This window comes from Bradyrhizobium sp. JYMT SZCCT0428 (assembly GCF_018131075.1).
Taxonomy (GTDB): Bacteria; Pseudomonadota; Alphaproteobacteria; order Rhizobiales; family Xanthobacteraceae; genus Bradyrhizobium.
Genome location: NZ_JAFCLS010000001.1, coordinates 1 through 227,124 on the forward strand (window position 1 = coordinate 1; position 227,124 = coordinate 227,124).

Here is a 227,124-nt window from a genome sequence, read left to right on the forward strand (position 1 = left end):
ACGGTGGCAATAGAGGCCGTCTCACCGGGGAGATCACGGCATAAGCCGTAAAGCCACTGCGCAGGGAATGTCGGATGTTCTCCGCTGCCCTGTATGCTCATGTGCAGCATTCTTATGCACAATCGCACATGAGACCGCGGGTGCAGCGCGCATCCGGCATTCCCTGCGCCCTCTCGTTTCTTTGGAGGGCAGTTCGGTTGCACAACTCGGGCGCATCGCGCGGCGAGGGTGCGGAACCATGTCCCTGCATTGTGAAGCGGCAAACCGCCTCTTTGGCGAACACCGTGGCTGGACAGGATGTCGCATTTTGCAATGCAGCAAACCTTGAAGACCGGCCCCTGCGAACGGGCAATGGCGTTTTGCCCGGCTTCTCTGTATTGGTTCGGTGGCATACAAGCTTCGGAGCCGGGTGTTCGCGCTCCGCAAAAAATTACGTGGGAGGAAACATGAAGAAATTGATTTTGGCTGCGGCATCGATTGCGGCTTTGGCCCTGGTAGGCCCGGCGTCGGCGCAGTCGCCTATCATCATCAAGTTCAGCCACGTGGTTGCGCCGAACACGCCGAAGGGGCTGGCGACCGAGAAGTTCAAGGAACTCGCCGAGAAGTACACCGCCGGCAAGGTCAAGGTCGAGGTCTACCCGAATTCGCAGCTCTACAAGGACAAGGAAGAGCTGGAAGCGCTGCAGCTCGGCGCCGTGCAGATGCTGGCGCCATCGAACGCCAAGTTCGGCCCGATCGGCGTCAAGGAATTCGAGGTGTTCGATCTGCCGTACATCCTCCCCGACCTGAAGACGCTGCGCAAAGTCACCGACGGGCCGCTCGGCGCAAAGCTTCTCAAGCTGCTCGATTCCAAGGGAATGACCGGGCTCGCCTATTGGGATAACGGCTTCAAGGTGATGACCGCCAACAAGAAGCTGGTCACGCCCGCCGACTACAAGGGCCTCAAGTTCCGCATCCAGTCCTCGAAAGTGCTGGAGGCGCAGATGCGGGCACTGGGCGTGATCCCGCAGGTGATGGCGTTCTCCGAGGTCTATCAGGCGCTGCAGACCGGCGTCGTCGACGGTCAGGAAAATTCCTGGTCGAACATCTACACCCAGAAAATGCACGAAGTGCAGAAGCACATCACCGTCACCAACCACGGCTACATCGGCTATGTCGTGGTCGTGAACAAGAAGTTCTGGGACGGATTGCCGGAAGATATTCGTGGCCAGCTCGACAAGGCCATGAAGGAAGCCACCGCCTACGGCAACGGCCAGTCGCAGAAGGAAAACGACGACGCGTTTGCGGAAGTCAAGAAGTCCGGCAAGAGCGAAATCCTCACCCTGACGCCCGATCAGGACGCCGCCATGCGCAAGGCCATGGAGCCGGTCTACAAGGACGTCGCAAGCCGCGTCGGCCAGCCGCTGATCGACGAATTCCTCAAGGAAACGAGGGGCGCGACCAACTAAGGGTGATTTGAGATGCCGGGAGCTTCTTCAAGCTCCCGGCAGGGGCGAATAGATCGTTCTCCGTCATGGCCGGGCAAAAGGCGCGAAGCGCCGTCTTCGCACCCGATGTCCCGGCCATCCACGCCTTCTCTTGCTGATGCGCTGGCAAGACGTGGATGCCCGGGGCGAGCGGAAGCGACGCCGTCCTTCAGACGGCTAAGGCCGGGCATGACGAGCTTCGATAATTGGGGGAATAGATGTTTCTACGCATCCTCGATCGGCTTGAGGAATGGCTGATCACGTTTCTGATCGCTGCGGCGACAATCATCATTTTTATCGCGGTGGCCCACCGCTACCTCGTGGGCATTCCCCTGTTCTATCCGATCCTGTTTCCGATCAACCTGGCCTGGGCGCAGGAACTCTGCATCATCATGTTCGTGTGGATGGCGAAGTTCGGCGCCGCCTATGGCGTGCGTACCGGCATCCATGTCGGCGTCGACGTGCTGGTCAACAAGCTCGGTCCGGAGAAGCGCAAGATCACCGTCATGTTCAGTCTGCTGTGCGGCGCGCTGTTTACGTTCGTCGTCGGCTCCATGGGTGCGAAATTCGTCTGGGGGCTGTACCACACCGACCAGGTGACCCCCGACATGGAAATGCCGAGCTGGATCATCTATCTCTGCGTTCCGCTCGGCTCCTATCTGATGTGCTTCCGCTTCCTGCAGGTGGCGCGTAATTTCTGGCGCACCGGACATTTGCCGCATCACGATGAAACGCAGGTCGAGGGCATCGAGGTCGATGCTCCCGGCGCCGGCGCTGCGGGGATCACCCGATGAGCGCCCTCATTATCTTCGGCCTGCTGGTCGCGCTGATGCTGACGGGCATGCCGATCTCGATTTCGCTCGGCCTGACCGTGCTGACCTATCTGTTCCTCCTGACCACGGTGCCGATCGAATCGGTGGCGCTCAAACTGTTCACCGGCATCGAGAAGTTCGAGATCATGGCGATCCCGTTCTTCATCCTCGCCGGCAATTTCCTCACCCATGGCGGCGTCGCGCGGCGAATGATCGAATTCGCACGGACCATGATCGGCCATTGGGCCGGCGGCCTCGGCATCGCCGCCACGATGGCCGCAGCGCTGTTTTCCGCGGTGTCGGGATCCTCGCCGGCGACGGTCGTCGCGATCGGATCGATCATGTTGCCGGCGATGTTGTCGGTCGGTTATCCCAAGCGCTTTGCCGCTGGCGTGATCGTCACCGGCGGCGCGCTCGGCAACCTCATTCCGCCCTCGATCATCATGGTGATCTATGCGGTATCGACCAGCGGCGCGGTTTACTTCGGCCCCGCCGGGGAGCGGGTCTCCTCCGCCTCGGTCGGGCAGTTGTTCATGGCCGGCATGGTGCCGGGCGTGATCCTGGCGATCATGCTCTCGGGAACCACCTGGTACCGCGCCTGGAAGAACAACTATCCGAAAGTGCCGAAGGCGACATGGGGCGAGGCCTGGCGTGCCTTTCTGGATTCGATCTGGGGCATTTCGCTGATCGTCGTGGTGCTCGGCGGCATCTATCTGGGCTGGTTCACGCCGACCGAGGCCGCCGCCATGAGTGCGGTGTACGCCTTCCTGATCGAGATGTTCATCTACAAGGACTTGCGGTTCAAGGACGTGCCAAAAGTCCTGCTGGCATCCGCGAACATGAGCGCGATGATCCTCTACATCGTCACCAACGCGGTGCTGTTCTCGTTCCTGATGACGAGCGAGCAGATCCCACAGGCGATGTCGAACTGGATCACCGACAGCGGCATCAACTGGATCACCTTCCTGCTGGTGGTGAACCTGCTGCTGCTACTCGCCGGCAACGTGATGGAGCCGTCGTCGATCGTTCTGATCATGGCGCCGATCCTCTATCCGATCGCGGTCAAGCTGGGCATTCATCCGGTGCATTTCGGTATCATCGTCGTGGTCAACATGGAAATCGGCATGTGCCATCCGCCGGTCGGACTCAATCTCTACGTGGCCTCCGGGATAGCCAAGATGGGCATTACCGAATTGTCGATCGCGGTGCTGCCATGGCTGATCACGCTGCTGGTCTTCCTAGGCCTCATCACCTACATCCCGGAATTGTCGCTGTGGCTGCCGCGTACACTCGGGATGCTCTAGTTCAGGAAGGTTTAGCGGCGCGACATTACATCTTGGTAAGGGAAGGCACTCTTGCCTATCGTTAAGTTGATTGCCGGCAGCGGCCGGCCCATCTTCAGGCAACCTTTCAACGGAGGTCAGCATGAGGAAGTTCACCATCGCCGCGGTCGCGGTGCTCGCCATCGCCGGTTCGACGGCGGTCTATGCCCAGCACCGTCATTGGGGCTACGGGCATATGCGGATGAACCCGGAAGACCGGGCGGCGTTTGCCGACGCGCGGATCGCCTCCGTGCATGCCGGGCTCAAGCTGACCGCCGACCAGGAAAAGCTGTGGCCGGCGGTGGAAACCGCGGTGCGGGAATTCGCCAAACTGCGGATCGATCGCGCCAATGCGCGGATGGATGCGCGGCGGGACGATTCGAGCCCGCAGAAGCCGGATGATCCGGTGGCGCGGCTGCGCGAGCGCGCCGACAACATGGCGACTTCGGCGGCCGCCATGAAGAAAATCGCTGATGCGGCCGATCCGCTCTACAAGACGCTGGATGACGGCCAGAAGCGCCGCCTGGCCGTGCTGACCGGAATGGACCGGTTTCATGGCCGTGGCGAGGGCTGGCGGGAGCGCCGGATGGAGCGTTTTGAGCGGGATCGCGACGATGGCGGCCGGGACCGCGGCTACAACCGCAACCGCTATGACCGGGATGACGGGCCGGACCGAGGGGGCCCGGAGCGGCTCTGAGCACAGGTTTGCCGAGATCAGCCCGGCCAGAGCGTTTTCCAGCGAAGTGGACCCCGGTTCGCGTGAAGAAAACGCGTCAAAACAAGAATCTAGAGCCCCGTTCCGATTCCATCGGAACGGAAAAGGCTCTAGGGGCGGAAGCCGCTGAAATCCAGCGGCTTTTTGCCTTTCCGGGGCCGCGCCAAAGGCCGGGAAAACTCGCTCCAGCTTGCTGGACATCGGGGAATCGCTTTGCTAAACGACGCCCTCTTGCGAAGGCTTTTCCGGACCAAGTCCGGGCGCATAGCTCAGTTGGTAGAGCAGATGACTCTTAATCATCGGGTCCCAGGTTCGAGCCCTGGTGCGCCCACCATCGCATCAATGACTTAGCAGGGGTGCGAGCTGTCATTCTGACAAGCCGTCACCTGCTCATTCTGACAAATTCCCCTTCTTTGTTCTGGCTTCCAGTCGTTTACGTGCACCAATTTGCCGCTGTGCATCGGTCTCTTTCGCGTACCTGAGCAGCGCGGCCGTCGTCTTGTGTCCGCCCAGCGCCCGCATCTGAGCATCGGTCAGTCCAGAGTCACCGCCGTCCGTGTGGCCGCCATGACGGAAGCTCGTGAACGTGATTGCGTCGGGCAGGCCGGCCGTGCGGCAGATCCGGCGCACCTCACCCTGGACGTAGCGCATGGGATTTCGGCCGCCCGTGGTCCACGGCAAGTGAATTTTCTTCCGTGGGTCCGGAGAATCCCGCATCACAATAAGGGTGCCCGTTTTGGCAACAGCGTCTAAGCGCGCCACCATCTCGGGCCACAGCGGCGTTCCGTCGGCATCAAACAACGGCACCGGGACTCTTTCGGTTTTCCGGTTTTTATGATGCCAAACTAAAACATGGTCGGGGGAGTCGGCCGGGCGGTAGTCGGTCCATGCGAAGCGCTGGAAAATATCCTCTTCGCGAGGGAGCCAATAATAGGCGATCATCGCCGCCGTTCCGAGCGAATGCGATCCGTCAGCATCCGCCGCCGCGACAAACGTCTGAAGTTCTTGTTGCGTCGCCGCCCGGTTTTTCTTGGGGTCATATTCGATTTCGAGCCCAATGAATGGATTTGCGCTTGGGACAGTTGTCGGATGGGCTCGGTTAGCAGCCGACCATGCGAGTTTGCAGATAGACATCGAGAGCAGGGCGCTGCGATGGCGAGCTTTGCCCGACGAACCCACCTTTAGCTTTTCGTAAAGGCGCTCAACTGCGCTCGGAGTCACACTCTTAACCGACAGAGATCCGAACCGGCGCCCGTCCGTTAGCCGGTAGTCGGCGACGGAGGCGAGGGCGCGGTCATAGCTGGCGCGCGTTCGCGCGGGTCTCTTAATGTACCGATTTGTATTTTTGTAGCTCGAGATCGCCCAATCGAATGAACCCACGGCGGCTCGCTGTAGAACCTTTTCGTCGCTCGCACCACCCGTGCGCCAGCTATCGAACAGAGGGTTCAGGAACGTATCACAGCGCGCCTTCGCCGCTCCGTAGTCCGGCCCCAGGGCCTCGCTTTTAATTGGACAGCCACGCTTGCGAGCCCAGCTCGGTGCATTCCAATAGTACCTGACGCCGCCCTTCGAGGGCTTCGGTTCCATATAATCGGGCCAGCCCAGCGGTTTACGTTTCATCCGATCAACGCCGTTACATCTTCAGCAATTAGCGAAACGCCGACCTGAAGACCGTGTCTTTGCGCAATCGCGGCATCAAGTTTAAATCGGTGCCACTTCGGCAGCATCCCCTTGCACTTGATCGGCTGCGGGTAATGACCTTTTGCAACTTTCGCTAAAAAGGCATCCGTGCTTGGCTCGCCGCAGTATCCCGCGGCGATATCAGCCGTCATTTCGAGTGGCCAAGAGCCGAGCGGGATTGTTACGGCGCGGGACATCAGCCGACAGCCCTCTTCAATTTGACTGGCTTCGCCTGCTCGAATTTCTCCAAGACTTGACACCACACAGACGCAGTTGCCCTGGCGGCTTCGAGAACCTTATCGTTCACCGGCCCGTCATATTCGGCCAGAAACCACTTGGCCAAGCCTAACGCAGTATCGGAATGTAACAAAACCCCATTCATTTTTTCCGTAGGAGTGGACTCCGCTTGTTCGTCGTCGCCCTCGCCATCTTCTTCAAAGTCTACGAACGGATTCTGTACCCCCAGCTTCTTCTGCTTGATTGTTTCGGCCCGGCGCTTAGCGGCGCGCAGCCTTTTGGCAGCCTGCTGTCTTTCGAACTTCGCCTTATCCAGGGCAACGGCTACGCAATCGTCCGAAATAACATCGCCCTTAGCCGCGCGCTGAAGCGCAGCCTCAACGATTGAGGGCGGGGTACTCTTCTTGGCGAGGCGGTAAACAGTGGTCGGGCTCAAATTCGCAACGGTTGCGATTTTGTCGCCGAACCGTTCCGCCACGCGCATGTAGTTCTCGGCCGAACTCAGGCTGAAGCCACACTCGGCACCGAATTTGCCATGATCGAGTTGCGCCTTGACCTCGATCAACGAGCGGCCCACCTCAATGATGGTGGGGACCGTGGCCTTCAGAAGCTTGCGGATGCGCCCTGCCTCTGCCCGCAGTGCCGCGGCCTTGACCGCCGGCACGCCGTCGTAATCGAAGCTGAAGACGTTGATCTGCGGCGGGGCGGGTGACATCAGCCAGCCTACGCTTTCTCGCCCAGGCGAAAATGCTCGATGACCGGCATCAAGCCCGCAACATGCCATCTGCCCTTGATGCGTTCGGCGGGGATCGAGCCGTTCAGCACGGCGGCATACACCTGCCGATAGCTAGGGGTGGCCGACTTGTCTTTGACGATGCCACGGATCGCGATCGGCACGTCGCTAATCGGAACAGGATTACAATCAATCATGGATGCGTCCTCTTGTTAGCGTCGAAATGGATCAAGCCACCGGCGAAGCGTTGAGTGAGACAGTGTGAAGGCAACAATGGCGAAGCAAGGGCAAACCAGTTACTCGCCAGCGCCGAAGCACTTACGAGAGAGAGTGCGCCAGACTGACTCCATCACGCAATGTCAGTTCCACTATGCTCCTTGACCTACCCCTTGATATTCACAGCCCCCGCGGGGGACCGCAAGGTGGCGCGGATGGAGCCTAAGTGCGGAGGAGTCGGCACGCTTCCTACGTTTAGGCACACCCCAAAACACTCGCGCCGTACGAAGATAATACCAGATGGTTGGGGGTATGGATGTCATCACGATATAGCGAGAAGATTGCTCCCGCCGGGCGTGAACCGGCGGGCGTCACGACTTCAATTCGGGCTATTCGTCTCTGCAGATGTCCTCTTGCAGTGCCTTAACTCTGCGAGCCACATCCAGCGTTGCGAAGACTAATAGGTTGGCGTCTTCGGCCGGGATTTGGAATGGTTTGCCTTCCCCGGCGCCGAGTAGGTTTTGCGTCGATCGGATCTGGAATTCCACCATTATCCCGATGTCATGCAGCGCGCTGTCAATATCGTTGGCATCCATCAGACCGCGCTCCCCTGACTGCCGATCATGCCCGGCAGAACCTGTGCGATATTCTCGATCAGGAGATGGTGCCACGCACCGCTCCGATCGCCCGCCACAAGGTCTCGCGGCCACGTCTCCCCGTCCGTGTCGGCTTCGACAGCGTATTGCAGAAGCGCAATCAGGCCGGCGACAGTCGTGGGCAGCACGGTCACGAGTTCGGCAGCCGCCACGCCCTCGGCATCCCACAGGTCGTGCATTGCGCGCTCAGAGGCTATCCAGCGCGGATCGTCGTCGAAAATGATCAGCTCTTCCCACACATTAACATTCGAGTAGCGCTTCTCGGGCGGCAGTTCTTTTTCCAACTCGGTATGTGTATCGTTTTCGGCAATCACGGCGCGGAATGCAGCCTTGTGGGCTTCAATGGCCGCTAGGATCGGGTCAGGGCCGCTCTGACTCGCAATAGCCGGGACGGCCACAGCGGGCCCCGATCAGAACGGCGCTACCAGCGGCGACGCCTGCGGCCTGGGATAGGAAGCGACGGCGAGACGGTGCTTCCTCAAGTTGGTTCTGGGATATGGTCGTGTTTGTGGGTGGCGTGCTAAGCACGCGGTCAGCCTGGGTCATGCGGAATGGGCCCTTCATGGTTCGGGTTAGGGCCGGCACGGAAGTTACCGCTTCCGTCCGGCCTGTTTTTCGTGTACACGAATAATCATGACTAAGCAAACAAAAACTGTACACAAAAAATCCAGAGGACGGCCCGCTGGTAAGACCTACAGCGAGACAATCCCCGCTCGGCTTGAGCCCGTCACGGTTGCCAGCCTTGATGCCTGGGCAGTCGCCAATGATGTGTCTCGTTCCGAAGCCATCCGCCGGCTGGTCGAGATCGGGCTGAGGTCGAAGAAGTGACCATCAGCGCGCCTTGGTCGAAAGAAGAGGATCAACGCCTCCGCGATTTAGCGCATTCAGGCTTAGGAAGCGAAGACATTGCCACTCGCATGAAGCGATCAAGATCGGCGATACGCGCAAATGCTGAAAGGCTGGATATCACCATTGCCTGTGGTCGAAATGAGAAGGTCACGGTCCGCCGGCTTGTAGAACTGGGGCTGAAGGCGAAGGGGAAATGAGCCGCCGGAGTCGGCCTTGGACACCGGAAGACGAAAAGCTGCTTCGCGAACTTGTGGAAGGCGGCGCGTCCGTAACGCTGGTTGCCGCCAAGTTAAACAGAACCATTACCGCAATTCAGGTGCGGGCTAAGTTGATGAGATTGCCCTTCAGGAAGATAAGGCTGACGGCGAAGCCCAGGTCCTGATTTTTGTTTAAGAATCCCATCCCGTTTTTAGAGGGAGTCGCGCATGAAGGCGATCGGCGTCGCGGCAATCTTGGTTTCCTTCCTCGCGATGGTTTACTTCGTTTTCGATTATTACCAGCGCGGCCAGAACCAGATCGGCCAGACGCGGGGAACAACAGCGGACACGCGGTGATGCAGCATCTCAGTTTGACCGAATGGAAGGTGGTGGCTCACCTACCTGTGCCGGCTGGCCCTGGTATGCTCGATCGGGTACGGGGCCATGGTTGGATAGAACTTCGCGGAATGAAACCGCGAACCGAGATCTGTTTGACCGAGTTGGGACGGGCAGCCATGCGCGCCCCTGTTGTACTGAAGGCGAAGGCGAAATGACAGACCCCACCCGATTTCGCGGAACGGGCCGCTGTTCGTCAAGGGGGCCGAAGAATCCCCCGTCGAGTATGAAATTACCCTCTTTGAGGTTGACACCATTCTACGCGCGGAAGGTTGGGTCGAAGCCGGTCCTGCCGTTTTGACATATGCGCAAAGTGCGAGCGGAGCTCAGCTCAGATTGAGCGATGGGCGAGTTGTCGATGTCAGCATCGGAGGCTTTATCGTGAAAGGCAGCCCTAGCCGGGCTGAGTTGATTGTCCACGGCGGCTTGTAGAGATGGCTGAAGGCGAAGAAGTGATGAAGCGAAAGATAACAACAGCGGCAGAGCGGGAGGCCGAAAAGGCCTTCAAGAAGGTCGAGATAAAAACGGCAACGAGCGAGCATAAGAAGGCAATGAAGTCCTTCGATGAAAATCGGGAGCGGCTAAAGGCCGAGCGGATAGCGCGCGAAGCGGGGATGAAGGCGAAGGGGAGATAAATAGATTTGCTTTCGTCGATCGCCTTGCCGCATTGGCTAATGATCGCGGGAGCTGTTTTAGTGGCGATCGGCTTCCTTGGTCTCGTCTTTGTCCGGAACAGACAAGCCGCGAATAATCCTGATTCAGAATCTACGGCATCGATAGACCCGGCCCCACCTAAAAAACGGAGGTTAGCAATACCGGAGGCGAAACCGTCATTCACAATCGAAAAAGACAAAATCGGCCTTGGAGAATGCATAATTGCGCTGTGGACGGATGGCCGGCGAGAGGTAGTGACCGGCTTTGGCACGGAAATCGACGCACAAAACTGGATTGAACAAGATTCCGCCCGGTGCTGGAGGGTCTGCATCGCAAGGATCCGAAATGATAACACGGCGGGCGCCATACAAGACGCGCCGTTGGACGGAAACCGAACTGGCTGCACTACGGTCAATGGCTCAGGCCGGAAAGGACGCCCGCAGCATCGGCAAAGAACTTCGGAGGTCTTTTATGGGCGTTCAAGCTAAGGCGAAGAGACTGAACCTTGTCTTGCCGCGCATGAGGGCATGATCGTGGGCCCCTTTCGGGAAAATGACATCATGATCGCGACGATAGCCGGCTTGTTAGCCTGGATGATCACGCTTGCTATACGTACCGCTTTTGGCGGTTGACCCCCACCCACGACAATCTTGTACTTCAGTGGTCCCCAAGAGCTGATAATTTGCGCCTAGGTGCCCGCACTGGCGGTTCAAATAGGCCACTAACGGAAACAGCGCCCCCAAGCGGAATAATGCTTGGTGGCGCTGCTCCTGAGCTGGAAATTGCAATACCCAGCCGAGAAGATACCTGCGGCGAGGGATAAGGTTGCTAAAAAACATGCTTTGAATTTCGGGAACAAGTGGCAATGACCGGCGTTGATGGTTTGTCTGAAAGGACATTTGGACGCGGATAACTAACCGGCTTCAGCGCTCGCCCCCTACCCCCAAAGGCGCTGAGGCCGTTTTTTTTGCGATCACTCATTCCAGCAATAAACTTCGTCATGTACGCCGTTAGGGATCTTGGCGCTTTTTAGCAGCCTCTAGACCGACGCGGTGGCCTTCGTGGGACGGGCGTTGCCTTGCCTTGAGAATGTATAGCCTTCCTTCCACTGCCCCAGCGGAGCGCTTCAGGGCTGCGGAGATTGACACTGCGGATCGGCCGGCGCCTCTTAACTCGATCAACCGCCGATCGTCTTCCTCCAAGGCGTGTTTTTTTTCCGCGTCATAAGTCCAAAATGCTAACCGGCCAGAATTTGTTCCCCATCTGCTGCCGGCAGGAACGAATCTGCGCGCGCCCGCTTGAATCCCGGTTCTGTTGCGTGGAGTTGTTTTGATGCGTAGGTCCAATTGGACGCCGTCGATCGTACCCGACGATCAAGATCAGACTATCTATCTGGTCGCCAATGACTTCGGCAAAATTGGCCGCGCCTGGGTCGAAGCCGACTATGAGGCGACCGATCTTGAAACGGTCATCCAGGACCTGCTCACCGGCCAATACAGCAACCCGATACGTATCGTCGCATTCAACACCGCCGAGCGTTGGTCTGAAGACGTTTCCGAAGATGTCGCTCGCGAGCTGCGCCGACGCTGCGATTTGCAGATGCGAGACATTCCCTTGCCCTTGCAGGATTTTACGGACCGCTACGAGGGCCGGTACCGCGACGTGCAGTTGCCGCTGCCGATGCGTTTGGTGTGATACTAAGTTTGGAGGCTTGATGCTAACCGACCGGCAAATCGCGGTTTTGCGCAATATCGGGCCAGCTTCGTCATTTAATCAGGCGAAGAAGGCAGAGGTCATGGACCTACTCGCACGCGGATGTATCGAAAGAGATGGGGATCTTTTCAAGCTCACAGCAATGGGTTTGAAGGAGCTGCTCGATCGACGGCGGGATTGAAATGGCCCCGCGCAAAAAGCCGGAGGCGACCGGCACCAAGGCGCCGTTTCCCTTGAAGCCTGCATTAGCAACCACGATCGCACGGGTGCCATCGGGCGAGCGATGGCTTCACGAGATAAAATTTGACGGCTACCGCGTTCAGGTCCATCTCGCCAATGAGGCGGTGAAGGTTTTCACCCGCCGCGGCAATGACTGGACCAAACGATTCCAGAAAATCGCAAATGACGCCTGGTACATCAGCGCTGGCTCCGCAATCATCGACGGCGAAGTCGCCGTTCCGGCCGCCGACGGCACAACGGATTTTTCGGTCCTGCAAAACGAACTGAGAGGCAAGTCGACCCGCACCGTGCTGGTCGCCTTCGACCTGCTCTATCTCAACGGCTACGACCTGCGCAAGCTGCCGTTGGTCGAGCGCAAGACGCACCTTAAAAAGCTGATTGCCGCGACGGACATCCAGTTCAGCGAAAGCTTTGAGACCGACGGCCGCGAGATCTACAAGCACGCCTGCAAGGTCGGGCTGGAAGGCGTAGTCTCCAAGGTGCGCGACAGCGTCTATGCGTCGGGCCGCGGCAACAACTGGGTCAAGAAAACCTGCGCCCAGCGCGAGACGCTGACGATTGCCGGCTTTGCACTCGACGGCAAAGATTGGGACGGCATCTATCTAGGTCGCCGCAAAGGCAGCGACCTTGTCTACGCCGGCAAGGTCGACCATGGCTTTGACAAGACGTCTGTCGCCGAGCTGCGCAAACGATTGACGCCGCTGATCCGCAAAACCCAGCCATACGCGAAGCGCATTACGCACAAGGGCATCTGGGTTGAGCCCGAGCTGCTCGCCGAGGTCGAGTACCGGGCCAAGTCTGCCGAGGGACAGGCAGGAACGTTTTGCTGCTGTCTCGTTTATCGAGTGGAAAGATCGCGTCGCAACAGGGCTTCACGCTCCGAGCGAGCGTCAAGGTCCCATCCTGATTGGGAGGATGCAATGCTCGAACCCCCGCCATCCCGCTTCCTAGTCAGACGGGATCGTGCCGAAACAAGCTGGATGGTCTGGGACCGTAAGTTGAAGCGGCCTGCCCGATTTGAGGATGAAGAATTGGTGGGGTTATCGCTCTCCGCCGCCGAGCATCTCAGGGACACCCTAAACGCCGCTAAACGGTCCCCAGCGCCTAAGGGGCCGAGCGCCGAGACCGTTTAAGTATTTGTACCGGGAACAAGCGGCAACTCTTCCGAGTTAAGGCGAAACACCTGCTGTTAGGTTTTCGGTTGGCGCTCACCGGTCCGCCACCGGGAGCGCTTTGGTTGGAGAATTATCTCTGACCGGCCCCCGTCCCGCGCTAGCCGCCGGGCGGGGGTTCTTTGTACTCTATTCCCTCTGCGGTTGGTCACGCGCACAAAGGCATCTGGGTTGAGCCCGAATTACTCGCCGAGATCGAGTACCCGGGCCAAGTCCGCCGAGGGTAAAGTGCGGCACCCGTTTTCTTCAAGGGCTTGCGGGAGGATTCATAGCCGCGTCGGCGAGTTCAATCCCGAGCGCTCGTTCCGGAGGAACGTTTCCCTGGTGCTGCTTGTTGAACGTCAGGGGCGTTTGGAGCAACAATGCAGGAAGAGTGTAATTCTAGTCCGGATCTGGGACTGGGTACGACTGTGCTAGCGGTAATGGGTGCAACTGCGTTGGTGGCTGTTCTCTTTCTATTATCACCATGGAACGTCTCCCACATCGCGTCGCAGACAAGTCCGCCTACCATGTACGTGGCTGCACCAATCCAATAGATGAACAAGAGAGCGGCGCACAAAAGGCCCACACTAGCGCCGATCGGCACCACGGCCGCCGCTTCGGACAGGAAGTCCCGCTGCACATCTTGGCAGCGCTCGTTAACGGTGGCCTGATTTGATTTCAGCCGCCCTCTCGGCCTGTTCCCTAGGGAACAGCGCCACGAGAACTTATCCGTCAATGTCGCAATCAGCCGAGGCAATGGTGCATCGGAGAAGGGAACTAGGAGAGCGACATGAAACCGGATTATCAGATTGAGGCAACCGAAATGGCGGGCGAGCAGCTTGACGCTGTAAGCGGCGGCGCCGGTGTCATTACAGGCCTCGGGGTGCGGACAGAACAGCGGATCGCATTGCAGCAACAGCTTACCGCAGCGTATGCCCGCAACAATCCATACGACTACTACGGCTATTTTGGCTGACAGTTTGCGTTTTAAGATGCTTGGAGGCCGCCCCGCTGGCGGCCTCTTTCGATGTTCTACGCTCAGCGAGGCCGTGAGGCGAGAGACAGAAGAGGATTGGATCTAGAGTGCCGCTTGGGGGCGGCTTTCGCGCGCCGCTAATTTTTCGCCCTTGTAGGCGGCGAATGGATTGAATTCTTCAAGCTCCATAAAGGGCTGGCGAGCCGGCGTCGGGACCATTGCCTGCGGATCATGATCTGGTTTCGGTCTGGCGCACATGCTTAGGACCTCGGGAACGCGGCGGCCGGCGGAGTAAAGCCGCCATCGCTGGCGTACCGCGCAACACCCTTCGATCTGGTTTGCCAGAGCAATATAAATTCCTCACGTTGCATTCCGCTGACATGATGTCGCGGGCCGAAACTCGGAGCGGCGTTTGGCATTCTTGATCGTCGCGCCCGAGCTGGAAGGAACCCCCTGCTTGGGCTGCGACGGGGCCGCCGGTGCCTGACCCGGCGGCCCCACCGTCTCTGCGCCTGTACGTCCGACGCGCAAAGCACTCATCACTTCGATTTACTCCGCTTCATTGCGAGGATTTCACGCCGGATCGCCCACGCCTTTCGCCAGTATTCTGATTGCAACGCATTGTGCCGCAGATAGTCGGGTGGCTCTGCACGGTCGGCATTGAGAGGCGATGTTTCCCAGGGCTTCGTGCCAACCAGGCGACCAAGCTCGCGGCTGAGGTCGAGATATTTCTCGCACTCGGCGCAGTGTTGGTTGACCGCCGTCGAACGGCAGGTGCCGTTATCCCTGTTGCAGCCATGATACGTGGCCTGCCGCTGGATGGCTTCAGCGAAGATGATGCGCGCCTCGTCTGTGACCTGCGCTGCGCGAGCCTTGGGCTTTCTCAACTTAACGGGCATCGATGTATCCCTCCGGGTATCCGAACTGCTCGATAGCCCAGGGCACATCAGCCTTGCCCGGTCCCTTGTGCGCCCCGGCTTCCAACCAACTCCGGCCCAATCGTAGCCACGCTTCCGGCGCCGCTGCTCGCGCGGCTCTATCTGCGTCACCGCCCGGAAAGCCGAAGGGCTCTAGCTCACCAAAAAAATCATATCCGCAGGAGAACACTTCGCCCCACGCCGCAACTTCGGCCGCGTCGCCCAAGCGGCGCTTTCCTTGCCTGCGCTTAACCGGCATACCCGCCCCGTCGGTTCGAACGCAATGAGGCCGGGCCGGTGCGCGTGCTGGTCGGCGGCTCTACATCAAGATCCAGCTCACGGATCAAACGCGCGAATGCGATCCGGCTGTCCCTCTCAATGGCTGCGGCGGGGTGTGGACGCATTCCACCCTCCCGCCCCTCGATCACTAGGCCATCCCGAGCAAGCAATTCCCTGGCCTGCTGAAGCCGATCCCAGCACTCTCCAGCGGCCTGCAGAAGCCGCAAATGATGGGCCTCAAGTTCGTAGTCGCGCACGACCAAGCGCCACCAAACGCGCGTGGAATCACTGAGATGGGCCGGTGCTTTTGGGGATTTTGCTTTCAAAATCAGTCCTTCAATGGCGAGTTTTTCAACGGGGGCAACACGTTTGCTAACGAATGTACCCACGCGGTTTTTTTCCCTTACCTAGGCAACAAATCACCCGCCCCTGGGGGGCCATGCCCTTACCCCTCAGCCAGCGTCATCGCGTTGGCCTTGGCTGCCGTCGTGGGTGAGCCGCCCGACATGGCAAGGTTGGCAATGGCTGTGATTACCTGCGTGGTCTGGGGACTGTAGACGACCTGCAGGTATCGCTTTCTAGCCCTGCAATCTACGTTGAACTTATAACTGTTCTGCAGCACTGCGGTCGCAGCAGTGTTAGCATTGGGGATGGTGAAGTCAGTGCCGCCGACGAAACCGGAAATGTTGGCCATGCTGGTCGCGTCGGTGGTTTCACCCTCCTGAAGCTTGAGTACGGTGGGTTTGTTCGAAACAACATCCGCAGTGCTGGCCATCACATCGAGAGTTAGCCAACGCGCCTGACCACAGCCGGGAACGAACGTGTCAATGATACCCGATGCTGTTGCGCCTGCGGTCTTTGAGACCGCGTTGATTACAACGCGCGATACAAGGTTTTGGTAGCTCATTTTAGGCAAACACTTTCTGCTGTTTGAAATATTCGGAAAGCGGTCCGGACCACACTGCGTAGCTGACCGCCTGGTATTCTGACTCTGCGACCGGCAACCCCGCAGCGTTCCGCCGTTCTATGTCATCCATCAGCGCCCTGATTTCAGGGGATACGACAGCGTAGCCAGCTCGGGCGAGACGATCCTCGGCCCAGTCCGCCAACGTGTTGAATGCCTGGTCCGGGATCATCATGGCCGCGCTCCTTAAGCCGTCCCCACCAGCCCGACAATCGGGCCCGCCGTGGTGTTGTCGCCGAGGTCATGGCAAACGATGTCAACGCGCTCGGTGCCGCGCCAAGCGATCTGATCTTGATCGAGATATCGTCCCGTCGATCGATGCACGACGACGCCTCGTCGTTCGCCCAACATCGCAGCCATCGAGAGGTCGCCGAAGAGAAGCATGACCTGGTTCGTGAGGCTGGTCGTCACCTGCGGCAGAACCTGCGTAATTTGTACTGGGAATCCCAGGAAGGTAGGCACCAAGCGCCCGCCGACGTTCTGCATAATGATGCCGCCGGCAGTACCGGCTAGCCGGCAAAGGACCGTGGCAAAGCCCATCTGGGAGCAGAACCACCTCGCGCCAGGGAGGGCGAAGGCGGGCAACTTTCCGATCAGATTTGCCAGGTCAGCGTTGTCGATCTCTGCAAAAGTGTCATGACCGGAAGCTGCGGAAACTTTGCCGGCGTTGTGATTGCCGTCGATAAGGATCTGCGTGATTCCACGAATGCCGCCGTAAGTACCGGACCCGTCACCGTTGAAGCCGCAGTCGTCTTCCTTGGAGGCGAACGCGTACGACATTTCCACCGCGAACCATTCACCCCAATCGATCAGCGCGTCTTCATCCAGCTCCGACGAACTCCGAGCAAGGAGCGCCAGTTTCTTTGCCGTAAGGGCTACATTGTCCCAAGAGTTCTGGCTCTCCGACAGCGTGGCTGCCTCGGCAGCAAAAACAGCAGTCAGGCCGCCGGTGCGGCGGGGCATCGTGCCGGTATCGCTCGTCATCGGTGCGATACCGGCACATGCCCGGAAAGCGCCCCGCAATTCACGTTGCGCGATAATAACGCGCATCAAAGGGTTCGGAACCAGAAACCCACCAGCGACGTTCAGGCTCTCGGTCTCTGCCTTCACGATTGGCATGCCGCGCTCTTCGGCAAATCTTGCACAGCGTTCGTTACCGCTGATGCCCAACAGCCACGCGCCTGCTAGAGCGGCGCCCTTTTCGTCGCCCCTGAATGCCGTAAGCCGGCCGTAGGGCATCCAGCGGTTAAAAACGGAATTCTCAGTGTGGGCGTTCATGCTTCAATGTCCTTTTCGGTGATGATGTTCTGCTTCAGGCACTCGGCCAAATATTTCTTCGGCCATGCGTTCAGCTGCGTATTGGGATTGGCCAGCCCGAACAGCCGCTGGCTCCAGCCGTCCATGGGGTGCGGCGTCCCGCTTCCTTCGCGGATAAGCTTGAGCCTCATCTGCTCCAGTTCTCCGTTGATCTGGAAAAGCTTCAGGAGCACCAGCGCGCGGTCACGGTGGAGAGCGCGAATTTCGTCGTCGTGCTTCGCAAGCAATTCGCGGCCGAGGTCCTGGCGCGCCGTAAACGACTGCTGCTCGGCCAGCTCGATTGCGCGCCTGAGCTCTTTGACTTTGCGCCGCGCAAGAAACAGCTCAATGCCAGGCTTTTTTTCTGTCGAAGCCAAAACGTAGGCTGCACCATTGAGGCGCGCGTGCGCAGCTGCATCAACATCATAGGAAAAATCATCCGGATTGATTTCGACCACGCCGGACCGCTCACGCGGCACGATCTGGTTATCGATGGTCTCTCGCAGCTCGGCGTTCCAGCCGCTGATCTTCGCGCCGATCGCCCGGATTTTCTCCGCTGCGTTTGATTCTGAGGTCTGCTGTTTTCTCATCATGCTTCTCAAGGTAGGGCCTCCATTTGGCCAGTTACACCGTCCAACTTGGCCAACTCGAATTGGAATTAGGCGGCGTCCTTTAACCGTCTGCGGAGCGTGCGTACCGCCGGGACCCGCCAGCGGGATTCGGACAAGATCAAGAAGAGGCAGGCATGATCCCCGCTGGGCGGAGTGCCATCTTCCCTCGCTCGTTCGAATTCGTTTGAGGCGGCATATCGCAGCAAAGCGCCCCGAAGCGCCCGCGCGTCCTCGCTGCAGTTGCCGCTGAGCTTGGCGTTTTCTGTAGTACGTCGCCGCCGCAGAACCTGCCGCGCCTCAACGCGCCAGCGACCGACGACGCCAGCTCCGTTCGTTTCGAGCGAGCCGCCCGCCACCACGGTGTCAACCATCGCCGCCGCGAATTCCGAGAGCACGCCGCCCGCTGCAATGCAGGCGTCGTAGATTTCGAAATAGCGATCGACGGCCTTGGTCATGCGGGCGCGAAGCCCCCGAATAGGAACTTTAAGGTCCAGCCGTCTTTAAGCCTCATTGACGCTAGAGGACCAACCGATGCCGAGAGCACCTTTAGAGCGCGCCCAAAAGGCGATCGCCGTAATAAGGGATCATAGCGACCTACCGCCGGAGGCCGCACAGGCGCTGGAAGAACTCGTGGCCGCCGTGCAAGCCGTTGAGGACCGCCTTGCCGATCTCGAACGCCAGGTTCGCTCCGGGCACCTGGAGCATTCCGCCGCTCGCTGATGTTGCCGGGGCCGAACCGCATTGGCCAGGCCAGAACATTAATGTGGTTTTGCGGATGATTTTGGAACGCTCCGGTCCCGCCCTTTGAAAGCGCCAGCGATATTGCCCGCCATGCCACCCTCCTTTGCTCGCGACCCGGAGCGGCTAGCCGGCCCTTTGAATACAGATGCCATCGGCAGGAAATAATCTCCCCGTGACTACCCGAGGAGTTTTGGCCCCTTTTACCGGCTAGAGAAGGTCGATACCCTCCCGGCGGGCACGTATCCGCATGGCGACGACCACAGCGGACACAGCGGACCACAGCGCTGTTTTCTATAAGAACCCTACTGGTGACCAACCCTCTAATAGGAAAGACCGCTGTGGTGCGCTGTGCGCTGTGGTGCCTCATGCCCGAACCCACCATCGCTTGCCCTGCCAGTCGGTCTTGCCGTCGGCGCGTTCACGACGCCAGCCGAGGCGCTCCAGTGCGGCGGCTATGCGGTTCTGATCGGCCTTGCTGACCTTGGCCGCTTCGATGAACAGCGCATCCTTCGCCACCTCGCCGACCAGGACCTTGGTCTTGCTCTTCAGGTATTCGCCGATTGTCTCTTCCCAGGTATCGGCCTCGTAACGCGCCTCTTGTTCCGGCCTAATGTGCTGCCGCTCGAAGTCGCGATCGGGCCACCAGACCGCGCCCTCGTGGAGGAGGTGGACGGCCTCGGCGAACAACTGCTCCCGATCTTCAATGAGGCTTTCGATATTGATGTTGCCAACCTTGACAGGCCAGAAGCGCCGGCCGCCCGTTTCGTCGCGCAGATAGGTGTCCTTGTTTGTTGTTCCGATGAATACGCATTGGCGGGGCTCCACAGCCTCAAAGCGGCCAAAGCTGGGGCGGTATCGCTCTATCTGGCGAGTGATGAACGCCTTGAGCTGAGCCGACTCGGCGCGGTTCATCGCGTGCATTTCGCTGATTTCGATCAGCCATTTTCCGCGAAGGTGCTGCGAAACGTCCTTGCCCTCGCCGACTTCGGGAAGGTTGTCGGAAAAGTAGTCGCCGCCGAGCGCGGCGCATGCCGACGATTTCAGCCCACCCTGCGGCCCTTCCAGCACCAGCATGTAATCAACCTTGCATCCCGGATCGAATATCCGCGCGACAAGGGAAATCAGGAACATTTGGCCGATTGCCTGGCTGTAGGGCGTCATCTCGGCGCCCAGCTTCGTGGTCAGCCAGACATTGACGCGCCGGTTTCCGTCCCATGTCAGGCTTTGCAGCCACTCTCGGACAGGGTGGAATGCTCTTTCCTTTGCGCGAGCGCTTAGTGCGTCTCTGACAGTGTCGCGCCCTATCCGATTGAGACCCGCCTTTTGAAGGAACTCGGTCAGCACAACCACGTCCTCGTCTGCGATGGGGCGACATTCAAATGGCGCCATCGGAGAACCGACCTCATGCATCAGCAGCGCGGTCCTCATCATCTCGTCATAGGCGAACGCGTCGCGAATATCCGGATCTCGGCGCAGGGCAACCAGTGCGTTGGCGACGATCGGCAGCGGCTTGCCGTTCTCGTTGATGCACTGGGCGAGCCAGGATTCTTTGTGAGGGAATGTGGCTACGTTCATACCATCCCTCCTACCAAGCGCTTGATGATGTCGCGCTCGCTCGCCTTGGCCGCCTTCAGGATCTCAAACTGGCGCTGTGGCAGGTGACGCTCAATTGCGGACTGGACAAGCGTGCGCAAGCGATCGGGAGGTATTGCATCCAGCTCGACGGATATGTCGCCGAAGTTCTTGGATCTGGTGTCGCTCTGCTTCGTTGGACGAGTCGGCAGGTTCCAGTTCATGATCTGAGCCGGCGTCACTGCGACGCGTTCGAAATGGATTTCCGCGTCCGGCGCCATCTCCCGCAACGTCTGCTCGATCTTCTCGCCCGCGTTGACGCCGGAGGGATCGAAGTCGCCGAAGTGGTAGATGTAAGTCGGCACGTCCAACGAGCCGATGTATTCGGCGGCACCATGAAGGAACGACAGGCTGGCGTAGCCGCGCGCGACCATCAACGGTACGTCGTACAGGTACGTCACCGGGGATATCACGCCGGCCAAGGCGTCCTTCTCCAGCCAGACCTCGACGTAACAGTCGGCGTCGGCCCAGAGTGACTTCCGATAGAATCTCGCGGTATCCTGCAGGGCCTGCTCGACGCTGTCGAAGGTGTTCGGCCTGCGCTGCCAGCGGGTATTGTCGGCGAGCCAGGAATACGGCAGGTCGCCGGACCTGCGCATCTGAACCAGGTCGGTCTGCACCTTGGTGTAGCCGGCCTCCGTCTTGTCCACGATGTCCTGCACCGTGGCCTGGTAAAAGACCTGCCGCACCGTCATTGGTTGCTGTGCCGCGACGATCTTCAGCAGGGCGGCACGGCGTTCATCGACCTGAGCCCTGGTTGATCGATTACGTTTTATGGGGCTAGCCTGATAAGCGTCGACGCTCATGGTGCACCGACCGCATAGCAAAGGCGCGCGATGGTAACGGCGCTGGCGAAGCTGACGGCATAAAGGCGACAGATCCGGCTTGCTTGAAGTGCATCGCGCTCTGTGGCATTATCGGCAGCGTTGAAATCGGTTTGCGAAGTTGCCCCGCCCTGGCCGGCGGGGTTTCGCATTTCAGGGGGTGACATGCGGCACCTCCCGAACGATCCGGAAGCGCCTAAACTTGCCACCGACTATCTCGATCGGCGCGGGCTTCTCGCCCCTGGCGACCAGCATTGCGAAGGCGATGGTGGGGAACGGGCCGGCAACGGTGTCGCCGATGACCACGTCGAACATGTTATCATCGCGGGGGATGACGTCCAGGTGGCCGCGCATTAGGCCACCTCGGCGGTTTCGCAGGATTTACGCCACTCGGCTGCCGCCTCATACGAGATCAGCGTCCTGGTACCAACCGACATCGTGCGCGGCGCTTTACCGTCAGCGCGAAGCTTGTAGAACATCGCGCGCGAGATGACATGCGCTGAGCAGAATTCGTCTACCGAGTAGCAAGCCTTGCCTTGAATTGTGTCCACTTCAAAACCTCCGCATTCATGTTGATGCGGATGGACATAAGGCTGACGATGTTGCTTAGGAATTCAGAATAATAATTGAGCAGAAAATCGCTGCTTAAGAATAGACGGGAGATTGTTGCGCAAGTTAGTCACGCCCACCCCGCCCAAGCCTGTCGAGCATGGGGCCAACCAATTCGCCGCCCGCCGTGATCCCCGTTGAGATAAAGGGAATCTTAACTTCGCGACCATCGCTTGATCGACCGAGTGTGATAAAGGCGGGCGCCCAGACGGTCTCGCCTTTGAGCAACTCCTTGCCCCTCCGATGCATTGCCTGAAGGCTTTTGCTGGCATAGCGAACATCAACGGTCACGGCGTTTAGGACTTCGGCCAGTTCATCGCACGCTTTCGACACGCTCAACACTAGCCTTCGTGCTCTCCCGTCCTTCATGGCCCTTCGTTCTTCTATATCCAGATGGACCGCGATATAGCTCATGGGATGAATTCTTTCTGGCGCGCCCGCCCCTCTAACCGGCTCGCCAGTTGCTATTCGGGCCACCTCCGCTCCCACCCGCTCCGCGCCGTATTTTGCATACAGCCGCTTAAGAGATTTCAGATCTCGTTCCGAAAAGGCAGGCGGGCTCTTTGAGTCGAATTGCCTCCGCCTTGGGCGCTACATCAAAACGCGGCGCACCGGCCCTGATGGCATCGGCCACATATGACGGTGCTAGGTGACCATAATGCTTTTCAACCATCTTCGTTGTCGAATGCCCGAGGTTCTTCGCCACAACCATCAACGGCACGCGGTTCATTACAGCATGAGACGCCCAAGTGTGTCGAAGGACGTGGAAATTCGCGGGCTTTATCTTTGCCAATTCGCAGGCTTCAGCGATGGGATCTTTCTGATGGTCGCGGGCCCATGCCTGATGATTGTCTTTCAGAAACATCAGCTCATGCCCCGGCCGATCCTGGGCGACCGACGCAAAGAAAGCCGCTCCCTCTGCTGTCAGAACAATATGGCGCGGCTCGTCGCTTTTCGACTGTCGAACGGCAATGGTCCCGCTGTCCGCGTTAAAATCAGCCACCGTGAGCGCGCACAATTCGCCATATCGCGCCCCGGTTTCCAAAGCACCCCGCGCCAGCCGCCGAAATGCCGGCAAGCACGCGGCCAATAGTCGCTTCGCTTCATCAAGTGTGAGATACCGAACGCGCGCCGAATCCACGCCCTCGAACGGCTTGACGCGGCGCCACGCCGCATCAGACGGGATCGCCTTGGGCCGATCGTGCGCGGCGAGATTCAGGGCGGCCTTCAATATCGTAAGAACCCGGTTCGCGGACGATTTCCGGCGGCGCTCGTTTTCCGGATCGTTGGTAGACTTGAATTGCTGTTCCTCGCCCTTTTTTGTTCGGACACGGGCTGGCGCCTTGGCCAGGTTCGCAAGCCACGCGCGCCCCTGCTCCGGGGTCAAGGCGTTGATCTCGATCGGCCCGAGCACCGGCAGAATGAAGGCGTCGGCCGCATAGCGCGCCTCCTTCGCCGATCGGCTGCGCTTGGAGCCCAGATATGTGATGTAGGCCTCGATCGCGTCCCTGACGGTGAGCGGTTCGGTTTTCCCGGCTGCGGTGTGAGCCCGCGCCACCATGCGAGCCCGAGCGAGCGTTTGTGCTTGCGGAAAACTCAGAATTGCCACGCCATCCGCGTCGGAGAAGTCGTCGGCTGTGGCGATTGTCTCGACCTTGTACGTTTGATCGCCGACATAATGCCGCGCCAGCCACTTACCGGCCCCGCTGAGTGGCTTCCGGTAGCCTAGGTGCAGTCCTGGCTCCAGACCGCGCCAATACGGCTTGCCGCGCGCCTTGAGCCTGCTGCGGGCCGTGCGGCTGTCCAACAAGGCATCTTTTACTGTGCGGGCCACAACACCTCACTTGGACACCCTGTCCAACAGATGTCTAATATATGCGGAGGTACGCCCATAGGCAACCATGCACGTATATGACGCAAAGCATTGATGTATTTGACACGCGCTATACACGCGTAGACGAGCATAGACCCCTTATCAACCCTTTCACGGTGGAGAGAGCGGTTCGATTCCGCTAGGGAGCGCCATCCCGTTTTTCGGCCATTGAAATCACAGGAAGCCGTGGGCGCCTACCGCGCGCAAACTCATTCATTTCTGGGCACGGCAATCATTCCTCACTGCCGCGGAAAAATGGCGGGAGAACCAGGCCTCGAACCTGGAACCTCTGGTTTTGGAGACCAGCGCTCGTCCAATTGAGCTTCACTCCCCAGCTTGGTCCCGACCCACAGTGCTGCCCCGTGTTTTCCTGCTCCACAGGCAAGCGTCCTAGCTGATAGACGAGGTCGGAAGTAGATGGTCGCTCGTAACGGTTTCGAACCGTCCTGTACGCCGTTATGAGCAGAAAACCCTCCCGAGAGGCCGAGCGATGGATTTGGTGAGCGCGGCCGGATTCGAACCAGCGGTCACCGGAATCAAAATCCGGCGCCTTGGACCAACTTGGCGACGCGCCCGCAATGGCGCTCCCTACCGGATTCGAACCGGTGATTTTCACCGTGAATGGGTGTTATCCTGGACCGCCAGACGAAGGGAGCGGCTACGGTGATAAAGAAAGCGAAGAAGACCAAAAGGGTGATCGCGAAAAAGTGGAAATCGAAATCGGTAAAGAAACGACCGCTAACGCAACGGGAAAAGTCGGTCGCGGCACGGCTTGATGAGCTTGGTGTCACCCATGAAGCCGCCGCACAAATGCTTGAGATAACCTCGGAGATCGACCGGCTATTCGGAGCCGGACCCAAGCTGCAACTGAACCGAAGGCTGACCGCAGCGCGAATCGCATTCGAAGATGGGATCCTCAACTCGAACAGTATCAAGGACAGCCTCGCGGCAGCCAGGAAGGTGGCTGACTTGTGATTGGCGCGGGCTGCCGGACTCGAACCGACTTTGCCTGACTGGAAACCAGGTGATCAGCCTATGACCCAAGCCCGCGTTGAAAGGACCAGCGTGCGCGTGTCGCTATTCTGACGCGCTACGCGAGCGCCCCGGCTAGTCGATGATGTGGTCAGTCTGGCTGGATTCGAACCAGCGATCCCCTGCTTCCAAGGCAGGTAGGGACGACTAGGCTCCCCTACAGACTGTCAACTTTGGCCGACCTGGAGGGACTCGAACCCCCGCCCTCCGCGTTCGTAGCGCGGCGCTCTGAATCCAACTGAGCTACAGGTCAATGATGGTAATCGGCCGACAAACGGCATTGGCTCCCGCCCACGGTTTCGAACCGCGCTACCCCGGTTAACAGCCGGGCGCCCTCACCGAGATGGCTCGGCGGGAATGAGGTGGTGGAGAGTGCCGGTACCGCCCCGGCCGCTTCGATCTTGCAAGGATCAAATGCGCCCTTGTGCACTCCCCGTGATGGTGTCCAGAGTCAGTGCCGCCCTGACCTCCTCGGCGTTTCAAGCCGATGCTTTCACTGGATTAGCTTTCTGGACCGCGAATTGCGCGACGCGCGCAGTCTCGCAAGATGGCGCGGACCAGCGGAATCGAACCGCTATCAATGCGCGGGCAGCGCATGGCACTCCCAATATACCAGGTCCGCGAGTTTAGACGGCTGTTCGCAATCAGCCGAAGGATGGTGGGTAACCGCGGAATTGAACCGCGCATGCGCAAAGGCGCAGGCTTTACAGGCCCGCTCAGTCACCAGACTTGGCGTTACCCAGTGTCTCGAAGGCCTGCCGTAGAAGCGATGCTGTGCGCCGGCAGGCGCCGCACGTTCTGGACATCAATCATGGCCACCACGATAGGACGCGAACCTGCATCCTCGACCCTCGGATGGTCGCGCTCATCCAGTTGAGCTACGTGGTGATGACCGCCGGCCGTGGCCGGCGGCTATTTCTCGAGTTCGACATCCCAGTAAAGGAAGTCACGCCAGGTCTCGTGCAGGAAGTTCGGCGGGAAAAGGCGCTGCGCAGCCATCAGCTGATGCACCGTGGGCTCGAACGGTTTCCGGCGGGGCTTCTCCAGCCGCCTGTCTTTCCGCATATTGCAGGGGCTGCATGCCGTTGCGATGTTCTCCCATGACGTCACGCCGCCGGCGGCGCGCGGGAGGACATGGTCGAAGGTAAGATCGCTCGGGCGGTGCGAAACGCTGCAATACTGGCAAACGAAGTGATCCCGGAGGAACACGTTGAACCGGGTGAAGGCAACCCTGCTCGGCGGCCGCACATAACAGCGCAGCGCGATCACCGACGGCAATTTCATCTGGATCGACGGGCTCCGGGCGACCTCGTCATACTCAGCGACGACGACGTGAGATCCCTTGACGACCGCCTTGATGGCGTCTTCCCAGCCGAACAGGCTGAGCGGGAAATAACTGAGCGGCTGAAAATCCGCGTTGAGCACGAGCGCGGAGCAATTCTGGAACATGAAGACCTCCTCGCGTTGATGCTGATGGCGGAATTCTTTCAAGGTAAATTCGCAGTGGCGCCCCTGACGAGAATCGAACTCGTCAAAACTCGATCGACAGTCGAGCCCCGTCGCCAGCTGGGTCCAGGAGCAAATTGAGCGCAGTTTGAGTTCTGCAAATGGTGCGGCCGCCGAGACTCGAACTCGGATGCACAAGGCGCGCGCCCCTCAAGCGCGGGTGTCTACCGTTCCACCACGGCCGCAGGATTGATCTTGTGTGATCTTGACCCGGTCAGGAGTCTTTTTCCAAGTGGAGGGCCTTCTTGGGACCACGCTTCGCCTTCAAGCCCCGCGTGGCTGCGCCACGCGTAGCAGGAAGGGGCGTGTGCTTGCCAAGCCGTAGCTCGCGGGGCCGCGCCCGCCTTCGCCTAAGTGAGGCTTCGGCGCGGCAGCCTTCACTCACTTCGCGAGCGAAGGCTGGAGGACCAGGTCGGACTCGAACCGACGGTGACTCGCGTCGACGGATTAAGAATCCGCTCCCTTGGCCGCTGGGGGCACTGGTCCTTGATTGGAGGATCCGGGTGGTTTCGAACCACTTGCGAACGGCTTAAAAGGCCGCTCCATCTCCAGTCAGGTTTAACGCTCCGGATCCATCCTTGTGATGGTTTGCGGCGGTTTCGCAGAACGTGCCTCGATGGCATCGCTGCGTTCCGTCAAAGGCGCAAAGACAATGGTCATGTCGGCTTCCGTTCGATTGGTGCTCCAGTCAGGAATCGAACCTGCATCAACCGCTTATCGAGCGGTCGCACTGCCATTGTGCTACAAGAGCGTGAATTGGTGCGCCTTCACGGAATCGAACCGCGGACAACCGCCATGTCGCGGCGGTACTCTGCCACTGAGCTAAAAGCGCATGATTGGTGCCCCCGGCTCGGATCGAACGAGCGTATGTCGGTGCGTAAAACCGATGCCTTACCGCTTGGCTACGGGAGCGTAATGGTGCGAGCGGAGGGAATTGAACCCCCACGGGCAAGCCCGTCGCAGTCTGAGTGCGGTGCGTCTACCAGTTTCGCCACGCTCGCGTTACGTATTGAAGATCACACTCGATGATTGGCGCTGACGGGAGGGCTCGAGTCTCCGCGCTTCGGTTTACAAAACCGCTGCTCTCCATCTGAGCTACGCCAGCCCTGGAAATCTACAAACGGCCGGGACTACCCCGGCCAATAGAAATTGCTTCGCTGCCCTGAAACCACCGTTTGCCGCCCCACCAAAGGGGACCAGTACCGGATCAGCGGGCCATCTTATGTCCTTGCAGGGACGGCCACCCTGAATTTGAAATCGCTTCAAGCGTGCTCACGATGCCGGCAATTGTCCGCCGGCTGCGCTCGGTTGATGTAATCGAGATAGACTTGCTCGGCCTCGGCCTCGGAAATGCCCCGGCGCTGCGTCACGATGCGCACGAAGGCATGCGCCACCGGCGAGGACAAAATCCTCTGGCGGTCACGGTCCTCGAGTCCTGTGCTGCTGTCGCGGGTCATCTTCGCTCTCTGCCTTGAGGCAGAGGGTAGATTCCCGCTGCCGATTTACGTTCTTGCTGCCCTGGTGGTCCCGAGATTTTCGGGCGCCAGATAGCTCGGACCTTGCTTCGCCACGCACATGCGCGACCAATCGCACGGCCGAATAAACGGCAGCGCGGCGGCGGCTTTCGCGACGATATGTGAGCGCAGGCTCAACATGGCTTCGGTCCTTAAGAGCGCCGGCGGATTCCGGCGAAGGGGCGTTGGTATGCGCAGAAGATTTAAAATTCGTCAAGAGATCCGAGCAAACAATTTTCTGAACGACAGTTCGTGTGTCGGATCATTCCGCCGCGTCGGGTGCGGGACAACCGCCTCAAGATAATGGAGATTTGACTCGTTCGCGCCGGTTCGCTCTGCTGCAGCAGGTGACTGAAAAAAATCATCAGCCGGTACGTCTTCCCACTCGGGATTGTTGGAGCGTGAACAAAATGGCGCCCTCCTCCACCGAACGCGATGAGCTGTTCAAAGGCTTCGCACGCGCCCTGTTCAAGGGCGACATGGTTGCGCTCTACTCCGTAGTGACGCCTGACTTTCTCTGGACGTTTCACGACGGTCTGGCGGCGACCAAAACACTCGCCGGCGCCGCCGCCATTGCCGAACATCTCGCCGAGCAAAAGGCCCTGTTCTCAGCGCAACGCTTCCATGACGTGGCCTATCATCACGCCGGTGATATGACCTTCATGACGTTCCGCGTCAGCGAAACCGTGCGCGCCACCGGCGAGCAGCGCGAACAACGCGGCGTCGAGTGTTATACGTTTCGCGATGGAAGGCTCGCGACCAAGGATGTTTATCGCAAGCCGGCCGGCCCCTGACTGCCCATCAAGGAGAGGCACCTGATGCCCGAAAAGACCCTGCCCTTCGACGGCGCCCGCGTCCTCGCCGACCTCAATACGCTGCGTGGCATCGGCGCCCACAAGACCGGCGTCCACAAGCCGACCTTCTCGGAGCCGCATATGCGCTCGCTGGAATGGCTGGTGCAGCGGCTCCCCGAGGCGGGACTGGCGGCCGAGATCGACGGCATCGGCAATGTGCTGGGCACCAGCACGAAACCGGGCCCGAAGCTGTTGGCGGGCTCACATCTCGAAAGCCAGAATTACGCGGGCTGGCTCGATGGTCCGCTGGGTGTCATCTATGCGCTGGAAGCCGCCCGCGTCATCAATCCGGATCCGAACATCAAGGGCGCCGTCGAGGTCGCATCCTGGTGCGATGAGGAAGGCCATTTCGGCAGTTTCCTCGGCAGCCGTTCCTATGTCGGCGCTCTTACCGAGGCTGACGTCGACGCCGCGCGCGACCGCAACAGCGATCGCACCATGCGCGAGGCGCTACGCGAAGTCGGCCTCGCCGGCCGCCCGCGCGCCATCGCCGACCGCGGGCGCCACATCGGATATCTCGAGGCACATATCGAACAGGGTCAGACCCTCGAGGGCGGCGCGCTCAATATCGGCGTCGTCACCTCCATCGTCGGTATCTGGCAATACCGAATCACATTCACCGGCGAGCAAAACCACGCCGGCACGACGCGGATGGCCGTGCGCAAGGACGCCGGCCTCGCGCTAGCAAAATTCTGCGTCGATATCGACGAACGGTTTCCGAAAGCCTCCGGGCAGCGCACGGTTTGGACCACCGGCTCGATCAGGCTTGATCCGGGTGCGCCGAGCATCATCCCGGGATCCGCGGAAATGCTGTTCCAGATACGCGACGACGACCCCGATGTGATCGATCGCCTGGAGGATTTACTCCGAAGCATGGCCGCCGATGTCAGCGCGCGCGGCCCCTGCACGGTTGCGGTGGAGCGCATTCGCACCGGCGCGCCCGCGATGATGGACGCCTCGTTCCAGCAAGCGATCGAAGCTGCGAGCAAGGCGCTTGCCGGCGGCAGGTCGATCCGCATGCCCAGCGCCGCCGGTCACGACGCCCAGATTCTCTCGACCATCATGCCATCAGGCATGCTGTTCGTGCCCTCGATCGGCGGCATCAGCCATCACTGGACCGAGAACACTGATGACGCCGACATCGTCACCGGCGCCGCGGTGTTTGTCGACGCCTGCCGGCGCCTCTTGGCGGGCTAAGCACGCCTACGCTCGTCGCGCCTGCAGGTCGAAATCGGCCTCGCTACGCGCCAAGCCGATTGCACGACGGTCATCTCGGTGCGTCTGCTCTCGCACAAAAAAAAGCCCCGGACGATGCCGGGGCTTTTAATTAGTCTCGGGAAGAACTCAGTACCTGGTACCAGGCTCAGTCCTCGAAAGCTCAGTACCTTGCGACGACCGGGCCACCCCAGTTGAACTTGTAGTTCACGCCAACCAGTGCCGTGGAAACTTCCAGCTTCGTGCTGACACGGTCCGGGAATGCCCCGATGACGGGCGTCGTGAAATCGACGCTCTTGCGACCGAAATCCATGTAGTTGTATTCGCCGAACACCGACCAGCCCGGAGCGAACATCCATTCGAGGCCACCACCGATGGTCCAGCCACTGCGGTTGACGCCAAGCGCGTTTTCGGAAACCAGCACGCCACCCGGCTGGAAGATTGTATAGTCAGACCGGGTCCAAGCGCCACCGCCCTTGATGTAGCCGAGCAACTGGGGCGTGAACAGATAACCCAGCCGGCCCGTTACCGTGAAGATATCCTTGGTTACAACATCCGACCGGAAGGTCGGGAAGGCCGTCAGGAAATGCGAGCTGTCGATGCGCGCGTAGTCGTACATGCCTTGGATGCCGAGCACCCAATTGCCCGCAAACTGGTAGTCGCAACCGATCTGAGCGCCGCCGACAAAGTCACTGCCATCGCTTGAACCGTAATTGCTCGCAACTAGGGTTATTGGATTGGTGAGGACGGCGGTGCGATCCTGCGAGGTTCGTGCCCAGCCGCCGCCGATGTTGCCGCCGATGTAGCAGCCGGTCCAGTTGTACACCACGACCGGAGCCGGAGGCGGCGCCTTGGCGTAACGGGGAGCCATATCGGCCGCGACAGCCGATCCAGTCATTGCAACCGCAGCAAGCATTCCCAGTGCAAATTTCTTCATGTTGATTCCCCTTGGGCCAATATTGCTGCCAATGGTTGTAGAGGAATTAGGCAGTTAATGCTGTGGCGCGGCGGTCACAGTCAGGAGGAAAGAGTCAGGCTCGAAACCCCCTGCTCAACGCCCTTGCCCGCTCCCGCATTGCTGGGAAATCCACCTCCAAACGCTCGGCTTAGCCGGCCCGTACCCCTCGCCTTTTGGCGACAACAAGTCGCGTTTGCCTTCCTTGCAAAGCGCTGAATTTACGGTCATTTTCGATCCATTCGAACAAAGTCCCCAAATGCTCTTGCTGCAATCCCTCCCGACTGTCATCGGCGTCGCCGCGATCGCGCCCGCGTTGCTTTTGCTGTGGCTGGTGATCGCCGCTGACGAGCGCCCCGGCCCGGCCGCCCGGGTGTGGATGGCCTTCGTGCTGGGGGCGGCCAGTATTTCGCTATTGGGAATCGCACGGGCACCGTTTGCCGCGATTCTAGCCGTGCCCGGAAATCCCTGGATGACCCAGGGGCTCCGCTCGGTGTTCGGCGTCGCCGCGCCTGAGGAGATCGTCAAGGTTCTCGTGATTATCGGGGTGTCGTGGAAGCGCCGCACCTATGCCGATCCGATGGACACCGTCGTTTACGGCGCCGCCGCGGGCCTTGGATTCGCAGCCTACGAAAATCTCGCTTACCTGGTGCAGCACGCCGACATGTGGCGATCGCTGGCGGCATTGCGCAGCGTCCTCACCGTGCCATTCCACGGTGCGCTCGGCATTATCGCCGGCGCGTATATCGCGATCGCACGTGCCGGCACGGCACTGGGTGCCAACCGGCACAATCGCGAACTCGCCCGCATCTCGAGCTGGATGCTGGCCTTGTTTGCGCCGGTCGCGCTGCATGCGGCGTTCGATTTTCCGCTGCTGATTCTGCAAAAGCATCCTGATCTCGGCTCCACCACGCGGATGATGCTGGGAACGGCAAGCCTGATCATCGGCTTCAGCTCGATCGGCTTTGCGGCGCGGCTGGTGCGGCGCGTCGGCCGCCATCATGCGCCGCGCACCGAGATTGCGCGCGAGCGGCTGAGCCAGCTGCGGCGGATGTGGGCGCTGCTGGTCGTGGGCGGCGGCGCCGGCTTTGCGGGCGTGTCGTTCCTGCTGACCTCGCTGCATCACTGGTTCATCAATCCGGAACGTAACGCCTCGCTGGTTCTGATCCCGATCGGTTTCACATCGATCCTGATCGGCCTCGCACTGCTGGTCGCGACCACGGCGGTCTACGTCCTTGGCCGTAACCGGATGCGCACGACGTCGGAGGGCTTTTCGTCGGCGAGCGAGGCCGGTTAGCGCGACAGCTACGATGGGACGCGTTTTCCTTGCGCCAATTCCTTGGCCAACCATTCCTGTTCGTTCGAAAACGCTCTAGTATCAGCGCGTGCGTACAGGGAGAGCTGTGATGACCCTTCCCCAAGATAGGCTTCCCAAGGACATCGCCAAATTGCAGTCCGACATGGCTGCCGCCGTGAAGGTGCATTGGAAAGCCTTCCTGTTCGAAGGCATCCTGCTGGCGGTGCTCGGCCTGGCCGCGATGATCGTGCCGCCGCTGGCAAGCCTGGCGGTTGCAATCTTCTTGGGCTGGATGTTCCTGATCAGCGGGATCGCCGGGCTGGTCGTCACCTACTGGGCGCGGCAGATGCCGGGCTTCTGGTGGTCGCTGTTTTCCGCAGCGCTGGCCGTGCTTGCCGGCCTCGTGCTGCTGGCGCGGCCGATGCAGGGCGTGCTGACGCTGACCATCATCGTCGGCGCCTACTTTCTGATCGAAGGCGTCACCACCATCATGTACGCGCTGGAGCATCGCCGCGAATTGTCCGGGCGCTGGTCCTGGCTGCTGGTCTCCGGACTGATGGACATCCTGATCTCGTTCCTGATCATATCAGGCCTTCCCGGCTCGGCGGAATGGGCGATTGGTCTCCTGGTCGGGATCAACCTGGTGCTTGGCGGTGCGTCGCTGGTCGGCATGGCGCTCGCCGCGCGCAAGGCCTGAAACAGGCAGGCGCGGCGCGGCCGCCAATACCCCCGCCGATTGGGGGATGACAAGTCGCGATCCGTGAGCTATAGAGCCGGCCATGATCATGATCGCCGCCAGCAACTATTGGTATTTTAGCTTCGACGGCTCGCTGGCGGTGGGAGGATCACGCGCAATCTGAATAATTGCAGCAAGAAATCCGAACAGCCGCCAAATCCTGGCGGCTTTTTTTATTGGCCGGCAGGTTCTTCAAAACAGGAGCCAGAGCCGTGTTGAGCACCACCGACGATCTTCGAATAAGCGAACTGAAAGAGCTGACGACGCCGCAGGAGGTCATGCGCGAGATACCGCGCACCTTGACCGCCACGCGCATCGTGATGGCGGCGCGCAACGCTATCCACGCGATCCTGAACGGGACCGATGACCGGCTTCTGGTCGTTGTCGGCCCCTGCTCGGTGCACGATCCCGCTGCTGCCGTGGAATACGCCGAACGCCTTGTCGCCCTGCGCGAGCGGCTGGCCGACCGCCTCGAGATCGTGATGCGCGTCTATTTCGAGAAGCCGCGCACGACGGTCGGCTGGAAGGGATTGATCAACGATCCCGGCCTCGACGGCAGCTTCGACATCAACCGGGGCCTGCGTCTCGCCCGCAACGTGCTTTCGGCGGTGAACAATCTTGGTCTGCCGGCCGGCACCGAATTCCTCGACATGACGACGCCGCAATACATCGCCGACCTGGTGGCGTGGGCGGCGATCGGCGCGCGAACCACGGAAAGCCAGATCCATCGCGAGCTCGCGTCCGGACTTTCCTGCGCGGTCGGCTTCAAGAACGGAACCGACGGCAATGTGCGCATCGCGGCCGAGGCCGTGAAATCGGCGTCGCATCCCCACCATTTCATGGCGGTCACCAAGGGCGGACGCTCGGCGATCGCCGCTACGACCGGCAATGATGACTGCCACATCATCCTGCGTGGCGGCAGCAAGCCGAACTATGACGCTGACAGCGTCGATGCCGCTTCGGCCGAACTCACCCGTTCAGGCGTGACACCGCGGATCATGATCGACACCAGCCACGCCAACAGCAGCAAGAAGCCCGAAAACCAGCCTTTGGTTGCGGCCGACATCGCGCAGCAGATATCCGCTGGTGAAACACGCATCACGGGCGTGATGATGGAGAGCAATCTTGTCGCGGGCCGCCAGGATGTCGTGCCGGGCAAGCCGCTCACCTATGGTCAGAGCATCACGGATGGCTGCATCGACTGGGAAACCACGGTGCAGGCGCTCAACGTGCTGGCCGACGCCGTCGAGGCGAGACGGAGCTTGGCGCGCCGGCCGTTCAATGAACGGTCGGCTTAAGAAATCGCACTCGAACAAAACGTTACGGCCAGAGTCTGCTCAAGTCGATTAAGCGGACTCTGGCCGGTCAAGCCGAGGACCATGGTTTTGGGGCGCGGTCTTTGCACCGCCGCCTAGCAGCCGCGGCAGATGCTCTTGATCTTGCGATCCAGCAAAGCATTTTCCTTGCTCAGGGGATCGTTTGGATCGTTCATGTTCTTCGGTTCGGGAACGTCGCCGGCGCGTGGCTGGCGATGACCGATCGGTGCCTGGATCACCGGCTTGTCCGAATTTTTCGGCACCGATGAGCCTTGCGCGAAGACGTCCGGACTACCGGTCAGAACCAGAAGCGCCACCGACAGGAATAATTTTCGCATTAGGTTCTCCCGTTCTCGTTTCTGGTTACCGCGCCGGAACATCGATCGTTCCACAATTGCGACGACCCTGGGCCGCGCAATCCTGCGCTTTTCGTACATCGGCCATGGTGCTGAGCAACCAGATACCGGCTGCAACCAGCACCGCGAAGAAAGCCAGCATTACCGCATTTTCGATCGCACGGTTGCTATCGTCTTCCGGCGGCTTCTGCCCTCCCTTATCCCCGTCCGTCATCGCCGGTTCAAGGCTTCGGCGGATAGAGGTGAACGTCACCGCAATAATCGACGACACGATAACGCGTTTCGGAGGATAGTTCACGTTCCCGGGAATTTGGATGCGACAAATAATGCGGGCCGATCGGTGCCTTGCCGTGGCCGCCGGGAATATCGAGCACGTAATCGGGCTGACATAGCCCGGAAACGCGTCCGCGCAGGCCGCGCATCAGTTCCTGACCACGCTCGATCGTGGTGCGCAGATGCGAGGTACCCGGCGCGAGGTCGCCATGGTGCAGGTAATACGGCTTGATCCGGCATTCGACGAAGGACCGCATCAGGGCTTCCAGCGTCGCCGCATCGTCATTGACACCGCGGAGCAGCACCGACTGGCTCACCAGAGGGATGCCGGCATCGACCAACCGGGCGCAAGCGGCACGGGCTTCCACCGTCAGCTCACGCGGATGATTGGCGTGAACCGCGACCCAGGTCGTGGCGCCACCAACCCTCAACGCTGCGACCATCTCGTCGCTGATGCGCGCGGGAGCCGCGACCGGCACGCGGGTGTGAAGACGGATGATTTTGACGTGATCGATGGCGGCGATGTCGGCCATGATCTCGGCCATCCGTCGCGGCGACAGCATCAGGGGATCGCCGCCGGTCAGGATGACTTCCCAGATCTCGGGATGCTGGCGGATATAGTCGAGCGCGTCACGATAGGCGATGTCCGACAGCGCGGTCGCCTTGCCGGGTCCGACCATCTCGCGGCGAAAACAGAAGCGGCAATATACCGCGCAAACGTGAACCAGTTTGAACAGTACGCGATCCGGATAGCGATGAACGATGCCGGCGACCGGCGAATGGGCGTCATCGCCGATCGGATCGGCGCGCTCGCCGGCCTCCTGCACCAGTTCCAGCGTGCTTGGAACGAACTGCCGCGCGATCGGGTCGTTTGGATCCTCGGTATCGATCAGCGCGGCGATATCGGGCGTCACCGCAATCGCGTAGCGCGCAGCCACCCGTTCGAGATCGGCCAGTTCAGCCGCAGGCGCCAGCCCGCAATCGACGAGTTCCGCCGGTTGCCGCAACGTCGCCGCCAATTTCGGATCGATCCTGTTCATGCTTCTCCCGCCGGTGGTGTCCATACCACCTGATCCACCCTGAGCGCACCGCTTGCCAGCATCACCAGCCGGTCAAAACCGAGCGCGACACCGCTGGCTTGGGGCATCACGGCGACCGCCTGCAGAAAATCCTCGTCGAGCGGATAGCGCTCACCGTAACGCCGCGCTTTCTCGTCCATCGCCTGCGCAAACCGGCGGCGCTGTTCGGCGGCATCGGTCAATTCGCCAAACCCGTTCGCAAGCTCGACGCCGCAGGCGTAGATCTCAAACCGCTCGGCCACGCGCGGATCGGACGCTTTCGCACGCGCCAGCGCCGCCTCCGGCACCGGATACTCAAACAAGACAGTCAAACGACCCTGCCCGAGATTTGGTTCGATATGCTCGACCAGGACCTTGCTGAAGACATCGGACCAGGTGTCGTCGTCCGCAATCCGCACCCGCGATTTTGACGCCTCGGCGAGGGCCCTGCGATCCCCTTCGCCATCCGCGACCGTCGCCAGCAAGTCGATCCCGGCGAACCGCTCGAACGCGGTCGCGACCGTCAGCAGTTCAGGCTCGGCGAAGGGATCGGCGATGCGGCCGCGAAACGAGAATTGCCCGATGCCCGTCGCCTGCGCCGCATGGGCGATGACCACAATCGTGTCGGCCATAATGGCGTCATATGCCGCGTTGGCGCGGTACCATTCCAGCATGGTGAATTCAGGCAAATGAAGATCGCCGCGCTCGCGGTCGCGGAACACGCGTGCAAACTCGAATATCTTGTCTTCGCCCGCCGCGAGCAGTTTCTTGGCCGCGAACTCCGGTGAAGTCCGCAAATAGCGCGGCGCGCGGGTTCCGTCTGCACCGGTCAGTTCGGTCCGGGGCGCGTGCAGATGCGTTTCATTGCCCGGCGAGACCTGCAGGATGCCCGTCTCCGCCTCGGCGAATCCCTGCTCGTCGAACCAAGCCCGCAAGCCCTTCGTGATCGCGGCCCGCGCCATCAGGAACGGCTTCCGGTCGGCGTGCCGCGCCGGCGACCACCATGTCGATGGCTGGTCGATCCCGGCCATCAGCAGCCAGACGGCGCGGCGCGCTCGCCTGCAGCGGCGCGCGAACCGATGAAAACGTTCAAGATACCGCCGGATACCTTTGACACTACACAATTTTCTCCGCTGGAAGGGCAGCCGTGCCGGGAACACCGCGGATACCCCGCTTCCGGTCCGTCTGTCATGTCGAAAGACGCACGTCTTGTCCATTCGCGCGATCGGCGCCGCGAACTTGAAGTTGCGCCCTGAACATCGCGGCCATTGGGGCGTCCAATGGGCAGCAAATTGGAACGGAATGCACGCATGTCTGGCAATTGGTTACGACGAACGGGGCTTTTGCTGGCAGGCATGCTGTTGCTCGTCGTCACCGCGCCAGCGCCCGCCAGCGCTGATGGACCCGGGCCTGAGTTCAAACTGAAGACGGATGCGGATGACATTTTCACCTCACCCGACAGGCAAATTCGGGTTGAGCAATATGGGGCGGATAAGGGCGATGAAGGTTTTCTGTTCCAGTTCTGGACCTTCGACGAGGGGCGTCGACACCCCTCGCTGCTGAATGCCGGCGAAGGCATCGATCTCGCCGGCTACCCCGCAGGCTTCCGGTTCAGTCCGAACAGCCAGTGGCTGGTGCGCATGCAGAAAACCGGTGCCGGTTTCCAGACGCTGTTTCTGTACCGGCGGAACGGATTTCAATTTTCCTCGGCCACGCCGAAGCCTCTGAGCGAGATGGCCTGGGATTATTTCTGGGGCTCGCCGGCAGCCAAAAAGCTGCGTCGCGACCCCAGGGACCGCGATTCGCTCAGTCACGTCTTTGCCGCTCTCGTCAAAGGAATGGACGACAATTACGCTGGGCTGGGCCTGCATTGGCCCGATAGCCGCTACGTCGTGATCAGCCTCTCCTTCGACGCCCAGGGCGAAGACAAGCCGCGGCCCTATATCGAGAACTGGTGGTGCGCCTACGACCTGAAAACAGGGACATTTACGGTGCCCGCCGCCTTTGCCGAGCACAACGCCCAGGCCTTCACGTCCCCACGCCCCAAGCGGAAATAGCCACGGCACCCCTCGATCCGGCCAGCCCGTAACCTGCCGGAACGGGCCGCAAAAGGCTGGTATCTGGAGGGCAAATCAGTATGTTGCAGCCCGAAACCGCCTCAGGCGGCCGCGGGACACAATTGTCCTGACCGGTCGGAGGCCAGAAATTCAGGAAAACCGCCTTGAAAGTCATCGCCAGTTCTATTCGCAAGGGCAACGTCATCGAGCAAGACGGCAAGCTCTATGTGGTTCTGACCGCCGAGAACATCCATCCCGGCAAGGGAACCCCGGTCAGCCAGATCGAAATGCGCCGGATCGGCGACGGCGTGAAGATTTCGGAACGCTACAAGACCACCGACCAGGTCGAGAAGGCCACGATCGAGGATCACAACTTCAACTACCTCTATGAGGACGCCGACGGCTTCCATTTCATGAACGGCGAGACCTACGACCAGGTCCAGGTGTCCAAGGAAATCATCGGTTCTGCGGCGCCCTATCTGCAGGAAAACATGTCGGTGAAGCTTTCGCTGCACGACATGGTTCCGGTGGCGATCCAGATGCCGCAGCGCGCGACGCTGGAAGTTGTCGAAACCGAGCCGGTCACCAAGGGCCAGACCGCGTCTTCGTCCTACAAACCTGCTATCCTTTCCAACGGCGTACGCACCAACGTGCCGCCGCACGTCGGAACGGGAACGCGGATCGTGGTCATGACCGAGGACGGCTCCTACGTCGAGCGCGCCAAGGACTAGGCGCCAGAGTTAGACATCGGGGCATGCGCCGGGGGGCGATGCATTGGGTACGAAGGCTGTCCGCTTGCTGCCCCGTTGGCTGGCAGCCTTCTGTCTGCTTCCCGCCTGCGCCGTCGGCGCTTCGGCGGACGAGTTCCGGACACCTTCGATCTCGGCCATCCGCGTCGAATGGCGCGCGGTGCTGGATCAGCTCCGCTCCGAGATCAATACCCAGCCCGCGCTTGCGTCCGCCTTCACCTTTGCCAGCCAGCGGCGGGTGCCCCGCTGGGACCCGCGCTCGATGCCGGCGCTGGTGCAACTGAACACGATCACTTCCCCCGTCTTCCCCGGGATCGGACGCAGTCCGGTTCCAGTGCTGTTGCCGTTCGACACCGCAAGCTATCTCGATGCCCGCCAGAACGGCGTCCCTGACACCCTGTCGGTATCGCGCTATCAGGCCGACTTCCGCCCGGCCGATCTGTTCCACGCCGGCGCAGCCGGCTACGACGCGATGTTTTCGTTCGAGCCGGGTGCGGGCGACGGCATGCCGCAGCGGACCTACGCCAAGCCGGTCGAGGTGCAGATCACCGGCTCGATCCTGACCTACGACCTCGCCGATCCCCTCGGCGGCAAGGGCGAACCGGTCAAGGCGCTGGCGGCGCAATACCCGGACCTGCGGCGCTTCATCCGCGAAGGCTATGTGCGCTACGCCTTCACGCGCTTCGGCGTTCCCTATGTGGTGTCGATCCAGTGCCTCGACTCGACGCCGCGCCCGCGGCGGCTGGCCTGCCGCGAGGCCTATCCGGTCGCCGAGCGTTTCCTCAAGGCGCTGCGCATCGCCGGCGGTCAGCCGTCGCGGCTGCGCCGGGATATTTCGTCCGAGATTGCCGAGCGGCCGATGGTGCCCTCGCCCGACTTCACCTATCGCCCGAGCGGCGACATCGTCGCCAACAGCGGCGCGCGCAAGCGCGGCGGCCGTGCCGATCTCACCGTCTATTCGCAGATCCGGTTTCCGCTGGAAAAGGCGCCCGCCTTCGCGCGCTCGCAATCCTTCGGCAAACGCAAACCCGACGAACGCGGATATCCCTGGCAGGACAATTTCTGCGAGGCGCGCAGTTTCGAGGTTGGCCAATGCGCTGCCGGTTTCGGCCATCAGGGGCAGGACATCCGTCCCGGCGCGTGCATGGCGCAGAACGGCGAAAGCCCGGGCAGTTGCGATCCGAAGCAGCAGGCGGTTGTCGCGGTTCGCGACGGCGTCCTGATCCGTTCGCTGAAACAGCAGGCGGCGACCCTGCAGGTCAACACCCGCAACGAACATATCCGCTTTCGCTACATGCACATGAATCCGTCCAGCCTTGACTCGGACGGCATCCTCAACGGCCGCCAGGTCGCCGAGGGCGAAAAAATTGGCGTCGCCTCGAACTATCTCGACTTTCCCAACGGCACCTCGCTGCACCTGCATTTCGACGTGCAGGTGTTCACGCGGGACGGCTGGATCTGGGTCAATCCCTACACCACGTTGATCTCGGCCTATGAACGCCTGCTGCGCGGCCGCGGACGCGAGCTCGGCACCGACCCTGTCGCGCCGGCCGCGGTCGCCCACGCCCAGCCGCGAGACGTGATCCGGCCCGACCCGCAGGAAGGTGGCGAGGGCGACAACTAGGACGCGGCCGCTGCCGCGCCGGCGGGGTCCACCGGAAGGCGGCGCCGAACCTGTTCCAGACGTTGATCGAGGCAATCGCCGAGGTGAGATAGGCCAGTTCCTTTTCCGAGAATTCGGCGCTCGCCTGCGCATAGACCTCGTCGCTGACGCCGCCGCTGAGTAGCGTCAACGCTTCCGTCCACGCCAAGGCCGCGCGTTCGCGGGCTGAGAATTGTGGCGCCTCGCGCCACACCACGACGAGGTTGAGCTTGTCGGCTGACATGCCGAGGCTCTCGCTTTGCAGGATGTGATACTGCACGCAAAACGCGCAGCCGTTGATCTGCGAGGCGCGCAGCTTGATCAGTTCGAGCAACTGCTTGTCGATGCCCGCCGCGGCCGCGACCTTGCCGAGCGCCAGCACGACTTCGTAGGCCTCGGGCGCCAGCGCCATGAAATCCTTATATTCCTTGCGGGCATGTGACATGTTCATTGCCTTCTGTTATCAGTGTACTGATTTATTATAAGAGCCCTTATATGGCGCGCAAGATCAGAGCTTCGGTAAAATCCAAACCGCGCGGGCCGCAAAAAACGGCGTCGAAAAAATCCAAAAAATCCGTCGCGGCAGAAAAGCCTGTGCGCCGGAAACCCTCTCGCAAAAACTCTCACCAGCGCCGGAAAAAATCCGGCGCCGATCCTGTGCTCGCGATGATCCGCCCGCCGCCGCCGGGCGAAGGCAAGCGCGGTGAGCAAGGCCACCTCGCCTATTTGCTGCGGCAGGCCCAGGCCGCGACCCGGCTGACGCTGGAGCGGGCGCTCGGCGAACTCGGCGTCACCACGCCGCAATTCGTGGTGCTGACGATGCTGCGGGCCTATCCGGGCTTGTCGGGCGCCGATCTCGCGCGGGTCGCATTGCTGACCCCGCAAACCGTCGGCGTTATCATCCGCAATCTGGAACGCGACGGCGCGATCCGGAAGACCCCGCACCCCATTCACGGCCGGGTGCTGCAGTGGACGCAGACCCGGCGCGGCACTGTCCTGCTCGACAAATGCCGCCGTCACGTCCAGGCGGTGGAGCGGCGGCTGGCGGCCGGACTCTCGGCCTCCGCACAGGCGACGGTCCGGCGCTGGCTCGCAGGGATCGCCGCTGACTTTCAGCAGGCCTAGGCCAGCTATGCGACCTTCTGGAGTTCCGCGTCCGCTCTGCGACGACGGCGCCATGCAAATGCGCTTTGGTGAGCGCACCCTGCCCCGTACAATGCCGCCATGGAACCGTTCGATTCTCTGAGACCGCCGACCCGCCGCGCCCTGCTGCAGGCCGGTATCGGCGCCGCAGCCGGCGTGCTCGTCAGTCCCGTTGCCGCGTTGGCCGCGGCGCCGCCCGGCTTCGATCAGTGGCGCGATACCTTCCGCGCTCGCGCGCTGGCAAAAGGTATATCGGACGCGACCTGGAGCCGCGTGATGGGCCGGATCGAGCCCGACATGTCCGTGTTCCGACAGATGCAGAAGCAGCCGGAATTCCACGAACAGATCTGGCAATACGTCAATCGCCGTGCCTCGGACTGGCGCATCACGTCGGGCAAGGAGGCGCTGCGGAAGAACGAGGCGCTGTTCACGCGGATCGAGCAGGACTTCGGCGTCGAGCGCGGCACGTTGCTGGCGCTGTGGGGCGTTGAATCCGCCTATGGCGATCCCCTGGTGCAGCAGAACCATATGCGCCCGATCTTTCCCTCGCTCGCCGCGCTGGCCTGGAACGAGCCGCGCCGCCGCGCCTATTGGGAAACCGAACTGATCAACGCGCTGAAGATCGTCGACCGCGGCTGGGGCACGCCGGAGGAAATGCGGGGATCCTGGGCCGGTGCGATGGGGCATACCCAGTGGATGCCGGAAGTCTGGCTCAATGTCGGCATGGACTACGACAAGGACGGCCGCGTCTCGCCGTTCGGCAGGCCGGACGATGCGCTGGGCTCGAGCGCGCGCTATCTGGTCAATCGCGGCAAGTATCACCGGGGCGAACACTGGGGTTACGAAGTCCGCGCCGGCGGCGCGTCCGGCAGCGGCAACCGGACCTATGCGGCGTGGACCAGCGCCGGCGTCACCCGCGCCGACGGCAAGCCGTTCCCGCAACCGAATGCGAGCGCGCAATTGTGGGTGCCGGTCGCCGGCGGACCGGCGTTCCTGCTGGGGCCGAATTTCTATGCAGTGCGCAGCTATAATCCGTCGATGAATTACGCGCTTGCGATCTGCCATCTCGGCGACCGCATTCTCGGCGCGCCGCCGTTCATTCATCCCTTCCCGGGCTCCGAACGCGCGCTGACGCTGGCCGAGGTGCAGGAGATGCAGACGCGGCTGACAAAAGCCGGCTTCGACACCGGCGGCACCGACGGCCGCGTCGGCAATGACACCATGAAGGCAGTTCGGGATTACCAGACCAAGATGGGCCTGTTGCCCGCCGATGGCTATGGCGGGCTCAAGGTGTTGGCGCGGCTGCGGCAAGGCGGTTAGCCGGCCGGTGCCGGCCGCACCACCCCGCCTGCGTTCATGCCGCCGTCGATCACGAGCTCCGTCCCGGTCACGTAGCTCGACGCATCGGAGGCGAGATACAAAACGCCTTTCGCGATGTCCATGGCATGACCGGCGCGGGCCAGCGGCGTTGCGAATTTCGCGCGCTCCTCGGGATCGATCGGCGCGTTCTGCCCTTGGCCTGGCGCTCCCGTCGGGATCTTGCCCCAGATCGGCGTGTCGATGATCCCTGGATGCACCGAGTTGACGCGGATGCCGTCGCCGAATGTGGCGCATTCCATCGCGATTGCTTTCGCAAACAACCGGACGCCACCTTTAGTGGCGCAATAGCCGGACAGATTGGCTGAGCCGCGCAGGCCCGCCAGCGAAGACATCATGATGACCGAGCCGCCGCCGGTCTTGCGCATCGCCGGCAGGCAATGCTTCACCGACAGGAACACGCCGTCGAGATTAATCGCGGTCTGCCGCCGCCAGTCCTCGAGCGACATCTCGGTGATCGACGGCACCCCAATGCCGATGCCGGCGTTGGACACCAGCACGTCGAGCCGGCCATAGCGCTTCATCACCTCGGCTACGACTTCGATCCAGCGCGCTTCGCTGGTGACGTCCTGATGCAGGAAGACAGCCTCGTTGCCGGCCTTCTTGATCCCGGCGACAACCTCCGGGCCCCTGAGCTCATCGACATCGGTGACCACGACCGACGCGCCTTCGCGCGCCAGCAATTCGGCGCACGCCGCACCGATGCCGGATGCGCCGCCGGTCACGAGCGCGACTTTTCCCTGAACCTGTCCTGCCATTTTCTGCTCCCGTTTTTGGTTGTTGGTTTTGTCGTCTGGTGGATAAACTTACCTGATCACGGCCGGTCCCTGATCCGGCACAGCAACATCGATCACGCGCAATTGCACGCGCTCGGTGCCTTGATAGCGATCGACCGCGAGCGATCCTGCGACATGCAGCGGCTGGCCGCGATTTTGCGTCAGTGCGTGGCCGAGCTTTTGCCCGACGGACCGGAACGCAATGCCGTTGACGATGACGCCGTCGCCGGACTTGAAACGCACGCGCAGATGCGCCTGTCCCACTTCGTCGGCATACACCAGCTGATGCGCCGGCAGCGCGATCACAGGCTCCGGATTGCCGGCGCCGAACGGCCCGGCGCGGTTCAGGATGCCTGCGAATTCCGGTGTCACGCTGCGGCCGCTGACCGCGCCGTCGATGAACAGCTCGTTTTCGTGACGGGAGCTGGCGACGTCCTCGGCGAGCGCGCTTTCCATAAACGCGCGAAACTCCGCGAGCTTTTCCTTGCGCAGCGTCACACCCGCAGCCATGGCGTGGCCGCCGCCTTTCATCAGCAGTTTTTCCTTCACGGCCTGCCGCACCGCCTTGCCGAGGTCGACGCCCGAAATCGAGCGGCCCGAACCGGTGCCGATGCCGCCCGGCTCCAATGCGATCGCAAACGCCGGCCGCGCGAATTTTTCCTTGAGCCGCGAGGCGACGAGGCCGACGACGCCGGGATGCCAGCCTTCGGAGGCCGTGACGATGACGGACCCCTTGTCCTCGAGCCCGAGCGAAGCCAGCGCCTCGGCTTCGGCCTGCGCTTCCGCCGCCTGCTCGATGATGCGGCGCTCGGAGTTCAGCCGATCGAGCTCGGCGGCGATCCGCGCGGCCTCGGAGATATCGCCTTCCAGCAACAGCCGTACGCCCAGATCAGCCCGGCCGATGCGGCCGCCGGCATTGATGCGCGGCCCCAGCATGAAGCCGAGATGCCAGGCCTCGGGCGGCCCATTGAGCCGCGACACATCCATCAGCGCGGTATGCCCGACATGGTCGCGGCGGCGCATCGCGATCAGGCCCTTGGCGACGAACGCACGGTTGAGCCCGGTCAGCGGCGCGACATCGGCCACCGTGCCGAGCGCCACGTGATGCAGCATTCCCAGCAGATCCGGCTCCGGCCGTTCGCTGTTCCAGAAGCCGCGGCCGCGCAATTCCCTGTTAACGGCGACCAGCGTCACCAGCACAAGCCCGACGGCGGCGAGATAACCGAGGCCCGAAAGATCATCGGCGCGGTTCGGATTCACCAGCGCGTCGACCTCGGGCAATTCGTCGCCGGTCTGGTGATGATCGATGACGACGACGGACATGCCGAGCTTTCGCGCTTCCGCCAGCGGCTCGATGCTGGTGGTGCCGCAATCGACCGTCACCAGCAGCGTCGCGCCGCGACCTGCAAGGGCGCGCACGGCCTCCACATTGGGCCCGTAGCCCTCGAAGATGCGGTCGGGAATATGGATCAAGGGATCGAGCCCGCAATGGCGCAAATGCCAGGTCAGCAGCGCCGCGGAGGTCGCGCCGTCGACGTCGTAATCGCCGAAGATCGCGACCTTCTCGCCACGCGTTGCCGCGTCCGCGATGCGCTTGGCCGCCGTTTCCATCTGCGTCACGGTGTGGGGATCCGGCATCAATTTGCGGATGGTGGGGTCGAGGAAATCCTCGACGGCGTCAATCTCGACATCGCGGCCCGCGATCACCCGCGCCAGCATTTCCGGCAGCTGGTAGCGCTGCACGATCGCCAGCGCCTTCGCCGCGCCCCTGGCATCGAGCCGGTCGCGCCATAATTTGCCGGTCGCCGATTGCGACACGCCGAGGAACGCGGGCGGCAATTCAATGGGCAAAACCGTTGCGGGAGGCGTCATGGGACTTTCGGTCTAGCGGGCCTGGGGTCAGCCCGCCATATCTGCGCAGTTCCGGATTCAATGTCAAAGCAAACAGACGTGCGTCAACGGCTCGCGGCGCAATGCGCCCGAGGTTTGCAGGAAGTTTTGCCCTCTCAATTCAGAGGGCGCAGGGAATGCCGGATGCGCGCTGCACCCGCGGTCTCATGTGCGATTGTGCATAAGAATGCTGCACATGAGCATACAGGGCAGCGGAGAACATCCGACATTCCCTGCGCAATGGCTTTACGGCTTATGACGCGCTCTCCCCGGTGAGACGGCCTCTATTGCCACCGTCGTCCCTCGGAAGCGTTAGCTCCCGAAAGACTTGACGCCGTTACGGGCGCCAGGACCACACGCTTTCGCCGTACGCTTCAGCCGCGACCGTCAATCGCAACGTCAGCGTCCACCGCATCCCCGTCCCTCGTTGTGACGATGGCCAACGCCCCTCTGAGGGGGACGGGATGGCTATTGATGTGCCGGTGATTTGGGGTGGAAGGAAAGAAGAATATTTTTGATTTTCGGAAATATAGGACTTGACAGATTTCCGACTATCAGAAGTGATTTGCCCGTCGGGTTACTTTGTCGCAGTCACCCGTCATTGCGAGCAATGATGGGGGGAGGACGACATCCGAATTAGACCGTTAGATGCGCCTGCATGGGAACCACTCCGGTTGCATCTGGTTATTGTTTGCGAAATCACGACAGCCCTTGTCGTTGTCGCATCGTCGTCTTCGGCCGGGGCGAAGGGATGCATCAAGGGGCGCAATCGGCCGGGAGGCTCCAACATGAAAAATCATGTTTACAAAATCCTTGAAATCGTAGGCTCTTCCCAAACCAGCATTGAGGATGCAATCAGCACGGCAGTCGAACTGGCCGGCAAGACAGTCAGGAACATGGATTGGTTTGAAGTCATCGAAACCCGAGGGCACATCAAGGACGGCAAGATTGCTCACTATCAGGTGGCCCTCAAGATCGGCTTTACGCTGGAAGCGCAATAGGCAGCTGTAGGGCCGTAGGATGGGACGCAGCGCGCAGGATCGGTTTCGTTTGCGGCAGATGGACATGGCCGTTATAGAAAAGCAGAGGTAACCGGACCACTTTCTCGAATGAACGTTCGCCCGTTTCAACCGCGCGACATCGATGCGCTCTATGCGATTTCGCTGGCGACGGGTTTAGCGGGCGGCGATGCATCCTTGCTCTACCGTGACCGGAAGCTGATGGGTCTCATCTATTCAGCACCCTATGCGAACCTGCAACCGGAGCTTTGCCTCGTCGCAGAGGATGAGGCAGGTGTGGCAGGTTTCGTCGTCGGCACGTCAGATACTTCCAGCTGGGAGAGACGGCTTGAACGGGAGTGGTGGCCGCAGCTGCGCCGGCAGTATCCCGCGCCCGATCAGGCGCACATGACCGAATGGTCCCACGATCAACGTCGTGTCTTCATGATCCATCATCCGAAGCCGATACCCGCTGCCGTCGTCCAATCCTATCCTTCGCATCTTCATATGAACCTGTTGCCGCGCCTTCAGGGACACGGGACCGGCTCTCGCATGTTTGAGGCCTGGCTCGCCATGGCGACCGCGCGAGGGATCGGCCGCCTGCATGTTGGCGTGAACCGGCAAAACGTGCGCGCCCTCGGCTTCTGGCATCGCCTTGGCTTTGTCGAACTTGATATCCCCGAGGACCGTGCCGGGCGCACGGTCTGGATGGGACAGGCGTAATTGAAATCCAAAAGCAGCGAACTATGAGCGAGAAAATCCGGGACCTTCTGGCAATCAGCGATCTCTGTGCCTCCGACGCGATGGCGATCATCCAGCGCGCCCAGGACATGGCGGCGTTTTGGCGCGAGCGGCGGATGGTTCAAAGCCTGGCCGGCCGTCGGATAGTGCTCGTGGTAAACGACTCTGGCTGGAGGAACACGACGGCCTTCGACCTCGGCATTCAGGCCATGGGCGGCATTTGCATCCATGCGCCATTGCGGTGGGATACGCGGGAGGATTTGCCGGATCTCGCCGCCTATCTCGACAATTGGTTCGACGGAATTGTAACCCGTGCGCCGGATCTGGCCGTCATGCGAAGTCTTGCACATTCGGCGCGCGCGCCTGTCATCAATGCCCGGACCCGGCAAAACCATCCCTGCGAAACGCTCGGCGATCTGGCCTTTCAGCTCCACCGGCACGGCCGTATCGAGGGGATCAAGGTCGGGGTTGTTGCTCCAAAATCCAATATTCTGGGATCGTGGATCGAGGCCGCGGCGGTGCTGCCGATCAACGTCGTCCAGGTCCATCCCGACAAGTGGCTCGACCGGGACGCTGCGGCTTCCACGCCGCGCTTTCGTGCCAGCGCCGATATGTACGAACTCGCTGATGCCGACCTTGTCGTCACCGATTGCTGGGCGGCCGATGCTGAACCCGAGGCGTTGCTTGATTATCAGGTCACGTCCACCGTGCTGGACAGGCTGCATCCGGAGGCCGACTTCGTGCCCTGCCCTCCGGTATCCCGTGGCAAGGAGGTATCTGCCGACGCGATGACGCATCGGGCATGTCGCGTTATCGAAGCAAAAGCATTCCTGCTCCACGCCCAAAATGCAGTTCTGGAGTGGGCATTCGACGTCTCCTGACGTCAGCACAGATTTCTAGAGCCTTTTCCGTTCCGATGGAAATCGGAACGCGGCTCTAGATTCTTGTTTTGACGCGTTTTCTTTACGCGAACCGGTGTCCACTTCGCTGGAAAACGCTCTACTGCCGCGCAGCAGCAGCACAATCAATCTTTTTCGCCGCCATTCGATCGGCTCCGAACCGCGCCGTCCATTGCGCCACGGACAGCAACAAGGTGTCAAATACTTCGTGAGCCTGATCGAGCTCGCGTTGCGTCGGCGGCGCGCAACCGGGCCGGTTGCGGATGATCATCGTCATTGTCGACCAGCTTAACCTGCTGGCTCTGCACGCCACGATCAGTCCATACAACCGCTCCGGTTCGATCAACGGCTCAATCGCCTCGATCTTCACTTCAGACAACAACGAGAGCGCTGCCACCACATGGACGTATTCGCTCCGAACCGCAAACCGGTTCACCGTTGAATCGTTGAGCTTGCCGGAGCGATTGAGCGCCAGGACCTCGGCCTGCGCCTGGGTGTAGTCAATCTTCTTTCGCGGAGCGGCGCTGATCGGTTTGGCGTTCGTCCCACGCGCCTGCACAACCGGCCGTGGTGCCGTCAAAAATCGAGCCCGCACGATGTCGGTCGCCTTCGTCAGCAGCTCGCGCAGCAAATTCGCAGGAATGTCCAGGCGGAGGCCGAGCTTTTCGGCGAGGCTTTCGTCACGCTCGGCCCTTCCGACAAGCGTCGCGTAGCCGCATTCGGAGAACCGTGCTCCCGCATTTCGGGCGAGTGCGTTGGAGACGTTGACGTCGCCAAGCCTCATCAACGCATCGGTCAGCGTTTCGCTGAGCGTATTTCTGCCGGAGATCGCCAACAAATGCTGCTGACTGCGGGTCTTGACGATTTCAACAAGGTCCGCTTCCGACAGACGATTGGAATTTCGCAGAACGGGCGCGGCCACCAAGGGGTCATCGTGAAACGCGAGCTTGCGGATGGTCTCGCATGGCGCGAGATCCGTCGTGGACAGGGCCTCGCTCAGATGGACGAGCGTTGCTGGCTCGATCCGCCCGATCAGGGGGACAAGGACGCCATCGAACGCAGCTATCTGGGATTCACGGAGGCGATCGACATTGGACAAGAACAGGGCCGCCACCTGCTTCAGAATTCGGGCATCCCGCTGCGCCGACTCATCCTTGGCGGCGCCGGTCCGTTCCGCGATTGAATCCTGAGATGCTGCGGCAACCATGGCTAGTCTAGCTCCATCTAAATCGTCCGGGCTGAAAATTGCCTTGCAGAAAACGTCGCGAACCTCATTCCGCAGTTTTGGGTCATGCCTTTAGCGCCACGTTCTGAAACGCCTTCACGAGCGACCGTTCGAGCTTTCCATCCATGGCGCACAGGATCTTGTAGGCATCCGGCCGGGACATTGCCGGTCTGTACGGCCGCGACTCGATGAGCGCGGCGAAAATGTCTGAAATCGTCAGCAATCGTACGAGGTCGGAAATCTCCGGCGCCGTCAGCCCATCGGGATAGCCGGAACCATCCAGAAACTCGTGGTGGTGTCTCACGCCATCAAGAGTCTCCGGGCTAATTCCCGGCAGATCCTTCAACAATTCGTATCCGATAACCGGATGGCGCTTCATGATCTCTTCTTCGCCCGGATCAAGACGTCCGGGCTTGTCGAGAATAGCCAGGGGAATGCGTGCCTTGCCGACGTCGTGCAGCGTGGCGGCCAATCCGAGCCGCTTTACGTCGGCATTGGGGAACTTGATGCTCATCGCGAAGCCGACCGCGACGCCCGTCACCAGCAGGCAGTGCTGGAACGTGCCCTGGTGATAACGGCGCACGTCGTCGAGCCAAACGCCAAGTCCGTTTTGCTCGATACCGTCGATGATGTCAGATGTGGCGTCCTCGGCACTCGAAAGCGTAAGCGGTTTGCCTTCCCGTATAGCCGAAAACATGGATGCGAAGGCTGCCGCACCACTGGTGATCTCGGTTGTTGCAACGGCAATGCCGGCCTGCGCCGCCCTCTGGGCGACGTCGATCTGCTCCAGTTTCGAGATGATTTCCTTTGGACGCGAAACCACGGCGGTCGCGCCAAGTGCATACGCCTGCGCCACCATGTGGTGCAGATGGCTCTGAACGACAAACAGCTTTTCCGAAGCGCAGCGCAGGTCCTGCAGCACGCGCTTGATCTGTTCCACAGGCACTGGCTTGCGCAGGTCGGCGTCAATCATCAACACGCCGCTTGAGCTGATCTTCGTATTGCCGGTCCCCAGCAGTTGGGAATGAACGTCATACTGCGGTTCCAGCATCGCGCGGATGGCTGGAATTTTCGCAGGCTCATCCGTAACGAAATGCACAAGCATTTGGTGCCACCTGTGAAAGCCGCTCTGCGGTCTTTCCGGTTCAGCGAAGGTAACGACGTACAATCATTCCGAGCAATGCAATCAATAACGCGCAATTGTACGCAAACCTCCCTAACGGGAGATTGCTGCGAAGCCGGCTTCTCTCCGGACTTCTACGTAACCTTGTTGGGTGACGTACCGGTGGAACCGCGCTGCGGCCCTGATCAAGCCGGCGTGACGACGACGTAGGGAATGCTGATCAAGATAACGGCGAGCTCTACCGCATTGCACAGCATGCCGCCCCAGTGCAGCCGCCGCAGCCGGCGCACCGCCTCGGCGTCGCCGGCGTCCCTGGCCTGGAGCTGCGCATCCCACCGCTGCAGAAACCACCGGCGCGTCCAGACCGCGAAAGCCGCGATCAAGGCAATAGCAAGGGCGACAAACACCCGGCCCGTCAGGCCAACGGCGACCGTCCCGACGGCGCCGGCAATGGCCACCATCAGGAAATAGGAACTGAACATGCCGCGCAACAGCTGGGTGACCGGCGGGATGTCGAGCGACACCAGCAGAAAGGCCGGCGCCGCCAAAAGGAAATAACCCATCGGAAACAGCAGAACGACGGTGGCGAACAAGGCAACGGGATCTGGCATTATCGACACCCCTTCTTGGCCCGGCGGGCGAGGGTTTTTCCTACGGCAACCTGCAATAATATCCGCCGGGACATGTCTTCTGCACCATTGGGCTTTGGTCGGATACGATCACGTCCCGGGAAAGCGTCCTGACGTCGCGGAGTTTATCATCGAGGGCGGATTCGCGCGACCTTGGCTCATCCGGGGCGACGCCTGCAATTGCGCAGCCTGCGGGGCGCATTGCGCCCAACCGGCTTCACCGCCGGTTGTCACCCCGGGAACAGCGCCGCCGTCGCCGCTCCGTCATTGTCCTGATCAGACCGATGCAATGTTGCAGCGGGACAGCAACAGGAGAAGCTACATGGAACGCGCGAAAGAAAAGTCGATCGAACTGACGGCAAAAGAACTGGACGCGGTGACCGGCGGCAAGCTGGGCAACGGCACCCTGCCCTTCAACCCCTTCTCCCCGCCCTCGGTCCCGAAGAAGACCTACTGAGCCTGCCCCGGCGACCCCGACCTCACCCGTCGGGGTTCGCGTCGTTGCGCTGCGGTGCCAAGCCGCTGCCTAAAAAATGACCTGCACAAACAACGTGCAACTTGCCTCCGTACAACTACGCAAGCCGACCCGGAATTTAAACCAGCTATTAGGCAAGAATCGCGACAACGGATGGAACGTGCGCCCACCTAAATCCCGATTCGCTCTGCAGGAGATCGATCGAGGGGGCGAAGGCAGAGGAAGTTCCAGATGTCCGTCGCGCTTGCAAGATCGACCGCCAAAACCGCGGCCCATTCAGCGATCGACGAGGATGAATCCGACATCTCCGCGCTGATCTCCCGGCTCACCGCCGAGGTCAACCAGGTCGCTTGCGACAAGACCAAATCGATCCAGAAGATCACCAACCAGATGAAGATGCTGGCGCTGAACGCGCTGATCGAAAGCTCGCGCGCCGGCGCGCAGGGCGCCGGCTTTGCCGTGGTCGCGCAGGAAGTCCGCAATGTCGGCCAGCAGGTCGAGACCATTGCTCGCGAGCTCGAAAGCCAGTTCACCAACCGCACCGGCAATTTGATGAACTCAATCGCGCGGATGAGCGACCGGTCGCGCGGCGAGCGCATGGTGGATCTGTCGCTCAACGCCATCGAGCTGATCGACCGCAATCTCTATGAGCGCACCTGCGACGTGCGCTGGTGGGCCACCGATTCAGCCGTCGTCGATTGCGCCGCCTCCCCCGATGCTTCGGCCGTTGCGCATGTGTCGGAGCGCCTCGCGGTGATCCTTGGCGCCTATACCGTGTATCTCGACCTGTGGCTCTGCGATCTCGACGGCAACGTGCTGGCCAACGGCCGGGCGGATCGCTATGGCGTCGTCGGCCAGAACGTGGCGTCGACCAAATGGTTTCGCGACGCGCGGGCTTTGCGAACCGGCGACGACTATGTCGCGGGCGACGTCGAATCCCAGCCCTTGCTCGGACATGCCCAGGTCGCCACCTATTGCGCCAGCGTCCGCGCCGGCGGCAGGGCGAACGCCGCCGCGACCGGCATTTTGCGATCCATTTCGATTGGGAAGCGCAGGCCCGCGCCATCGTCCAGGGCGTGCGCGTCGGCGCCGCCGACAAGGCCCGCGTGCTGCTGGTCGACTCGCAATTCCGCGTCATCGCGGCCTCCGACGGTCAGGGCATCCTCAGCGAGCGCGTGCAGCTTTCACTGGATGGACGGCGCAGCGGTTTCTACCAGGACCGATCAGGCACGCTGGTCGCGTTTCACGCGACGCCGGGGTACGAGACGTATCGGGGGCTCGGCTGGTACGGGGTGATACTGAGCAACGCGGGATAACGCGGCGAAATACGCTACGGCCGCGCGTTCGGCGTCTTGGTTCTGTCCTTCGCGGGCCATTGCTCTGACAGTGGCGGCAGCGCCAGTTCCTTGCCGGTCATTCGCTCGATGGCGATCGCGTAAACCGTGATCGCGTCAAGGCGCGGAAAGAACCCCCTCGGTCGTTCGGTATCCGGCTTGCCGTATTTCACCATCAACGCCTCGCAGAAGCGTTGCTTGACGGCTTTGTCCTCGACGATCCGTATTCTGCCGAACAGGATCACGCTTTGATAGGCGAGGCCTGAATCGCATTCGAAGCGGCCATAGTCGAACACCTGATCCAGTTCATCGATCTCAAAGCAGACACGCGCTTCGCGTTCGACGCATGCCCGGAAGTGACCACGCCCGCCGCCGGTGTGAACATACACTTCTCCATGCATCCGGATGTAGAGCAGCGGAATGCAATAGGGATAGCCATCCTCACCCACGGTCGCGAGCCGCGCGCTGAATCCTCGCTCCAGCATTTCATTCGCGCCCTGCCCGGACATCTGCCGGTCCGCGCGACGCAGTTGGGGCGAACTCATCGTGACCTCCCTTAACGATCGGATTGACGCGCGCGAGCAGTTCGGCGCATCGCATTGAATCGCAATCAAGGTCGGCATAGCCTGAATAGTGGTTTGCCTAAAAGGTCCACTTGTTGCAACTTTGCGATACCACTTTTGGTGACATCAGTTTTGGCGATGAATCCGGATGACGACATGAACCGCCGGCAAATCTCGGCAGACCTTTGTTCGTTCGAGCTGACCCGCGCGGACGGCCCGCCACTGTTCCGCCAGCTCTATCTGCAGCTTCGGTCGGCGATCCTGTCGCGACGCCTGCGGTCGGGAACCAAGCTGCCGTCGACACGAGAGCTTGCCGCGCAGCTTGACGTGTCGCGCTCGGCTGCGGTTGCCGCCTATGAGCAACTGCTCGCCGAGGGCTATACGTCCGGCAGGCACGGCTCCGGCACGTATGTGTCGCCGGATCTACCCGAACCGATCGACGGAAACCCGCAGCGACGCAAGGAGCCTGCAGCGGCGATGACGCCTGCTGCGGCCTCGCCCCTGCAGCCGATCGGCGATTTCGTCGATGTTACGGCTCAGAGCGACGAGCGCCCGTTCAACCTCGGACGTACGCTACTGGACGCCCGGACGGTGCAACTCTGGCGCAAACTGAGCGCCCGCACGTTCCGTTCGCTGTCTCCAAGCCACTTTGGATATTCCGACCCGCGCGGAACGATCGAACTGCGAACGGCAATCTGCGATTACCTGCAGGCCGCCCGCGCCGTCCGATGCGACCCCGATCAGATCGTGGTCACGGCAGGAACGCAGCAAGCGGTCGACATCGTCATCCGAATCCTTCCCGGCATGGATAAAGAGGTTTGGGTTGAAGACCCCGGCTATCCCCTGACGCGACAGGCCCTGCTCGCGGCCGGCGCGACGGTCCGGCCCATTCCGGTCGACCGGCAAGGCATCGATATCAGCGCGGGGATGAAATCCGCGCCGAACGCCCGCGCCGTATTCGTAACCCCATCCCATCAATTCCCGACCGGTGTCGTGCTTTCCATGGCCCGTCGCCTCGAACTTCTCGCCTGGGCGCGCGAGAAGCGCGCGTGGATCGTCGAGGATGATTATGCCAGTGAGTTCCGATATGGCGGCCGGCCGCTCGCCTCGCTGCAGGGGCTCGATGAGGGGGAGCGTGTCATCTATGTCGGCACACTCAACAAGGCACTCTTTCCCGGCTTGCGGATCGGTTATGCCGTGGTGCCGCGCGCGTTGCTGCGGGCGTTCATTGCCGCCCGATATCTGATGGACCGCCAACCATCGACCATCAGCCAGGCCATCGTGGCCGCCTTCATGGAGCAAGGGCATTTTGCAGCGCATATCCGCCGCATGCGGCTGTTGTACCGGGATCAGCGCGACGAACTGGTCACCGCCCTCAAGGCCCGCCTCGGCGACGACTTGACGATCACCGCGCCGGACCAGGGAATGCATCTCGTTGCCTTCACGCGTCCGGGCCTCTCGGACGCGGCCATCGAGCGCGCCGGACACCATCACGGCGTTGTCGTCCGGGCGATGAGCCGCCTGTATGTGGCAGCCCCTCCGCGATCCGCGCTGGTGCTGGGTTTCAGCGGCCACCCGCGCCCAACCATCATTCCCGCGGTCGAGCGTCTGGCTCACGCCGTGGAAGGATTGTCGAAGTCACGCGCGCGGAAACGATCCGCGGGGCCGAAGCGCTGACAGACCGGACGCCGGTCGCTAACACCCCATCCGGTCGGCAATGCCGCCAAAATCCTTGGCGACGATGTCCCAGTCGCCCTTGGCTTCGAAATCGTATTTCTGCAGGGGGCCGTATTCGGTCGGGCGCGCGACGAAGGCGGTCTTCAAACCGTACTTCTGCGCGGCTTTCAAATCCTGGTTATGCGCAGCGACCATCATCACCTGCTCCGGCGGCAGGCACAGCAATTTTGCCGCGCTGAGATAGGTTTCGGGATCGGGCTTGTAGTGCTCGAACAATTCGGCCGACATGATCAGGTCCCACGGCAGGCCGGCGAACTTCGCCATGTTGGTCAATAGCGCGACGTTGCCGTTGGACAGCGGCGAGATGATGTATTTTGTCTTCAGCCGCGTCAGGCCCGCGACGCTGTCCGGCCAGGGATGCAGCCGGTGCCAGCCCATGGTGAGGTAATGCAGATCGGCTTCATCAAGGCCTGATATCCCGAGCTGCACGACCAGCTTCTCCAGCGATTGCCGGTGCAACGTGTCGAGGATCATGTAGCCGCGTTCGGGATGTTTCCTCACTTCATCCATCGACGCCGAATAGACCGCGCGCCAGCCGTCGACGAGCGCAGTCCAGTCGGCCTTGATGCCCCGCGTCTCCGACCATTTGGTGAAATCGTTGATCAGGCTGGTGCGCCAGTCGACAACGGTGCCGAACACATCGAACACCAACGCTTTCACCGCCGAAATATCAGACATATTCTCTCCCTGTTTCTTGTTCTTGATTGGACGAAAACTAAATCACCTTTCGGTATTGGATGAATCCGAGATTGTCGGCAACCTTGTCGTAGAGCGCACGCGCCTGTTCATTGCTCGATTGCGTCAGCCAATAGACCCGGCTTGCCCCCGCCGCCTCGGCCTTCTGATACACCGCCTCGATCAGCGCGCGCCCCAGCCCATGGCCACGCGCGCTGTCCGCGACGAACAGATCTTCGAGGTAGCAATACCGCTTCGGCGCCCAGGTCGAGCGATGGAAAAGGTAATGTGCGAACCCGGCGAGCCGGCCATCGACATAGCCGCCGAGCGCAAACATCGTCTCGTCCGGATCGTGAAACCGCGACCAGGCGAGATCGCTGACGTCCTGCGTCAGCGCCGTCTTGTAGAAGGCGAGATAGCTGTCCCACAGCGGATTCCACGCCGCGCGTTCGTCTTCGCCGATCGGCCGGACGATGATTTCTCCAGCCATAATCAACCTCTCAGTCGAGGTGGAACTTGTCCAGTTGCCGGTGCTCGGCCTTGATGTAGCGGACAGTACCAGTGACCGAACGCATCACGACGGTTTCGGTTTCGATGACGTCCTTTCGGAACTTGACGCCGGACAGCAGGGAACCGGTGGTGACGCCGGTCGCCGCGAACAGGCAGTCGCCCCGCGCCATGTCCTCGATGCCGTAAATCATCTTGGGATCGGTGACGCCCATCTTGTGGGCGCGCTCGCGCTTTTCCTCGGAGTCGAGGATCAGGCGGCACTGCATCTGGCCGCCGATGCAACGCAACGCGGCCGCCGCCAGCACGCCCTCGGGCGCGCCGCCGGTGCCGATATACATGTCGACGCCGGTATTGTCGGGATCGGCGCAATGGATCACGCCGGCGACGTCGCCGTCGGTGATCAGGCGAACCGCGGCTCCCGTGCTACGAACGCCGGCAATGATGTCGGCGTGGCGCGGACGGTCGAGCACCAGCACGGTGATTGCTGCTGGATCGACGCCTTTTGCCTTGGCGAGCCGGCGCACATTGTCGGCGGGCGAAGCGTCGAGTTCGACCACGCCCTTGGCGTAACCGGGACCGACCGCAAGCTTTTGCATGTAGACGTCAGGCGCGTGCAGCAGCGTGCCGCCATCGGCCATCGCCATGGTCGCGATCGCGCCCGGCATGTTCTTGGCGCACAGCGTGGTGCCTTCGAGCGGATCGACGGCGATATCGACCTGCGGGCCGGCGTTGAGGCCGACCTTCTCGCCGATGAACAGCATCGGCGCCTCGTCGCGCTCGCCCTCGCCGATCACGATGGTGCCTTCGATCGGCAGCTTGTTGAGCTCGCGCCGCATCGCGTCGACCGCAGCCTGGTCGGCCGCCTTTTCCTGGCCGTGGCCGCGCAAACGCGCGGCCGAAACCGCAGCGCGCTCCGTTACCCGCACGATTTCAAGCGTGAGAATGCGCTCGAGCAACAGCTGCGGCGGAACGGAAATATGGGTCGACATAACAAGCACTCCTTTGAGTCTTCACAGCGGACCATACGGTCCACCTGTTCGTTTCTTTGTGGCGCACAATCCGTGGATTGCGCGGACGCGCGATCACAGGAATCGCGCTAGTTCTTCTCGATCCGTATTACCTGCGGCCGGCCGCTGATCACCTTGTCGCGCTGCACCGCTTCCAGCGCACGATAGACCGCATCTTCCGACGTTGCATAGGTAATCAGAATAACCGGAACAGGTGACGCTTTCTTGGTCGACCCGTTGGCGTCAACGCCGTCGGGATGGCGCTGCACGATCGATTCCAGCGATATTTTCTGTTCCGCCAGACGGGTCGCGATGGTGGCGGCGGTCCCAGCGAGGTCGCGCGCCATCAGGCGGATATAATAGCCGCCCTCATGGCGTTCCATCGGCGCTTTTGTGGTCGCGCGCAGGCGCTCAACCGGGCGTCCGAACGGCTTGGCGCGAATCCCGCGCGCGACATCGGCGATGTCGGCAACGACGGCGGACGCGGTGGCCGCGCCTCCGGCGCCCGGACCGACCAGCGTGATCGGGGGAATGCCCTCGCCGTCGATGGTGACGGCATTGGTGACGCCCATGACTTGCGCAATCGAGGAGGATTTCGGCACCATGGTCGGGTGCACGCGCTGTTCAATTCCCTTCGCCGTCCGCACCGCGACCCCAAGCAATTTGACCCGATAGCCGAGTTCCTCCGCGGCGCGCAGATCTTCCGGCGCAATCGAGGAGATTCCTTCGACGTATACCGCGCTCTGTGCAACCTTCGTGCCGAACGCGAGGCTGGCCAGGATCGCAAGCTTTTGGGCGGTGTCGTGGCCGTCGACGTCGAACGACGGATTGGCCTCGGCATAGCCGAGCCGCTGGGCGTCCTTCAGGCATTCGGCAAACGACAGGCCCTCCTGCTCCATCCGGGTCAGGATATAATTGCAGGTGCCGTTGAGGATGCCGTAAACGCGATTGACTGACGTGCCGGCCAGCCCCTCGCGCAGGGTCTTGATGATGGGGATCGCCGCCCCCACCGCTGCCTCGTAATTCAGCGCGCCGCCAAACTTCTCGGCGGCCTTCGCCAGCCGCACGCCGTGCTTGGCGATCAGCGCCTTGTTGGCGGTCACCACCGACTTGCCTGATTTGAGCGCGGCCTCGATCGCCGACAGCGCCGGATCGCCGGAACCGCCCATCAGTTCGACGAAGCAATCGATGCCGGGGTGATTGGCCAGCGCCAGCGGGCTCTTGACCCATTCGATGCCGCGCAGATCGAGCTTGCGCTTCTTCACCTTGGAGCGCGCGGTGACCGCAACGACGCGCACGCCGCGTCCACTGCGCGCCGACAAGGTCCGCGCCTGCGCTTCGATGAGGCGGACGACTTCGGCGCCAACAGTGCCGAGCCCCGCGATGCCCACTTTCAGGGGTGCGACCATGACCAAAAAACCTGCCGAAGAGAGCTAACCAAGCACGATCTGGTTCCGAAAACCGGAAGTCCGCTTTTCGGCATCATGCCTACCGCCGGTTGGCGAGAGGAACCACGTTGTGCAACGTTTCAATGCCGCTTTCAAGGAAGCGCCGCACGCCGCGCGCGGCCTGGCGAATACGCTGCTCGTTTTCCACCATGGCGATGCGGACATAGCCCTCGCCGTGCTCGCCGAAGGCAACCCCGGGCGACACCACCACGCCCGATTTCTCCACCATCAGGGTCGCAAACTGCATGCTGCCGACGCCCTCAAAGGCTTTCGGCAGCGGCGCCCAGGCGAACATCGAGGCGGCCGGCGGCGGAATATCCCATCCCGCGCGGCCAAAACTTTCCACCAGCGCATCGCGGCGCTTGCGGTAGGTGTCGCGCATCTCGCGAATACAATCGTCCGGTCCGTTCAAGGCCGCGGTGGCCGCGACCTGGACCGGCGTGAACGCGCCGTAATCGAGATAGGATTTCACCCGCGCCAGCGCGGCGATGATCCGCTCATTGCCGACGGCAAAGCCCATCCGCCAGCCTGCCATCGAAAACGTCTTCGACATCGAGGTGAATTCGACGGTGACGTCGATCGCGCCGGGAACCTGCAACACCGAGGGCGGCGGGTTCTTGTCGTCGAAATAGACTTCGGCGTAGGCCAGATCCGACAGGATGAAGATCTCGTGCTTCTTCGCGAACGCCACCAGATCCTTGTAGAAATCGAGGTCGGCGACATAGGCGGTCGGATTGGACGGATAGCAGACAATCAGCGCAATCGGCTTCGGGATCGAATGGATGATCGCGCGCTCCACCGCTTCGAAGAATTGCGGCGTCGGCTCCGACGGCACCGAGCGGATCACGCCCCCCGCCATCAGGAAGCCGAAGGCGTGAATCGGATAGCTCGGATTGGGGCACAGCACGACGTCACCGGGCGCGGTGATCGCCTGCGCCACATTGGCGAAGCCTTCCTTGGAGCCGAGGGTCGCGACGACCTGGGTTTCCGGATTGAGCTTGACGTCGAACCGGCGCGCGTAATAGGCGGCCTGCGCCTTGCGGAGCCCGGTGATGCCGCGCGAGGCCGAATAACGGTCGGTCCGCGGCTTACCCAGCGTGTCCTTCAGCTTCTCGATCACATGGGCCGGCGTCGGCAAATCCGGGTTGCCCATGCCGAGGTCGATGATGTCGGCACCCGCGTTCCGCGCGGCCGCCTTGGCCCGGTTGACCTGTTCGAACACGTAAGGCGGCAGACGGCGGATGCGGTAGAAATCTTCCATGGGACCCTTGCTCCAACGACCGGCGGACAGAATCGGTAAAAATCTGCGGCTTTCGAAGCTGTCTTCGGCTTCGTCCAAAACTCGCGCTCAATCAATGATTTAGAGCGAATTCGGGCGCAGGATCCTGAGTGCCGGACCGTGATGCGGTTGAATTAAGGCTCTTTTAGCACGGGTGCCCCGCAGCGCCAGAGACTATAGCGTTTCCAAGCGATTTGCCCCGGACTTGATCAGGGGTGGCGGGCGGATCGCGTCGAAAAGGCGTCAAAACCAGACTGGTTATTTGGCAGCAGGGTTTGGCGCAGCGGCCGCGGCCGCCTGACGATCCCGCGCGGCACGCAGTTCGGCCTCGATCTTGGCCTGCTCCACCGGATTGATGACAGCCTCGCCGCGCTCCGGCGGCAGGTCATGGACCGGCAGATAGCCCCCGGCTTCCTTCGGACGCGCGGGCGCGTCGCCCGGCACGCCGACGCCGGGCAAATCAGCGATCGATGTCGAGCAGCCGCTGACCGCAAGCGCGGTTGCGAACAGCGCGGCCATCGACCACAGCCTTATCATCCGATCCACCGGCATCCGTCCGGAAGTCCCCAATACCTGTCCCGTTGCCTTAGATCGTCTGCACAGTGCGCGTTGGCAAGGGCTGTTGGTATGCGCCTTGCAGCGCTGGATCGTCGAGCTGCGTCAAATTCTCCGCAACCCTTCAAACCATTGTCGCCCGAAACGATTAAAGCCAGAAGAGCAAACTCAATCGGTGCGGCTTCAATGTGTCCGAACAGAGAAATTTTATCGCAGTGCAACAGGATTAACCCAAAACTACCGGCGCCGTCAGGCGCGGTGACGAACTCGAAATGAAGTTATAGTGTCCCTGACATGACCGACGTTAACACCGAAATCCACGCTGCGAAATCCTTCAACGCTGAAGCTTTCGCCATGAATATCGCGAAAGCGATGGAGAGCAGCGGCCAGGCGCTTGCGGCCTATCTGAAGCCGCGCGAGAACGGCGAACCGAGGGACAAGCCACCAAACGAAATCGCCGAGGTGATCAAGACCTTCGGCACGGTCGCCGAATACTGGCTGTCGGACAAGGAGCGGGCGTCCGATCTGCAGGTCAAGATGGCCAAAGCCTATCTCGATCTCTGGGGCTCGACGGTGCGCCGCATGGCCGGCGAAGAGGCCCCGCCCGCGATCGAGCCGTCGCCGCGCGACAAGCGATTCAAGGATCCGGAGTGGAAGACCAACAAGTTCTTCGACTTCGTGATGCAGCTTTACCTGCTCACCACGCAATGGGCGCAGGAACTGGTGAAGAACGCCGAAGGCATCGATCCGCACACGCGCAAGAAGGCCGAATTCTACGTCCAGCAGATCAGCAATGCGATCTCGCCGTCGAATTTCGTCTTCACCAATCCGGAAGTGCTGCGCGAGACGCTGGCCTCGAACGGCGACAATCTGGTGCGCGGCATGAAGATGCTGGCCGAGGACATCGAAGCCGGCCGCGGCACGCTGCGCATCCGCCAGTCCGATCCCTCCAACCTCGTCGTCGGCGTCAACATGGCGACGACGCCTGGCAAGGTGATCTTCCAGAACGAGCTGATGCAGCTGATCCAGTACACGCCCACCACGGAGACCGTGCTGCGCACGCCGCTTTTGATCGTGCCGCCCTGGATCAACAAGTTCTACATCCTCGATCTCAAGCCGGAAAAATCCTACATCAAATGGTGCGTCGATCAGGGCATCACCGTGTTCGTGATCTCCTGGGTCAATCCGGACAAGGAACTCGGCAAGAAGACGTTTGACGACTATATGAGGCAGGGACCGCTGACCGCGATGGACGTCATCGAAAAGGTCACGGGCGAGATGAAGGTTCATACCGCGGGCTATTGCGTCGGCGGCACCCTGCTCGCCTCGACGCTGGCGTGGCTCGCCGAAAAGCGCCGCGTGCGCGTCACCTCGGCGACGTTCTTTGCAGCCCAGGTCGACTTCACCCATGCCGGCGACCTGCTCGTGTTTGTCGACGAAGACCAGATCTCGGCGCTCGAGCGCGACATGGCGTCGGCCGGCGTGCTCGAAGGCAGCAAGATGGCGATGGCCTTCAACATGCTGCGCTCGAACGACCTGATCTGGTCCTACGTCATCAGCAACTATTTGAAGGGACAGCCGCCCTCGTCCTTCGACCTGCTGCACTGGAATTCCGACGCGACGCGGATGCCGGCAGCCAACCATTCCTTCTACTTGCGCAATTGCTACCTGGAGAACCGGCTGTCCACCGGCAGCATGGTGCTCGACAACACGCTGCTCGACCTCTCGAAGGTGAAGGTGCCGGTCTATAATCTGGCGACGCGCGAAGATCACATCGCGCCCGCGGATTCGGTGCTGTACGGCTCGCAGTTCTTCGGCGGGCCGGTCAAATACGTGCTGTCCGGATCCGGCCACATTGCCGGCGTGGTCAACCCGCCGGCGTCCGGAAAATATCAGTACTGGACCAACGACAATATCAAGGACGTCACGCTGGCCGACTGGCTCAAGAACGCCACCGAGCACAAGGGATCGTGGTGGCCGGACTGGCGTCAATGGCTGGAGGGCCTCGACGCCGAGATGGTGCCCGCGCGCGCGGTCGGCTCCGAGGCGATGCCGCCGATCGAGGATGCGCCCGGCAGCTACGTTCGCGTCCGCGCGTAGCGCAAGCCCGCGGGGTTGGCTATAAGCTGATATCCCGTATCGGGATTCGAAAATCGACTGAGGGGGAAACAATGACGCGTGAATTGTTCTGGCTGACGCTGACGGTGATTTTGACCGGTCTGCTGTGGGTCCCCTACATCATCAACCGCTGTCAGATCCGCGGCCTTTCCGGCGCCATGGCCAATCCCTCGCGCAACGACAAGCCGCATGCCGAATGGGCCAACCGGCTGATGTTCGCGCATGACAACGCGGTCGAAAACCTCATCATCTTTGCCCCCCTGGTGCTGATCCTGAACGCGGCCGACTATTCCACCAAATGGACCGTGATGGCCTGCATGGTCTATTTCTGGTCCCGCGTCGCACATCTGATCGTCTATACGCTCGGCCTGCCGGTGTTCCGCACCCTGGCCTTCACCGTCGGCTTCCTCGCGCAGGCCGTGCTGGCGCTGGCGATCTTCCAGGTGCTTTGAGCGGCGGAATTGCTGGCAACGCGATAGGGTGATGAGGTCGACGGCTCAGTCGAACTCATTGCCGCCGCAGGCGACGTTCAATTTGTGATGTCTATGGCGATATCCGCAAAGTTGCCCTGCGACAGCGCCTTGCGTTTGATCAACAGTACGATCGAATAGACATCTCCCCAAATCCAACCCTGCATGCTGCTGGTAGGAAGCTCCAGCAGCACCTCGGTGTCGGTTTCCGGACCGTGCGGCGTGTAGATATGCCCCGCGGGGCCGTGTCCCATGGCGCCATGATGCCCCAGCGTTTCGTGCAGCCAGATTCGCTCCATCAGCTCGCGCAGTGCCGGATGCAGGCTTGCGGGGTCGTGTAGGCGTTGACGCCATGCCAATAGAGCAGCGAAGTATTCCAGCTCCACCATATCGGCAGGCTCCGCGAGATCACCGGCAATTCGCAAAGCCGTGAGCTGCGGTACTCCAAACAGCAATAGCCGTCCTCATCGTCCTTGAGATAATTGAACTCGTAAGTCGGAAGGCCGGCGATTTTCGAAAGCTGGAGCGACCTCTTTCAGGTCGAAGCGGTATCTGCTCGACACAAGAATGGCCTCGACTTTGTAGAACTCCTCCAGGCTCTGGAACGCCAGCGCCTTGGTTTCGTCCATCCATTGCAGGTCATTTTCGCGGAGCTTCTTCATCGCTGGAAAGCGACAGATCTGCTTCAGCTGCCCGATGAAGAATTCTTCCAGACTATCGAGCAGGACAACGAGCGTTTTCGGGTCGAAGGGGTGGAGGGCGGGATTTGCGAGGTCGGGCTTGACGTCCTTCCACGCTGCTTCGGAGGGCCTGCGGCTTACGGTGTCGATCGAGCGCGCATGACGCCCTTCGTCGATCCTGACGGGCCAGCGCGGAAGGAGATCAGTCTCTTTCGCATGGGACGCGTAGGTCCTCGCCCATTCCGCTGCCATTTGCCCTGGCCCATCACGTTCTTCAATGTCGCCTCTGATGTGGAGGACTTCAGCGGCATTTCCTACCGGATGCACGAACACTGCCAGCCAGCCGTCGCGTGGCCCCGCCCCTGACCATATGCCCGCCGGAAGCTGTGAGAGATTGATCTGACACGCGAAATGCAGCGGCACTCCTTTGCGCTCCGGCCAAGGAATATCTTTCGGCAGTTTCGGCTTGCCGCCGAACCAGCTATCCGCCTCGTCGAAGCGTATCGGGACAACGGGAGTAAGGAGCGCACAGGGACGATCCGCGCTGCGCGCCCGCTCAAGCATTTTTTCCGTGTCGGCCTCGTTCTGCAAAAAATCCAAAAGGAGATTCATGTGCTTACCTTCTACGGGCCTGTTAGGTGTGCACATGATGCGTCACATTGCTTAAAACACCATTTTCAGATGGTTGCAGATTGCTGCTAATGCAGCCTGACGCCCGCTACGGCCGATCAGCCCGCGGCAATCGCCCCGACCGTCGGACGCAATTTCCTGAGCCAGAGCAGGATCAGGAGAGCACCGCACGAACATGCCATCGCAAGGCCAAGCAGCGCGTTGCTGCCGAAATTCGTCAGCAGGCCGACGAGAAGCGGGGGCGAAGCTGCGGAAATGAGATTGAGCGGCAACGCAATGCGCGAGGTCGCCTTGGCGAATTCGGCCTGGTCGTAAAACACCAGGGGTATGGTCGCACGGGCGACCGCGAACGCGCCGCTGCCCATACCATATAGCAGAATGAAGGCCGCGATCGCCCAATGCGATCCGCCGCCGAACATCAGCAGAAACATCGCCACAGGAATTGCCGAGCCGGCAAACAGCCCCGTCGTAATCCCATCCCACCGCCCGCCGCCAAGAAAATCCAAACCCCTGGCGCTGACCTGAATCACGCCCAGCATCGAGCCGAAGGTAACGGCCGTGGCCGCCGACAGGCCCTCCACCTTCAGAAGCTCGATCAGCACGGCACTGAATCCGAAGGCAACGAATGCATTGAGCGCGAGCGCGGCCAGAATCAGCAGGAACGTGCTTTTTTTCACGATCGGCGACTTGCCGGCCGGCTGCGCCGCGAAAATCGCCTCATCGTTTGGTTCGGTTCGGCGCGGCAATCCGAAATAATACAGCGGCAGGCACAGAAGCAGCAGCATCCCGCAATAGACCAGACAGGTTCCGCGCCAGCCCACAACGTCTGACAGAAACGACGTGGTAGGCCAAAAAACACTGCTGGAAAGCCCGGTCACCAGCATCATGGCGCCGATGCCACGCTTCGCATCCCGCCCGGCGATCTCGTTGAGCAAGATGTAGGCGGCCGTGGCCAGCGTGGCGCTGCCGGCCGCGCCGAGGATCACCCACGCGGCGAAAAACTGTATCGGGCCGTGTGCGAGCGAGAGCAGAACGAAGCCCGGCGCACCGATGATGGTCCCCGCGATCATCACCCGGCGGGCACCAAATTGCGTGAACGGCCTTGCCAGGATCGGAGCGCACAGGCCCATCAGGACATAGAAGATCGAGTTGCCGGCAAACACTGCCGAGATGTCCATGTGAAGATCGGCGGCGATCTGCCCGCCCACGACCGCAAGAAGTCCGATCGTCCCCCATCCGATGACCTGCGTAATCGCCAGAACGATCAGGACGCGGAAAATTGTCTTGCCGGACTGAAGGACCATCGGATCAGAGGCTTTTCCGGGCCACGACAAACAGCATCGGGCTCCACCGGTTGTCGAAGCCGATGACCTCGCCGGTCTCGATTTCAAGTGAACTCCAGTTGCCTGAGCTGGCGTAGGTTTCGCGCAGCCAATCAGGCGACGGGTAATTGTAGTAGCGGCCCAGCGTATCGCGGCCGTCGGCGTCACCGGTCTTGAAGCTGGCAAAGAAAGCGCCGCCTTGTTTCAGCGCACGCCAGATCAGCGACAGCACCTGCGCTAGTTCATCGCGCGGAACGTGCAGCAGGCAGGCATTGGCCCACACGCCGTCATAGGTCTCGACCGCGTCGATGTCGTGAAACAGCAGCGTGCCGACCGGGCGGCCGAGGCGGCGCGATGCGACCTCAGCCATTTCCGGCGATCCGTCCGTCGGCGACACGTCAAAGCCCCGCGCCAGCATTTCCGCGGTGTCGCCGCCGGCGCCACATCCGAGTTCGAGAATGGCAGCACCGGGTGGAAGCAGCGAGAGGAACGCCTCCAGCCTTGCCCGACGCGAGGTGATCTCGCGTCCCGCGTAAGCCTCGGCATGGCCGCGGTAGAATTGAAGCGTCGCCTCGTCCACGAATTCCTCTTGCTGTCGGCGAGGCGCAGCATCAGCTGCATGTTACGGCAAAACAGTAGACCTGCCTTCGCCGGACGCAACTATGGATTCTGCGGTTCTGGGATGCGCTCGCAAGCCTCGACGGCCGAACGGGCGGCAGCGCCGGCATCGCGCCGATGGCGTGATGCCGGCTTGAGCGTAAGGCTTTGGGCCTAAGCGTCGGCCAATCCAAGCATCAGCCGCATGTTCTGCACGGCGGCTCCGGAGGCGCCCTTGCCGAGATTGTCGAGACGCGCGACCAGCACGGCATGGGGATGCTGCTGGCTCGCAAACACGTAGAGCTCGAGCTTGTTGGTCTCGTTGAGCGCTTCGGGTTCCAGCCGTCCGGTTTTTGACGTCGCGTATTCGAGCGGCATCACGGAAACATATTTGCTGCCCGCGTACCGCTTTGCGAGCGCGGCATGCAGTTGGGCGCCATCGGGCTTGGCCGGAAGCGCGTCCAGATGCAACGGCACCGACACCAGCATGCCCTGCCGGTAGTTGCCGACCGACGGAACGAATATCGGCCGCCGCGTCAGCCGTGAGTACAGCTGCGTCTCCGGCAGATGCTTGTGCTCGAAGCCAAGACCATACAGTTCAAAGGACGGCGCGGTGCCGCCTTCGAAACTTTCGATCATCGACTTGCCGCCGCCGGAATAACCGCTGACCGCATTGATGGTGACGGGATAGTCCGCCGGCAGCAGTCCCGCGTCCACGAGTGGGCGCAGCAGGGCGATCCCGCCTGTCGGATAGCAGCCCGGGTTTGAGACCTTCCGTGCCGCCTTGATCTTGTCGGCCTGGTCAGGCGTGAGTTCCGCAAAACCATAGGTCCAGTCGGGCGCGACGCGAAACGCCGTCGAGGCGTCGAGCACCTTGGGTCCCTTGGCGACCATGCCGTCGATCAACGCCACGGTTTCCTTGGCCGCATCGTCCGGCAGGCAGAGGATCACGAGATCCACCTCCTCCATCAGCGCCCGCTTGGCGCCGGCGTCCTTGCGCTTGTCCTCGGCAATGCTCTTCAGCGCGACGTCGCCCTGCAGGCGCAGCCGCTCCTGAATGCCAAGGCCCGTCGTTCCGGACGCGCCATCGACAAAGATGGTGGGCTTCCTGGTGTCGCCGGTCGTGTGCGGCTTGATATCGGTCAGGGTCATGGCGCGTTCCTTTCAAGCGTCGTCGCGTCGTTCGTTGCTGCTGTGTCGGTAATGTCGGTCATGAAGGCCTGCGGGCGCGCCTCGCGCATCAGACCTGCGATCTCGGCTGCATCAGCGTCACCCTGTGACGCCAGCGCATTGCTGATGGCTGAGTAGTCGGCGTCGGATTTGTGCTGGTTCAATTTGAAGCTGCCCTCGATCTCCTCAACCGTCATCACCAGACCCACGATCGCCTTCTTCATGGCGTCCAGCCGCCCGGCCGTCATTTTCGACGACAACCAGGGCTTCTTCGGCAACAGCCGGTTTTCGAACTTGGCGCTGAGCGTCTCGATCTGCTCGGCCAGTTCGTCGTCGGACAGTGCCCGTACCGTGCCCGTCAGGTGCACGGCCTGGTAGAGCCAGGTCGGCACTTGATCGGGCGAAACGTACCAGTCGGGCGACACATAGGCATCCGCGCCGTTCACGGCCAGCAGCCAGGACGAGGCCCCGCCGGCGAGCTTTACCAGCGGATTATGACGGGCAACATGAAACAGCGCGCGCGGCGTCCCGTCATCGGCAAAGCCGAGATAGAACGGCAGCGGCGAGGCAATCGGCTTGGCGCCATCCCACGCGCAGACGAGGCCAAAGCCGCGCGCTTCCGCAAACGCCAGGCTGGCGGCGCGGTCGGGCTTGAACGGAGGCGGCGTATACATTTCAAACTCCTGCTTGACGTAGGAGCCGCCAGATCAAACCGCGTGTCTTGAAGGGAAAGAGCCGCGGATCGTATCCGGCGGCAGAGGCGATGATCTTAAACGCAGACAACCGCTCGTACCGCGACAATGCGGCGGCGGCGGGCGATGATGCTGGTCGAAGCGTTGATCATGGGCGTGCCTATAGGGCCGCACGGTTCCACCGTCAAGCCAAAACACCCGGCCAGAACACAAAGGCCGCCCCGAAGGGCGGCCTTGGCTCGATCGTTGGGGCAAGGAAAGCTTAGATCACCGGGTTCCAATGCGCTGGCACCACGCGATACCCACTGCCGTCCTTCTCCACATTCCCAAGGCCCGGGAACGGATAGTGGAAGCCCTGCACCATGAGCTTTTCCGCCAAGACCATGTCGTAGGTCTTGCGCCGGGCCTTCTCGGCCATGGCGGCGTCCTGGTCGAAGAAGGCGTGCCAGCCCGGATTGGCGGCGAAGAGATAGGGGATGTTGGTGACGTCCGACTGGACGAACACCTTCCCCGAACCCGACGACAACACATAGGAGGTGTGACCGGGGGTGTGGCCGGCGGTTTCCACGGCGAGCAGACCGGGGACAACGTCCTTGCCCCACTCGTACGGTGTCACCTTCTTCTTGAGGCCTGCGTCGAAAACGCGACGGGCATTCGCGAACACACCCTTCATGCGTTCCGTGGTCTGCTTGCCCATCTCGCCGTCGTCCATGAAATATTTCCATTCCGTGGCGGGCACCAACACCTCGGCGTTGGGGAATGCCGACACGTTCTCTGCGGTCAGAAGTCCGTTGATGTGATCACCGTGGAAATGCGAGATCACCACCATGTCGACGGACTTCGGATCGATGCCGGCCGCGGCCATATTGGTTGCGAACTGGCCGACGGCGCCCTTGCTGGAGGCGAAGGCGCCCGGGCCGTTACCGGTGTCGAGAACGATCAGCTTGCCGCCGGAGTTGATGACCAGCGGCCCGAACTGGATGCTGATTTTGTCTTTCGGCATGTGGGCTTTCTCGAGCGCCGCGGCGACCTCCTCCTTCTTCACGTTGGTGATGAAGCTATCGCCGAGCGCAAACGTGTTCACGCCGTCGGAAATGACGGTCACCTGCGCGTCCCCCACCTTGTAACGATAGAAGCTCGGCGCCTGTTTGTCGGCCATCGGCGCGGCCGCCCTTGCCGGCGCGGTAGACAGGAGTGGCGAAGCAGCGAGAGCTGCGGCGCCGGCGAGTGCGTGACGTCGTGTCAAATCCATGTGATGTCCTCCCAGTAAGACGATAAATGCGGTTCGCCGGAATTCCCGCTTTATTGATGTGTCCGTGTGACGTGTTCTCGGCCCTGGTTGCCGCCGCTTCTACCAGCCCTTCAGTGCTGGCGCGATGACGCCGGTGCGACGGCAGGCAGCCCGGTGTTTCCCATCATGAGAGCTAACCCCTGCCCCCGGCGGCTTATTCCGGCAGGGTGAGCGCCTTGCGTCACAACAACCGCCACACCCATTCGATGATGTGCGCGATCACGTCGCCAAACAGCAACAACGCGGCCGACCAGACCAGCGCGGAGACGAAATTGGCGATCTGGAATGGCCAATACGGCATCTCGAAAATGCCGGCGGCGAGCGGCACCGACGCCCGCAACGGTCCAAAGAACCGCCCGATGAAGATGGAGGGCACGCCCCACTTTTTTACAAAAGCCTCACCGCGCGGCAGGATTTCCGGATAGCGCGACAGCGGCCAGATCTGGGCCACCTGCTCCTTGTATTTGAAGCCGAACCAGTAGGAGACCCAGTCGCCGAGTCCCGCACCAATGCCGCCGGCGATCCAGATCGGCCAGAAGTTGATGCCGCTGACGCCCATCAGCGCGCCGATCGCGACCAGAGCCCCCCAGGCCGGAACGACCAGCGAGACGAACGCCAGCGATTCGCCGAACGCCAGCAGCAGCACAACCGGTGCTGCCCAGGCCTGATGATCGCGCACGAAATCAGCCAGGGCGCGCGCAAAATCTTGCATCCCTTAAACGCCTTCCAGCCCCAAATCCGGCCATTGAATCAAACCCGCGAGCCCATGGCCTTGGAACAGGTACGCCAGCCCGTTGCGTGACTTCAAGTCACAAAGGCGGACACCGGGCGTGATTTAGCCGCTCTCCCGTGTTCCGCGCCTGACAACAGCACTTATCTCGTGGTACGGCCCCCGAGCGGTTGCAGCGTTCGGCCCGGCCGTCACTTTTTAAGCCCATCCGTGGCATAGTCAGACAGATCGATTCGCTGCGCCAGGTTGCGCGCATCACATGAAGAACCATGCCCAAGCCATTGAAAACAGCTGCCAAAACCAAATCCGCCAGCGACTTGTTCGGCGCCGATGACGCAAAGAGCCGCGCCTCGCTTAAGGTGGCCGCAAAGTCCAACAGCGCCGAAGCCGGCTATACCGCGGCCGATATCGAGGTGCTCGAAGGTCTGGAGCCGGTCCGACGCCGGCCCGGCATGTATATCGGCGGCACAGATGAAAAGGCGCTGCACCATCTGTTCGCCGAAGTCATCGACAACTCCATGGACGAAGCGCTGGCCGGCCATGCCTCGTTTATCGAGGTTACGCTGAGCGCCGACGGATTCCTGACTGTGACCGACAATGGCCGCGGCATTCCCGTCGATCCACATCCGAAATTTCCGAAGAAGTCCGCGCTCGAAGTCATCATGTGCACGCTGCATTCCGGCGGCAAGTTCGACTCCAAAGTCTATGAGACCTCGGGCGGCCTGCATGGCGTCGGTGTCTCCGTCGTCAACGCCCTCTCCTCGCTCCTCGAGGTCGAGGTCGCACGCGAACAAAAGCTCTACAAGATGACCTTCGAGCGGGGTCATCCCAAGGGCAAGCTCCAGGAACTCGGCAAGATCAACAACCGCCGCGGCACCACCATCCGCTTCAAGCCCGACACCGAGATTTTCGGCGCCAAGGCCGCCTTCAAGCCGCAACGGCTGTTCAAGATGGCGCGCTCGAAGGCCTATCTGTTCGGCGGCGTGAAGATCCGCTGGCGCTGCGATCCCGAATTGCTGCGCGGCCTCGAAGAGGTGCCGGCCGAGGACGAATTCCATTTTCCCGGGGGATTGAAGGACTATCTGGCGGCCGCGATCCATGCCGACACGCTGGTGCACCCTGATATCTTCTCCGGCAAATCGGGACGCAACGGCGCCCACGGCGCCTGCGAATGGGCAGTGGCATGGACGGCGGACGCCGACGGCTTCCTTTCCTCCTACTGCAACACCGTGCCGACGCCCGACGGCGGCACCCACGAATCCGGCATGCGCAGCGCGATGCTGCGCGGCCTGAAGGATCACGCAGAGCGCATCGGTCAGGGCAAGCGCGCCGCGCCGATCACCTCCGAAGACGTGATGGTGGGCGCGGCCGTGATGCTCTCGGTGTTCGTGCGCGAACCGGAATTCCAGGGCCAGACCAAGGACCGCCTCGCCACCGCCGAGGCCCAGAAGATCGTCGAGCAGGCGATCAAGGATCCGTTCGACCATTGGCTGTCGGGCAATCCGCTGCAGGCCAACAAGCTTTTGGATTTCGTCGTCGAGCGTGCCGACGAGCGGTTGCGCCGCCGCGCCGAGAAGGAAACCTCGCGCAAGACCGCGGTGAAGAAGCTGCGCCTGCCCGGCAAGCTTTCCGACTGCACCAACACCGCGACCGAAGGCTCGGAGCTGTTCATCGTCGAGGGCGACTCGGCCGGCGGCAGCGCCAAGCAGGCGCGCGACCGCAAGACCCAGGCCGTGCTGCCCTTGCGCGGAAAAATCCTCAACGTCGCCTCCGCCGGCAAGGACAAGCTCACCGCCAACGCGCAGCTCTCCGACCTGATGCAGGCGATCGGCTGCGGCACGCTCGCGCATTACCGCGAGGAAGACCTGCGCTATTCCCGTATCATCATCATGACCGACGCCGACGTCGACGGCGCCCACATCGCCTCGCTGCTGATCACCTTCTTCTACCGGCAGACGCCGCGGCTGATCGACGAGGGCCATCTCTATCTTGCTGTGCCGCCGCTTTATCGGCTTACCCACGGCGCCAAGACGGTCTACGCCCGCGACGACGCCCACAAGGACGCGCTGCTCAAGAGCGAATTCAACGCCAACGCCAAGGTCGATGTCGGCCGCTTCAAAGGGCTCGGCGAGATGATGCCGGCTCAGCTCAAGGAAACCACGATGGACCCGGCCAAGCGCACCCTGCTGCGCGTGGTGCTGCTGGCCGACGACCGCGAAGGCACCGCCGATTCGGTCGAGCGGCTGATGGGCACCAAGGCCGAGGCCCGATTCGCCTTCATCACCGACAAGGCGGAGTTTGCCAGCGAGGATCTGCTGGACGTCTGACCCCAAGGTGACCCCATGGGCGATCTCGGCCGACGGCACGTGATTGTTGGGTTTGCCAGCCTTTCGGCTTGTTTGCCCCCGTGGGCGCCTGATCGTGCCTATTTTTCCCGAAGTTCCTTTTCGGGCGGATGTGCTCTCCCCGCAACAGCATTTTAGGTAGAACCGCGTATATTCCAGACACTGGGTTTAGGGAATCGGTGCAAGCGCACCATTTGGGCGGTCGGTTACGACGCTTAATTTTGAGGGTTTGGACAATGAAGAAATTGGTGCTCGCTCTGACCGCGATGGCAGCCTTGACTGCCCCGGCTCTCGCGGCTGACATGGCTCCCCGTTATGCCAAGGCCCCGGCTCCGGTGGTCCCGGCCGTAAGCTGGACCGGCTGCTGGATCAGCGGCGGTGGCGGCTACGGCATCTCCCGTACCGACCGTTACTCGCGCATCGCCCAACGGCACCAACGTCCTCGGCGCCACCTCCGGTTCGGATGGCTGGCTGGCAACCGCCGGCGTGGGCTGCGATTACCAGTTCAGCGGCCGCTGGGTTGTCGGCGCCTTCGTCGACGGCACCTACTCCGACATCAAGGGTGACCACGCCTGGCGCGTGTTCACCCCCGGCGAAACCTTTGTCGGCGAAAACAAGATGGATTGGTCTTGGGCTGTTGGCGGCCGGATCGGTTATCTCGTCAGCCCGTCATTCCTGACCTACTTCAACGCCGGCTACACGCAGGCTCATACCGATGCCTACAATATTCGCTCGATCCTTCCTGGTGGCGCCGCAGTATCCGGCCTTCAGGTTCCGGGCCAGACCTTTGATGGCTTCTTCACAGCGGTTTCGAATATCAGCTCGACTTCCTCCCGGGCCTGTTCGTGAAGACCGAAGGTCGCGCTTCCTGGTACGATCGCAAGGACTCGCGTCTTACCTGCGTGACTGTTGGAGCGAACTGCGTCGCTGGCGCCGTTGGTACCGACCCGTTCGGCAACATCGACTCGCGCAGGCTGACCGTCTACACCGCGAAGACCGAGCTGGTCTACCGCTTCAACTGGGGTGGCCCGGTCGTCGCCAAGTACTGATCGACATACTGATCTCTGCTAAATCAGCAGCTCAAAAGCCCCGGCATCGTCCGGGGCTTTTTTTGTGTCTGGTTGCGTGAGGCCGTTGCCGCGCCCGCATGCTCCTGGCCCGAGTTGCAGTCTTGAGCTGTTGGTAAGCGCGGCGCAGCCTGCCCCCATCATCAGTCTCCTGATCATTTCCGCCCTTGCCGAAGCCGCCCGCATTGTATTCGATCGGCCGCTACGGTCGGCCTCGGCAATGGTTTCCGGGGACGCCGGTCAAGCCGTTCGAAAGCGGCAGCGGGGAGTATCCATGGCCAGATTGCTCTTGATCGTTGGCTTTCTGGCGCTCGCCGTCGGCCTGCTCTGGATCGGCCAGGGCACCGGCGCGATCACCTGGCCGCAATCGAGCTTCATGATCAACCAGCTGCAATGGGCGGGCTATGGTGCCGTGCTCGGCGCCGTCGGCCTGATCCTGATCTGGCAAGGCAAGAGCTGATCGCGGCTCTGTCGATAACAACAATGGGACAACAACAATGAAAACAAAACTTTTCGATCTCAGCGGCAAGGTCGCCATCGTCACCGGCGGCAATGGCGGCATCGGCCTTGGCATGGCGCGCGGGTTGGCGGACGCCGGCGCCGCGATTGCGGTTGTCGGGCGCAATGAAGCCAAATCGGTTGCCGCAGCCGCCGAGCTCGAGCGCAGCGGTGCCAAGGCGATATCGGTGGTCGCAGATGTCACCGACAAGGCGGCGGTCGACGCCATGGCCGCGCGCGTCGCCGGCGAACTCGGGCGGATCGACATCCTGGTCAACAATGCCGGCATCAGTATCCGCAAACCGCCGCACGTGCTCGATCTCGCCGAGTGGAACAGCGTGATCCAGACCAACCTCACCAGCGCCTTCCTGGTCTCGCAGGCGGTTTATCCTGCGATGAAGCAAGCGGGCGGCGGCAAGGTCATCAATATCGGTTCGATGATGTCGATCTTCGGCGCCAGCTTTGCGTCGGCTTACGCGGCGAGCAAAGGCGGCATCGTGCAGTTCACGCGCGCTTGCGCGGTGGCCTGGGCCCCTGACAACATCCAGGTCAACGCGGTGCTGCCGGGCTGGATCGACACCGATCTCACCAGGGGCGCCCGCGCGCAAATCGACGGGCTGCACGACAAGGTGCTGGCGCGTACGCCGGCGGCGCGCTGGGGCGTGATCGACGATTTCGCCGGCATTGCGGTGTTTCTGTCTTCGCCCGCCTCCGATTTCACCACCGGCACCGCGATCCCGATCGACGGCGGTTTCTCGGTCATGGGCTAACGCCGACGTCACGCTGACGCACTTCCGCAACGAAAAAGCCCCGGACGATGCCGGGGCTTTTGAGCTGCTGATTGAGCAGAGATCAGTACTTCGCAACGACCGCACCGCCACCCCAGTTGAAGCGGTAGACCAGCTGGCTGCGAACGGTGTGGGTGTATTTCTCGGAATCGATCGAGACGCCAGTCGGCAGGCCCGTTGCAGTGATCCGAATGGGATTGGTCGCCACATCGAACTCCGAGAAGCGATACTCGTTTTTCCAGAACAGGCCGGGCAGGAAGTTCAGCGCATATTCGTCGCCGGCGCCGATGAACCAGCCCCTGTAGGTGCGCTTCCGTAAAGAGGCCGGCCGGAACACCGAAGGGGGCAGAGATGCCGGTAAAATCAGTGCGGTCGAAGGTCGCTTCGGTATAGCCGACCGAGACATAAGTCAGAAGGTTGGGCAGCGCCAACCAACCGAGACGGCCGCCAGCCGACCAGGCCGAACTCATCTTCTCGTCGCCAACGCCGTTAACACGCTGCGGATTGAGATTTCCCTTGAGGCTGCTGAAATCGTAATCGCCGAAGGCGCCAACGACAAAGCGCGCGCCTGCAGCGGCCAGCTGGTAGTCGCAGCCGCCTTGCACCGTTCCAAGATAACCACGGCCTCCCGTGGTCGCCGTCTCGCTGAACCGCGTTCGGGGCGGTCCGTCAACGTAAGTGGTGTTTTCCTGGTTCCAAAGGCCATAGCCGCCACCGCCACCGACATAGCACCCGGTCCAGTTGACCACTGGCGCGGCAGGAGCCTTGACGTAAGCCTCGGCCGGAGCCGATCCGCCCGAGTTGAAGCGGTAGACCAGCTCACTACGAACGGTATGGACGAACTTTTTGGAATCCTCCGAGATGGCTGATGGCAAGCCCGCGGTGAACCGAATGGGATTGGACTCCGTGTCGAATTCCGAGAAGCGATATTCGTTTTTCCAGAACAGGCCGGGCAGGATATCCAGCGCGTATTCGTTGCCGGTGCCGATGAACCAGCCTTTGTAAGTGCGCTTATCCTGGAAAAAGCCCGCCGAAACACCAAAGGGCGGGAAGTTGGAGTTAAAGTTGGTGCGGTCGAAGGTCGCCTCGGTGTAGCCGGCCGAGAAATAGGTCAGGAAGCTGGGGGTAGCCAGCCAGCCGAGACGGCCGCCGACCGCCCAGGCCGAACTCATCTTTTCATCACCAACCATGGAGAAACCGGAGGGAGCGAACGTTCCCTTGAGGCTGGCGAAGTCGTAGTCGCCGAAGGCGCCGACGACAAAGTTTCCACCCGCCGCCGCAAACTGGTAGTCGCAACCGACCTGCACCGTTCCGAAATAGCCGCGACCGCCAGTTGTTATGGTATCGCTAATCGGAATGGGGGGCGGACCGAAGCCCGAGGTCGAGTTTTCCTGATTCCACATGCCGTAGCCGCCGCCACCGCCGACGTAGCAGCCGGTCCAGCTGGTCACCGTCACGGCCACTGCTGGCGCCTTCGAATAGGTGCGGGCGGGAAGATCTGCCGCGAAAGCCGGGGTGGCAAATGCCGCAACCGCGGACAGGACGAGCGCCAATTTCTTCACTTTGAATAATCCCCTCTATCAGATTTGGGGGAGCGTACATCGACAACCGAAATCCCGACGTGTCCCGGCTGGCGCTGGGCTTGTCGCCGTGGGCACTGCGAGGGCTGCAACGTCGCGAGCCAGGCGGATTGTCGCTTACTGTGGCGGGGCCGCTACAGAGTTGCCGCGTGATGTCGTAGCCGCAGCCAGCTTGTTTCAGTGTTCCGCGGATGCCGGCGACTGCACATGCTCGGGCCGGACGCCGAGCCCGATGAAGCGCGCCGTGATGCCCTGCAGCCATGGCACCGCCGTGATCAGCCGCATAACAAGTGGCGCTTTCAGCGGCTGATTGCCGGGCTTCAGCGCGGCGCTGACGATGTTGTCTTGCGCCACGACCTGCATCCGCTGCGTCATCCGCACCGGGAATTCGCGGCGCTGGCGTACCGCATCCAGTTCGTTCTCCGGCGGGCAGCCGTTCACGAGCTTGGCCGCGAGAAGATTGGCGGTCGCGACCGCGTCCTGAACCGCAAGATTGACGCCGACGCCGCCCATCGGCGACATCGCATGCGCGGCATCGCCGATGCAAAGCAAGCCGGGCCGCGTCCAGCGCGTCAGACGGTTGATCGCAACCGTGAGCAGCTTGACGTCATTCCAGCTTTTAACGTCGGCAAGACCGGATTTGAGGATCGGCGCGACCCGCGCGACGTCGTCCAGCAGCGCCGGCAGGCCCCTCGCCTTGACGGCATCGTACTGACCCTTGGCGATGATATAGGCGCATTGCCAGTAATCGCCGCGATCGAACGTCACCATCATCCTGCCGGGCTCGACGCGCGCAAACACGCTTTCGGTTTCGTTCTCCGTTTTTCCCGCGCGGAACCACAGCACGTCCATCGGCGCGCCGATCTCCTCGGTCGCAAGGCCCGCGCGCTCGCGCACCAGCGAATGGCGGCCGTCACAGGCGACGGTGAGATCGGCCTCGATATCGATCATGCCTTCCGGCGTGTTTGCGCGCACGCCCGCAACGCGGCCGCCGTCCTCAATGAGATCGGTCGCTTCGGTGCTCATCATCACTTTGAGCGAGGCAAACCGCTTGCCGCTTTCGCGCAGGAAATTCAGGAAATCCCATTGCGGCATGAAGGCGATGAAGGGGTATTTCACCTTGAGCCGGCTGAGATCGGCGATCCGCACCGTTGCGCCGCCGAACAACCCTTCCATCTTCTGCAGCCGCTGATGCGGCAGCTTCAGAAATCCGTCGATCAATCCGAGTTCGTCCATCACCTGCAGCGTCGAGGGATGCACCGTGTCGCCGCGAAAATCGCGAAAGAAGTCGGCGTGCTTTTCCAGCACCACGACATCGACCCCGGCGCGGCCCAGGAGATAGCCGAGCATCATGCCGGCGGGCCCGCCGCCAACGATGCAGCAGCGAACCTTCATCGTGCGCCCCGGGGGCTGTCGCGAAAAACTGCCTGCGTCCATGATCGACCTCCGAGCAGACTGTAACTCAATCGGACGACGCTGGCTGGATTAGAGCCTTTTCCGTTCCGATGGAATCGGAACGGGGCTCTAGATTCTTGATTTGACGCGTTTTCTTGACGCGAACCGGTATCCACTTCGCTCGAAAACGCTTTAGCGCCGGAAACTCTTGATCTCGGACACGCTGCCGTCGCGGTAGACCAGCTCGACCGAAACCGACTTGGTCGCCGGCGCAAGCTTGAGGTAGGGCTGCGCCTCGCGCGGGATGACGCTGGGATCCTTGGGATCGCACGGCGGCATTTTCAGAACCTGGTCGGGCACCGCGCTGTCGATGCCGACGCGCACCTCGCGGATCGCGCAGCGGTACGACATCAGATGGGTGTAATAGACCATGAGCCCGTTGAATTCGCGAAACGACAGCCAACTGGTCGCGGTCATGTCGAGGACCTTGCGCTGGTCGCGGATCAGCGCGGCCTCGGGATCGAAGCGGATTGGAAACGGCCCCTGCACTTCGCCATTGGTATCGACATAGCGCACCTGGATCGTGGCGGCCGGCGCGTCGGCCGGAAGCTCGATCGACGGGTTCGGCATCCGCTTGCGGGTCCGCGGATCGAGCGTGTCGATGAAGCCGGTCTCGCGGAAATCGCCGGCCTCGCCCATCCGCCAGGAAATCCCGAGCGTCGGATCGGCGATCGAGAACACCACGGTCCAGCCGCTATTATGGCGCGAGAACATCGCGATCGGTGCGTTGACGGAATCGTTCGACGGCGCAAGCCGGTGCACCGGCGGCAACGCTGCAACCTTCTGCAATGGCTCCGCAGGCTTGGCGACGGCAACCTCGGGTGCGGCCTTCGTCGTGCCGCTCAGGAATACGTCGTCGACCATCTGGTCGAAATAGACCGGGATCTGCTTGTGGCGCACGGTCTCCGCCAGTTCGCTGACCAGCCGCCGCGTGCGTTGCGCGACCTGCACGAGATTGACGCCGGGCTGCGTCAGTTCCTTGGTAAAGGTTCGGGTGAACACCGAATTGGGATTGGCATCGTCGTTCGACAGGCGGTCCAGCGCGGTCTGCCGCGGACCGGCTGAAAATATCGAGAACACGCCTTCCGGCAATTGCGTCATCGGCGCGAGGCCGCCGCCACCGGCGACGGCGCGGGTGCCGGAGCGCTCGAACGGATTGTTGCGGCAGGCGTCGAACACCAGAATGGCGGTTCGGGCACCCTTGTTCTGCAGGCGCTCGATGATGCGGTCCGCGAGGATGGAAGCGTCGCGCACCAGTTCCTCCTGACCTTCGGTCGCCGCCGGCACGTCGGTCGGCAGCAGGAAGTTCTGGCCGGCGATTTCAAAGCCGTGGCCCGCATAGAAGAAGAACGCGGTGTCGCCCTTGCTGACTGCCTTGTCGAACGCGAGCAGGCTCTGGCTGAATGCCTGGCGCGTCTGGTTCTCCGCGACCATGACGGTGAAACCGAGTTGCTTCAGCGTATCACCCATGGTGCGGGCGTCGTTGACGGCCTTCTGCAGCTTCGGCACGTTCCGGTAGTCGTTATTGCCGATCACCAGCGCGACGCGTTTTTCGGCATAAGCGGGGGCAGCGAACGCCAGCAACGAGGCGACAATGCCGAATGCCAGTCCGGATAGCAGCCCGGCCTTGGACCGTGCCTTGGGCGGTCCCTTGGGCCGCAACCAACTCGTCATCATCAGTTCCCCGCATTGATCCGCGGCCGCGCGGGACCGCTTTTGTCGTAGTCGATAAAGCCACGCCGGCGGTTCAATGCTGCAGGCAGGACCAGAGCCCCATTTCCGCCACGTGAGTAAGGTCAGCGATAGACCCGCTATTTCGCCGCCATACCAAGCGCCAGGAGAGTATCCTCCACACGCTTGGAAGCTTCGTTATAGACGGGGCTGGCATTCTTGGGATCAAGCCTGATGTTGGCGATAGTGGAGCCGGGCCGCAGTTCCATGGTCTTGGCCAAGGCCGCCTTGGCCTCGTCCGTGCGGCCCGTGCGATGGTAGGCAATTGCCAGCACTGCATGTGATCGTCCGGTGGCCGGCGTGATCGCAATCGATCTGGTGAGATAAGGGATCGCCTCTTCGTTGCGGTCCATCACCACCAAGGTCAGCCCTGCTCCCAACAGCCAGGTCCAGCGCGCCGTTCGCGGCGTATCGAATTGTTCGGCCAGTTTGAACGTCGCCAGCGCGTCCTCGAACCGCCCGAGCCGAAGCTGCCCGAGGCCGAGATTGTAGATCGCGAGCCCGTCCCAGGGATCGAAGGTCAGCACCCTGCCGCAGGCCACCAGGCTTTCAATGAACTGGTTTGTCGTGTTGAGGAGGCGGCAATACGCCTCCAGCACGGGGATGTAGGTCGGCTTCGCCCGCAGCGCCTGCTCGAGCATCGACTGCGCGGCGCGTTGAGTCTCGCCAACCTCAGCCTTGTTGTACCAGGTCATCTGGATGCCGCGCAGCAAGTGCGCGGCCAACGCGGCGGCGAGGTCGACATTACCGGGATCGGCTGCGATGGCTTTCTCCAGCATGGTTTGCGCGGCCTTGAAACGCTCCGGCGTGGTCTGGTTGATCGAGGCCATCGCCTGCTCGATAACGACCTTGGCGGTGCCGCCAGCCAGGTCGTCGTCGGTCGCGGCCGGGCCGGCATTGATCATCGCATTGATGCGAAGCGCCAGCGGATGGCCGACGCCCGCGGCGAGCCGGATCTGCTGAAGCGTCATGTCCGACTTCTCGATGCCGACCGAAACCGAGTTGGTCCAGCGTAATTCGCCTGTGGCGCCATTGCTCATGCGCGCCTGGATGGTCCAGGCCCCGCCCTCCAACCGCAACTCGCCGCTCACCACGAAGTCGGCCTCCGGGTGCGCGCCGACGGGCTGGGGCACCGCCGAAGCCATTTGCGATCGCGGCGCCAGCACGCGCAACTTGTCGATCCTGGCCAAGCCATCGGTGAGCCGGTCGGTCACATCCCCCGCCATCTCGGCAACCAACTGGCTGTCACCGACGCCGACGATCGGCATCATGGCGATGGTCGGCGACTTTCGCGGAAACATGGTATCGGGCGTGAGCACCGGTGCTGCGGCGGCAAGGCTGACGGCCGCGCTGAGGCGGTCGGCCACGCTCGCCGCCAACTCGGCAAGTTTCTGCCCCTCACCCACCCCGACGGGCTGCTCTGCGGCAACGGCCGGGGGTTTTCGCGCGAAGATGAAATCGGGCACGAAGATCGGCGCGGCGAAGGCCAGGCCGACGACCGCACCGAGCCCGGCCGCCGTCGCAAGCGCGGCTCGCAAGCCGAAGCGGAGCCGTTTCCGGGCGGGCTCTGCCGCCAGCGCCGCTCGCGCCACCGCGACCGCTTCGACGCCGGCTGTCGCGACCGGGACCTGCGCTTCATCGCCAAGGCCGCCCGGCCCGACCGTCACTTGCCCGTCGAACAGGTAGCCGCGGCCGGAAACCAGCTTGATCAACTGGCGCTGGTCGTCGCCAAGCGCGGCGCGGATTTCGCGGACGCATTGGAAAAGGCTGTCGTCGCCGACATGGACGTTCGGCCAAATCGCGTCAATCAGGTCCTGCTTGCTGAGAACGCGTCCGGCGTTGGTCACAAACAGCTGCAGCATGTCGAAGGATTTCGGGCGCAGCCGGATCGCTTCGCCACCGGGCCCGCGGAGCCTGGCACGTTGCGGGTCAAGTTCAAATCCGGCGAAACAGAGCAACTTGTGTCCGCAATCTTCTCGGGGCTGGGCTGCGCAAAGCGAATATCAGAGAAATTTCAGAAAGTCACCGCCGTCCCATCAGGACCGGGTTACCCCACCGTGGCATGATTCCCGAGTGATTTGCCGCGCCGCGGCATATCTTGGGGAGGACTGCTGGGGTGGCTATTCCGGCTTTAAGAGGAGCGGCACGTCTGCCGTCGGTCGCCTATGCCCCTCCTGGAGATCAGGGTACCTCTGCCTTTAGATGGTCCACCGATCAGGTCGATCCAAAGGAGCGCTTCGACTATTGGCGCGAGGTGCGCTCCAAGGGGCTTTTCGGGGCGACCGCCGAACTCGACCGGGAGCACCGCCCAAAGTTCGCCGGAGAATTCTCGCTTCGAAAGATCGGCTCCGCGGGCCTGATTGGCCTCCGCGCCTCGAGCTATCATGTCGAGCGCAGCGCGACCGATATCGCCAACGCGCCCAGCGACAGCCTTTGCATCTGCCAGCAGCTCGGCGGCGGCGGCTGGTTCAGGGTGCGCAATGTCGATGACTTCCACGTCGCCGGCGGAACGTTTGCGACGAGCTATTCGGATCTGCCCTACCATACGGTCCCGATCGCCGCTGAAGGCTTCGATCTTCGCATTCTGAAGGTACCGGTGGCCGACATTCTGCTGCCGCTACCCGGCCTGCACGACCTCGTCCCAAAACCGTTTACCGACCGCGCCACCCTCACCCCGCTGCTGGAATCCTGTTTCACCGACCTGACCGAAGCGGATGACGACAGCGATCCGGCAACGACGATGGCGTTGGTGCGGACGCTCACGCACCTCACATTGATCGAGCGCGGCGTTGTCCGGCCGACCAGCCGGCTGGCGCAGTACGCGGTTCGGGCCGGCCGCCTGTCCCTGGCGCGGCGATTGATGGCCCGCCACATCGCCGAGCCGCAACTGTCGCCAGCGTTTGTGGCAAGTCAGCTCGCGATCTCGGTTCGTCATCTGCACGTGCTGTTCGAAGAATCCAGCATGAGCTTCTCGCAGACCGTCACCGCGCTGCGCATCGAGCGAAGCCGCCGCCTGTTACGCGAGGCGCCGGCCATGACCATTGCCGAGATCGCCTTTGCCAGCGGCTTCGACAGCCTCGCAACGTTTTATCGCGTGTTTCGCGGGGCGCAGGGCATCACGCCCGGTGACTTCAGGGAAGCGGCGACAAGGAAATAGGTTACGAGCGCGCGACCGGTCGCGTGGCAGCAGGCTCGGCAAGCCCGACGCATTTGACCGCCAAATGACGGTTTGGCCGTTATTTGTGCGAAAACATTAAGCTTTTTCGGGCATTTGGCCGGTTCCCAGATTGACTTTGGCCGTTTCGCGCCTATGTTCCGGCCAACGCGGCCCTGGATCGACACGCGATTCCCTTGGGTTAGCCGCTCGTCAGCGTAAGTCAGAGCCCCCAGCTTTTTAAAGCGCGCCGTTTCGGGGTTGAACGCGACAGCCTTATTACCCTCGATTCCGAACGGCGGTGTCGACTAGAGGCTCAATGTCTTTTTCCCATCTCGGACTTTCCGACAAGGTTCTCGCCGCTGTTGCGGCCACCGGCTACACCACCCCTACGCCCATTCAGGAACAGGCGATCCCCCACGTTCTGGCCCGCCGCGACGTTCTCGGCATCGCCCAGACCGGCACCGGCAAGACCGCTGCCTTCGTCCTGCCCATGCTTACCATGCTGGAAAAGGGCCGCGCCCGGGCACGGATGCCCCGCACCCTGATCCTGGAGCCGACCCGCGAACTTGCCGCCCAGGTCAAAGAGAATTTCGACAAATACGGCATTGGCCAGAAACTCAATGTCGCCCTGCTGATCGGCGGCGTCTCGTTCGGCGATCAGGACACCAAATTGACCCGCGGCGTCGACGTCTTGATCGCGACCCCGGGCCGGCTGCTCGACCATACCGAGCGCGGCGGGCTGCTGCTCACCGGCGTTGAACTCCTGGTCATCGACGAAGCCGACCGCATGCTTGACATGGGCTTCATTCCGGACATCGAACGGGTCTGCAAGCTGGTCCCGTTCACGCGACAGACCCTGTTCTTTACCGCGACGATGCCGCCCGAAATCAGCCGCATCAGCGAAGCCTTCCTGCACAATCCCGAACGTATCGAAGTCTCCAAGCCCGCGACCACAGCGGTTGGTGTGTCTCAATTCCAGGTCGCCTGCGGGCGCGAGGTACACGAGAAGCGCGAGATCCTGCGCCGCCTGCTGCGCGACGCCAAGGACCTCCAGAACGCGCTCATCTTCTGCAACCGCAAGCGCGAAGTCGCCGTCGTCTACAAGTCGCTGCAAAAGCACGGCTTCAGTGTCGGTGCCCTGCATGGCGATATGGATCAGTCGGCCCGCACCGCCGCCCTCGACCAATTCCGCTCCGGCGAAATCCCGATACTGGTGGCCTCCGATGTCGCCGCCCGCGGCCTCGATATTCCCACCGTCAGCCACGTCTTCAATTTCGACGTGCCCCATCATGCCGACGACTACGTCCACCGCATCGGCCGAACCGGTCGTGCCGGCCGCGCCGGCACCGCGATCTCGATCGTCACATCGCTCGACACCAAATCGCTGGCCGCGATCGAACGGCTGATCGGAAAATCCATTCCGCGCGCGGAAGGCGACTACTCCGTGCGATCGGAAGCGTCAGGCGATATCGACCCGCCGCGCGAGGCGCGCGGCAGAGAAGGTTCTCGCGGAGGCTCCCGCCACGGTGCCAAAGATGGCTCCAGGGAAAGCGTCAAGGAAGGTTCACGTGGCGGACGCAAGCCGCGACGTGAGCGCGAACCGCGCCACGGTGAGCGCGAACCGCGCCACGCCAAGGGAGGCGAGCGCAACTCCGGCCCGCAGCCGCAGGCAGCGACCGAAGCGTTCACGCCGCCAGCGCCCGCACCGGCCTCCCGCGTGCCCTCGATCGGCCGGGCCGAACCGCGGCGCGCCCAGCGCGAGGTCGAATCGGAGCCTGCCGATCACTCGCATCTTCCGGCGTTTTTGCTGCGTCCCGTGCGCGCCCGCGTCTAACGCTTTCAACGCCGTCCACGCGGTGAACAGGGTACAGCCCTGTTTACCGGGCGTTCATTCTCCTCCCTTAACTTCACGGCGATAATTTTAGTCATTGCCTGCTGGGCGGCGCGAAACGTTGCTCGCTATTAGGGACGGATCAGTGGTGAAACTGCTGGACGAACACGAACGCACGCTGGCCTTCGCCGAGGTCGCGATGGGCCAGATCAAGTCGCTTCGGCAGACGGCCGTGCCCCGCAATTATGAAATCTGGTACGTCTACGCCACCGGTTACAACGCGCCCCTCAACAAGATCATCAACGAGACGCTGGCGCGCAACGGCAAGCTCAGCGAAGCCGACCTCGAACAGATCTACGAGACCTACCTTTCCCACATCAAAACCTCCGACCGCATCGACAAGGTCGGCGCGCGCGTGATCGGCGAGATCGACGACGTGATGACGCTGATCACCGAGGCGCTGGACATGTCGGCGAGCTACGACGCCAGCCTGAGCGGCGCCAGCCAGAAACTGTCGACCGCGCAGAACCGCGACCAGATCAAGGCGGTCGTGGACCAGCTGGTGAAATCCACCCGCGAGATGCGCGACACCAACAAGGCGCTGGAGAACCGGCTGTCGCTGTCGAAGAGCGAGATCAGCAATCTCCAGCACAGCCTGGAAGCCATCCGCGCCGAGAGCCTGACCGATCCGCTCACTGGCCTTGGCAATCGCAAATATTTCGACCGCTCGATCGAGATGGCGGTACAGGCGGCGCTGGCCAACGGCGAACCCTTGTCGCTATTGATGTTCGACATCGATCATTTCAAATCGTTCAACGATTCCTACGGCCACCTCACCGGCGATCAGGTGCTGCGTCTCGTCGGCATGTCCTTGAAACAGACCATCAAGGGACAGGACATCACCGCGCGTTATGGCGGCGAGGAATTCGCGGTTGTGCTGCCCAACACCGCGCTGCGCCAGGCGCTCACCGTTGCCGATCACATCCGCCGCGCCGTGATGGCCAAGGAATTGAAGAAGAAATCCACCGGTGAAATCCTCGGCCGCGTCACCATCTCGGTCGGCGTTTCCATGCTGAAGCCGGGCGACGACACGGATTCGCTGATCGAACGCGCCGATGCCTGCCTCTACGCCGCCAAACGCAACGGCCGCAACCGCGTGATCTGCGAAGCCGACCCCGAATACGCCGCCGACCAGCGCAGCCAGGTGGCCTGAGATTCAGCCCTTTATGGCGAGGCCGTAGGGTGGGCAAAGGCGTTCTTACGCCGTGCCCACCAACGTCCGTTCCTTATCGGGATTGGTGGGCACGCTTTGCTTTGCCCACCCTACGAGTTGCCGGTTTCTTCTTGGCCGGCGGCTTTTTCACCACAGCTCTCTTCGCAACTTTCTTCGCCGCCTTGCGCACCTTCGGACGCTTGCGCAATGCGGCGCGCTGCGCGGCGGCCAGCGCCGCCCTCGCCCAATCGCTCAGCTCCTCCGAATCGTCGAACAGCCGCGCCGGCAATTGCCAATACGAATTCACGGTCACCGTCTTCGTACGGGTCTGATACGAAAACGGCTGCGATCCTTCCGCCTCGAACTGCGGAATCGTCGTTTCATCCGCCCTGAAATACAGGCCGGCGCGCAGCGCGAGTGCGAAGTTGGTGCCGTCAGCGGAAATGCCGAAGCCGGAAAACATCCGACGGATCGTCACCGGACCGAAATCGGCAAACAGGTCGATCAGGAAATCGCGATCCATCTTCCACCGTCGTCCCGGCCTTGAGCCGGGACCCATACGCCGCAGCCCGCATTGTTGGAAAAGGAAGATAACGACTAGCGCGCAAACCAACTGCCGCCGGTGGCTATGGGTCCCCCGATGCGCAATTGCGCATCTGAGCTCAAGGCCGGGACGACGCTGTGGTTAGGTCAGCGTTCGATAACTAGTGGTCGGCCTTCGCGGCGGTCAGTTGAACCGACTCGCCGCAACCGCAGGCAGAAACCTGGTTCGGGTTGTTGAAGATGAACTGGGCCTGCATCTTGTCGGCCTTGTAGTCCATCTCGGTGCCGAGCAGGAACAGCACGGCCTTGGGATCGACCAGGATCTTGACGCCGCGGTCCTCGACCACCTCGTCGGTGGGACGGACTTCGTGGGCGTATTCGACGGTGTAGGACTGCCCGGCGCAGCCGCCGTTCTTGATGCCGACGCGCAGGCCGACGATTTCGGAATCGGCGCGCTTGGTCAGTTCCGTGATGCGCTCTGCCGCCGCTTCGGTCAATTTCATGACCTGCGGGCGCGGCCGCGGCTTCGGCTTGGCGGTGGGTGTTGGTGCTGTGGGCGTCATGTCATTCATGTGGTCAATCCCAGCGGCAAATCAATGCCGGTTATTTTCCCGTAAAACCGTTAACGCGCATCACCACATATTCAACACGAGGCGGGCCTCGTCGGACATGCGATCCGGCGTCCAGGCCGGCTCCCACACCAGATTGACATTGACGACGCCGACGCCGGGAACGCTGGCGACGGCGTTCTCCACCATGGTCGGCAGTTCGCCCGCCGCCGGGCAGTTCGGCGTGGTCAGCGTCATCATCACATCGACGCTGCGGTCGTCCTTGAAATCGACCTTGTAGATCAGGCCGAGTTCGTAGATGTCGGCCGGAATTTCCGGGTCGAACACCGTTTTCAGCGCCGCCACGATCTCGCCGCCGAGACGCTCGGTCTCCTCCGGCGGCAGCGCCGACTGGGTTTCCATATTGGCTTTGACTTCGTTGGCGGTTTTGACTTCGGCTGTGTCGGTCATGAAAACAAATCCTGCGCCTTGATCAGCGCCTGCACCAGATGGTCGACTTCTTCACGGGTATTATACATCCCAAACGACGCCCGGCAGGTGGCTGTGACGTTGAACCGCTCTAAAAGCGGCATCACGCAATGGGTGCCGGCGCGCACCGCAATGCCCTGGCGGTCGATCACGGTGGCGATATCGTGGGCGTGTGCGCCCTTCATCTCGAACGAGATCACCGGTCCCTTGCCGCGCGCGGTGCCGATCAGCCGCAGCGAATTGATTTCGCGCAGCCGATCCTGGGCGTAGGTCACGAGGTCGTGCTCGTGGGCGGCGATGCGCTCCTTGCCGATCGAATTGACGTAATCGATCGCAGCGCCGAGCCCTATCGATTCCACGATCGCGGGCGTGCCGGCCTCGAATTTATGCGGAGGATCGCCATAGGTGACCCAGTCCCGGGCGACTTCGCGGATCATCTCGCCGCCGCCGTTGAAGGGGCGCATCGCGACCAGATGCTCATGCTTGGCGTAGAGCACGCCGATGCCGGTCGGGCCGTACAGCTTGTGACCGGTGAAGACGTAGAAGTCGGCGTCGATGTCCTGCACGTCGATCGTCATGTGGACCGCAGCCTGGCTGCCGTCGATCAGCACCGGGATGCCGCGGGCATGCGCCAGCTTCACCACGTCCTTGACCGGCACGATGGTGCCGAGCGCATTCGACATCTGCGTGACCGCGACCAGCCTGGTGCGGTCGGTCAGCAGCTTTTCGAATTCCTCGATCAGGAAATTGCCTTCGTCGTCGACCGGCGCCCATTTGATGACCGCGCCGTGGCGCTCCCGAAGGAAATGCCAGGGCACGATGTTGGAATGGTGCTCCATGATCGAGATGATGATCTCGTCGCCGGCCTTGATGTTCGGCTCACCCCAGGACGACGCCACGAGGTTGATCGCTTCGGTGGCGTTGCGGGTGAAAATGATCTCTTCGGTACGCGCGGCGTTGAGGAATTTTGCGACCTTGGCGCGGCCGCCTTCATAGGCTTCGGTGGCGGCGTTGGCGAGGTAATGCAGCCCGCGATGCACGTTGGCGTATTCGCTCTTGTAGGCTTCCGTCATGCGATCGAGCACGGCGGTGGGCTTCTGGGCGGAGGCGGCGTTGTCGAGATAGACCAGCGGCTTGCCATAGACTTTCATCGCCAGTGCCGGAAAATCCTCCCGCACCCGCGCCACGTCATAGGCGCCGTTTTTCACCGCCGGATGCATGGTCAACCCCTCGCCTCCAGCCAGCGCTGCGCCGCTGCAATCGCAAGCTCGCGCAGGCCGTCATTCACAATCGATTCAATCGCCTCGCCGACGAAGGCCTGGATCAGCAGCGCCTGCGCTTCCTTCTCGGACAGGCCGCGTGCGCGCAGGTAAAACAGCAAGCTCTCGTCGAGCGCGCCGGTGGTGGCGCCATGGCCGCAGGTGACGTCGTCGGCAAAGATCTCGAGCTCCGGCTTGTTGTCGGCCTCGGCGTCGTCGGACAGCAGCAGCGCCCGCGTCATCATCTTGGCGTCAGTCTTCTGGGCATGCGGACGCACGATGATGCGGCCCTGGAACACCGAATGGGCGCGGTCGTCGACGACGGCGCGGAATATCTCGCGGCTGTCGCAATGCGGCACCGCGTGGTCCATGAACAGCGTGGTGTCGGCGTGCTGCTTGCCGTTGAGCAGATTGACGCCGTTGGTCTCCACCCTGGAGCCCTCGCCGGCAAACACGATGGTCGCCTGGTAGCGGCTGACGCCGGCGCCCGACATCATGCCAAAGGTGTTGAAATGCGCGTGTGCGCCGAGGCTCACCACACCAGAGGAAATATTGAAGGCGTCGCGACCATCTTCGTTGAGGCGGACATGGTCGAGGCGTGAATTGTTGCCGATCGAGATGATCAGGGAATCATGCACCTGATAGGCCTTGGCGCCCTCGGTCGCGATATAGCTTTCGACCAGGGTCGCACCGGCATCCTTGCCGAGGCGCAGCAGCGAGCGCGTGAACATCGCCGCCGGCACAGTGCCGCTGGCGATATGGACGATCTGCAGCGGCTGCGTCAGCACGACGCCGTCGGCGACATCGATCACCACGCCGTCGGTCATCATCGCGCTGTTCAGCGCCACCATGGGATTGGCATTGTCGGGCGTGAACAACAGCGTCTGCAGCGCGGCGTCGCCGGTTTCCAGCACCTCCCGCAGAGTGCGGATGCCAAGACCCTTCTCGAGACCGCCAAGTTCAGAAAGCTTTGGCGCGAACACGCCGTCGACCAGCACCAGCCGGCGGACGCCTTCGATCGCGTGCAGCTTGGCGGCGCTGGCCGCGCGCGAAAATTCCGCCGCATCCGGCGCGGGCGCCAGCGGCAGCACCTCGCGCATCAGCGCGCGCAGATCGGTGTATTTCCAGTCCTCGATCCGGCGATGCGGCAGGCCCGCTTGCGCATAGGCAGCGAAAGCCGCCTCGCGCGCCGCGGCGACCTTGTCGGCGCCGGGAAGCCGGTCGCGCGCGATCGCAAAGCTGTCGCTCAGCGCGCTCCCGGTCTCGTTTTTTACCAAAGCCACATTCATCACAAAATCCGTATCCCGCCTCAGGCTGCGTCTTCGAACTGGGCGTAGCCGGAAGCCTCGAGCTCCAGCGCCAGTTCCTTGCCGCCGCTTTTGACGACGCGGCCCTTGGACATCACGTGCACGAAATCCGGCACGATGTAGTTGAGCAGCCGCTGGTAGTGGGTGATGACGACCATGGCCCTGCCCTGCGAACGCAGCGCGTTGACGCCGTCGGCTGCGACGCGCAGCGCGTCGATGTCGAGGCCGGAATCCATTTCGTCGAGGATGCAGACGGCCGGCTCGAACAGCGCCATCTGCAGGATCTCGTTGCGCTTCTTCTCGCCGCCGGAAAACCCGACATTGACGCCGCGCTTGAGCATGTCGCGCGGAATGTTCAGGCTGGCCGCCGCTGCATAGGCCTTCTTCAAGAATTCCGGCGTCGTCAGCTGGCTCTCGCCGCGCGCCTTGCGCTGCGCGTTCAGCGCCACGTGCAGGAAGTTCATGGTGGCGACGCCGGGAATTTCCACCGGATACTGGAACGCCAGGAACACGCCCTTGGCGGCGCGCTCATCCGGCGACATCTCCAGGAGGTCTTCGCCCCTAAACAGGATTTCGCCGCCGGTGACTTCGTAGCCCGGCTTGCCGGCGATGACGTGCGACAGCGTCGATTTGCCGGAGCCGTTCGGCCCCATGATCGCGTGCACCTCGCCCGGATTTACCGTGAGCGACAGCCCATGGAGGATCTCACGCTCCTCGACACGGACTTTCAGGTCTTTGACTTCTAGTAGTGACATCACAATCTTCCGTTTTCCCTCGTCCTGAGGAGCGCCGAAGGCGCGTCTCGAAGGACGTAGCCGACAATCTTTCCGCTCATCCTTCGAGACGGCCGCTCAGGCGGCCTCCTCAGGATGAGGGCCTATCCAACCGAACCTTCGAGGCTGATCGAAATCAGCTTCTGCGCTTCCACCGCAAATTCCATCGGCAGTTGCTGCAGCACATCCTTCACAAAACCGTTGACCACGAGACCGACGGCTTCTTCCTGGCTGAGGCCGCGCTGCACGCAGTAGAACAGCACGTCTTCGGAAATCTTCGACGTGGTGGCCTCGTGCTCGAACAACGCCGAGGAGTTCTTGGCTTCGACATACGGCACGGTGTGGGCGCCGCATTTATCGCCGATCAGGAGCGAATCGCAGGCGGTGAAGTTGCGCGCGCCTGTTGCTTTCCTGTGAGCGGTGACGAGGCCGCGATAGGTGTTTTGCGAGACGCCGGCGGCAATGCCCTTCGAGATGATCCGGCTCGTCGTGTTCTTGCCGAGGTGAATCATCTTGGTGCCGGAATCGACCTGCTGGTGACCGTTCGAGATCGCGATCGAATAGAACTCGCCGCGCGAGTTGTCGCCGCGCAGGATGCAGCTCGGGTATTTCCAGGTGATCGCCGAACCGGTCTCGACCTGGGTCCAGGAGATCTTCGAATTGTTGCCGCGGCAGTCGCCACGCTTGGTGACGAAATTGTAGATGCCGCCCTTGCCCTCGGAGTTGCCGGGGTACCAGTTCTGCACCGTCGAATATTTGATCTCGGCATCGTCGTGCGTGACGAGTTCGACGACCGCGGCGTGCAACTGGTTCTCGTCGCGCTGCGGCGCGGTGCAGCCTTCGAGATAGCTGACGTAAGAGCCCTTGTCGGCGATGATCAGCGTGCGCTCGAACTGGCCGGTGTTGCGCTCGTTGATGCGGAAGTAAGTCGACAACTCCATCGGGCAGCGCACGCCCGGCGGCACATAGACGAACGAGCCGTCGGAGAAGACAGCCGAATTCAGCGTCGCGAAATAATTGTCCGAGGTCGGCACGACCGTGCCGAGATATTTCTTCACCAGTTCAGGGTGTTCGCGGATCGCTTCCGAGATCGGCATGAAGATCACGCCGGCCTGCTTCAGCTCCTTCTGGAACGTGGTCGCGACCGAAACCGAATCGAAGACAGCGTCGACCGCGATCTTGCGCTGACCTTCTGGGCGCACGACGCCTTCGAGCACCTCGACTTCGCGCAAGGGAATGCCAAGCTTCTCGTAGGTCTTCAGGATGTCGGGATCGATCTCGTCGAGCGAACCGATCGTCTTCTTCGGCTTCGGCGCCGAATAGTAATAGAGATCCTGATAGTCGATCTTGGGATAGTTGACGCGGGCCCATTGCGGCTCGGTCATGGTCAGCCAGCGGCGATAGGCCTCCAGACGCCATTCCAGCATCCAGGCCGGTTCATTCTTTTTTGCAGAGATAAACCGGACGGTGTCTTCCGACAGCCCCTTGGGAGCCTTGTCGGACTCGATCAGCGTCTCAAATCCATATCGATATTGGTCGACGTCGATCTGCCTGACGCGATCGACCGTCTCCTGTACGGCAGCCATTCCATCCTCCGCTCGCGGTTTCAAGGACCGCGGTGGATCAATCCGGCGGTTCTAGAGCCTGATCGATCCTGATTGGTTCAGAACCGATTGCTTAGAACCGTTCAACCTGTGTTTCGTCGCTCTTAAGTAAGGTATTGGAGAGCTTTCGCCAAGCCTTGAGGGCTAATTCAATCTCTGTCTGTGATGTAGACCACCCCAGACTGAGCCGCACAGCTCCCTGGGCCAGTTCCCGGCCCTGGCCCATGGCGTCCAGGACGTGCGATGGCTGGACCTTGCCGGAGGAGCAGGCCGAACCCGACGATACCGCAATACCGGCCAGATCGAAGCCAATTACGGCCGTTTCGGCCTTTAGGCCGGGAACGGTGAACAGTGTGGTATTGGGTAACCGCGGCGCAGCTTCCGAAAACACAATCATCCCGAGCGTCTGCTTCAAACCATCCTCAAGGCTGCTCTTGAGGCCCACCAGACGGCCGGCGTCCACTTCCAGAGCTGCCATGGCGGCTTTGGCAGCCGCGCCAAACGCTGAAATCCCCGCGACGTTCTCGGTACCCGCCCGGCGGCCCAGCTCCTGTCCGCCGCCGCGCAGCAGCGGCTCCAGCCCCTGCACGTCCCCGGTCAAAACAACCGCTCCGACACCCTTGGGGCCGCCGATCTTGTGCGCAGAAAGCGTGATCAGATCGGCTTCGATCGATTTGATATCAAAGGCGATTTTGCCAAGCGCCTGGATCGCATCGACATGCAGCAGCCCGCCGGCCTCATGGACGATCCGGGCCACCTCCGCCACGGGCTGAATGGCACCGGTCTCGTTATTGGCCAGCATCACCGACACCAGCGCGGGAGGACCGTTCAGCAGCTCGCGCAGATGGTCGAGGTCAACAAGGCCCGACGCCGTGACCTTGATGGTCTTGATCGCGTCGGCTGAAAACCGTCCGCCCGACAGCACGGAGGCGTGCTCGATGGCCGACACCAGGAGCCGCTGAACCGGCTGCCCCGCGCCCCGCCGCAGGAGCGGCGTCAGCGCCAGCGCGTTGGCCTCGGTTCCACCTGATGAAAAGACCACGTCCTGCGGCCGGGCGCCGACCGCCGCGGCGACCGCGGCGCGGGCTTCCTCAACCAGCCGGCGCGCCTGGCGGCCCTCGGCGTGGACCGAGGACGGGTTGCCGGCGAGCTCCCAGGCGGCCGCCATCGCCGCCTTGGCTTCCGGGCGAAGCGGCGTGGTCGCATTCCAGTCGAGATAGATCCGGTCGGGCATGCGCCGTCTTAACATCTTTCGCGAGGCGGCCAATCATTGCGCGGGCTGGCTGCTCGCCCGCACCGGCATGGCCGGTTCGGATGCCATCCGCAATCCGAACAAGGGCCTCAAGATAGTGATGCGCCGAACGATCTCATAGGTCGCCACGCAGGCGGCGATTGTGCCAAGAATCACGATCCCCGCTTCAAGCCAGGCTGGCAGACCCTGTCCGCGCAACGCATGCGCAATCATGATGATCGCGGTCTGGTGCACGATGTAATACGGGAAGATCGCATCGGTGAGATAGCGCCGCACCGCCGAATCCGCGGTCAGCCATCGCCGCGCGAAGCCGAGCAGCGCGACCATGCAAAGCCATTGATAGGATCCATAGGCCAAGCCGGCCAGGATTTTCAGCGGCGTGCCGCCGTACCTGGTCGCCCACACCGCGAGAAAAGTCAGAAAGAACCCGGCCGCCAGCGACAGCGCCAGCCAGCGCAGACGCTCCATCGCCTCCCAGATGGCCGTAGCGCGGGCCAGCACAAAGCCGAACAGGAAGACGGTCGCGAACAGCGCGTGATTGTACCAGTCGCCGAACAGCGCGTGCGTCGATGGAAAATGTGGCAGCAGGACCAGGCGATAGGCCGCAAGCAGCAGCGGCGGCACGACCAGCAGCAGCACGCCCGATAGCGCGGATGCAAGCCGCCGCTCGATCCATCCGAGAAGTCCGGGAGCCAGCCACAGCACGCCTCCCAGCGCCACCGTGTAAACCCACAGATAGGCCACGAACCAGAGATGGTTCCAAGTCGGGAGCACGATGCAGGGGTTTGGGCAGAATTGCGGCCCGAAAGCGAGGTAATGCCGCTGGTAGAAATCGACAAAGCCGGCCGGATAGCCAAGCGCCTCGACGATCTGGTCATAGGCCTGCGGTGGCACGATCACCAGCATGCCGAACACCAGGGGTATCAATAGCCGCGCTGACCGCGACCGCAGCAGCGGCCCCAATTTGTACTTGCCCAGCATGAAGCGGGTCGCCACGCCCGAAACCAGGAACAGCAGCGCCAGCCGCCATGGATTGAGCACCAGCATCACCGGTTCCAGCGCAGCGATCCGATGCGCGCTCTTGATGTGGAAGCCCCAGGAAACGTAGAGCATGCCGACATGGTAGAAGATCAGGAGGCCGAAGGCTGCGATCCGCACCCAGTCAAGATCGATGCGCCGCTCGGAGCCGGGAGCGGAATCCGGTGGTTGTGATATGGTTTGCTGCCACATGGCTTGATCCCTCAATGCACGACGAAGTTGGATGACCGACGTCAAAAATGCGCCTGATGGCCGTGGCGTCGAGCCGGTTTGGGATCAAAACCAGCCGGCTTGGGACGAGACGACCCCGCGTGGGACCAGCGGCTTGTTTCGCGGGATAACCGGCGCCGACTGGCTGGTCTACGCCGCGGTCGCAGCCGTCGCGCTCGTGATCGGCAGCGTCAACGCGCTGTCGACCGCGGACGACATCGCCCGGCGCGGCGGCTCGTATAACCTCAAGACGCCGCTGCTCTGGGAGATGACCAGCATTGCCGTCATCATCCTGTTGGCGCCGGCCCTGTTCGCCGCGGTCAGGCGAATCCGCCGGGAACCGCGCGGGCTGGTCCGTATCGCGCTGGTGATCGCGGCCATCATCGTCTTCTCCGCCGTGCACATCACCGGGATGGTGGCATTGCGCAAACTGGTGATGTGGCTGCTCGGCGGCAGCTATGATTTCCACCTTTCGCTCGCGATCCTGCTCTATGAGGCGCGCAAGGACGCGGTCACCTGCCTGTTGATCGGTGGCGGCATGTGGCTGATCGACAGCCGCCGCGAAGTCGCGGCGGTCGCGACGGCGGCCCCCGCCACGGCCGCGGAAGCGCTGCCGCATATGGTCTGGCTGCGCGACGGCACCACCCGCATCCGCATCGAACCCCGGGAGATTATCTGGATCAGTTCGGCCGGGAACTATGTCGAGTACAGCCTCGCCGATGGTCGCAGCCATCTGGTCCGCGGAACGCTGGCGGCGGCCGAGGCCCAGCTTGCGCTATACAAACTGGCACGGGTCCACCGCACCCGGCTGGCCAATCTCGACCGGGTGACCGCCGTGGCGTTGAAACCATCGGGAGATTTCGAGCTTACCTTCGACACCGGTCAGACCGCCGTGGGCAGCCGGCGCTACCGCAACGCCATCGCCTCGCTTGAACGCATCACCGCTTCAAGTTGAGCGGCAACCTTGCCATGCCGGCACCAAGCCGACCCTCGACGAAAAGAAATCCTTAAAATCCATCAACTACTTATCCCGGGCGCCGGATTCGCCTTGGCCCGGCCTCGAGCGCATAAAAACCTTGCTTTTTGCCCCTCGCCTCATGCTAGAACGCGGCCGACAGTTCACGGGGCGCCGCGCGCGCATCTCCCAAGCGACGCCTGATTGCCGTTTCTCCGCGGATCAATTCCGTCGCCAAGAAGCACTTCCAAGGATCATCCATGCCCGAAGTTATTTTCACCGGTCCCGCGGGCCGCCTCGAAGGCCGCTACCATCCGGCGAAGCAGAAGAACGCGCCGATCGCGATGATCCTGCACCCGCATCCGCAGTTTCACGGCACGATGAATCACCAGATCGTCTACCAGTGCTACTACGCGTTCGCGCATCGCGGCTTTTCCGTGCTGCGCTTCAATTTCCGCGGCGTCGGCCGCAGCCAGGGATCGTTCGACCACGGCACCGGCGAATTGTCGGATGCGGCGTCCGCGCTCGACTGGGCGCAGACCATCAATCCCGAAGCGCGCGCCTGCTGGGTTGCCGGCTTTTCGTTCGGCGCCTGGATCGGCATGCAGCTACTGATGCGCCGGCCCGAGGTCGAAGGTTTTATCTCGATCGCGCCGCCCGCCAACCTTTATGACTTCTCGTTCCTTGCGCCCTGCCCGTCGTCGGGCCTGATCGTGCATGGCGAAAAGGACGCGGTGGTGCCGCCGAAGGACGTCAACACGCTGGTCGAGAAGCTCAAGACGCAAAAGGGCATCGTGATCGACCAGCAGATCATTCCCGGCGCCAACCATTTCTTCGACGGCAAATTGCAGCCGCTGATGGAGACGGTGACCGGCTATCTCGACATGCGGCTCGCCAACGTCCGTTAACGCGGGCGGTTCCGGTGACCGCTTAGGCCGCAACGACGAAGAGATCGATCGCGACGCTCGCGAAGATGGCCGCGGATCTGTAGGTTGTAAGGTGGGTTAGGCGAAGCCGTAGCCCACCATCCAGTTTATCCCAGACACGTTTGTTTCGATTCGTAGTGGGCATCACGGAGCCTGTCATCGGGCGCGTTCGCGCGACCCGCTGGCTCCACCCACCCTACGCATTCATGCCAGCTTCAACGCCACGATCCCGGCCATGACCAGCACGATGCCGGCGATCTTCACCGGGTTGAGCGCTTCGCCGAACAGCAACACCCCCATCGTCAAGGTCCCGACCGCGCCGATGCCGGTCCACACCGTATAGGCGACACCGATCTCCAGCACCTGCAGCGCGCGGCCGAGCAGGAACACGAACGCCGCCAACAGCGCCAGCGAGGCGATGCTCCAGCCGAGCTTCGTGTAGCCGTCGGCGTATTTCATCGAGATCGCCCAGCCGACATCGAGTAGCCCGGCGGTAACCAGCGCGACCCAGGCGATCTGCGGCGACATGGCTACGCCGCCAGTTTCAGCATGTGCGCGTTATGGCGAACCAGAAACGCGTGCAGCAATTGCGGATAGTCGGTGCCGACGGCGTTGCGGACACTGTCCCGTATTGCCAGCTCCGTCCGCCATGCGCGCACCTTCGGCGTCTGTGCGAAGATCGAAAGGTCGATCAACTCGTCGAACACGTCGAAATAGCGGAAGATCGGCGCGAACACCGCATCCACGAGGCTGAATTTTTCGCCGGCGAAGAATGGACCCGACCCCAGCGCCTCCTCGACGCGCGCGAACTTCGCGGCTACCGCGACGCGTTTGGCTTCAAACACCGCGGCATCGCCTGTTGTCTCCAGTCCCCACAGCTCGCTCAGGATCGTCGACCCGAATTCCATCCAGGCCCGGTGCTGCGCCCGCCGCAAGGCATCCTGCGGGTGCAGTTTTGCACCCGCTTGCGTTTCCTCGATGTACTCGCAGATCACGTTGCTCTCGAACAGCGCCACCTCGCCCGCATCGCCGCGCACGATCAGCACCGGCACCTTGCCGGGCGGCGAAAGTTTTAAGAACCAGTCCGGCTTGTTGGCGAGGTCGATATCGACACGCTCGAACGGCACGCCCTTCTCGTTCAGCGCGATCACGGCGCGCTGCACATAGGGACAAAGCTTGTGGCTGATCAAAGTGAGTTTTGCCGTCATGACGACCTCCAAGGGCGAGGCCAAACGGCTCGCTTCATGCATCTGCATCAAACTAGATGCATCTGCATGAAGTCGTCAAGGTCGATGCAATTGCATCAACAGACCTTGATCCCGGCCGTTACGGCCTGGCCATGAGCCCCCCGGTCATCGGGATCGGCACCCCCGTGGTGGCGGGATAGCTCAGCGGCAGGCCCTTGAGCCCTCGCGCCGCCAGGAAGCCAAACGCCTGCGCCTCGATCGCATCCGAGGCCCAGCCGAGCCCATCCGCGGCTTCGACGGTGGCCGGCGCCAACCGATCGCGCAGCATCCGCAGCATGGTCAGGTTGCGGGCGCCGCCGCCGGCCACGATCCAGCTCTTCGGCACCTTCGGCAGCAACGGCACGATCCGGGCGATCGACGCGGCCGTGAACGCGGTCAGGGTCGCGGCGCCGTCCGCGGGCGACATCCCGTCAACCTTCAGCGCGGCAAAATCGTTGCGGTCGAGCGATTTGGGCGGCGGCTTGGCAAAGAACGGTAGCCCCAGCGCGCGGGCAATCCAGGCGTCATTGACCTTGCCTTGCGCGGCGGTCTGGCCTGCGGTGTCGAAGCGCTGGTTCAGGACGCGGTACATGTGGTCGTCGAGCAGCGCGTTGCCGGGCCCGGTGTCGCAGGCGATCAGCGTATCGGTCCCGTCGATATAGGTGATGTTGGAGACCCCGCCGATGTTAACCACGACGATCGGCCCCTCCCGTTCCAGCGATTGGGCCAGCGCGCGGTGATAGACCGGCACGAACGGCGCGCCCTGCCCGCCGGCGGCGACGTCGGCGGCGCGGAAATCATGCATGACGGGGATGTGGATCGCCTTGGCAAGGGCGGCGGCATCGCCGATCTGCACCGTCAATTTGCGCTCGGGCCGGTGCAGCACCGTCTGACCGTGAAAGCCGACGATGTCGATGTCCTGGGCGGAGATGCCGTGTTGCGCGGTAAAGGCGGCTACCGCCTCGGCATGGGCCAAAGTGACGGCCTGTTCAGCGTCCCGCAGGACGCCAGGCCGCGCATCGCGCTGCGGCAGGTTGACGGCCTCGTACAGCGCCTGGCGCAGCAGGCGGCGCTCCATTTCGCTGTAGGGACGATATCCGGATGGCCCAAAAGCCCGGACTTTCCGGCCATCGGTTTCGATCATGGCGACATCGACCCCGTCGAGCGAGGTGCCGCTCATCAAACCTATTGCCGTCAACATCATTGTAATCGTGCCTTCGCCACGCCCTGCTCGAATCGTCCCGCCGACGACGACCAGCTTGTGCCAAACACGGACATCTTATAATGCCACACCGCACGCGCTTGCGGCAGCCCAATCCGCTATGGTTCCGCAACTCGTTACAATTACCGTGAAAATAGAATGATCAGAGTCGCAGACCAATGACCGCATTTAAATCAGATTTCCTGAACATTTTACAGGAACGCGGCTTTATCCACCAATGTTCCGATTTCGACGGCCTCGACGCGCTCGCCGCGAAAGGCCAGGCGACCGCCTATGTCGGCTACGATTGTACCGCGCCGTCGCTGCACATCGGCAATTACCTGACCATGATGATGCTGCACTGGCTGCAGCAGAGCGGCAACAAGCCGATCACCCTGATGGGCGGCGGCACCACCATGGTCGGCGATCCCTCCGGCAAGGACGAGTCGCGCGCGATCCGCTCGATCGCGGAAATCGAGGCCAACAAGGCCTCGATCCGCGGCGTGTTCGCCAAAGTGCTGCGCTACGGCAACGGCGCCAGCGACGCCATCATGCTCGACAACGCCGAATGGCTGACCAAGCTGAACTGGATCGAAATGCTGCGCGACATCGGCCGGCATTTCTCGGTCAACCGCATGCTGACGATGGACTCGGTGCGCCTGCGGCTCGAACGCGAGCAGGAGATGAGCTTCATCGAGTTCAACTACATGGTCTGCCAGGCCTATGACTTCGTCGAGCTTGCGCGCCGCACCGGCTGCCGGCTGCAGATGGGCGGCTCCGACCAATGGGGCAACATCGTCAACGGCGTCGATCTCGGCCGCCGCATGGGCACGGAGCAGTTGTTCGCGCTGACCACGCCGCTGCTCACCACAGCCTCGGGCGCCAAGATGGGCAAGACGGCGCAAGGCGCGGTCTGGCTCAACGCCGACCAGTTCTCGCCGTACGACTTCTGGCAATACTGGCGCAACGTCGAGGACGCCGACGTCGTCAAATTCCTGAAACTGTTCACGATCCTGCCGATGAGCGAGATCAACAAGCTGGCGGCATTGCAAGGCGGCGAGATCAACGAGGCCAAGAAGGTGCTGGCGACCGAAGCGACCGCGCTGCTGCACGGCCGCGATGCCGCCAACACGTCAGCCGAAACCGCGCGGCAGACGTTTGAGGAAGGCGCGGTCTCGGAAAGCCTGCCCACGGTCGAAATTCCGCGTAACGAACTCGACGCCGGCATCGGCGTGCTCGCGGCATTCGTCAAGGCCGGCCTCGTCGCATCGAACGGCGAAGCGCGCCGCCAGATCAAGGGCGGCGGCCTTCGCGTCAATGATGCTGCCGTGACCGACGAGAAGATGGTCCTGAACGCTGATAATCTCACGCAGGAAGGCGTCATCAAGCTCTCGATGGGCAAGAAGAAGCACGTCCTGCTCAAGCCTGCATAGGCGTATTCGGTTTTGACGCTTGCGTGGGATTGCGGAAGCGCGCTCCCATGCTTTCCATGGATCAGAAGACGCCAGGAGGAGACGCGCTTGCAACGCCGCCAAAACCGGCGCGCACGGCTCTCAATGTGCTGGCGCTGTGTTTTGCGCTGTCGGTGGTCGGCCGCGGCCTCGGCGAGAGTTTTACGGTTTTCCTGAAACCGATCGCGGAGAGTTTCGCCTGGGACCGCGCCGAAGTGGTTTCGGTCTATTCGCTGACCTGGCTCGCGGGCGGGCTCATGGCGCCGTTCGTCGGCCGGCTGTTCGACCGCTCCGGGCCGCGCCTCGTCTATGCGCTCGGATTGTTGCTGCTCGGCGGCTCGTTCCTGGTCGCCTCCCGCGCGCAGGCGCTGTGGCAATTCCAGCTCTCCACCGGATTGTGCGTCGGCATCGGAATCGCGCTGATCGGCGTGGTGCCGAATTCGATCCTGCTCGGCCGCTGGTTCGGCCCGCGATTGCCGACCGCGATGGCGATCCTCTATTCGGCGACCGGTGCAGGCATCCTGGTGCTGCTGCCGGCCTCGCAACTGCTGATCGACCGCATCGGCTGGCGCGACGCCTATCACTGGTTCGGCATCGTGGTGCTGTGTCTGTTGCTGCCGCTGCTGCTGATGCCGTGGCGGCTGTTCGCGACCGGCTCGCCGCATGTGGTCAAGAAGACCGACGACGGCTTTGTCGATGATGGCTGGACGCTGAAGAGCGCGATGCTCCACCACGTCTTCTGGGCGCTGTTCTCGACCTTCTTTTTCACCGCGGTGGCGATGTACGCCATCACGGCGCAGATCGTGGCGTATCTGATCGACGCCGGCTTCCCGCCCCTGGAGGCGGCCACCGCCTGGGGATTTTCCGGCGTGGTGCTGCTGTTCGGCATGCTCGGGATCTCGACGCTCGACGGCATCATCGGCCGCAGGCCGTCGGTGCTGTTCAGCTACGGCATTTCGATTGTCGGAATCATCCTGCTCTGGCTGCTGCAATATTATCCGAACTACTGGCTGCTGACCGGCTTCATCATCTCCTTCGGCAGCATGATCGGTTCGCGCGGGCCGCTGATCACCGCGACCGCGCTGAACATTTTCCGCGGCAAGCGGGTCGGCACCATCTTCGGCACGATTTCGATCGGCAGCGGTCTCGGATCAGGGCTGGGCTCATGGGCCGGCGGCCTGATCCATGACTGGACCCACAGCTACAACGCGCTGTTCGTGTTCGCGCTGGTCAACGTGGTGCTGGGATTGATCCCGTTCCTGGTCGTGCCGGCGCTGCGGCGCTGACGATACAATCCAGGCGGCGCAATTGTCATTATGGGCGCCACCAGCTCCTTCGCCATCGGCCGCCACCACGAACCAACCGCACGACGACGAGTAGCAATATCGCGCCGATGGTCGCATTGATGATTGCGCTGATGATTCCGGTGCCGAGATGAATGCCGAGCTGCGGCAACAGCCAACTTCCGATAAAGGCGCCCACAATCCCGATAAGGAGATCGCCGACGATCCCAAAACCAGTCCCCTGCACGATTTGGCCCGCGAGCCAGCCGGCCACGAGACCGACAAACAAGATGACCAGCAAACTCTCGCCCGACATATGCATATCGTCACCTCATCGGTTGGCCGCAGCGCCAGCATTGCAGGCTGGTCCGCATCTGCCTGTATCAGATCGATCATGCCCGACCGCACAAAGTCGGCCGGGCAGATCTTCCTTGGTCATTTGTAGCGTGGCTCAGTAGCGACCGCCGCCGACACCAATGCTCACGCCGGGCGCATGAATTCCAATACCGGGTCCGCGCTCTTCATAGCCGCGGCGCTCGATATAGCGCTCGCGCGGCGCATAGCCATACGAGTCGCGAGACTCGCGAAGGATGACGCGGCGCTCCCCGCGCTCACGCCAGCAACGGCCGTCTTCGTCGCAAACCATGCGTACGTTCTGAATATGGCTGTCCGATGCGACCGGGCCAATGGAAAGCGGAGCCGCCGAGGCAGCAGTGGCAAACAACGCCGCAGCGCCGGCTGCGAGCGCGAGGGTGAGCGTTTTCATAATTTCTCCGGGGTTGATGTGTCAGGAGACCAATAGGCCGCTGGCCCTTTGGTTCCTGCGACATCTTCACGTGTTCTGCCTGGATCGAACAGCGCGAGAGGCGAAGCAATCTATTCTTTGACTTGGGGAAGGATAGGCAGGTCCAGCAGGAAATGTGCCCCTTTGGGATTTCCGGAGGTGAACGTCAGGTGGCCTTGAAGTTGCCGCACCATGCCGACGATCACCTTGAACCCCAGACTGGTTTGCGGCTGATCAATGTCGAAGCCGTCCGGAAGGCCGACGCCATGGTCGGAAACCTCGACATGAAGATGTTGGTCGATTTCCCGCGCACTGACCTCGATAACGCCACCGCCTTCGGGGTAGGCGTATTTCACCGCGTTTGTAACGAGTTCGTTGATCAGGAGCCCCAATGGAATGGCATGGTCAGCCGAAAGCAGCATTGGGTCGGCATGGCAGTGCAGCGTATGGCCATCCGTCGTACCTTGCAGCTTTTTGCAAAGCTCGTTCATGAAGTCTACGAGTTCGACAAAACCGACGTGCGAACTACGCCATAGATGATCATGCACCTGGGCGATGGTGTCGACGCGCAGGCTTGCATCCTCAAGCGCATTTCTGACATCCGGGGATAGAGCCGTACGGGCCTGGACGCGCAGCAATCCGACCACGGAAGTTAGACTGTTCTTGACGCGGTGGCTCATCTCTCGCGTCAGCAGCGCCTGGTGCTCAAGTGCCTCCTGCAGTTTGGCGTCCGCCTGCTGACGTTCGATGGCGACGCCGAGCAGGCCAGCAAAGCCGGCCAGAAAGTCGGCATCCGCCTCGTCAAACTGGCCGGGATCGGCGCTATCGACCTCCAATACGCCGAAGAACGTTTTGCCCTCCCCGCCCTTTTCGATCAGCACGTTGATCGCGCGCCTGACGCCGTGATCCTTCAGGAGCTGGGGTGTCCGGAAACGGGTCTCCACCTCCAGGTGATTCGAGATAACCGTGGCCCCGGTTTGGTAGGCGTATCCGGCCGGCGATCCGAGATCGGCGGTGAGCGAAACGCTATCGATGGTATCGAAGTCCCAGCCGACGCCGGCGCGCACCCTCAGGTGGTCTTCCTCCGGCACATATTCCAAGACTTTGGCGAATCGTGTCTGAAGCCCGTCGGCGCAAAGCTCCGTGGCCCGCTGCAGGATTTGTCGGTAGTCGCGGGTTTGCATGGCGATGCGGCCGAACTCGCCGAGCAGGGATTGCTGCCGAAGTCGGTATGGAAGCTCGTCCCGATCAGGCGATTCTGCAGGAAACTTGAATGGTTCCTGAACTGCGTCAGACGGCATATGCAATCGCGGACCTCCCGAGCACGGCCTTCGCCAGGGATCAGTTCAGATTTCAGCCAGTGCTTTCAGAGCATTATGGCAGCCCGGCGTTCGTCAGTCTGAGCAAAACAGCTCACTTCAACGCCCGGTGCGTGAGCGCCCGCTCCGGCAGCATCACGAATACGTGGGTCATGGTCTGTGGTGTGGACCACCGACAGCACGAAAGGCGGTGTGCCATCACTCACACCTTCCAGGAGGTGCGCATGCCCGATTCCGACAGCGACCGAAAGCGCGACCTAGAGTGCCTGCGCCTGGCATCGGACCTCATTGAACTCGCATCCATGTCGCTCACCCCGGCATTGAAGGCCCAGTGTCTGCGGATGGCAGCCGAATTGACCGAGCAGGCGAATCAGGGACACGGCAGCCAGTAGCCCGCTTTGGAAAGTTCCCGTCAATATGGCTGCAGAATTGCCCAGCAAATCACTGACCATCGTTCTGATCGTAGAGGACGACACACTGCTGCGGATGTGTGTCGCAGAGATTGTTGAGGAAGCAGGCTTTGCAGTCATTGAAGCTGCTGATGCAGACGCGGCGATGGCCCTGCTGGAATCCCGCTTAGACATTGCGTTGCTGCTCACAGATATCGACATGCCCGGCAGCATGAACGGATTGCAATTGGCCCACGCGGTGCGCAACCGCTGGCCGCCAATCAAAATTCTCGTCGTATCGGGACAAGTGCGGCTACAGCCCTTCGAACTTCCGCAGGACAGCTGCTTTCTCGCAAAGCCTTACCAGACTGCGGCGCTGGTCGAGGCGCTGTGTACCCTGGCGCCTCCCTTGGGCCATCCCTATCGGGAACCCAGCAATGTCCACTGAGCTGTTTTGCTCAGACTTGAGCCGCTTATTAGTGCAAATCTGATCCGCCAATCGCCGTGCCTAAAATCGGTCCGAAGCCCTCGGATCATCACGGCCATCAGCGATGCCCCAGGCGCAAATGGATTATGACCCGCGAAGCAATCAACTGCTCGGCGCCCTGGAGCCAGACAGCCGCAGGCGAATAGATTCCCACCTCGAGCCGATCGATTTCGAGCTCGAAGAGATGGTCTGCGATGCCGGCGGTCTGCTCAAACACGCCTATTTTCCGCAAGGCTCGGTTCTGTCGCTATTGACCGTTCTGGAGAATGGCGCCGCCATCGAGACGGCCAACATCGGACGCGAAGGTGCGTTCGGCCTGTTTGCAGCCATGTATAGCCGTGTCTCGTTCAACCGCTGTCTCGTGCAACTCCCGGGTCATACGGTTCGCTGCCCGATCGAGCTATTGCAACACGAATTCAAAAATAGCGAACACGTGCGCGACCTGTTCGTTAGTTACTCGGAGACCCTGCTTTCCCAGGTTCAGCAGACGGTTGCCTGCAATTCCATGCACACGACGGAAGAGCGAATGTGCAGGTGGTTGTTGATGATGCACGACCGCGCCGGCGGTGAAGCGCTGCCTTACACCCACGAGTTTCTTTCGCATATGCTCGGCGCGAACCGGAAATCCGTAACGCTTGCCGCACAGTCGATGCAGACCGCCGGTCTCATCCATTATCGCCGCGGCACCATCCAGGTACTCGACCGGGCGGGCCTGGAGAAGGCGTCATGCGAATGTTACGCCATCGTCAAGGAGCGCTTCGATGCGTTCCTGACGCCGCCTTCGACAGCGGTACAGGGCCACAACAAGGGCCGCACGGCCGGGTGAAGCACCCGCTACACACGATACCGCTCCATGACCGCGCGGTCCGGCTCGTAACCGAGCCCCGGCCCTTCCGGCACCGCGACCGCGCCATCGGCGCCGACGTCGATCGCACCGCGCCACAGGCACGCGGCACGGTTCATGTAAAAGAACTCGACGAAGGTCTTGTCGTCACGCAGCGACAGCAATTGCAGCGTCGCCAGAAGGCCCGGGCCGAAATAGGGCGAATGCGGCGCCAGCCTGACGCCCCTTTCGTCGGCCAGATCAACCACCTTCAGATATTCGGTGATGCCGCCGACCTTGGTGACCGAGGGCTGCGCGTAGCCGACCGCACCCGCATCCATCATCTGGCGGAATTGATTGATGGTGCAGGCGTTCTCGCCGGCGGCGATATCGAGCCCGCCCTTCGTGCGGGTCTCCGCCAGCGCGGCAAAATCCTCCGGCGGCCACACCGGCTCTTCCAGAAACATCGGCGCGGCCGCCTTGCATTCATGCGCGAAGGCGATCGCTTCCGCCGACGTCATCGGGCAGTTCATATCGACCATCAGCGGGATGCCGTCGCCGATCGCGCGCCGCGCGGCGAATACCGCGGGCGACGTCGTCTCATGAAGCTTGATGGCGGTGTAACCCCGCCGCAGCGCCGTCTCGCATTCGCTGGCGACGAGATCCGGTGTTCCGATCCGCAGCAGGCTGGCATAGGCCGGAATCCGCGCCCGTTTGCGCGTACCCAACAGGCGGTGAAGCGGGACGCCCTGCGCGCGGGCCGCAAGATCCCACAACGCGATATCGAGGGCGGATATCGCGAACATCGTGATGCCGTAGCGGCCGAACAGATGCAGATTGCGCTGGATACGATCCATGAAGGCGGGAATGTCAATGGCGTCAGGAACCTCGAGACCCCGCGCCTGCGGCGCAATCATTTCATCGATGGCGGTGGCACTGGATCGCGGGCACACATAGCTGAAGGCATCACCCCAGCCGGTCAGTCCCGCATCGGTCGAGACCTCGACAAGAACGATTTCGAGCGCCGATATCGCCGAGGCGCCCTGCTTGAAGCTCGCCACGCCGGCGTCATAGGGGATGCGGATGTGATGCGCACGGACGTTGGTGATCTGCATGACGCCAGCCTCCCGTTTTTTTGAAAGCTGGCGCGGGACGATGCCGATCGGCCAGATCAATCGCTGATGGCTAAATCCCTAGCAGCTCACGCCCTAATTGTTGGTCGGCGGGAATTCGATCGGGTTGTTCTGCTTGCCGGTGTTGAATTCGAAAATCTTGCGCAGCACGCCGGGCGCCATCGCTGAAATCGGATTGACGCGCAGCACCGGCGCGGCCGGCGTGCCGACGACCTCATAGGTGACGCCGATCAGGCCCTCATTGCTGCCGCCGCCAAGGAACAGGCCGAGCACGGGAATCTGGCCGAACATGTTGTTGAGCCCGTACATCGGAACGAAGGTCCCGCTCATGCGTACGGAGTTGCCGATATAATCGAGCGTGCCTTCGATGGTGGCACCGATGGTCGGGCCCTTCACGACGCCGTCCCGGATCGTGAGGTGTCCGCTCTGCCGGGTGAATTCCGCGCGCAACGCCGAGAACGACACGCCGTTCTGCCCGCCTGTCGGTGCGCCCGCCGCCGCGCGCTCCAGTTCAGGGACGCCTTTGACGGAGAAGTCGCGGATATTGATCAGGCCATCCTTGGCTGATGGTTCGACCGTCGGCGGCTCCATCGCGAGCGAGAGCTGACCGCCGAAGACCTTCGAGTTGGTATCGGTGAAGCGGAGGAACGCCCCGGCGTCATTGGTCTGCAGAATGATCAGGTCACGCCCCTGCCCCTGCACGCGCCCCCGCAAATCGGCGGTCACCGGCGTATCGCGCCCGACCTTGCCGGTCATCGCAAACGTCTTGATGACGCCATTGCGCCGGGACATCTTGGCATCGACGCTGCGCAGCGCCTCGCCATTGTGGCCGGCGACCGCGCCGAGCTTGACGTCGATGTCCAGATCGATGTTCTTGGTCTTCTTGGCGTCGGCTTCCTTGCCTGAGATCGCCGATTTGAGGAAGCCGCGGCCGTCGAACACGTCGCCGCGCATTGTCACCTTCACGACGCCATCGGCATTGCGTTCGGCTTTCAGCGAGGTCTTGTCGCCTTCCGACGGCGAGTAGGTCGGGAAGTTCGCGGTCATCAGCTCGCCATTCGCGTCGACTTCCAGCGAGCCCTTGATCGAGACGCCGCCGCCGTCGACGACGATGTCCTGGAACAGCGTCGACTGCTCCTTTTTCACGACGCTGAACGTCGCCTTGCCGGACCTGCCCGGCACCTTGACCCAACCCGGCAGGATGTTGTCGAGCCGGAGCGCGGTGAGATCGGCCTCGATGCCGACGCGGGCGTCGTTATCGCCGATCTTGCCGATCAGCTTGATCGGGATCGCGCCGCTGACGGCCGGACCGAGATCCAGCCCAAGCCGCGCGCGGCTGGCGTCATCCAGCGTCGCCGACAGCCTGATATCGGCGTCGCCCTCGTTCGGCTTGCGATAGTCCAGCGACGCCTGCTGGCCGTTGATCTTGACGTCCCCCCTGACCTGATAGCCGTTGTTGTTGGCAACGACCTTCAGCGTGTTGGCCTCCAGCTTCTGGTTCATCACCAGCTTGTCGATGGAAACCCCACCGAGATCGGCGGTCACAGCGTAAGTCGTGTCGGCCTTGGTCAGCACGCCCTTGACCGGCATACCGAGCATGATGTTAGCCGTCACCGTTCCCTTGCTCGCGTTCGGATCGATGAAATTGGCGGAGACGTCGCTGAGGCGATCGGATGCCAGGATCTCGGCCGCGGCCGCAATGGTTCCATCCATGCGGAATTTCACCTTCGACGGCGATGGCTTCGGCGCCATGTCCGGCACCTCGAAGACGAAATCCGAAATGGTGACCTTGCGACCGGCCGGCGTATCGGCGATGCCCTGGCCAATGTTGACGGTGGCGGTGCGACCCGTCACCCGTGCCTTCAGGTCGGCGTCGCGCACGACCGGCATGTCATCGACGGGGCGCACCGTCACGCCCGTCGCCGTGATATTGACCGCCAGGCCGTCGTCGGGAATCGGCGGGCCTTTGCGCGACAAATTTCGCACCGGCGAATTGACGCCGACCTCGATGCGCTGGAGCGTGCCGCGTTCGATCCGCTCGATCACCCATTCGCGCACTTCCGGCACGATCAGGACCGGCCACATCCGTTTGAGCGCGGCGGCCGACATCGGCGTACCGGCAAAGCCAAGCTGGAGCCGCGCCTCACCGGAATAATCGACGCTGCCGGTTCCGGCGACGCCGATCTCGCCATTGCTGATATCTGCCTGCGTCAGCAGAAAGCGCTTCCTGTCGGTGTCGAAACGCATGCCGATCGCGATGCGATTAAAGATCAGCGGCTGTTCGCCCTCATTGCCGGCGAGCACGATGGTGCCGCCGCTCAACCCGGCCTGCCATTCGGTGGTGGTTCCATTCGGCGGCTCCAGATGGCCGAGCAGCGTGACCCGGTTGGCACCGGAAATGATCTTGAACGGGGCGACCAGCACACGCCGCGCGGAATCCCATTCGACGTTCATTTCCGCCGCATCGATCGCCATCGGATAATCGGGCGTATCGCTGTCGATGATGTGGCCGGCACCGGCGGTAAGCTTGCCGCGGAAATAGGTCGGCAGGCCATCGCGGCCGAGTTCGCCTTTCAGTTCACCCGACAGCGGCAGGTTTGCACTGTAGGTGAGATCCTTGACCCGCATCGCCAGCAGAATATTGGCCGTCGGCACCTTGTCGGCACGCAGATCGACCGAGCGTACGCCGTTGGTCGGCGGCCCGATCACCGCCCGCAGCGACCATGGTCGCGCGCCCTCCTCGCCCACGCTCAGCGCCACGCCACCGGCGCTCGGCCGGCGAAGGCTCATGCTGATATTGTCGAAGGTCCATTTGTTGCCGCGCTGTTGGTCGTCGACGACCAGATTGCCGTTCTTCAAGCCGATCTCGTTGAGATTTTGTCCGTCGAGACCGGTCAGGCTCAGGCTGTCGAGCCAATCGAGGCCGGCCAGCAATCCGTTCTGTGCCGTCTCGGGCGCCGGCGTGCCAGGGGGCGGTGCCGGCCGCGGGAATGTGGGCGCCAGGCCAGCGTCGCGCTTCGAGGCTACGCCGGTCGCCAATGGTTTGGCCGTGTCACCAGCGGATACCGTCACCTGGCCATCCGGTGTGATTCGTACCGCGAGTTCGGCATCGACCAGATTGAGGCTCTCGGCGCGAAGCCGCCCCATCAACAATGCGGTGCCGGATAATCTCACCTCGGCTTTCGGGGCGCTTGCGACAATCGCCTGCTCGCGGTCCCTGACCACGATGTCGCGGATACGCACCGCGATTCTAATTTTGCCGGCGCGCTCGATTTGCGTGCCACCGACCTCGACCGTATTGCCGTGCCCGATATTTTCCTCGATCGCCTTCGCAAGCCAGGGCGTCGCCAGGTCGAGATTGATCGGGCCGGCGCCGAGCCGCCACCAAAGCCCGCCGAAGCAGCTCGCAAAGATCACGACCAGCACCGCAATCACGACCGATAGGCGCTTGATCCAACGTTCGCCGGTGATCCATCGGTTCAGCGCCGAAACATTGTCGCTAAACCGGTGAAAACGGGAATTGGAACGGGACAATAGCCGCCGCGCGCGGTGGCCCGCCGCCTCATCCTGGTCGGTATCCCAGCCGGCCTCGTCATCCCATTGCGAGATTTGAACCTCAGCACGCGGATTCGCCCCATGGCGCCCAAGATCTTGGCGCCCCGAACCCTGGGGTCCGGAACCTTTGAGCCCAGAACCTTGGAGCCCAGGACTTTGGGGCGAACTATTCCTACCCATTGCCTCTCGGTGCTGGCGTTGAGGTTGATCGTCGCCGCAGGCGCGCCCATCGATCTGTATCGAGCGCTCCCGTGCCGGCATCGCTGCCAATCCTCGATTAATACTGTTACTCGTAGCCCAGCCCAAGGACTCAATCGCCGACTTGATCAAACGGGCCGTCAACGAGCGGACGGGTGGTGCGTCGAATTCCTTGTAACCATACTCCGAGGTCATCAAACTTGCCCAGCAGCCGGAGCGAATCCGATAGGCCGGGACAAGACCCGCAATACCCTATTGGTTGATCCGCCGAAAGCGACGAAAGGAAGGCGTATGTCCAAGAAAACGCGCAAGAAATCCTCCAAGGGATCCGCAAAGACACCCGCAAAGACACCTGCCAAGTCACCCGCGAAGACGCCTGCCAAGAAATCCGCCCACAAAACGATCCCGGCGAAGGCAGCCCGCAGTGGCTCGAAAGCTCCAGTCAAAACGCCCGCGGCCAAGGCCGGCAAGGTGGTGGCGAAGAAGTCCGGCACGGCAGCCAAGGGCGTTTTGACCAAAGAATCCCACAAGCCGGCGTCGAAATCGTTAAAATCCAAGCCATTGACGGCACCGAAGCCGGATTTGACGTCCATTCCCGAGGCGGCCGCGAAGCCGGACAGCAAACCAGGCTTGGTCTCGGGTCGGGTTGAAGGCGCCAAAGCGCCGAGCTTCCGGCTGCCCCGGGACGGCGGTGACAGTGTGTCCCTGGCCGACTACGCCGGGCGGAAACTGGTGCTGTTCTTCTACCCCCGCGCCGACACCCCCGGCTGCACCAGGGAGGCGATCGATTTCACCCGCCTGAAGGACGCCTTCGCCGAAAGCGGAACGGCGGTGCTCGGCATCTCCGCCGATACCGTGAAGGCCCAGGAGTCCTTTCGCGACAAGCACCAGCTCTCGATTGCTCTGATTTCGGATGAAAAACACGAGATGCTAGAGGCCTATGGCGCCTGGGGCGAAAAATCCATGTATGGCAGGACCTTCCTCGGGATTCTTCGGACTACCGTTCTGATCGGTAAAGACGGCAAGATCGCCAAAATCTGGCGCAATGTGCGGGTCGATGGCCACGCCGACGAGGTATTGGCCGCAGCGCAAGGATTATAGTTTTCCAGTTCCATTTCCCAAAAATTAACCATGAGTGGGTCAAATCGGCCTCGCAAATTGAGCCGTACGGAACCCCTGTCCGACCGGCGCGGGAGAGCCGATGTCGTACCGTTCCGGTCATCATTCCGAGTACCACCAGCACCATCATCCCCATGACAGCCGGGCGCGACGTCCCGCGGCGCAGGCCGCGGCACTCCCCCCGGCCAATGACGGCTATGCCATTGTCCATGCCGGCAAGCAGGTGCGGTTCAGGCCCGTGGTGTTCTGGATCGTCGTCGGCACGGTCGTCGTGCTCGGAATGTGGTCGGCGGCGACCGCCACCTATTTCGCCTTTCGCGACGACGTCCTGACCCGGCTGATCGCCCGCCAGGCCGAGATGCAATACGCCTATGAAGACCGCATCGCCGAGTTGCGCGCCAAGGTCGATCGCACCACCAGCCGCCAATTGCTCGACCAGGAACAGTTCGACCAGAAGCTCGACCAGATCATGAAGCGCCAGACCGCGCTGGAATCCCGCGCCACCGCACTCGGCTCCATTCCGGACAGCACGGCCACCGGATCGATCCGGCCGCCGGCCCGCGGCGCCGCCGCCGATACCCCCGCTTCCGGGACACCGAAGCCCAGCCCGATCAGCGACACCGTGATCTTTGTGGCGCCGCCGGATCGTGAAGCCCGTCTGGAGTCGCGCGCACCGGTCGTCGTCAAGCAGCAAGCCAACCAGTACGCCAAGGTTCAGGGCGTCGACAACGTCCTGGTCCGCCTGCAGACCTCGCTCGACCAGGTTGAGCGGCGCCAGATGGCGGCGCTGAGCTCGGTCGAAGACAGCATGGAATCGCGCGTCCGCCGGATGCGCGGCGTGTTCACCGATCTCGGCCTCGACATGGCACAACTCGAAGCCGCGACGCCACGTTCGGGCGTCGGCGGTCCCTTCGTTCCGGTGAAGCTTGGGGCCGATGCCGGTCCGTTCGAGCGCCAGCTCAACCGGATCAACGCCACCCGTGCCCAGGTCGAGCGGCTCAACCGCACGCTCGCCCTGGTGCCCTATCGCAAACCCGTCGTCGGCGAGGTCGAGTTCACCTCCGGCTTCGGCGTTCGCAGCGATCCTTTCCTCGGCCGGCCGGCGATGCATACCGGCCTCGATTTCCGCGCTGCGACCGGCGATCCCGTGCGCGCGACCGCGAACGGCAAAGTGGCTTCATCGGGATGGATGGGCGGCTATGGCCGCATGGTCGAGATCGACCACGGCAATGGGCTGTCGACCCGCTACGGCCATCTGTCGGAGATCCACGTCAGGGTCGGCGACGTCGTCAAGATCGGACAGGTGATCGGTGCGGTCGGCTCAACCGGCCGCTCGACCGGTCCGCATCTGCATTACGAAACACGGATCGACGGCGACGCGGTCGATCCGCAGAAGTTTTTGCGGGCCGGCGTGCGGCTCAGCTCAGGCTAGACAGAAAATCCCGAAAACAACCCCATGCACAGTTAGGATCGAATACGGCGAACGGTATTAACACCTCGGCGGCGATTACCGTCGACCGCCACCGCCCATTCCACCGCCACCGGGACCACCTCCGCCGAAGCCGCCTGGGCCACCGCCAGGTCCGCCGAATCCCCCCGGCCCAGACGGGCCGCCCGGGAATCCGGGGCTCCCGCCGGGTGACATAGACCCACCGGGATCGCTCGCGCGACCCGGGCTTGGAGCTCCGCCTGGCCCTTGAGGAGAACCGCCGGGAACGTGCGTGCCGCCCTGACCGGGCGCTGAGCCTGGAGCTCTGGGGCCAGCCGGATTTCCGATGGACGAGCCCGGGAATTGGCTGACGGATTGCACGGATTCAACGCGCAAGTTTCGCGAACTGTCGAGCACGGCATTCACCACCACGCGTGAGTCGCCGGCCGCGGGCTGGAAGCGCGACACATCGCGCGCGACATAGCCCGATCCGAATTGCAGATTGTCTCCGACCCTTCGCACATAGCCTTCGATCGACAAACGGGTTGCGCCGGTCAAATCGGAAAAATCGTCCCGTCTCGCGTGCGCGACCTGCATCACGCCTTGCGCAAACTGCCCGTCGGCGTGAACGCGCTGACCGATCAGCGCCGGATCCGCACCGGCAAGACGCAAGCCACCGATCCGCACGCCATCGCGATCGCGTTCCAGCAATCCTGTGACTCGCGTGGTGTTGTCGCGTCGCTTCTCAACGAGGCTGGCGACGATGACGCCGTCGGTTCGCCGGAGCCCGGACACCGCAACGTAAGTGCCGGGACGCCAGGTTTCGCGTCCCGTGAACGTCACCCTCTGACCCAGCACCGACATCTCGCCGGCGCCGACGGATTGGATCGGTCCGATCACTTCGCTGACGGCCGAGATACCGCGGGTGGTCAGCGCGCCATTGGCCTGGCGCATCGCCACGACGCGCGCGACGTGTCCGATCCGCAGCGCCTTGATCGACGCCGCCTCGCCGTTGATCCGCACCGGCACGTCGGGCGCATAGCCGATGCGCTCGCCGTTGACGAAGATGCTGCCGAAACGCTGGATGACGCCGACAATGCCGGTACCGCCGATGCCGTGATCGTCACCGATTCTCGGGGCGCCGGTGCCCCCGATACCCTGATCGTCGCCGCTGCGGCCGCCCCGGACCTGTGCCCAGGCCGAGGAAACGCCCGCAAGCCAGAACCCCGCCAGCAGCGACCGACGGGTGACGATCGGCGGTTTGCTCATGGTTGGCCGCCTTCTTTGGCGTCATCGCCGTCCGGCGTCTCGTGGTAGATATAGACACCGAAATTCCACCTGGCGTCGCCGCCCTTGTCCTTGGCGACCGCGCGGTTGGCTTCGCGGTTGGCGGTCTTCAGCGCGTCCATCGCAAGTTCGCGCGAACGTGCTTCGAGGCGCTTGGCCAATTTGGGCGACAGGCCGTCATAATGCACTGCGCGCTCGAGGAAGCGCGGAGTGACCGCCGACACGTTGTCCGCCGCCGCCGCGACGTGGTCGTGCAGGTTGCGGCCGAGATAGTGCCATTTGCGATCGTCGTCGCCGCGCGGAACGAAGGCGGTATCGACCAGCACGATCTCTTCATTCGCGTTGATGCTGACAAGTTGCCGGTCGAGCCATTCGTCCAGCACCGCGCGCGGCCGGACATCCTTGGTGACCGATTCGACGAGCGCCTCGAACGAGGGCGCGTCGCCATCGGCGGTGCGCGGCAATGGCAAGGGGTCGCCGGCCTTGTCGGTGAATTCGGGCGCGGCCATCCAGCGGGCGATGATCGCGCTGGTGCGCGACAGCGTGGCCGGCGTTTCGTTGACGGGCGTTCCGGCGCCGCGCAGCCGGGCCACTTCCTTGCGGTGGATCCCGGTCAGCAGGCTGACGCGGCTGTCGGTCTGCTCCTTGCCGTCAAGCGCGAAGTCATGCTCGGCGACATTGACGAAGAGTTCGCGCAAGAGCTGCGCCAGCGCGGGAAACGTCATGCCGCCGCGGATGCATAACCTCACCAGCGGACGCAGCAGGCGCGCCAACGGCGCCTGCAGCCGGTCCGCGGCGATCGGTTGATGCGAGGCCGGCTTTGGCGGCGGCGGGTTAGCACTCATGGCGAAACTGTAGCCGCGCCCGGCGTGGGACACAATCCCACTTTTTCGCGGCTGGTTATTGACGTGTGAAATTTTCCCACATATACGCAAATCATCCAATCAGGGGAACCCAGCCATGCACGTCCTTTCGCCCCGCAATTCCGCTCCATCCCACCCGGCGGCACGTCACCTCGCCCAAAGCGCGAGGCCGGCGGTCGTCGTGCCCGTGCTGCCGGCGTTGATCCGCTGCGTGACGTTTTTTGCCGCGCTGGCGACGCCGTTCGTCGCCGCCCTTTTCATCCGCTGACCGGCGCGAGCTGCATGATGACTTCGATCGACGCCTCCGCCCGCCGCCTGTCGGTGCTTCACATCTTCAAGGTCTATTATCCCGACCTGTTCGGCGGGACTCTCACCGTGATCCGCGACATCTGCACCGGACTGAAGGCCAGCTTCGCCTTCGCCGTGCTGGTCTGTTCCAGCCCGAATGGACGCCGCCGGATCGTCGTGCACGACGTGCCGGTCGAGCGCGTGCGCTCGTTCGGCGACATCCTGTCACTGCCGTTTGCGCCGACCTATCCGTTGCGGCTGTGGCGCCGGATCACACAGCACGATCTCCTGGTGCTTCATGCGCCGTTTCCGCTGGCTGACCTGGTGTTCGCGCTCGGGTTTGGCCGCAAGCGGCCGCTCGTCGTGCACTGGCATGCCGACATCGTCACGCACGCCAAGCTCAGGCGGTTCGTCGAGCCGCTGATGCGCCGGACGCTCTCGCGGGCGGAAGCGATCATCGTCTCGGATCGTGCCTTGCTGGACGAAACCCCGTTGCTGCGCGAGTTCGCCGACAAATGCCACATCGTCCCCTTCGGCATCGACGTCTCGAAGTATGAGCGGCCGGTCCCGCGTCACCCCGACCTCAAGGTCGGGCATGATCGCGGGCGGCTGGTGCTCGCTTGCGGCCGCCTTGTTCCTTACAAGGGCTTCGATGTGCTGATCCGGGCCGCTGTCGGCCGAACCTTCGAGGTCTGGATCGTTGGCGAGGGCCGCGAACGCGCGAGGCTGGATCAGCTGATCCAGAGCCTCGGCGTCGCCGATCGCGTACGTCTGCTCGGCTCCGTTCCCGATGGTGAACTGGTCAAATTGATGTACATCGCTGATGTCTTCGTGATGCCGTCGGTGACGTCGGCGGAAACCTTCGGACTGGTTCAACTGGAAGCGATGGCGGCAGGTCGCCCCGTCATCAACACGTCGCTCGACACCGCCGTTCCACATATCGCACGTGATGGGATCGAGGCCATCACCGTGCCGCCGGGCGATCACGGCAAGCTGGCAGAAGCGATCGACGTCCTGATCCGCGACCCGGAGCGACGCCAGCGCATGGGGCTTGCCGCCCGGCGGCGCGCCATGACGAAATATTCCACCACGCAATTCAAGCAGGCGATCGAGGCGATCTATCTCGATGCCGTCACCAGCAAGGAGGAAGTGCGGTCCGCCCGCGCCATGGCATCCGAAACCGCCGGCCTCGTCGGCGCGGTCAGGATCGCAGCCACCCTCGCCTGGTCGGATATGCGTCACCGTTACGTCCGCTCGCTGCTGGGTCCGTTCTGGATGTCGATCCAGATGGCGATCATGGTCGCGGTGCTGGGCTCGGTGATCGGACATTTGTCCAACGCCAACGCCGTCGCGCGGCTTCCGATGCTGGCGATCAGCCTGACGGCCTGGACCTTTCTCAACAACGTCGTGCTGGATGCGACGACGGCGCTGCAGAATTCGGCCGGCTTGATCAAGGATCGCGCGCTGCCGCCGGTGATCTTCCTGCTGCAATGCCTGTTCCGGCAGGCGCTGTTCGCGCTCCACAATGCCAGCGTGCCGTTTGTCCTCTGGCTTGCTTTGGCCCGGACCGATATCGAAGGCTGCATCGCGGCCCTGCCGGGATTTGCGCTGTTCGTCGCCTGCACGCTTGGCCTCGGCCTGGTCCTCGGCGCATTGGCCACGCGATTCCGCGACATGAAGCCGATCATCGAATCGACGCTGACGCTGGCCTTCCTGTCCTCCCCGGTGATCTGGACGGCGGAGATGATCAACCCGAATTCCACGGTCATGCGGCTCAATCCGCTGACGCATTTGTTCGCCGTGTGGCGCGAACCGCTGGCGACCGGTCATGTCAGCATGACCAGCATCATTTACGCCCTGGTGTGCGTCGCTGTACTGGCAATCGCGAGCGTCGTGACGGTCGCGCAGCTGCGCAAAGCTGCGTTCTGGATCTGAATCATGGTCAGCATCAGCCTGCGCGACGTCAGCCTCGATTATCCGCTCTATGGAGCCTACGACTTCTCAGTCAAGCGCCGCCTGCTCGGACGGTTGCTCAACGAACGGAGCGAGACGCGCACGATCCGCGCCATCGACAACATGTCGCTCGAAGCCACCGCCGGTGCGCGCATCGGCCTTGCCGGGCCGAACGGCTCCGGAAAATCGACCCTGCTGCGGCTGCTTGCCGGCGTCTATCCGCCGACGCGCGGCCGCATGGAGATATCAGGCAGTGTCGTGCCGCTGATCGGCCTGAACGCAGGCGCCAACATGGATTTCGTGGCTGACGACAATATCCGCCTGCTGCTGCGGATCAGCGGACACAAGCCGACACAGGCCGTCGTGGACGAGATCTGGCAGTTCACCGAGCTCGAAGAACGCATGCGGCATATGCCGCTGCGCATGTTCTCCTCGGGCATGCTGATGCGCGTGCTGTTCGCCACCGCCACGGCGTTTCCGGCCGACATTCTGCTGCTCGACGAATGGCTGAGTGTGGTCGACGAAAAATTCTCAGCGAAGGCCGAGCAGCGGATGCTCAAGCTGGTCTCGATGGCCGCGATCGTGATCATCGCGTCCCACGATCAGGCGCTGCTGCGCCGCACCTGCACCAGCGTCATCAACCTCGATCAAGGGCGCATCGTACGCACGGTACCGCTCGACAGATATTCCGAACGCCCATTCGAACTGGAAGAGAAGAGAGCATGAAGATCCTGGTTGTCAGCGAGGCACTCGGCGAGCCGAACCACAAGCGCGGCATTTTTCATTTCACGCGCGAGCTGATCCGGTCGCTCGCCGCCGACGGCCACGACCTGACGCTGCTCGTCGAAACGACGCGCCGCTATCGTCAGTTGCGGACCCGGCAGCGGCGCGCGCAACTGTTCCCGGCGGATTCGCGCCTGATCGAGCTGTTGGCGCTTTACCGGTTCCTGGACGAAGCCGACATGAACGAGCCGGTGACGCGGAGCGCGGTGCGGCGCACGATCGACTGGGTCAAACACCGGATCCGCGCGTGCACCTCGTGGGAGTTCGGCGCCTGCCTGCTGCGGGCGATCGGGCTGCTGCCCCTGCGGGCCAAGCTGATCGAAAACAAGACCGCCGGGCTGGAATACATCCCGACCGATTTACGGCACCTCGAACTGTTTCGCGACTTTCTGCTCGAACCCGGATTTTACAGCTACCAGGACGCTTCGGCGCTGACCCTGCTGCCACCGCCGCAGATCGATACCCGCGACTATGACGTCATCCTGGTCGATACGCCGACGCGGGTTGCGATCAAGCGCGGCCCCAACGCCAAGGTCATCTGCGTGGTCCACGACTTGCTGCCGCTCACGGATCTGAAGCTGAGCGACGTCGCGACGCGCCTGTTCCTGTCGCGCCTGATGACCAGTCTGCATCAGGCCGACGAACTGGCCTTCGTTTCCAACTACAGCATGAACCGGTTCCGCGATCTGCTGCCGCAATTCTTCTACCTGCCGGCGCGGGTGGTCTACCCGCGTACGCGCTTCGAACCGTTCCGGCTCGCGCCGGTGCCGGTTTCGACCGCACGGCCGGGACAGCCGACCTTTGTCGTGATCGTTTCGGCGGAACCGCGAAAGAACCTCAACGCGGTGGTCCGCGCCTTCCGCAAAATGCCCCATGCCGACCTCGTCGTGATCGGTTACGCCGGCGGCACCAGCCTGATGCGCAATCCGCCGCCGAACGTCCGCTTTGCGGGCTATGTCGAGGAACATGAGAAGGCCGCGCTGATATCAGATGCGCACGGCCTGATCATGCCGAGCCTGGCCGAAGGCTTTGGCGTGCCCATCATCGAAGCGCTGGCGGCCAACACACCCGTTCTGTGCTCGGACATTCCGGTGTTTCGCGAAGTGGCGGGCGAACTTGCCGATTATTTCGATCCGTTCTCGACCGAATCCATCTGCGCGTCCGTCACCCGGGTGCTCTCCGGTCAGGATGAATGGCGCCGCAAAATTCGCGAGCGCCGCGGCGAACTGGTGGAACGCTTCGGCCCCCAGACCCAGGCCCGCGATCTTCTCGCTCCCCCCAGAACCGTCGAGTACCTGGTCGCCGCGCAATAGGACGACGGCTGAATCGCCGACGCCTCTTGGCGACGGCCTGACCGAGACCTTCAGAACCTTGCAAAATCTTGGGATGCTGCGATGACGAGCGTCGAGCGTAATTTGCTGTGCGACCATGCCGGATCGGCCGGACAGGCGGGATGGCGCGGCACGCTACGCCGTCTGGCGGTCGATGTCCGCAATGCCGATATCCTGGCGGCCCTGACCGCGGCTGCGTTGCCGTGGTCGACCTCCGCCACGGCCATCCTCATCGTGCTCTGGCTCGTCGTCCTTGTCCCGACCATCGATAGGGACGCCTTCGTTCGTCATCTGGCGCATCCGGCCTGCGCCCTACCCTACGCGTTTGTCGCGCTCGCCATTCTCGGCGTGTTCTGGACGGACGGCACATGGTCGGCGGCCCTGCACGGCATCAAACCAGTCGCAAAACTGCTGATGATCCCGTTTCTGCTCTATCACTTTCAGCGTTCGCAGCGCGCCAGTTGGGTTTTTGCAGCGTTCCTCGTTTCATGCACCCTGATGATGATCCTGTCCTGGATCGTGCTCTACGCGCCGCAGTTCAAGCTTGGGCCGACCGCCTCGGATGGCGTTCCCGTCAAGAACTATATCGACCAGAGCCAGGAGTTCGCGCTGTGTGCGTTTGCGCTGGCGTTGCCGGCGCTGATCGCGCTTCGCGAGCGGCGGCTGGCCGCGGCGATCGGCTGGCTGGTGCTGTCGGTGGCGTTCGTTGCGAACATGATGTTCGTGGCCTCGGCACGCACGGCGCTGGTGTACATGCCGGTGCTTCTGGTGCTGTTCACCGCCTTGCATCTGAGCCGGCGCACCATGCCGGCGCTGTTTGCGGCGGCCATCGTTGCCGCCGCCATCGTCTGGTCGACCTCGCCCTACCTGCGGCAGCGCATCGCCGACATTGCGACCGAGTATCAGGGCTATGAAACCAACACCGTGGTGTCGACAGCGCAGCGATTGCATTATTGGCGCAAGTCGCTCGGCTTCTTTGCCGATGCTCCGCTGTTCGGCCACGGCACCGGCTCGACCCGGCAGCTGTTCGCGCGCGCGGCCGCCGGGCAGACGGGGCTATGGGCCGAGGTGGTCAGCAATCCGCACAACCAGACCCTCAACGTTGCCGTGCAATGGGGACTGCTCGGCGTCATTACGCTGTACGGGATGTGGCTGAGCCATCTCCTGCTGTTCCGCGGCGACGGCCTGGCGGCCTGGATCGGGCTCGTCACCGTCGTGCAGAACTTCGTCAGCTCCCTCTTGAACTCGCATCTGTTCGATTTTCACGAGGGATGGATGTACGTGCTCGGCGTCGGCGTTGCCGGCGGAATGTCGCTGCGCGCGACCATCCGGAACCGAAGTTCAGGTGCCTGATATCGTCCCGATTGTCACCACCACCGACCTCTCGCGAAAACATTGTCGGCCTCTAGTGCCCGACCTCACCCGCGATGATGTCGCCGAACAGCTCCCAGCTTGCGCCGTTGAACTTCATCAGCTGCATCTGCTCGATCGGAAAGAAATCGTTCGCCCCGGTATTGATCTGGATACCGGGCAGCAGCACGTCGCTGGTAACGCCTTTCAGGCTGGCGGCCTGCTTCATCACGTTCTCGCGCGTGAGATTGTCGCCGCATTGTTTCAGCACCTGGACCATGGTCTGCGCGGTCGCGTAGCCATAGACGTTGTTGTTGTTGGTCTTGTCGCCCTCCGGAAAAAACTTGTCCATGAACGCGGCCCACGCCTTGATGCCGGGATCGTCCTTCCACACGGGATCGGTCGGATCCTTGATGTAGGCCGTCGAAATAATACCCTTGGCGTTGTCCAGTCCGGCCGGCTTGAGCACGGTGGCCACCGACGTCGAGACGTTACCGAGGAAATAGACCGGCTTCCAGCCGAGTTCCGCCACCTTGCGGATTGCCTGCGCCGCGCCCTTGGCGCCGCCCAGGTCATGAAGATATCGGCGCCGGAGTCTTTCAGCGACACGATCTGCGAATCGAGGGTGGGATCGGCAACCTCGTATGATTTGTCCGCGATGATCATGTTGGCCTTGGCGCCGAGGCCGTCGCGCAATCCCTTCATCTGATCCCGGCCGGCGTCGTCATTCTGCCAGATCGCGGCGATCCTGCCGTTCGGATAGTTCTTCAGGATGTAGGCCGCGTAGATCCGGCCCTCGCTCTGGTAGTTGGGCTGCCAGCCCATGGTCCACGGAAAGTTCTGCGGATCGCCAAACTTGGTGGCCCCTGTCGCCACGAAAAGCTGCGGGACCTTCTTGGCGTTCATGTATTTCTGGATCGCCGAGTTCGACGGCGTACCGAGCGGCTGGAACACCAGCAAAACCTCGTCGCTCTCCACCAGCTTGCGCGCCTGCTCGACGGCTTTCGGCGGACTGTAGGCGTCGTCATAGCTGATGAAACTGATCTTGCGGCCGTTGATGCCGCCTTCGGCGTTGATCTTGTTGAAATACGCGGCCTGGGCCTTGCCGATGGTGCCGTAAGCGGAGGCCGGACCGCTATAGGGCATGATGTTGCCGATCTTGATTTCGGTATCGGACGCGCCCGGATCGTATTTCTTCTGCGCGTGGGCTGCGGTCGCGGTCATCGCGGCGATCGCCGTCATGGCAACCAGGGTTCGGATTCGAGCCGTCATCGTTCTCTCCCACGCTTTATTATTTTGACGAAGTGTCGCAATCCGCGCGCGGACTGGCAAGCGGCCGCTTATTCCGCTGGATGAAACAGCATTGTTGCGCGTCGCCTTTTATGATTGATGCAGGGCGACACGTTTCCCCTGCAAGGTTTCCTTAGAATTGAACCCGACGACACGCATTGGCCCCCGACATCCGAAGCTCGCCGCAGGCGGATTCCGCGCCGCGCGCTGGCTGGCCGCGAAGACGTTTGGCGCGGCCGGCTTTCACCAGCTCGGCTCGAAATTCGCCGACGCGCGGATCGCGCATGCGCGCGAAAAGCTCGCGCGCGGGGAAACGGTCTATCTCGCCGGCCTCGGCGCGCCCGGCACGCATAATTCGGGCGTGGCGCTGGTCGAGGTGACGCAGGCCCATGGCCCCCGCCTGATCCTCAACAACGAGGAAGAACGTTTCTCCGCCAACAAGCACACGACGGAATATCCGCGCGCCTCTGTTGATGCGATGGTTGCAGCCTTGCGCGGCATCGGACGCGACATCGGCGATATCGACGCCTGGCTGACCAGCTGGGACTACCCGACACTGGCGGGAACACTGGCGCGCTCGGTGCTGGAAGAAATCCCGCAAAGCCTGAAGCTGCTGCGCACCACCGAAGCGGCCGGCTTCGACGGACGGCGACTCGACCAGATGACGCGCACGCCAAAGATCCTTGCGAAGCAGTTGGGGCTTTCCGAGCGCGTGCAGCTGATCTGCCTGCCGCATCACGACAACCATGCCTGGTTTTCCTATGCGGCCTCGCCCTTCGCCGCAGACGGCGAGCCGGTGGCGGTCGCGGTGCTCGACGGCACCGGCGATCAGGGCTCGATCTCGCTGTACGTCGTCCAGAAAGGCAAGATGCGCCGGCTCTACTGCAACGACAGCATGTTTGATTCACTGGGCGCGTTCTACAGCGTGATTTCATCGACGCAGGGCGGCTGGACCTGGCTCTCCAGCGAAGGCCGCTATATGGGCGCGGCCGCCTGGGGCGACATGAACCGCACGACAAATCCGTATTACGCGCGGCTGCGAAACGTCCTGCATTTCGGCGAAGCCGGCGAAGTCAGGCTCAACCGCGCGATGGCCAACTGGTATTGCGACCCGTTCGATAACCCTTACAAGACGGCCCTCACCGACATCCTTGGGCCACCGCTCACGCCCGACCAGCTCTGGAATCCCGACGCGGTGCTGCGCGTCGAGGACATCCATCACCGTCCCGACACCAAGGATCGCCTCGACAAGGCCGCCGCAACGCAACTGGTGTTCGAGGACGCCATGATCCATGTCGTGGATCATCTGCTGCGCATCACAGGCGCGAGCCGGCTGGTGCTCACCGGCGGCGTGGCGCTGAACGCGATCGGCAACATGCGCCTGCTCGAACATTTCGATGAAGCCTGGTTCGCAGCCGCGCAGCAACGCAAGGCGCGCCTGCATCTGTGGGTGCCGCCGGTGCCCGGCGATCCCGGCGTCACCATCGGCGCCGCCTGGCTGTTCGCGCATCTGGCGGGCGCCCCGCGCGGCGCGCCGATGACGCATGCATTCTATTGCGGCCTGCCCCCCTCCAACGAAGCCATTGCGAGCGCGCTCGGCGCCGATGACATCGCCTCGCAGCGGATCGGCGATATCTCGACCGCTGATGGACGCGACGCCATCGCCGATCTGATGGCGGCCGTGGTCGCGCAGGGCGGCGTGATCGCGCTCTATCAGGGTGCCGCCGAGACCGGCCCGCGCGCGCTCGGCCACCGCTCGATCCTCGCCAATCCCTGCGATCCCAACGCGCGCGAGCGGCTCAACGAGCGCGTCAAGTACCGCGAGGCGATCCGCCCGCTGGCGCCGATGGCAACGCTGGAAGCTGCCCGGGAATATTTCGATCTGCTGCCGGGCGCCTCCGACGCCGGTTACAACGCCTACAATTACATGGTGCTGACGGCGCAATCGAAGCCGGGCGCACGTGACAAAATTCCGGCCGTAATTCACGCCGACGGCACCGGCCGGATCCAGATCGTCAATGCGGATGACGATCCCCTCACCCACGCTTATCTGAAAGCGCTCGGCCGTCACATCGGCGTCGAGATATCCGTCAACACGTCCTTCAATGTCGCCGGTCCAATCGCGCAAACGCCGCAGCAGGCCATCGACACGCTGCGCCGCTCCAAGGGGCTCGATGCCGTCGTGCTGGTCGCAGATGACGGCGCGGTCTATGCCGCCTGGCACGGCGGCGAGCGCGACAGCGGACGGTTTTCAAGCTGGTTCGCGCAGTGGCAAGCCCGCCGGTAAGGTTGACAAGTTAGCTTAACCAGCGACTTCAATTGCGTAACGACAGCCGCGCGCTATCGTGCGTGCAGTGGACGATTTTGTTCGTTCCAACCCCTGTTAACTTCGCCGTCGGGCGATCATATTCCGCCCGGCGGCCTCGTTAAATCGTGAGCGCGCGCCATGCATGCGGAAAGCCAGGAACGGTTACGAATACTGAGCCTCAGTCCGAAGCCCGCCTGGGCCGAAGTCTGGCACTTGCGGAAGATTTTCATTCCGCGGCGATCCATCACCGGACGCTTGCTGACCGGCAAGGTCTGGCGTCGTCATGACGGAAGGCGCTGGATCTACAAGAAATTCATCGAACCCACCGGCTGAGCGCCATCTATCCGATAACAGCCGGCCGTCGAAACAACCCGAGCACCCGCCCGTCGATCAACAGCAGCGCGCTGCCGATCACCAGCGCGCCCGCGATCTCGCGCGGCGAAATCTGCTCGCCCAGCACCAAATAGCCGAGCACGATGGCGGTGACCGGAATCAACAGCGTCACCAGCATGACATTGGTGGCGCCGGAGCGCCGCAAGATCTGGAAGAACACGATATAGGCCAGCGCCGTCGACAGGACAGCCAGACCGATCACGGCGCCCCACGTCGCAAGCCCCGGCATCGGCAATTGCCAGGGACGTTCGATGAAGCCAGCGACAACCATCATCATGATGCTCGAGGCCAGCAACTGAAACGTCGCCGTCCCCAGCGGCGGCGAGTTCGACAAAAGCCGTCGCGCCAATAGCGCCGACAAGCCATAGCTGAACGCACCGGCAAGGCAGAGCAGGATGCCGATGCCCTGCCCACTCCAGATTCCGTCGCCGTCAAAACTCCAGCCGCGCAGGATAACGACGCCGATCAAGCCCACCACGACGCCCGCGATCCGCCGCGCCTGCAGCTTCTCTTCACCGGCCACCGCCATCACCACGACGGTAAACAACGGCGTGGTGGCGTTGAGGATCGAGGCGAGCCCGCTCGGGATGGTCATCTGTCCCGCCACGATCAGCGAGAACGGCAATACGTTGTTGAAAAGCCCGATCGCGAAGAACGGCTTCCAGCCTGCAACCCCCTTCGGAAAATCAATCCGGTAAACCCATAGCAGCGGCAGCAGGATGATCGACGCCAGCGCCACGCGCAGCAGCACCAGCGTCAGCGGCGGCAATTCGCGCAGCACCACGCCGTTGAAAAAGAACGAGCCGCCCCACAGGATCGAAAGCACGCCGAGCAGCGACCAGTCGCGGGCGTCGATCCGGTTGTCATTGGCGGTGGTCATTGGCTCATATCTGCATTTGCTGCAGATCTATTCCAGCCCGCGCGCCGTTCCCACCCGATTTCCGAACAGGTGCACGCCTATTTCGGCCGCGACACGATTTCGATCATTCTGCCCTCATCATCGTCGGGCATCTCGGCTTTGGCCCGCGCGTACGCTTCCACCGCGGCGCGGCCGACCAGCGGCGACTCCGGCAGCAGGCTTTCGGCCAGCTGCACCGCATAGTCCGCATCCTTGTGGCGGAGCGCTGCCGTGAACGACGCGCCCGAGAAGTCGCGCGCCACCATGCGCTTTGAATGACGGATCACCTGCGGGCTCGCGACCGCGCCGGTCGCCAGCGCTTCCGCCACGAGGTTCATGTCCAGCCCGGCCCGCTCGGCCATCGCGATGCCTTCGGCCAGACTGGCGATCTGCACCGCGCCCATCAGGTTGTTGATCAGCTTGAATACGGTGCCTGATCCGACCGCACCAAAGTGCCTGACGACGTTGCCGATCGGCGCGAGATACGGTTTCGCGCGATCGAGATCGGCAGCCTCCGCGCCAACGAGCAAGGTCAGCTTGCCCGTTGCCGCCGCTTCCGGCAGGCCAGTGACGGGGCAATCGATGTAGATCAGTCCACGCGCGCCCAACACACCCGCCATATGAAGCGCGTGCTGGTGCGACACCGTGGAGCATTCAATCGCCAGCGTGCCGGCCTTCATATTGGCGGCGGCGCCGTCCTTGGTGAGCCATACTTCGCGCGATGCGTTGTCGTCGGCGACCATGGTCACGACGGCATCGGCATCGATCGCGGCATCCTCCGGCGACGTTGCCCATCGCGCGCCCCGCGCAATCAGATCTTCCGCCTTGGCCTTGCTGCGATTCCACACCGAAACGGTGAAGCCGGCGTCAAGGTACCGGCCGGCCATTCCCTGGCCCATCCGTCCCAATCCGATGAAGGCAACTCTGGCCATGGACTAGTCCACATCCTCGACCGAACCGGGCGAGGTGCCGAACGCGCGCTGCGCCAGCGTCGCGGCCATGAACTCATCGAGATCGCCGTCGAGCACGCCCGACGTGTCCGAGGTCTGCACACCGGTGCGCAAATCCTTGACCATCTGATAGGGCTGCAACACGTAGGAGCGGATCTGGTGACCCCAGCCGATATCGGTCTTGGCGGCCTGATCGGCGGCGGCCTGCTCCTCGCGCTTCTTCAGCTCGATTTCGTAGAGCCGCGCGCGCAACATGTCCCAGGCCTGCGCGCGGTTCTTGTGCTGCGAGCGGCCGGCCTGACACACCACGGCGACGCCGGTCGGAATATGCGTCAGCCGCACCGCGGATTCGGTCTTGTTGACGTGCTGACCGCCGGCACCGCCCGAGCGCATGGTGTCGGTGCGCACGTCGGACTCCGCGATGTCGATCTTGATGCTGTTATCGACCACGGGAAAGATCGCGACCGACGAGAACGAGGTGTGGCGGCGCGCGTTGGAATCGTACGGCGATATCCGAACCAGCCGGTGCACGCCCGCCTCGGTCTTGAGCCAACCATAGGCGTTGTGGCCCGAGATCTGGATGGTGGCGGATTTGATGCCGGCTTCCTCGCCTTGCGTCTCTTCCAGATATTCGATCTTGAAGCCGTGCTTTTCGGCCCAGCGCGTATACATGCGCAGCAGCATCTCGGCCCAGTCCTGGCTCTCGGTGCCACCCGCGCCGGCATGAACTTCGAGATAGGAATCGAACCGGTCCGCCTCGCCCGACAGCAGCGCCTCGAGCTCGCGGCGTGCCACTTCCTTCTTCAAGGCTTTCAGCGCGTTCTCGGCTTCGGTGACGACGCCGGCATCGTTCTCGGCTTCGCCGAGTTCGATCATCTCGACATTGTCGCTGAGCTCGCGCTCGACCTTGCCGATGCCCTGCAGCGCATCCTCCAGCGAGGTGCGCTCCTGCATCAGTTTCTGGGCCTTCTGCGGATCGTTCCAGAGAGTGGGATCTTCGGCGAGCTTGTTCAGCTCGGCCAGCCGGGCCGTGGACTGTTCGACGTCAAAGATGCCTCCTCAGCAGCCCGACTGACTGCTTGATCTCTTCAACGAGGCGTTCGATTTCGGCGCGCATGGTGTCTCTGATCTGCGGTATAGAAACCGCCAACTATAGATGTTTGCAGGGATGTAGCGGCGTCCGCTACAAAGCGCAATCCGCCTGGGGTTCAGTCCCAAGCGGGTTTCGCACTAACAACCTAGTACAGCCCGCCGGGCCGCATGATGTGGCCGGAGTCAGGCGACTGGTATCCCCCCTGATATCCGGCCGGATATCCCTGCGGGGCACGCCCATCGGCATCGGCCACGCCAATGACGGAGTAATTGTCCGGCGGCGCGGTGCCCGGCTTGAAGGCCTCCAGGATGGTCCGGCCGCCTTCGCCGGGACCTGCGCGCATGCCGCTCTTGGCATCGACGCGGACCAGCTTGATTCCGGCCGGCACCTTGAACGGGATCGCGGCCTTGTCGGCGAGCGCGAGCTTGAGGAAGTCGCGCGCGATCGGCGCGGCCAGCGCACCGCCGGTCGCCTTGCCACCGAGGGTGCGCGGCTTGTCATAGCCGAGATAGATGCCGACCACGAGGTCCGGCGAGAAGCCGATGAACCAGGCATCCTTGGCGTCGTTGGTGGTTCCGGTCTTGCCGGCGATCGGCTTGCCGACTTCCTTCACGACAGTCGCGGTGCCGGCCTGGACGACATATTCCATCATCGAGGTGATCTGATAGGCCGTCATCGGATCGAGTACCTGCTCGCGGCGGTCGACCAGTTGCGGTTCAGGCTGATTCTTCCAGCCGCCGGGCGCGTCGCAGCCGCGGCATTCGCGCGCGTCATGCTTGTAGATCGTGTGCCCGTAACGGTCCTGGATGCGATCGATCAAGGTCGGCTTCACGCGGCGGCCGCCATTGGCGAACATCGAATAGGCCGTGACCATGCGCATGACCGTGGTTTCGCCGGCGCCGAGCGAATAGGACAGATAGTTCGGCAGTTCGTCGTAGACGCCGAAGCGCCGTGAATATTCGCCGATCAGCGGCATGCCGATGTCCTGCGCCAGCCGCACCGTCACCGTGTTGAGCGACTGCCGCAGCGCATTGCGCAGCGTCACCGGACCGTTGTACTTGCCGGACGAATAGTTTTCCGGGCGCCAGACGCCGGCGCCCTGCCCCTGATCGATTTCGATCGGCGCGTCGACCACCACGGTCGACGGCGTGTAGCCATTGTCCATGGCCGCCGAATAGACCAACGGCTTGAACGAGGAACCAGGCTGCCGGTAGGCCTGTGTCGCGCGGTTGAACTGGCTCTGGTCGAACGAGAATCCGCCGACCATCGCCAGCACACGGCCGGTCCAGGGATCCATCGCCACCATCGCGCCGGATACTTCCGGCAATTGGCGCAGGCGGTACTGCCCCTCCACCGGATTGCCGTCCTTGCCGAACAGCGGATCGACATAAATCACATCGCCCGGGGCGAGCACTTGCGCGACCGATGTCGGCGTCCTGCCCTTGGTCGGTCCCGACGCCGCCTTGGCCCATTTGACGCCATCGATCGTGATGATGCCGGTCTGCCGTTGTTTGGCGACGGCGCCGCCAAGCTCGCGGCCCGGCTGGAAACCGACCCGCGCCGACTGGTCGCTGGTCTCCAGCACCACAGCCATCCGCCAGGGCGAGATATCGCCCAGCGCCTTGACGTCGGCCAGCTTCACGCCCCAGTCGCCGGAAATGTCGAGCTTGCTTGGCGCACCCCGCCAGCCCTGCGCCTCATCGTAATTGACCATGCCGGCCGCCATGGTCTTGCGCGCCATCACCTGCATCTTCGGGTCGAGCGTCGCCCGGACCGAGAGGCCGCCTTCATAGAGCTTCTTTTCGCCGTAGCGTTCGAAGATGTCGCGCCGGACTTCCTCGGCGAAATATTCGCCGGCGAAGATATGCGCGCCGGTACCGCGGCTGGTGACGAGAAGCTGATCCTTGCGCGCCTTGTCGGCATCGGCCTGCTTGATCCAGCCGTTTTCGACGAGACGATCGACGACGTAGTTGCGGCGTTCGATCGCGCGGTCGCGGTTGCGCACCGGATGCAGCGCCGCCGGCGCTTTCGGCAGCGCCGCCAGATACGAGGCTTCCGAGATCGAGAGTTCGTTCACCGACTTGTCGAAATAGACCAGCGACGCCGCCGCGATGCCGTAGGCGCCGAGGCCGAGATAGATTTCATTGAGATAGAGTTCGAGGATGCGGTCCTTCGAATAGGCGCGCTCGATGCGCATCGCCAGCAGGGCTTCCTTGATCTTGCGGGCGAAGGAGACCTCGTTGGTCAACAGGAAGTTCTTTGCGACCTGCTGGGTGATGGTCGACGCACCCTGCGGCCGGCGGTTGGAGCCGTAGTTCTGCGCATACAGCACCGCCGCGCGCGCCATGCCGGTGAAGTCGATGCCGCCGTGCTCGTAGAAATTCTTGTCTTCGGCGGCGAGGAACGCGTTGATGACGAGTTTTGGCACCGCCTGGATCGGCAGATAGAGCCGGCGCTCCTTCGAATACTCGCCGAGCAGCGCGCCATCGGAGGCGTGCACGCGCGTCATCACAGGCGGTTCATAATCCTGAAGCTGCGAATAATCCGGCAAGTCCTTGGAGAAATGCCAGATCGCGCCCGCAACGCCGGCGACGCCCACCAGGAACACCACGGTTCCGGCGGCAAACAAGAAACCCAAAAACCGCACCAGCAAGCGCATGATCGAAGTTCCGTTCCAACCCTTGCGCCGTGACTTTCGGCGTCTGCCTTGCCATCAAAATCGAAGCGCAAATCGAAGCGCTCGAGCCCCGCCCAACGGACCGCCGTTGCGCGTACGAACAATAAAGGGGCCGACGGACAATAATGGCCGATTCCGAAGACCCTGCGGTAGTTTTCTATACCGCTGCCGCTGTGGCCAAACTAGGGCTTCCTCCATGGCATCGCGTGCATTTAATCAGCATTTTCATACGGCTTTTCATTTGCCGGGCCCGGCAGTTGCCAGCCGTTTGGCGAAAAATGCATCAATCGCCAGCGCCATCGATCCGACGGTCTTGTTCCGCCAGTTCTCCGACATCAGTAGCTCGAGGTCGCCCTTGTTCGAGACATAGCCGAGTTCGACCAGCACCGAGGGCACGTCCGGCGCCTTCAATACGCGGAAGCCGGCGGATTTCAACGGGTGCTTGTGCATCCGCACCGTGGTCTTCATCTCGCCCATCAAGATGCGGGCGAAGCGGTTTGAAAACGTTCGGGTCTCGCGCTGCGCGAGGTCAATCAGAATGTCGGCGACTTCGGTCGGCTCGTCGGTGAGATTGACGCCGCCAATGGCGTCCGACTTGTTCTCGGCCTCGGCCAGCCGCTCGGCTTCAGCGTCGGAAGCCTTGTCGGACAGAGTGTAGATGGTGGCGCCGTGGGCATCGCCCTCCCGCCGCGGAAGGGCGTCGGCATGGATCGAGACGAACAGCGCAGCCGACTGGGTGCGTGCGACCTTCACGCGATCGTTCAACGGAATGAACGTATCGTCCGTACGAGTCATGACGACGCGGTATTTGCCTGATTTCTCGATACGATCGCGCAGCGCGAGGCCAAATCCCAGCACCAGATTCTTTTCCATCTCGCCGCCGGCCTGGGTACCGTTGTCGATGCCGCCATGGCCGGGATCGATCACGATCAGGGGTCGGGTATCCTGCGCCTGTGCGGGCTTTGCCGCCGCCGCTGCATCGTCCGGCCCGACCGCGGCATTGGCCGCCGCAATCGCGGGCCTCAGCTCGGGGCGATTCTCGGGCGCCAGCAATTGCACGAAGGCGGTCCGGTCCACCTCTTCCAGCTCCAGCACCAGCCGCGGCGGCTGGTCGTTGGCCGCTTCCAGCACATAGGATTTGGCGACCTTGGCCGGTCCCGTCAGGTCGAACACGATTCGCGAACCGCCCGGCATGACGAGGCCATAGCGGAACGCCTTGACCAGCCCGCGCCCCGCGCTGCCGGTGCCCGCGGCCAGCTTGAAGCTGACCTGTGGAATATCAACGACCACGCGATAGGGATCGGCCAGCGCAAAGGCACGAAACTGGATCGGCCTGTCGAGATCGAGGACGAAGCGGGTTTGCTTGCTATCGCCGGCCAGCCTTGCATCGGAGGCGACCGGAAAATTCGAGGCGGCGACCGGGGTTGGACTGGGGGCGCTTGGCGAAGCGGGACCAGGCGCAGGCCCCTGCGCCGCGCTTGGGGTGATGGAATTGACCCACAGCAATGCTGCGACGCACAACAGGCCGCGCCCCAGCAAAACCCGGTGATTTGCGCGGTTAGCCAACGATTCGACGCCTCCGAGCCGCTCTCTTACCGCATTAGAACCACAGGGTTAATCGAACCTTAAGGGTCCAAAAGCGAAAAGAGATGAGTGTTGCCGTGCTGCGACGCTTCCCTGATGCTTCCCTTGCACCGGGCGGGCAATCCACGTATGTACGAGGTGCTGACGGCTAATACTCCCGGTTGTGTCGCGTTCAGCCTCCCGGTGCAGCGCCGGAACCTTCGAAGCCGAAGTTTCCTGCGTCTTTCCCGATCCCCTCCACCAGCCAGCGCTGCGCGCGGCTGACACGGAGTGGCGGTTTCGAGCCCGAGCGGCGTCCGCTCCCAGGTACTAACTTGCAAGGTACTATCTTGCTCCAGGGACGGTTTAAAACACGGCAGAACTGATTATCCGGACCCCAAACGGTCCGATATGCGATGGCCGGCGAGCGCTTTGGCGCCGCGCCGGGCCTTCAGCGATAGACACGGCGGTCAGTTTTGCCGCCAACATGTTCAGACGGGCCGACGCTTGATGCGCCAGACTGTGTTGCCGACCAAGATCCACGGATCGATCGCGCCGACGCGAAGCGAAAGCTTCGCGCGTCGCCTTGTTCCGGTGGGTCCCCGTTCGGCGCGGCGCCAAGGTTTGCGTTTTGGCCTTCCCCTCACCCCCGAATCAGGTGGACCGTCGCGTCACCGGGCCGCGCAATATGCGCGCGCCTTGCACCGCGCCCGCCGCCGTCAAGAGCTCCAAAATGCCCAACAAGATGTTGATCGATGCCACCCACCCGGAAGAGACCCGGGTCGTCGTGGTCCGCGGCAATCGCGTCGAAGAATTTGATTTCGAGACCGCCCAGCGCAAACAACTGCGCGGCAATATCTACCTCGCCAAGGTCACGCGCGTAGAGCCGTCGCTGCAGGCGGCCTTCATCGAATATGGCGGCAACCGCCACGGCTTCCTGGCCTTCAGCGAAATCCACCCCGACTATTACCAGATCCCGGTCGCCGACCGGCAGGCGCTGATCGAGGCTGACGAACGCGCCCATCGCGAGGCCGAGGAAGAGAGCGAGAACCGCTCCTCCAACCGTCACCGCGGCCGTTCGCGCCACCGCACCGCCCGCCGCCGCGGCCATGGCGAGCGGGTCCAGAGCGACGTCGTCGACAACGCCGCGATCGATCCGGCGCAGGCCGCCCAGCCCTATGAGGGCGAGGCGCAGCGCTTGCATGAAGGCGCGCACCCCGACGAAGCCCACGCCCAGGATGCCGATCACCATCCCGCCGATGCAGCTGACCACGGCCACGGTCATGGGCACGTTGTGCATGATCACGACGATCATTCGCATGAACATGGTCGTCCCCAGGAAGACCACGTCCAAGATGGCGTCCAAGAGCACGTCCAAGAACACGTCCAGGATCACGCCCCTGATCATGCCGCGGCCGAAGCCCCGGTAGCTTCCTTCCCATCCGATGCGGCACCGGTTGAGGCCGTCGCCGCGCCGGCAGAGGCAGCGGCCAGCGCCGAAAGCCACGAGGATCATGCGCATCACGACGAGCCGGCGCATGAGGCACGGCACGACGACGAACACGCGCTCGAAAACGCCGCCCATGCCGATGACGCGCCGCGCGCCGAGCATGCCGGCGAGGAATACGCCGCCGCTTCCCACGAGGATCGTGCCCCCGCGCCGGAAGGCGACGAGCAAGACGACGACGATGAAGACGATGGCGACGATGCCGAAGAGGAAGTCGTCGAATCCGTCGGCGGCGACGATGTGCTCGAGGAAGTGCCGGAGCGCGCCTTCCGCCCGCGCCGCCAGTACAAGATCCAGGAAGTCATCAAGCGCCGCCAGGTCATGCTGGTGCAGGTCGTCAAGGAAGAGCGCGGCAACAAGGGCGCGGCGCTGACCACCTATCTGTCGTTGGCCGGCCGTTACGCCGTGCTGATGCCCAACACCGCGCGCGGCGGCGGCATCAGCCGCAAGATCACCTCGGCCCAGGACCGTTCGCGGCTCAAGGAAGTGGTGCAGGATCTCGACGTGCCCGAGGGCATGGGCATCATCTTGCGCACCGCCGGCGCCTCGCGCACCAAGCCCGAAATCAAGCGCGACTTCGAATATCTGATCCGCATGTGGGAAACCGTGCGCGACATGACGCTGAAGTCGCAGGCGCCGACGCTGGTCTACGAGGAAGGCTCGCTGATCAAGCGTTCGCTGCGCGACCTCTACAACAAGGAAATCGACGAAATCCAGGTCGCCGGCCAGGCCGGCTATGATGAAGCCCGCGACTTCATGAAGATGCTGATGCCCTCGAACGTGCGGGCGGTCCGGCAATATCGCGACGGCCAGCCGCTGTTCTCAAGGATGGGCGTCGAGAGCCAGCTCGATGCGATGTTCTCGCCGACGGTGCAATTGCGTTCGGGCGGCTACATCGTCATCAACCAGACCGAAGCTTTGGTCTCGATCGACGTCAACTCCGGGCGATCGACCCGCGAGCACCACATCGAGGACACCGCGCTCAAGACCAACCTCGAAGCGTCAGAGGAAGTCGCGCGGCAGCTGCGTCTGCGCGATCTCGCGGGCCTGATCGTCATCGACTTCATCGACATGGACGAGAAGCGCAACAACCGCGCGGTCGAGCGCAAGCTAAGCGACTGCCTGCGGCAGGACCGCGCCCGCATCCAGGTCGGCCGCATCTCGCATTTCGGCCTGTTGGAAATGTCGCGCCAGCGCATCCGCGCCAGCGTGCTGGAGAGTTCGACCGAGCCCTGCGCGCATTGCGGCGGCAGCGGCCATGTCCGCTCGGTGTCGTCGGTGGCGCTGCAATTGCTGCGCGGCATCGAAGAAATCCTGATGAAGGGCGCGACCCACAATCTGGTGGTGCGCACCCGCACCGACGTCGCGCTCTACGTCCTCAACCACAAGCGCGGACATCTGCGCGATCTCGAAAACGCCTTCAAGGTCACGCTTGCGGTGGTCGCCGATCCCACCGTGGCCGGCCAGCAATCGTTCATCATCGATCGCGGCGAACAGGTGCACACGCTGGAAGCAGCCAAGGCCTTGCTCGCAGCGCAGGCCGCAGCCTCGCCGTCGCAGGTCGAGGAAGCCTATGACGACGAAGAGCCGTTCGACATCGAAGGTGAAGTCGAGACCGAAGAGACCGAAGGCCTGACCGAGGAAGCCGCAGGCGGCGAAGAAGTCGCCGGTGAAAGCGAAGCCGACGGCCACCGCCGCAAGCGCCGCCGGCGCCGCCGCGGCCGTGGCGAGCCGCGTGAAGGCGGCGCTCCGCGCGACGACAATGACGCCCTGCGCGTTGTCCCCGAAAGCGCTGATGGCGCAGTCACGGTTGCCGACGACGGCGAAGCCGACGACGACGAGGGCGACGAACAGGGAGCTGTTGCGCGCGGCGAACAGGGACCAAACGGCGAGCGGCGCCCGCGCCGTCGCGGACGTCGCGGCGGACGCCGCCGGCGTGGCAGCGGACCGGAAGATGGTCTCGCCGGATCGATCTCCGACGAACTCGGACCGACCCCGGTTTCGGAAGTCGCCAGCGCGGTAGCCGATTTCGACGGCCCCTCCTCTGAGCCGGCGCCGACATTGGTTGAACCCGAGCCCGTTTCGCAGCCGCCGCAACCGCAATGGCAGCCCGCGGAACACGCCTCGCCCGAAACCGTCAGCAGCGCGCCCACGCCGACGCCTGAGGAAACCGCACAGGAGGCCGACCGGGCCGCCGCGCGGCGGCGTTCGACGGTGCGCGAAAAAGTCTCGTTCCTGACCAGCGCCCCGTCCGAGCCAGCACCGGCCGTCAGCCATAGCGAGGCGGAGCCGGCGGCAACGGCCGCCCCTGGTCCCGCGCCCGCTGAGCCCGCGCCTGCCGCAACCAGCGAAGCCGCGCCGCGCAAGGCCGGCTGGTGGTCACGGCGTTTCGGCAGCGGCGAATAAGGACGACCTAAGTTCAAACGGAAAAACCGCCCGGTAACGCCGGGCGGTTTTTTGTTGCAGCAACGCGTCTTCAGAAAAATGATCGTCAGTCGGTCGAGAGCGCGGTCTCCATGTCGGTCGGGTCGATCTGCTTGTTGAGATTGGCGTGCAGCTTCTCCTGATCGAGTTCGCCCTCCCACCACGACACCACGATGCAGGCGACGCCGTTGCCGCAGAGGTTGGTCAGCGCGCGGCACTCGCTCATGAACTTGTCGATGCCGAGCACGATGGCCATGCCGGGCACCAGCCGCGGATCGACCACCGCGAGCGTTGCCGCCAGCGTGATGAAGCCCGCACCTGTGATGCCCGAGGCGCCCTTCGAAGTCAGCATCGCCACCAACAGGATGGTGATCTGCTGGCCCATAGTGAGATCGAAACCGAGCGCCTGCGCGATGAACAGCGTCGCCAGCGTCATGTAGATGTTGGTGCCGTCGAGGTTGAACGAGTAACCGGTCGGCACCACCAGGCCGACGACCGACTTCGAACAGCCGAGCCGCTCCAGCTTTTCCATCAGCGAGGGCAGCGCGCTCTCGGACGACGAGGTGCCGAGCACGATCAAAAGTTCGTCCTTGATGTAGGACAGGAACTTGAGGATCGAGAACCCGACTATGCGCGCGATGGTGCCGAGCACGATCAAGACGAACAGCGCCGCGGTGACGTAGAAGGTCGCGATCAGCCCGACCAGGTTCACGATGGCGCCGGTGCCGAACTTGCCGATCGTATAGGCCATGGCGCCGAACGCGCCGATCGGCGCGGCCCTCATCACGATCGCGATCACGCCGAACACCGCGTGCGCGGCGTCGTCGATGAAGGAACGCAGGCTATGGCCACGCTTGCCGAGCGCCATGACCGAAAAGCCGAACAGGATCGAAAACAGCAGTACTTGCAGGATTTCACCCTGCGCGAAGGCGCCGACGACGGTGTCGGGAATGATGTGCAGGAAGAAATCGACCGACTTCTGGGCCTCGGCCTGCTTGGCGAATCCGGCGACCTTGGCCGCGTCAGCCATGGCGCCGCCGAAGCCGTGGCCCGGCTTGACCACATTGCCGATGAGCAGCCCGATCACCAGCGCAAAGGTCGAGACGATTTCGAAGTAGATCAGCGCCTTGATGCCGATGCGGCCGACCTTCTTGGCGTCCTGGATATGGGCGATGCCCGACACCACGGTGCAGAAGATGATCGGCGCGATCACCATCTTGATCAGCTTGATGAAGCCGTCACCGAGCGCCTTGATCCAGTCGTTGGTCGCGAGCGCCGGCCAGAGCCAGCCGGTCAGCGCGCCGAGCACGATGGCGATCAGCACCTGGACGTAGAGAATCTTGTACCAGGGCCTGCCCGCGCTCACCGGCGCTTCAGCCGCAATCGTTGCCGCCATGACGTCTACTCCCGTTCGACCTGCGGCGTTCTGCCACACCCCCCGCCCGCTAGCACAGCCAAATTATTTCGGCCAGCGGAAATCGGGGGGCGTTGCGCCGGTGTCCGAACGGGTTCGGTCAGCGGCGGTCGAATGGGCGGCGGAACAAAGGTACGAGCGTAGCGCCGAGCGCGTTCTTGATCAGCGACGCCGCGATGAACGGCGCTATGCCGACCAGCCAAGCTTTTTCAACGCCGAGCTTGATGCCAAACGCCAGCCAGGCAAACCCGGCCGCGAGAATGATGACGTGGCCAAGTCCCATGGCGATGAAAAGCAGAGGTACTGACCGATCCCAGCCACGCTCGCTCAGCCATCCCGTGACGAAGGCCGCCGCCACGAAGCCGTAGAGATATCCGGCCGTGGGCCCGAGCAACGGCGCAAGACCGCCGACGGGGCCTGCGAATACCGGAAATCCGATCGCGCCTTCGGCGAGATAGGCCACGACCGTTGCGCTGCCGAGGCGCCAGCCATAGGCCGCCCCGATCATCAATACGACCAGAGTCTGCAGCGTCATCGGCACATAGGGCAAAGGCAGATTGACCTTCGCCGACAGGGTCAGCAGCGCGGTTCCCCATGCAATCAGGATCACACTGCGCATCAGTCCGGAGCGACTTACGGGATGCGGCCACAGAATGGCGGCGAGCGGAAAATGCGGTGCAACGACAGGCTGAGATGTGTCGGACAAGATGGTTCCCCGATTCAGATGACAGATATGGATGATGATGGTGGCTGACTCGCCCTACCCAAGCCAGCGCGCAATGCGGCTCACGGCTTCGTGCATCTCGTCGGAAGAGCGTGCATAGGAGAAGCGCACAAAGGCACGTCCGTGGATCGGGTCGAAATCGACGCCGGGCGTGGCCGCGACGTGGGCTTTCTCCAGCATCCGGCTGGCGAATTCAAAGCTGTCGGACGTGAATTGCGAAACGTCGGCATAGAGATAGAACGCGCCGTCGGCCGGCAGGAAATTGGTCAGGCCGGCCTTCGGCAATCCATCGATCAGGATGCGGCGGTTCTCCTGATAACCGCGCTTGATCGCTTCCATTTCCGCCGTCCCCTCGAACGCGGCCTCCGCTGCGATCTGCGACAGCGTCGGCACCGAGATCGACAGGTTCTGCTGCAACCGTTCGATCGGCCGCACCAGCGGCTCGGGCACCACCATCCAGCCGACCCGCCAGCCGGTCATGCAGAAATATTTCGAGAACGAATTGATCACCAAGGCCTGCGGCGACAGTTCGGCGGCGGACACCGCGGGAAATGCGTAATCGAGGCCGTGATAGATCTCGTCCGATATGAAGCGAATGCCGGCGCTCTCGGCCGCCGCCATCAGGCTGGTGAGCGCTTCGCGGGACATCATGGTTCCCGTCGGATTGGCGGGACTGCCGACCAGCACGCCCCTAAGCGGCGTCTTGCGATGCGCGGCCAGCAAGGCTTCGCCGGTCAGCGCATGCCGTGTCTCGCTCGTGGTCTCGATCAGTACAGGCTCGCAGCCGAGCGCGGTGAGGATGTGCCGGTACGGCGGATAACCGGGCACGGTCACCGCCACGCGGTCACCCGGTTCGAACATCGCCAGGAACGCGAGGATGAAGCCGCCCGACGAGCCCGTGGTGACCACGATCCGCTCGGGCTCAACGCTGCAGCCGTAAGTATCGCGGTAGTGACGGGCGATGCGCGCGCGCAGTGAGGGAATGCCGAGCGCGGAAGTATAATCGATCCGGCCATCGTCAAGCGCGAGACGTGCCGCCGCCAGCGCCGTCTTCGGAGCTGGTGCCGCCGGCTGGCCGACCTCCATGTGAATGACGTGGCCGCCGGCCGCCTCGATCCGGGCCGCCGCCGCCATCACGTCCATCACCATGAAAGGTGGAACATCGCTCCGGCTGGAAGCCGTTAGCAGGGTTTTAGCGCGGTCCTTAAGAGTCGATTCGAGCATCGCTATCTGCAATTTGATCTGATAACGCCGGTTTCGAGTTCCGGCACCGGTTACCGCCCCAGACTGGCCGTATTCGGTGGCTCCTTATAGCGCTTTCAAGCCAAGTGGATACCGGTCCGCGGGAAGAAAAAAGCGTCAAAACAAGAGACTGGCGTTCGGTTCTGATTTAATCAGGGCTGCCCGGCCCGACCGCCGATTGACTGCCAGTTCCGCCGCTAACGCCCAATAGATTGCTTCATGTTGTTCCGCCTCGCGCACCGCAAAACGACGCTGAAACTGACCGCCCTCGCCACAGCGGCCGCGCTTGTCATGACGCCGACGCTCGCCGCGGCCCAGAACAAGGGCCCCCCGGTGCTGCGCGATACCGAGTCGGAGCAATTGCTGCGCGACTACACGAGGCCGATCCTGCGCGCCGCCGGCATGGAGAAGCAGAACATCCAGATGGTGATCATCAACGAAGGCGTCTTCAACGCTTTCGTCGCCGACGGCCGTCGCATCTTCGTCAACTATGGCGCGATGATGCAATCGGAGACGCCGAACCAGATCATCGGCGTGCTGGCGCACGAGACCGGCCATCTGGCCGGCGGTCACCTCTCAAAACTGCGCGAGCGGCTGGCGGAAGCGCAGACCCAGATGATCATCGCCATGCTGCTCGGCGCCGGCGCCATGGTGGCGGGCGCGCGCGGCGGCGGCAACAGCGGCCTGGCCAATGCAGGTGCGGCCACGATGTCGGCACCCGCCGAGGTGATCAAGCGCACCCTGCTTTCCTATGTGCGGCAGCAGGAGGAAAACGCCGACAAGGCCGGCGTGAAATTCCTCAATGTCACCGGCCAGTCGGCCCGCGGCATGTACGAGACCTTCAAACGCTTCTCCGACGAGAGCCTGTTCGCGGCGCGCGGCGCCGACCCCTACGTGCAGTCGCACCCGATGCCGGCCGAGCGCGTCCGCGCCCTGGAAGAGCTCGCCCGTTCCAGTCCCTATTGGGACAAGAAGGACGACCCGGCCCTGCAAATGCGCCACGATATGGTGCGCGCCAAGATCTCCGGCTTCATGGAGCGGCAGGACACCGTGTTCCGACGCTATCCGCTGTCCAACACCAGCGTGCCCGCGCGTTATGCGCGTGCCATCACCACCTACCTGCACGGCGACCTGCGCAGCGCGCTGGCCCAGATCGACAGCCTGATCCAGCTGCAACCCGCCAATGCCTATTTCTACGAACTGCGCGGCCAGGCTTTGCTGGAAGGCGGCAAGCCGGCCGAGGCCATCGCGCCGCTGCGCAAGGCCGTGCAGCTTTCCAACAACGCCCCGCTGATCGAGATGCTACTTGGGCAGGCGCTGGTGGCGTCCGACAACAAGGCCTACACCGAGGAGGCGATCGCCATCCTGCGCGCGGCGCTGGCGCGCGAGACCGAAGCCCCGATCGGCTACATGCAGCTCGCGATGGCCTATGGCCGCAAGGGCGACTACGCGCAGGCGGATCTCGCATCGGCCCAGGCCGCGTACCTGCGCGGCGACAACAAGACCGCACGCGATCTTGCCTCGCGGGCCAAGACGCGGTTCGCGATCGGGACCCCGGGATGGGTCAAAGCTGACGATATTGTGAGCGCCAAACCGCTTCCCGGCCAAAGAAGCAACTAGCGCCGCTACCGGAAATAAACTGAGTTGCACTACAACCGAACCTGAACAGCTATTCCAAGTGCCGGCCTTCATGTGAACGGCCCGGAACTCGCCACCCAAGGATTTACCGATGCCTTTGCTCCGTTACCTTGCTTCCGCCCTGTTCGCGATCGCCCTGTGCGGCGCGTCTTTGCCGGCTTCCGCGCAGAGCTTCTCTGATGTCCAGCGCAAGGACATCGAGACCATCGTCCGGGAGTACCTGATCGCCCATCCCGAGGTGCTGGAAGAGGCGATGGCCGAACTGACCAGGCGCCAGTCCGCCGTCGAAGCCGAGAAGCATCAGGCCGGCATCGCCAAGAACGCCAACGCGATCTTCAACTCGCCGCGCAACGTGACGCTCGGAAACAAGGACGGCGACGTCACCTTCGTCGAGTTCTTCGATTACAATTGCGGCTACTGCAAGCGCGCGATGCTCGACATGATGGAATTGATCAAGGGCGATCCCAAGCTGAAGGTCGTGCTCAAGGAATTCCCGGTGCTGAGCACAGGTTCAGTCGAAGCCGCCCAGGTCGGCGTCGCGGTGCGGATGCAGGATCCGACCGGAAAGAAATATCTCGACTTCCACCAGAAGCTGCTCACCGGCCGCGGTGCCGCCGACAAGGCCCGCGCGCTTGCGGTCGCCAAGGAAGCCGGCCTCGACATGGCCAAGCTCGAAAAGGATCTGGCAAGCCCCGAAATCCGCGCCACGCTCGAGGAGAACATGAAGCTCGCCGAAGCCATGGGCATGAACGGCACCCCGAGCTATGTGATCGGCAAGCAGGTCGTGATCGGCGCGGTCGGCGTCGAGACCCTCAAGGAAAAGATCGGCATCGCCCGCTGCGGCAAGGCGACCTGCTGAAGCCAGACGCCGGGTATCATTCGACGGACCAAATCCGGCTGCATCGCAGCCGGATTTTTTTTGCCCGCACGCTTGCTGCGACTGAACCGCGGCGACGCTGCCGCCACTAAGAGGGCTCCAACCAACAGGACCCCCGCATGAGCCTGGCGCCGCCAACCACCGCTTACGACCTCGAACTGCTCACGACCGCGCCCGCCCGCGGCACCGATACCGATCACGGCTGGTGCTACGGCCTGCCGCCCGGAATTAGCGAGAGCCAATGGCCGCTCAGCCCGTATGACGGCTTTCCGATGCAGCCCTGCTTCACGCTGAAGCTGCCCGAGCAGTATCGCACCAAAGGTGCGGACTATGTCGCACTCACGATGTTCGCCGATCAGCAGCATGACGAGCCGAGCGAGATCAAAGCGGTCGCCGAATATCTCGCCGCGGAAACGCCGGAGCGCCCGGCCGATGCGAATTTGCTGCCGTACTGGATCTACAAGCAGAACCGGCATCCGATGGAATTCCGGATGGAGGACATCATCGGCCACAATTTTGCGGCGATCTGGCTGACGGAAGCCGAGTTCGCAGGCCCACTCTGTCAGCCCCCTCGCCTCATTGGCAATCCGCTATTGCAAAGCAATCCGCCGCCGCCCTGGCTGGAGCTTGGCACGGCACGCGCCTGCTTCGACCTCCACAGCGGCAGCTATGACAGCGTCGAGGAGATCCTCAACAAATATTGGTACCGGCTGTTCGGCCGCGTGCCTGAGATCGGCCACCACGCCTACGGCATCGCAATCGCGGTGCGCGACGGCGATCCCAATGTGGGCCGGCCGCCGCGCGACAACATTTTGCACAAGGGCGAACTCGGCGCCTACATTCCACCCCACACCAAGGCGGCCGAGCCGCTCGATCTGCCGCGGCTGGCGGGACGCAATCATCTCGGTGGCACCATGTTTCCCTACCAATGGACGCCGAAATACAGCGCGACCTATCTCGAGATCGAAGAGCACTTTGGCGGCTTCAATTTCGGCGGCGGCAACGCGCAGCTCGATCTCGAAACGATGGAGTTCGACTGGGCCTGCGGTTAACAGCGTTTTCTAGCGAAAGCCTGCCCCGCACTTGATGCGGGGTGGGCAACCGGTACGGGTCAAGAAAACGCCTCTTGCCAAGTTGAGTTTCAAATTCACCCCGCATTCATCAAACTAATCTGATGGAACCGCGATTGGGCAGGAACATCGCACATCTCCTTTCGTTGTCGGTGCGGGCAATGCATCCACGTGAGGAGAATTCTATGTCTAATCGTTTTCTGATTTCTGCCGCCGTCGCGGCACTGATCGCCGGAACGGGCTTTGCAAATGCGCAGGGTACCGGCATGAGCAAAGAGTCGCCGTCGGCTGGTCCCGCGACCCAGCAGACCGCACCGTCACCGGGCGGAGCTGGCACGATGCAGCGCGATCCCGGCGGCGCTTCCGACATGAAGGGCGCAAAGGGCGCGGAGTCCAACGAGAAGATGCCGTCCAGCAAGAGCGCGCAGGACACCAAGTCGCCGGCGGGTGAGAAGTCGAAGAGCATGAGCTCCGAGACCGAAACCAAGGGCGGCAAGGACATGAAGGCCGAGGGCCGCGACAGCAAGACCGGCATGGACAAGAGCGCGACCGACAGCAAGACCGGCACCGCCCAGACCAAGGGCGCGGCCGACACCAAGGCGCAGACCACGGGCAACGCCGCGACTTCGGCGACCGCGGCACCTCCGGCTGAAAAGCGCTCCCAGATCACGACCGCGATCAAGTCGGAGACGAGCATCAAGGAAACCACCAACGTCAACTTCAATATCTCAGTTGGCACGCGGGTTCCGAGTTCGGTCCAGTTCCACCCGCTTCCGCCCCGGATCGTCGAGATCTATCCGGAGTGGCGTGGCTATCAGGTGATCCTGGTGGGCGGCCGCTACGTCATCGTGCGCCCGCAGACGCATGAGATCGTCTACATCATCGAAGGCTAATCGCTTTCAAAGCAGGCGACGTTTTTGGGGGTGGGCACAATTGCCCACCCCTTTCGCGTCATGGAAGGCACCCTTTAACCTTGGTTAATGAGCGATTTCCGTAGGTTCCACAGGCCTTTTTACGAACCGGATGAGGCGCTTGAAGGGTGTTCAAAACCCCCATCAGGCTTCCCCTTGGCCGCGTTGTTACCTATAACCCCCGCGACCTACCCACCCCCTTTTGCTGGAATTCTGGATGGCCCAGGCCCCTGCCCCGACAATCCTTGTGCTCAACGGCCCGAACCTCAATTTGCTGGGGACGCGCGAGCCCGAGACCTACGGCCACGCCACCCTCGCCGATGTCGAGAAATTGTGCGCGGAGACGGCCGCTCAATTCGGCCTCGTGGCCGATTGCCGGCAGTCCAACCGCGAAGGCGAGCTGATTGATTTCATCCATGAGGCCCGCGCCAAGCAAATGGTCGGCATCATCATCAATGCCGGCGGCTATTCCCACACCTCGATCGCGCTGCATGACGCGCTGGTTGGAGTGAAAATCCCGACCGTTGAAGTGCACATCAGCAATATCCACGCCCGCGAGAGTTTCCGGCACCATTCGTTCACCGCCAAGGCCGCCTTCGCTTCGCTGTGCGGGTTCGGCATCGACGGCTACCGGCTCGCTATCAACGGCCTTGCCGCCAAAATCGGCGTCAAGGCAACAGCCTGACATCAAGAGCCCGCATCAAAAGCCTGGCGCTTCAGCCGTCATCACCCAGAGAATTCCGGACCCCGCATATGGCGAGCAAGCCTGACACCAAATCAGCCGCAAATTTCAAGAGCGACGACAGTGCGCTGATCCGCGAACTGGCGTTGCTGCTGGATGAAACCAGCCTCACCGAAATCGAGATCGAGCGCGCCGGCCTGCGGGTGCGCGTGGCGCGCAACATCACCGTCACAGCTTCGATGCCGGGCAATTACCAGCAGGCCCCGTCGGCGCACGCGGCATCGGCCGCGAACGTGACCCCGGCGGCGATCGCCGATCTCGCCAAACATCCGGGCGCCGTCCCCTCGCCGATGGTCGGCACCGCCTACTCGGCGCCCGAACCCGGCGCCAAGCCGTTCATCGAGGTCGGCACCAAGGTATCGGTGGGACAGACCCTGTTGATCATCGAAGCCATGAAGACGATGAACCAGATTCCATCGCCGCGCGCGGGCACCGTGACGCAGATTCTCGTCGAGGACGGCCAGCCGGTCGAATTCGGCGAGCCGTTGGTGATCATTGAATAGAATCCGTCAACGTCAGGCGCTGCGATGTTCGACAAGATCCTGATAGCCAATCGCGGTGAGATCGCGCTGCGCGTGCTGCGCGCGTGCAAGGAGCTCGGCATCTCCACCGTCGCCGTGCATTCCACCGCCGACGCCGACGCGATGCATGTGCGGCTGGCCGACGAAAGCGTCTGCATCGGACCGCCGCCGTCAAAGGACAGCTATCTCAACATTCCCTCGCTGCTCGCGGCCTGCGAGATCACCGGCGCCGATGCCGTGCATCCCGGCTACGGCTTCCTGTCCGAGAACGCCCGCTTCGCCGAGATCCTCGCCGAACACAATCTGCATTTCATCGGCCCGAAGGCCGAGCACATCCGCCTGATGGGCGACAAGATCGAAGCCAAGAAGACCGCCAAAAAACTCGGCATTCCCGTGGTGCCCGGCTCCGACGGCGCGGTCGGCCCCGAAGACGACGCGATGGCGATCGGCAAGGCGATCGGCTTTCCGGTGCTGGTGAAAGCCGCTGCCGGCGGCGGCGGGCGCGGCATGAAAGTCGCGCACACCGCCGATGAGCTGTTGATGGCGCTCTCGACCGCCTCCAACGAGGCCAAGTCCGCGTTCGGCGACGCTTCGGTCTATCTCGAGAAATACCTGACCAAGCCGCGCCACATCGAAATCCAGGTGCTGGGCGACGGCCGCGGCGGCGCCATCCATCTCGGCGAACGCGACTGTTCGCTGCAGCGCCGCCACCAGAAGGTCTGGGAAGAAGGCCCCTCACCGGTTCTCTCTGCCGCCGCACGCGCCAAGATCGGCGCCACCTGCGCCAAGGCGATGCAGGACATGAAATATCTCGGTGTCGGCACCATCGAGTTTCTGTACGAGGACGGCGAGTTCTATTTCATCGAAATGAACACCCGCATCCAGGTCGAGCATCCCGTTACCGAAAGCATCACCGATATCGACCTCGTGCTGGAACAGATCCGCATCGCCGCCGGCGGCGACCTGCCGGCGACGCAGGACGAGATCACCATCATCGGCCACGCCATCGAGTGCCGCATCAATGCGGAAAATCCGCAGACGTTTCGTCCCTCGCCGGGCAAGATCACGCAATTCCATCCGCCCGGCGGCCTCGGCGTCCGGATCGATTCCGCCGTCTATCAGGGTTACGTCATCCCGCCCTATTACGACTCGCTGGTCGGCAAGCTGATCGTTCACGGCAAGACCCGCGGCGAATGCCTGATGCGGCTGCGTCGCGCGCTGGACGAGATGGTGGTCGAAGGTATCGAGACCACCCTGCCGCTGTTCCGCGCCCTGGTCCGCGAGCCCGGCATCATCGACGGCGACTACCATATCCATTGGCTCGAGCAGTATCTCGCCGGCCAGGCGGACAAGACCAAAACGTCCTAGCCATGCGCTGAACCGGCCCTGCTGCCCGTGGAACCAATCGTTCCCCCGGGCGTTGAGCGGTATTGGGGGCCTGTTTGGCAGGGGCGGTTTGTTTCGTTTGTTCATGACGCGAGATCATTGTGAACACTAAAGCCCAGCGCCGCCGCGCTTTGGGGCAAATTCTGCTGCTTGCGGCGGGGTTTTCGGTGCTGGTGGCAATCAGCGCCTTGTCGGTCATTCTTGTTCATGAGGCCCGGAAGGACAGCGGCAAGGTCGTGCACACGGTCGAGGTCGAGAACCAGCTTTCGACCTTGCTATTGCAGATCCGCCGCGCCGAAAGCTCGGCGCGCGGCTATCTCCTGACCTCGGAGCCACGCTTCCTGACCGAGCACGAGTCCGCCACCGCGACCATCCTGCCCGATATCGAAAAGCTGACCCGGCTGACTTCGGACAATCCGGTCCAGGCCGAAAACATCCGGCAGTTGCGGCCGCCGGTCGAAGCCCGGCTTGCCGAATTTGCCAAGGCCATCGCATTCGTCAAACGCAACGATCTTGCCGGCGGCATCGCAATGCTGCGTGAGGCCGGCGCCAGCGACTCCGTCCGGAAGATCGGCGAGCTCAGCAACGCGATGCGCGCCGAGGAGGACCGGCTGTTCGCTCTGCGCACCGCGACCGCGGACCGCACCCAGCAACTGGCTTCGGCGGTGACGGTGGCGGGATCCGGCCTCGTGATTGCGCTCGCCGGCATCTCGATCTTCCTGGTGCGCCGCTCCTCGCGCGCCCGCGACGATGCCGAAACCCAATTACGCGACAACAATATCAACCTCGAGACCACGATCGACGAGCGCACCGCCGATCTGCGCGAAGCCAATGACGAGATCCAGCGCTTCGCCTATATCGTCAGCCACGATCTGCGCTCGCCGCTGGTGAATATCATGGGCTTTACCAGCGAACTTGAGGAACTGCGCGGCGACATCTTCAAGCGGATCGCGACCCTGGCGCGCGCGCAATCGGCCGCTCCGGCGACAGCCGATAACGCCACCGATAGCGCCGAGCCCGTCCTCGAAGGACCCGACAAGCAATTGTCGGAAGACTTCACCGAGGCGCTGGGCTTCATCAAATCCTCGATCGCCAAGATGGATCGGCTGATCTCGGCCATCCTCAACCTCACCCGCGAAGGCCGGCGCGAATTCGAACCGGTGCGGATCGAAACCCGCGAACTGATCGAAGGCATCGTCGCGACGGTGGCGCATCAGGCCGCGGAAGCCGAGGCCCAGATCCGGATCGAACCGCTGCCGAACATCGTCAGCGACCGTCTGGCGCTGGAGCAGATTTTCTCCAATCTGATCGAAAACGCGCTGAAATACCTCAAGACCGGCGTTCCCGGCGACATCCAGGTGCGCGGCCGCACCAAACTCGGCTTTGCCATTTTCGAGATCATCGATAATGGGCGCGGCATTGACCCCAAGGACCATCAGCGCATTTTCGAGCTGTTCCGCCGCGCCGGAACCCAGGACAAACCCGGGCAAGGCATTGGCCTTGCGCACGTCCGCGCGCTGGTGCGGCGGCTCGGCGGAACCCTGTCGGTCGCCTCGGAACTTCACAACGGCAGCACATTCACGATTACACTGCCGATCAATTGGACCATTCGTAACCGGAACACACAGTCATGAGTAATCCAGTCACCATCATCATGATCGAGGACGATGAGGGCCATGCCCGCCTGATCGAGCGGAACATCCGCCGTTCCGGCGTCAATAACGAGATCATCCCGTTCACCAGCGGTACAGCCGCTCTGAAGTACCTGTTCGGCAACGACGGAACGGGCCTCGCTCACAAGGGCAACGCGCTATTGATCCTGCTCGATCTCAACCTGCCCGACGCGTCGGGCATCGATATCCTGAAGCAGGTCAAGGACAACAAATATCTCAAGGCGACCCCGGTCGTGGTGCTGACCACGACCGACGATTCCCATGAAATAAAGCGTTGCTACGACCTCGGTTGCAACGTGTACATCACCAAGCCGGTGAATTACGAAAGCTTCGCCAACGCCATTCGCCAGCTTGGCCTGTTCTTCTCCGTCATCCAGGTACCGCCAGCCGCCACATGACAACAGCCACGCCGACACTGCTGTATATCGATGATGACGCCGCATTGGCGCGGCTGGTCGATCGCGGCCTGACGCGGCTCGGCTTCAAGGTGGTGCATGCCGCCGATGGCCAGCAGGGCCTCGACCGCCTGGCGCAAGGCGGCATCGACGCCATCGCGCTCGACCAGTATATGCCGGGTCTCGATGGCCTCGAAACGCTGGAGCGGATTCTGGCGATCCCGGGTGCGCCGCCGGTAGTATTCGTCACGGCCTCGCAGGATTCGGCGATTGCCGTCACCGCGCTGAAGGCGGGCGCGGCGGACTATCTCGTCAAGGACGTGCAGGGCGAGTTCATTCCCCTGCTCCAGGTCGCCGTTAACGGTGCGCTGCGGCAGGCGGAGATTCAAAGAGCCCGCGATGAGGCCGAGGCCGAAGTCCACGCCTCGCGCGACCGCTACGCGGCGCTGGCCGCCGAGCGCGAGGTGCTGCTGCGCGAAGTCAATCACCGCGTCGGCAACTCGCTGCAGATCATCGCCTCGCTGCTGCACCTGCAGGCCAATTCCACGACCCAGGACGACGTCAAGGCGGCGCTCACCAATGCGATGGGGCGCGTCGCCGCGGTCGCCCAGGTCCATCGCCGGCTCTATACCTCGCACGATCTGAAGAGCGTGCTCTTGAACCAGTATCTCGAGGCGCTGCTGGAAGACCTGCGGCGGTCGGCCGAGGGCAATCGGATGTCGCGGCTGACGCTGAAGGCCGAACCAATCGAGATCGACCCCGATCGTGCGGTGGCGATCGGCATCATCGTCAATGAGCTGATCATGAACGCCGTCAAATACGCCTACCCCGACGGCGCCGGCCCGATCCACGTCGAGCTCAAGCCTCTCGGCGACGAACTCCTGCTGTCGATCACGGACGACGGCGTCGGACTCAACGTCAAGGCCGATCCACGTTCTACCGGCATGGGACAGCGCATCGTCTCGGCCATGGCATCAAAGCTCGAAGCCGACGTCGCGCGCGATCCTGACCATGCCGGCACAAAGATCGTGCTGCGCTTTGCCCGCGTCAACAAGCCGGCGCCGCGGCCGAATGAAGCCGCGGCTGGGTAATATGCCCTGCGGAATTCTGAACCGCGACCTGCTAAAAGCGCGTTCAGCTTAGGTCGGCGCAAGTCCAGCCTCGCGTATAATCGCTGCGTTCTCTTCGAATTCCTTCTTCTGGAAGCTCGCAAAGCCCTCCGGACTGGCGGACCCCCGGAGCTCCAAACCTTCCTTGGCGAGTGCCTGTTGCAGCGATTTGTCCCCTATCACCGTTTGGATCGCCGCGTGCAGCCGTGTCACGACGGCCACAGGGGTTTTCGCGGGTGCGAAGAGGCCAAACCATCCAACCGAATCCAATCCCTTGAGGCCAAGTTCGTTGGCTGCCGGAATATCCGGCATGACAGAGGAGCGCTCCGCGCTCGTTGCGCACAGCGCCACAAGTGCACCTGAGTTGACATGCGGCAGGATCGTAGGCGGCGTTCCGATGATCATCGGAATGTTGCCACCCAGAACGGCGGTAACGGTTTCAGCGCCGCCCTTGAAGGGAATATTGACAAGCTTGATCCCGGCGATTTTGGAGATCTGGACGGCCGGTATCTGGAAGCCGACGTTGGACGTACCGTAGAACACGCCATCACGCTCGCCTTTTGCTTTCGCCAGGAATTCTGCCCAGTTCTTCACGCCATACCCGGCTGATACGGCCACCAGACTCGAATTCGTTGTAACCTGGGAAATCGGCGCAAGCGCCGTCAGTGGATCATACGATAGCTTCAGCATCGTCGGCGCGATCACCTGGGAGACGTTCGCGCCGAGAAAAAGCGTATGTCCATCCGGTTCGGCGCGCAGGGCCTGCACGGCCGCGAGTGTCGAAGATGCGCCAGGAACGTTCTCGATCAGATGCTTGGCGCCCAGTACTGCATCGAGGCGATGTGCAAATTGGCGCATCGTCAAATCGGCTGAGCCGCCCGGAGGGAATCCGACAAGAAAACGGATGATTTTTGATGGGTACTGCTGCGCGCGTGCGGCGGTGGGCAATACGGCGGCTGCAGCGGTCGAAATCGAGCCTTGCAGGAAGCGGCGTCGGTTCATTTTCTTTCCTCCAGTCCTTCCGGCGGCCGTACTTCTTTTTTTCCCGGTATCCAGGCCGCGCCGCCGCTTTTTCAAGGCATAGCACAGGCCACCCGCTCCCTGCTATTCTCCCGCCATGACATCGCGCGAGTCCGCCGTTTCCGAAATCACGCCCGAGGTGCTGCTGCGCGCCTATGCCTGCGGCATCTTCCCGATGGCCGAAAGCGCCGACGACCCCACCCTGTTCTGGGTCGAGCCGGAAATGCGCGGGGTGATCCCGCTTGACGGCTTTCGCATCGCCTCGCGGCTTGCTCGCACGGTGCGTTCGGACGCCTTCACCGTCACCGTCGACACCGCCTTCAAGGCGGTCATTGCGGGCTGCGCTGCGCCGCAGGCCGGGCGCGACGATACCTGGATCAACAAGCGGATCCGCGATCTCTATGGCGGGCTCTACCAGATCGGGCACTGCCACAGCGTCGAGGTCTGGCAGAACGACGATCTGGTCGGCGGATTATATGGCGTCAGCCTGGGCCGCGCCTTCTTCGGCGAGAGCATGTTCCACACCGTCAGAGACGCCTCGAAGGTGGCGCTGGTGCATCTGGTGGCGCGGCTGATCGCGGGAGGGTTTGAGCTGCTCGACACCCAATACGTTACGGAGCATTTGAAGAGCTTTGGCGCGGTCGAAATTTCCAGGCGCCGCTACCGCACGATGCTCGACAGGGCGATTGCGGGCGAGCCGGCGGACTTTTTGAAGTTGCCGTCCGATGGGCCGGTCCGCGGCGCCGACGCGCTGGCGATCATCGCGGCGCGCGGCTGAAGCCTGGACTTTGGCAGTGGAGCCTGTCCTTTCGGACAGTATCGACTGTACTATTCCCGGTTTAGTCTCGGTTTAGGGGTTTGGGGCACCCGAGCCGAAAAAATCCTTAGGTCCGCGGCCAATGAAGGATATCCTTCGCTGGTCGCTGAACTTGCTGGCATCCCGCTCCCGAAGAGTGCTCCTGGCCATGATCGCGCAGTTGACAAGATACGAACGGCAACTTGCACTTTTCATCCTGCTGGCACTGTCCATATGCGGACTTGCGATGGCGGTGGCCGGAACGGGGGATGCCCTTGGGGTTCACGGCGCCATCGTGCTGCTGGCCGCCATTGCCGGCACATTCTGGGTCATCTCCGGGTACTACGAGCCAGAACCTTCCGACGATCGTCTGGACCGCTATTTCGACGATCCCAGCCGGTTGGGCATCATCCTCGCGATGGTTTGGGTCGTAGCCGGACTTTTCGTCGGCGACTGGATCGCGTGGCAGCTCGCCTATCCGGACCTGACGTTCGACGCTGCATGGTCGAGCTTCGGGCGCCTCCGTCCCGTGCACACATCGGGTGTGATCTTCGGCTTCGGCGGTAATGCCCTGATCGCAACCTCGTTCTATGTCCTGCAGCGGACCACGCGCGCGCGCCTGCCCGACCAGTTGAGCCCGTGGTTCGTGCTGCTGGGATACAATCTGTTCTGTGTCATCGCCGCGACCGGCTATCTGATGGGCGTCACGCAGTCGAAGGAATATGCCGAACCGGAATGGTATGCGGACATCTGGCTGGTGATTGTGTGGGTGACCTATTTCATCATCTACCTGCGCACACTGGTTCGCCGCAAGGAGCCCCATATCTACGTTTCGAACTGGTATTACATGGCCTTCATTCTGGTCGTGGCGATCCTCCACATCGTCAACAATCTGGCGATCCCGGTATCGCTCGGCCATGCCAAGAGCTACTCGGCATTCTCCGGCGTGCAGGATGCGATGACGCAGTGGTGGTACGGCCATAACGCCGTCGCGTTTTTCCTGACCGCCGGCTTCCTCGGAATGATGTATTATTATCTGCCTGTCCGTGCCGGCCGCCCGATCTTCTCCTATCGACTGTCCATCATCAGCTTCTGGGGCATCACCTTCATGTACATGTGGGCGGGCTCGCACCACCTGCACTACACGGCATTGCCACAGTGGGTGCAGACGCTCGGCATGACGTTCTCGATCATGCTGCTGGTCCCGTCATGGGCCTCGGCCGGCAACGCCCTGCTCACCCTGAACGGCGCCTGGCACAAGGTTCGCGACGATGCGGTCCTGCGCTTCATGATGGTCGCGGCGGTGTTTTACGGCCTGGTCACCTTTGAAGGCTCGTTCATGGCCATCCGTGCGGTGAACTCGCTGTCGCATTACACGGACTGGACCGTCGGCCACGTCCATGCCGGGGCGCTCGGCTGGGTCGCGATGATTACATTCGGCGCGATCTATGCCTCGGTGCCGTGGCTTTGGAAGCGCGAGCGGATGTATTCCGCCAGGCTGGTCGAAGTGCACTTCTGGCTCGCGCTTGCCGGAACGGTCATTTACGTTTTTGCGATGTGGAATTCCGGCATCATCCAGGGCCTGATGTGGCGGACCTACAATGAAAGCGGAACGCTTGCCTATTCGTTTGTAGAGTCCTTGGTCGCGATGCGTCCCTATTACATCGCTCGCGCCATCGGCGGGCTGCTATTCCTGATTGGGGCGCTGGTCGCCTGCTACAACATCTGGATGACGATACGGACGGCCGACCAGCCGGCCGACCAACGGCTGGGTGACCATCCCGTGCCGGCGCTTGCAGGCGGCACCGCGCCTCAACCGGCGGAGTGAGCAGATGTTCAACCTCCATTACCGCCTTGAGCGCAAGACGATCGGCTTTCTGCTCGCCATCATCGGTGTGGCGAGCATCGGCGGCGCGGTCGAGATTATCCCGCTGTTCACCATCCATCAGACCGTCGAAGATGCGCCGAACATGCGGGTTTACACCCCGCTCGAAATCGCCGGCCGCAACATCTATATCCGCGAAGGCTGTTATGCCTGCCATTCGCAGATGATCCGCACCTTGCGCGACGAGGTCGAGCGCTACGGCCCGTATTCGCTCGCCGTCGAATCCAAATATGATCATCCGATGCTCTGGGGATCGAAGCGAACCGGTCCCGATCTCGCGCGGATGGGCAACAAATATTCGGACGAATGGCACGTGCGGCACCTCAACAATCCCCGCGACGTGGTGCCGGAGTCGGTGATGCCGCACTACTCCTGGCTCGGGCGCACCGAGCTGCGGAGCGAAGACCTCGGCCGGCATATGGCGGCGCTGCGTCGGGTCGGCGTGCCCTATACCGACGACATGATCGCAAACGCGAGGTCGGATACCTACGGTCAGGCCGCGCCCGATACGCCTTTCGCCGAAGGGGTCACCAAGCGATATGGCGCGGCGACGAACATAAGGGCCTTCGACGGCAAACCGGGCAATCTTACCGAACTCGATGCCCTGGTCGCCTATCTGCAGATTCTCGGCAAGCTGACCGACGCTGCGCACAAGCCGGTCGCTGCGGCGGGAGGTTGATCATGGACAATGATTTTGCGGTCTGGTTCTCGAAGTCATTCGGCCTGTTTTATCTGATCGCGCTCTCGATCGGCGTGCTGGTCTATGCGTTCTGGCCGTCGAACAAGAAGCGGTTTGACGAAGCCGCGCAATCAATTCTCGGCGATGAGGACAAGCCGCACAGGGATCAGCCATGGCGGTAGAAGAACGCGATCCATACACCGGCTACACGACAACCGGTCATGAATGGAACGGCATCAAGGAATTGAACACGCCGGTGCCGCGCGCGGTCTTTTTCTTCCTGATCGTGACAGCCTTGTTCTCTGTCGGCTACTGGATCCTGATGCCGGCGTGGCCGCTTGGGGTGACCTACACCAAGGGTCTGCTCGGCATCGACCAGCGCAACGTCGTCACCGAAAGCGTGAAGCAAGCCGCTCTCGAACGGGGCGTCTGGACCGGGCGCATCGAGGCTGAAAGCTTCAAGGACATCCAGGCCGATCCGCGCCTGATGGAACGGGTGCGGCAGACCGGCCGAACCCTGTTCGGGGACAATTGCGCGGCGTGCCACGGATCGAATGCCCGGGGCGGCCACGGATTTCCGAACCTGACGACGGCGTCATGGCTATGGGGCGGCGACCCCGAAAGCATCGCCGAAACGATCCGCGTCGGCATCAATTCGGCGCATCCGCAGACCAGGACGTCGCAAATGATGGCGTTCGGGCGCGATCAGATGCTCAAGAAGGACGAGGTCGAAAACGTCGTGAACTATGTGCGCAGCCTCTCCGATCCGGCCGTCGCAAAGGACGTGCCCGCGGCAAGGATGGAAGCAGGCAAAGCCGTCTTCGCCGCCAATTGCGTCGCCTGCCACGGTGACGACGCCAAGGGCAAGACTGATCTCGGTGGACCCGACCTGACCGATCGATTCTGGATCTACGGCGGCGATGCGGAATCGATCACCACGACAGTGTGGGGTGGCCGGCAAGGGCAGATGCCAAGCTGGGAAGGAAGACTTTCTCCGCTCGACCGCAAGATTCTCGCGCTTTACCTGTTCGATCTTCGACGGGAGCAACGATGAGCAACGCCGGCGCAGCGACAGGGCAATTCAGGACAAGGGTCGTTGTTTGGACTGCGGTCTGTGCCGGGCTTCTGCTGCTGCTGATCGCCAATTCGCACCTGGTCTATATGGCGATCATATCGCAACCGGAATGCGTTGCGCATGTGCGCCAGGGTGAAGGCGGAACCGGGGACGGAAAATTCAGCGCCGCAAGGTCGTCATGCTCGCCGCGATGAGAATGCAGGGAGGCCAACGATGATTTCGATCCCGGACGTTGTTCCGCCGCTGCCGCAAGAGCACACGTGGAAGCGAAACATCGCCCCCGCAGCAGCCTGGGACTGGCTCTCGGCCGGCTGGCGAGATTTCAGGATTAATCCGGTCACCAGCATCAGTTACGGGGTACTTGTATTTCTGGTGTCGGTCGTCACCGTCGTCGGCCTGTTTGCCCTGCGGATGGACTATATCCTGCTCCCGGCGTTTGCGGGCTTCATGGTGGCCGGGCCGGTCATTGGAATCGGACTTTACGAAAAGAGCCGGCGTATCGAGGAAGGCAGGCCCGCCAGCCTCTGGCGGATGATCTTCGTCAAGCCGGAATCGGGCGGCCAGATTCTATTTGCCGGCGTCCTGCTTTTCATGTTGACGCTGTTGTGGATGCGCGCCGCGGTCATCCTCTATGCGCTGTTTTTCGGCGTGCGTCCCTTTCCCGGCATCGACCACATCGTCCCGATGCTGTTCACGACCGAGATCGGCTGGGCCATGCTGGTGGTCGGCAGCGCCGTCGGCGGCCTGTTTGCAGCCTTCGCATTCGCGATCAGCGCCTTTTCCATTCCGATGCTGCTGGCCGAGCGCACCGATGCACTGACTGCGATGGGCACCAGCATGGCGCTGGTGTGGAACAATCTTGCGGTCATGCTGACCTGGGCGGCAATCATGCTGGCATTGATTGTTCTCGCCACCGCCACCGGGCTTCTGGGAATGATCGTCATTTTCCCGGTGCTGGGACACGGAAGCTGGCACGCGTATCGAGCGATGCGGCTTTAACGCGCTGCGTTTGGAGCAATTTCCGATGGGTTGTTGCGGGTCGGGAGCGGAATTCGCGGCACTACCGCCGGATGCGCGCGCAAAAGGCGAGGAAGTGCTGCTCGCCAGCCGCATCGTCGCCGACGGCGTGCGCCAGACCGACCTCTCTGTGCCCGCGATTCACTGTGGTGCTTGCATTCGAACGGTCGAGACGGCGCTCGGCGGGCTTTCCGGCGTGGAGAGCGCGCGCGTCAACCTTTCCACCAGGCGCGTAACTGTTCGTTGGCGCGCCGACGCTATCCCACCGCCCTTTGTCGAGACACTCAAGCTTGCCGGGTTCGAGGCGCATTTGTTCGACATTGAATCGGACAAGGAGGACGGTACGCTTTCGGAACTGATACGCGCCCTCGCCGTCGCGGGCTTCGCGGCGAGCAATATCATGCTGCTGTCGGTGTCGATCTGGTCGGGCGCCGACGCTGCTACCCGTGACCTGTTTCATTGGTTGTCTGCGATCATCGCCCTGCCCGCGCTGGCCTATTCCGGCCGGCCGTTTTTTCGTTCGGGTTGGCGAGCCCTGAGCCACGGACGCACCAACATGGACGTGCCGATCTCGCTGGGCGTGCTGCTTGCCTTCGGCTTGAGCCTTTACGAGACAGTGCATCACGGCCCGCACGCCTATTTCGACGCTGCGATTTCGTTGCTGTTCTTTCTGCTGATCGGACGCACGCTCGACCACGTGATGCGTGAACGCGCCCGGCTGGCAGTCAAGGGATTGGCACACCTGTCCGCGCGTGGCGCGCTCGTGGTGCAGGCCGATGGTACCCAGGCCTATCTTCCGGTGAGCGAAATCCGGGTTGGGACGACCCTCATGCTCGTGGCCGGAGAACGCGTGCCGGTCGACGCGACCGTGATCAGAGGGGCTTCAGAACTGGACGTCTCGCTCGTGTCCGGCGAGCATACACCGCTGCCGGCCACGATCGGCTCACAGCTTCGGGCTGGCACGCTGAACCTGACCGGCCCCCTGACGATCGTCGCGACGGCCACGGCGGAGAATTCCTTTCTCGGCGAGATGCTGCGAATGATGGAAGCGGCTGAACAGGGCCGGTCGCGCTACCGGCGTATCTCCGACCGCGCCGCCAGCCTTTACGCCCCGGTGGTTCATCTCACGGCGCTCCTGACATTCGCCGGCTGGCTTGCCGCCACCGGCGATGCGCATCGGGCGGTGACCATCGCTATCGCGGTTCTCATCATTACCTGTCCTTGCGCGCTGGGTCTTGCAGTGCCGATGGTGCAGGTGGTGGCGGCCCGGCGCCTGTTCGAGAGCGGGGTCATGGTGAAAGACGGGGGCGCGCTCGAGCGTCTCGCTGAAGTCGATACGATCGTGTTCGACAAGACCGGCACGCTGACATCGGGCGCTCCGCGTTTGGTCCGATCCGGTGAAACGGACCAAGGGCTGGTCGCTGTCGCCGCGGGATTGGCCTGTCATTCCCGCCATCCTTATTCGCGGGCGCTAGTCGAAGCCGCCGTCGGTCATCCCGCATCTCCGGTCAGGTTCGACGACATCGCCGAGCATCCCGGATACGGGCTTGAGGCTCGCGCGGGGACGGACGCCTACCGGCTCGGCCGACCGGAATGGGCGCTTGCTGACAGCGCCGAGGCAGAGCGGATATCCGGAGATGAATCGGTCGTGCTTACAAGGAATGGCATCCACCTGGCGGATTTTCGTTTCGAGGACCGTCTGCGGGTGGATGCGGCAGAAGCGGTCGCCGAACTCAAGGCCATCGGCCTTGGGGTCGAGATCGTTTCCGGTGATCGCGAGACCGCAGTGGGATCGATCGCCGCGGAACTTGGCCTGCCGTACGTCGCAGCCGTATTGCCCGGTGGGAAAGCCGATCACATCGCTGGCGTCGAAGCATCTGGTCGAAAGGTCCTGATGGTCGGTGACGGGCTGAATGATGCGCCGGCATTGGCGGCTGCGCATGCGTCAATGGCGCCGGCTTCAGCGGCGGACGTCGGCCGTAACGCCGCCGACCTGGTGTTCCTGCGCGAAAGCTTGTCGGCGGTGCCGCTGGTGATCTCCGTCGCCCGTAGCGCCAGCCGGCTGGTACGGCAGAACCTTGCTTTTGCCGTGGCCTACAATGTTGTCGCGGTGCCAGTCGCGATCATGGGCCACGTTACTCCACTGCTTGCCGCGATTGCGATGTCAGGATCATCGGTTGCGGTGGTTGCCAACGCGCTTCGCCTCAAAGGCCGGCAAGGCGCGGTGCGAAGCGGCACCGCAAGCAAACAGCTTCCCGCCAGGCCCGTTCTCGGGGCAGCCGAATGACCGACTATTTTTACCTGATACCGATCGCGCTCGGCCTCGGCGTCACCGCACTTGCGGCCTTCATGTGGTCGCTGAAGAGCGGCCAGTATGACGATCTCGACGGCGCCGCCGAGCGGATACTGCACGAGGACAGCGACGCTCCCATCCGCAAGAAATCGCCTACGCCGTAAACGCGAAAAGGCTTGGCGACGAGGACGCATTCGCGATCGTCGCGGCGCGCGGCTGAAGGCCTGTTCCGTATTGTGACATCCGTCACAGCCCCTCCCCGCGACCTCTCTTATCCCTGTTTGCACGGCTGGTGGGAATGCTCCGCCTCCGACAACGACAGGGATCGCTCAGATGAGCAACGCGCTGCAGGCGACATTGGCGGCCGAGCCCGGCGAAAACGCCGCCGCGAACCACGGCGCCGAACAGGCCGTCGCCAGCGCGCCGCCGCCGCTCAGCTTCGTGGTGCCGGGCCGGTTGCCGCCGCCGCTGCCCAAGCACCCGGCGCAGAACGTCATCGCGCGGCACTGGCGCGGCGAACTCTCGCTGCCGCGCTCCTACTGGATCAATTATGTGGTGCTGGGCACGAGCTTCGGACTTACGTCCGGCGTTCTGGGCGCTGCGATCAACCCAAGCGTTGGCGAACAGCCGGTGCGCTGGCTGATCTCCCACGCCCTGACCTGGATCGCGATCATCCTGTTCACGCTCTGGGGCGCGATCGGCGTCTGGCGCGCGGCGACCGCCTATCGACGCGCAGGAAAGCGCTTCTGGGGCACAGCCGCCAAGGCGACCATGGCGCTCGGCGCCCTCCACCTCGTTTACAGTGTCTACTACGTCGCGATTCCGCAGGGCCTCGGCATCTACGAGATCGCAGCCGGCGATGCGCGCCTCGCGTCACACCAGTTCAAGGTGCTGAACAACGGCACCATGCTGGATTTCTCTGGCGGTATCTCGTTCGGCACGGCGAAGGAGTTCGAGACCATTCTGAAGGCGATGGACAATGTGCGCACCGTGCGGCTGAACTCGAACGGCGGGCGCGTCGCGGAGGCGCAGAAGATCTCCGACCTGATCAAGGCGCGAGACCTGTCGACCTACGTCACCCATCAATGCGCTTCCGCCTGCACCATCATGTTCCTCGGCGGCAAGCAGCGCCATCTGCACGCCAACGCACGGCTCGGCTTCCACCAGCCTTACTTCCGCGGCATGACCGCGAACGAACAGCGCATCTCGATTGCCCGCGAGCAGGCGCGCCTTGAGAAGTTCGGCCTCAGCGCCGCCTTCGCCGAACGCGCCAACAGCGCAGGTCCCTCGGGCATGTGGTTTCCCGAACAGAGCGAATTGCTGCGCGAGCGCGTGGTGACGTCGATCTTCAACCCGCAGCCGCCGAAGCCGGTGGCAGCCGCGGCGCCTGCGCCATCTGCTCCCGCTTCGCGCAGCGTGCCCGTGCTGCCGAAGACGCAGGCGGCCTATCGGGGGGCGCCGCTATAAGGGATTGCGGAGCCTGCCCGATCCCGGCTGAGAAGATTCGCACTGGCGTATGTCTGCCGGCATCGGCGAGAACCGAAGCACCGGGGACGCCTAATTCCCGAACAATCCACCAAACAGCCCGCCGGGCCGTTGTTGCTGCGGCGGCGGTGGCGGCGGTTGCTGCTGGAACTGCGGCTGCGGCGGCAGCCCCGACGGCGGCGGACGCGGCGCAGCCTGCTTCGGCGCCGGCGGGCGCTTGGCGGCAGGCGGCGGCGGAGCCGGCTTCGGCAGTTCAGGCTGCGCGCTGACGATGGTCTGGTCGGGGACTTTGCAGTCGGTCAGCCAGATATCGTAGACCGGGTGCTCGACACCGTGCAGCCCGGGGCTCGCGGCGTACATCCAGCCCGAGAATATCCGCTTCACCTCGCCCTGCAGCGTGATCTCGTCGACCTCGACAAAGGCGTCGGTATTGGCGGCTTCCGTGGACGGCCGCGTGTAGCAGGCCGACGTCTTCACGCGCAGCGCGCCGAACTGCACCGTCTCGCCGATGTCCTCGTCGAAATTGATGATGCGGCCGGTGATCTTGTCGAGGCCGGAGAAACTCGCCTTCTTGTTGGTAACCTTCGACGCCGGCGGCTCGGACACCACCTCGTCGCCCGGCTGCAGGCTGGCCGAGGCGGGCGGGACGGGTCCCTTGGGCTGGCGCTGCCCCGGTGGCAGGCCCGGCTGCGCATTGGCCGCGGGCGGCACGGCGCCCGGCTGTGGCGGCGCTACCGCGATCCCGGGCTGGGTATTCTGTGGAACGACGGTGGTGCCGGGCGGCGGCGCCAAGGGCTGGGTCTGCACGCTTCCGGGCGGCGGCACGCCCTGCCCCGGGGCGGGACGGTTCGGCGTCGGCAGCAGCCGGCCGCGCGGCAGTTCGGGCACTTCCTCGTCGTCGTCGAGTTGCTGCTGTTGCTGCTGGTTGCCACGCGGGATCGCGCCCGGCGGCCGCAGCGGCGGATCGGAAAAAATATTGCCGATCTGCGCGCGCGCGGGTGGCGCAAGCGAGATTGTCGAGGCGGCCACCAGGGCCGCAATACCAGTCAGGGCAATGGTTCGAAACATCTCGCGGCTTTAAAGGGCGAATCGGGCTCGCGACATAGTACAATCATATCCGCCGCTCGCGTGCCCACCGGTTAACACGCCGAATACGGCGGGGAAAGGGCGGTTACCCCCGTCCCGGGGACGGGCTTCGCCCGCTCCGGGGCCACTGGTCAGCACCCGCCACAAATGAAATAGTCGGTTTCGATCAGCTTTCGCGCGGGTTGCCGTCGCGAAAACCATGAAAATCCGGGACAACCGGACGAGCCAGAGGAAACCCCAGACATGACCGATCGAATTCGCCTGGACGGCCGGGTCGCCGTCGTCACCGGTGCGGCCGGTGTCATCGGAACCGCCACCATCCGGCTGCTCGCCGAGCGCGGGGCGCGCATTGTCGCCGTCGACCGCAAGGAGGCCGATCTCAAGGCCGCCATCCAAGACCTGCCGGCCTCCGCCGAGGCGCTCGCGATCGCCGCCGACGTCACCCAGGAGGACGAAGTCGCGGACTATGTCCGCGCCAGCGTCGACAAATTCGGCACCATCGACGCCTTCTACAACAACGCCGGCATCGAGGGCGACATCAAGCCGATCCCGCAATATTCGCTGGAGAGTTTTCGAAAAGTGCTCGATGTCAACGTGGTCGGCGTCTTCCTCGGCATGAAGCATGTGCTGCCGGTGATGCTCAAGCAGAACAAGGGCAGCATCATCAACACCGCCTCGATCGCGGGGCTGATGGGATCGCCCTACATCGCCGTCTACAGCGCCAGCAAGCATGCGGTGATCGGGCTCACCAAGACCGCGGCCTGGGAATGCACCGGCACCGGCGTCCGCGTCAATTGCGTCTGTCCGGGCCTGATCGACAGCCGGATGCTGTCGACGATCTATCAGGGGCGCAATGGCGGCAATGCCCCGATGCCGATCGAAAAGATGGTCGACCGGATTCCGGCGCGGCGGCTCGGCCAGGCTTCCGAAGTCGCCTCCGTCGTGGCGTTCCTGGCGTCCGACGAAGCCAGCTACGTCACCGGCTCGTCCTACACCGTCGACGGCGGCCGCACCGCCGCTTAGAAACCCGTCATTCCGGGTTCGATGCTTCGCATCGCCCCGGAATGACAACGCATCGTAACAGAGGTCTCCGCCCACATGCCCGTCGTTCTCGATCCCGATGCCGCCGCCGTCTACAAGGCCTTCCAGGAAGCTGGCCGCCCGCCCTACGAGTCGGGAACGCCAGCGAAAGCCCGCGAAATGTATCTGGCAGCCCGGCCCGTCGCCAATCCCGAACCGCCGGAACTGGAATCCGCAAAGCCGCTCTCAATCCCCGCCCCGCATGGCGCGATCCCGGCCCGCATCTACACCCCGAAGACGCTGCGAAAAACCGGCGGTCTCGCGCCGTGCCTGGTGTTCTATCACGGCGGCGGCTGGGTAATCGGCGATCTCGATTCCCACGACGTGGTCTGCCGCAAGCTCGCGCATGAAGGCGAACTGATCGTGATTTCGATCGACTACCGCCTCGCCCCCGAGCACAAATTCCCCGCCGCTGTCGATGACGCCGTCACGGCGGTGAAATGGATCGCGGCCAATGCGAAAGACCTCGGCATCGACGCGACGCGCGTGATGGTCGGCGGCGACTCGGCCGGCGGCAATCTCGCGGCCGTGGTTGCGCTTGCGGCGCGTGACGGCGATGGGCCAAAGCTCGCCGGTCAGGTGCTGATCTATCCCGCGACGGATTTTACGATGAAGCACCCCTCGCACAGCGAACCCGAGACCAGCATTCTGCTGACGCATTCCGTCATCAAATGGTTCTGCAACCACTACCTCAGCGGCGCCGCCGACGTCGATAACTGGCAGGCTTCGCCGGCGCGCGCGAAAACGCTGGCCGGATTGCCGCCGGCCTATGTGCTGACCGCCGGCGGCGATCCGCTGCGCGACGAAGGCGACGAATACGCCGCACGGCTGAAGGAAGCGGGCGTGTCCGTGACATACAAGCACTTTCCCGGCCAGTTCCACGGCTTCTTCACCATGGGCAAGCTGTTGCCGCAGGCAAACGTCGCAGCAACCGATATCGCCGACTGGATGAAGGCGCTGAATTGACAAACTCGCCCGCGCGAAGGAATTGACGGCGACCATGCTCCTGTTCGGGATACCCGTCGACTTCATCCTGTTCGCGCTCACGCTGCTCGGCGTCGCGCTGTTTCATCACCACACCCTGCCCGTCGCGTTGACGGGGCTCGCGGCCATCATTCTCTACAAGCTGATCTTCACCGGCTTCAAATACGGCGCCGGCCTTGGTGGCCTCGGCCACCACATGGCGCATGAATGGGTGACGCTGGCCAATCTGTTCTTGCTGCTGATGGGATTTGCGCTGCTGTCGCGGCATTTCGAGGAGAGCCGGATTCCCGATGAGATGCCCGCGCTGCTGCCGGACGACTGGAAGGGCGGCGTCATTCTGCTGGTGCTGGTGTTCGTGCTGTCCAGCTTCCTCGACAATATCGCCGCGGCCTTGATCGGCGGCACCGTGGCGCGGAGTGTTTTCCAGGGCAAGGTCCATATCGGCTATCTCGCCGCCATCGTCGCGGCCTCGAACGCGGGAGGCGCCGGCAGCGTCGTCGGCGACACCACCACCACAATGATGTGGATCGCCGGGGTCAGTCCCCTCGCCGTCGTCGAGGCCTATATTGCCGCTATCGCCGCGATGCTGATCTTCGCCGTGCCCGCGTCGCTGCAGCAGCAGCGCTATTCGCCGATCGTCAAGAATCCACCGAGCGGCCTGAAGGTCGACTCTGTCAGGGTGTTCATCGTCGCGGCCATTCTGGTGGCGGCGCTGGCCGCCAATATCACCGCGAATCTGAAATTCCCGGCCCTGCTCGACATCCTTCCCGTGCTCGGCATCGCCGTCTGGGTGGTGATCCTGCTCACAGCGGCGTTGCGCAAGCCGGACTGGTCGGTGATGCCCGAAACCTTCAAGGGCACCATCTTCCTGCTGGCGCTGGTGACGGCGGCCTCCATGATGCCGGTCGAGCAACTCCCCGCCGCCTCGTGGCCGACGACGCTCGGGCTCGGCTTCGTCTCCGCGGTGTTCGACAATATTCCGCTGACCGCGCTCGCGCTGAAACAGGGCGGCTATGATTGGGGCTATCTCGCCTATGCCGTCGGCTTCGGCGGATCGATGATGTGGTTCGGCTCGTCCGCAGGCGTCGCCCTGGCGAACATGTATCCGGAGGCAAAATCCGTCGGGCGATGGATCACCCAGGGCTGGCCGATTGCAATCGCCTACGTCGTCGGATTTTTCGTCATGCTCGCCATCCTCGGCTGGCGTCCCGACGCGCCGCTTTAATCGACGAAGCCCGCGCTGCCGAAAGGACGGCTGGATTTCCGCCGGTAGCGACTCTACCCCGCGCGTGCCGCCCGCCGCAGCGATTGCGGCGGCTGGCCGAAGGCGCGGATGAAGGCGCGGCGCATCCGTTCCGGATCGCGAAAGCCGGTGGTCTCGGCAACGCGTTCGATCGCCTCGCTGGACGACTGCACGCGCTGCCGCGCCACCTCGATCCGCAACCGCTCGACCGCCTTTGAGGGCGTGGTGCCGGTCTCGGCAATGAAAGCGCGGGTGAAATGCCGAGAACTCATGCCGGCCTGCTCGGCCATGTCCTCCACCGTGAGCGGCGCATCGAGATGTTCGCGCGCCCAGGCAAGCAGCGGTCCGAACCGTCCGGTCGGCGACTTCAATTCCAGCAGCGAGGAGAATTGCGACTGGCCGCCGCTGCGGCGATGATACAGCACGAGCTGCTTGGCGGTCTTCTGCGCGATCTCGTCACCGTAATCCTCGACGACCATCGCGAGCGCGAGATCGATCCCCGCTGAGATCCCCGCCGAGGTCCAGACATTGCCGTCGCGCGTGTAGATCCGATCGGCTTCCAGCTTCACTTTCGGATAGGCCGACACGAAGTGCCGCGTGCGTTGCCAATGCGTGGTGGCGCGGCGGCCGTCGAGCAGGCCGGCCTCGGCCAGAACGTAAGCGCCGGAGCAAACGCTGGCGACGCGGACGCCGCGCCTCGACAAAGCACGCACCAAAGCCAGCGTCTTCGGACAGATCGCCGCCGTTCGCACGCCCTCGCCGCCCGCCACGATCAAGGTCGTGATTGCGCTGGAAGGTTTGAAACCACGCGCCAGCATCTCGACGCCGGAGGTGCTGCGCACCGGACCCGGCGTCGCCGCCAAGGTCCTGATCGCAGGCGCCGCACCCGAGAAGCGCGCGGCGATTTCGAACACCGAAATCGGCCCCGCGGCATCGAGCAACTGAAAGTCCGGAAAGATCAGCACACCGATCATTTGAGGTATGTCCTTAAATGAGGGAAATACGGCATTTCTGACAGGAGGCCATCATTTCAGGATGCGCAAGTCAAGGCCGCGGTCGTCATGCCCGGACTTGATCCGGGCATCCATCTTTCTTCGCAAGAGTCTTTGCGAAGTGGATGGATTGCCGGGGCATAGGCGGAGCGCAAGCGACGCCGTTCTTCAAACGGCTGCGCCCGGCAATGACGAGGTGCGGCGACGTCTCGCAAAACGTTGGAGGTCCTCATGTCGGCGCCGCTTCAGATCGGTCTCGTGTTGTTTCCAAAGGTGACCCAGCTCGATTTCACGGGACCGTTGCAGGTGTTCTCCAGCGTGCCGGGCGCGCAGGTGCATCTGATCTGGAAGCGCATCGAGCCTGTGCCCAGCGACTCCGTCCTGACGATCACGCCGACGATGACCTTTGCGGATTGTCCGCAGCTCGACGTCATCTGCGTGCCCGGCGGTTTTGGCACCGACGACATGGTTAATGACGAGGAGATGCTGGCGTTCCTGCGCAAGCAGGCCGAGGGCGCCAAATACGTCACCTCGGTCTGCACGGGATCGCTGGTGCTGGGGGCGGCCGGCCTCTTGAAAGGCTATCGCGCGGCGACGCACTGGACCGCGATGGATTTTCTCTCCGCGTTCGGCGCGACGCCGACCAGGATCCGCGTCTGCGTCGACCGCAACCGCGTCACCGGCGGCGGCGTCACCGCGGGCATCGATTTCGCGCTGACGCTGGTGTCGCTGCTGGTCGACCGGCGGACCGCCGAAGCGATCCAGCTCCGGCTCGAATATAACCCGGCGCCGCCGTTCAATTCAGGCTCGCCCGACACCGCCCCGCCGGAAATCCTCGCGCTGATGAAGGAGCGGATGGCGACGGCGCAAGCGCGCCGCGGCGAAATGATCGGCCGCGCGGCGGCAAGGATGACGTGACGCGCCGCCTGCGCTAAGGCAAAAAGAAAAAGGCCGCCTGGTTGCCCAGACGGCCTTTCCTTTCCTACGGCGGCGCCACATTGACGGGCGATCTCAGAACGTCTGCACCGGGGGCCTATCTCCCAGCCGTATCCTGATCGGGTGCCGCTGCTCATCGGGACAGTCGCGAACTGGAGCCCGAACCGTACGCGATGGTTTCCCATCTCCGTAAGATGGGTTCATTGAACGGCGAACGGGCGAAACGCGCAAGTACGCGGCGGCAGATGTCCCCGCTGATCCCCTTATTCACAGGGGAACGACACATCCGCGTTCACGACGCGTGCCATGCCGCACGGTGGTCGCACTCAATCTAACGATGGATCAGTGGTCTATCAGCTTCCCGGCGTCCAGGGCTGGTAGTCGCCGGTCGCCTTCGGACGGCGGCCGCTCGCCAGCGTCGAGCCGGATGGACGGTAGGCCGCCGATGTGCCGGTCAGGTTCGGCTGGTGCGGCTTTTCCCACTCACGCGGGGTGTAGGTCTCTTCGGTCGGGGCGACATCGACGGTGTGATGCAGCCAGCCGTGCCATGACGGCGGCACCCTCGTCGCTTCGGCATAGCCGTTGTAGACCACCCAGCGCCGCTGGAAGCCGAGCGTCGGATCGATCTTGCCGCCCTTGGTGCGATAATAGGTGTTGCCCTGCTCGTCCTGGCCGACCAGTTCGCCGAACCGCCACGTCCACAATTGGGTGCCGAAGGTCTGGCCGTTCCACCAAGTGAAGAATTTGAGCAGAAACTGCTTCATGAGGGCTCGGCCGGTTCGAGAAAATGTGACGCCGTGATGCCATCGGCGGGCCGGATTGTCCAGATGCGATGTCCGATTGCGGCGATATCTGGCCGGACCCCATTTGCGCCTGTTCTTGGCGTCGAATTGTCGCGGAATCATAACGACCTGTTCATCCGGGATGTAGTTCCGATCTGGCAGGTTAGGCGCTGCGCACGATCCGTGCGCGGGCTCGGGAACGCCTTTCTCCTGAAATGGTTAGGCCCGTATCCCGGAGATGGAGCCGACAATGATCAGTTTGAAAGTTTTATGTTCTGCCGCAGCGATCGCGGCGCTCGTTGCACCGACCGTGCTGCCCAACCCAAGCTTCGCGCAAGCCCCGCCTAGCGCCGGAGGTGGCGGAGGCGGTGGTGGCGGCGGCCGTGGCGGTGGCGGCGGAGCAGCGATCGGTGGTGGCGGCGGTGGCGGAGCGGCTATCGGTGGCGGCGGCGGCGGTGGTTTCCGCGGTGGCGGCGGTGGAGCCGTGATTGGTGGCGGTGGCGGCGGCTTCCGCGGCGGCGGCGGTGCACCCCCACCGATGGCAGGCGGCATTCGTGGCGGCGGTGGCGGCGGTGTGGCCCCCGGCCCGAGGTTTAGCGGCGGTGGCGGCGTCTATCAAGGCGGCGGCTATCGCCATCATCATCGCCATCGCCACGGCGGTTTCTACCCCGGTTTCGCAGCCGGCGCCGTTATCGGCAGCGGGCTTGGCTACTACGGCAGCAGCTACGGCTACTACAACGATCCCTACTACTACGGCGACGAGTATGCCGATGACGGCGTGGTGGCGGTGGTCCCCGGCGGCGACACGGTTGCTTCCTGCAGGGCGAAATATCGCTCCTACGATGTCCGGTCGCAAACCTATCTCGGCTATGACGGGCAGCGGCATCCCTGCCCGTAACGCGAGCCAGTCAATCTGAATTGGAAGAGCGGCGCATTCCGGTGCGCCGCTCTTTTCATGCGCGTAGCGCCACCGCGACGCCGCCGAGCGTGATCGCAAGGGCGGCGACCTCGCGCAAGCCGAGCGGCTCATGCAGCATGGCGGCGGCCGCCACCACGCCGACCACCGGTACTAGCAGGGTGCCGATCGACGCGGTCGCCGCCGGCAGCCGCTCCAGCGCGGCGAACCAGCAGACGTAGCACAGGCAAAACTGGATCAGCGTGATGTAGACCATCGACGCCCAGCCGATCCCCGAGAGTGCCGCCAGCTGCGGCTGTTCGACGGCGAGCCCGATGACCGCGATCGGCAGGCAGCCGAGGCCGATCTGCCAGGCGGCCAGTGACAGCGGCGGCATCGCAAGCGGAAAATGCTTGGTCAGCACGGTGCCGAGCCCGACGCAGACGGCGCCCGCCAGGGCGCACAGGATTCCCGGCAGCTTCTCGACGCTGGCGTCGAAGCCATTGCCGCCGATCAGCACCGCGATGCCGGCCAGCGCGACCGTCAGGGAAAGCGCACGCAGCAGCGACAGCCGTTCGCCAAGGATCGGCCACGCCAGAAACGCCACCCAGACCGGAATCGAGATGCTGAGCACCGCAGCCTCGCTGGCACTCAGCCACAGCAATGCGAGCCCCATGAACGCAACCCAGCCGCCGAGCGACAACGTGGAAACCAGCAACAGCCGCAGCCACATTCCCCTGGGAACGCGCAGCGTCTCCCGCCGCGCCAGCGCGATTAACGCGAGGGCTGCAGCACCGACGATGCCGCACAGGCCGCGCGACGACAGCGGCGGCCACTCCGTCAGGAGATGTTTCATGATCGGGAAGTTGAGGCCCCAGCCCACCGAGGCGATCGACAGGACGATGAGGCCGAGCGGCGACATTCGGGGACGACCCGCTGGGCGATGGATGGACACGGCGGGTTTAGATCCGGAACCGGGGACGCATTTGTTCTTGTTCTGACACAGACGGCCGAATTCGCCTCTAGGCAAATCATATATGCACTCTATCATACAGACGGCTGGTCAACGTTCCGACTTAATCCTTGTCAGGGGTTTTGCGAGTCGCCGACTGCAGCCCGAGCAAAAGGAATCCTCGTGCCGCGCGTTCTCGTGGTCGATGACGACCCGATGGTTTGCGATGCCATCGAAGTTTGTCTGCAGCGCCAGGGTTTCGAGGTCACCATTGCCGATGGTGGTGAGGCCGGGATGCAGGCGCTCGAAGCGTCCGATTTCGACGTCATGCTGATCGACGTCTTCATGCCGAACATGCGCGGGTTTGAATCAATTCGGACGTTCCACGCGCGCCGGCCCGAGGTTCCGATCGTTGCGATGTCTGGCTACGCCTTCGCCAATAGCGACCGCGCGCCCGACTTGCTGCGGCTGACCATCGAACTCGGCGCGGCATGTTGCCTGCGCAAGCCGTTCACGCCCAACGCGCTGTTGACCAGCGTCCACGAATGCCTCACCAAATCGGTACAGTCTGCGCACCACTCGAAAAGATGAAAATAAAAGCGTCAATGCTCCCGCAGCGTATCATCCTTGGAATCGGCCTCGCGATCCTCATCCTTATCGGTGCTGCCTCCATTGGTCTCGACCTGAAGTCGCGGGCCGATACGGCTGCCGTCGACCACGCCCTGGAAGTGCTGAAGAGAATCTCGGATATCCGGCCGCTGCTGCGCCGCGCCGAAAGTGCCGCGCGCGGCTTTGCGCTCACCGGCAACCCGGACTTCGTGAAGGAATATAACGAGTCCAGTGACGCCATCCTGCCGGCCTTCGATGACCTGATCAAGACCGTCGAGGGCAATCCCGGCCAAACCCAGTTGCTCGAGGACGCCAAAGCCCAGGTGGCCCGCCAGATTGTGACGGGCGGCGAGTTGATCAGGCTCAAGAATGCGGGCGACCAGGCAAAAATCGCCGCATTGCTGGCCAATGACGAGGACCGCAAGGCGACGGAGACGATCGGTGAAAATCTGGCAAAGACCGTCGCCGAAGAGCGAAGGCGTCTCACGCTCCGGCGCACCCAGTCCGAAGCCAACGGCGGCTTCCTGCTGGCGGTTGACCTGGCTTGCGTGCTGCTGATCCTGATCCTGGCGACCGTCCTCACGCGCTCGACCGGCAGGTCACGCCGTGAGTTGCAGGACTCCCTCACTGCAACCAAGGCCACCAACGAGGCGCTGGAGGCCGCGGTCGCGGAACGCACCGGGCACCTGGTCACGGCCCACGAGGAACTCCGGCACTCGACCGAAGTGATGCAGAGCACCTTTCACAGCATGGCCGAGGCGGTGCTTGTCATCGACACCAAGGGCCGCGTGCTGCTCTCCAACCCGGCCGCGGAAAAGATGCTGCGCTACCGCCCGGGCATGACCGTGGAACTGCTGCGGCAGCTGAGCACCGTCTTTCGTGCCGATGGCGCCACGCCGCTGCCCACAAGGGAGATGCCGGCGGCGCGCGCGCTGCGCGGCGAGGAATTCGACGCCACCGAAATCGTGGTGCGGCCCAAGAGCGGCAGCGCGCCGGTTCACCTCGTCATCAGCGGCCGGCCGCTGCGCGACGCATCGCGCGCCATCAGCGGCGCGGCGCTGCTCTATCATGACATCACCGCGACGCGCGAAATCGAGCGCAAGCTTCAGCAATCGCAAAAACTCGACGCCATCGGCAAACTGACCGGAGGCGTCGCCCACGATTTCAACAACATGCTGACCGTCATCACCGGCACCACCGAAAGGCTGGTCGGCGCACTCGAGGACCAGCCGGCGCTGCGGAAGACCGCCGAGCTGATCGACGTGGCAGCGGAACGCTGCATCGAGCTGATCCAGCATTTGCTTGCATTTGCGCGCCGGCAACCGCTTCAGCCGCGCAATATCGACGTCAACGGCACCGTCCTCGACATCGCCAAGCTGCTGCGCCCTACCCTCGGCGAGCACATCGAGATCGACTCGATCCTCGAGCCGGAGGTTGCGGCGGCGCATATCGATCCCTCGCAGCTGGCGAACTCGCTGCTCAACATGGCGATCAATGCCCGTGACGCGATGCCCGAAGGCGGCAAGCTGTTGCTGGAGACCCGCAACGTCGTGCTCGACGAGGCCTATGCGCAGGCCAATCCCGACGTGCTGCCCGGCCCGTACGTGATGCTGGCAGTCAGCGACACCGGCACCGGCATGCCCAAGGAGATCCAGGACAAGGTGTTCGAGCCGTTCTTCACCACCAAGGAAGTCGGCAAGGGTACCGGCCTCGGCATGAGCATGGTCTACGGCTTCGTCAAGCAGTCCGGCGGCCACATCCGGATCTACAGCGAGGAAGGCCACGGCACCACGATCAAGCTTTATCTGCCACCCGCGCGCGGCCAGGCGCCGGCGGCCGTGGCCGCGGCCGCCCCGCTGGTCGGCGGCGCCGAAACCATCCTGGTGGTGGAGGACGATGATCTGGTGCGCAACTTCGTCACCACGCAGTTGCAGACCCTCGGCTACCAGACCCTCGATACCGCAGACGGTCCCTCGGCGCTGCAGGCCGTGAAAAACGGATTGCCATTCGACCTGCTCTTCACCGACGTGATCCTGCCCAACGGCATGTCCGGCAGGCAACTCGCCGACGAAGTCGTCAAACACCGGCCCGGTATAAGAGTGTTGTATACCTCTGGATATACCGACAACGCGATCGTGCACCAGGGGCGGCTCGACCCCGGCGTCTTGCTGCTGAGCAAGCCCTATCGCAAGTCGCAACTGGCAAAAATGATCCGCCAGGCGCTGGATTAGAGCCTTATCGGTTCAGATCGAAGCAGAACCGCGGACTCATCACCGCGTAGGAACGAATCCTACCACCTGGCGCTTGAATCCCGGTTCTGTTCGGTGTGGCAACCATGAACTGAGAGGCGAAAATGTTCCTGATGGGGCTTGGCGCGCTGCTCGTTCTCGGCGGAGTGTTGTACATGGCGCGCACCGCCATTTGGCGGGGATCGCTCAGCGGCCCGGACTCTTCCCGGCCGGTTCGCGGCACTCTGGAGCCGCCACGGCGCAGCCTCCGATTCCTGGGGCTGGCAACGAACTGGCCGGGCATTCTCCTTATGGTGATCGGTGCAATTCTGTTGGTGTCGGGATCGGGTTTCTAGCCTCGCCACGGGTGTGCTTCCAAACAATGAACAGCGCCGCGGCGTCAAAGTCGAACGGGTGAAGCGCGGATGGGCAGTCCCTTCAAATGACCCTAAGGCCCCGGAGCGATCCGGGGCCTTTTTGTTCGATCATACATTGGTTAGTGGGACTGAACGGAGGGTACAGTATCCATCAGCAACACCCCAAAAAGCAGGACCAGATAGAGCATCGAGAACACGAACAGGTGACGCGCAGGCCGCCTCTCGGTGTCATTGCTCCGACGTACCTGCCATGAGAGAAAAATCATGACTGCTCCAAGCATCGCTGCCGCCGCGCCATAGATGGCGCCCGCAAACCCCAGTGCCCAGGGTGTCAGCGAGGTTGCAGCCAGAACAACGGTATAGAGCAGAATCTGGCGCTTCGTTTCGGCCTTGCCGGCTACGACCGGCAACATCGGCACCCCAGCTCTGGCATACTCTCCGGCAAGATTGAGCGACAACGCCCAGAAGTGGGGTGGCGTCCACAGGAAGATAATCAGGAACAGGATCAGCGGTTCGATCCCGACACTTCCCGTGGCCGCAACCCAGCCGATCACCGGAGGGAGTGCGCCAGCCGCACCGCCAATGACGATGTTTTGCGGTGTCCGGCGTTTGAGCCACATCGTGTAGACGACGACATAGAAGAAAATCGTGAAAGCCAGCAGCGCAGCCGCGGCCATGTTCAGCAAAGTGCCGAGAGCCAGAATGGCGCAGCTTCCAAGCGTCAATCCGAAAACCAATGCTTCCGGGCGCGATACACGGCCGCTCGGAATCGGACGCATGGCGGTACGCGCCATCACCGCATCGATGTCGGCGTCGTACCACATATTGAGCGCACCTGCGGCGCCCGCCCCGGCAGCTATGCAAAGAAGAGCAACGGCACCGGCGAAGGGATCGATGTCGCCTGGTGCAACCATGAGACCAACCAGTGCGGTAAAGACGACCAGCGACATAACGCGCGGTTTCGTCAGCGCGACATAGTCCCCGATGCCGGCGTAGCTCCCGCGAAGGAGCATCGAACGATTGATCTGCATGAGATTAATGCCTCCTCTTGCCGGCGACATGGCGACGTCTGCGTCGTAAAAAGCGATGCGATCGTCCTGAAAGATCCCTTTGCAAAACCAGATCTGAAAAAGTCACGAGCACACCTTTGTGCCGTCTAGCCCAACGATTTGATGATTTCCCGATAGGCTGTTTCAGGAAACGCTTTCAGCGTGCGCGTCCGGATGTTTCCCTGCATGCCCATTTGCAGGCTGAAACGTGCCGCCACGGCGTCGTCAGGAGCTTCGTAGATCGCGACGATGTCAAAGTCGCCCATGGTCAGGAAAAAGAACTTGAACTCGCCGCTCATCTCCGTCAGCGCTTTCTTTGCTGCGTCCAGACGGTTTGGCGAGTCCTTCACCTTCAGGATGCCCTGCTCGGTCCAGTTTGCAAGCATGACATATGTGGTCATGGCCATCCTCCCTTTGGCACGAGGCAACGGCGCCTACGTCGCAGGCGCGAAGAACAGCACCCGGATGAGGTGCGTGTAGTCGGATTCGAACACCATGATCGCCACGAACACCAAGACCAGCACCGGCGGCAGCAGGATGGCATAGCTCAAGGCCAGCCGCTCCCAGGCCATGTGCATGAAGACGGCGACGATCAAGCCGGCTTTCAAAATCATGAACAGCAGGATCAGCGACCATCTGAGATAGCCCTGGAAGTGAAAGTAATCGACGAGATAGGAGCAGGCGCTGAGGACGAACAGCCATCCCCAGACCACGAGATAAAGCTTGATCGGGTGCTGCTGGCCCTTTACGTGCGCGGCTCCCGATGCGGGCACGTCATGCACATGCGCGTGCAGCGAAGGTTGCTGGGCTTCCAGATGTACTGCCACGTTTGTCATGCGCCGACCTCACCAAAGATAAAAGAAGGCAAAGATGAACACCCACACCAGATCGACGAAGTGCCAGTACAGGCCCATGATTTCGACGATCTCGTAGTGTCCCTTTCTGCTCGTGAAGAAGCCGCGCCTTTCGACGTCGAAGTCTCCCCGCCAGACCTTTCGCGCGATGGCGATCAGGAAAATCACACCGAACGTCACGTGAGTGCCGTGGAAGCCGGTGATCATGAAGAAACTCGAGCCGAACTGCGCCGCGCCCCAGGGGTTTTCCCAGGGCCGTACGCCCTCCATGATCAGCTTGGTCCATTCGAAGGCCTGCATTCCGACGAACGTTGCGCCAAGCGCCGCGGTGACCAGCATCAGGACTGCGGTTTTGACGCGATCGCGGCGGTAACCGAAATTGACGGCCATCGCCATGGTGCCGCTGCTGGAGATCAGGACGAAGGTCATGATGGCGATCAGGATGAGCGGGATATGATGCCCGCCAATCGTGAGCGCGAATACCTCGCTCGGATTCGGCCACGGCACCGTCGTGGACATTCGCGCGGTCATGTAGGACAGCAGGAAACAGCTGAAGATAAAGGTGTCGCTCAGGAGGAAGATCCACATCATGGCCTTCCCCCAGGAGACATTCTTGAACGCGCGCTGATCCGAGGACCAGTCGTCGGCAAAGCCCCGCAAGCCGGCGGCCGGCGCGGGCGATGCTCCAGGGTTTGTCAGCAACGTTTCTGCCATCTGGTCTCTCCTTAAGTGAGCAACCTGCGACAGATGTCGACGAAATCGTCCGTCCAGCCCGTCAGCAGACCAAGCAAGACCAGCCAGACCAACAGCAGGAAATGCCAGTAGATCGTGCAGAGCTCCACGCTCAGGCGCACCTGCGCCATCTCGGCGCCGCGCCACACCCTGGCAGTCGCTCTGCCGAGCGCCACCAGGCCGCCCATCAGGTGCAGCCCGTGCGCCGCGGTCATCATGTAGAAGAAGGAATTGGCTGGATTGGACGCGACGAAATAACCCGCAGCACGCAGCTGTTGCCACGCCAGCAGTTGCCCAATCAGGAATGTAACCGCGGACGCGCCGCCTGCGCAGAGACCGACGATCACACCGTCCATGTTGTTCCGGTGTGCGGCCATTTGTGCCCATTGCAGCGCGACACTGCTCAGGACAAGGACGCCCGTGTTGAACCACAGCAGCGAAGGCACGGGCATCGTGCGCCAGTCCACCATGTTCATGCGCATGGAGTACGCGCTGATGAAGAGTGCGAACAGCGAACCGGCGACAGCGAGAAACACCCCCAATCCGATCTTGGCTGCCGGCAGGGTGATGGCACCCGTGCCCGGGAAATCATCGATCGAACCTTCTTCCAGCCAGGGTTTGGCTGTCAGCCGTTGCTGCGAGAGCCACCATCCGGCGATGACCGCTATGACCGCCATGAACAGGATGATGGCGCTCACGGCGCAGCTCCCTGAACGGCCGGCGTCGCCCGCGGCTGGTTCTGCGGAATGAAGTCCTGCGCAGCACCGGGCACGCTGTAGTCATACGCCCATCGGTAGACCACCGGGAGCTCCTTGCCCCAGTTGCCGTGCCCGGGCGGGGTTTCCGGCGTCTGCCACTCGAGTGTTGTCGCCCGCCATGGATTGCCACCCGAAGGCCTGCCCTTGAACAGGCTCCAGACGAGATTGAACAGGAACACCATCTGGGCGAAGCCCACGATCAAGGCCATGACGGTGATGAAGGCATTGAGCGTATGGGTCGATGACGGGATGAACGCTGCCTCACCGATGTCGTGATAGCGGCGCGGAACGCCGAGCAGTCCAATGTAATGCATGGGGAAGAAGATCAGATAGGCGCCGAGGAACGTCACCCAGAAATGAAACTTGCCCATCCAGTCATCCAGCATTCGCCCGGTGACCTTGGGGTACCAATGGTAGATCGCGCCCAGCACGACCATGATTGGCGCCACGCCCATCACCATGTGGAAATGCGCGACGACGAACATGGTATCCGACAGCGGGACGTCCACGACGACGTTGCCGAGGAAGAGGCCCGTGAGCCCGCCGTTCACGAACGTGATGATGAAGCCGAGCGCGAACAGCATCGGCACGGTGAGATGAATGTCGCCGCGCCACAGGGTCAGCACCCAGTTATAGACCTTGATGGCGGTCGGGATGGCGATGATGAGCGTCGTGGTCGCGAAGAAGAACCCGAACTTCGGGTGCATGCCGCTCACATACATGTGGTGCGCCCACACGACGAAGCTGAGAGCGCCGATTCCCACGATCGCCCAAACCATCATGCGATAGCCGAAGATGTTCTTGCGCGCGTGGGTAGAGATCAGATCGGAAACGATGCCGAAGGCCGGCAGCGCGACGATGTAGACTTCCGGATGGCCGAAGAACCAGAAAAGGTGCTGGAACAGGATCGGGCTGCCCCCGCCATACTTCATCTGCTGGCCCATCTCGACGAGTGCGGGCATGAAGAAGCTGGTTCCCAGCAGACGGTCGAACAGCATCATGACCGAGGCGACGAACAGCGCCGGGAAGGCCAGCAGCGCCATCACGGTGGCCGTGAAAATGCCCCACACCGTCAACGGCATCCGCATCAACGTCATGCCGCGTGTGCGCGCCTGCAGCACCGTCACCACATAATTCAGCCCGCCCATGGTGAAGCCGATGATGAACAGGATCAGCGAGACCAGCATGAGAACGATGCCCCAATCCTGCCCGGGGGTGCCGGAGAGAACCGCCTGCGGTGGGTAGAGCGTCCAGCCGGCGCCGGTGGGCCCGCCCGGCACGAAAAAGGTCGACGCCAGCACCAGGACTGCGAGCAGGTAGATCCAGTAGCTCAGCATGTTCACATAGGGGAAAACCATGTCCCGGGCGCCGACCATCAGCGGGATGAGGTAGTTGCCGAAACCTCCCAGGAACAATGCCGTGAGCAGATAGATCACCATGATCATGCCGTGCATGGTGATGAACTGGAGGTACTGGCTTGCATCGATAAAGGAGAACGTGCCGGGAAATCCCAGCTGCAGTCGCATCAGCCACGACAGCACCAGGGCCACCAACCCGATTGCGGACGCCGTCAGCGAGTACTGGATGGCGATGACTTTGGCGTCCTGCGAAAAGACGTACTGCGTCCACCAGCTTCTGGGATGATAGAGTTCAACCTCCGGCACTTCGGCAGGCGGAGCGTCCGCGCGTGCGTCATATGGGACATCGACCATAGAAAACCCTCCTTGGTCGTTTCCATCGGGGCGATCAGTTCACGCGCCCGATCGATCTTCGCAGCGGCGCCTTCCTACTTGCCGCCGGATTTGTACGTCGCCTTCGTCACGGCGTTTCGGCCTGACAGTTCTGCAAAGGTCTTCTGCGTCTCCAGCCAGGCGTGATACTCGCCTTCTTCCTGGACGATGACCTTGGCCCGCATCTGCGCGTGCGCCACGCCACACAACTCGGCGCAGAGCACATCGAATGTTCCGGTCCGGATCGGGGTCATCCAGAAATAGGTGACCATGCCAGGAACCATGTCCATCTTGGCCCGGAACTCCGGCACATAGAAGTTGTGCAGGACATCGAGGGAGCGGAGCAAAACCTTGACCGGCTTCCCGATCGGAAGGTGCAAGTCGCCGCTTTCGATCACGACGTCGTCTTGTCCATTCGGATCGTCGCGATTCAAGCCCATCGGGTTTTCGGGACTGATGTTGCGGACATTGGTTGTGCCCATCCGGCCATCCTTCCCCGGAAGGCGGAAGCTCCATTGCCACTGCTGGCCCATGACCTCGATCTCGGTGGCGTCAGCCGGAACCGTGACGAACTGATGCCAGACGAATAGGCCGGGCGCCAACATGGCTCCGACGCCGACCGCAGTCCCGATGGTGAGCCACCATTCGAGCTTCTTGTTTTCGGGATTGTAGGCCGCCCGCCTTCCCTCCTTGTGATGAAAGCGGAAGACGCAATAGGCCATGAACGCGATCACCGCGAAGAACACCGCTCCGGTGATCCAGAAGGTGATGCTGATGGTGTGGTCGATGTAGCTCCAGTTGGTGGCGATCGGCGTCCACCACCACGGGCTGTAGATGTGAAACAGCACCGAGCCGACTGCGACCAGAAGCAGTATGAGTGCGACAGCCATCCTTCAGTCCTCCTTGCCATTCAAGGCAACGGAGACGGATTAAGGGGCGCAGCTCACACTATCACGATGGCCGACTTCACATGCGCCATCGCAGTGTGTCTTGCCTCGCCCATTTGACCGGTCGCGACATCCAAACGTGGCACGGAGCACACGTTACGACCGCTAACCATCGGATCCGGGGCGTCAGAGAGTAAGATGGTACGCGTCCAGCCGCGCGTCAATAGATGATAGAGGACTACCTCGTCGGAGCGCCAGACTGATGCCGCAAGCAGCGCGTGTCAGCCGGCACAGTCATTCGATGATGACGCAACGCACCAATGACTACCCAATGACTGCGAACGTGCACACTTCACCGAACCGTGAGCGCTGCCTGATCCCAATCGCGTTAATCTGGCTCTGCAGGTCGCGACAAGTTTCGTCCGGCTAAGCTCCTCTTCGTTGACCTCGGGTTTGCCGTACTCGGCTCGATCGCGTTTCTCGCACATAGCGACGAACACGCGTGCTTGGAAACTCGCGTCGTTTACGCCGCGACTTTCAGCACGGGAGGTGCGTCGATGGCCACTCTGTATTCCGACAACATCGCAAGAGTTGGACGCCACGTATTCGGGGACGCGGCCACATATCCGATTCGCAAAATCGGACTGTCCGACCTGCACGAGGCGCTGCGCCTGGGCTGGGAAGACTTCAAGGCAATGCCAAGCCACGCGGTCGTCGTGTGCGTGATCTATCCCGTGCTCGGTCTTGCCCTGTTCAGGATGGTGCTTGGCTATTCGGTACTGCCTCTGCTGTTTCCGCTGGCAGCCGGGTTCGCCTTGCTTGGACCGTTTGCCGCGATCGGTCTGTACGAGCTCAGCCGCCGCCGCGAGCGCGGCGAGGAAGTCGACGTATCGAAGGCGCTTCACGTGCTGCGCGCGCCGGCTTTCGGCGCCATGATCGAACTCGGCATTCTCCTGCTCGTCCTGTTCGGAGCCTGGATCGGCGTCGCGAACGCCATCTACGTTTCGATCTTCGGCCACGCTCCGGCGGCGAGCATCCCTGACTTCGCAACGCGCGTGCTGACGACGCCGGAAGGATGGTCGCTCATCATCGTCGGATGCGGCGTCGGTTTTCTGTTCGCGGTCGTAGCCCTGTGCGTCAGCGTCGTATCGTTTCCGTTGATGCTCGACCGGCATGCGACGGCGATAGACGCGATCCGGACCTCGATCTGGGCCGTGATGAAAAATCCGGTTGCGATGGCCGCGTGGGGGCTGATTGTCGCCGCGCTGCTGGTGATCGGTTCGCTACCGCTGTTCGTTGGCCTGGCCGTCGTTCTGCCGTTGCTCGGTCATGCCACCTGGCATCTGTACCGGAAAGTGGTGGAGCCGGATCCCAATCCTCCACAGGAGGAAGAACCCCACCTTCGCAAGGGACACCGCTACGCGGCGGATTTCCCGGCCAACCTGTTCCCGTGGAGCCGCGAGAAGTAACAGCAAGTGATACGAGGCTGCTAAGCCGTTACGACCGCGTCGCCAGCACCACGCCCGCCAGCGTGAACAGCAGCGCCACGATCTGGACCGGGCCCAGCGGCTCGCCCAGGGCTGCCGCCGACGCCACCACGCCGATGACCGGCACCGCCATGGTGCCGATCGCGGCGACCGAGGCCGGCAGCCGCGACAGCGCGGCGAACCAGCTGACATAGGCGATGCAGAACTGGATCACGGTGGAATAGATCAGCAGCCACCAGCCGATCTGGCTGACCTTGCCGAGATCCGTGGTCTCGATCGCGAGGCCGACGATCGCGACCGGAAAACAGCCGAGCCCGATCTGCCAGGCGGCGGCCGGGATCGGCGGCATGTCGAGAGGCAGTTTCTTGGCAAGCACCGTTCCGAGCGCAAAACCCATCGAGCCGGCCAGCGCCATCACGATCCCCGGCAGTTTGGCCGCTGACGCCGTCACCCCATTGCCGCCCATGATGGCCGCTAAGCCTGCGAACGCCATCACCAGCGAGACCGTGCGCAATAACGTGGGCCGCTCGCCCAGCACCGGCCAGGCCAACAGCGAGGCCCAGACCGGCATCGTGTAGGCGATCAGCGCGGTTTCGCTGGCTGGCAGCCACAGCAGCGCCAGCCCCATCAGCACCATCCACCCCGTAACGTTGAGCGTTGCGGCCAGCATCAGCCGCGGCCACAGCGCCCGGTCGACCCGCAGCGTCTGTCCCCGCCCCAGCGCCAGCGCCGCCAGCAGCAAGGCCCCGATCACGCCGGTGACGCCGCGCAGGGTCAGCGGCGGCAGCTCGCCGAGCAGGAATTTTGTGACCGGCCAGTTAAAGCCCCAGCCCACCGAGGTGATGGCGAGGAACATGAGGCCGGCGGGTGCGATACGCGCACGCGCGGCTGGTGGCACAGGATCTGTCATGAACGACCGGCAAGGACCGAAAAGGAATCGGTGAAAGGAGAATCGGCTCAAGAATCAGCCGGGGGAATCGGCGGCGACTTTGGCCCTTATCGGGGCTAGCTACCATCGGCTCGCCGGCATGCCAGGGTGGAGTTCTCCGTAGCCTTACGTGAGTCTTGGGAGCGCAATCCCGGAAGGCCCGGAAGAGGCGAATAAATACTTGTCCTGTGAACAGCCGGGAGAAGCCTTCGCTCCACAGGCCCGCAACATTTTTTTCCTTGTCGAATCTGTGAGGACTCACTGATACTTGGGCCGATCACAGGCGCGAGATCACCCCCTGTTATCCCCCACTTTTCACCATATTTAGTATTTGATTCAGGAACTCGTACTAGTCCTTGACGGGCGTAACGGACTTGGCCTAGCTTTCTTCCTGTTCGGCGCGAGTGTGTTTTGGGTCCCCGCCGGTCATCCCAAATGGGTTCCGAAACGACCACTCCGCCCGCCAGTCAAGGCTGCGGGAGAGGACTTTTCTGCCCTCAAAAACCGGGCAGTTCGGGGCGCGAAAACGGGGCCGCAAGGCCCAAAAAAAGCGGGCCGGAACAGGCCCAAAGTGACGCAGCAAGTGAAGCGTTGGGGCGTTGATTGCATGACCTGGAAGGCCCGGATCGGGAGCCAGGAAATGCCAGAGAGACAGACCGGGTTCACCGGTTGAGCTGCGGATCAAGGGATCAGGGTTGCCAGGGCTATTGTTATAGTCCCGACGCAGCCATGGTTCGGGAGGTCCGCTCAAGGATAACATTCCGGAACCCGCGAGATGCGGACCGGTCAGAAGAAGACGGGGCACGACCATGCGAATCGAACGGCGCAACACGACTCAAGGCCAGTCACCCTACGCAGGGATTGATTTCAGATTAACGACATCGGAGATCCGCAATCCCGATGGTTCGATCGTGTTCCGGCTGGAAAACGTCGAGGTGCCCCAGTTCTGGTCGCAGGTCGCCTCCGACGTCCTGGCGCAGAAGTACTTTCGTAAGGCCGGCGTCGCCGCGCGCCTGAAGAAGGTCGAGGAAGAGACCGTGCCGTCCTGGCTGTGGCGCTCGGTGCCCGACACCGAGGCCTTGGCCCTGCTGCCTGAGAACGAGCGCTTCGTCAGCGAGCTCAGCGCAAAACAGGTGTTCGACCGCCTCGCCGGCTGCTGGACCTATTGGGGCTGGAAGGGCAGCTACTTCTCGAGCGAAGAAGACGCGCAGGCGTTCTTCGACGAGCTGCGCTTCATGCTCGCCAAGCAGATGGTCGCGCCGAACTCGCCGCAGTGGTTCAACACTGGCCTGCACTGGGCCTACGGCGTCGATGGCCCCGGCCAGGGCCACTACTATGTGGACTGGAAGACCGGCAAACTCACAAAGTCAAAATCGGCTTACGAGCATCCGCAGCCGCACGCCTGCTTCATCCAGGGCGTCGATGACGACCTCGTCAACGAGGGCGGCATCATGGACCTCTGGGTCCGCGAAGCCCGCCTGTTCAAATACGGCTCCGGCACCGGCTCCAACTTCTCGCGTTTGCGCGGCGAAGGCGAGCGCCTGTCCGGCGGCGGCCGCTCATCCGGCCTGATGAGCTTCCTCAAGATCGGCGACCGCGCAGCCGGCGCGATCAAGTCCGGCGGCACGACGCGCCGCGCGGCCAAGATGGTCGTGGTCGACGCCGACCATCCTGATATCGAGACCTATATCGACTGGAAGGTGAAGGAGGAGCAGAAGGTCGCGGCGCTCGTCACCGGCTCCAAGATCAACCAGAAGCATTTGAAAGCCGTGCTGAAGGCCTGCGTCAATTGCGAAGGCTCCGGCGACGACTGCTTCGATCCGGAAAAGAACCCGGCGCTCCGCCGCGAGATCAAGCTCGCGCGCCGCGCGCTGGTGTCCGACAACGTCATCAAGCGCGTGATCCAATTTGCAAAACAGGGCTACAAGGACATCGACTTCCCGACCTACGACACCGACTGGGATTCGGAAGCCTACCTCACGGTATCAGGCCAGAACTCCAACAACTCGGTCTCGCTGAAGGACGATTTCCTCCGCGCCGTTGAGACCGATGGCGACTGGAATCTGATCGGCCGCACCAGCAAGAAGGTGACGAAGACGCTGAAGGCCCGGGATCTCTGGGAGAAGATCGGTCACGCCGCCTGGGCGTCGGCCGATCCCGGCCTGCACTTCAACACCACCATGAACGACTGGCACACCTGCAAGGCGTCCGGCGACATCCGCGCCTCCAATCCGTGCTCGGAATACATGTTCCTGGACGACACCGCCTGCAATCTGGCGTCCGCGAACCTGATCACGTTCTACTCGACCACGACAAAGCGCTTCGACGTCGAGGCGTATGAGCATTTGTGCCGGCTCTGGACCGTCGTGCTCGAAATCTCCGTGATGATGGCGCAGTTCCCGTCGAAGGCGATCGCCGAACTCTCCTACGAGTTCCGCACGCTCGGCCTCGGCTTTGCCAACATCGGCGGCCTGCTGATGACCATGGGCCTGCCCTACGACTCCAAGGAAGGCCGCGCGCTGTGCGGCGCGCTGACCGCTGTTATGACCGGCGTGTCCTATGCGACCTCGGCCGAGATGGCCAAGGAATTGGGCCCCTTCCCCGGCTACAAGAAGAACGCGGCGCACATGCTGCGCGTGATCCGCAACCACCGCCGCGCCGCCCATGGTGAAAGCCGTGGCTATGAGGCGCTCGCGGTCAACCCGGTGCCGCTGGATTACGCCAGCGTGACGCAGACCGACATCGTCGAGCACGCCAAGGCCGCCTGGGACCTCGCGCTGCAGCTTGGCGAAGCCCATGGCTACCGCAACGCGCAGACCACGGTGGTGGCGCCGACCGGCACCATCGGCCTCGTGATGGATTGCGACACCACCGGCATCGAGCCTGATTTTGCGCTGGTGAAATTCAAGAAGCTCGCCGGCGGCGGCTACTGGAAGATCATCAACCAGGCCGTTCCCGTCGCGCTGCGCACGCTCGGCTACCGCGAAGCTGATATCGCCGAGATCGAGGCCTATGCCGTCGGCCACGGCTCGCTCTCCAACGCGCCCGGCGTCAACGTCTCCACCCTCAAGGCCAAGGGCTTTACCGACGAAGCCCTGGCAAAAGTGGAAGCCGCGCTGCCGACCGCCTTCGACATCAAGTTCGCCTTCAACAAGTGGACCTTTGGTGAAGAATTCCTGCGCGAGACGCTGAAGCTGGCGCCGGAAGTGATCGCCGCCCCCGGTTTTGACCTGCTCGCCGCCGTCGGCTTCACCAAGCGCGAGATCGAAGCCGCCAACGTGCACATCTGCGGCGCGATGACGGTCGAGGGCGCTCCGCATCTGAAGGCCGAGCACTATCCGGTGTTCGACTGCGCCAACCCCTGCGGCAAGATCGGCAAGCGGTATCTTTCCGTGGAAAGCCACATCCGCATGATGGCGGCCTCGCAGCCCTTCATCTCGGGTGCGATCTCAAAAACCATCAACATGCCGAACGACGCCACCGTCGAGGATTGCAAGTCGGCGTATTTGCTGTCCTGGAAACTGGCGCTGAAGGCCAACGCGCTCTACCGCGACGGCTCAAAGCTGTCGCAGCCGCTGAACTCGCAGCTCATCAGCGATGATGACGACGAGGATGATGCGACCGACGCGTATTACGACAAGCCGATGGCCGCGCGTACCGCACAGGTCTCGGAAAAGATCGTGGAGAAACTGGTCGAGCGCATCGTCGTAATGCGCGAGCGCGAGAAGATGCCGGATCGCCGCAAGGGCTACACCCAGAAGGCGGTCGTCGGCGGCCACAAGGTCTATCTGCGCACCGGCGAATATGACGACGGCCGGATCGGCGAGATCTTCATCGACATGCACAAGGAAGGCGCGGCGCTGCGCTCCTTCATCAACAACTTTGCGATCGCGGTCTCGCTCGGCCTGCAATATGGCGTGCCGCTGGAAGAATATGTCGACGCCTTCACCTTCACCCGCTTCGAGCCGGCGGGCCCCGTGCAGGGCAACGACTCAATCAAGTACGCAACCTCGATCCTCGACTACGTGTTCCGCGAGCTCGCGGTCAGCTACATGAGCCGCTTCGACCTCGCCCATGTCGATCCCACCGAGTCGAATTTCGACGCGCTCGGCAAGGGCGTCGAGGAAGGCAAGGAGCCGGCCGATCATGGCCACCAGGCGACCAAGTATCTGTCCAAGGGCCTCACCCGCTCGCGCACGGATAATCTGGTTGTCATGCGCGGCGGCTCGACCGCCGTCTCCTCCGGCTCCGACCAGGCGCCGACAGGCGGCTCCCGCGTCACCTCGCTCGCCGCCCACGGCGCCACCTCCCGCGCCGCCGATGCCGTCGAAGGCGCCGTCGCCCTGAAGCAGGAAGCCCAGCACGACCTGTCCCCGACGGAAAAGCTGGAAGCCCTGCAATGGAGCAAGGCCGGCGCGGCGCAAGCCGCCCAGCCCACCGTGACCAAAGCCGAACGCCGCGCCGAGGCCAAGGCGCGCGGCTACGAAGGCGAGATGTGCTCGGAGTGCGGCAACTTTACTCTCGTCCGCAATGGGACGTGCATGAAGTGCGATACGTGTGGCAGCACGACGGGCTGCAGCTGAGCAATCAGCGATCGTCATGCCCGGGCTTGACCCGGGCAAAGGGGTGGCCGAACGGCCACCCCTTTTTTGCTCGCGCTATAGTTGCGCCCCACTTGAACGCACCTATATAATCGGCATTTACTTCCATCGGCTTCAGCTACGAGGCGATTGAGTTTCATGAGTGTAACCGTAACTTCCGCCGAAGGTATCTCGAAAACCCGATACTGTTTTGTCGTAGGGCCTATAGGCAAGGATGGCAGCCCAGAAAGGAAGCATGCCGACTTGCTCCTGAACGCCGTCATCAGACACGTTCTGGAGAACGAGGAATTTGGATACAAAGTCAAAAGAGCGGATGAAGATGCCGATCCAGGGATGATTGGCGACCGCGTCATTACCGATGTAATCAATTCTTCTTTGGTGGTCGCCGACCTTACCGATCTAAACCCAAACGCCTTCTATGAGCTCGGAATTCGTCATTCAACTGAACTACCGACCATCCATATAGCCAAGGCCGGAACCTCCCTGCCTTTTGATAACGTTGCTCACCGGACAATCTTTGTCGATCTGGGCGACTGGCACAGCATCGAGCAGGCGCGAGAGCGTTTGGCCAGCTCAGTGCGGGCGACGTGCATGCCGGGCTACAAGGTCAGCAACCCAATCACGCAGGCAAATGCGAGCTTCAAAATGCGACAAAGCGACGATCCGCGCGATCGGATAATCGCCGAAATGCAAGAGCGCATGTTTACTCTCGAGAACGCAATTGCAAACGCTACTAACCGGCCCGAACCCGAGCCGGAGCGCATTGAACATAGCCCGGTGCATGCTGGAGTATTTAACATTCTTGTTGCGCTGCATCGCGGAGAAAAAATTGAAGCAATCAAGGCCTATCGCGCAGCAACAGGCGCGGGATTAAAGGAAGCGAAGGACTTCATTGAGGCTGTCCAGGATGATCGGAAGATCGACGCCATTAAGATACATCGGATGGTAACCAAGGCCGGACTCGCGGAGGCGAAAGAAATTGTCGAAGTCCTGCAGCAAGCTTGCGGTGCGCGGACATAAGCTCGTAGGGATTGGAGCCGAGGGCGCAATCCGCTGTTTACATACTCAGTTACACCTTCGGCAATCCGCCTCATCGCCACCAACCTTGTTCAGCATACTCCAAGGCGGCGGATTACGCCTTGCTAACTAATCCGTCCTACCGCGCTCAAGGATTATCGACAATGAAAGCCCCGCCGGCGAGAACCGGCGGCTTTGAAATCAAAGGCTATAGCTCGTCACAAAGACCTCTTTCATTGTCACTACGAGGAAGTCCTTCTGCCCTTCGCCGGCTTTGCGTCCTCCGGTGACGTTATCCAGTGCTTCGTCGGAGATTTTGTCGCTCGCCTGAACCTGCTCGGTCTTCATTGTCCCGCTCCGTGTTGTGTGGCGCTGTGCGCCGTTGAACTGGAGCGAGTATGCCGGGCGGCGATCAGGCTTACCGTGACGTGCGTCACAAAGGAAAAGCCCCGCCGGTTAGGGCGGGGCTAAAGCAGCGCTCTTGGCGCGCTGCTCTTATTTTCCGCCCTTGGGCTTTATGCTGAGACCCTTCAGCGTGCCCTCCGCACCCTCGGTGATCTTGTCGAGGCCCATCCGAATCCCCGTTCCAACAGCAAACGAGCCTACAATGACGGCGATATACACAAAGCCGCCAGACACCGCGTCGAGTTCGTTGTCAGTAAGAGCGGGCATCGTGTTCATATGTGAAGAGTGGGTCTGCATGACGAGCCTCCAGTTTGGTTGGGGTCGGGATCATCCAGACCGTGCTCTTGGCTAGAGCGAGCCCGGGACGGGCGCTGTGAGCAACATCACACTGTCCCGCCTGCGCACCATCGGCACACAGGCAGGCTGGCCGCAATGAACCCCGAGCGTCAATGCCGTGGCGACGTTCGATAAGGAGATAGTGCCACGATCGTGTCTTGCTGCCGTCGTCTGTCCACCACGTCGCTCGGGGCGGATAGGCAAGGTCGAGGAGATCGCCGCAGCCGTGGCGTTCTTCGCGTCAAACGACGCGTCCTACATCACCGGCGAAACGCTGCACGTGACGGGCGGCCTGCACCGACAGGCGCGCGTTCATTGCCATATCTCGTCATGCCCGGCCTTGTGCCGGGCATCCACGTCTTGGCTTCCACTCAGCAAGAAAGACGTGGATGGCCGGGCATAGGCGAGCGGAAGCGACGCCGTCCTACAGACGGCTATGCCCGGCCATGACGAAAAGCGAGTTCATCCTGTTGAAGCCGCTTCAGCCCCGGCAGCACACCCTTAGGCGACCATCGTCCGGCCGCCGCCGAAGTTGATATTCGCCCACGGCGAATAAAACTGCTTGACCCAGTTCAGGTACTGGATCTCGCCTTCGATCGCGCGCCGTCCTCCGCTCACCTGGTCGAGTTCGACGACCGACAATTCGACCGTGTCCTGCAGGCTGACGAGTTCATCCTTCCGCGTCTTCATGTTCTGCTCCGTTGGATAAGAAAGAAGGATCATCCTTCGATTCTTCCGGCAGGGTGCGGCCACGGCGGTTGAATTTCAGTGATTTGAATCACGTGCACCCGCAAGGCGGATTTACGCTTCGCTCCAATCCGCCCTACCGCCCTCCTTCGAATTTCGCTTTCGGGATGACGAACTGTGCGGGGCATCACACCGGGAATCGCGGGTTCAAGGCAGATTGCGGCGGTAGAGACAATCTCGAACATGGGCTTGCCACGACCAATGTCAGAACCGCGCAGGAAATCGATTGCCATGCGCGTTGCGAAGGTTTTCCTTGGCAACGATCAGCCCGCGTTCATTGCCGCCGCGGCTGGAGCATCAATTGCCTGGGGCATCCTGATGGCTTGCCAGACCAGCTATCTCGGCCCTCGTCCGGCCCCGCCGCTTTGGCAGGCGATCGGAAGCGGGATCGCGGTCGGCATGTTTCTGATGCCGTTCTTTTTCATGGGGATTTCCCGGGCAATCGGGTTCATGTCGCATTGGGCGGCCCTCGTCCTCATGAGCGCCGCATTCTATTTTCCCCTTGTTCTGGTGCACATGAGAGCACTCCAGCTCCCCTCCTTCGCATTCATGGCCGTAAGCGTCGCCTATGCAGCTGCGGCCATCCTCGTGGCCAGACGGATCGTGAAATGGCACCGCCGCGCGTCCGTGCAATGACCGCCGCGGCGCCGTAGCCGAGGGGTTCATTTGCTTTTTCGGATTGCAGCAAGCGCACCCGTAGAGCTAAGCGTTTGAATCGGGTTCGCTGCCGCACGATCATTGCCATGATCAGGTGGCCCGACGCGCAACGCTGCGTCCCCACCACACGCCGGGCCAGTCAAACCAATGCGGGGTTGAGGGGCGCCGGTTTGACCGAATCGTTCATAGCTGAACTTCGTGGCAGAAACCGGCCGGCGCGTGATGGTTGACGGTTAGCGACGCGAACGCGATGAACGAGCGTAGCGAAGCAATCCATATTTCCCCAATCCGAGGCATGGATTGCTTCGCGGAGCCTGTCATCGGGCGCGCATTCGCGCGACCCGTTGGCTCGCAATGACGACGTAGAGACAGCGGTGCGACAAATTAACCCGACGGGCAAAATTCCGCTTTCCTCGTCGGGCAAATCATCTCTACGAGTTTGCGTTATCCCGTCCCACTCAGAGGGGCGTCGGCCGTCGTCACGACGAGGGGCGGGTTGCGATGGACGTAACAGTTGCGATTGACGGTCGCGGCTGAAGCGTACGGCGAAAGCGTGTGGTCCTGGCGCCCGTAACAGCGTTAAGCCTTAAGGGAGCTAACGCTTCCGAGGGGCGACGGTGGCAATAGAGGCCGTCTCACCGGGGAGAGCGCGTCATAAGCCGTAAAGCCATTGCGCAGGGAAGGCTGGGTGTTCTCCGCTGCCCTGTATGCTCGTGTGCAGCCTACTTAGCACAATTCGCACACGAGACCGCGGGTGCAGCGCGCACCCGGTCTTCCCTGCGCCCTCTCTTTGGAGGGCAAGGAAGTTACTTGCAAACCTCGGGCGCAATGCGTCGCGAGAATGCGAAGGTGCGTTTGAGCAAGATGACGCCGCAGTTACAACTCGTCATGCCCGGGCTTGACCCGGGCATCCATCAATCTTCGCAAGAACATTTTCTGAGGCGATGGATTGCCGGGTCAAGCCCGGCAATGACAAGCAAGCGTCTCAAAACGCCTTGCTCAAAAAGCGCGAGCCCTTCAGCCCGTACCGCCAGGGAAAATCCACCGCCTTAGTGATGCCGATGCGAATGCCGGTGACGATTTCCGCGTCACCAATCCGCGCATGCAGCGCGATCGGCGGCGCATCGAGCGGCAGTTCGCTGTGCTTGATCGTGATCCCAAGCGCCTCGCACAGTTTGCCGGGGCCCGAGCACAGCGCGCGCTCGTCATGCAGGCCGCGGCGGCGGCGCATTGCCGGAATGCCGTGGGTCGGCTGCAACGCGCGGATCAGCACCGCGCTGGCCGAGCCTTCCTTTTCGCAGACGAAATTGACGCACCAGTGAATGCCGTAGGAGCGATAGACGTAGGAAAAACCGGGCGGACCGAACATCACGAGGTTCCGCGGTGTCGGGCCCCGGTACGAATGTGCAGCCGGATCGGTGTGATGATAGGCCTCGACCTCGACGATGATGCCGCCGACGCCGTCGACCAGCAGCGTCGTCCCGATCAGGTCGGGCGCCACCTCATGCACGCTGCGGGCAAAAAACGTGCGTTTCAGGGCCTTGCCGAGGCGAGGGGCCTTGGTTTCGGCCGGTTGGGGCTTTTGAACCATTTTGAGGCGAGAATCAGCGGGAACAGGAGGAAAGCTCCCAATATGGTGCCTGCCTCTGCTAGGTTTCCGCAACCCCAGCTACAGCCTTCCGCAACGAGGTTGCGGCGCAACGCGACACGGATTAGCTAAAGTCTCCAGGAATATTCAGGCTCCAAATGGTCGTTCTCGTCGATACCGTCTCATCCAACCAGGTTCGCCCGCGCCACCCCGAAAAGGTGAACCGGCCGGATGCGCTGTCGCCGCCGAAGCCGGACTGGATCAGGGTGCGCGCGCCGAATACCCGCGGCTACGCCGACACCCGAAAGATCGTCAAGGAAAACGGCCTCGTCACGGTGTGCGAGGAGGCCGGTTGCCCGAATATCGGCGAGTGCTGGGACAAGAAGCACGCCACCTTCATGATCATGGGGGACACCTGCACGCGGGCCTGCGCGTTCTGCAACGTCAAGACCGGGATGCCCGGCGCGCTCGATGCCGCCGAGCCGGAACATGTCGCGGAGGCCACCTTCAAGCTCGGGCTCGCCCATATCGTCGTGACATCAGTCGATCGCGACGATCTCGCCGATGGCGGCGCCGAGCATTTTGCGCAAACCATCCGCGCGATCCGCGCCCGCTGCCCGACCACGACCATCGAGATCCTGACGCCCGACTTCCTGCGCAAGGAAGGCGCGCTGGAGATCGCGGCGGCCGCAAAGCCCGATGTGTTCAACCACAATCTGGAAACCGTGCCGTCGCGCTATCTCACGGTGCGGCCGGGCGCCCGCTACTTCCATTCGATCCGGCTGCTGCAGCGGGTCAAGGAAATCGATCCGACCATCTTCACCAAGTCCGGCATCATGGTGGGCCTTGGCGAGGAACGCCACGAGGTGCTGCAGGTGATGGACGATCTGCGCTCGGCGGATGTCGACTTCCTCACCATCGGGCAATATCTGCAGCCGACCCGCAAGCACCACGCGGTGATGCGCTACGTCACCCCGGACGAGTTCGCGGGCTACGAGAAGGTTGCCTACACCAAGGGGTTCCTGATGGTGTCGGCGAGCCCGCTGACCCGCTCCTCACATCATGCTGGCGATGATTTCGCCAAGCTGCAGGCGGCGCGCGCGGCGCGATCCCGCTGATTCCGGGCGTGGTGTTATGGATCGAATTCTTGTCATGGGCTCGCCCGGATCGGGCAAGTCGACGTTTGCGCGTCGGCTATCTCAAATCACCGGCATCCCGGTCGTGTCGCTGGATGCGCTCTATTGGAAGCCGGGCTGGAAGCCGTCGGACGCCACCGAGTTTGAAGCACGCGTCACCGAGGCGGTGCGCCTGCCTCGCTGGATCATCGACGGCGATTATATCTGGTGGGCCGGTGATGTCAGGCGCAGCGTTGCCGATGCCGTCATCTGGTTTGACCTGCCAAGGCGAAGCTGCATGGTCGGCCTCATGAGCAGGATCGCCACGAGCTATGGACGCGTGCGGCCAGAGATGGCGGAGGGCTGTCCGGAACGGATCAACGTCGAGTTCTTGCGCTACGTCTGGACATATCGACGGGAGCAAAGGCCGAAATTGCTGCAATATCTAGAGGGACTTCGAGCTGATCAATTCCTGATCTGCTTTACCGACAGGGCGCAGGCACACCGGTATCTGGCGAGTTTTGGACGGCGGGAAGGCGCGGAGGGCGTGCACTGATGCCGCGCTTTTCAAGCAAGCGGCGGGTACGTCACACCGCCCAGCAGATGTTCGATCTGGTCGCCGACGTCGAGCGCTATCCGGAATTCGTGCCGTTGTGCCATTCGCTCAAAATTCGTCAGCGCACGGCGCAGCCTGACGGCACCGAGATCGTGGTCGCCGACATGACGGTGTCGTTCAAGCTGGTGCGGGAATCCTTCACCAGCCGGGTGACGCTGGACCGTCCCAATCTGAAGATCCTGGTGGAGTATTTGAAGGGGCCGTTCAGCAATCTGGAAAACCGCTGGAACTTCGAGCCCAAATCCGAAACCGATTGCGATGTCGGATTCTTCCTCTCCTACGAATTCAAGAGCCGGATGCTGGCGATGCTGATGGGCACGATGTTCGATACAGCGTTCCACCGCTTTGCCGCGGCGTTCGAAAAGCGGGCGGATGTGGTTTATGGAAAGCGGGCGTGACATGACGACATTGGAACGCGTCGGCTTCATTGGTCTCGGCGGAATGGGGCGCGGGCTCGTCAAGAACCTCCTCGCCAAAGGCGTCGCCGTCACGGCGTACGATTTGAACCCTGAGGCGGTGGCCATTGCCAAATCCCAGGGCGCGACGGCGCCGGGCAGTGTTCGCGACATCGGCGAATGCCGCATCATCATGATTTGCGTCAATGCAGCCGAGGACGTCGAGGCGCTGCTGACGGGGCCCGACGGACTGCTCGCCCGCCCGGCGCCGAACTTCGTCGTCGTCGATCACACCACCGGCAGTCCGCAAATGGTCGATAAACTTGATCGGCTGGTCCGCGCCGCCGGCGGGCGCTATGCCGAGGCGCCGATGACGCGCACCCCGAAGCACGCGGACGCCGGCAAGGTCAACGTGCTCTATGGCGGGGAGGCCGATTTGCTCGGCGAGCTCAGGCCCTATTTCGAGCGCTATGCGGAGAACATCTTCCACATCGGCCCGCTCGGCCACGCCATCCGTCTCAAGCTGATCCACAACTACATCGCCTTTGCCAACGTTGCGGCGTGGTGCGAGGGATTTGCGCTGGCGGCAAAGGACGGCCTCGACCTCAAGCAACTGATCACCATCATCTCGGCCGCCGGCGGCAAGAGCGGCATGCTCGACCTCCATGGCCAGGCGACGCTCGATGGCGACTTTACCCCGCTGATGTCGCTGGCGAACGCCCGCAAGGACGTGCGCTATTACGCGCGCTGGCTGGAAGACGCCGGATTGCCGGGCTTCATGGCCGATGCCGTGCACCAGACCTACCGGCAGGCCGCCTTGCTCGGCCATGACGGCGAGTCCTGCACCGCCGTGATCAAGGCCTACGAGGCCGTCACCGGTGTCGAGGCCCGCATCCGGCCGCAAGATCGAAATCAGGGCGGTTGAATGCTATACGATTTGCGGAACGGAAGGACCAAGTGATGGACATCAAGGCACCCATGCGAAGTGGCGGGCATATTCTGATCGATCAACTGGCCCTGCACGGCGCCGACACCGTGTTCGGCGTGCCCGGGGAAAGCTTTCTGGCGGCGCTGGACGGCATGTACCAGAACCAGCGGGTCCGCTTCGTCAATTCCCGGCATGAGGGCGGCGCGGCCATGATGGCGGATGCCTATGGCAAGCTCACCGGAAAGCCCGGCATCGCCTTTGCAACGCGCGGCCCCGGCGCCACCAACGCCTCCGCGGGCGTTCATGTCGCGTTTCAGGATTCGACGCCGATGATCCTGCTGCTTGGCCAGGTCGGACGGGACATGATGGAGCGCGAGGCGTTCCAGGAGATCGACTACCGCCAGATGTTCGGGCCGATGACCAAATGGGTCGCCCAGATCGACGACGCGCGCAGAATTCCCGAATTCATCTCGCGGGCGTTTTATACGGCGACTTCCGGCCGGCCCGGGCCTGTCGTGCTGGCGCTGCCCGAGGACATGCTGACCGACGAGGCTGACGTTCCGGATGCGCAGCCTTACAAGCCGCAAACCGTCGCGCCGGGCGCGGAAAGCCTGCAACAGTTCGAGGAGTTGCTGGCCGCGGCACGCAAGCCGTTGCTGATCGTCGGCGGCGGCGGATGGAGCGATAAGGCGCGCCGCGACCTCGAAGCGTTCGCGACCGCGCATGAGGTGCCCGTCAGCGCTTCATTCCGGTGCCAGGATTATTTCGACAATCTGCACGCTGCGTACGCCGGCCATGTCGGCATCGGCATCTCCCCGAAATTCGCCGAACGGATTCGTGACAGCGATCTGATTATTGCGCTCGGCGCCAGGCTCGGGGAAATCACGACATCGGGCTACAGCCTGTTCGACATTCCGCAGCCGAAGCAGCCGCTGGTTCACATCTATCCGGATCCGGAGGAGATCGGCCGCGTTCACGCGCCGAAACTGGGGATCATTGCCGGGAGCGCGGCGTTCGCGGCCGCGATAGCCAAGCTGAAGCCGAAGCATCAGCCGCGCGGTGATGAACTGAAGGCAGCGCACGCGGACTATCTCGCCTTCAATGAGCCGACCCGTTCGCCCGGCGATGTTCAGCTGTCGCGGATCGTACGTGATCTCAGCGAACGGCTGCCGGAGGATGCGATCATCTGCAACGGCGCCGGCAACTACGCCGTCTGGGTTCATCGCTTCTGGCGCTACCGCCAGTTCCGGACCGAACTCGCGCCGACATCCGGTTCAATGGGATACGGCTTGCCGGCGGCGGTTGCGGCCAAGCATCTGCACCCGAACCGGCCGGTGATCGCATTCGCCGGCGACGGCTGCTTCCAGATGACCGGGAACGAGTTCATGACCGCGGTCGAAAACCGGCTGCCCCTCATCGTGATCGTCTGCAACAACGGCATGTACGGAACCATCCGCATGCATCAGGAGCGGCATTATCCCGGCCGGGTGTCCGGCACCAATCTGGCGAACCCTGATTTCGCCGCGCTCGCGCGTGCCTTTGGCGGCTTCGGCGCCCGGGTCGACCGTACCGAAGATTTTGCAAAGGCCTTCGACGAGGCGGTGGCCTCGCGCTTGCCGGCGATCATCGAACTCACGATCAGCCCGGAGGCGCTGACGCCGGCGGCTTCGCTCAGCGAAACCCGCGCCAAGGCGTTGGCCGCGGCGAAGTGATGAAGCGGTTCGCTAGGATCTCGGCGGCCGTCGTCGCTTGACGGCGCTGCCCCGGGTCGATCGCGCGACACGCGGGCGGAGCCGGCTCACGGCCTCGCGGCGCGGTTTGACGGATGCCTGCGGTCCGCGCGCCAGCTCCATCAGCATGCGCAGCGCCTCGACCACCGAGCGCTGGCGCACGCTGGTGCGGCCGATGGCGCCAAAGCGATGTTCGCGATGCAGGATGCGGCCGTCGCGCGAGGCGACCGCGAAATGCACGAGCCCAACCGGCTTGCCGGGTGTGGCGCCACCGGGACCGGCAATGCCGGTGATGGAGACGGCCAGATCGACGCCGGCCTTCTCCAGCGCGCCGACCGCCATCGCGGTTGCGGTTTCCTTGCTGACGGCGCCAAAGGTCGCCAGCGTCGTTACCTTGACGCCGAGCATCGCGCGCTTGGCATCGTTGGAATATGTGACAAAGCCGCGGTCGATGACGTCAGAGGAACCGGGAATATCCGTGAGCGCGCCGGCGACCAGGCCGCCGGTGCAGGATTCCGCGGTCGCAATGGTCAGCTTGCGCATCCGGCACAGATCGAGCAGCGAGCGGGAGAGGGCGCGGGCGTCGCTGCCGCTCATGCTATTCGCTCCAGGGAAGACGAATGGTGGCGCTCGCGGTCGCGGCGATGCCTTCCTCGCGGCCGGTAAAGCCAAGCCGTTCACTGGTGGTCGCCTTGACGGCGACGCGGGAAATGTCGAGCCCGGTGATCTCGGCGATGCGCGCGCGCATGACATCGCGCAGCGGTCCGATCTTGGGCCGCTCGCAGATCAAGGTGACCTCGAGATTGGCGATGCGGCCGCCGCGGGCGGTGACGCGATCGACCGCATATTTGAGGAACTTGTCGGAAGCGGCGCCTTTCCACTGCGGATCGCTGGGCGGGAAGTGCGAACCGATATCGCCGTCCGCCAGCGCGCCGAGGATGGCGTCGACCATGGCGTGCAGGCCGACGTCGCCGTCGGAATGGGCGAGAAAGCCGCGGGTATGCGGCACACGGACGCCGCAGATCATCAGATGATCGCCGTCGCCGAAGGCGTGCACGTCGTAGCCGGTGCCGGTCCTGATGTCGCCGAGCATGGCGCCGAGGCGGGCTTCCTCGCGGACAAAATCTTCAGGTGTCGTGAGCTTCATGTTCGCAGGATCGCCTTCAAAGGTCGCCACCGTCAATCCCGCCCATTCGGCGAGCGCGGCATCATCGGTGAAATCGCTGCGGCCCTCGCGCGCGGCGCGGCGATGCGCTTCGAGGATCACGTCGAAACGAAACGCCTGCGGCGTCTGGGCGATGCGCAGCCGCGCGCGGTCCGGCGTGGCTTCGACATCGCCGGCCTCACCAACCTGTTTGATCGTATCGGTGACGGCGATCGCAGGAACCGCGGCGCCGGTGCGGCCGGCGGCGTCGATCGCGCGCGAAATCACCGCCGGTGTTACGAAGGGCCGCGCCGCGTCGTGGATCAGAACGATGTCGGGCTTGTCGCTGGCCAGCGCCTCGAGCCCGGCGTGCACCGAGGCCTGGCGCGTTGCGCCGCCATTGGTGGGTGGTTGATGGCGCAAACCGGCGACGGCCTCGTTGAAGACCGCTGCGTCGTCGGGGTTCACAACCGGCTGCACGGCGAAGATTTCGGAGTGGCGGCAGAACGCTTCCATCGCCCGGAAGATCACGGTCTGCCCGCCGATCGTACGGTATTGTTTGGGCCCTCCCGCGCCGGCGCGAAGTCCGCGCCCGGCTGCGACGAGAATGGCTGCTGTACGCTCAGGTTTCGGCATTTGACTCTTAGTTACGGACGGATCGGGTTGAGGAGAGGGGATCGGGCCCCTGCGGCGCACAGCCCTTACCATGCCGAATGCGTAAAAACAGAGCGTTTCCCAATAGCTGTGGGAAAAGCAGTTTTTGTTGCAGTGCACTTGCACAAATGATAGAACTGTCTAAAGTGTAGGCATGAAGCTTGACTGCACAAGATTTGTGCTCACAATATGCGCCGACAGTAGCAATGCCGCTGCTGCCAGACCAATGAGAACACCGTGACCGGCCTGGACGACCCACGCCCTAAGACGTTGAAGATAGGCGATATTTCGGTCGCTAACCGGGTTCTCCTGGCGCCGATGTCCGGCATTACCGACGCCCCCTTTCGGCGCCTTGCCGCCGCCCTTGGGGCGGGACTCGTGGTCTCCGAGATGACCGCCAGTGACGATCTCGTGCATGGCCGGCCGATGTCGGTGTTGCGCTGCGAGGCGACCGGGATCGGCCCGCACGTGGTTCAGCTCGCAGGCTGTCAAACCCACTGGATGTCGGAAGGGGCGAGGGTTGCCGAGGCTGCCGGTGCCGACATCATCGATATCAATATGGGTTGCCCGGCGCGGCACGTGACCGGCGGCCAGTCCGGCTCGGCGCTGATGCGCGATCTCGACCACGCGCTGAAACTGATCGAAGCGACGATCGCTGCGGTCAAGGTTCCGGTGACGCTGAAGATGCGGCTCGGCTGGGACCATGGCTCTCTCAACGCCCCCGAACTCGCGCGGCGCGCGGAAGCCGCCGGCGTGCAGATGATCACGGTGCACGGCCGCACGCGCTCCCAGTTCTACAAGGGCGAGGCGGACTGGAGCGCGGTGCGCGCGGTCAAGGATGCGATCACGGTGCCGCTCGTCGTCAATGGCGACATCGCGTCGTTCGAGAAGGCGGTCAGCGCGCTCGAAATGTCTGGCGCCGATGCCGTGATGATCGGGCGCGGTGCGCAGGGGCAGCCCTGGCTGCCCGGCCAGATCGGACGCCAGCTGGAAACCGGAAAGCCCGAAGCCGCTCCCTCGCTGGCGGAACAGCTCGCCCACATCCGCGCGCTCTATGACGAAGTCTGCCGCCTCTACGGTTTGCGCATTGGCCTCAAGCACGCGCGCAAGCATCTCGGCTGGGCGCTCGATATCGCTGCCGACTGCAGCCGCGCGCCGGCGGAGAAGCTCAAGAGCTGGCGGCAAAAGATACTGACGTCGGAGAATTCGCACCGGGTACATCGATCGCTCCAAGACGCCTACGACGATTTTGCATGGAGTGCTGCAGCATGAATTCGGCCGCAGAACAACGCCGGCGTCTGCCGTCCGAAAGCGATGCGATTCTCAATGCGCTGCCGAATCCGGTGCTGCTGATCGCGCCCGACGGGCGCATCATCGACGCCAACATCGCAGCCGAATCGTTCTTCGAGATTTCGACCCAGTTCCTGCAACGGCAGTCGCTGAAGGAACTGGTGCCATTCGGCAGTCCGCTGCTGGCGCTGATCGATCAGGTGCGATCGAGCGGCTCGCCGGTCAACGAATACAAGGTCGATCTCGGCACGCCCAGGATCGGCGGCGACCGCCAGGTCGATCTTCACGTTGCGCCGCTGACGGAGCGGCCGGGCCACATCGTCGTGATGCTGCAGGAGCGCACCATCGCCGACAAGATGGACCGGCAATTGACGCATCGGAGCGCGGCGCGTTCGGTGATCGCGCTGGCGGCGATGCTGGCGCATGAAATCAAGAACCCGCTGTCCGGCATTCGCGGCGCCGCGCAATTGCTCGAGCAGGCGGCCTCGTCCGAGGACCGGATGCTGACGCGCCTGATCTGCGACGAGGCCGACCGCATCGTCACGCTGGTCGACCGTATGGAAGTGTTCGGCGACGACCGGCCGGTGGCGCGCGGTCCCGTCAATATTCATTCCGTGCTCGACCACGTCAAACGGCTGGCGCAATCGGGCTTTGCCCGCAACGTCCGCTTCGTCGAGGAATACGATCCGTCGCTGCCGCCGGTGCTGGCCAATCAGGACCAGCTCATTCAGGTCTTCCTCAATCTGGTGAAGAACGCCGCCGAGGCGGTCGCTGATCTCGGCAGCGATGCTGAAATCCAGCTTACCACCGCGTTCCGCCCGGGGGTTCGCCTGTCGGTGCCGGGCAAGAAGTCGCGGGTATCGCTGCCGCTTGAATTCTGCGTCAAGGACAACGGCTCCGGCGTGCCGGAAGACCTGTTGCCGAACCTGTTCGATCCGTTCGTGACCACTAAGCAAACCGGGAGCGGGCTCGGTCTCGCGCTCGTCGCAAAAATCGTCGGCGATCACGGCGGTATCATCGAATGCGAATCCCAGCCGCGGAAGACGACCTTCCGCGTGCTGCTGCCGATGTTCAGCTCCACTAAACAATTCGACCAAAGCAATCGCGATGACGTTTCGGGTACGCCATCGCCTGCCTCACAGGCCGCAAGATGAGGAATAATGATGCCCGCAGGTAGCATACTTGTCGCTGATGACGACACCGCCATCCGCACAGTTCTAAACCAGGCTCTCTCGCGCGCCGGATACGAGGTGCGCCTGACCGGAAACGCGGCGACGCTGTGGCGATGGGTGAGCCAGGGCGAGGGCGACCTCGTAATCACCGACGTCGTGATGCCCGACGAGAACGCGTTCGACCTGCTGCCGCGGATCAAGAAGATGCGGCCGAACCTTCCCGTTATCGTCATGAGCGCGCAGAACACCTTCATGACGGCAATCCGGGCCTCGGAGCGCGGCGCCTATGAATATCTGCCGAAGCCGTTCGACCTGAAGGAGCTGATCACCATCGTCGGGCGCGCCTTGGCGGAGCCAAAGGAGCGGGTGGCGAGTTCTGCCGACGAAGGTGAATTCGATTCCATTCCGCTGGTCGGCCGCTCGCCGGCGATGCAGGAAATCTATCGCGTGCTGGCGCGTCTGATGCAGACCGACCTCACCGTGATGATCTCCGGCGAATCCGGCACCGGCAAGGAACTGGTCGCTCGCGCGCTGCATGATTACGGCAAGCGGCGAAATGGCCCCTTCGTGGCGGTCAACATGGCGGCAATCCCGCGCGACCTGATCGAGTCCGAACTGTTCGGCCATGAACGCGGCGCGTTCACCGGCGCCAATACGCGGGCCTCCGGCCGGTTCGAACAGGCCGAGGGTGGTACGCTGTTTCTCGACGAAATCGGCGACATGCCGATGGAAGCGCAGACCAGGTTGCTGCGGGTACTGCAGCAGGGCGAATACACCACCGTTGGCGGGCGAACCCCGATCAAGACCGACGTGCGGATCGTGGCGGCGAGCAACAAGGATTTGCGCATCCTGATTCAGCAGGGCCTGTTCCGGGAAGACCTGTTCTTCCGTCTCAACGTGGTGCCGCTGCGGCTGCCGCCGCTGCGCGAGCGCATCGAGGATCTGCCCGACCTGATCCGGCATTTCTTCTCGCTCGCCGAGAAAGACGGGCTGCCGCCCAAGAAGCTGGACACGCTGGCGCTGGAGCGGCTCAAGCAGCACCGCTGGCCCGGCAACGTGCGCGAGCTTGAAAATCTCGCGCGCCGCCTGGCAGCGCTCTATCCGCAGGACGTCATCACGGGTTCAGTGATCGACGGCGAGTTGGCGCCGCCCGCCGTGGCTTCGGGGGGCAATGCGCCGCTCGGTGTCGAGAATCTCGGCGGCGCGGTCGAGGCCTACCTGTCGTCGCACTTCTCGGGCTTCCCGAACGGCGTGCCACCGCCGGGCCTCTACCATCGCATCCTCAAGGAAATCGAGGTGCCGCTGCTCACGGCGGCGCTCGCGGCGACACGCGGCAACCAAATCCGTGCCGCCGATTTGCTCGGCCTCAACCGCAACACGCTGCGGAAGAAGATCCGGGATCTGGATATTCAGGTCTACCGCAGCGGGGGCTAGCCGGTTAGATCTCGTCGAAATACTGGAACAGAACGCTTTCGCGGCGGGGTGCGCCGCGGAATTGTCGCAATTTGGCAACATTGTGATATGAATGCATCAGTCCGCGGCAGGCGGACACAAAGCCTTTCAGCTCACCGATTGCCGGAATGACCACCGCAGAGACCTCGGCGCCTACATTTGACCCGTCGCTTGCCCAATCCACAGGAGGAATCCTGCGGAAATGGGTGGCGCCGTTTGCGGTCGGGATCGCGCTGCTATCGGCGTTCCTGACCTTTGTCGTGCTGAGCGGCCTGACGCCGATCGAACCTTCGCGCAACGTCGTCTACTCCTTCCTGTTGATCAATGCGGCGACCATCCTGCTGCTGGTTGCCATCATCATCCGCGAAGTCTGGCTGGTGGTGCAGGCGCGGCGCCGTGGCAGGGCGGCGGCAAGGCTGCACGTCCAGATCGTGGGTCTGTTCTCGGTGATTGCCGTGCTGCCGGCGGTGCTGGTGGCGATCGTGGCCAACGTCACCATCGATCGCGGTCTCGACCGGCTATTCTCGGGCCCGACGCGGGAGGTGATCCAGAATTCGCTGATCATCGCGCGGGCCTACACTTACGAGCACGCGCAGCTCATCAATGGCGACATCCTGGGCATGGCCAATGATATCGCCAACGCGTGGCCGTTGTTCGTGCAGGACCGGCGTACGTTTCTGGAATTGCTGACGGCGAGCGCCTCCAAGCGCAACTTGCCGGGCACCATGCTGCTCGACAAGGAAGGCAACGTCGTAGTGTCTGCGCAAACCGGCATCAGGCAAGCCTTTGCGACGCCGCCAAAGGAACTGCTCGACAATGTCGGCGAGGACAAACCCGAGATTTCGGTTTTCCCGGAGGAAAATTACGTCGCAGCGGTGGTCCGGCTGCGGGCTTTCGACGATACCTTTCTCTACGTCGCGCGTCTGCTCGATCCACGCGTGGTTGGGCAGCTGCGGCAGACCCAGGCCAGCGTCGCCGAATATGCCCAGATTGAAGCACGCCGGCTCGGCATCCAGGTCGCCTTCGCGCTGATGTTCGCTGTGATCGCGCTGACGATCCTGATGGCGTCGGTGCTGATCGGCTTGAACTTTGCCAACTGGCTCGTGGCGCCGATCCGTAATTTGATGAGCGCCGCCAACATCGTCTCCACCGGCGATCTGCATGTCCAGGTACCCGTCCATAAATCGGAAGGCGATCTGGCCCAATTGGGCGAGACCTTCAACAAGATGACCCAGGAACTGCGCACTCAGCGCGACGAACTGGTCAGCGCCAGCGACCTGATCGATAGCCGCCGCCGTTTCATCGAAGCGGTGCTGTCCTCGGCCAGCGCCGGCATCATCGGCGTCGATGCCTCCGGCAGTGTCGGCATCCTGAACCGTTCGGCGGAAAAACTCATCGGTCATGTGGAATCAGAAACGCTCGACCATCCGCTGTCGGATGTGCTGCCCGAACTCGACGACATGATGAAAACCGCGCGCGAGGGTACGCAAAAGCTGGTGCAGGGCCAGATCACCATCACCCGCGACGGCCATGAGAGCAATCTGTCGGTCCGCGTCACTGCCGAACAGACCGGGCAATCGCGCGACAGTTACATCATCACGCTCGACGACATCACGGATCTGGTCTCCGCGCAGCGCACCTCGGCCTGGGGCGACGTCGCGCGCCGCATCGCCCACGAAATCAAGAATCCGCTGACGCCGATCCAGCTTTCGGCCGAACGTATCCGCCGCAAGTTCGGCAAGGTCATTGTCGAGGACAAGGGCATCTTCGAGCAATGTACCGACACCATCGTGCGCCAGGTCGACGACATCAGGCGGATGGTCGACGAGTTCTCTCGCTTTGCGCGGATGCCGAAGCCGGTAATGGAAGGCGAGGACGTCGCCGATACCGTTCGGCAGGCGGTATTCCTGATGAAGGTCGGGCATCCCGACCTCGATATCGAGACCGAAATCAAGCAAGATCCGATCCGGGCGCAGTTCGACCGCCGGCTGATCTCGCAGGCTTTGACCAACATCATCAAGAACGCGACCGAAGCAATCGAGCAGGTTCCGCCGGACGAGCTTGGCAAGGGTCGTATCGATGTCGTCGCCGCGCAGGAGAACGACGACATCGTGATCGATGTGATCGACAACGGTATCGGCCTGCCGAAGACGGCTCGCGCGCGCCTGCTAGAGCCTTACGTGACGACGCGGCAGAAAGGCACCGGGCTTGGGCTCGCGATCGTCGGGCGGGTGCTGGAAGACCATGGCGGCCGCATCGAGCTCAAGGATGCCTCTGACTTCCGGCCGGGGCAGCGTGGGGCCTGGATGCGGCTGCGCTTTGCCGTGTCCGGCCAGGCGCCGAAGGCTGAAGCGAAAGAACCGGCTGCGGCCGTAAAAGAGCAGGGCGGCGAAACAAAAGCGCCGGCTTCCGAAACCAATGAGGCGGCAAACGCGACTAATGATGAACCAAAAATCAAAGCCGCAACAGGCAACTGACAAGACAGGTGTAACCCATGGCCAGTGACATTCTGATTGTCGACGACGAAGCAGATATCCGGGACCTTGTTGCGGGCATTCTCGACGATGAGGGCTTCAGCACGCGGACCGCGCGTGACAGCGATTCGGCGCTCGCAGAGATCGCCAACCGCCGCCCCCATCTGGTGTTTCTCGACATCTGGCTGCAGGGCTCCAAGCTCGACGGCCTGCAATTGCTCGAGCAAATCAAGAAGGATCACGCCGACGTGCCCGTGGTGATGATCTCCGGCCACGGCAACATCGAGACGGCGGTCGCCGCCATCAAGCGCGGCGCCTATGACTTCATCGAAAAGCCGTTCAAATCGGACCGCCTGATCCTGGTGGCGACGCGGGCGCTGGAAACCTCGCGCCTCAAGCGCGAGGTAAAAGAACTCAAGCAACTGGCTCCGGCTGCTAGCGTTCTGACCGGGCGCTCGGCCTGCATGAACCAGCTGCGCCAGACCATCGACCGGGCCGCCAAGGCCAACAGCCGCATCCTGATCGTCGGCCCTCCCGGTTCAGGCAAGGAGCTGGCGGCGCGGACGCTGCATCACGCCTCGAGCCGCGCCGAAGGGCCGTTCGTCGTCATCAACGCAGCGGCGATCACGCCGGAGCGGATGGAAGTCGAAATGTTCGGGGTCGAGCAGACCAATGGCGAACAGGCGCGCAAGGCCGGCGCGCTCGAAGAGGCCCATGGCGGCACGCTGTTCATCGACGAAATCGCCGACATGCCGCGCGAAACCCAGAACAAGATCCTGCGCGTGCTGGTCGATCAGACCTTCCAGCGCTCCGGCGGCACCGCCAAGGTCCATGTCGACGTCCGCATCATCTCGTCGACCGCGCGCAATCTGGAGGAGGAGATCGCCGAAGGGCGATTCCGCGAGGACCTCTATCACCGGCTGTCGGTGGTGCCGATCCGGGTGCCGCCGCTGTCGGAGCGCCGCGAAGATATTCCCGAACTGATCGACTACTTCATGGATCAGATTTCGATCGCGACCGGCCTGCCGAAACGCCAGATCGGCCAGGATGCGATGGCGGTGCTGCAGTCGCATGTCTGGCCCGGCAACGTCCGCCAGCTCCGCAACAACGTCGAGCGCGTGATGATTCTGGCCGGCGGCGGGCCGGAAGCGATCGTCACCGCCGACATGCTGCCGCAGGACGTCGGCTCGATGGTGCCGGCGATGCCGACCAGCAACAATGGCGAGCACATCATGGGCTTGCCACTGCGCGAGGCGCGCGAAGTGTTCGAGCGCGACTATCTGATTGCCCAGATCAGCCGGTTCTCGGGCAACATCTCTCGCACAGCGGAATTCGTCGGCATGGAGCGCTCGGCCCTGCATCGCAAGCTCAAAGCGCTCGGAGTTGGTTGAGCGCTTGTTGCGCGAAGAGGTATTTGCATCGCTTATTCGCGTGCGAGCCGGGCATCGGCCGCAAGCGAATCTGCGCCACCGATCCATGCAGTTGCTTGAGAATATTCATCTCTTTCCGGAGTTCTACGGAGAATGGTCACTAGGTTCCGCGTGGGTGACGCGCGAACTGGCTTGCCTAAAAACCGCGCGTACCCTCTAATCGAACTGCCGAGCCGACCGGAGGGGGATCTCAGGGGAAGCCGGCAACCGGGGCAGGCTCCGTGAGAGAGCAACAACCGGTTAACAAAAAGAAGCACAAGACGGCGGGACAAAAACAATGGCGGCAGACCGCGCACAAAACCTACAAGACACCTTCCTAAATCACGTTCGCAAAACCAAAACGCCACTAACGATCTTTCTGGTCAACGGAGTAAAGCTGCAGGGGATTGTCACCTGGTTCGACAATTTCTGTCTGCTGCTTCGGCGCGACGGTCATTCGCAGCTTGTATACAAGCACGCGATCTCGACCATCATGCCGGGCGCTCCGATCCAGTTGTTCGAAGGCGGTGAGGATGCTCCGGCTTGAGAGTGACCTGATTGGAACCCCTCAATCGTGAAGGGGGCGCCGACCGTCCGCGGTCGGCGGGGGGCAGACAGACCGGACGGGTGATCGTCATCGGTCCTTATTTGCGTATGCGCCGCGGCGATGCCGATGCGCAGGCGAACGAGGCCGTGCGCGATTCCGAGGCGCGGCTGGAGGAGGCCGCAGGTCTGGCGCGCGCCATCGACCTGACGGTCGCCGATTCCCTGATCGCTCCAATCAGCCAGATCAGGCCCGCAACCTATCTCGGCAAGGGCAAGGTCGAGGAGATCCTCGGCCTCATCAAAGGCCATGACATCGAACTCGTGGTGATGGATTGCGCGTTGTCGCCGATCCAGCAGCGCAATCTCGAGAAGGCCTGGGACACCAAGGTGCTCGACCGTACCGGGCTGATCCTGGAAATCTTCGGCCGTCGCGCCAAGACCAAGGAGGGCTCGCTGCAGGTCGAGCTCGCGCATCTGAATTATCAGCGCAGCCGGCTGGTGCGATCATGGACCCATCTGGAGCGCCAGCGCGGCGGCTTCGGCTTCATGGGCGGCCCCGGCGAGACCCAGATCGAGGCCGACCGCCGCCTGATCGGCGACCGCATCACGCGGCTCGAGAACGAAATCAAGAAGGTACAGGCGACGCGGCGGCTGCATCGTGCCGGCCGGCAGCGGGTGCCGTATCGTGTGGTCGCGCTGGTCGGCTACACCAACGCCGGCAAGTCGACGCTGTTCAACCGCCTGACGCGCGCCGACGTCCAGGCTGCAGACATGCTCTTTGCTACATTGGATCCTACATTGCGCGCGCTGACCCTGCCGCATGGCGGCAAGGCGATGCTGTCGGACACGGTCGGATTCATTTCCAATTTGCCGACGCAACTGGTGGCCGCGTTTCGCGCCACGCTGGAAGAGGTGCTGGAAGCGGACATCATCCTGCACGTCCGCGACATCTCGCATGAAGACGCCGAAGCGCAGGAGCGCGACGTCGACGCGGTGCTGCGTCAGCTCGGGATCGACCCGGACGCAGGCGCGCGCATCCTCGAAGTCTGGAACAAGATCGATCGCTTCGATCCCGAGGAGCGTGACAACCTGCGCAACATCGCCGCGCGCCGGCCGGAAGAGCGGCCGTGCTTCCTGGTGTCCGCCGAAACCGGCGAGGGGATCGAGACGCTGCTGACCGCGATCGAGGATCGGCTCGCCGCCTTCCGGATGACGCTCGATCTATCGATCGACGCCTCCGATGGCGCCGGCATCAGCTGGCTGCATCGCAACGCCGAAGTGCTTACCAAGGAGCTTCACGGCGAGCGGTTCGACATGACGGTGCGGGTCGACGAGACCAAACACGACATCGTGGTGTCGCGGTTCGGAGCCGTGCCGCACGCGGCGTGAGGCGTGCTTAGCCCCGTCCACCGTGTGAATTGGCCGATGCTGGCGCCTCCGAACGTTCTTCAACCTTGGCTTCGTTCCAGAGCCCGTCCATCTCGGTGAGCGACGCGCCCTCGAGTGAGCGGCCCTTGGCTGCCAACGCGCGCTCGATATAGGCAAAGCGGCGCTCGAATTTCGCGTTGGTGCCGCGCAGCGCGGTTTCGGGATCGGCGCCGACATGCCGCGCCAGATTGACCAGGGCGAACAGGAGATCGCCGGTCTCGCTTGCGAGCTCTTCCGCATCGCCCTTGTCGAGCGCGGCCTCAATCTCGTCGGCCTCTTCGCGGATTTTATGCAGCACGGCCCGGGGATCGTTCCAGTCGAAGCCGACGGTGGAGGCCTTGCGCTGCAATTCCATCGCGCGCGTCAGCGCGGGCTGGCCCGCCTTGACGCTCGACAACAACGATTTGGTGGGTTCGGCCGGCTCCGGCGGCCTGCGCGCGGCACGTTCGGCCTTCTCCTCGGCCTTGATGCGCTCCCAGGCGCTCTTGACGCCGGCCGGCTGGATGTTGCCGTCCTTGTCGGCGAAGACGTGCGGGTGCCGCCTTATCATCTTTTTCGTGATCGCCTCGACGACGTCGCCGAAAGCAAAGGCGTTCTGTTCTTCGGCCATACGTGCGTGATAGACGACCTGTAGCAGGAGATCGCCGAGCTCCTCGCGAAGATCGTCAAGATCGCCGCGGGTGATGGCGTCGACGACCTCATAGGCTTCCTCGATAGTGTAGGGCGCGATCGTCGCAAAATTCTGTTCGAGGTCCCACGGGCAACCGGTGACCGGCGTACGCAGCGCTGCCATGATTTCGAGCAGCCGGGAAATATCGCGGGAAGGGGTCATGGGTTTACCGACGTCGGGGAGAGGACAGACCTTGGCTTTATGCCGCAAGCGGCGGGCTGATCCCAGCGGAACGTGCCGAAACCGGGTTGATTTCCACCGATTGGCCTGCGCGCCCGGGAATGGTAATGGGGCTTCATGAGCGATCCGTTCCAATCCGAAACCGCGCTGGTGCTGTTTTCCGGCGGACAGGATTCCACCACCTGCCTGGCCTGGGCCCTGCAGCGCTTCGCGCGCGTCGAAATGCTCGGCTTCAGCTATGGCCAGCGTCACGCAATTGAGCTTGGGTGCCGCGATCGTCTGCTGTCGGGCATCAAATCATTGCGGCCGGACTGGGCCTCGAGGCTCGGCGAGAGCCATACGCTGGAGATTCCGACGCTGGCGGAGATTTCCGACACCGCGCTGACGCGCGACGTTGCGATTGCGATGGGTGAGGACGGGCTGCCCAACACCTTCGTGCCCGGCCGCAATCTGGTGTTTTTGACGTTTGCCGCAGCGCTGGCGTACCGGCGCGGCATCCGCCACATCATCGGCGGCATGTGCGAGACGGATTATTCCGGCTATCCGGATTGCCGTGACGAGACCATCAAGGCGCTGCAGTCCGCCCTCAATCTCGGCATGGCCAGACAATTCGAACTGCACACACCGCTGATGTGGCTGGACAAGGCCTCGACCTGGAAGCTTGCACATGACCTCGGCGGGGCAGGGCTGGTCGACCTGATCCGCGAACATTCCCACACCTGCTATCTCGGCGAGCGGGGCGACCAGCACGATTGGGGCTATGGCTGCGGCGAATGCCCGGCCTGCGCGCTGCGCGCCAAGGGCTGGCGCGAATATGCGGCTACCTAGTTATTTGTCTTGACGCATTTTCTTAACGCGAACCGGTGTCCACTTCGCTCGAAAACGCTTTAGCTAGTGAAACCCGAACGAGTGCGGCAGCCACAGCGAGATCGCGGGAATGTAGGTCACGATCATCAGTACCGCGAACATCACGTAGTAGAACGGCCAGATTTCGCGCATGATGTCGTCGACGGACACCTTGCCGATCGCGCAGCCTACGAACAGCGTCGTGCCGACCGGCGGCGTCAACAGGCCGATGCCGAGATTGAGCAGCATGACGATGCCGAAATGCACAGGATCGATGCCGAAGCTCTTGACCACCGGCAGCAGGATCGGCGTGCAGATCAGCAACAGCGGCGCGAGATCGAGCGCCGTGCCCAGCACCAGCAGCATGATGTTGAGCCACATCAGCAGCACGTATTTGTTGGCTGAAATCGCGACGAAGAATTCCGTCATCTTCGCGGGCATTTGCATGATGGCTGCGATGTAGCCGAAGCAGGATGCGGTGGCGACCAGCGTCAGCACCATCGCTACGGTCTGCAGCGTCCGGTAGGCCAGCTGCGGCAGTTCCGACCATTTGTAATCACGGTAGATGAACATGGTGACAAAGAACGCCCAGACGCAGGCCACGGCGCCGGCCTCGATCGGCGTAAAGACGCCCGTGAGGATGCCGCCGAGCACGATCACAAGCGTCACGATCCCCCACAGGGCTTCAACCAGCATTTTGGCTGCCTGCCGGATCGGCACCGGTTCGCCCTTCGGATGCTTGTCGCGATACGCATAGAACAAGCACAACAGCATCAGCGAAAAGCCCAGCAGCAAACCGGGCAGGATTCCCGCCAAAAACAGGCTCGTGATCGAGACGACCCCGCCGGTCGCCAGCGAATAGATCACGGCGTTGTGGCTCGGCGGAACGACGATGGCCTGCAGCGAGGCGCTGATGGTGACATTGGTCGCGAAGACGCGCGGGTAGCCCTTTTTGGCCATCTGCGGAATCATCACCGAGCCGATCGCGGAGGTATCGGCGACGGACGAGCCGGAGATGCCGCTCATGATCGTCGTTGCAAGGATGTTGACTTGCGACAGCCCGCCGCGAATGCGGGTGAAGCCGACGATGACGGCGGCAAAGTCCACCAAACGTCGCGCCATGCCGCCCTCGGCCATGATCGCGCCGGCCAGGACAAAAAACGGAATGGTCAGCATCGACACCTTGCCGACACCGCTGGACAGTTGCTGCATGATCGCGGCGACCGGAAGGTCGATCCACAGCGCGCCGACCAGCGCGGACAACGCCATGGCATAGGCAATTGGCATGCCGATGGCGAAGAAGACGACCATGCTGAGAAGGAGAACTACGATATCCATCGGACGTCCGTGCTGGAAGGGGAAACGCTATTCGATAGGGACGTGGGGATGGCCGCCGCTCGATGGCGGAGGCCCGATGGTCAGCCGTTCGATCACGAACAGCAGCATCATGGCGCCGCTGATCGGGATCGGCAGGTAGGTGACGCCGACGGAAAGCCAGGGAAACTCATCGACCGAATTGCCCCAGGTCGCCAGAGCGAGCTTCATGCCCCACACCAGCATGAAAACCGCCACGGCACCCATCAACAGCTCGCTGATCACGGCGGCCGCCGGGCGCAGTCGAGGGGGCAGCAGATCGGTGCCCACCGTCATGTTCATATGGATGCGCTGACGATAGCAATTCGCGGCGCCGATGAAGGTGATGCCGACCGTCAGCAAGACGGCCAGCGGCTCGGGCCAGGACGACGCGCTGTTCAGGATATAGCGGGTGTAGACCGCCCAGGGAATGATCGCCGAGACCAGGACGAGCGCCGCACACGCGATCACGGCGCCGGTCCAGTAAACTGCGTTCATGGCACTGCGGAACAGTCCGGCTCCGGGATCGCCGGCCACTCCAGTCTGCGTATTCATCCGCTGGGCCTACTTCACGGCGTCGATGCGCTTGACCATCTCGGCGTATTTGGCGCCGTATTTGTCCCAGACCGGCTTGACCGCATCGCGCCACGGCTTCTTGTCGACGTCCATGATCATCTCGGTGCCGGCGGCCTTCATCTTGTCGATCGCGACTTTCTCCGCCTCGTGCCACAGCACGCGCTGTTCGGCCTGGCATTCCTTCGACAGTTTCTTGATCAGCGCCTGATCCGCCGGCGTCAGTTTCTGCCAGGAGATCTTCGAGAAGACGAGCAGTTCGGGAATGATCAGATGCTCGGTCATCGTGAAGTATTTTGCGACCTGATTGTGGTTCTGGGCGATGAAGGAGGGCGGGTTGTTCTCTGCGCCGTCGATGACACCGGTCTGCATCGAACTGAAGACCTGGTCGAAGCCCAGTGCGACGCCGTTGCCGCCTAGCGCGTTCATCGTATCGACGAACAGCGGGTTGCCCATCATGCGGACCTTGAGGCCCTTCAAATCCGCCATCGTCTTGATCGGCCGCTTGCTGTTGTAGATGTTGCGCGAGCCCGCATTCATCCAGCACAGTGCGATCAGATTGGTCTTCTCGTTCGCCGAAATCTTCGCCAGCAGCTCGTCGCCGATCTCGCCATCGATCACCGCTTCCATGTGCTTGGAATCGCGGAACACGAACGGCATGTTGAAGACATTGACGTCGTCCACGACAGGGCCGACGGCGCCGACGGAAATCCGGGCCATCTGCAGCGCGCCGAGCTGGGCCTGCTCGATCATCTCCTTTTCGCCGCCAAGCTGCATCGACGGGAACATCTGAATGCTAAGCCGGCCGTCGGTCGCGGTTTCCAGCTTCTTGCCCATGCGCACCACGGCCTCGACCGTCGGATAGCCGAGCGGGTGAACATCCGACGCTCTGATGACCATCTTGGTCTGGGCAAACGCGCGTCCCGCACCGCCGATGCCGCCCGTCGCAGCCAAAGCAAACGTCGCGGCGCCAGCTCCGAGAAAATCTCTTCGCTTCATGATTGTCCTCCCTCGATGTTTTATTTGTCGCTACCGGCATCGTTGGCCGACAGCCTTATTTTCCTGAGTAGACTATGCAGTCCGGATTGGCGAAGTAAACAGGGACCGATGCCGCGGCAGATTAATTATTGGATCGAATGATCCATTGATTGGATGGTTCAGGCACCGTCGGCCAATCGCGGGCGATCGACACGTGGAAATAGCGGGCCTCGAAGGGCGCATAGGTGAGGCTAGCCGAAGTCACCCGGCGTCAGCTCGATCGGCGCACCGTGCGGGGTGCGGTCGGCGGCGTGATCCCAGGCGTCGCGATAGCGGTGCAGGACATCCGACGTCGTGACACCCTTGGCGGCGACCAGCGTCTCCAGCGTCGCCAGCCAGTGCTGGTAATAGGTCTCGCCCGTATCGGGATCGCCGGCGGCTTGGGCGCGCTTGATCTCTGCGCCGAGTGTCTGCGCCCATTCCTTCCAGGTGAAAACCCCGGCCTCGTGCAGTGCCAGCGCCATCGCAAAGGCGCGGGCTTCCCAGGGCTCCCGGAACACCGGGCCATCCTCGTCGCGCGGCACGCCGGGGACGGCGACCGCCGCCCGCATCGCCTGTTGCGGGGTCAAATTCATCACACGCGCTCCAGATAGGATTCCCAGGCGTCGACCGAAATGCTGAGCGTCGGATCGGTGTCCTTGCCCCACAATTCAGGTCCGTCGAATCGCACCGTGTAGAGCCATTGCGGGTTCTCGCCGACGCCGAGCGAATTGAGATCGGCGAACACATGGCACCCGTGATTGAGCTCGATCGTGCCGAGATGCCCGCGGACATATTGCGGCAGCCGCGTATGCGTCGGCGGATGAATCTCTTTCATCCTCACCGTCTCGCCGACCGCAAACAGCGCGGGCGACGTTGGCGTGCGTTCGGTCGAGGCGCCACGCCGGATCGTCGGCACGACGTCCTGCGGGGGCAGGGTCTTTACGTCGGGCTTGGGCGGCGAGAGTACCTTGCCGGCCTCGATTTCCTCTGATGTCACCAGTCCGCGCTCGATCATCAGCGTTTCCAGACCGGCGAGCCAGATCTGGAAATAGCTCTTGCTGAGGTAATCCTCGGGCGGGCGGTTTTCGCGCGCAAAGCGCGACATGTCGATGTTCCAGCCGCCGGGACGTGACATCGCGACCGTCAGCGCGAAGGCGCGGCGCTCCCATTCGCCATGAAACACCGGCTCGTTCGGTTCGGGCACGACGGGGCCAAAACCTTTGGCGCCGCCCATGTCGTGCGCGCCGTCCATCAGGCGGTCTCGCCGGGTTGCTTCGGCAGTCCGGTGCCGATCATGCTGTCGCGGGTGACGAGTTCGGCGAGCTGCTCGGCGCTCCAGCCGTCGGTGCCTTCGGGCCGCATGGGCAGCACGAGGTAGCGGATTTCGGCGGTGGAATCCCAGACGCGGATCTTTGTCGTCTCGGGCAGGGCGACGCCAAAATCCTGCAACACGCCGCGCGGATCGGAGACCGCGCGGGAGCGATAGGGCGCGGATTTGTACCACACCGGCGGCAGCCCGAGCACCGGATGCGGGTAGCAGGAGCAGAGCGTGCAGACGACCATGTTGTGCTGCGCGGGTGTGTTCTCGACCACCACCATGTGCTCGCCCTGACGGCCGCTATAGTCGAGCTCGGCGATTGCCGCAGTCGCATCCTTCATCAGCCGCGCGTGATAGGCCGGATCGCTCCAGGCTTTTGCGACGACGCGGATGCCGTTGCGCGGGCCGATCTTCTTTTCATACAGGTCAATCAGGAGATCGAGCGAGGCCGGATCGACATAGCCCTTTTCGGTCAGGATCGATTCCAGCGCGCGCACCCGCAGCTCGGTCTCCGACAATTCCGAATGGTCGTGATCGTGGTGGTGATGATGGTCGTGGTGGTCGTGGTCATGGCCTGTCATGCGGCCAAGATAGTCGCAAAATCCGGGCTATGTCGAGGCGAAGACTCTGCTAGCATTTGGTCATGGGGATTGGGGCAGGGCGCATCGCAATCGCGGCGGCAGCGGCCATTTCGGGCTGGCTTCCGGCTGGCGATGCGCGCGCCGCCAACGGCGCCTACGCGGTCGACGCCGCCGACATCGCCGAGGTCGGCTCCTGCAAGGTCGAGAGCTGGCTGCAGGCGGCGACCAACACGGATTTTACGGCCGTGGCCAATCCATCCTGCGCGGTGAATGTTTTCAGGCCGGTGGAATTGAGCATGCAGACCGTCCGGTCGCGCAGCGACGGCGACTGGAGCACCAGTCTCGCTCCCAAGGCCAAGTGGAACTTCATTCCGACCGGCGTTGGAAGGTTCGGCCTGTCGTTCTATGCGGGCGGATCATTCGACGCGTTGACCGGAGATAACCTCACCGCGTTCGCGGTGGTGCCCGTGACCTACAGACTGTCCGAGACGATGCGGATCAATCTCAATGGCGGCTGGATGTGGGACCGCATGGCCGACCGGCACTACCTGATCTATGGCGCCGGCTTTGACTGGAAGCTCACGGACACGTTGCAGTGGACCATCGAAGCGTTTGGCCAGGCCGGCCAGTCGGACGAGCCCAGCGCGGTCCGGCCGCGATTCCAGACCGGCATTCGCTACCGGCCTAACGACATATTTTCGGTCGACCTAATCTACGGCCACAACATATCAGGCGAAAACGCCAACTGGATCACGCTTGGCACCACGATCCGCTTTCCGGTGCCGGGCGGCAAACCCGACCATCAACGTACCGGCCATTTGTGAGCTCTCACGCGGCCGGTTGCACCCCTGGGCAGGAGGGGCCGGCATGCAAACAGTGCGCGGGCCGACCGCGCATTTCTGCGCTAAGGTTTTCAAAAATAACGGGCAGGGAGACGCTCGCGTGACCAAATTCGTCACCATTGAAAAAGGCCTTGGGCCCGATGGCCGTATCGCCGTCGTCCGCTTCGACCGGGGCGATGGCATCAACGCGATGTCGCCGGAGGCGATGCGCCAGCTTACCGAAGCCGCCCGCAGCTTTGAGGATGACGGCGCGACCTCGGTCGTGGTGCTGACCGGCGCCGCCAAGGCATTCACGGCCGGATTCGATCTCAAAGACCCCGAGGGCCGGGCGCGGAAAACCATGGACCTCGGCACCCTGCGCCGCCATCTGAAACTCGGGCCGCGCCTGACGCGGGCCTGGCAGGACATGGAACAGATCACGATCGGCGCCATCGAAGGCTTCTGCGTCGGCGGCGGCGTCGCGCTGGCGGTGGCGCTGGACTTCCGGGTCATGGCCCGCGACGCCCATATGCGCGTGCCAGAGATCGGGCTCGGCATGAACATGAGCTGGCAGAGCGTGCCGCGCATGCTGCACCTGATGGGACCGGCGCGGACCAAGCAGGCCGTGATCCTGGCCGACCACCGCATCACGGCAGCCGAGGCCTATGAATGGCGGCTGGTCGAGGAGGTCGCCGATCCCGGCAAAGCTTTCGACGCCGCCATGGCGCTCGCCGCCACGGTCGCCGCCCAGCCGTCGCTGTCGGTCGCCATGACCAAGCTGACCGTCAACCGGCTCACCCACGCGCTCGACGATCTCACCAGCCACATGGACGTCGACCAGTTCGCGCTAGCGAGCCTGAGCGAGGATCACAAGGAAGGTGTCGCGGCGTTCCTGGAGCGGCGCAAGCCGAAGTTCAGGGGGCGGTAGCCTATGCCGAGAGGCCAAACGCAAAATCACGAAAACAACCCCATGCAAAGAAAGGCCGGTTCGGCTGCCTATACCCGTAATTCGCATAAGGTATATTATGGAATATTTATATCTACAATTAGATCAGATATTTAGCGTGAATTCCTTCCAAGCCAGGTCAGATTGGCCCGGTTCTTCGATCCAGAACGCGACCCCAGACAGCTCGCAAAAACAAACGCATGACTGCTGGCGGCTGCGTCCCGAAAACCGATATTGCCGCGGCCCGCGGACGCTGCAATAAGCCGCCCGGCGAGATCGCTCGCAGCATCCGGTCCGCACGGATTGGGTCTCAAGAACAACAACCCTCAAGGGAGAAACCAGATGAGCTTTTCACGACGCACGCTTCTCAAGGCATCCGCTGCGTCAGCGGTTTTGGGCGGCATCAGCGCCCCGTTGGTGGCGCGTGCCCAGACCGCCGAATTCACCTACAAATACGCCAACAATCTGCCTGACGGCCATCCGTTGAACACCCGCGCCAAGGAGATGGCGGCGGCGATCAAGGCCGAGACCAATGGCCGGTTCGACCTGCAGATTTTCCCGAACAACCAGCTCGGTTCCGACACCGACATGCTGAGCCAGATCAGGTCCGGCGGCGTCGAGTTTTTCACGCTGTCGGGCCTGATCCTGGCGACGCTGGTGCCGGCGGCGTCGATCAGCGGCATCGGCTTCGCTTTCCCGGATTACGACACGGTCTGGAAGGCCATGGATGGCGGGCTGGGCGCTCACGTCCGCGGCGAGATCACCAAGGCCAATCTGGTGGTCATGGACAAGATCTGGGACAATGGCTTCCGACAGACCACGTCCTCGACCAAGCCGATCAACGGGCCTGAGGACCTCAAGGGCTTCAAGATTCGCGTTCCGGTCTCGCCGCTCTGGACCTCGATGTTCAAGGCGTTCGATGCGGCGCCCGCCTCGATCAATTTCAGCGAAGTCTATTCCGCGCTGCAGACCAAGATCGTCGAGGGCCAGGAAAATCCGCTGGCGATCATCTCGACCGCCAAACTCTACGAAGTGCAGAAATTCTGCTCGCTGACCAACCACATGTGGGACGGCTTCTGGTTCCTTGCCAACCGCCGCGCGTGGGAAAAACTCCCGGAGGATGTCCGGACCATCGTCGCCAAAAACATCAACGCCGCGGGCGTGAAGGAACGCGAAGACGTCGCCAAGCTCAATGCCGGCCTGCAGCAGGAACTGGCCGGCAAGGGCCTGGTCTTCAACCAGCCCAATGTGACCCCGTTCCGCGACAAACTGCGCTCGGCCGGCTTCTATGCGGAATGGAAGGGCAAATACGGCGAACAGGCCTGGGAGCTGCTGGAGAAGTCCGTCGGCAAGCTGTCGTAGCCGGATAGGGGTCTCAGACCCTATCCTGTCTTTGGTTGAGCATGATCATCCCGGAAAATACGTTTCCACTTTTCCGGATCATGCCTTGGTGCAGGGCGCCGCGATGGCTCATGCCGAACTGACCGAGAACGTGACCGGCGAGGTGGCAGAGCCCCCTCGCCGCCGCTCCCTGCTCGCGTCCATTGAAAACCTCCTGGGCATGCTGGTTGAGATCCCGGCAGCACTCCTGGTCGTCGCCGAGATCGTGATCCTGTTCGCGGGCGTGGTCGCACGTTACGGCATGCACCGACCGTTGATCTGGTCGGACGAACTGGCTTCGATGCTGTTCCTGTGGCTGGCGATGCTGGGGGCTGCCGTGGCGTTCCGGCGTGCCGAGCACATGCGGATGACGGCTGTGGTCGCGAGCGCCAAGCCTGCGCTGCGCGCCTATCTCGATCTGGTCGCGACCTCGGCCGCGCTGGCGTTCCTTTTGATGATCGCCTGGCCGGCCTTTGAATACGCCTATGAGGAAAGCTACATCACGACGCCGGCGCTGCAGGTCACCAATATCTGGCGGGCGGCGGCGCTGCCGGTCGGCATCGCTCTGATGGCGCTGTTTGCGTTCCTGCGGCTGGCACGCGCGGGCAACATCCGCACCGTTTTCGCGGCCATCCTGTCGGTCGCGCTGGTCATTGCGGTGTTCTGGCTGCTGAAAGGCTCGCTGCGTCCGCTCGGCAATCTCAACCTGATCATCTTCTTCGTTGGCGTGGCCGGCTTCTGCGTGTTCGCGGGCGTTCCCATTGCGTTCGGCTTTGGGCTGGCGACCTATGGCTATCTGGCGCTGACCACCAATACGCCGCTGATGGTACTCGTCGGCCGCATGGACGAGGGCATGAGCCACCTCATCCTGCTGTCGGTGCCGCTGTTCGTGTTTCTGGGGTTGCTGATCGAAATGACCGGCATGGCGCGCGCCATGGTGGCGTTCCTCGCAAGCCTGCTGGGCCATGTCCGGGGCGGGCTGCATTACGTGCTGGTCGGCGCGATGTATCTGGTCTCGGGCATCTCGGGCTCCAAGGCCGCCGACATGGCTGCCGTCGCCCCGGTGCTGTTTCCGGAAATGAAGGCGCGGGGCGCCAAGCCGGGCGATCTGGTCGCCCTGCTCTCGGCCACCGGCGCCCAAACCGAAACCATCCCGCCGAGCCTCGTGCTGATCACCATCGGCTCGGTCACCGGCGTATCGATTGCAGCGCTGTTCACCGGCGGCCTGCTGCCCGGCGTGGTGCTGGCGATCACGCTGTCGGCGCTGGTGTGGTGGCGCTACCGCGACGAGGACCTGACCCACGTCGCCAGGGCCAGCGGCGGCGAGATTCTCCGTGCGTTCATCATCGCCCTGCCCGCCGTGGCGCTGCCTTTTGTGATCCGCTACGCCGTGGTCGAGGGCATTGCGACCGCGACCGAGGTGTCCACCATCGGCATCGTCTACGCCTTCATCGTCGGCTATCTGATCTACGGGCTGTTGATCTATCGCAATTTCGACTGGCGACGGATCATGCCGATGCTGGTCGAGACGGCGTGCCTGTCGGGCGCCATCCTGCTGATCATCGGCTGCGCCACCGGGATGGCCTGGGGCCTGACCCAGTCCGGCTTCTCGCGGACGCTGGCGGCGGCGATGACCGGCCTGCCCGGCGGCTCGGCGACCTTCATCGCGGTGTCGATCGTGGCCTTCGTGATCCTCGGCAGCGTGCTGGAGGGCATTCCGGCGATCGTGCTGTTCGGACCGCTGTTGTTTCCGATCGCCCGTGCGGTCGGCGTCCACGAGGTTCACTATGCCATGATCGTTATCCTGGCGATGGGTATCGGGCTATTCGCGCCGCCGTTCGGAGTGGGCTATTATGCCGCCTGCGCCATCGGACGCGTCGATCCGGCCGAAGGGATCAGGCCGATCTGGGGCTATCTGCTGGCGCTGATGGTCGGACTAATTATTGTGGCGATCTTCCCGTGGATTTCGATCGGGTTCTTGTAGGTTCAATTTTACTGACGGGACAAAGCCGATGAGCGCAGCCCAAACGCCGGACCAAGGTCAATACAGCATCGGATTGGACAAGACGCCGGCGAACTACGTGCCGCTGACGCCGCTGAGCTTCCTCGCACGCAGCGCGGCTGTTTATCCCGATGCCGTCAGCACCGTCTATGAAGGCCGCGTCTTCACCTGGTCGCAGACCCATGAGCGCTGCCGGCGCTTTGCCTCCTATCTCGCCGGCCGCGGCATCGGCCATGGTGATACGGTCGCGGCGATGCTGCCGAATATTCCCGCGATGAATGAATTGCATTTCGCGGTGCCGATGGCCGGCGCGGTGCTAAATGCGCTCAACATCCGGCTCGACGCGCCCTCGATCGCGTTTCAGCTCGATCATGGCGGCGCCAAAATCATCCTGGTCGATCCGGAGTTTTCCGGCGTCATTGCGGAAGCGCTGACGCTGATGAAGTGGCCCAAGCCTTATGTCATCGACGTCGACGATGCGACATTTGCCGGCGGCAAGCGGATCGGCGAACTCGAATATGAAGCGGCGGTAGCGCAGGGCGATGCTGGTTTTGTGGCACGGCTGCCCGGCGATGAATGGGACGCGATCGCGCTGAGCTATACGTCGGGCACCACGGGCAACCCGAAAGGCGTAGTGACCCATCACCGCGGTGCTTATCTCAATGCCGTCAGCAATATCCTGGCGGGCAATCTCGGCCAGCATCCGGTCTATCTCTGGACGCTGCCGATGTTTCACTGCAACGGCTGGTGCTTTCCGTGGACGGTCGCGGCCGCCGCCGGCATCAATGTCTGCCTGCGCAAGGTGGACCCGTCGAAGATTTTCGAACTGATCCCCAAACACGGCGTCACCCACATGTGCGGTGCGCCGATCGTCTACAACACGCTGATCAACGCGCCGGGCGCCCCCAAGGGCGCCAAGGCGCGGTCCGTGGTCGGGTTGATTGCGGGCGCAGCGCCTCCCGTTGCCGTGCTCGAAGGCGCCGAGAGCATCGGCATCAAGCTGACGCATGTCTACGGCCTGACCGAGGTCTATGGTCCTGCTTCGGTCTGCGCCGAACAGCCGGGCTGGGATGAATTGCCGGCCGATCAACGCGCCCAGCTCAAGCGCCGGCAGGGCGTGCCCTACCCGCTGCAGGAAGGCGTCACGGTGCTCGATCCCGAAACCATGCGCGAAGTGCCGCGCGACGGCGAGACCATCGGCGAGGTGATGTTCCGCGGCAATATCGTGATGAAGGGCTATCTGAAGAACGAGAAGGCGACGAGCGAGGCCTTTGCCGGCGGCTGGTTTCACACCGGCGATCTCGGCGTGCTCGATGAAAGCGGCTACGTCATCATCAAGGACCGCTCCAAGGACATCATCATTTCCGGCGGCGAGAACATCTCATCGGTCGAGGTCGAGGACATCCTCTACAAGCATCCCGCGGTGCTGTTCGCAGCTGTCGTGGCAAAACCCGATCCGAAATGGGGCGAAGTGCCCTGCGCCTTCGTCGAGCTGAAGGAAGGCGCCAAAGCCACCGAGGCCGACATCATCGCGTTCTGCCGCGGCCACATGTCCGGCTTCAAGACCCCGAAGGCCGTGGTGTTCGGCGTCATTCCGAAGACGTCGACCGGGAAGATACAGAAATTCCTGCTGCGCAATCAGGTCGATTCGGCGAAGGCGATTTCGGCGTAAATTCGTAGACCGTTGGGTGGGCAAAGGCGCGTAGGCGCCGTGCCCACCATCGTTCGTCAAACTCCCTCAAGAGTGGTGGGCACGCTTCGCTTTGCCCACCCTACGAATCTACCCCTGCTCTCTCCTTACTGGCGGATAATACTGCGGCGCCTCGGCCCGTTCGTACATGCCGTAGTCGCGCATGACCTCGAAGACGCGGAAATACTCCATCGTGGGATCGGCAAATAGCCGCGCACCGAATGCGGTACCGCCCGCTTCGTCCGGCACGTCGATCAGGTGGGCATACTGTCCTTCGCGATAGACGCTCGTAAACGCGTCACGGCGCCAATCGGTTGCGACTGGAAGTTCGGCGCTTCGCGATTCCGCCGCCAGCACATAGGTCGGCGGACGGCGGGAAGGATCGTTGTAGGGCGTCCGCTTCTTCGGCTGCCAGACAGGTTGTCCCGGCCTTTCTTCGTGAATGACCTGAGCGACGCGAATACGGTAGTCCGAAAAGACTTTCTCGCGGCCGGCCGTCTGGACCTCGTGATGGTGGCCATGGGCCCGCCAGGCCGTCAGGGCGCCCTCGTCCCGCCATATCTGGTAGGACAGCAGCAGGTTTTCCTGTGTCAAACTCCTGAATCGGTCAATGAAAAGACAGCCACCCATGGCCTCAAGCTCGGGCTTCAGTGAAGCGGCGAGATTGAGATACTGGTCCCGACGCCCGGGCCTAGTCTGAACTTCGAAGAACAGGCCAATCATTACGCTACCCCTGCTTTTTTCCCACCGTAGTCCGTTTACTCCACCCGCTCCAGCGTCAACCTCATGGGCCGGATCACGCCAGCCTGCAGAGTCTGGCGCAGCACGTCATAATCCTCTCGGTGATGACAAGAAGCAGCGGGGCTTGAACCGCGCCCGGACGATTTAGCTCTTTCCGCTCGCCGGCGGCTGCTCGACGAACACGACCGGCGTTCCCTTTTTGATGCTCCTGCCCAGCAAGCCGGCATCCCAATTGGTGAGTCGAACGCAACCGTGAGATTCAGACTTGCTGACCGTCGAAGGGTTGGACGTGCCGTGGATGCCGTATCCTTCCGCCGACAATCCGATCCAATATGATCCCGCCGGGTTGTTCGGGCCGGGTTTGATGTTGAAGGCCTCTTTTGATTTAACACCCTTGAATTTGTAGTCAGGGTTATAGCGATAATTCGGGTTGGCATCGGTGGACACGACCTTGAGCGTGCCGCTGGGGGTAGGCTTTTCCTTGCTCCCGACAGTCGCTGGAAAGAACGCGACAAGCTCGCCGGACGAGGCGAAGGCCTTTACGGCCTGGCGTGATTTGTCCACCTCGATCCGTTCAACCTTCAACCTGGCGTCATCTCTCGGCACGGCGGCGACCAAAACGGTTTCACCTGCCTGATCGAACTTCTTCTTGGGATTGAGAGCTTCCAGCAGCCCCTCACTCATGTGAAATTTCTCGGCTATGGCTTCGCGCGGACTGGTGTAGCCGAGAGCTTTGAGGTGCCGCATTTCTTCCATCCTGGAGGGAAGCTTTTCCAGGAAGGGTCCCTTAATATCGTCACCGGAAATCTTGTACTCGATGACAACAGCGTCCGGGCTCGTCCCGGCAAGCGCCTTCCATACCTCCGCCGTCAATGCTTGAGACGGCTTCAGGCCTTTCGCCTCGGCGAAAGCCTTCAACGCCTTCTGCGCGTTTTCTCCGAGCTTGCCATCGATCTCTCCCGGAGAAAACCGCGCCCGATCCAGCAGAACCTGGACCTTGATGACGAGCGGATCGACTTTCCTTTCTGCCGGAGGTTTTACAGATTCAAATTCTGCATTGTTGATCGACGCGGCGTCCAGCCCGGCCGCCGGCAATATCAGCCAGACCCACAGGACTGGCGCGGCCAACAGGCGGCGGATCATCTCGGCTCTCTCCTCGAAGCGGAACTCCGGTGATAATCAGTTCGTGCCGACGAAGTTCCGCCGCGCCCGCTGGGCGGTTAGCCCGCTCGCTCCAGCGTCAGCCGCATCCCGTCAAAAGCCGGGATCACGCCGGCCGGCAGGCTCTGGCGAAGCACCTCATAATCGAGGTCGGAATGCATGTTGGTGATGACGGCGCGGCGCGGCTTGAAGCGCCCGATCCAGGACAGCGCGTCGTTGATGCTGAAATGGCTGGGATGCCCGGCATAGCGCAGCCCGTCGATGATCCACAGCTCGAGGTTTTCCAGCGCCGGCCAACTCTCCTCGGGAATGTCGTGGAGGTCGGGTGTGTAGGCGGCATCCCCAATGCGAAATCCCAGCGCGGGAATCTTGCCGTGGTGAACCAGGAAGGCCGAAAGCTCCACCGGTCCTCCCTTCCCCTGTGTGGTGTGGCTCTCGCCGGATTCGATGGAATGACGCGTCAGGATTGGCGGGTAATCGCTACCCTCGGGCGAGATGAAGCAATAGGAGAACCGCGCCATGATGTCTTTCGCGGTCGACTGATTGAAGTAGACGGGAATGCGCCGCCGCTGATGCAGCACGACCGAGCGCAGATCGTCGATGCCGTGGGTCTGGTCGGCGTGCTCATGCGTCAGAAACACCGCGTCGATATGATCGACATTGGCGTCGATCAATTGCTCGCGCAGGTCGGGCGAGGTGTCGATCACGATCCGCGTGGTGCCGTGCGCGCCCGTGCGCTCGACCAGCAGCGAACAGCGGCGGCGGCGATTCCTGGGGTTGTTGGGATCGCAGGCGCCCCAACCGAGCGCCGGACGCGGCACGCCGGCGGAGGAACCACAGCCAAGGATCGTCAGCGTCAGCGTCATGCGGGCGCTTTCGGCGCGGGTACCTTGGAAAACAGCCGAAAGAAGTTTTCGGTTGTCTGCCGCGAGATCTCCTCCAGCGAAACCCCGCGCGCCTCCGCCAGCACTTTGGCCACCTCGACCACGTAGGATGGCTCATTGCGCTTGCCGCGGAATTTGCCGGGCGCCAGATACGGTGCGTCGGTTTCGACCATGATGCGATCGGCCGGCAGTTCGGCGGCGAGTTCGCGCAAGGCTTCCGACTTCTTGAACGTCAGGATGCCCGTGAACGAGATCGAAAGTCCCAGCGAGATCGCCTTCATCGCCAGTTCGCGTCCGCCGGTGTAGCAATGCAGCACCGCGCGAAACGGTCCCTTGGCCATTTCCTCCTCGAGGATACGACCGCAACCTTCATCGGCGTCGCGGGTGTGAATGACCAGCGGCAGGCCGGTGGCGCGCGCGGCGGCGATATGGGCGCGAAAACCGCGCTCCTGCGCCTCCGGCGAGCCGTCATCGTAGAAATTATCCAGCCCCGCCTCGCCCAGTGCGATCACCTTCGGGTGCTTCGTCAATTCGATCAGCTCGGCGGCCGGAATGCCGTCTTCCTCATCGGCGTGGTGCGGATGGGTGCCGACCGAGCAATAGACGTTCGGAAACCGCTCGGCGATTTGCAGCAGCCCGCCAAGCCGCCTCACCCGCGTCGAGATGGTGACGATGCGGCCGATCCCCGCGCCTTCGGCGCGCGCAACGATGCCGTCGAGATCGTCGGCGAAATCGGGAAAATCGAGATGGCAGTGGCTGTCGACGAGCATGGCGTTCGAACCGATCAATCTGCCTTTGGCTCGACGTAGCGCGGAAACACCCCAACCGGCGCCGGCAATGCCGTACCCGCTGCGATGCGCGTGGAAAGCGCTGCGAAATTACGCGACTTGATATCTTGGGGGATACCGAGGCTGTCCAGCAGCTTGCCGGAGGATTCCGGCATCACCGGCTGTGCCAGGATCGCGATCTGGCGCACGACTTCCGCGGTCACGTACAGAACGGTCTTCTGCCGCGCCGGATCGGTCTTTGCCAGCGCCCACGGCGCCTCGCCCGCGAAATAGCGGTTGGCTTCAGCCACCACGGCCCACACGGCGCTCAGCCATTGATGGATCTGCTGCGTCGCCATCGCTGACCGCGACGCTTCGAGCATGGCATCGGCCTGCGCCAGGATCGCCTTGTCGTTGTCGCTGAATTCGCCGGGCTCCGGCAGGATGCCGTCGAGTTGTTTGGCGATCATGGAAAGCGAACGCTGCGCCAGGTTGCCGAGATCGTTGGCGAGATCGGCATTGATACGCGCGACGATAGCCTCGTGATTGTAGCTCCCGTCCTGACCGAACGACACTTCGCGCATGAAGAAATAGCGTATCTGATCGACGCCGTATTGCGCCGCCATGGCGAAGGGATCGACGACGTTGCCGACAGACTTCGACATCTTCTCACCGCGGTTGAGCAGGAAGCCGTGGCTGAAGACACGATGGGGGACCTCGACACCGGCCGACATCAGGAAGGCAGGCCAGTAGACGGCGTGGAAACGCACGATATCCTTGCCGGTGACGTGCAGATTGGCCGGCCAGTAACGCTGGAATTCGGCGCTCTCGACGTCGGGATAGCCGGCGGCCGTAATGTAATTCGTGAGCGCGTCCATCCAGACATACATCACATGGGACGGAGCGCCCGGCACCTCGATGCCCCAGTCGAACGTCGTTCGCGAAACCGATAGATCCTTCAGGCCGCCTTTGACAAAGCTCGCAACTTCATTGAGCCGCTCGCGCGGCAGCACGAAGTCGGGCACGTCAGCATAGAGGGCTAGCAACTTGTCCTGATAGGCCGACAGGCGGAAGAAATAGGTCTCTTCCTCGGTCCACTCGACCGGCGAGCCCAGCGGCTCGCGGCGAATGCCATCGTCCCCGACGGTCGTTTCCGCTTCGTCGAAATAAGCCTCCTGACGGACCGAATACCAGCCGGCGTACTTGTCGAGATAGATATCTCCGTTCTTCTCGATCGCGCTCCAGAGTGCCTGGCATGCCCGCTTGTGGCGCGGCTCGGTGGTGCGGATGTAATCGTCATATGAGATGTTCAGCGCGGCCATCATGTCGCGGAATCGCGCGGAGTTGCGATCCGCAAGAGCGAGCGGCGTGAGGCCCTCAGCTACCGCGGTTTGCTGCATCTTGAGGCCGTGCTCGTCGGTTCCCGTCAGAAAGCGGACGTCGAACCCGTCGAGCCGCTGAAAGCGTGCGATCGCGTCGGTGACCATCGCGGTGTAGGCATGCCCGATGTGCGGTATGCCATTCGGATAGAAGATCGGCGTCGTGACGAAGTAACTGTTGCGCGGCGTGGCAGCCTTCGGGCGCTTCGGCGCGGATAGCGGCTTTGCGGCCGCGACTATTTCCTTGGGCGCATTCTCAGGCGTATTCGCGGCCGTATTCTTGGGCGCGGTGGCGCGCTTCTTCGTTATCGTTTTCTTCGCGGATTTTTTCGACGATTTCTTCGAAGGCTTCTTGGCAGCCTTCTTCGCCGCCGACTTCTTCCCGGCTTTCTTTGCCGTCTTCTTCACGGATTTCTTGACAGCTTTCTTGGCAGCCTTCTTCGACGCCTTGCGCGATTTTTTCACGCCGCGCTTTTTAGCGCCGGCCGTTTTGGTGGCGCGCGCAGGCGAAGACTTGCGGGCCTTGGCCTTTTTCTTTTTGGAGGTTTTCTTGTTAGCCTTCGCCACCACGAATTTCCTTTAAACGTTCAAATCAGATTGTCCGGATTAACATCAAACGGAGCATCACCGCGTGGCTTCCGCGAGCATCCCGAATACCGAGAAAACCAGCGGTTTTCGTTCCAGATTGTACGATTCCGTATCGCGCGCGGCGCGGATGATCTTTTCCCATACCTCCGCCAGCCGTGCAAGGCGCGGCAGGTTGGCGTTGGCGTCACCCGCGCGCAGCTTTTCTCCGATCCAGCGATCGATGCCGTCGACAAAGGCCGCAAGGGCCACGCGGTCGCTGCCGCCCAGCGCGTCACCGAGCGCGTGCAATTCGCGGGGGTCAACATGCGGCAGGGTCGCCAGCAGCGCCGCGGTCCGTTGCTGCAGCTTGAGCGCATCGCCGCCGAGCAGCGTGACCGCGCGTGAGACACTGCCCTCCGCCGCCTCTGCCGCTTCCGCGAGCGCGGGATCATCGGCCATCATGTTCGCAGCCTGTGCGGCGGCGCGGATAACGTCTTCGGTCGCCAGCGGGCGAAGCGGCAATTTGCGGCAACGGGACAGGATGGTCGGCAGCGCCCGCGCCGGCGAATGACTGACGAGCAGAAACAGCGATCGCTGCGGCGGCTCCTCCAGTATCTTGAGCAGTGCGTTTGCAGCATTGGGATTGAGCTCGTCGACGGTATCGACGATGCAGACCCGCCAGCCATCGACCGCCGCGGTCGAGCCGAAGAACGAGATCGTCTCGCGCGTCTCGTCGACCGTGATGACGGTGCGCATCACGCCGCGGTCGTTGAGGCTGCGCTCCAGCACCAACAGCCCGCCATGGGCGCCATTGGTGACCTGCCGCGCAACGGGATCGGTGGGATCGACCGCCAGCGTCTCCGCGCGTTGCACCGATGACGACAGCGGGTTGGGATGCGCCAGTACGAACCGTGCCATGCGATAGGCCAGCGTCGCCTTGCCGATGCCCTGCGCGCCGCCGATCAGCCAGGCATGCGGAATGCGGCCGCTGCGGTAGGCGTTGAGCAGTGCGGTCTCTGCCTCGCGATGCCCAAACAGATCTGGCGTTTCGCGGGGATGCCGGACTGTGGTCTCCTGCTCGACCTTACGGGCACTCATGCGGAACTCGCCGTCGAGGAAATAGCGAACAGGTGATCGCGCAAGGCCTTCCAGACACGGGCTGCGACTGTGTCGGTATCCGCGTTGGCGTCGATCAGCGCGCAGCGCTGCGGATCTTCCGCGGCGATCTGCCTGTAGGCGTCGCGCAGATCCTGGTGGAACTTGACATCCTCGGCCTCGAAACGGTCGGGAGCGCCGGTGCCGCGGCGGGCGGCCGCGCGCTTGAGGCCAACTTCAACAGGGATGTCGAGGATGATGGTCAGGTCCGGCTTGAGATCGCCGATGGTGACCCGCTGCATGGCGTTGAGCACGGCGGGCGAGACCTGTCCCAGCCGCCCCTGATAGGCACGCGTCGAATCCGAAAACCGGTCGCACAGCACCCAGATCCCCTGGCCGAGCGCAGGCTGAATCACCGTGCGCACATGGTCGTCGCGGGCGGCGGCAAACAGCAGCGTTTCCGCCTCCGGCCCCAGCAATTTGCCCATGCCCGACAGCACGAGATGACGGATGATTTCGGCACCCGGCGATCCGCCGGGTTCGCGGGTGACGATCGCGCGCAGCTTTGCCGCTGC

At 62.6% G+C, this 227,124-nt stretch carries 217 protein-coding genes, 19 tRNA genes and 5 pseudogenes (1 of these 241 only partly in view); 108 read left to right on the forward strand and 133 right to left on the reverse strand.

Features of this window, described 5'->3' with window-relative positions:
* Positions 1–446 precede the first annotated feature (446 nt).
* The 5 genes from JQ575_RS00005 to JQ575_RS00025 all read left to right on the forward strand — a co-directional run bounded on the left by JQ575_RS00005 (position 447) and on the right by JQ575_RS00025 (position 4,649).
* Complete coding sequence (locus JQ575_RS00005) at positions 447–1,448, forward strand: TRAP transporter substrate-binding protein (protein ID WP_212031253.1); 1,002 nt, start codon at positions 447–449, stop codon at positions 1,446–1,448.
* Positions 1,449–1,684: 236 nt separating this feature from the next.
* Entirely contained in the window at positions 1,685–2,260 is a 576-nt protein-coding gene (locus JQ575_RS00010) for a TRAP transporter small permease (RefSeq protein ID WP_212031254.1), read from the forward strand.
* Positions 2,257–3,582 (forward strand): TRAP transporter large permease, encoded by a 1,326-nt coding sequence (locus JQ575_RS00015; protein WP_212031255.1) that lies wholly within the window; start codon positions 2,257–2,259, stop codon positions 3,580–3,582. The genes JQ575_RS00010 and JQ575_RS00015 overlap by 4 nt, the downstream gene beginning before the upstream one ends.
* A gap of 121 nt (positions 3,583–3,703) precedes the next feature.
* Positions 3,704–4,297, forward strand: a complete 594-nt coding sequence (locus tag JQ575_RS00020) for a Spy/CpxP family protein refolding chaperone (RefSeq protein WP_192738761.1) — start codon at positions 3,704–3,706, stop codon at positions 4,295–4,297.
* Positions 4,298–4,573: 276 nt separating this feature from the next.
* A tRNA-Lys gene (locus tag JQ575_RS00025) sits at positions 4,574–4,649 on the forward strand.
* A 56-nt stretch (positions 4,650–4,705) separates the two neighbouring features.
* On the opposite strand, the gene JQ575_RS00030 is transcribed toward JQ575_RS00025, so the two are convergent.
* The 6 genes from JQ575_RS00030 to JQ575_RS00055 all read right to left on the reverse strand — a co-directional run bounded on the left by JQ575_RS00030 (position 4,706) and on the right by JQ575_RS00055 (position 8,235).
* Positions 4,706–5,935 (reverse strand): hypothetical protein, encoded by a 1,230-nt coding sequence (locus tag JQ575_RS00030; protein WP_212031256.1) that lies wholly within the window; start codon positions 5,933–5,935, stop codon positions 4,706–4,708.
* On the reverse strand, positions 5,932–6,147 hold the full coding sequence (locus JQ575_RS00035; protein ID WP_212031257.1) for a hypothetical protein: 216 nt from the start codon (positions 6,145–6,147) through the stop codon (positions 5,932–5,934). Before JQ575_RS00035 ends, JQ575_RS00030 begins: the two co-directional genes overlap by 4 nt.
* Before the next feature lie 44 nt (positions 6,148–6,191).
* On the reverse strand, positions 6,192–6,947 hold the full coding sequence (locus JQ575_RS00040) for a DUF3102 domain-containing protein (RefSeq protein WP_212031258.1): 756 nt from the start codon (positions 6,945–6,947) through the stop codon (positions 6,192–6,194).
* Positions 6,948–6,955: 8 nt separating this feature from the next.
* Positions 6,956–7,129 carry a hypothetical protein gene (locus JQ575_RS00045; RefSeq protein ID WP_212031259.1) on the reverse strand — a complete coding sequence of 58 codons (174 nt, stop codon included), beginning with the start codon at positions 7,127–7,129 and terminating at the stop codon, positions 6,956–6,958.
* Positions 7,130–7,570: 441 nt separating this feature from the next.
* Positions 7,571–7,777: a hypothetical protein gene (locus JQ575_RS00050; protein ID WP_212031260.1), complete on the reverse strand. Its 207-nt coding sequence runs from the start codon at positions 7,775–7,777 to the stop codon at positions 7,571–7,573.
* Entirely contained in the window at positions 7,777–8,235 is a 459-nt protein-coding gene (locus JQ575_RS00055) for a hypothetical protein (protein WP_212031261.1), read from the reverse strand. The genes JQ575_RS00050 and JQ575_RS00055 overlap by 1 nt, the downstream gene beginning before the upstream one ends.
* Positions 8,236–8,470: 235 nt before the next feature.
* Between JQ575_RS00055 and JQ575_RS00060 the strand changes: the two genes are divergently transcribed.
* The 7 genes and pseudogenes from JQ575_RS00060 to JQ575_RS00085 all read left to right on the forward strand — a co-directional run bounded on the left by JQ575_RS00060 (position 8,471) and on the right by JQ575_RS00085 (position 14,016).
* A complete protein-coding gene (locus JQ575_RS00060) occupies positions 8,471–8,665 on the forward strand; it encodes a hypothetical protein (protein WP_212031262.1) in 195 nt (64 codons plus the stop codon).
* Complete coding sequence (locus JQ575_RS00065) at positions 8,662–8,883, forward strand: hypothetical protein (RefSeq protein WP_212031263.1); 222 nt, start codon at positions 8,662–8,664, stop codon at positions 8,881–8,883. The genes JQ575_RS00060 and JQ575_RS00065 overlap by 4 nt, the downstream gene beginning before the upstream one ends.
* A 228-nt stretch (positions 8,884–9,111) precedes the next feature.
* Positions 9,112–9,240, forward strand: coding sequence for a hypothetical protein (locus tag JQ575_RS45575; RefSeq protein ID WP_283842567.1), 129 nt, complete (start codon positions 9,112–9,114; stop codon positions 9,238–9,240).
* A gap of 473 nt (positions 9,241–9,713) precedes the next feature.
* Positions 9,714–9,914 (forward strand): hypothetical protein, encoded by a 201-nt coding sequence (locus tag JQ575_RS00070; protein ID WP_249166349.1) that lies wholly within the window; start codon positions 9,714–9,716, stop codon positions 9,912–9,914.
* Between the two features lie 1,351 nt (positions 9,915–11,265).
* Positions 11,266–11,628 (forward strand): hypothetical protein, encoded by a 363-nt coding sequence (locus tag JQ575_RS00075; protein ID WP_212031583.1) that lies wholly within the window; start codon positions 11,266–11,268, stop codon positions 11,626–11,628.
* A gap of 200 nt (positions 11,629–11,828) precedes the next feature.
* Positions 11,829–12,698, forward strand: a pseudogene (gene ligD, locus JQ575_RS00080) (non-homologous end-joining DNA ligase); the annotation flags it as partial.
* Between the two features lie 1,132 nt (positions 12,699–13,830).
* A complete protein-coding gene (locus tag JQ575_RS00085) occupies positions 13,831–14,016 on the forward strand; it encodes a hypothetical protein (RefSeq protein WP_212031264.1) in 186 nt (61 codons plus the stop codon).
* A gap of 539 nt (positions 14,017–14,555) precedes the next feature.
* On the opposite strand, the gene JQ575_RS00090 is transcribed toward JQ575_RS00085, so the two are convergent.
* The 18 genes from JQ575_RS00090 to JQ575_RS00175 all read right to left on the reverse strand — a co-directional run bounded on the left by JQ575_RS00090 (position 14,556) and on the right by JQ575_RS00175 (position 24,418).
* Positions 14,556–14,915: a hypothetical protein gene (locus JQ575_RS00090; RefSeq protein WP_212031265.1), complete on the reverse strand. Its 360-nt coding sequence runs from the start codon at positions 14,913–14,915 to the stop codon at positions 14,556–14,558.
* Positions 14,905–15,159, reverse strand: coding sequence for a hypothetical protein (locus JQ575_RS00095; RefSeq protein ID WP_212031266.1), 255 nt, complete (start codon positions 15,157–15,159; stop codon positions 14,905–14,907). Before JQ575_RS00095 ends, JQ575_RS00090 begins: the two co-directional genes overlap by 11 nt.
* A gap of 22 nt (positions 15,160–15,181) precedes the next feature.
* On the reverse strand, positions 15,182–15,601 hold the full coding sequence (locus tag JQ575_RS00100; protein WP_312015860.1) for a P27 family phage terminase small subunit: 420 nt from the start codon (positions 15,599–15,601) through the stop codon (positions 15,182–15,184).
* Positions 15,602–15,657: 56 nt separating this feature from the next.
* A complete protein-coding gene (locus tag JQ575_RS00105; protein WP_212031267.1) occupies positions 15,658–16,119 on the reverse strand; it encodes a hypothetical protein in 462 nt (153 codons plus the stop codon).
* A gap of 1 nt (position 16,120) precedes the next feature.
* Positions 16,121–16,351, reverse strand: coding sequence for a hypothetical protein (locus JQ575_RS00110; protein WP_212031268.1), 231 nt, complete (start codon positions 16,349–16,351; stop codon positions 16,121–16,123).
* 11 nt (positions 16,352–16,362) lie between these two features.
* Positions 16,363–17,454, reverse strand: a complete 1,092-nt coding sequence (locus tag JQ575_RS00115) for a phage major capsid protein (RefSeq protein ID WP_212031269.1) — start codon at positions 17,452–17,454, stop codon at positions 16,363–16,365.
* The gene (locus JQ575_RS00120; protein ID WP_212031270.1) at positions 17,451–18,062 is read right to left on the reverse strand and encodes a hypothetical protein; all 612 of its coding nucleotides are present in this window, start codon (positions 18,060–18,062) and stop codon (positions 17,451–17,453) included. Before JQ575_RS00120 ends, JQ575_RS00115 begins: the two co-directional genes overlap by 4 nt.
* Before the next feature lie 68 nt (positions 18,063–18,130).
* Entirely contained in the window at positions 18,131–18,538 is a 408-nt protein-coding gene (locus tag JQ575_RS00125; RefSeq protein ID WP_212031271.1) for a hypothetical protein, read from the reverse strand.
* A 649-nt stretch (positions 18,539–19,187) separates the two neighbouring features.
* Positions 19,188–20,399 (reverse strand): virulence-associated E family protein, encoded by a 1,212-nt coding sequence (locus JQ575_RS00130; RefSeq protein ID WP_212031272.1) that lies wholly within the window; start codon positions 20,397–20,399, stop codon positions 19,188–19,190.
* Positions 20,396–21,262, reverse strand: a complete 867-nt coding sequence (locus tag JQ575_RS00135; RefSeq protein ID WP_212031273.1) for a hypothetical protein — start codon at positions 21,260–21,262, stop codon at positions 20,396–20,398. Before JQ575_RS00135 ends, JQ575_RS00130 begins: the two co-directional genes overlap by 4 nt.
* Positions 21,259–21,447, reverse strand: coding sequence for a hypothetical protein (locus tag JQ575_RS00140; RefSeq protein WP_212031274.1), 189 nt, complete (start codon positions 21,445–21,447; stop codon positions 21,259–21,261). The genes JQ575_RS00135 and JQ575_RS00140 overlap by 4 nt, the downstream gene beginning before the upstream one ends.
* Positions 21,434–21,634 carry a hypothetical protein gene (locus JQ575_RS00145; RefSeq protein ID WP_212031275.1) on the reverse strand — a complete coding sequence of 67 codons (201 nt, stop codon included), beginning with the start codon at positions 21,632–21,634 and terminating at the stop codon, positions 21,434–21,436. Before JQ575_RS00145 ends, JQ575_RS00140 begins: the two co-directional genes overlap by 14 nt.
* Complete coding sequence (locus JQ575_RS00150; protein WP_212031276.1) at positions 21,634–21,831, reverse strand: hypothetical protein; 198 nt, start codon at positions 21,829–21,831, stop codon at positions 21,634–21,636. The genes JQ575_RS00145 and JQ575_RS00150 overlap by 1 nt, the downstream gene beginning before the upstream one ends.
* Before the next feature lie 124 nt (positions 21,832–21,955).
* Positions 21,956–22,303 carry a hypothetical protein gene (locus JQ575_RS00155; protein ID WP_212031277.1) on the reverse strand — a complete coding sequence of 116 codons (348 nt, stop codon included), beginning with the start codon at positions 22,301–22,303 and terminating at the stop codon, positions 21,956–21,958.
* Between the two features lie 106 nt (positions 22,304–22,409).
* Positions 22,410–23,696 carry a site-specific integrase gene (locus tag JQ575_RS00160; protein ID WP_249166350.1) on the reverse strand — a complete coding sequence of 429 codons (1,287 nt, stop codon included), beginning with the start codon at positions 23,694–23,696 and terminating at the stop codon, positions 22,410–22,412.
* Positions 23,697–24,018: 322 nt separating this feature from the next.
* A tRNA-Trp gene (locus JQ575_RS00165) sits at positions 24,019–24,094 on the reverse strand.
* 165 nt (positions 24,095–24,259) lie between these two features.
* Positions 24,260–24,337, reverse strand: a tRNA-Gln gene (locus JQ575_RS00170).
* A gap of 4 nt (positions 24,338–24,341) precedes the next feature.
* Positions 24,342–24,418 (reverse strand) — tRNA-Glu (locus tag JQ575_RS00175).
* Here JQ575_RS00175 and JQ575_RS00180 point away from each other — a divergent pair.
* Positions 24,384–24,737: a hypothetical protein gene (locus tag JQ575_RS00180; protein ID WP_212031279.1), complete on the forward strand. Its 354-nt coding sequence runs from the start codon at positions 24,384–24,386 to the stop codon at positions 24,735–24,737. The genes JQ575_RS00175 and JQ575_RS00180 overlap by 35 nt on opposite strands.
* Position 24,738: 1 nt before the next feature.
* Here JQ575_RS00180 and JQ575_RS00185 read toward each other — a convergent pair.
* From JQ575_RS00185 to JQ575_RS00265, 17 genes are all read right to left on the reverse strand, one after another.
* Positions 24,739–24,812 (reverse strand) — tRNA-Gly (locus tag JQ575_RS00185).
* 70 nt (positions 24,813–24,882) lie between these two features.
* Positions 24,883–24,961 (reverse strand) — tRNA-Pro (locus JQ575_RS00190).
* A 7-nt stretch (positions 24,962–24,968) separates the two neighbouring features.
* Positions 24,969–25,047 (reverse strand) — tRNA-Arg (locus tag JQ575_RS00195).
* Between the two features lie 28 nt (positions 25,048–25,075).
* A tRNA-Asn gene (locus JQ575_RS00200) sits at positions 25,076–25,151 on the reverse strand.
* A 191-nt stretch (positions 25,152–25,342) separates the two neighbouring features.
* Positions 25,343–25,416, reverse strand: a tRNA-Gly gene (locus JQ575_RS00205).
* Positions 25,417–25,450: 34 nt separating this feature from the next.
* Positions 25,451–25,535 (reverse strand) — tRNA-Tyr (locus JQ575_RS00210).
* A 71-nt stretch (positions 25,536–25,606) separates the two neighbouring features.
* A tRNA-Arg gene (locus tag JQ575_RS00215) sits at positions 25,607–25,682 on the reverse strand.
* A gap of 24 nt (positions 25,683–25,706) precedes the next feature.
* Entirely contained in the window at positions 25,707–26,243 is a 537-nt protein-coding gene (locus JQ575_RS00220; protein ID WP_212031280.1) for an HNH endonuclease, read from the reverse strand.
* Positions 26,244–26,298: 55 nt separating this feature from the next.
* A tRNA-Asp gene (locus JQ575_RS00225) sits at positions 26,299–26,374 on the reverse strand.
* 28 nt (positions 26,375–26,402) lie between these two features.
* Positions 26,403–26,485, reverse strand: a tRNA-Leu gene (locus JQ575_RS00230).
* Positions 26,486–26,700: 215 nt separating this feature from the next.
* Positions 26,701–26,786: transfer RNA gene (locus tag JQ575_RS00235), tRNA-Lys, on the reverse strand.
* A gap of 191 nt (positions 26,787–26,977) precedes the next feature.
* Positions 26,978–27,051: transfer RNA gene (locus tag JQ575_RS00240), tRNA-Ile, on the reverse strand.
* Positions 27,052–27,057: 6 nt separating this feature from the next.
* Positions 27,058–27,132: transfer RNA gene (locus JQ575_RS00245), tRNA-Val, on the reverse strand.
* Between the two features lie 5 nt (positions 27,133–27,137).
* A tRNA-Val gene (locus tag JQ575_RS00250) sits at positions 27,138–27,212 on the reverse strand.
* Positions 27,213–27,216: 4 nt separating this feature from the next.
* Positions 27,217–27,301 (reverse strand) — tRNA-Leu (locus tag JQ575_RS00255).
* Positions 27,302–27,330: 29 nt separating this feature from the next.
* Positions 27,331–27,405 (reverse strand) — tRNA-Thr (locus JQ575_RS00260).
* Between the two features lie 157 nt (positions 27,406–27,562).
* Positions 27,563–27,757 carry a hypothetical protein gene (locus JQ575_RS00265; RefSeq protein ID WP_212031281.1) on the reverse strand — a complete coding sequence of 65 codons (195 nt, stop codon included), beginning with the start codon at positions 27,755–27,757 and terminating at the stop codon, positions 27,563–27,565.
* 467 nt (positions 27,758–28,224) lie between these two features.
* Between JQ575_RS00265 and JQ575_RS00270 the strand changes: the two genes are divergently transcribed.
* Together JQ575_RS00270 and JQ575_RS00275 are read left to right on the forward strand one after the other, a co-directional pair.
* Positions 28,225–28,608: a nuclear transport factor 2 family protein gene (locus JQ575_RS00270; RefSeq protein WP_212031282.1), complete on the forward strand. Its 384-nt coding sequence runs from the start codon at positions 28,225–28,227 to the stop codon at positions 28,606–28,608.
* Positions 28,609–28,632: 24 nt separating this feature from the next.
* Positions 28,633–29,865, forward strand: coding sequence for a Zn-dependent hydrolase (locus JQ575_RS00275; protein WP_212031283.1), 1,233 nt, complete (start codon positions 28,633–28,635; stop codon positions 29,863–29,865).
* Positions 29,866–30,046: 181 nt separating this feature from the next.
* Here the strand turns inward: JQ575_RS00275 and JQ575_RS00280 are convergent, their stop codons facing one another.
* On the reverse strand, positions 30,047–30,820 hold the full coding sequence (locus JQ575_RS00280; RefSeq protein ID WP_212031284.1) for an outer membrane protein: 774 nt from the start codon (positions 30,818–30,820) through the stop codon (positions 30,047–30,049).
* A gap of 277 nt (positions 30,821–31,097) precedes the next feature.
* Between JQ575_RS00280 and JQ575_RS00285 the strand changes: the two genes are divergently transcribed.
* From JQ575_RS00285 to JQ575_RS00295, 3 genes are all read left to right on the forward strand, one after another.
* Entirely contained in the window at positions 31,098–32,135 is a 1,038-nt protein-coding gene (locus JQ575_RS00285) for a PrsW family glutamic-type intramembrane protease (protein WP_212031285.1), read from the forward strand.
* 109 nt (positions 32,136–32,244) lie between these two features.
* Positions 32,245–32,832, forward strand: a complete 588-nt coding sequence (locus JQ575_RS00290) for an HdeD family acid-resistance protein (protein ID WP_212031286.1) — start codon at positions 32,245–32,247, stop codon at positions 32,830–32,832.
* 251 nt (positions 32,833–33,083) lie between these two features.
* A complete protein-coding gene (locus JQ575_RS00295; protein ID WP_212031287.1) occupies positions 33,084–34,169 on the forward strand; it encodes a 3-deoxy-7-phosphoheptulonate synthase in 1,086 nt (361 codons plus the stop codon).
* 113 nt (positions 34,170–34,282) lie between these two features.
* Here the strand turns inward: JQ575_RS00295 and JQ575_RS00300 are convergent, their stop codons facing one another.
* The 4 genes from JQ575_RS00300 to epmA are packed head-to-tail and all read right to left on the reverse strand — an operon-like array spanning position 34,283 to position 36,905.
* Complete coding sequence (locus tag JQ575_RS00300; protein ID WP_212031288.1) at positions 34,283–34,525, reverse strand: hypothetical protein; 243 nt, start codon at positions 34,523–34,525, stop codon at positions 34,283–34,285.
* A 25-nt stretch (positions 34,526–34,550) separates the two neighbouring features.
* Positions 34,551–34,757 carry a hypothetical protein gene (locus JQ575_RS00305; RefSeq protein ID WP_212031604.1) on the reverse strand — a complete coding sequence of 69 codons (207 nt, stop codon included), beginning with the start codon at positions 34,755–34,757 and terminating at the stop codon, positions 34,551–34,553.
* Between the two features lie 7 nt (positions 34,758–34,764).
* Positions 34,765–35,856 (reverse strand): lysine-2,3-aminomutase-like protein, encoded by a 1,092-nt coding sequence (locus tag JQ575_RS00310; protein ID WP_212031289.1) that lies wholly within the window; start codon positions 35,854–35,856, stop codon positions 34,765–34,767.
* Positions 35,853–36,905, reverse strand: coding sequence for an EF-P lysine aminoacylase EpmA (epmA, locus tag JQ575_RS00315; RefSeq protein WP_212031290.1), 1,053 nt, complete (start codon positions 36,903–36,905; stop codon positions 35,853–35,855). The genes JQ575_RS00310 and epmA overlap by 4 nt, the downstream gene beginning before the upstream one ends.
* 249 nt (positions 36,906–37,154) lie before the next feature.
* Between epmA and JQ575_RS00320 the strand changes: the two genes are divergently transcribed.
* The 3 genes from JQ575_RS00320 to JQ575_RS00330 all read left to right on the forward strand — a co-directional run bounded on the left by JQ575_RS00320 (position 37,155) and on the right by JQ575_RS00330 (position 40,304).
* Entirely contained in the window at positions 37,155–37,931 is a 777-nt protein-coding gene (locus JQ575_RS00320) for a hypothetical protein (RefSeq protein ID WP_212031291.1), read from the forward strand.
* Between the two features lie 164 nt (positions 37,932–38,095).
* Positions 38,096–38,662 carry an elongation factor P gene (efp, locus tag JQ575_RS00325; RefSeq protein ID WP_192735762.1) on the forward strand — a complete coding sequence of 189 codons (567 nt, stop codon included), beginning with the start codon at positions 38,096–38,098 and terminating at the stop codon, positions 38,660–38,662.
* 64 nt (positions 38,663–38,726) lie between these two features.
* The gene (locus JQ575_RS00330) at positions 38,727–40,304 is read left to right on the forward strand and encodes a M23 family peptidase (protein ID WP_249166351.1); all 1,578 of its coding nucleotides are present in this window, start codon (positions 38,727–38,729) and stop codon (positions 40,302–40,304) included.
* 13 nt (positions 40,305–40,317) lie between these two features.
* Here JQ575_RS00330 and JQ575_RS00335 read toward each other — a convergent pair.
* Positions 40,318–40,767 (reverse strand): annotated as a pseudogene (locus JQ575_RS00335) (carboxymuconolactone decarboxylase family protein); the annotation flags it as partial.
* 221 nt (positions 40,768–40,988) lie between these two features.
* Here JQ575_RS00335 and JQ575_RS00340 point away from each other — a divergent pair.
* Entirely contained in the window at positions 40,989–41,447 is a 459-nt protein-coding gene (locus JQ575_RS00340; RefSeq protein WP_212031585.1) for a MarR family winged helix-turn-helix transcriptional regulator, read from the forward strand.
* A 99-nt stretch (positions 41,448–41,546) separates the two neighbouring features.
* The gene (locus JQ575_RS00345) at positions 41,547–42,785 is read left to right on the forward strand and encodes a lytic murein transglycosylase (protein WP_212031293.1); all 1,239 of its coding nucleotides are present in this window, start codon (positions 41,547–41,549) and stop codon (positions 42,783–42,785) included.
* Here the strand turns inward: JQ575_RS00345 and JQ575_RS00350 are convergent.
* Entirely contained in the window at positions 42,782–43,600 is an 819-nt protein-coding gene (locus JQ575_RS00350) for a glucose 1-dehydrogenase (RefSeq protein ID WP_212031294.1), read from the reverse strand. The two genes, JQ575_RS00345 and JQ575_RS00350, sit on opposite strands and share 4 nt — an antisense overlap.
* Before the next feature lie 48 nt (positions 43,601–43,648).
* Complete coding sequence (gene recJ / locus JQ575_RS00355; RefSeq protein ID WP_212031295.1) at positions 43,649–45,490, reverse strand: single-stranded-DNA-specific exonuclease RecJ; 1,842 nt, start codon at positions 45,488–45,490, stop codon at positions 43,649–43,651.
* A gap of 806 nt (positions 45,491–46,296) precedes the next feature.
* Here recJ and JQ575_RS00360 point away from each other — a divergent pair.
* From JQ575_RS00360 to JQ575_RS00370, 3 genes are all read left to right on the forward strand, one after another.
* Complete coding sequence (locus JQ575_RS00360) at positions 46,297–46,509, forward strand: dodecin (RefSeq protein ID WP_212031296.1); 213 nt, start codon at positions 46,297–46,299, stop codon at positions 46,507–46,509.
* Between the two features lie 108 nt (positions 46,510–46,617).
* The gene (locus JQ575_RS00365) at positions 46,618–47,229 is read left to right on the forward strand and encodes a GNAT family N-acetyltransferase (RefSeq protein WP_212031297.1); all 612 of its coding nucleotides are present in this window, start codon (positions 46,618–46,620) and stop codon (positions 47,227–47,229) included.
* Positions 47,230–47,252: 23 nt separating this feature from the next.
* Positions 47,253–48,128: an ornithine carbamoyltransferase gene (locus JQ575_RS00370; protein ID WP_212031298.1), complete on the forward strand. Its 876-nt coding sequence runs from the start codon at positions 47,253–47,255 to the stop codon at positions 48,126–48,128.
* A 118-nt stretch (positions 48,129–48,246) separates the two neighbouring features.
* Here the strand turns inward: JQ575_RS00370 and JQ575_RS00375 are convergent, their stop codons facing one another.
* Positions 48,247–49,068: a DUF2336 domain-containing protein gene (locus JQ575_RS00375; RefSeq protein WP_312015863.1), complete on the reverse strand. Its 822-nt coding sequence runs from the start codon at positions 49,066–49,068 to the stop codon at positions 48,247–48,249.
* On the opposite strand from JQ575_RS00375, the gene JQ575_RS44300 reads away from it, so the two are divergent.
* The gene (locus JQ575_RS44300; protein WP_249166379.1) at positions 48,985–49,329 is read left to right on the forward strand and encodes a hypothetical protein; all 345 of its coding nucleotides are present in this window, start codon (positions 48,985–48,987) and stop codon (positions 49,327–49,329) included. The genes JQ575_RS00375 and JQ575_RS44300 overlap by 84 nt on opposite strands.
* 106 nt (positions 49,330–49,435) lie before the next feature.
* Here the strand turns inward: JQ575_RS44300 and JQ575_RS00380 are convergent, their stop codons facing one another.
* Complete coding sequence (locus JQ575_RS00380; RefSeq protein WP_212031300.1) at positions 49,436–50,539, reverse strand: HD-GYP domain-containing protein; 1,104 nt, start codon at positions 50,537–50,539, stop codon at positions 49,436–49,438.
* 140 nt (positions 50,540–50,679) lie between these two features.
* Positions 50,680–51,105: a hypothetical protein gene (locus tag JQ575_RS00385; protein ID WP_212031301.1), complete on the reverse strand. Its 426-nt coding sequence runs from the start codon at positions 51,103–51,105 to the stop codon at positions 50,680–50,682.
* Between the two features lie 340 nt (positions 51,106–51,445).
* On the opposite strand from JQ575_RS00385, the gene JQ575_RS45580 reads away from it, so the two are divergent.
* Positions 51,446–51,580, forward strand: a complete 135-nt coding sequence (locus JQ575_RS45580; RefSeq protein WP_283842569.1) for a hypothetical protein — start codon at positions 51,446–51,448, stop codon at positions 51,578–51,580.
* 249 nt (positions 51,581–51,829) lie between these two features.
* Positions 51,830–52,914, forward strand: a pseudogene (locus tag JQ575_RS00390) (methyl-accepting chemotaxis protein).
* A 14-nt stretch (positions 52,915–52,928) separates the two neighbouring features.
* On the opposite strand, the gene JQ575_RS00395 reads toward JQ575_RS00390, so the two are convergent.
* A complete protein-coding gene (locus tag JQ575_RS00395) occupies positions 52,929–53,477 on the reverse strand; it encodes a pyridoxamine 5'-phosphate oxidase family protein (protein WP_212031302.1) in 549 nt (182 codons plus the stop codon).
* Between the two features lie 174 nt (positions 53,478–53,651).
* Here JQ575_RS00395 and JQ575_RS00400 point away from each other — a divergent pair, with 174 nt between their 5' ends.
* Positions 53,652–55,172: a PLP-dependent aminotransferase family protein gene (locus JQ575_RS00400; protein ID WP_212031303.1), complete on the forward strand. Its 1,521-nt coding sequence runs from the start codon at positions 53,652–53,654 to the stop codon at positions 55,170–55,172.
* Positions 55,173–55,190: 18 nt separating this feature from the next.
* Here the strand turns inward: JQ575_RS00400 and JQ575_RS00405 are convergent, their stop codons facing one another.
* The 6 genes from JQ575_RS00405 to JQ575_RS00430 form a co-directional block, all read right to left on the reverse strand.
* Positions 55,191–55,910, reverse strand: coding sequence for a haloacid dehalogenase type II (locus JQ575_RS00405; protein ID WP_212031304.1), 720 nt, complete (start codon positions 55,908–55,910; stop codon positions 55,191–55,193).
* 37 nt (positions 55,911–55,947) lie between these two features.
* Complete coding sequence (locus tag JQ575_RS00410) at positions 55,948–56,397, reverse strand: GNAT family N-acetyltransferase (protein WP_212031305.1); 450 nt, start codon at positions 56,395–56,397, stop codon at positions 55,948–55,950.
* A 10-nt stretch (positions 56,398–56,407) separates the two neighbouring features.
* Positions 56,408–57,406 (reverse strand): class II fructose-bisphosphatase, encoded by a 999-nt coding sequence (gene glpX, locus JQ575_RS00415; RefSeq protein ID WP_192740849.1) that lies wholly within the window; start codon positions 57,404–57,406, stop codon positions 56,408–56,410.
* A gap of 107 nt (positions 57,407–57,513) precedes the next feature.
* Complete coding sequence (locus JQ575_RS00420) at positions 57,514–58,833, reverse strand: homoserine dehydrogenase (protein WP_212031306.1); 1,320 nt, start codon at positions 58,831–58,833, stop codon at positions 57,514–57,516.
* Between the two features lie 79 nt (positions 58,834–58,912).
* On the reverse strand, positions 58,913–60,133 hold the full coding sequence (locus JQ575_RS00425) for an LL-diaminopimelate aminotransferase (protein WP_212031307.1): 1,221 nt from the start codon (positions 60,131–60,133) through the stop codon (positions 58,913–58,915).
* A gap of 276 nt (positions 60,134–60,409) precedes the next feature.
* The gene (locus JQ575_RS00430) at positions 60,410–60,703 is read right to left on the reverse strand and encodes a hypothetical protein (RefSeq protein ID WP_212031308.1); all 294 of its coding nucleotides are present in this window, start codon (positions 60,701–60,703) and stop codon (positions 60,410–60,412) included.
* A 297-nt stretch (positions 60,704–61,000) separates the two neighbouring features.
* Here JQ575_RS00430 and JQ575_RS00435 point away from each other — a divergent pair, with 297 nt between their 5' ends.
* Together JQ575_RS00435 and JQ575_RS00440 are read left to right on the forward strand one after the other, a co-directional pair.
* Positions 61,001–62,806, forward strand: coding sequence for an alpha/beta hydrolase (locus tag JQ575_RS00435; protein WP_212031309.1), 1,806 nt, complete (start codon positions 61,001–61,003; stop codon positions 62,804–62,806).
* 71 nt (positions 62,807–62,877) lie between these two features.
* Positions 62,878–63,276, forward strand: a complete 399-nt coding sequence (locus JQ575_RS00440) for an MAPEG family protein (protein ID WP_192740854.1) — start codon at positions 62,878–62,880, stop codon at positions 63,274–63,276.
* A 77-nt stretch (positions 63,277–63,353) separates the two neighbouring features.
* Here JQ575_RS00440 and JQ575_RS00445 read toward each other — a convergent pair whose 3' ends face one another.
* From JQ575_RS00445 to JQ575_RS00480, 8 genes are all read right to left on the reverse strand, one after another.
* Positions 63,354–63,749 carry a DUF1963 domain-containing protein gene (locus JQ575_RS00445; protein WP_212031310.1) on the reverse strand — a complete coding sequence of 132 codons (396 nt, stop codon included), beginning with the start codon at positions 63,747–63,749 and terminating at the stop codon, positions 63,354–63,356.
* A 9-nt stretch (positions 63,750–63,758) separates the two neighbouring features.
* A complete protein-coding gene (locus JQ575_RS00450) occupies positions 63,759–64,586 on the reverse strand; it encodes a DUF1963 domain-containing protein (protein WP_212031311.1) in 828 nt (275 codons plus the stop codon).
* 116 nt (positions 64,587–64,702) lie between these two features.
* Complete coding sequence (locus JQ575_RS00455; RefSeq protein WP_212031312.1) at positions 64,703–65,908, reverse strand: MFS transporter; 1,206 nt, start codon at positions 65,906–65,908, stop codon at positions 64,703–64,705.
* 4 nt (positions 65,909–65,912) lie between these two features.
* Positions 65,913–66,506 carry a bifunctional 2-polyprenyl-6-hydroxyphenol methylase/3-demethylubiquinol 3-O-methyltransferase UbiG gene (locus tag JQ575_RS00460; RefSeq protein WP_212031313.1) on the reverse strand — a complete coding sequence of 198 codons (594 nt, stop codon included), beginning with the start codon at positions 66,504–66,506 and terminating at the stop codon, positions 65,913–65,915.
* Positions 66,507–66,697: 191 nt separating this feature from the next.
* Positions 66,698–67,675 (reverse strand): N-acetyl-gamma-glutamyl-phosphate reductase, encoded by a 978-nt coding sequence (argC, locus tag JQ575_RS00465; protein WP_212031314.1) that lies wholly within the window; start codon positions 67,673–67,675, stop codon positions 66,698–66,700.
* The gene (locus JQ575_RS00470; protein ID WP_212031315.1) at positions 67,672–68,367 is read right to left on the reverse strand and encodes an FMN-binding negative transcriptional regulator; all 696 of its coding nucleotides are present in this window, start codon (positions 68,365–68,367) and stop codon (positions 67,672–67,674) included. The genes argC and JQ575_RS00470 overlap by 4 nt, the downstream gene beginning before the upstream one ends.
* A 280-nt stretch (positions 68,368–68,647) precedes the next feature.
* A complete protein-coding gene (locus tag JQ575_RS00475) occupies positions 68,648–69,637 on the reverse strand; it encodes an MBL fold metallo-hydrolase (protein ID WP_212031316.1) in 990 nt (329 codons plus the stop codon).
* Positions 69,638–69,857: 220 nt separating this feature from the next.
* Positions 69,858–70,388, reverse strand: a complete 531-nt coding sequence (locus JQ575_RS00480) for a DedA family protein (protein WP_212031317.1) — start codon at positions 70,386–70,388, stop codon at positions 69,858–69,860.
* A gap of 287 nt (positions 70,389–70,675) precedes the next feature.
* Between JQ575_RS00480 and parE the strand changes: the two genes are divergently transcribed.
* The 5 genes from parE to JQ575_RS00505 all read left to right on the forward strand — a co-directional run bounded on the left by parE (position 70,676) and on the right by JQ575_RS00505 (position 75,086).
* On the forward strand, positions 70,676–72,733 hold the full coding sequence (gene parE, locus JQ575_RS00485; protein ID WP_212031318.1) for a DNA topoisomerase IV subunit B: 2,058 nt from the start codon (positions 70,676–70,678) through the stop codon (positions 72,731–72,733).
* Positions 72,734–73,129: 396 nt separating this feature from the next.
* Positions 73,130–73,600, forward strand: coding sequence for an outer membrane protein (locus JQ575_RS00490; RefSeq protein ID WP_212031319.1), 471 nt, complete (start codon positions 73,130–73,132; stop codon positions 73,598–73,600).
* A complete protein-coding gene (locus JQ575_RS00495) occupies positions 73,597–73,800 on the forward strand; it encodes a hypothetical protein (RefSeq protein ID WP_212031320.1) in 204 nt (67 codons plus the stop codon). The genes JQ575_RS00490 and JQ575_RS00495 overlap by 4 nt, the downstream gene beginning before the upstream one ends.
* 292 nt (positions 73,801–74,092) lie before the next feature.
* On the forward strand, positions 74,093–74,278 hold the full coding sequence (locus tag JQ575_RS00500) for a hypothetical protein (RefSeq protein WP_211994991.1): 186 nt from the start codon (positions 74,093–74,095) through the stop codon (positions 74,276–74,278).
* A 37-nt stretch (positions 74,279–74,315) separates the two neighbouring features.
* A complete protein-coding gene (locus tag JQ575_RS00505; RefSeq protein ID WP_212031321.1) occupies positions 74,316–75,086 on the forward strand; it encodes an SDR family NAD(P)-dependent oxidoreductase in 771 nt (256 codons plus the stop codon).
* A gap of 8 nt (positions 75,087–75,094) precedes the next feature.
* Here JQ575_RS00505 and JQ575_RS00510 read toward each other — a convergent pair whose 3' ends face one another.
* The 4 genes from JQ575_RS00510 to JQ575_RS00525 all read right to left on the reverse strand — a co-directional run bounded on the left by JQ575_RS00510 (position 75,095) and on the right by JQ575_RS00525 (position 81,732).
* The gene (locus JQ575_RS00510; RefSeq protein ID WP_212031322.1) at positions 75,095–76,666 is read right to left on the reverse strand and encodes an outer membrane protein; all 1,572 of its coding nucleotides are present in this window, start codon (positions 76,664–76,666) and stop codon (positions 75,095–75,097) included.
* A 195-nt stretch (positions 76,667–76,861) separates the two neighbouring features.
* Positions 76,862–78,121, reverse strand: a complete 1,260-nt coding sequence (locus JQ575_RS00515) for an FAD-dependent oxidoreductase (RefSeq protein ID WP_212031323.1) — start codon at positions 78,119–78,121, stop codon at positions 76,862–76,864.
* A gap of 150 nt (positions 78,122–78,271) precedes the next feature.
* Positions 78,272–79,813, reverse strand: a complete 1,542-nt coding sequence (locus JQ575_RS00520) for a caspase family protein (protein ID WP_212031324.1) — start codon at positions 79,811–79,813, stop codon at positions 78,272–78,274.
* A 137-nt stretch (positions 79,814–79,950) separates the two neighbouring features.
* Positions 79,951–81,732 carry a winged helix-turn-helix domain-containing protein gene (locus JQ575_RS00525; protein ID WP_212031325.1) on the reverse strand — a complete coding sequence of 594 codons (1,782 nt, stop codon included), beginning with the start codon at positions 81,730–81,732 and terminating at the stop codon, positions 79,951–79,953.
* 254 nt (positions 81,733–81,986) lie between these two features.
* On the opposite strand from JQ575_RS00525, the gene JQ575_RS00530 reads away from it, so the two are divergent.
* The 3 genes from JQ575_RS00530 (at position 81,987) to JQ575_RS00540 (ending at position 86,071) form a co-directional block, all read left to right on the forward strand.
* A complete protein-coding gene (locus JQ575_RS00530; RefSeq protein ID WP_312015861.1) occupies positions 81,987–83,027 on the forward strand; it encodes an AraC family transcriptional regulator in 1,041 nt (346 codons plus the stop codon).
* A gap of 316 nt (positions 83,028–83,343) precedes the next feature.
* A complete protein-coding gene (locus JQ575_RS00535) occupies positions 83,344–84,861 on the forward strand; it encodes a DEAD/DEAH box helicase (RefSeq protein ID WP_212031326.1) in 1,518 nt (505 codons plus the stop codon).
* Between the two features lie 142 nt (positions 84,862–85,003).
* The gene (locus JQ575_RS00540) at positions 85,004–86,071 is read left to right on the forward strand and encodes a GGDEF domain-containing protein (RefSeq protein ID WP_212031327.1); all 1,068 of its coding nucleotides are present in this window, start codon (positions 85,004–85,006) and stop codon (positions 86,069–86,071) included.
* 73 nt (positions 86,072–86,144) lie between these two features.
* On the opposite strand, the gene JQ575_RS00545 is transcribed toward JQ575_RS00540, so the two are convergent.
* The 9 genes from JQ575_RS00545 to JQ575_RS00585 all read right to left on the reverse strand — a co-directional run bounded on the left by JQ575_RS00545 (position 86,145) and on the right by JQ575_RS00585 (position 95,076).
* Positions 86,145–86,594 carry a TfoX/Sxy family protein gene (locus tag JQ575_RS00545; RefSeq protein WP_212031328.1) on the reverse strand — a complete coding sequence of 150 codons (450 nt, stop codon included), beginning with the start codon at positions 86,592–86,594 and terminating at the stop codon, positions 86,145–86,147.
* A 181-nt stretch (positions 86,595–86,775) separates the two neighbouring features.
* Positions 86,776–87,186 carry an iron-sulfur cluster assembly accessory protein gene (locus tag JQ575_RS00550; RefSeq protein WP_212031329.1) on the reverse strand — a complete coding sequence of 137 codons (411 nt, stop codon included), beginning with the start codon at positions 87,184–87,186 and terminating at the stop codon, positions 86,776–86,778.
* Between the two features lie 60 nt (positions 87,187–87,246).
* Positions 87,247–87,633 carry an SUF system Fe-S cluster assembly protein gene (locus JQ575_RS00555; RefSeq protein WP_192739476.1) on the reverse strand — a complete coding sequence of 129 codons (387 nt, stop codon included), beginning with the start codon at positions 87,631–87,633 and terminating at the stop codon, positions 87,247–87,249.
* Positions 87,630–88,877, reverse strand: a complete 1,248-nt coding sequence (locus JQ575_RS00560) for a cysteine desulfurase (protein ID WP_212031330.1) — start codon at positions 88,875–88,877, stop codon at positions 87,630–87,632. Before JQ575_RS00560 ends, JQ575_RS00555 begins: the two co-directional genes overlap by 4 nt.
* The gene (gene sufD, locus JQ575_RS00565) at positions 88,874–90,199 is read right to left on the reverse strand and encodes a Fe-S cluster assembly protein SufD (protein ID WP_212031331.1); all 1,326 of its coding nucleotides are present in this window, start codon (positions 90,197–90,199) and stop codon (positions 88,874–88,876) included. The genes JQ575_RS00560 and sufD overlap by 4 nt, the downstream gene beginning before the upstream one ends.
* A gap of 20 nt (positions 90,200–90,219) precedes the next feature.
* Positions 90,220–90,972: a Fe-S cluster assembly ATPase SufC gene (gene sufC / locus JQ575_RS00570; RefSeq protein WP_212031332.1), complete on the reverse strand. Its 753-nt coding sequence runs from the start codon at positions 90,970–90,972 to the stop codon at positions 90,220–90,222.
* A gap of 122 nt (positions 90,973–91,094) precedes the next feature.
* Entirely contained in the window at positions 91,095–92,576 is a 1,482-nt protein-coding gene (gene sufB / locus JQ575_RS00575; protein ID WP_211994964.1) for a Fe-S cluster assembly protein SufB, read from the reverse strand.
* 91 nt (positions 92,577–92,667) lie between these two features.
* Positions 92,668–93,828 (reverse strand): cysteine desulfurase family protein, encoded by a 1,161-nt coding sequence (locus tag JQ575_RS00580; protein ID WP_212031333.1) that lies wholly within the window; start codon positions 93,826–93,828, stop codon positions 92,668–92,670.
* A gap of 33 nt (positions 93,829–93,861) precedes the next feature.
* Complete coding sequence (locus JQ575_RS00585) at positions 93,862–95,076, reverse strand: acyltransferase family protein (RefSeq protein ID WP_212031334.1); 1,215 nt, start codon at positions 95,074–95,076, stop codon at positions 93,862–93,864.
* A gap of 31 nt (positions 95,077–95,107) precedes the next feature.
* Between JQ575_RS00585 and JQ575_RS00590 the strand changes: the two genes are divergently transcribed.
* Entirely contained in the window at positions 95,108–96,049 is a 942-nt protein-coding gene (locus JQ575_RS00590) for a LytTR family DNA-binding domain-containing protein (RefSeq protein WP_212031335.1), read from the forward strand.
* Positions 96,050–96,309: 260 nt separating this feature from the next.
* The gene (locus JQ575_RS00595) at positions 96,310–96,957 is read left to right on the forward strand and encodes an alpha/beta hydrolase (protein ID WP_074829094.1); all 648 of its coding nucleotides are present in this window, start codon (positions 96,310–96,312) and stop codon (positions 96,955–96,957) included.
* A gap of 222 nt (positions 96,958–97,179) precedes the next feature.
* On the opposite strand, the gene JQ575_RS00600 is transcribed toward JQ575_RS00595, so the two are convergent.
* The 3 genes from JQ575_RS00600 to JQ575_RS00610 form a co-directional block, all read right to left on the reverse strand.
* A complete protein-coding gene (locus JQ575_RS00600) occupies positions 97,180–97,503 on the reverse strand; it encodes a multidrug efflux SMR transporter (RefSeq protein WP_212031336.1) in 324 nt (107 codons plus the stop codon).
* A 2-nt stretch (positions 97,504–97,505) separates the two neighbouring features.
* Positions 97,506–98,183, reverse strand: coding sequence for a glutathione S-transferase family protein (locus JQ575_RS00605; protein ID WP_212031337.1), 678 nt, complete (start codon positions 98,181–98,183; stop codon positions 97,506–97,508).
* Between the two features lie 118 nt (positions 98,184–98,301).
* Complete coding sequence (locus JQ575_RS00610; RefSeq protein ID WP_212031338.1) at positions 98,302–99,405, reverse strand: anhydro-N-acetylmuramic acid kinase; 1,104 nt, start codon at positions 99,403–99,405, stop codon at positions 98,302–98,304.
* Positions 99,406–99,581: 176 nt separating this feature from the next.
* Between JQ575_RS00610 and tyrS the strand changes: the two genes are divergently transcribed.
* A complete protein-coding gene (tyrS, locus tag JQ575_RS00615) occupies positions 99,582–100,835 on the forward strand; it encodes a tyrosine--tRNA ligase (protein ID WP_212031339.1) in 1,254 nt (417 codons plus the stop codon).
* A gap of 56 nt (positions 100,836–100,891) precedes the next feature.
* Positions 100,892–102,139 carry an MFS transporter gene (locus tag JQ575_RS00620; protein WP_249166368.1) on the forward strand — a complete coding sequence of 416 codons (1,248 nt, stop codon included), beginning with the start codon at positions 100,892–100,894 and terminating at the stop codon, positions 102,137–102,139.
* A 28-nt stretch (positions 102,140–102,167) separates the two neighbouring features.
* On the opposite strand, the gene JQ575_RS00625 is transcribed toward JQ575_RS00620, so the two are convergent.
* From JQ575_RS00625 to JQ575_RS00635, 3 genes are all read right to left on the reverse strand, one after another.
* Complete coding sequence (locus tag JQ575_RS00625; RefSeq protein WP_211994952.1) at positions 102,168–102,458, reverse strand: GlsB/YeaQ/YmgE family stress response membrane protein; 291 nt, start codon at positions 102,456–102,458, stop codon at positions 102,168–102,170.
* 129 nt (positions 102,459–102,587) lie between these two features.
* Positions 102,588–102,902, reverse strand: a complete 315-nt coding sequence (locus JQ575_RS00630) for a hypothetical protein (protein ID WP_192739493.1) — start codon at positions 102,900–102,902, stop codon at positions 102,588–102,590.
* A gap of 110 nt (positions 102,903–103,012) precedes the next feature.
* Entirely contained in the window at positions 103,013–104,221 is a 1,209-nt protein-coding gene (locus JQ575_RS00635; RefSeq protein WP_212031587.1) for a sensor histidine kinase, read from the reverse strand.
* Positions 104,222–104,463: 242 nt separating this feature from the next.
* On the opposite strand from JQ575_RS00635, the gene JQ575_RS00640 reads away from it, so the two are divergent.
* The 3 genes from JQ575_RS00640 to JQ575_RS00650 all read left to right on the forward strand — a co-directional run bounded on the left by JQ575_RS00640 (position 104,464) and on the right by JQ575_RS00650 (position 105,941).
* Positions 104,464–104,631 (forward strand): hypothetical protein, encoded by a 168-nt coding sequence (locus tag JQ575_RS00640; RefSeq protein ID WP_212031341.1) that lies wholly within the window; start codon positions 104,464–104,466, stop codon positions 104,629–104,631.
* Positions 104,632–104,656: 25 nt separating this feature from the next.
* Complete coding sequence (locus tag JQ575_RS00645; protein ID WP_212031342.1) at positions 104,657–105,076, forward strand: response regulator; 420 nt, start codon at positions 104,657–104,659, stop codon at positions 105,074–105,076.
* A gap of 103 nt (positions 105,077–105,179) precedes the next feature.
* On the forward strand, positions 105,180–105,941 hold the full coding sequence (locus JQ575_RS00650) for a Crp/Fnr family transcriptional regulator (protein ID WP_212031343.1): 762 nt from the start codon (positions 105,180–105,182) through the stop codon (positions 105,939–105,941).
* An 8-nt stretch (positions 105,942–105,949) separates the two neighbouring features.
* Here JQ575_RS00650 and JQ575_RS00655 read toward each other — a convergent pair whose 3' ends face one another.
* Both JQ575_RS00655 and JQ575_RS00660 read right to left on the reverse strand, forming a co-directional pair.
* Entirely contained in the window at positions 105,950–107,053 is a 1,104-nt protein-coding gene (locus JQ575_RS00655) for a mandelate racemase/muconate lactonizing enzyme family protein (protein WP_212031344.1), read from the reverse strand.
* Positions 107,054–107,146: 93 nt separating this feature from the next.
* Positions 107,147–110,887, reverse strand: a complete 3,741-nt coding sequence (locus tag JQ575_RS00660; RefSeq protein ID WP_212031345.1) for a DUF3971 domain-containing protein — start codon at positions 110,885–110,887, stop codon at positions 107,147–107,149.
* 228 nt (positions 110,888–111,115) lie between these two features.
* On the opposite strand from JQ575_RS00660, the gene JQ575_RS00665 reads away from it, so the two are divergent.
* Positions 111,116–111,925, forward strand: a complete 810-nt coding sequence (locus JQ575_RS00665) for a peroxiredoxin (RefSeq protein ID WP_212031588.1) — start codon at positions 111,116–111,118, stop codon at positions 111,923–111,925.
* 100 nt (positions 111,926–112,025) lie between these two features.
* Positions 112,026–113,375: a peptidoglycan DD-metalloendopeptidase family protein gene (locus tag JQ575_RS00670; RefSeq protein ID WP_212031346.1), complete on the forward strand. Its 1,350-nt coding sequence runs from the start codon at positions 112,026–112,028 to the stop codon at positions 113,373–113,375.
* A 75-nt stretch (positions 113,376–113,450) separates the two neighbouring features.
* Here JQ575_RS00670 and JQ575_RS00675 read toward each other — a convergent pair whose 3' ends face one another.
* Entirely contained in the window at positions 113,451–114,641 is a 1,191-nt protein-coding gene (locus JQ575_RS00675; RefSeq protein WP_212031347.1) for a DUF5666 domain-containing protein, read from the reverse strand.
* Positions 114,638–115,504: a DUF6502 family protein gene (locus JQ575_RS00680; RefSeq protein WP_212031348.1), complete on the reverse strand. Its 867-nt coding sequence runs from the start codon at positions 115,502–115,504 to the stop codon at positions 114,638–114,640. Before JQ575_RS00680 ends, JQ575_RS00675 begins: the two co-directional genes overlap by 4 nt.
* Before the next feature lie 115 nt (positions 115,505–115,619).
* Between JQ575_RS00680 and JQ575_RS00685 the strand changes: the two genes are divergently transcribed.
* The 5 genes from JQ575_RS00685 (at position 115,620) to JQ575_RS00705 (ending at position 121,230) form a co-directional block, all read left to right on the forward strand.
* Positions 115,620–115,790 carry a hypothetical protein gene (locus JQ575_RS00685; protein ID WP_212031349.1) on the forward strand — a complete coding sequence of 57 codons (171 nt, stop codon included), beginning with the start codon at positions 115,620–115,622 and terminating at the stop codon, positions 115,788–115,790.
* Positions 115,791–115,807: 17 nt separating this feature from the next.
* A complete protein-coding gene (locus JQ575_RS00690) occupies positions 115,808–117,745 on the forward strand; it encodes a glycosyltransferase (protein WP_212031350.1) in 1,938 nt (645 codons plus the stop codon).
* Positions 117,746–117,748: 3 nt separating this feature from the next.
* Complete coding sequence (locus JQ575_RS00695) at positions 117,749–118,489, forward strand: ABC transporter ATP-binding protein (protein ID WP_212031351.1); 741 nt, start codon at positions 117,749–117,751, stop codon at positions 118,487–118,489.
* Positions 118,486–119,859, forward strand: a complete 1,374-nt coding sequence (locus tag JQ575_RS00700; RefSeq protein ID WP_212031352.1) for a glycosyltransferase family 1 protein — start codon at positions 118,486–118,488, stop codon at positions 119,857–119,859. Before JQ575_RS00695 ends, JQ575_RS00700 begins: the two co-directional genes overlap by 4 nt.
* Positions 119,860–119,940: 81 nt before the next feature.
* Positions 119,941–121,230, forward strand: coding sequence for an O-antigen ligase (locus JQ575_RS00705; RefSeq protein WP_212031353.1), 1,290 nt, complete (start codon positions 119,941–119,943; stop codon positions 121,228–121,230).
* Positions 121,231–121,282: 52 nt separating this feature from the next.
* On the opposite strand, the pseudogene JQ575_RS00710 reads toward JQ575_RS00705, so the two are convergent.
* Positions 121,283–122,499 (reverse strand): annotated as a pseudogene (locus JQ575_RS00710) (ABC transporter substrate-binding protein).
* Between the two features lie 157 nt (positions 122,500–122,656).
* On the opposite strand from JQ575_RS00710, the gene JQ575_RS00715 reads away from it, so the two are divergent.
* Together JQ575_RS00715 and JQ575_RS00720 are read left to right on the forward strand one after the other, a co-directional pair.
* Positions 122,657–124,804, forward strand: a complete 2,148-nt coding sequence (locus JQ575_RS00715; protein WP_212031354.1) for a carbamoyltransferase C-terminal domain-containing protein — start codon at positions 122,657–122,659, stop codon at positions 124,802–124,804.
* Between the two features lie 159 nt (positions 124,805–124,963).
* Positions 124,964–125,158, forward strand: a complete 195-nt coding sequence (locus JQ575_RS00720; protein ID WP_212031355.1) for a hypothetical protein — start codon at positions 124,964–124,966, stop codon at positions 125,156–125,158.
* A gap of 7 nt (positions 125,159–125,165) precedes the next feature.
* On the opposite strand, the gene JQ575_RS00725 is transcribed toward JQ575_RS00720, so the two are convergent.
* From JQ575_RS00725 to JQ575_RS00745, 5 genes are all read right to left on the reverse strand, one after another.
* Positions 125,166–126,098, reverse strand: a complete 933-nt coding sequence (locus JQ575_RS00725) for a DMT family transporter (RefSeq protein ID WP_212031356.1) — start codon at positions 126,096–126,098, stop codon at positions 125,166–125,168.
* A gap of 77 nt (positions 126,099–126,175) precedes the next feature.
* Positions 126,176–127,048, reverse strand: a complete 873-nt coding sequence (locus tag JQ575_RS00730) for an NAD(P)-dependent oxidoreductase (RefSeq protein WP_212031357.1) — start codon at positions 127,046–127,048, stop codon at positions 126,176–126,178.
* A 3-nt stretch (positions 127,049–127,051) separates the two neighbouring features.
* Positions 127,052–128,183, reverse strand: a protein-coding gene (gene prfB, locus JQ575_RS00735) for a peptide chain release factor 2 (protein ID WP_192739837.1) whose coding sequence is annotated in 2 segments (ribosomal slippage) — positions 127,052–128,113 and positions 128,115–128,183 — 1,131 coding nt in all. Because the reading frame shifts where the segments join, the coding sequence is not laid out codon by codon here.
* Positions 128,184–128,304: 121 nt separating this feature from the next.
* A complete protein-coding gene (locus JQ575_RS00740) occupies positions 128,305–130,818 on the reverse strand; it encodes a penicillin-binding protein 1A (RefSeq protein ID WP_212031358.1) in 2,514 nt (837 codons plus the stop codon).
* A 255-nt stretch (positions 130,819–131,073) separates the two neighbouring features.
* Positions 131,074–132,402: an N-acetylmuramoyl-L-alanine amidase gene (locus tag JQ575_RS00745; RefSeq protein WP_212031359.1), complete on the reverse strand. Its 1,329-nt coding sequence runs from the start codon at positions 132,400–132,402 to the stop codon at positions 131,074–131,076.
* A gap of 730 nt (positions 132,403–133,132) precedes the next feature.
* On the opposite strand from JQ575_RS00745, the gene JQ575_RS00750 reads away from it, so the two are divergent.
* Positions 133,133–136,312 carry a ribonuclease E/G gene (locus tag JQ575_RS00750; RefSeq protein WP_212031360.1) on the forward strand — a complete coding sequence of 1,060 codons (3,180 nt, stop codon included), beginning with the start codon at positions 133,133–133,135 and terminating at the stop codon, positions 136,310–136,312.
* Positions 136,313–136,397: 85 nt separating this feature from the next.
* On the opposite strand, the gene JQ575_RS00755 is transcribed toward JQ575_RS00750, so the two are convergent.
* The 3 genes from JQ575_RS00755 to JQ575_RS00765 form a co-directional block, all read right to left on the reverse strand.
* Entirely contained in the window at positions 136,398–137,726 is a 1,329-nt protein-coding gene (locus JQ575_RS00755; protein WP_212031361.1) for a dicarboxylate/amino acid:cation symporter, read from the reverse strand.
* Positions 137,727–137,844: 118 nt separating this feature from the next.
* On the reverse strand, positions 137,845–138,363 hold the full coding sequence (locus JQ575_RS00760) for a biotin transporter BioY (RefSeq protein ID WP_212031589.1): 519 nt from the start codon (positions 138,361–138,363) through the stop codon (positions 137,845–137,847).
* 141 nt (positions 138,364–138,504) lie between these two features.
* Positions 138,505–139,692, reverse strand: coding sequence for a pyridoxal phosphate-dependent aminotransferase (locus tag JQ575_RS00765; RefSeq protein ID WP_212031362.1), 1,188 nt, complete (start codon positions 139,690–139,692; stop codon positions 138,505–138,507).
* A 237-nt stretch (positions 139,693–139,929) separates the two neighbouring features.
* On the opposite strand from JQ575_RS00765, the gene JQ575_RS00770 reads away from it, so the two are divergent.
* The 10 genes from JQ575_RS00770 (at position 139,930) to JQ575_RS00815 (ending at position 150,014) form a co-directional block, all read left to right on the forward strand.
* Positions 139,930–141,330, forward strand: a complete 1,401-nt coding sequence (locus tag JQ575_RS00770) for a M48 family metalloprotease (protein ID WP_212031363.1) — start codon at positions 139,930–139,932, stop codon at positions 141,328–141,330.
* A gap of 109 nt (positions 141,331–141,439) precedes the next feature.
* Entirely contained in the window at positions 141,440–142,207 is a 768-nt protein-coding gene (locus tag JQ575_RS00775) for a DsbA family protein (RefSeq protein ID WP_212031364.1), read from the forward strand.
* Between the two features lie 137 nt (positions 142,208–142,344).
* Complete coding sequence (locus JQ575_RS00780; protein ID WP_212031365.1) at positions 142,345–143,277, forward strand: hypothetical protein; 933 nt, start codon at positions 142,345–142,347, stop codon at positions 143,275–143,277.
* A gap of 203 nt (positions 143,278–143,480) precedes the next feature.
* Positions 143,481–144,188, forward strand: coding sequence for a DUF1236 domain-containing protein (locus tag JQ575_RS00785; protein WP_212031366.1), 708 nt, complete (start codon positions 143,481–143,483; stop codon positions 144,186–144,188).
* Between the two features lie 235 nt (positions 144,189–144,423).
* A complete protein-coding gene (gene aroQ / locus JQ575_RS00790; protein WP_212031367.1) occupies positions 144,424–144,891 on the forward strand; it encodes a type II 3-dehydroquinate dehydratase in 468 nt (155 codons plus the stop codon).
* A gap of 68 nt (positions 144,892–144,959) precedes the next feature.
* Positions 144,960–145,451, forward strand: coding sequence for an acetyl-CoA carboxylase biotin carboxyl carrier protein (gene accB / locus JQ575_RS00795; protein WP_212031368.1), 492 nt, complete (start codon positions 144,960–144,962; stop codon positions 145,449–145,451).
* A 24-nt stretch (positions 145,452–145,475) separates the two neighbouring features.
* Positions 145,476–146,837, forward strand: a complete 1,362-nt coding sequence (gene accC / locus JQ575_RS00800) for an acetyl-CoA carboxylase biotin carboxylase subunit (protein WP_212031369.1) — start codon at positions 145,476–145,478, stop codon at positions 146,835–146,837.
* A 119-nt stretch (positions 146,838–146,956) separates the two neighbouring features.
* Positions 146,957–148,489, forward strand: a complete 1,533-nt coding sequence (locus JQ575_RS00805; RefSeq protein WP_212031370.1) for a CHASE3 domain-containing protein — start codon at positions 146,957–146,959, stop codon at positions 148,487–148,489.
* On the forward strand, positions 148,486–148,926 hold the full coding sequence (locus JQ575_RS00810; protein ID WP_212031371.1) for a response regulator: 441 nt from the start codon (positions 148,486–148,488) through the stop codon (positions 148,924–148,926). Before JQ575_RS00805 ends, JQ575_RS00810 begins: the two co-directional genes overlap by 4 nt.
* Positions 148,923–150,014: a sensor histidine kinase gene (locus tag JQ575_RS00815; protein ID WP_192739820.1), complete on the forward strand. Its 1,092-nt coding sequence runs from the start codon at positions 148,923–148,925 to the stop codon at positions 150,012–150,014. Before JQ575_RS00810 ends, JQ575_RS00815 begins: the two co-directional genes overlap by 4 nt.
* Before the next feature lie 48 nt (positions 150,015–150,062).
* Here JQ575_RS00815 and JQ575_RS00820 read toward each other — a convergent pair whose 3' ends face one another.
* Complete coding sequence (locus JQ575_RS00820; protein WP_212031372.1) at positions 150,063–151,034, reverse strand: tripartite tricarboxylate transporter substrate binding protein; 972 nt, start codon at positions 151,032–151,034, stop codon at positions 150,063–150,065.
* A gap of 115 nt (positions 151,035–151,149) precedes the next feature.
* On the opposite strand from JQ575_RS00820, the gene aat reads away from it, so the two are divergent.
* The 9 genes from aat to JQ575_RS00865 all read left to right on the forward strand — a co-directional run bounded on the left by aat (position 151,150) and on the right by JQ575_RS00865 (position 160,264).
* Complete coding sequence (gene aat / locus JQ575_RS00825) at positions 151,150–151,830, forward strand: leucyl/phenylalanyl-tRNA--protein transferase (RefSeq protein ID WP_212031373.1); 681 nt, start codon at positions 151,150–151,152, stop codon at positions 151,828–151,830.
* Between the two features lie 187 nt (positions 151,831–152,017).
* Positions 152,018–153,676, forward strand: coding sequence for a cytochrome-c oxidase, cbb3-type subunit I (gene ccoN, locus JQ575_RS00830; RefSeq protein WP_212031374.1), 1,659 nt, complete (start codon positions 152,018–152,020; stop codon positions 153,674–153,676).
* Positions 153,677–153,680: 4 nt separating this feature from the next.
* On the forward strand, positions 153,681–154,412 hold the full coding sequence (gene ccoO / locus JQ575_RS00835) for a cytochrome-c oxidase, cbb3-type subunit II (RefSeq protein WP_212031375.1): 732 nt from the start codon (positions 153,681–153,683) through the stop codon (positions 154,410–154,412).
* Positions 154,413–154,414: 2 nt separating this feature from the next.
* The gene (locus JQ575_RS00840) at positions 154,415–154,594 is read left to right on the forward strand and encodes a cbb3-type cytochrome oxidase subunit 3 (RefSeq protein WP_409364752.1); all 180 of its coding nucleotides are present in this window, start codon (positions 154,415–154,417) and stop codon (positions 154,592–154,594) included.
* A complete protein-coding gene (gene ccoP, locus JQ575_RS00845; protein ID WP_212031377.1) occupies positions 154,585–155,466 on the forward strand; it encodes a cytochrome-c oxidase, cbb3-type subunit III in 882 nt (293 codons plus the stop codon). The genes JQ575_RS00840 and ccoP overlap by 10 nt, the downstream gene beginning before the upstream one ends.
* A gap of 234 nt (positions 155,467–155,700) precedes the next feature.
* Positions 155,701–156,486 carry a DUF2189 domain-containing protein gene (locus tag JQ575_RS00850; protein WP_212031378.1) on the forward strand — a complete coding sequence of 262 codons (786 nt, stop codon included), beginning with the start codon at positions 155,701–155,703 and terminating at the stop codon, positions 156,484–156,486.
* A 25-nt stretch (positions 156,487–156,511) separates the two neighbouring features.
* Positions 156,512–158,791, forward strand: a complete 2,280-nt coding sequence (locus JQ575_RS00855) for a heavy metal translocating P-type ATPase (RefSeq protein WP_212031379.1) — start codon at positions 156,512–156,514, stop codon at positions 158,789–158,791.
* Positions 158,788–158,961, forward strand: a complete 174-nt coding sequence (gene ccoS, locus JQ575_RS00860) for a cbb3-type cytochrome oxidase assembly protein CcoS (protein ID WP_212031380.1) — start codon at positions 158,788–158,790, stop codon at positions 158,959–158,961. The genes JQ575_RS00855 and ccoS overlap by 4 nt, the downstream gene beginning before the upstream one ends.
* A 169-nt stretch (positions 158,962–159,130) precedes the next feature.
* On the forward strand, positions 159,131–160,264 hold the full coding sequence (locus JQ575_RS00865) for an ATP-dependent Clp protease proteolytic subunit (RefSeq protein WP_212031381.1): 1,134 nt from the start codon (positions 159,131–159,133) through the stop codon (positions 160,262–160,264).
* A gap of 90 nt (positions 160,265–160,354) precedes the next feature.
* Here the strand turns inward: JQ575_RS00865 and JQ575_RS00870 are convergent, their stop codons facing one another.
* Positions 160,355–161,350, reverse strand: coding sequence for a DUF2155 domain-containing protein (locus JQ575_RS00870; RefSeq protein WP_212031382.1), 996 nt, complete (start codon positions 161,348–161,350; stop codon positions 160,355–160,357).
* Positions 161,351–161,611: 261 nt separating this feature from the next.
* Between JQ575_RS00870 and JQ575_RS00875 the strand changes: the two genes are divergently transcribed.
* The 3 genes from JQ575_RS00875 (at position 161,612) to JQ575_RS00885 (ending at position 164,657) form a co-directional block, all read left to right on the forward strand.
* The gene (locus JQ575_RS00875; protein ID WP_212031383.1) at positions 161,612–162,391 is read left to right on the forward strand and encodes an SDR family NAD(P)-dependent oxidoreductase; all 780 of its coding nucleotides are present in this window, start codon (positions 161,612–161,614) and stop codon (positions 162,389–162,391) included.
* 75 nt (positions 162,392–162,466) lie between these two features.
* Positions 162,467–163,414: an alpha/beta hydrolase gene (locus JQ575_RS00880; RefSeq protein WP_212031384.1), complete on the forward strand. Its 948-nt coding sequence runs from the start codon at positions 162,467–162,469 to the stop codon at positions 163,412–163,414.
* 34 nt (positions 163,415–163,448) lie between these two features.
* The gene (locus JQ575_RS00885; protein ID WP_409364754.1) at positions 163,449–164,657 is read left to right on the forward strand and encodes a citrate transporter; all 1,209 of its coding nucleotides are present in this window, start codon (positions 163,449–163,451) and stop codon (positions 164,655–164,657) included.
* Between the two features lie 53 nt (positions 164,658–164,710).
* On the opposite strand, the gene JQ575_RS00890 is transcribed toward JQ575_RS00885, so the two are convergent.
* Positions 164,711–165,649, reverse strand: a complete 939-nt coding sequence (locus tag JQ575_RS00890; RefSeq protein WP_212031386.1) for a GlxA family transcriptional regulator — start codon at positions 165,647–165,649, stop codon at positions 164,711–164,713.
* 249 nt (positions 165,650–165,898) lie between these two features.
* On the opposite strand from JQ575_RS00890, the gene JQ575_RS00895 reads away from it, so the two are divergent.
* A complete protein-coding gene (locus JQ575_RS00895) occupies positions 165,899–166,585 on the forward strand; it encodes a DJ-1/PfpI family protein (RefSeq protein WP_212031387.1) in 687 nt (228 codons plus the stop codon).
* A 371-nt stretch (positions 166,586–166,956) separates the two neighbouring features.
* Here the strand turns inward: JQ575_RS00895 and JQ575_RS00900 are convergent, their stop codons facing one another.
* Positions 166,957–167,367, reverse strand: a complete 411-nt coding sequence (locus JQ575_RS00900) for an NADH:ubiquinone oxidoreductase subunit NDUFA12 (RefSeq protein ID WP_192739801.1) — start codon at positions 167,365–167,367, stop codon at positions 166,957–166,959.
* Between the two features lie 268 nt (positions 167,368–167,635).
* Here JQ575_RS00900 and JQ575_RS00905 point away from each other — a divergent pair, with 268 nt between their 5' ends.
* Positions 167,636–168,283 carry a BA14K family protein gene (locus tag JQ575_RS00905; RefSeq protein ID WP_212031388.1) on the forward strand — a complete coding sequence of 216 codons (648 nt, stop codon included), beginning with the start codon at positions 167,636–167,638 and terminating at the stop codon, positions 168,281–168,283.
* A gap of 55 nt (positions 168,284–168,338) precedes the next feature.
* Here JQ575_RS00905 and JQ575_RS00910 read toward each other — a convergent pair whose 3' ends face one another.
* Positions 168,339–169,202, reverse strand: a complete 864-nt coding sequence (locus JQ575_RS00910) for a DMT family transporter (protein WP_249166353.1) — start codon at positions 169,200–169,202, stop codon at positions 168,339–168,341.
* Between the two features lie 213 nt (positions 169,203–169,415).
* Here JQ575_RS00910 and JQ575_RS00915 point away from each other — a divergent pair, with 213 nt between their 5' ends.
* From JQ575_RS00915 to JQ575_RS00925, 3 genes are all read left to right on the forward strand, one after another.
* Complete coding sequence (locus JQ575_RS00915) at positions 169,416–169,823, forward strand: response regulator (protein WP_212031390.1); 408 nt, start codon at positions 169,416–169,418, stop codon at positions 169,821–169,823.
* Positions 169,824–169,837: 14 nt separating this feature from the next.
* A complete protein-coding gene (locus JQ575_RS00920; RefSeq protein WP_212031391.1) occupies positions 169,838–172,072 on the forward strand; it encodes a CHASE3 domain-containing protein in 2,235 nt (744 codons plus the stop codon).
* A gap of 122 nt (positions 172,073–172,194) precedes the next feature.
* Entirely contained in the window at positions 172,195–172,425 is a 231-nt protein-coding gene (locus JQ575_RS00925) for a hypothetical protein (RefSeq protein ID WP_212031392.1), read from the forward strand.
* A gap of 140 nt (positions 172,426–172,565) precedes the next feature.
* On the opposite strand, the gene JQ575_RS00930 is transcribed toward JQ575_RS00925, so the two are convergent.
* From JQ575_RS00930 to JQ575_RS00960, 7 genes are all read right to left on the reverse strand, one after another.
* Positions 172,566–173,477, reverse strand: coding sequence for a heme o synthase (locus tag JQ575_RS00930; RefSeq protein ID WP_212031393.1), 912 nt, complete (start codon positions 173,475–173,477; stop codon positions 172,566–172,568).
* A 125-nt stretch (positions 173,478–173,602) separates the two neighbouring features.
* Complete coding sequence (locus JQ575_RS00935) at positions 173,603–173,896, reverse strand: GYD domain-containing protein (RefSeq protein ID WP_192739876.1); 294 nt, start codon at positions 173,894–173,896, stop codon at positions 173,603–173,605.
* A 33-nt stretch (positions 173,897–173,929) separates the two neighbouring features.
* Positions 173,930–174,331: a cytochrome C oxidase subunit IV family protein gene (locus JQ575_RS00940; protein WP_212031394.1), complete on the reverse strand. Its 402-nt coding sequence runs from the start codon at positions 174,329–174,331 to the stop codon at positions 173,930–173,932.
* Positions 174,332–174,340: 9 nt separating this feature from the next.
* Entirely contained in the window at positions 174,341–175,063 is a 723-nt protein-coding gene (locus JQ575_RS00945; protein WP_212031395.1) for a heme-copper oxidase subunit III family protein, read from the reverse strand.
* Between the two features lie 11 nt (positions 175,064–175,074).
* Positions 175,075–175,779, reverse strand: a complete 705-nt coding sequence (locus tag JQ575_RS00950; protein ID WP_212031396.1) for a cytochrome c oxidase subunit 3 — start codon at positions 175,777–175,779, stop codon at positions 175,075–175,077.
* Positions 175,776–177,551 carry a cbb3-type cytochrome c oxidase subunit I gene (locus JQ575_RS00955; RefSeq protein ID WP_212031397.1) on the reverse strand — a complete coding sequence of 592 codons (1,776 nt, stop codon included), beginning with the start codon at positions 177,549–177,551 and terminating at the stop codon, positions 175,776–175,778. The genes JQ575_RS00950 and JQ575_RS00955 overlap by 4 nt, the downstream gene beginning before the upstream one ends.
* 74 nt (positions 177,552–177,625) lie before the next feature.
* Complete coding sequence (locus JQ575_RS00960; RefSeq protein ID WP_212031398.1) at positions 177,626–178,459, reverse strand: cytochrome c oxidase subunit II; 834 nt, start codon at positions 178,457–178,459, stop codon at positions 177,626–177,628.
* A gap of 554 nt (positions 178,460–179,013) precedes the next feature.
* On the opposite strand from JQ575_RS00960, the gene JQ575_RS00965 reads away from it, so the two are divergent.
* Positions 179,014–179,925 carry a DUF2189 domain-containing protein gene (locus JQ575_RS00965; RefSeq protein ID WP_212031399.1) on the forward strand — a complete coding sequence of 304 codons (912 nt, stop codon included), beginning with the start codon at positions 179,014–179,016 and terminating at the stop codon, positions 179,923–179,925.
* 28 nt (positions 179,926–179,953) lie between these two features.
* Here the strand turns inward: JQ575_RS00965 and JQ575_RS00970 are convergent, their stop codons facing one another.
* Positions 179,954–180,853, reverse strand: coding sequence for a DMT family transporter (locus JQ575_RS00970; protein ID WP_212031400.1), 900 nt, complete (start codon positions 180,851–180,853; stop codon positions 179,954–179,956).
* Between the two features lie 827 nt (positions 180,854–181,680).
* Here JQ575_RS00970 and JQ575_RS00975 point away from each other — a divergent pair.
* Positions 181,681–185,454 carry a vitamin B12-dependent ribonucleotide reductase gene (locus JQ575_RS00975; protein WP_212031401.1) on the forward strand — a complete coding sequence of 1,258 codons (3,774 nt, stop codon included), beginning with the start codon at positions 181,681–181,683 and terminating at the stop codon, positions 185,452–185,454.
* 156 nt (positions 185,455–185,610) lie between these two features.
* Positions 185,611–186,492 (forward strand): ribosomal protein L7/L12, encoded by an 882-nt coding sequence (locus tag JQ575_RS00980; protein ID WP_212031402.1) that lies wholly within the window; start codon positions 185,611–185,613, stop codon positions 186,490–186,492.
* Positions 186,493–186,690: 198 nt separating this feature from the next.
* On the opposite strand, the gene JQ575_RS00985 is transcribed toward JQ575_RS00980, so the two are convergent.
* The gene (locus JQ575_RS00985) at positions 186,691–186,837 is read right to left on the reverse strand and encodes a hypothetical protein (RefSeq protein ID WP_212031403.1); all 147 of its coding nucleotides are present in this window, start codon (positions 186,835–186,837) and stop codon (positions 186,691–186,693) included.
* A 147-nt stretch (positions 186,838–186,984) separates the two neighbouring features.
* On the reverse strand, positions 186,985–187,191 hold the full coding sequence (locus JQ575_RS00990) for a hypothetical protein (RefSeq protein WP_212031404.1): 207 nt from the start codon (positions 187,189–187,191) through the stop codon (positions 186,985–186,987).
* Positions 187,192–187,417: 226 nt separating this feature from the next.
* Here JQ575_RS00990 and JQ575_RS46345 point away from each other — a divergent pair.
* A pseudogene (locus JQ575_RS46345) lies at positions 187,418–187,528 on the forward strand (SDR family oxidoreductase); the annotation flags it as partial.
* A gap of 203 nt (positions 187,529–187,731) precedes the next feature.
* On the opposite strand, the gene JQ575_RS01000 reads toward JQ575_RS46345, so the two are convergent.
* Together JQ575_RS01000 and JQ575_RS01005 are read right to left on the reverse strand one after the other, a co-directional pair.
* Positions 187,732–187,920 (reverse strand): hypothetical protein, encoded by a 189-nt coding sequence (locus tag JQ575_RS01000; RefSeq protein ID WP_212031406.1) that lies wholly within the window; start codon positions 187,918–187,920, stop codon positions 187,732–187,734.
* A 29-nt stretch (positions 187,921–187,949) separates the two neighbouring features.
* Positions 187,950–188,210, reverse strand: coding sequence for a hypothetical protein (locus tag JQ575_RS01005; RefSeq protein ID WP_212031407.1), 261 nt, complete (start codon positions 188,208–188,210; stop codon positions 187,950–187,952).
* Here JQ575_RS01005 and JQ575_RS01010 point away from each other — a divergent pair.
* On the forward strand, positions 188,209–188,613 hold the full coding sequence (locus JQ575_RS01010) for a hypothetical protein (RefSeq protein WP_212031408.1): 405 nt from the start codon (positions 188,209–188,211) through the stop codon (positions 188,611–188,613). The two genes, JQ575_RS01005 and JQ575_RS01010, sit on opposite strands and share 2 nt — an antisense overlap.
* A 1,006-nt stretch (positions 188,614–189,619) precedes the next feature.
* Here JQ575_RS01010 and JQ575_RS01015 read toward each other — a convergent pair.
* Positions 189,620–190,225, reverse strand: a complete 606-nt coding sequence (locus JQ575_RS01015; protein WP_212031409.1) for a DNA-3-methyladenine glycosylase — start codon at positions 190,223–190,225, stop codon at positions 189,620–189,622.
* 155 nt (positions 190,226–190,380) lie between these two features.
* Between JQ575_RS01015 and lipA the strand changes: the two genes are divergently transcribed.
* From lipA to JQ575_RS01040, 5 genes are read left to right on the forward strand one after another with little or no spacing between them, the layout of a single operon-like run.
* A complete protein-coding gene (lipA, locus tag JQ575_RS01020) occupies positions 190,381–191,340 on the forward strand; it encodes a lipoyl synthase (RefSeq protein ID WP_212031410.1) in 960 nt (319 codons plus the stop codon).
* A 16-nt stretch (positions 191,341–191,356) separates the two neighbouring features.
* Entirely contained in the window at positions 191,357–191,893 is a 537-nt protein-coding gene (locus tag JQ575_RS01025; protein WP_212031411.1) for a DNA topology modulation protein, read from the forward strand.
* Positions 191,893–192,351 carry a type II toxin-antitoxin system RatA family toxin gene (locus JQ575_RS01030; RefSeq protein WP_212031412.1) on the forward strand — a complete coding sequence of 153 codons (459 nt, stop codon included), beginning with the start codon at positions 191,893–191,895 and terminating at the stop codon, positions 192,349–192,351. Before JQ575_RS01025 ends, JQ575_RS01030 begins: the two co-directional genes overlap by 1 nt.
* A 1-nt stretch (position 192,352) precedes the next feature.
* The gene (locus tag JQ575_RS01035; protein WP_212031413.1) at positions 192,353–193,273 is read left to right on the forward strand and encodes an NAD(P)-dependent oxidoreductase; all 921 of its coding nucleotides are present in this window, start codon (positions 192,353–192,355) and stop codon (positions 193,271–193,273) included.
* A gap of 35 nt (positions 193,274–193,308) precedes the next feature.
* On the forward strand, positions 193,309–194,988 hold the full coding sequence (locus tag JQ575_RS01040) for a thiamine pyrophosphate-binding protein (protein ID WP_212031414.1): 1,680 nt from the start codon (positions 193,309–193,311) through the stop codon (positions 194,986–194,988).
* A gap of 12 nt (positions 194,989–195,000) precedes the next feature.
* On the opposite strand, the gene JQ575_RS01045 is transcribed toward JQ575_RS01040, so the two are convergent.
* Together JQ575_RS01045 and JQ575_RS01050 are read right to left on the reverse strand one after the other, a co-directional pair.
* Entirely contained in the window at positions 195,001–195,603 is a 603-nt protein-coding gene (locus JQ575_RS01045) for a CinA family protein (protein ID WP_212031415.1), read from the reverse strand.
* Between the two features lies 1 nt (position 195,604).
* A complete protein-coding gene (locus tag JQ575_RS01050; RefSeq protein ID WP_212031416.1) occupies positions 195,605–196,786 on the reverse strand; it encodes a bifunctional 2-C-methyl-D-erythritol 4-phosphate cytidylyltransferase/2-C-methyl-D-erythritol 2,4-cyclodiphosphate synthase in 1,182 nt (393 codons plus the stop codon).
* A gap of 288 nt (positions 196,787–197,074) precedes the next feature.
* Between JQ575_RS01050 and dusB the strand changes: the two genes are divergently transcribed.
* The 7 genes from dusB to hflX all read left to right on the forward strand — a co-directional run bounded on the left by dusB (position 197,075) and on the right by hflX (position 206,536).
* A complete protein-coding gene (gene dusB / locus JQ575_RS01055; RefSeq protein ID WP_212031590.1) occupies positions 197,075–198,076 on the forward strand; it encodes a tRNA dihydrouridine synthase DusB in 1,002 nt (333 codons plus the stop codon).
* Positions 198,073–199,248 carry a nitrogen regulation protein NR(II) gene (locus JQ575_RS01060; RefSeq protein WP_212031417.1) on the forward strand — a complete coding sequence of 392 codons (1,176 nt, stop codon included), beginning with the start codon at positions 198,073–198,075 and terminating at the stop codon, positions 199,246–199,248. The genes dusB and JQ575_RS01060 overlap by 4 nt, the downstream gene beginning before the upstream one ends.
* A gap of 9 nt (positions 199,249–199,257) precedes the next feature.
* Entirely contained in the window at positions 199,258–200,700 is a 1,443-nt protein-coding gene (ntrC, locus tag JQ575_RS01065; RefSeq protein WP_192735943.1) for a nitrogen regulation protein NR(I), read from the forward strand.
* A 146-nt stretch (positions 200,701–200,846) separates the two neighbouring features.
* Complete coding sequence (locus tag JQ575_RS01070) at positions 200,847–203,195, forward strand: PAS domain-containing sensor histidine kinase (RefSeq protein WP_212031418.1); 2,349 nt, start codon at positions 200,847–200,849, stop codon at positions 203,193–203,195.
* 17 nt (positions 203,196–203,212) lie between these two features.
* Complete coding sequence (locus tag JQ575_RS01075; protein ID WP_212031419.1) at positions 203,213–204,583, forward strand: sigma-54 dependent transcriptional regulator; 1,371 nt, start codon at positions 203,213–203,215, stop codon at positions 204,581–204,583.
* A gap of 316 nt (positions 204,584–204,899) precedes the next feature.
* Entirely contained in the window at positions 204,900–205,148 is a 249-nt protein-coding gene (gene hfq / locus JQ575_RS01080; RefSeq protein WP_006020546.1) for an RNA chaperone Hfq, read from the forward strand.
* A gap of 11 nt (positions 205,149–205,159) precedes the next feature.
* Positions 205,160–206,536 (forward strand): GTPase HflX, encoded by a 1,377-nt coding sequence (hflX, locus tag JQ575_RS01085; RefSeq protein WP_212031420.1) that lies wholly within the window; start codon positions 205,160–205,162, stop codon positions 206,534–206,536.
* Between the two features lie 7 nt (positions 206,537–206,543).
* On the opposite strand, the gene mazG is transcribed toward hflX, so the two are convergent.
* Positions 206,544–207,407: a nucleoside triphosphate pyrophosphohydrolase gene (mazG, locus tag JQ575_RS01090; RefSeq protein WP_212031421.1), complete on the reverse strand. Its 864-nt coding sequence runs from the start codon at positions 207,405–207,407 to the stop codon at positions 206,544–206,546.
* Positions 207,408–207,542: 135 nt separating this feature from the next.
* Here mazG and queC point away from each other — a divergent pair, with 135 nt between their 5' ends.
* Entirely contained in the window at positions 207,543–208,253 is a 711-nt protein-coding gene (queC, locus tag JQ575_RS01095) for a 7-cyano-7-deazaguanine synthase QueC (RefSeq protein ID WP_212031422.1), read from the forward strand.
* Positions 208,254–208,316: 63 nt separating this feature from the next.
* Here the strand turns inward: queC and JQ575_RS01100 are convergent, their stop codons facing one another.
* From JQ575_RS01100 to nthA, 6 genes are all read right to left on the reverse strand, one after another.
* On the reverse strand, positions 208,317–209,609 hold the full coding sequence (locus tag JQ575_RS01100; protein WP_212031423.1) for a TRAP transporter large permease: 1,293 nt from the start codon (positions 209,607–209,609) through the stop codon (positions 208,317–208,319).
* A 27-nt stretch (positions 209,610–209,636) separates the two neighbouring features.
* On the reverse strand, positions 209,637–210,179 hold the full coding sequence (locus JQ575_RS01105) for a TRAP transporter small permease (RefSeq protein ID WP_212031424.1): 543 nt from the start codon (positions 210,177–210,179) through the stop codon (positions 209,637–209,639).
* Positions 210,180–210,188: 9 nt separating this feature from the next.
* A complete protein-coding gene (locus tag JQ575_RS01110; protein WP_212031425.1) occupies positions 210,189–211,196 on the reverse strand; it encodes a TRAP transporter substrate-binding protein in 1,008 nt (335 codons plus the stop codon).
* Between the two features lie 230 nt (positions 211,197–211,426).
* Entirely contained in the window at positions 211,427–211,810 is a 384-nt protein-coding gene (locus tag JQ575_RS01115) for a nitrile hydratase accessory protein (RefSeq protein ID WP_212031426.1), read from the reverse strand.
* Positions 211,810–212,469 carry a nitrile hydratase subunit beta gene (nthB, locus tag JQ575_RS01120; protein ID WP_212031427.1) on the reverse strand — a complete coding sequence of 220 codons (660 nt, stop codon included), beginning with the start codon at positions 212,467–212,469 and terminating at the stop codon, positions 211,810–211,812. Before nthB ends, JQ575_RS01115 begins: the two co-directional genes overlap by 1 nt.
* Positions 212,469–213,116 (reverse strand): nitrile hydratase subunit alpha, encoded by a 648-nt coding sequence (gene nthA / locus JQ575_RS01125; protein WP_212031429.1) that lies wholly within the window; start codon positions 213,114–213,116, stop codon positions 212,469–212,471. Before nthA ends, nthB begins: the two co-directional genes overlap by 1 nt.
* Positions 213,117–213,178: 62 nt before the next feature.
* Here nthA and JQ575_RS01130 point away from each other — a divergent pair, with 62 nt between their 5' ends.
* The 5 genes from JQ575_RS01130 (at position 213,179) to JQ575_RS01150 (ending at position 219,937) form a co-directional block, all read left to right on the forward strand.
* The gene (locus JQ575_RS01130) at positions 213,179–213,940 is read left to right on the forward strand and encodes a hypothetical protein (RefSeq protein WP_212031430.1); all 762 of its coding nucleotides are present in this window, start codon (positions 213,179–213,181) and stop codon (positions 213,938–213,940) included.
* 118 nt (positions 213,941–214,058) lie between these two features.
* Positions 214,059–214,865 carry an enoyl-CoA hydratase/isomerase family protein gene (locus JQ575_RS01135; RefSeq protein WP_212031432.1) on the forward strand — a complete coding sequence of 269 codons (807 nt, stop codon included), beginning with the start codon at positions 214,059–214,061 and terminating at the stop codon, positions 214,863–214,865.
* A 360-nt stretch (positions 214,866–215,225) separates the two neighbouring features.
* Positions 215,226–216,245 (forward strand): TRAP transporter substrate-binding protein, encoded by a 1,020-nt coding sequence (locus JQ575_RS01140; RefSeq protein WP_212031434.1) that lies wholly within the window; start codon positions 215,226–215,228, stop codon positions 216,243–216,245.
* Positions 216,246–216,348: 103 nt separating this feature from the next.
* Positions 216,349–218,247, forward strand: coding sequence for a TRAP transporter large permease subunit (locus JQ575_RS01145; protein WP_212031591.1), 1,899 nt, complete (start codon positions 216,349–216,351; stop codon positions 218,245–218,247).
* A 28-nt stretch (positions 218,248–218,275) separates the two neighbouring features.
* Complete coding sequence (locus JQ575_RS01150) at positions 218,276–219,937, forward strand: acyl-CoA synthetase (RefSeq protein ID WP_212031436.1); 1,662 nt, start codon at positions 218,276–218,278, stop codon at positions 219,935–219,937.
* A gap of 108 nt (positions 219,938–220,045) precedes the next feature.
* On the opposite strand, the gene JQ575_RS01155 is transcribed toward JQ575_RS01150, so the two are convergent.
* From JQ575_RS01155 to metG, 5 genes are all read right to left on the reverse strand, one after another.
* Positions 220,046–220,678 (reverse strand): antibiotic biosynthesis monooxygenase, encoded by a 633-nt coding sequence (locus JQ575_RS01155; protein ID WP_212031438.1) that lies wholly within the window; start codon positions 220,676–220,678, stop codon positions 220,046–220,048.
* Positions 220,679–220,840: 162 nt separating this feature from the next.
* On the reverse strand, positions 220,841–221,839 hold the full coding sequence (locus tag JQ575_RS01160; protein ID WP_212031440.1) for a L,D-transpeptidase: 999 nt from the start codon (positions 221,837–221,839) through the stop codon (positions 220,841–220,843).
* Between the two features lie 77 nt (positions 221,840–221,916).
* A complete protein-coding gene (locus tag JQ575_RS01165; protein WP_212031441.1) occupies positions 221,917–222,723 on the reverse strand; it encodes an MBL fold metallo-hydrolase in 807 nt (268 codons plus the stop codon).
* Positions 222,720–223,511 (reverse strand): TatD family hydrolase, encoded by a 792-nt coding sequence (locus JQ575_RS01170; protein ID WP_212031442.1) that lies wholly within the window; start codon positions 223,509–223,511, stop codon positions 222,720–222,722. The genes JQ575_RS01165 and JQ575_RS01170 overlap by 4 nt, the downstream gene beginning before the upstream one ends.
* Before the next feature lie 14 nt (positions 223,512–223,525).
* Entirely contained in the window at positions 223,526–225,127 is a 1,602-nt protein-coding gene (gene metG / locus JQ575_RS01175; protein WP_312015864.1) for a methionine--tRNA ligase, read from the reverse strand.
* Here metG and JQ575_RS46015 point away from each other — a divergent pair.
* Complete coding sequence (locus JQ575_RS46015; protein ID WP_312015867.1) at positions 225,066–225,470, forward strand: hypothetical protein; 405 nt, start codon at positions 225,066–225,068, stop codon at positions 225,468–225,470. The genes metG and JQ575_RS46015 overlap by 62 nt on opposite strands.
* Before the next feature lie 41 nt (positions 225,471–225,511).
* Here JQ575_RS46015 and JQ575_RS01180 read toward each other — a convergent pair whose 3' ends face one another.
* Together JQ575_RS01180 and tmk are read right to left on the reverse strand one after the other, a co-directional pair.
* The gene (locus JQ575_RS01180) at positions 225,512–226,552 is read right to left on the reverse strand and encodes a DNA polymerase III subunit delta' (RefSeq protein WP_212031445.1); all 1,041 of its coding nucleotides are present in this window, start codon (positions 226,550–226,552) and stop codon (positions 225,512–225,514) included.
* Positions 226,549–227,124, reverse strand: the 3' portion of a protein-coding gene (gene tmk / locus JQ575_RS01185; protein ID WP_212031447.1) for a dTMP kinase. Its footprint extends 111 nt past the window's final position; 576 of the gene's 687 nt are visible here — the last part of the coding sequence; its start codon lies off the right edge, out of view; the stop codon is at positions 226,549–226,551. Before tmk ends, JQ575_RS01180 begins: the two co-directional genes overlap by 4 nt.

Bases quoted from the DNA above. Each gene is read 5' to 3' on its own strand.
- JQ575_RS00970 (WP_212031400.1), bottom strand. From the start codon at position 180,853: ATGACAGATCCTGTGCCACCAGCCGCGCGTGCGCGTATCGCACCCGCC.
- JQ575_RS00555 (WP_192739476.1), bottom strand. From the start codon at position 87,633: ATGACCGACACAGCCGAAGTCAAAACCGCCAACGAAGTCAAAGCCAAT.
- JQ575_RS00075 (WP_212031583.1), top strand. From the start codon at position 11,266: ATGCGTAGGTCCAATTGGACGCCGTCGATCGTACCCGACGATCAAGAT.
- JQ575_RS00130 (WP_212031272.1), bottom strand. From the start codon at position 20,399: ATGAACGTAGCCACATTCCCTCACAAAGAATCCTGGCTCGCCCAGTGC.
- JQ575_RS00140 (WP_212031274.1), bottom strand. From the start codon at position 21,447: ATGTCACCCCCTGAAATGCGAAACCCCGCCGGCCAGGGCGGGGCAACT.
- ccoN (WP_212031374.1), top strand. From the start codon at position 152,018: ATGATCGCGCAGTTGACAAGATACGAACGGCAACTTGCACTTTTCATC.
- JQ575_RS00370 (WP_212031298.1), top strand. From the start codon at position 47,253: ATGAGCGAGAAAATCCGGGACCTTCTGGCAATCAGCGATCTCTGTGCC.
- JQ575_RS00470 (WP_212031315.1), bottom strand. From the start codon at position 68,367: ATGTATACGCCGCCTCCGTTCAAGCCCGACCGCGCCGCCAGCCTGGCG.
- JQ575_RS00535 (WP_212031326.1), top strand. From the start codon at position 83,344: ATGTCTTTTTCCCATCTCGGACTTTCCGACAAGGTTCTCGCCGCTGTT.
- JQ575_RS01045 (WP_212031415.1), bottom strand. From the start codon at position 195,603: ATGAGCGGCAGCGACGCCCGCGCCCTCTCCCGCTCGCTGCTCGATCTG.
- JQ575_RS00145 (WP_212031275.1), bottom strand. From the start codon at position 21,634: ATGCGCGGCCACCTGGACGTCATCCCCCGCGATGATAACATGTTCGAC.
- JQ575_RS00655 (WP_212031344.1), bottom strand. From the start codon at position 107,053: ATGCAGATCACCAACGTCCGTGCGCATCACATCCGCATCCCCTATGAC.
- JQ575_RS00660 (WP_212031345.1), bottom strand. From the start codon at position 110,887: ATGCCGGCACGGGAGCGCTCGATACAGATCGATGGGCGCGCCTGCGGC.
- JQ575_RS00105 (WP_212031267.1), bottom strand. From the start codon at position 16,119: ATGAGCTACCAAAACCTTGTATCGCGCGTTGTAATCAACGCGGTCTCA.
- JQ575_RS00110 (WP_212031268.1), bottom strand. From the start codon at position 16,351: ATGATGATCCCGGACCAGGCATTCAACACGTTGGCGGACTGGGCCGAG.
- JQ575_RS00910 (WP_249166353.1), bottom strand. From the start codon at position 169,202: ATGTCGCCGCTCGGCCTCATCGTCCTGTCGATCGCCTCGGTGGGCTGG.
- JQ575_RS00785 (WP_212031366.1), top strand. From the start codon at position 143,481: ATGTCTAATCGTTTTCTGATTTCTGCCGCCGTCGCGGCACTGATCGCC.
- JQ575_RS00020 (WP_192738761.1), top strand. From the start codon at position 3,704: ATGAGGAAGTTCACCATCGCCGCGGTCGCGGTGCTCGCCATCGCCGGT.
- JQ575_RS00180 (WP_212031279.1), top strand. From the start codon at position 24,384: ATGGGTGTTATCCTGGACCGCCAGACGAAGGGAGCGGCTACGGTGATA.
- JQ575_RS01100 (WP_212031423.1), bottom strand. From the start codon at position 209,609: ATGGATATCGTAGTTCTCCTTCTCAGCATGGTCGTCTTCTTCGCCATC.
- JQ575_RS00630 (WP_192739493.1), bottom strand. From the start codon at position 102,902: ATGAAAACGCTCACCCTCGCGCTCGCAGCCGGCGCTGCGGCGTTGTTT.
- JQ575_RS00425 (WP_212031307.1), bottom strand. From the start codon at position 60,133: ATGGAAGATTTCTACCGCATCCGCCGTCTGCCGCCTTACGTGTTCGAA.
- JQ575_RS00275 (WP_212031283.1), top strand. From the start codon at position 28,633: ATGCCCGAAAAGACCCTGCCCTTCGACGGCGCCCGCGTCCTCGCCGAC.
- JQ575_RS00525 (WP_212031325.1), bottom strand. From the start codon at position 81,732: ATGCTGCAGCTGTTTGTGACCAACGCCGGACGCGTTCTCAGCAAGCAG.
- JQ575_RS00900 (WP_192739801.1), bottom strand. From the start codon at position 167,367: ATGAAGCAGTTTCTGCTCAAATTCTTCACTTGGTGGAACGGCCAGACC.
- JQ575_RS00960 (WP_212031398.1), bottom strand. From the start codon at position 178,459: ATGGCTGTCGCACTCATACTGCTTCTGGTCGCAGTCGGCTCGGTGCTG.
- JQ575_RS00905 (WP_212031388.1), top strand. From the start codon at position 167,636: ATGATCAGTTTGAAAGTTTTATGTTCTGCCGCAGCGATCGCGGCGCTC.
- JQ575_RS00500 (WP_211994991.1), top strand. From the start codon at position 74,093: ATGGCCAGATTGCTCTTGATCGTTGGCTTTCTGGCGCTCGCCGTCGGC.
- JQ575_RS00740 (WP_212031358.1), bottom strand. From the start codon at position 130,818: ATGCGCTTGCTGGTGCGGTTTTTGGGTTTCTTGTTTGCCGCCGGAACC.
- JQ575_RS00765 (WP_212031362.1), bottom strand. From the start codon at position 139,692: ATGCTCGAATCGACTCTTAAGGACCGCGCTAAAACCCTGCTAACGGCT.
- mazG (WP_212031421.1), bottom strand. From the start codon at position 207,407: ATGACCCCTTCCCGCGATATTTCCCGGCTGCTCGAAATCATGGCAGCG.
- JQ575_RS01030 (WP_212031412.1), top strand. From the start codon at position 191,893: ATGCCGCGCTTTTCAAGCAAGCGGCGGGTACGTCACACCGCCCAGCAG.
- JQ575_RS00345 (WP_212031293.1), top strand. From the start codon at position 41,547: ATGGAACCGTTCGATTCTCTGAGACCGCCGACCCGCCGCGCCCTGCTG.
- accC (WP_212031369.1), top strand. From the start codon at position 145,476: ATGTTCGACAAGATCCTGATAGCCAATCGCGGTGAGATCGCGCTGCGC.
- JQ575_RS00815 (WP_192739820.1), top strand. From the start codon at position 148,923: ATGACAACAGCCACGCCGACACTGCTGTATATCGATGATGACGCCGCA.
- JQ575_RS00265 (WP_212031281.1), bottom strand. From the start codon at position 27,757: ATGACCCGCGACAGCAGCACAGGACTCGAGGACCGTGACCGCCAGAGG.
- JQ575_RS00965 (WP_212031399.1), top strand. From the start codon at position 179,014: ATGGCCACTCTGTATTCCGACAACATCGCAAGAGTTGGACGCCACGTA.
- JQ575_RS00890 (WP_212031386.1), bottom strand. From the start codon at position 165,649: ATGATCGGTGTGCTGATCTTTCCGGACTTTCAGTTGCTCGATGCCGCG.
- JQ575_RS01025 (WP_212031411.1), top strand. From the start codon at position 191,357: ATGGATCGAATTCTTGTCATGGGCTCGCCCGGATCGGGCAAGTCGACG.
- JQ575_RS00600 (WP_212031336.1), bottom strand. From the start codon at position 97,503: ATGTCGCCGCAGATCGCCTGGGTCGCGCTGGTTACCGCCGGGCTACTC.
- JQ575_RS00320 (WP_212031291.1), top strand. From the start codon at position 37,155: ATGGGCAGCAAATTGGAACGGAATGCACGCATGTCTGGCAATTGGTTA.
- JQ575_RS00030 (WP_212031256.1), bottom strand. From the start codon at position 5,935: ATGAAACGTAAACCGCTGGGCTGGCCCGATTATATGGAACCGAAGCCC.
- glpX (WP_192740849.1), bottom strand. From the start codon at position 57,406: ATGTCGACCCATATTTCCGTTCCGCCGCAGCTGTTGCTCGAGCGCATT.
- JQ575_RS00455 (WP_212031312.1), bottom strand. From the start codon at position 65,908: ATGGTCCTTCAGTCCGGCAAGACAATTTTCCGCGTCCTGATCGTTCTG.
- JQ575_RS00090 (WP_212031265.1), bottom strand. From the start codon at position 14,915: ATGCCCGTTAAGTTGAGAAAGCCCAAGGCTCGCGCAGCGCAGGTCACA.
- JQ575_RS00650 (WP_212031343.1), top strand. From the start codon at position 105,180: ATGCCCCAGGCGCAAATGGATTATGACCCGCGAAGCAATCAACTGCTC.
- JQ575_RS00450 (WP_212031311.1), bottom strand. From the start codon at position 64,586: ATGAATCTCCTTTTGGATTTTTTGCAGAACGAGGCCGACACGGAAAAA.
- JQ575_RS00605 (WP_212031337.1), bottom strand. From the start codon at position 98,183: ATGACGGCAAAACTCACTTTGATCAGCCACAAGCTTTGTCCCTATGTG.
- JQ575_RS01060 (WP_212031417.1), top strand. From the start codon at position 198,073: ATGAATTCGGCCGCAGAACAACGCCGGCGTCTGCCGTCCGAAAGCGAT.
- JQ575_RS00410 (WP_212031305.1), bottom strand. From the start codon at position 56,397: ATGGCTGGAGAAATCATCGTCCGGCCGATCGGCGAAGACGAACGCGCG.
- JQ575_RS00880 (WP_212031384.1), top strand. From the start codon at position 162,467: ATGCCCGTCGTTCTCGATCCCGATGCCGCCGCCGTCTACAAGGCCTTC.
- accB (WP_212031368.1), top strand. From the start codon at position 144,960: ATGGCGAGCAAGCCTGACACCAAATCAGCCGCAAATTTCAAGAGCGAC.
- JQ575_RS00695 (WP_212031351.1), top strand. From the start codon at position 117,749: ATGGTCAGCATCAGCCTGCGCGACGTCAGCCTCGATTATCCGCTCTAT.
- JQ575_RS00875 (WP_212031383.1), top strand. From the start codon at position 161,612: ATGACCGATCGAATTCGCCTGGACGGCCGGGTCGCCGTCGTCACCGGT.
- JQ575_RS01110 (WP_212031425.1), bottom strand. From the start codon at position 211,196: ATGAAGCGAAGAGATTTTCTCGGAGCTGGCGCCGCGACGTTTGCTTTG.
- JQ575_RS00310 (WP_212031289.1), bottom strand. From the start codon at position 35,856: ATGAACAGGATCGATCCGAAATTGGCGGCGACGTTGCGGCAACCGGCG.
- JQ575_RS00810 (WP_212031371.1), top strand. From the start codon at position 148,486: ATGAGTAATCCAGTCACCATCATCATGATCGAGGACGATGAGGGCCAT.
- JQ575_RS00720 (WP_212031355.1), top strand. From the start codon at position 124,964: ATGCATGCGGAAAGCCAGGAACGGTTACGAATACTGAGCCTCAGTCCG.
- JQ575_RS01050 (WP_212031416.1), bottom strand. From the start codon at position 196,786: ATGCCGAAACCTGAGCGTACAGCAGCCATTCTCGTCGCAGCCGGGCGC.
- sufB (WP_211994964.1), bottom strand. From the start codon at position 92,576: ATGGCTGCCGTACAGGAGACGGTCGATCGCGTCAGGCAGATCGACGTC.
- JQ575_RS00940 (WP_212031394.1), bottom strand. From the start codon at position 174,331: ATGACAAACGTGGCAGTACATCTGGAAGCCCAGCAACCTTCGCTGCAC.
- JQ575_RS00775 (WP_212031364.1), top strand. From the start codon at position 141,440: ATGCCTTTGCTCCGTTACCTTGCTTCCGCCCTGTTCGCGATCGCCCTG.
- JQ575_RS00635 (WP_212031587.1), bottom strand. From the start codon at position 104,221: ATGCCGTCTGACGCAGTTCAGGAACCATTCAAGTTTCCTGCAGAATCG.
- JQ575_RS00505 (WP_212031321.1), top strand. From the start codon at position 74,316: ATGAAAACAAAACTTTTCGATCTCAGCGGCAAGGTCGCCATCGTCACC.
- JQ575_RS01140 (WP_212031434.1), top strand. From the start codon at position 215,226: ATGAGCTTTTCACGACGCACGCTTCTCAAGGCATCCGCTGCGTCAGCG.
- sufD (WP_212031331.1), bottom strand. From the start codon at position 90,199: ATGAATGTGGCTTTGGTAAAAAACGAGACCGGGAGCGCGCTGAGCGAC.
- JQ575_RS00730 (WP_212031357.1), bottom strand. From the start codon at position 127,048: ATGGCCAGAGTTGCCTTCATCGGATTGGGACGGATGGGCCAGGGAATG.
- JQ575_RS01130 (WP_212031430.1), top strand. From the start codon at position 213,179: ATGGGGATTGGGGCAGGGCGCATCGCAATCGCGGCGGCAGCGGCCATT.
- JQ575_RS44300 (WP_249166379.1), top strand. From the start codon at position 48,985: ATGCTGCTGACTGCGGGTCTTGACGATTTCAACAAGGTCCGCTTCCGA.
- JQ575_RS00670 (WP_212031346.1), top strand. From the start codon at position 112,026: ATGTCGTACCGTTCCGGTCATCATTCCGAGTACCACCAGCACCATCAT.
- JQ575_RS00770 (WP_212031363.1), top strand. From the start codon at position 139,930: ATGTTGTTCCGCCTCGCGCACCGCAAAACGACGCTGAAACTGACCGCC.
- nthA (WP_212031429.1), bottom strand. From the start codon at position 213,116: ATGACAGGCCATGACCACGACCACCACGACCATCATCACCACCACGAT.
- JQ575_RS00625 (WP_211994952.1), bottom strand. From the start codon at position 102,458: ATGCATATGTCGGGCGAGAGTTTGCTGGTCATCTTGTTTGTCGGTCTC.
- JQ575_RS01010 (WP_212031408.1), top strand. From the start codon at position 188,209: ATGCGCGTTGCGAAGGTTTTCCTTGGCAACGATCAGCCCGCGTTCATT.
- JQ575_RS00925 (WP_212031392.1), top strand. From the start codon at position 172,195: ATGTTCCTGATGGGGCTTGGCGCGCTGCTCGTTCTCGGCGGAGTGTTG.
- JQ575_RS00270 (WP_212031282.1), top strand. From the start codon at position 28,225: ATGGCGCCCTCCTCCACCGAACGCGATGAGCTGTTCAAAGGCTTCGCA.
- JQ575_RS00280 (WP_212031284.1), bottom strand. From the start codon at position 30,820: ATGAAGAAATTTGCACTGGGAATGCTTGCTGCGGTTGCAATGACTGGA.
- JQ575_RS00725 (WP_212031356.1), bottom strand. From the start codon at position 126,098: ATGACCACCGCCAATGACAACCGGATCGACGCCCGCGACTGGTCGCTG.
- JQ575_RS01155 (WP_212031438.1), bottom strand. From the start codon at position 220,678: ATGATTGGCCTGTTCTTCGAAGTTCAGACTAGGCCCGGGCGTCGGGAC.
- recJ (WP_212031295.1), bottom strand. From the start codon at position 45,490: ATGACGCCTCCCGCAACGGTTTTGCCCATTGAATTGCCGCCCGCGTTC.
- nthB (WP_212031427.1), bottom strand. From the start codon at position 212,469: ATGGACGGCGCGCACGACATGGGCGGCGCCAAAGGTTTTGGCCCCGTC.
- JQ575_RS00990 (WP_212031404.1), bottom strand. From the start codon at position 187,191: ATGCAGACCCACTCTTCACATATGAACACGATGCCCGCTCTTACTGAC.
- JQ575_RS00975 (WP_212031401.1), top strand. From the start codon at position 181,681: ATGCGAATCGAACGGCGCAACACGACTCAAGGCCAGTCACCCTACGCA.
- JQ575_RS00430 (WP_212031308.1), bottom strand. From the start codon at position 60,703: ATGCCGGTGGATCGGATGATAAGGCTGTGGTCGATGGCCGCGCTGTTC.
- epmA (WP_212031290.1), bottom strand. From the start codon at position 36,905: ATGGCCGGGATCGACCAGCCATCGACATGGTGGTCGCCGGCGCGGCAC.
- JQ575_RS00580 (WP_212031333.1), bottom strand. From the start codon at position 93,828: ATGCCCGACCGGATCTATCTCGACTGGAATGCGACCACGCCGCTTCGC.
- JQ575_RS00920 (WP_212031391.1), top strand. From the start codon at position 169,838: ATGCTCCCGCAGCGTATCATCCTTGGAATCGGCCTCGCGATCCTCATC.
- JQ575_RS00680 (WP_212031348.1), bottom strand. From the start codon at position 115,504: ATGAGTGCTAACCCGCCGCCGCCAAAGCCGGCCTCGCATCAACCGATC.
- JQ575_RS00015 (WP_212031255.1), top strand. From the start codon at position 2,257: ATGAGCGCCCTCATTATCTTCGGCCTGCTGGTCGCGCTGATGCTGACG.
- JQ575_RS01075 (WP_212031419.1), top strand. From the start codon at position 203,213: ATGGCCAGTGACATTCTGATTGTCGACGACGAAGCAGATATCCGGGAC.
- JQ575_RS01165 (WP_212031441.1), bottom strand. From the start codon at position 222,723: ATGACGCTGACGCTGACGATCCTTGGCTGTGGTTCCTCCGCCGGCGTG.
- JQ575_RS00545 (WP_212031328.1), bottom strand. From the start codon at position 86,594: ATGGATCGCGATTTCCTGATCGACCTGTTTGCCGATTTCGGTCCGGTG.
- JQ575_RS00665 (WP_212031588.1), top strand. From the start codon at position 111,116: ATGTCCAAGAAAACGCGCAAGAAATCCTCCAAGGGATCCGCAAAGACA.
- JQ575_RS00870 (WP_212031382.1), bottom strand. From the start codon at position 161,350: ATGTTTCGAACCATTGCCCTGACTGGTATTGCGGCCCTGGTGGCCGCC.
- JQ575_RS00050 (WP_212031260.1), bottom strand. From the start codon at position 7,777: ATGGATGCCAACGATATTGACAGCGCGCTGCATGACATCGGGATAATG.
- queC (WP_212031422.1), top strand. From the start codon at position 207,543: ATGAGCGATCCGTTCCAATCCGAAACCGCGCTGGTGCTGTTTTCCGGC.
- JQ575_RS00850 (WP_212031378.1), top strand. From the start codon at position 155,701: ATGATTTCGATCCCGGACGTTGTTCCGCCGCTGCCGCAAGAGCACACG.
- JQ575_RS01180 (WP_212031445.1), bottom strand. From the start codon at position 226,552: ATGAGTGCCCGTAAGGTCGAGCAGGAGACCACAGTCCGGCATCCCCGC.
- JQ575_RS00350 (WP_212031294.1), bottom strand. From the start codon at position 43,600: ATGGCAGGACAGGTTCAGGGAAAAGTCGCGCTCGTGACCGGCGGCGCA.
- JQ575_RS00125 (WP_212031271.1), bottom strand. From the start codon at position 18,538: ATGACCAAGGCCGTCGATCGCTATTTCGAAATCTACGACGCCTGCATT.
- JQ575_RS00155 (WP_212031277.1), bottom strand. From the start codon at position 22,303: ATGAGCTATATCGCGGTCCATCTGGATATAGAAGAACGAAGGGCCATG.
- JQ575_RS00395 (WP_212031302.1), bottom strand. From the start codon at position 53,477: ATGAGTTCGCCCCAACTGCGTCGCGCGGACCGGCAGATGTCCGGGCAG.
- JQ575_RS00420 (WP_212031306.1), bottom strand. From the start codon at position 58,833: ATGGTCGCACCCCTGAAAGTGGGCATCGCGGGGCTCGGCACTGTTGGC.
- JQ575_RS00640 (WP_212031341.1), top strand. From the start codon at position 104,464: ATGCCCGATTCCGACAGCGACCGAAAGCGCGACCTAGAGTGCCTGCGC.
- JQ575_RS00855 (WP_212031379.1), top strand. From the start codon at position 156,512: ATGGGTTGTTGCGGGTCGGGAGCGGAATTCGCGGCACTACCGCCGGAT.
- JQ575_RS00690 (WP_212031350.1), top strand. From the start codon at position 115,808: ATGACTTCGATCGACGCCTCCGCCCGCCGCCTGTCGGTGCTTCACATC.
- JQ575_RS01115 (WP_212031426.1), bottom strand. From the start codon at position 211,810: ATGAATTTGACCCCGCAACAGGCGATGCGGGCGGCGGTCGCCGTCCCC.
- JQ575_RS01040 (WP_212031414.1), top strand. From the start codon at position 193,309: ATGGACATCAAGGCACCCATGCGAAGTGGCGGGCATATTCTGATCGAT.
- JQ575_RS00340 (WP_212031585.1), top strand. From the start codon at position 40,989: ATGATCCGCCCGCCGCCGCCGGGCGAAGGCAAGCGCGGTGAGCAAGGC.
- JQ575_RS00945 (WP_212031395.1), bottom strand. From the start codon at position 175,063: ATGGCAGAAACGTTGCTGACAAACCCTGGAGCATCGCCCGCGCCGGCC.
- JQ575_RS00610 (WP_212031338.1), bottom strand. From the start codon at position 99,405: ATGATGTTGACGGCAATAGGTTTGATGAGCGGCACCTCGCTCGACGGG.
- JQ575_RS00780 (WP_212031365.1), top strand. From the start codon at position 142,345: ATGAGCCTGGCGCCGCCAACCACCGCTTACGACCTCGAACTGCTCACG.
- JQ575_RS00620 (WP_249166368.1), top strand. From the start codon at position 100,892: ATGGATCAGAAGACGCCAGGAGGAGACGCGCTTGCAACGCCGCCAAAA.
- JQ575_RS01150 (WP_212031436.1), top strand. From the start codon at position 218,276: ATGAGCGCAGCCCAAACGCCGGACCAAGGTCAATACAGCATCGGATTG.
- JQ575_RS01070 (WP_212031418.1), top strand. From the start codon at position 200,847: ATGACCACCGCAGAGACCTCGGCGCCTACATTTGACCCGTCGCTTGCC.
- JQ575_RS00060 (WP_212031262.1), top strand. From the start codon at position 8,471: ATGACTAAGCAAACAAAAACTGTACACAAAAAATCCAGAGGACGGCCC.
- JQ575_RS00750 (WP_212031360.1), top strand. From the start codon at position 133,133: ATGCCCAACAAGATGTTGATCGATGCCACCCACCCGGAAGAGACCCGG.
- JQ575_RS45575 (WP_283842567.1), top strand. From the start codon at position 9,112: ATGAAGGCGATCGGCGTCGCGGCAATCTTGGTTTCCTTCCTCGCGATG.
- JQ575_RS45580 (WP_283842569.1), top strand. From the start codon at position 51,446: ATGGAACGCGCGAAAGAAAAGTCGATCGAACTGACGGCAAAAGAACTG.
- JQ575_RS00475 (WP_212031316.1), bottom strand. From the start codon at position 69,637: ATGGATTTGACACGACGTCACGCACTCGCCGGCGCCGCAGCTCTCGCT.
- JQ575_RS00035 (WP_212031257.1), bottom strand. From the start codon at position 6,147: ATGACGGCTGATATCGCCGCGGGATACTGCGGCGAGCCAAGCACGGAT.
- JQ575_RS00290 (WP_212031286.1), top strand. From the start codon at position 32,245: ATGACCCTTCCCCAAGATAGGCTTCCCAAGGACATCGCCAAATTGCAG.
- JQ575_RS01015 (WP_212031409.1), bottom strand. From the start codon at position 190,225: ATGGTTCAAAAGCCCCAACCGGCCGAAACCAAGGCCCCTCGCCTCGGC.
- JQ575_RS00935 (WP_192739876.1), bottom strand. From the start codon at position 173,896: ATGACCACATATGTCATGCTTGCAAACTGGACCGAGCAGGGCATCCTG.
- JQ575_RS00985 (WP_212031403.1), bottom strand. From the start codon at position 186,837: ATGAAGACCGAGCAGGTTCAGGCGAGCGACAAAATCTCCGACGAAGCA.
- aat (WP_212031373.1), top strand. From the start codon at position 151,150: ATGACATCGCGCGAGTCCGCCGTTTCCGAAATCACGCCCGAGGTGCTG.
- lipA (WP_212031410.1), top strand. From the start codon at position 190,381: ATGGTCGTTCTCGTCGATACCGTCTCATCCAACCAGGTTCGCCCGCGC.
- JQ575_RS00520 (WP_212031324.1), bottom strand. From the start codon at position 79,813: ATGACGAGTTGGTTGCGGCCCAAGGGACCGCCCAAGGCACGGTCCAAG.
- parE (WP_212031318.1), top strand. From the start codon at position 70,676: ATGCCCAAGCCATTGAAAACAGCTGCCAAAACCAAATCCGCCAGCGAC.
- ccoS (WP_212031380.1), top strand. From the start codon at position 158,788: ATGACCGACTATTTTTACCTGATACCGATCGCGCTCGGCCTCGGCGTC.
- JQ575_RS00005 (WP_212031253.1), top strand. From the start codon at position 447: ATGAAGAAATTGATTTTGGCTGCGGCATCGATTGCGGCTTTGGCCCTG.
- JQ575_RS00820 (WP_212031372.1), bottom strand. From the start codon at position 151,034: ATGAACCGACGCCGCTTCCTGCAAGGCTCGATTTCGACCGCTGCAGCC.
- hfq (WP_006020546.1), top strand. From the start codon at position 204,900: ATGGCGGCAGACCGCGCACAAAACCTACAAGACACCTTCCTAAATCAC.
- JQ575_RS00595 (WP_074829094.1), top strand. From the start codon at position 96,310: ATGCCCGAAGTTATTTTCACCGGTCCCGCGGGCCGCCTCGAAGGCCGC.
- JQ575_RS00400 (WP_212031303.1), top strand. From the start codon at position 53,652: ATGAACCGCCGGCAAATCTCGGCAGACCTTTGTTCGTTCGAGCTGACC.
- JQ575_RS00550 (WP_212031329.1), bottom strand. From the start codon at position 87,186: ATGAATGACATGACGCCCACAGCACCAACACCCACCGCCAAGCCGAAG.
- JQ575_RS00360 (WP_212031296.1), top strand. From the start codon at position 46,297: ATGAAAAATCATGTTTACAAAATCCTTGAAATCGTAGGCTCTTCCCAA.
- JQ575_RS00955 (WP_212031397.1), bottom strand. From the start codon at position 177,551: ATGGTCGATGTCCCATATGACGCACGCGCGGACGCTCCGCCTGCCGAA.
- JQ575_RS00365 (WP_212031297.1), top strand. From the start codon at position 46,618: ATGAACGTTCGCCCGTTTCAACCGCGCGACATCGATGCGCTCTATGCG.
- tyrS (WP_212031339.1), top strand. From the start codon at position 99,582: ATGACCGCATTTAAATCAGATTTCCTGAACATTTTACAGGAACGCGGC.
- JQ575_RS00285 (WP_212031285.1), top strand. From the start codon at position 31,098: ATGCTCTTGCTGCAATCCCTCCCGACTGTCATCGGCGTCGCCGCGATC.
- ccoO (WP_212031375.1), top strand. From the start codon at position 153,681: ATGTTCAACCTCCATTACCGCCTTGAGCGCAAGACGATCGGCTTTCTG.
- JQ575_RS00685 (WP_212031349.1), top strand. From the start codon at position 115,620: ATGCACGTCCTTTCGCCCCGCAATTCCGCTCCATCCCACCCGGCGGCA.
- JQ575_RS00865 (WP_212031381.1), top strand. From the start codon at position 159,131: ATGAGCAACGCGCTGCAGGCGACATTGGCGGCCGAGCCCGGCGAAAAC.
- JQ575_RS01160 (WP_212031440.1), bottom strand. From the start codon at position 221,839: ATGATCCGCCGCCTGTTGGCCGCGCCAGTCCTGTGGGTCTGGCTGATA.
- argC (WP_212031314.1), bottom strand. From the start codon at position 67,675: ATGACCCTGACCGATATCAAGCCGCACACGACCGGCGACACCAGGAAG.
- JQ575_RS00705 (WP_212031353.1), top strand. From the start codon at position 119,941: ATGACGAGCGTCGAGCGTAATTTGCTGTGCGACCATGCCGGATCGGCC.
- JQ575_RS00700 (WP_212031352.1), top strand. From the start codon at position 118,486: ATGAAGATCCTGGTTGTCAGCGAGGCACTCGGCGAGCCGAACCACAAG.
- JQ575_RS00120 (WP_212031270.1), bottom strand. From the start codon at position 18,062: ATGAGAAAACAGCAGACCTCAGAATCAAACGCAGCGGAGAAAATCCGG.
- JQ575_RS00385 (WP_212031301.1), bottom strand. From the start codon at position 51,105: ATGCCAGATCCCGTTGCCTTGTTCGCCACCGTCGTTCTGCTGTTTCCG.
- JQ575_RS00010 (WP_212031254.1), top strand. From the start codon at position 1,685: ATGTTTCTACGCATCCTCGATCGGCTTGAGGAATGGCTGATCACGTTT.
- JQ575_RS00305 (WP_212031604.1), bottom strand. From the start codon at position 34,757: ATGACGGACGGGGATAAGGGAGGGCAGAAGCCGCCGGAAGACGATAGC.
- JQ575_RS00440 (WP_192740854.1), top strand. From the start codon at position 62,878: ATGACGCGTGAATTGTTCTGGCTGACGCTGACGGTGATTTTGACCGGT.
- JQ575_RS00760 (WP_212031589.1), bottom strand. From the start codon at position 138,363: ATGCGCAGTGTGATCCTGATTGCATGGGGAACCGCGCTGCTGACCCTG.
- JQ575_RS00895 (WP_212031387.1), top strand. From the start codon at position 165,899: ATGTCGGCGCCGCTTCAGATCGGTCTCGTGTTGTTTCCAAAGGTGACC.
- JQ575_RS01105 (WP_212031424.1), bottom strand. From the start codon at position 210,179: ATGAATACGCAGACTGGAGTGGCCGGCGATCCCGGAGCCGGACTGTTC.
- JQ575_RS00885 (WP_409364754.1), top strand. From the start codon at position 163,449: ATGCTCCTGTTCGGGATACCCGTCGACTTCATCCTGTTCGCGCTCACG.
- JQ575_RS01000 (WP_212031406.1), bottom strand. From the start codon at position 187,920: ATGAAGACGCGGAAGGATGAACTCGTCAGCCTGCAGGACACGGTCGAA.
- JQ575_RS00220 (WP_212031280.1), bottom strand. From the start codon at position 26,243: ATGTTCCAGAATTGCTCCGCGCTCGTGCTCAACGCGGATTTTCAGCCG.
- JQ575_RS00590 (WP_212031335.1), top strand. From the start codon at position 95,108: ATGACCGACGTCAAAAATGCGCCTGATGGCCGTGGCGTCGAGCCGGTT.
- JQ575_RS00480 (WP_212031317.1), bottom strand. From the start codon at position 70,388: ATGCAAGATTTTGCGCGCGCCCTGGCTGATTTCGTGCGCGATCATCAG.
- JQ575_RS00040 (WP_212031258.1), bottom strand. From the start codon at position 6,947: ATGTCACCCGCCCCGCCGCAGATCAACGTCTTCAGCTTCGATTACGAC.
- JQ575_RS00980 (WP_212031402.1), top strand. From the start codon at position 185,611: ATGAGTGTAACCGTAACTTCCGCCGAAGGTATCTCGAAAACCCGATAC.
- JQ575_RS01170 (WP_212031442.1), bottom strand. From the start codon at position 223,511: ATGCTCGTCGACAGCCACTGCCATCTCGATTTTCCCGATTTCGCCGAC.
- JQ575_RS00435 (WP_212031309.1), top strand. From the start codon at position 61,001: ATGACCGACGTTAACACCGAAATCCACGCTGCGAAATCCTTCAACGCT.
- JQ575_RS00645 (WP_212031342.1), top strand. From the start codon at position 104,657: ATGGCTGCAGAATTGCCCAGCAAATCACTGACCATCGTTCTGATCGTA.
- JQ575_RS00085 (WP_212031264.1), top strand. From the start codon at position 13,831: ATGAAACCGGATTATCAGATTGAGGCAACCGAAATGGCGGGCGAGCAG.
- JQ575_RS00675 (WP_212031347.1), bottom strand. From the start codon at position 114,641: ATGAGCAAACCGCCGATCGTCACCCGTCGGTCGCTGCTGGCGGGGTTC.
- JQ575_RS00930 (WP_212031393.1), bottom strand. From the start codon at position 173,477: ATGCAGATCAATCGTTCGATGCTCCTTCGCGGGAGCTACGCCGGCATC.
- aroQ (WP_212031367.1), top strand. From the start codon at position 144,424: ATGGCCCAGGCCCCTGCCCCGACAATCCTTGTGCTCAACGGCCCGAAC.
- JQ575_RS00405 (WP_212031304.1), bottom strand. From the start codon at position 55,910: ATGTCTGATATTTCGGCGGTGAAAGCGTTGGTGTTCGATGTGTTCGGC.
- JQ575_RS00755 (WP_212031361.1), bottom strand. From the start codon at position 137,726: ATGGCGGCAACGATTGCGGCTGAAGCGCCGGTGAGCGCGGGCAGGCCC.
- ccoP (WP_212031377.1), top strand. From the start codon at position 154,585: ATGGCGGTAGAAGAACGCGATCCATACACCGGCTACACGACAACCGGT.
- sufC (WP_212031332.1), bottom strand. From the start codon at position 90,972: ATGTCACTACTAGAAGTCAAAGACCTGAAAGTCCGTGTCGAGGAGCGT.
- JQ575_RS00070 (WP_249166349.1), top strand. From the start codon at position 9,714: ATGGCTGAAGGCGAAGAAGTGATGAAGCGAAAGATAACAACAGCGGCA.
- JQ575_RS00585 (WP_212031334.1), bottom strand. From the start codon at position 95,076: ATGTGGCAGCAAACCATATCACAACCACCGGATTCCGCTCCCGGCTCC.
- JQ575_RS00515 (WP_212031323.1), bottom strand. From the start codon at position 78,121: ATGGACGCAGGCAGTTTTTCGCGACAGCCCCCGGGGCGCACGATGAAG.
- JQ575_RS01145 (WP_212031591.1), top strand. From the start codon at position 216,349: ATGGCTCATGCCGAACTGACCGAGAACGTGACCGGCGAGGTGGCAGAG.
- JQ575_RS00115 (WP_212031269.1), bottom strand. From the start codon at position 17,454: ATGAACGCCCACACTGAGAATTCCGTTTTTAACCGCTGGATGCCCTAC.
- JQ575_RS00840 (WP_409364752.1), top strand. From the start codon at position 154,415: ATGGACAATGATTTTGCGGTCTGGTTCTCGAAGTCATTCGGCCTGTTT.
- JQ575_RS01035 (WP_212031413.1), top strand. From the start codon at position 192,353: ATGACGACATTGGAACGCGTCGGCTTCATTGGTCTCGGCGGAATGGGG.
- JQ575_RS01005 (WP_212031407.1), bottom strand. From the start codon at position 188,210: ATGGCAATCGATTTCCTGCGCGGTTCTGACATTGGTCGTGGCAAGCCC.
- ntrC (WP_192735943.1), top strand. From the start codon at position 199,258: ATGCCCGCAGGTAGCATACTTGTCGCTGATGACGACACCGCCATCCGC.
- JQ575_RS00300 (WP_212031288.1), bottom strand. From the start codon at position 34,525: ATGCGAAAATTATTCCTGTCGGTGGCGCTTCTGGTTCTGACCGGTAGT.
- JQ575_RS00135 (WP_212031273.1), bottom strand. From the start codon at position 21,262: ATGAGCGTCGACGCTTATCAGGCTAGCCCCATAAAACGTAATCGATCA.